Origin of the sequence: Nostoc sp. MG11 (genome assembly GCF_014904695.1) — a bacterium.
GTDB lineage: Bacteria > Cyanobacteriota > Cyanobacteriia > Cyanobacteriales > Nostocaceae > Komarekiella.
In genome coordinates this window covers 1-230,686 of record NZ_JACXXN010000004.1, presented here as the reverse complement: position 1 = coordinate 230,686, position 230,686 = coordinate 1, and the positions used below count along the sequence as shown (strand labels likewise).

The 230,686-nt window shown below is 41.1% G+C and carries 184 protein-coding genes, 3 tRNA genes, 1 other RNA gene and 4 pseudogenes (1 of these 192 cut by a window edge); 91 read left to right on the top strand and 101 right to left on the bottom strand.

Going from position 1 to position 230,686, the window contains the following annotated elements:
* The 4 genes from HCR01_RS08330 to HCR01_RS08315 all read left to right on the top strand — a co-directional run.
* Positions 1–536, top strand: partial view of a hypothetical protein gene (locus HCR01_RS08330; RefSeq protein ID WP_193195764.1) — the 3' portion only. 55 nt of this gene lie to the left of the window's left edge; 536 of the gene's 591 nt are visible here — the last part of the coding sequence; its start codon lies off the left edge, out of view; its stop codon occupies positions 534–536.
* A gap of 258 nt (positions 537–794) precedes the next feature.
* Entirely contained in the window at positions 795–2,585 is a 1,791-nt protein-coding gene (locus HCR01_RS08325; RefSeq protein ID WP_193195763.1) for an OmpA family protein, read from the top strand.
* A 14-nt stretch (positions 2,586–2,599) separates the two neighbouring features.
* On the top strand, positions 2,600–3,100 hold the full coding sequence (locus HCR01_RS08320; protein ID WP_193195762.1) for a Rab family GTPase: 501 nt from the start codon (positions 2,600–2,602) through the stop codon (positions 3,098–3,100).
* 102 nt (positions 3,101–3,202) lie between these two features.
* Positions 3,203–4,312: a sensor histidine kinase gene (locus HCR01_RS08315; protein WP_193195761.1), complete on the top strand. Its 1,110-nt coding sequence runs from the start codon at positions 3,203–3,205 to the stop codon at positions 4,310–4,312.
* 85 nt (positions 4,313–4,397) lie between these two features.
* Here HCR01_RS08315 and HCR01_RS08310 read toward each other — a convergent pair whose 3' ends face one another.
* Together HCR01_RS08310 and HCR01_RS08305 are read right to left on the bottom strand one after the other, a co-directional pair.
* Positions 4,398–4,610: a high light inducible protein gene (locus tag HCR01_RS08310; RefSeq protein ID WP_193195760.1), complete on the bottom strand. Its 213-nt coding sequence runs from the start codon at positions 4,608–4,610 to the stop codon at positions 4,398–4,400.
* Positions 4,611–4,655: 45 nt separating this feature from the next.
* Positions 4,656–4,859: a chlorophyll a/b-binding protein gene (locus HCR01_RS08305; protein WP_162397968.1), complete on the bottom strand. Its 204-nt coding sequence runs from the start codon at positions 4,857–4,859 to the stop codon at positions 4,656–4,658.
* A gap of 514 nt (positions 4,860–5,373) precedes the next feature.
* Between HCR01_RS08305 and HCR01_RS08300 the strand changes: the two genes are divergently transcribed.
* Positions 5,374–8,496 (top strand): MFS transporter, encoded by a 3,123-nt coding sequence (locus HCR01_RS08300; protein ID WP_193195759.1) that lies wholly within the window; start codon positions 5,374–5,376, stop codon positions 8,494–8,496.
* A gap of 1,059 nt (positions 8,497–9,555) precedes the next feature.
* Positions 9,556–10,410, top strand: coding sequence for a DUF928 domain-containing protein (locus tag HCR01_RS08295; RefSeq protein ID WP_226889203.1), 855 nt, complete (start codon positions 9,556–9,558; stop codon positions 10,408–10,410).
* 127 nt (positions 10,411–10,537) lie between these two features.
* On the opposite strand, the gene HCR01_RS08290 is transcribed toward HCR01_RS08295, so the two are convergent.
* Positions 10,538–13,318 (bottom strand): CHAT domain-containing protein, encoded by a 2,781-nt coding sequence (locus tag HCR01_RS08290; RefSeq protein WP_193195758.1) that lies wholly within the window; start codon positions 13,316–13,318, stop codon positions 10,538–10,540.
* Between the two features lie 609 nt (positions 13,319–13,927).
* On the opposite strand from HCR01_RS08290, the gene HCR01_RS08285 reads away from it, so the two are divergent.
* The 3 genes from HCR01_RS08285 to HCR01_RS08275 all read left to right on the top strand — a co-directional run bounded on the left by HCR01_RS08285 (position 13,928) and on the right by HCR01_RS08275 (position 19,239).
* Positions 13,928–14,887, top strand: a complete 960-nt coding sequence (locus HCR01_RS08285; RefSeq protein WP_193195757.1) for a ribonuclease Z — start codon at positions 13,928–13,930, stop codon at positions 14,885–14,887.
* Between the two features lie 711 nt (positions 14,888–15,598).
* Positions 15,599–17,815, top strand: coding sequence for a GumC family protein (locus HCR01_RS08280; protein ID WP_193195756.1), 2,217 nt, complete (start codon positions 15,599–15,601; stop codon positions 17,813–17,815).
* 278 nt (positions 17,816–18,093) lie between these two features.
* On the top strand, positions 18,094–19,239 hold the full coding sequence (locus tag HCR01_RS08275) for a SpoIID/LytB domain-containing protein (protein ID WP_193195755.1): 1,146 nt from the start codon (positions 18,094–18,096) through the stop codon (positions 19,237–19,239).
* 63 nt (positions 19,240–19,302) lie between these two features.
* Here HCR01_RS08275 and HCR01_RS08270 read toward each other — a convergent pair whose 3' ends face one another.
* Positions 19,303–20,604: a hypothetical protein gene (locus HCR01_RS08270; protein ID WP_193195754.1), complete on the bottom strand. Its 1,302-nt coding sequence runs from the start codon at positions 20,602–20,604 to the stop codon at positions 19,303–19,305.
* A 180-nt stretch (positions 20,605–20,784) separates the two neighbouring features.
* Here HCR01_RS08270 and HCR01_RS08265 point away from each other — a divergent pair, with 180 nt between their 5' ends.
* Positions 20,785–21,264: a hypothetical protein gene (locus tag HCR01_RS08265; RefSeq protein ID WP_193195753.1), complete on the top strand. Its 480-nt coding sequence runs from the start codon at positions 20,785–20,787 to the stop codon at positions 21,262–21,264.
* Positions 21,265–21,327: 63 nt separating this feature from the next.
* Here HCR01_RS08265 and HCR01_RS08260 read toward each other — a convergent pair whose 3' ends face one another.
* Together HCR01_RS08260 and HCR01_RS08255 are read right to left on the bottom strand one after the other, a co-directional pair.
* Entirely contained in the window at positions 21,328–23,547 is a 2,220-nt protein-coding gene (locus tag HCR01_RS08260; protein ID WP_193195752.1) for a GumC family protein, read from the bottom strand.
* A gap of 449 nt (positions 23,548–23,996) precedes the next feature.
* Positions 23,997–24,068 (bottom strand) — tRNA-Gln (locus tag HCR01_RS08255).
* Positions 24,069–24,230: 162 nt separating this feature from the next.
* Here HCR01_RS08255 and HCR01_RS08250 point away from each other — a divergent pair.
* Complete coding sequence (locus HCR01_RS08250; RefSeq protein ID WP_193195751.1) at positions 24,231–25,367, top strand: nucleotidyltransferase family protein; 1,137 nt, start codon at positions 24,231–24,233, stop codon at positions 25,365–25,367.
* 68 nt (positions 25,368–25,435) lie between these two features.
* Here HCR01_RS08250 and HCR01_RS08245 read toward each other — a convergent pair whose 3' ends face one another.
* The 15 genes from HCR01_RS08245 to HCR01_RS08175 form a co-directional block, all read right to left on the bottom strand.
* A complete protein-coding gene (locus tag HCR01_RS08245) occupies positions 25,436–26,395 on the bottom strand; it encodes a glycosyltransferase family 2 protein (protein ID WP_193195750.1) in 960 nt (319 codons plus the stop codon).
* Positions 26,396–26,424: 29 nt separating this feature from the next.
* The gene (locus HCR01_RS08240; protein WP_193195749.1) at positions 26,425–27,654 is read right to left on the bottom strand and encodes a glycosyltransferase family 4 protein; all 1,230 of its coding nucleotides are present in this window, start codon (positions 27,652–27,654) and stop codon (positions 26,425–26,427) included.
* Between the two features lie 81 nt (positions 27,655–27,735).
* On the bottom strand, positions 27,736–28,983 hold the full coding sequence (locus HCR01_RS08235; protein WP_193195748.1) for an O-antigen ligase family protein: 1,248 nt from the start codon (positions 28,981–28,983) through the stop codon (positions 27,736–27,738).
* Positions 28,980–30,245: a glycosyltransferase family 4 protein gene (locus tag HCR01_RS08230; RefSeq protein WP_193195905.1), complete on the bottom strand. Its 1,266-nt coding sequence runs from the start codon at positions 30,243–30,245 to the stop codon at positions 28,980–28,982. Before HCR01_RS08230 ends, HCR01_RS08235 begins: the two co-directional genes overlap by 4 nt.
* A gap of 74 nt (positions 30,246–30,319) precedes the next feature.
* Complete coding sequence (locus tag HCR01_RS08225; protein ID WP_193195747.1) at positions 30,320–31,486, bottom strand: glycosyltransferase family 4 protein; 1,167 nt, start codon at positions 31,484–31,486, stop codon at positions 30,320–30,322.
* A gap of 224 nt (positions 31,487–31,710) precedes the next feature.
* Positions 31,711–32,856: a glycosyltransferase gene (locus HCR01_RS08220; protein ID WP_193195746.1), complete on the bottom strand. Its 1,146-nt coding sequence runs from the start codon at positions 32,854–32,856 to the stop codon at positions 31,711–31,713.
* Between the two features lie 104 nt (positions 32,857–32,960).
* The gene (locus HCR01_RS08215; protein WP_193195745.1) at positions 32,961–33,821 is read right to left on the bottom strand and encodes a glycosyltransferase family 2 protein; all 861 of its coding nucleotides are present in this window, start codon (positions 33,819–33,821) and stop codon (positions 32,961–32,963) included.
* A gap of 137 nt (positions 33,822–33,958) precedes the next feature.
* Complete coding sequence (locus HCR01_RS08210) at positions 33,959–34,987, bottom strand: glycosyltransferase family 2 protein (RefSeq protein WP_226889201.1); 1,029 nt, start codon at positions 34,985–34,987, stop codon at positions 33,959–33,961.
* Positions 34,988–35,021: 34 nt separating this feature from the next.
* Positions 35,022–36,296, bottom strand: a complete 1,275-nt coding sequence (locus HCR01_RS08205; protein ID WP_193195744.1) for a glycosyltransferase — start codon at positions 36,294–36,296, stop codon at positions 35,022–35,024.
* Between the two features lie 307 nt (positions 36,297–36,603).
* A complete protein-coding gene (locus HCR01_RS08200; protein WP_193195743.1) occupies positions 36,604–37,875 on the bottom strand; it encodes a glycosyltransferase in 1,272 nt (423 codons plus the stop codon).
* Between the two features lie 83 nt (positions 37,876–37,958).
* Positions 37,959–39,458: a lipopolysaccharide biosynthesis protein gene (locus tag HCR01_RS08195; RefSeq protein ID WP_193195742.1), complete on the bottom strand. Its 1,500-nt coding sequence runs from the start codon at positions 39,456–39,458 to the stop codon at positions 37,959–37,961.
* Positions 39,459–40,276: 818 nt separating this feature from the next.
* Positions 40,277–41,074 carry a WecB/TagA/CpsF family glycosyltransferase gene (locus HCR01_RS08190; protein WP_193195741.1) on the bottom strand — a complete coding sequence of 266 codons (798 nt, stop codon included), beginning with the start codon at positions 41,072–41,074 and terminating at the stop codon, positions 40,277–40,279.
* A gap of 518 nt (positions 41,075–41,592) precedes the next feature.
* Positions 41,593–41,820 (bottom strand): hypothetical protein, encoded by a 228-nt coding sequence (locus tag HCR01_RS08185; protein ID WP_193195740.1) that lies wholly within the window; start codon positions 41,818–41,820, stop codon positions 41,593–41,595.
* A 271-nt stretch (positions 41,821–42,091) separates the two neighbouring features.
* Positions 42,092–42,175: transfer RNA gene (locus tag HCR01_RS08180), tRNA-Leu, on the bottom strand.
* Positions 42,176–42,462: 287 nt separating this feature from the next.
* Positions 42,463–43,587: an alpha-hydroxy acid oxidase gene (locus HCR01_RS08175; protein ID WP_193195739.1), complete on the bottom strand. Its 1,125-nt coding sequence runs from the start codon at positions 43,585–43,587 to the stop codon at positions 42,463–42,465.
* Here HCR01_RS08175 and HCR01_RS39890 point away from each other — a divergent pair.
* Positions 43,586–43,720, top strand: coding sequence for a hypothetical protein (locus HCR01_RS39890; RefSeq protein ID WP_264299887.1), 135 nt, complete (start codon positions 43,586–43,588; stop codon positions 43,718–43,720). The two genes, HCR01_RS08175 and HCR01_RS39890, sit on opposite strands and share 2 nt — an antisense overlap.
* Positions 43,721–44,331: 611 nt before the next feature.
* Positions 44,332–46,251, top strand: coding sequence for a choice-of-anchor Q domain-containing protein (locus tag HCR01_RS08170; protein ID WP_193195738.1), 1,920 nt, complete (start codon positions 44,332–44,334; stop codon positions 46,249–46,251).
* A 135-nt stretch (positions 46,252–46,386) separates the two neighbouring features.
* On the opposite strand, the gene HCR01_RS08165 is transcribed toward HCR01_RS08170, so the two are convergent.
* Positions 46,387–46,650, bottom strand: a complete 264-nt coding sequence (locus tag HCR01_RS08165; protein ID WP_193195903.1) for a hypothetical protein — start codon at positions 46,648–46,650, stop codon at positions 46,387–46,389.
* A gap of 228 nt (positions 46,651–46,878) precedes the next feature.
* Entirely contained in the window at positions 46,879–48,501 is a 1,623-nt protein-coding gene (locus HCR01_RS08160) for a mechanosensitive ion channel family protein (RefSeq protein ID WP_226889222.1), read from the bottom strand.
* 575 nt (positions 48,502–49,076) lie between these two features.
* Between HCR01_RS08160 and ahcY the strand changes: the two genes are divergently transcribed.
* Together ahcY and HCR01_RS08150 are read left to right on the top strand one after the other, a co-directional pair.
* Positions 49,077–50,354: an adenosylhomocysteinase gene (ahcY, locus tag HCR01_RS08155; protein ID WP_193195737.1), complete on the top strand. Its 1,278-nt coding sequence runs from the start codon at positions 49,077–49,079 to the stop codon at positions 50,352–50,354.
* 242 nt (positions 50,355–50,596) lie between these two features.
* Positions 50,597–51,358 (top strand): metallophosphoesterase family protein, encoded by a 762-nt coding sequence (locus HCR01_RS08150; RefSeq protein WP_193195736.1) that lies wholly within the window; start codon positions 50,597–50,599, stop codon positions 51,356–51,358.
* A gap of 106 nt (positions 51,359–51,464) precedes the next feature.
* Here the strand turns inward: HCR01_RS08150 and HCR01_RS08145 are convergent, their stop codons facing one another.
* A complete protein-coding gene (locus tag HCR01_RS08145; protein ID WP_193195735.1) occupies positions 51,465–52,322 on the bottom strand; it encodes a M48 family metallopeptidase in 858 nt (285 codons plus the stop codon).
* A gap of 457 nt (positions 52,323–52,779) precedes the next feature.
* Between HCR01_RS08145 and HCR01_RS08140 the strand changes: the two genes are divergently transcribed.
* The gene (locus HCR01_RS08140) at positions 52,780–53,310 is read left to right on the top strand and encodes a DUF4330 domain-containing protein (protein ID WP_191757830.1); all 531 of its coding nucleotides are present in this window, start codon (positions 52,780–52,782) and stop codon (positions 53,308–53,310) included.
* A gap of 123 nt (positions 53,311–53,433) precedes the next feature.
* Here the strand turns inward: HCR01_RS08140 and HCR01_RS08135 are convergent, their stop codons facing one another.
* Complete coding sequence (locus tag HCR01_RS08135) at positions 53,434–54,330, bottom strand: alpha/beta fold hydrolase (protein WP_193195734.1); 897 nt, start codon at positions 54,328–54,330, stop codon at positions 53,434–53,436.
* A 457-nt stretch (positions 54,331–54,787) separates the two neighbouring features.
* On the opposite strand from HCR01_RS08135, the gene HCR01_RS08130 reads away from it, so the two are divergent.
* Together HCR01_RS08130 and HCR01_RS08125 are read left to right on the top strand one after the other, a co-directional pair.
* Positions 54,788–55,372, top strand: a complete 585-nt coding sequence (locus tag HCR01_RS08130; RefSeq protein WP_193195733.1) for a hypothetical protein — start codon at positions 54,788–54,790, stop codon at positions 55,370–55,372.
* Positions 55,373–55,620: 248 nt separating this feature from the next.
* Entirely contained in the window at positions 55,621–56,394 is a 774-nt protein-coding gene (locus HCR01_RS08125) for an armadillo-type fold-containing protein (protein ID WP_193195732.1), read from the top strand.
* Between the two features lie 74 nt (positions 56,395–56,468).
* Here HCR01_RS08125 and ftsE read toward each other — a convergent pair whose 3' ends face one another.
* The 3 genes from ftsE to HCR01_RS39885 form a co-directional block, all read right to left on the bottom strand.
* Positions 56,469–57,215, bottom strand: coding sequence for a cell division ATP-binding protein FtsE (gene ftsE / locus HCR01_RS08120; protein WP_193195731.1), 747 nt, complete (start codon positions 57,213–57,215; stop codon positions 56,469–56,471).
* 255 nt (positions 57,216–57,470) lie between these two features.
* The gene (locus HCR01_RS08115) at positions 57,471–58,226 is read right to left on the bottom strand and encodes a WecB/TagA/CpsF family glycosyltransferase (RefSeq protein WP_193195730.1); all 756 of its coding nucleotides are present in this window, start codon (positions 58,224–58,226) and stop codon (positions 57,471–57,473) included.
* A gap of 235 nt (positions 58,227–58,461) precedes the next feature.
* Positions 58,462–58,587 carry a hypothetical protein gene (locus tag HCR01_RS39885; RefSeq protein ID WP_264299886.1) on the bottom strand — a complete coding sequence of 42 codons (126 nt, stop codon included), beginning with the start codon at positions 58,585–58,587 and terminating at the stop codon, positions 58,462–58,464.
* 414 nt (positions 58,588–59,001) lie between these two features.
* Here HCR01_RS39885 and HCR01_RS08105 point away from each other — a divergent pair, with 414 nt between their 5' ends.
* From HCR01_RS08105 to HCR01_RS08095, 3 genes are all read left to right on the top strand, one after another.
* Positions 59,002–59,721: a response regulator transcription factor gene (locus HCR01_RS08105; RefSeq protein WP_193195728.1), complete on the top strand. Its 720-nt coding sequence runs from the start codon at positions 59,002–59,004 to the stop codon at positions 59,719–59,721.
* Between the two features lie 182 nt (positions 59,722–59,903).
* Positions 59,904–61,577, top strand: coding sequence for a SpoIIE family protein phosphatase (locus HCR01_RS08100; protein ID WP_193195727.1), 1,674 nt, complete (start codon positions 59,904–59,906; stop codon positions 61,575–61,577).
* 3 nt (positions 61,578–61,580) lie between these two features.
* A complete protein-coding gene (locus tag HCR01_RS08095; protein ID WP_193195726.1) occupies positions 61,581–62,006 on the top strand; it encodes an ATP-binding protein in 426 nt (141 codons plus the stop codon).
* A gap of 150 nt (positions 62,007–62,156) precedes the next feature.
* On the opposite strand, the gene HCR01_RS08090 is transcribed toward HCR01_RS08095, so the two are convergent.
* A complete protein-coding gene (locus tag HCR01_RS08090) occupies positions 62,157–62,588 on the bottom strand; it encodes a nuclear transport factor 2 family protein (RefSeq protein WP_193195725.1) in 432 nt (143 codons plus the stop codon).
* 238 nt (positions 62,589–62,826) lie between these two features.
* Here HCR01_RS08090 and queG point away from each other — a divergent pair, with 238 nt between their 5' ends.
* A complete protein-coding gene (queG, locus tag HCR01_RS08085; protein WP_193195724.1) occupies positions 62,827–63,801 on the top strand; it encodes a tRNA epoxyqueuosine(34) reductase QueG in 975 nt (324 codons plus the stop codon).
* Positions 63,776–64,411 carry an HAD-IA family hydrolase gene (locus tag HCR01_RS08080; protein ID WP_193195723.1) on the top strand — a complete coding sequence of 212 codons (636 nt, stop codon included), beginning with the start codon at positions 63,776–63,778 and terminating at the stop codon, positions 64,409–64,411. The genes queG and HCR01_RS08080 overlap by 26 nt, the downstream gene beginning before the upstream one ends.
* 225 nt (positions 64,412–64,636) lie before the next feature.
* Here the strand turns inward: HCR01_RS08080 and HCR01_RS08075 are convergent, their stop codons facing one another.
* Positions 64,637–65,011: a hypothetical protein gene (locus HCR01_RS08075; protein WP_193195722.1), complete on the bottom strand. Its 375-nt coding sequence runs from the start codon at positions 65,009–65,011 to the stop codon at positions 64,637–64,639.
* Between the two features lie 231 nt (positions 65,012–65,242).
* Between HCR01_RS08075 and HCR01_RS08070 the strand changes: the two genes are divergently transcribed.
* Positions 65,243–65,773, top strand: a complete 531-nt coding sequence (locus HCR01_RS08070) for an orange carotenoid protein N-terminal domain-containing protein (RefSeq protein ID WP_193195721.1) — start codon at positions 65,243–65,245, stop codon at positions 65,771–65,773.
* 94 nt (positions 65,774–65,867) lie between these two features.
* On the opposite strand, the gene HCR01_RS08065 is transcribed toward HCR01_RS08070, so the two are convergent.
* The 7 genes from HCR01_RS08065 to HCR01_RS08035 all read right to left on the bottom strand — a co-directional run bounded on the left by HCR01_RS08065 (position 65,868) and on the right by HCR01_RS08035 (position 68,903).
* Positions 65,868–66,635, bottom strand: a complete 768-nt coding sequence (locus tag HCR01_RS08065; protein ID WP_226889200.1) for an ABC transporter ATP-binding protein — start codon at positions 66,633–66,635, stop codon at positions 65,868–65,870.
* Positions 66,636–66,655: 20 nt separating this feature from the next.
* Positions 66,656–66,916 carry a hypothetical protein gene (locus HCR01_RS08060; protein ID WP_226889199.1) on the bottom strand — a complete coding sequence of 87 codons (261 nt, stop codon included), beginning with the start codon at positions 66,914–66,916 and terminating at the stop codon, positions 66,656–66,658.
* A 57-nt stretch (positions 66,917–66,973) separates the two neighbouring features.
* Positions 66,974–67,114, bottom strand: coding sequence for a type II toxin-antitoxin system RelE/ParE family toxin (locus HCR01_RS38555; RefSeq protein ID WP_320073095.1), 141 nt, complete (start codon positions 67,112–67,114; stop codon positions 66,974–66,976).
* A gap of 117 nt (positions 67,115–67,231) precedes the next feature.
* Positions 67,232–67,432 (bottom strand): hypothetical protein, encoded by a 201-nt coding sequence (locus HCR01_RS08050; protein ID WP_226889198.1) that lies wholly within the window; start codon positions 67,430–67,432, stop codon positions 67,232–67,234.
* 176 nt (positions 67,433–67,608) lie between these two features.
* Positions 67,609–67,776 carry a hypothetical protein gene (locus HCR01_RS08045; RefSeq protein ID WP_193195719.1) on the bottom strand — a complete coding sequence of 56 codons (168 nt, stop codon included), beginning with the start codon at positions 67,774–67,776 and terminating at the stop codon, positions 67,609–67,611.
* A 332-nt stretch (positions 67,777–68,108) separates the two neighbouring features.
* Complete coding sequence (locus HCR01_RS38550) at positions 68,109–68,579, bottom strand: hypothetical protein (RefSeq protein WP_226889197.1); 471 nt, start codon at positions 68,577–68,579, stop codon at positions 68,109–68,111.
* A 69-nt stretch (positions 68,580–68,648) separates the two neighbouring features.
* Positions 68,649–68,903: a hypothetical protein gene (locus HCR01_RS08035; RefSeq protein ID WP_193195718.1), complete on the bottom strand. Its 255-nt coding sequence runs from the start codon at positions 68,901–68,903 to the stop codon at positions 68,649–68,651.
* A 9-nt stretch (positions 68,904–68,912) separates the two neighbouring features.
* On the opposite strand from HCR01_RS08035, the gene HCR01_RS08030 reads away from it, so the two are divergent.
* Both HCR01_RS08030 and HCR01_RS08025 read left to right on the top strand, forming a co-directional pair.
* Positions 68,913–69,767: a DUF4351 domain-containing protein gene (locus tag HCR01_RS08030; RefSeq protein WP_193195717.1), complete on the top strand. Its 855-nt coding sequence runs from the start codon at positions 68,913–68,915 to the stop codon at positions 69,765–69,767.
* A 10-nt stretch (positions 69,768–69,777) separates the two neighbouring features.
* Positions 69,778–70,644, top strand: a complete 867-nt coding sequence (locus HCR01_RS08025; protein ID WP_193195716.1) for a DUF4351 domain-containing protein — start codon at positions 69,778–69,780, stop codon at positions 70,642–70,644.
* Positions 70,645–70,662: 18 nt separating this feature from the next.
* On the opposite strand, the gene HCR01_RS08020 is transcribed toward HCR01_RS08025, so the two are convergent.
* From HCR01_RS08020 to HCR01_RS07995, 6 genes are all read right to left on the bottom strand, one after another.
* A complete protein-coding gene (locus tag HCR01_RS08020; RefSeq protein ID WP_193195715.1) occupies positions 70,663–71,880 on the bottom strand; it encodes an ABC transporter permease in 1,218 nt (405 codons plus the stop codon).
* A complete protein-coding gene (locus HCR01_RS08015; protein ID WP_193195714.1) occupies positions 71,881–73,347 on the bottom strand; it encodes an efflux RND transporter periplasmic adaptor subunit in 1,467 nt (488 codons plus the stop codon).
* A 598-nt stretch (positions 73,348–73,945) separates the two neighbouring features.
* Positions 73,946–74,356, bottom strand: a complete 411-nt coding sequence (locus HCR01_RS08010) for a hypothetical protein (protein WP_193195713.1) — start codon at positions 74,354–74,356, stop codon at positions 73,946–73,948.
* A gap of 196 nt (positions 74,357–74,552) precedes the next feature.
* On the bottom strand, positions 74,553–75,083 hold the full coding sequence (locus HCR01_RS08005; RefSeq protein ID WP_193195712.1) for a L,D-transpeptidase: 531 nt from the start codon (positions 75,081–75,083) through the stop codon (positions 74,553–74,555).
* 505 nt (positions 75,084–75,588) lie between these two features.
* Entirely contained in the window at positions 75,589–76,101 is a 513-nt protein-coding gene (locus HCR01_RS08000; RefSeq protein ID WP_193195711.1) for a L,D-transpeptidase, read from the bottom strand.
* A 107-nt stretch (positions 76,102–76,208) separates the two neighbouring features.
* Positions 76,209–76,841 (bottom strand): bifunctional 4-hydroxy-2-oxoglutarate aldolase/2-dehydro-3-deoxy-phosphogluconate aldolase, encoded by a 633-nt coding sequence (locus HCR01_RS07995; protein WP_193195710.1) that lies wholly within the window; start codon positions 76,839–76,841, stop codon positions 76,209–76,211.
* A gap of 219 nt (positions 76,842–77,060) precedes the next feature.
* Between HCR01_RS07995 and HCR01_RS07990 the strand changes: the two genes are divergently transcribed.
* Complete coding sequence (locus HCR01_RS07990) at positions 77,061–78,209, top strand: Clp protease N-terminal domain-containing protein (protein ID WP_193195709.1); 1,149 nt, start codon at positions 77,061–77,063, stop codon at positions 78,207–78,209.
* Between the two features lie 13 nt (positions 78,210–78,222).
* On the opposite strand, the gene HCR01_RS07985 is transcribed toward HCR01_RS07990, so the two are convergent.
* Positions 78,223–78,474, bottom strand: coding sequence for a hypothetical protein (locus tag HCR01_RS07985; protein ID WP_193195708.1), 252 nt, complete (start codon positions 78,472–78,474; stop codon positions 78,223–78,225).
* A 118-nt stretch (positions 78,475–78,592) separates the two neighbouring features.
* On the opposite strand from HCR01_RS07985, the gene HCR01_RS07980 reads away from it, so the two are divergent.
* The 5 genes from HCR01_RS07980 to HCR01_RS07960 all read left to right on the top strand — a co-directional run bounded on the left by HCR01_RS07980 (position 78,593) and on the right by HCR01_RS07960 (position 84,898).
* Complete coding sequence (locus tag HCR01_RS07980) at positions 78,593–79,057, top strand: GNAT family N-acetyltransferase (protein ID WP_193195707.1); 465 nt, start codon at positions 78,593–78,595, stop codon at positions 79,055–79,057.
* A 605-nt stretch (positions 79,058–79,662) separates the two neighbouring features.
* On the top strand, positions 79,663–81,573 hold the full coding sequence (locus HCR01_RS07975; protein WP_193195706.1) for a transketolase: 1,911 nt from the start codon (positions 79,663–79,665) through the stop codon (positions 81,571–81,573).
* A 244-nt stretch (positions 81,574–81,817) separates the two neighbouring features.
* The gene (locus HCR01_RS07970) at positions 81,818–82,660 is read left to right on the top strand and encodes a DUF2382 domain-containing protein (protein WP_193195705.1); all 843 of its coding nucleotides are present in this window, start codon (positions 81,818–81,820) and stop codon (positions 82,658–82,660) included.
* A gap of 288 nt (positions 82,661–82,948) precedes the next feature.
* Positions 82,949–83,848 carry a DUF2382 domain-containing protein gene (locus tag HCR01_RS07965; RefSeq protein WP_193195704.1) on the top strand — a complete coding sequence of 300 codons (900 nt, stop codon included), beginning with the start codon at positions 82,949–82,951 and terminating at the stop codon, positions 83,846–83,848.
* Positions 83,849–84,007: 159 nt separating this feature from the next.
* Positions 84,008–84,898, top strand: coding sequence for a DUF2382 domain-containing protein (locus HCR01_RS07960; protein WP_193195703.1), 891 nt, complete (start codon positions 84,008–84,010; stop codon positions 84,896–84,898).
* Between the two features lie 67 nt (positions 84,899–84,965).
* Here HCR01_RS07960 and HCR01_RS07955 read toward each other — a convergent pair whose 3' ends face one another.
* Positions 84,966–86,225: an MFS transporter gene (locus HCR01_RS07955; protein ID WP_226889196.1), complete on the bottom strand. Its 1,260-nt coding sequence runs from the start codon at positions 86,223–86,225 to the stop codon at positions 84,966–84,968.
* Positions 86,226–86,257: 32 nt separating this feature from the next.
* Between HCR01_RS07955 and HCR01_RS07950 the strand changes: the two genes are divergently transcribed.
* Positions 86,258–87,172 (top strand): ion channel, encoded by a 915-nt coding sequence (locus HCR01_RS07950; protein ID WP_193195702.1) that lies wholly within the window; start codon positions 86,258–86,260, stop codon positions 87,170–87,172.
* 10 nt (positions 87,173–87,182) lie between these two features.
* On the opposite strand, the gene HCR01_RS07945 is transcribed toward HCR01_RS07950, so the two are convergent.
* Positions 87,183–87,395, bottom strand: coding sequence for a hypothetical protein (locus HCR01_RS07945; RefSeq protein ID WP_193195701.1), 213 nt, complete (start codon positions 87,393–87,395; stop codon positions 87,183–87,185).
* Positions 87,396–87,741: 346 nt separating this feature from the next.
* Here HCR01_RS07945 and HCR01_RS07940 point away from each other — a divergent pair, with 346 nt between their 5' ends.
* The 3 genes from HCR01_RS07940 (at position 87,742) to HCR01_RS07930 (ending at position 93,050) form a co-directional block, all read left to right on the top strand.
* Positions 87,742–89,439 carry an alpha/beta hydrolase gene (locus tag HCR01_RS07940; RefSeq protein WP_193195700.1) on the top strand — a complete coding sequence of 566 codons (1,698 nt, stop codon included), beginning with the start codon at positions 87,742–87,744 and terminating at the stop codon, positions 89,437–89,439.
* Between the two features lie 965 nt (positions 89,440–90,404).
* Positions 90,405–91,271 (top strand): SDR family NAD(P)-dependent oxidoreductase, encoded by an 867-nt coding sequence (locus HCR01_RS07935; protein ID WP_193195699.1) that lies wholly within the window; start codon positions 90,405–90,407, stop codon positions 91,269–91,271.
* Positions 91,272–91,544: 273 nt separating this feature from the next.
* Positions 91,545–93,050, top strand: coding sequence for a glycosyl hydrolase family 57 (locus HCR01_RS07930; RefSeq protein WP_193195698.1), 1,506 nt, complete (start codon positions 91,545–91,547; stop codon positions 93,048–93,050).
* Positions 93,051–93,247: 197 nt separating this feature from the next.
* Here the strand turns inward: HCR01_RS07930 and HCR01_RS07925 are convergent, their stop codons facing one another.
* Together HCR01_RS07925 and HCR01_RS07920 are read right to left on the bottom strand one after the other, a co-directional pair.
* Positions 93,248–93,763 carry an ester cyclase gene (locus HCR01_RS07925; protein WP_193195697.1) on the bottom strand — a complete coding sequence of 172 codons (516 nt, stop codon included), beginning with the start codon at positions 93,761–93,763 and terminating at the stop codon, positions 93,248–93,250.
* 209 nt (positions 93,764–93,972) lie between these two features.
* Entirely contained in the window at positions 93,973–94,830 is an 858-nt protein-coding gene (locus tag HCR01_RS07920) for an SDR family oxidoreductase (RefSeq protein ID WP_193195696.1), read from the bottom strand.
* 715 nt (positions 94,831–95,545) lie between these two features.
* Here HCR01_RS07920 and psaC point away from each other — a divergent pair.
* The 3 genes from psaC to HCR01_RS07905 all read left to right on the top strand — a co-directional run bounded on the left by psaC (position 95,546) and on the right by HCR01_RS07905 (position 98,748).
* Positions 95,546–95,791: a photosystem I iron-sulfur center protein PsaC gene (gene psaC, locus HCR01_RS07915; RefSeq protein WP_012411495.1), complete on the top strand. Its 246-nt coding sequence runs from the start codon at positions 95,546–95,548 to the stop codon at positions 95,789–95,791.
* Positions 95,792–96,198: 407 nt separating this feature from the next.
* The gene (glmS, locus tag HCR01_RS07910) at positions 96,199–98,103 is read left to right on the top strand and encodes a glutamine--fructose-6-phosphate transaminase (isomerizing) (protein WP_193195695.1); all 1,905 of its coding nucleotides are present in this window, start codon (positions 96,199–96,201) and stop codon (positions 98,101–98,103) included.
* Between the two features lie 72 nt (positions 98,104–98,175).
* A complete protein-coding gene (locus HCR01_RS07905; RefSeq protein ID WP_193195694.1) occupies positions 98,176–98,748 on the top strand; it encodes a Uma2 family endonuclease in 573 nt (190 codons plus the stop codon).
* Positions 98,749–98,774: 26 nt separating this feature from the next.
* On the opposite strand, the gene HCR01_RS07900 is transcribed toward HCR01_RS07905, so the two are convergent.
* Positions 98,775–99,464: a response regulator transcription factor gene (locus tag HCR01_RS07900; protein ID WP_193195693.1), complete on the bottom strand. Its 690-nt coding sequence runs from the start codon at positions 99,462–99,464 to the stop codon at positions 98,775–98,777.
* Positions 99,465–100,026: 562 nt separating this feature from the next.
* Between HCR01_RS07900 and HCR01_RS07895 the strand changes: the two genes are divergently transcribed.
* Complete coding sequence (locus HCR01_RS07895) at positions 100,027–100,659, top strand: DNA-3-methyladenine glycosylase family protein (protein ID WP_226889195.1); 633 nt, start codon at positions 100,027–100,029, stop codon at positions 100,657–100,659.
* Between the two features lie 159 nt (positions 100,660–100,818).
* On the opposite strand, the gene HCR01_RS07890 is transcribed toward HCR01_RS07895, so the two are convergent.
* Positions 100,819–101,721: a class I SAM-dependent methyltransferase gene (locus HCR01_RS07890; protein WP_193195692.1), complete on the bottom strand. Its 903-nt coding sequence runs from the start codon at positions 101,719–101,721 to the stop codon at positions 100,819–100,821.
* 204 nt (positions 101,722–101,925) lie between these two features.
* Between HCR01_RS07890 and HCR01_RS07885 the strand changes: the two genes are divergently transcribed.
* Together HCR01_RS07885 and HCR01_RS07880 are read left to right on the top strand one after the other, a co-directional pair.
* Positions 101,926–103,437, top strand: coding sequence for an FAD-dependent oxidoreductase (locus HCR01_RS07885; RefSeq protein WP_193195691.1), 1,512 nt, complete (start codon positions 101,926–101,928; stop codon positions 103,435–103,437).
* Between the two features lie 541 nt (positions 103,438–103,978).
* The gene (locus HCR01_RS07880; protein ID WP_193195690.1) at positions 103,979–105,256 is read left to right on the top strand and encodes an ABC transporter ATP-binding protein; all 1,278 of its coding nucleotides are present in this window, start codon (positions 103,979–103,981) and stop codon (positions 105,254–105,256) included.
* 635 nt (positions 105,257–105,891) lie between these two features.
* Here the strand turns inward: HCR01_RS07880 and HCR01_RS07875 are convergent.
* The 4 genes and pseudogenes from HCR01_RS07875 to HCR01_RS40725 all read right to left on the bottom strand — a co-directional run bounded on the left by HCR01_RS07875 (position 105,892) and on the right by HCR01_RS40725 (position 109,425).
* Positions 105,892–106,524, bottom strand: a pseudogene (locus tag HCR01_RS07875) (MAE_28990/MAE_18760 family HEPN-like nuclease).
* A complete protein-coding gene (locus HCR01_RS38540; protein ID WP_226889194.1) occupies positions 106,525–107,148 on the bottom strand; it encodes a hypothetical protein in 624 nt (207 codons plus the stop codon).
* A 152-nt stretch (positions 107,149–107,300) separates the two neighbouring features.
* Positions 107,301–107,630: a DUF262 domain-containing protein gene (locus tag HCR01_RS38535; RefSeq protein WP_226889193.1), complete on the bottom strand. Its 330-nt coding sequence runs from the start codon at positions 107,628–107,630 to the stop codon at positions 107,301–107,303.
* Positions 107,631–107,766: 136 nt separating this feature from the next.
* The gene (locus HCR01_RS40725) at positions 107,767–109,425 is read right to left on the bottom strand and encodes a tRNA-guanine transglycosylase (protein ID WP_226889192.1); all 1,659 of its coding nucleotides are present in this window, start codon (positions 109,423–109,425) and stop codon (positions 107,767–107,769) included.
* Between the two features lie 177 nt (positions 109,426–109,602).
* Here HCR01_RS40725 and HCR01_RS07860 point away from each other — a divergent pair.
* Positions 109,603–109,738: pseudogene (locus tag HCR01_RS07860) on the top strand (sugar ABC transporter ATP-binding protein); the annotation flags it as partial.
* A gap of 81 nt (positions 109,739–109,819) precedes the next feature.
* Here the strand turns inward: HCR01_RS07860 and HCR01_RS07855 are convergent.
* Together HCR01_RS07855 and HCR01_RS07850 are read right to left on the bottom strand one after the other, a co-directional pair.
* Positions 109,820–110,485, bottom strand: a complete 666-nt coding sequence (locus tag HCR01_RS07855; protein ID WP_320073094.1) for an N-acetylmannosamine-6-phosphate 2-epimerase — start codon at positions 110,483–110,485, stop codon at positions 109,820–109,822.
* 106 nt (positions 110,486–110,591) lie between these two features.
* On the bottom strand, positions 110,592–112,670 hold the full coding sequence (locus HCR01_RS07850; protein ID WP_193195688.1) for a GAF domain-containing sensor histidine kinase: 2,079 nt from the start codon (positions 112,668–112,670) through the stop codon (positions 110,592–110,594).
* 93 nt (positions 112,671–112,763) lie between these two features.
* Between HCR01_RS07850 and cobN the strand changes: the two genes are divergently transcribed.
* Both cobN and HCR01_RS07840 read left to right on the top strand, forming a co-directional pair.
* Complete coding sequence (gene cobN, locus HCR01_RS07845; protein WP_193195687.1) at positions 112,764–116,696, top strand: cobaltochelatase subunit CobN; 3,933 nt, start codon at positions 112,764–112,766, stop codon at positions 116,694–116,696.
* An 18-nt stretch (positions 116,697–116,714) separates the two neighbouring features.
* Positions 116,715–117,866, top strand: a complete 1,152-nt coding sequence (locus HCR01_RS07840) for a peptidoglycan-binding protein (RefSeq protein ID WP_193195686.1) — start codon at positions 116,715–116,717, stop codon at positions 117,864–117,866.
* Positions 117,867–117,996: 130 nt separating this feature from the next.
* Here HCR01_RS07840 and HCR01_RS07835 read toward each other — a convergent pair whose 3' ends face one another.
* The 7 genes from HCR01_RS07835 to lipA form a co-directional block, all read right to left on the bottom strand.
* On the bottom strand, positions 117,997–118,452 hold the full coding sequence (locus HCR01_RS07835) for a Fur family transcriptional regulator (protein WP_162395449.1): 456 nt from the start codon (positions 118,450–118,452) through the stop codon (positions 117,997–117,999).
* 324 nt (positions 118,453–118,776) lie between these two features.
* Positions 118,777–120,027 carry an RNA polymerase sigma factor SigC gene (gene sigC / locus HCR01_RS07830; RefSeq protein WP_191756309.1) on the bottom strand — a complete coding sequence of 417 codons (1,251 nt, stop codon included), beginning with the start codon at positions 120,025–120,027 and terminating at the stop codon, positions 118,777–118,779.
* A 918-nt stretch (positions 120,028–120,945) separates the two neighbouring features.
* Entirely contained in the window at positions 120,946–121,650 is a 705-nt protein-coding gene (locus tag HCR01_RS38530; RefSeq protein ID WP_226889191.1) for an O-antigen ligase family protein, read from the bottom strand.
* A gap of 579 nt (positions 121,651–122,229) precedes the next feature.
* Entirely contained in the window at positions 122,230–123,564 is a 1,335-nt protein-coding gene (locus tag HCR01_RS07820) for a hypothetical protein (RefSeq protein ID WP_226889190.1), read from the bottom strand.
* Positions 123,565–123,941: 377 nt separating this feature from the next.
* Positions 123,942–125,159 carry a hypothetical protein gene (locus HCR01_RS07815; RefSeq protein WP_193195685.1) on the bottom strand — a complete coding sequence of 406 codons (1,218 nt, stop codon included), beginning with the start codon at positions 125,157–125,159 and terminating at the stop codon, positions 123,942–123,944.
* Positions 125,160–125,660: 501 nt separating this feature from the next.
* Positions 125,661–126,680: an NAD(P)H-dependent glycerol-3-phosphate dehydrogenase gene (locus HCR01_RS07810; RefSeq protein ID WP_193195684.1), complete on the bottom strand. Its 1,020-nt coding sequence runs from the start codon at positions 126,678–126,680 to the stop codon at positions 125,661–125,663.
* A 131-nt stretch (positions 126,681–126,811) separates the two neighbouring features.
* Positions 126,812–127,690, bottom strand: coding sequence for a lipoyl synthase (lipA, locus tag HCR01_RS07805; protein ID WP_193195683.1), 879 nt, complete (start codon positions 127,688–127,690; stop codon positions 126,812–126,814).
* 135 nt (positions 127,691–127,825) lie between these two features.
* Between lipA and HCR01_RS07800 the strand changes: the two genes are divergently transcribed.
* From HCR01_RS07800 to HCR01_RS07735, 14 genes are all read left to right on the top strand, one after another.
* A tRNA-Pro gene (locus HCR01_RS07800) sits at positions 127,826–127,899 on the top strand.
* A gap of 194 nt (positions 127,900–128,093) precedes the next feature.
* The gene (locus HCR01_RS07795) at positions 128,094–129,098 is read left to right on the top strand and encodes a DUF6745 domain-containing protein (protein ID WP_193195682.1); all 1,005 of its coding nucleotides are present in this window, start codon (positions 128,094–128,096) and stop codon (positions 129,096–129,098) included.
* A gap of 465 nt (positions 129,099–129,563) precedes the next feature.
* Positions 129,564–129,866, top strand: a complete 303-nt coding sequence (locus tag HCR01_RS07790) for a lasso peptide biosynthesis PqqD family chaperone (RefSeq protein WP_193195681.1) — start codon at positions 129,564–129,566, stop codon at positions 129,864–129,866.
* Entirely contained in the window at positions 129,850–130,287 is a 438-nt protein-coding gene (locus tag HCR01_RS07785; protein ID WP_193195680.1) for a lasso peptide biosynthesis B2 protein, read from the top strand. Before HCR01_RS07790 ends, HCR01_RS07785 begins: the two co-directional genes overlap by 17 nt.
* Entirely contained in the window at positions 130,284–132,263 is a 1,980-nt protein-coding gene (locus tag HCR01_RS07780) for a lasso peptide isopeptide bond-forming cyclase (protein WP_193195679.1), read from the top strand. The genes HCR01_RS07785 and HCR01_RS07780 overlap by 4 nt, the downstream gene beginning before the upstream one ends.
* 206 nt (positions 132,264–132,469) lie before the next feature.
* The gene (locus HCR01_RS07775) at positions 132,470–132,616 is read left to right on the top strand and encodes a hypothetical protein (protein ID WP_193195678.1); all 147 of its coding nucleotides are present in this window, start codon (positions 132,470–132,472) and stop codon (positions 132,614–132,616) included.
* Between the two features lie 221 nt (positions 132,617–132,837).
* Entirely contained in the window at positions 132,838–133,764 is a 927-nt protein-coding gene (locus HCR01_RS07770; RefSeq protein ID WP_193195677.1) for a hypothetical protein, read from the top strand.
* A gap of 57 nt (positions 133,765–133,821) precedes the next feature.
* Positions 133,822–135,639: an ABC transporter ATP-binding protein gene (locus HCR01_RS07765; RefSeq protein ID WP_193195676.1), complete on the top strand. Its 1,818-nt coding sequence runs from the start codon at positions 133,822–133,824 to the stop codon at positions 135,637–135,639.
* A 397-nt stretch (positions 135,640–136,036) separates the two neighbouring features.
* Positions 136,037–136,909, top strand: coding sequence for an S-methyl-5'-thioadenosine phosphorylase (locus HCR01_RS07755; RefSeq protein ID WP_193195675.1), 873 nt, complete (start codon positions 136,037–136,039; stop codon positions 136,907–136,909).
* Between the two features lie 3 nt (positions 136,910–136,912).
* Entirely contained in the window at positions 136,913–137,035 is a 123-nt protein-coding gene (locus HCR01_RS39875) for a hypothetical protein (protein ID WP_264299885.1), read from the top strand.
* 264 nt (positions 137,036–137,299) lie between these two features.
* A complete protein-coding gene (gene lpdA, locus HCR01_RS07750; protein WP_193195674.1) occupies positions 137,300–138,730 on the top strand; it encodes a dihydrolipoyl dehydrogenase in 1,431 nt (476 codons plus the stop codon).
* Between the two features lie 90 nt (positions 138,731–138,820).
* Complete coding sequence (gene trpC / locus HCR01_RS07745; RefSeq protein ID WP_193195673.1) at positions 138,821–139,732, top strand: indole-3-glycerol phosphate synthase TrpC; 912 nt, start codon at positions 138,821–138,823, stop codon at positions 139,730–139,732.
* A gap of 91 nt (positions 139,733–139,823) precedes the next feature.
* The gene (locus HCR01_RS07740; protein WP_193195672.1) at positions 139,824–140,075 is read left to right on the top strand and encodes a DUF5340 domain-containing protein; all 252 of its coding nucleotides are present in this window, start codon (positions 139,824–139,826) and stop codon (positions 140,073–140,075) included.
* A gap of 726 nt (positions 140,076–140,801) precedes the next feature.
* Complete coding sequence (locus HCR01_RS07735) at positions 140,802–141,956, top strand: pyridoxal-phosphate-dependent aminotransferase family protein (protein WP_193195671.1); 1,155 nt, start codon at positions 140,802–140,804, stop codon at positions 141,954–141,956.
* Between the two features lie 266 nt (positions 141,957–142,222).
* Here HCR01_RS07735 and HCR01_RS07730 read toward each other — a convergent pair whose 3' ends face one another.
* The 6 genes from HCR01_RS07730 to HCR01_RS07705 form a co-directional block, all read right to left on the bottom strand.
* Entirely contained in the window at positions 142,223–142,450 is a 228-nt protein-coding gene (locus HCR01_RS07730; RefSeq protein ID WP_162395466.1) for a DUF2949 domain-containing protein, read from the bottom strand.
* A 483-nt stretch (positions 142,451–142,933) separates the two neighbouring features.
* The gene (locus HCR01_RS07725) at positions 142,934–143,461 is read right to left on the bottom strand and encodes a DUF192 domain-containing protein (RefSeq protein ID WP_193195670.1); all 528 of its coding nucleotides are present in this window, start codon (positions 143,459–143,461) and stop codon (positions 142,934–142,936) included.
* Positions 143,462–143,567: 106 nt separating this feature from the next.
* Entirely contained in the window at positions 143,568–144,254 is a 687-nt protein-coding gene (gene nblR / locus HCR01_RS07720; protein ID WP_193195669.1) for a response regulator transcription factor NblR, read from the bottom strand.
* Positions 144,255–144,577: 323 nt separating this feature from the next.
* The gene (locus HCR01_RS07715; protein WP_193195668.1) at positions 144,578–145,495 is read right to left on the bottom strand and encodes an NAD(+) kinase; all 918 of its coding nucleotides are present in this window, start codon (positions 145,493–145,495) and stop codon (positions 144,578–144,580) included.
* 88 nt (positions 145,496–145,583) lie between these two features.
* Positions 145,584–146,567, bottom strand: coding sequence for an SDR family oxidoreductase (locus tag HCR01_RS07710; protein ID WP_193195667.1), 984 nt, complete (start codon positions 146,565–146,567; stop codon positions 145,584–145,586).
* Between the two features lie 190 nt (positions 146,568–146,757).
* The gene (locus tag HCR01_RS07705) at positions 146,758–146,862 is read right to left on the bottom strand and encodes a PetM family cytochrome b6-f complex subunit 7 (RefSeq protein WP_162395471.1); all 105 of its coding nucleotides are present in this window, start codon (positions 146,860–146,862) and stop codon (positions 146,758–146,760) included.
* Between the two features lie 168 nt (positions 146,863–147,030).
* Between HCR01_RS07705 and pdxA the strand changes: the two genes are divergently transcribed.
* Positions 147,031–148,104, top strand: coding sequence for a 4-hydroxythreonine-4-phosphate dehydrogenase PdxA (gene pdxA, locus HCR01_RS07700; protein WP_413773927.1), 1,074 nt, complete (start codon positions 147,031–147,033; stop codon positions 148,102–148,104).
* Between the two features lie 104 nt (positions 148,105–148,208).
* Positions 148,209–148,865: a DUF938 domain-containing protein gene (locus HCR01_RS07695; protein WP_193195897.1), complete on the top strand. Its 657-nt coding sequence runs from the start codon at positions 148,209–148,211 to the stop codon at positions 148,863–148,865.
* Between the two features lie 779 nt (positions 148,866–149,644).
* On the opposite strand, the gene HCR01_RS07690 is transcribed toward HCR01_RS07695, so the two are convergent.
* Positions 149,645–150,367 carry a response regulator transcription factor gene (locus HCR01_RS07690; protein WP_193195896.1) on the bottom strand — a complete coding sequence of 241 codons (723 nt, stop codon included), beginning with the start codon at positions 150,365–150,367 and terminating at the stop codon, positions 149,645–149,647.
* Between the two features lie 390 nt (positions 150,368–150,757).
* Here HCR01_RS07690 and HCR01_RS07685 point away from each other — a divergent pair, with 390 nt between their 5' ends.
* Both HCR01_RS07685 and HCR01_RS07680 read left to right on the top strand, forming a co-directional pair.
* Positions 150,758–153,121 carry an NACHT domain-containing protein gene (locus HCR01_RS07685; RefSeq protein ID WP_193195665.1) on the top strand — a complete coding sequence of 788 codons (2,364 nt, stop codon included), beginning with the start codon at positions 150,758–150,760 and terminating at the stop codon, positions 153,119–153,121.
* 361 nt (positions 153,122–153,482) lie between these two features.
* A pseudogene (locus HCR01_RS07680) lies at positions 153,483–153,926 on the top strand (rhodanese-like domain-containing protein); the annotation flags it as partial.
* 474 nt (positions 153,927–154,400) lie between these two features.
* Here HCR01_RS07680 and HCR01_RS07675 read toward each other — a convergent pair.
* The 6 genes from HCR01_RS07675 to trpB all read right to left on the bottom strand — a co-directional run bounded on the left by HCR01_RS07675 (position 154,401) and on the right by trpB (position 159,696).
* Positions 154,401–155,030 carry a ribonuclease D gene (locus HCR01_RS07675; protein ID WP_193195663.1) on the bottom strand — a complete coding sequence of 210 codons (630 nt, stop codon included), beginning with the start codon at positions 155,028–155,030 and terminating at the stop codon, positions 154,401–154,403.
* 257 nt (positions 155,031–155,287) lie between these two features.
* A complete protein-coding gene (locus tag HCR01_RS07670; RefSeq protein ID WP_193195662.1) occupies positions 155,288–155,848 on the bottom strand; it encodes a CAP domain-containing protein in 561 nt (186 codons plus the stop codon).
* A 310-nt stretch (positions 155,849–156,158) separates the two neighbouring features.
* Positions 156,159–156,689: a CAP domain-containing protein gene (locus HCR01_RS07665; RefSeq protein WP_193195661.1), complete on the bottom strand. Its 531-nt coding sequence runs from the start codon at positions 156,687–156,689 to the stop codon at positions 156,159–156,161.
* Positions 156,690–156,974: 285 nt separating this feature from the next.
* Positions 156,975–157,154: a hypothetical protein gene (locus HCR01_RS38525; protein ID WP_226889188.1), complete on the bottom strand. Its 180-nt coding sequence runs from the start codon at positions 157,152–157,154 to the stop codon at positions 156,975–156,977.
* A gap of 114 nt (positions 157,155–157,268) precedes the next feature.
* On the bottom strand, positions 157,269–158,423 hold the full coding sequence (locus HCR01_RS07655) for a class I SAM-dependent methyltransferase (RefSeq protein WP_193195659.1): 1,155 nt from the start codon (positions 158,421–158,423) through the stop codon (positions 157,269–157,271).
* Between the two features lie 31 nt (positions 158,424–158,454).
* Positions 158,455–159,696 (bottom strand): tryptophan synthase subunit beta, encoded by a 1,242-nt coding sequence (gene trpB / locus HCR01_RS07650; protein ID WP_193195658.1) that lies wholly within the window; start codon positions 159,694–159,696, stop codon positions 158,455–158,457.
* Positions 159,697–159,957: 261 nt separating this feature from the next.
* On the opposite strand from trpB, the gene HCR01_RS07645 reads away from it, so the two are divergent.
* Both HCR01_RS07645 and HCR01_RS07640 read left to right on the top strand, forming a co-directional pair.
* A complete protein-coding gene (locus tag HCR01_RS07645) occupies positions 159,958–160,305 on the top strand; it encodes a translation initiation factor (protein WP_193195657.1) in 348 nt (115 codons plus the stop codon).
* A gap of 139 nt (positions 160,306–160,444) precedes the next feature.
* Positions 160,445–160,603 (top strand): YqaE/Pmp3 family membrane protein, encoded by a 159-nt coding sequence (locus HCR01_RS07640; protein ID WP_193195656.1) that lies wholly within the window; start codon positions 160,445–160,447, stop codon positions 160,601–160,603.
* Positions 160,604–160,917: 314 nt separating this feature from the next.
* On the opposite strand, the gene HCR01_RS07635 is transcribed toward HCR01_RS07640, so the two are convergent.
* Both HCR01_RS07635 and HCR01_RS07630 read right to left on the bottom strand, forming a co-directional pair.
* Positions 160,918–161,241, bottom strand: coding sequence for a hypothetical protein (locus HCR01_RS07635; protein ID WP_193195655.1), 324 nt, complete (start codon positions 161,239–161,241; stop codon positions 160,918–160,920).
* A 55-nt stretch (positions 161,242–161,296) separates the two neighbouring features.
* Positions 161,297–161,746: a pyridoxamine 5'-phosphate oxidase family protein gene (locus HCR01_RS07630; protein WP_193195654.1), complete on the bottom strand. Its 450-nt coding sequence runs from the start codon at positions 161,744–161,746 to the stop codon at positions 161,297–161,299.
* 466 nt (positions 161,747–162,212) lie between these two features.
* Between HCR01_RS07630 and HCR01_RS07625 the strand changes: the two genes are divergently transcribed.
* Positions 162,213–162,392: a high light inducible protein gene (locus HCR01_RS07625; protein ID WP_193195653.1), complete on the top strand. Its 180-nt coding sequence runs from the start codon at positions 162,213–162,215 to the stop codon at positions 162,390–162,392.
* A 58-nt stretch (positions 162,393–162,450) separates the two neighbouring features.
* Positions 162,451–163,170, top strand: a complete 720-nt coding sequence (locus HCR01_RS07620) for a RibD family protein (RefSeq protein WP_193195652.1) — start codon at positions 162,451–162,453, stop codon at positions 163,168–163,170.
* 66 nt (positions 163,171–163,236) lie between these two features.
* On the opposite strand, the gene HCR01_RS07615 is transcribed toward HCR01_RS07620, so the two are convergent.
* A complete protein-coding gene (locus tag HCR01_RS07615) occupies positions 163,237–163,944 on the bottom strand; it encodes a Uma2 family endonuclease (protein ID WP_193195651.1) in 708 nt (235 codons plus the stop codon).
* Positions 163,945–164,110: 166 nt separating this feature from the next.
* Entirely contained in the window at positions 164,111–167,734 is a 3,624-nt protein-coding gene (gene nifJ / locus HCR01_RS07610) for a pyruvate:ferredoxin (flavodoxin) oxidoreductase (protein ID WP_193195650.1), read from the bottom strand.
* 467 nt (positions 167,735–168,201) lie between these two features.
* Between nifJ and HCR01_RS07605 the strand changes: the two genes are divergently transcribed.
* On the top strand, positions 168,202–168,369 hold the full coding sequence (locus tag HCR01_RS07605) for a hypothetical protein (RefSeq protein WP_193195649.1): 168 nt from the start codon (positions 168,202–168,204) through the stop codon (positions 168,367–168,369).
* 13 nt (positions 168,370–168,382) lie between these two features.
* On the opposite strand, the gene HCR01_RS07600 is transcribed toward HCR01_RS07605, so the two are convergent.
* Both HCR01_RS07600 and HCR01_RS07595 read right to left on the bottom strand, forming a co-directional pair.
* Positions 168,383–169,309, bottom strand: a complete 927-nt coding sequence (locus tag HCR01_RS07600) for an AraC family transcriptional regulator (protein WP_193195648.1) — start codon at positions 169,307–169,309, stop codon at positions 168,383–168,385.
* A 9-nt stretch (positions 169,310–169,318) separates the two neighbouring features.
* Positions 169,319–169,492: a hypothetical protein gene (locus HCR01_RS07595; protein ID WP_193195647.1), complete on the bottom strand. Its 174-nt coding sequence runs from the start codon at positions 169,490–169,492 to the stop codon at positions 169,319–169,321.
* Between the two features lie 56 nt (positions 169,493–169,548).
* Between HCR01_RS07595 and HCR01_RS07590 the strand changes: the two genes are divergently transcribed.
* Positions 169,549–170,625, top strand: a complete 1,077-nt coding sequence (locus HCR01_RS07590; RefSeq protein ID WP_193195646.1) for an alpha/beta hydrolase — start codon at positions 169,549–169,551, stop codon at positions 170,623–170,625.
* A 458-nt stretch (positions 170,626–171,083) separates the two neighbouring features.
* Here HCR01_RS07590 and HCR01_RS07585 read toward each other — a convergent pair whose 3' ends face one another.
* Positions 171,084–172,166: a hypothetical protein gene (locus HCR01_RS07585; protein WP_193195645.1), complete on the bottom strand. Its 1,083-nt coding sequence runs from the start codon at positions 172,164–172,166 to the stop codon at positions 171,084–171,086.
* Positions 172,167–172,343: 177 nt separating this feature from the next.
* Here HCR01_RS07585 and HCR01_RS07580 point away from each other — a divergent pair, with 177 nt between their 5' ends.
* Positions 172,344–173,084, top strand: a complete 741-nt coding sequence (locus tag HCR01_RS07580; RefSeq protein ID WP_193195644.1) for a cytochrome c biogenesis protein CcdA — start codon at positions 172,344–172,346, stop codon at positions 173,082–173,084.
* Between the two features lie 53 nt (positions 173,085–173,137).
* Positions 173,138–174,550 (top strand): cytochrome c biogenesis protein, encoded by a 1,413-nt coding sequence (locus HCR01_RS07575; protein WP_193195643.1) that lies wholly within the window; start codon positions 173,138–173,140, stop codon positions 174,548–174,550.
* Between the two features lie 153 nt (positions 174,551–174,703).
* Here HCR01_RS07575 and HCR01_RS07570 read toward each other — a convergent pair whose 3' ends face one another.
* On the bottom strand, positions 174,704–178,921 hold the full coding sequence (locus HCR01_RS07570; protein ID WP_193195642.1) for a chemotaxis protein CheB: 4,218 nt from the start codon (positions 178,919–178,921) through the stop codon (positions 174,704–174,706).
* Positions 178,922–179,697: 776 nt separating this feature from the next.
* The gene (locus tag HCR01_RS07565) at positions 179,698–180,075 is read right to left on the bottom strand and encodes a hypothetical protein (RefSeq protein ID WP_193195641.1); all 378 of its coding nucleotides are present in this window, start codon (positions 180,073–180,075) and stop codon (positions 179,698–179,700) included.
* A gap of 282 nt (positions 180,076–180,357) precedes the next feature.
* On the opposite strand from HCR01_RS07565, the gene HCR01_RS07560 reads away from it, so the two are divergent.
* Positions 180,358–180,600 carry a hypothetical protein gene (locus HCR01_RS07560; protein ID WP_193195640.1) on the top strand — a complete coding sequence of 81 codons (243 nt, stop codon included), beginning with the start codon at positions 180,358–180,360 and terminating at the stop codon, positions 180,598–180,600.
* A 538-nt stretch (positions 180,601–181,138) separates the two neighbouring features.
* Here HCR01_RS07560 and HCR01_RS07555 read toward each other — a convergent pair.
* Complete coding sequence (locus tag HCR01_RS07555; RefSeq protein WP_193195895.1) at positions 181,139–181,615, bottom strand: DUF2243 domain-containing protein; 477 nt, start codon at positions 181,613–181,615, stop codon at positions 181,139–181,141.
* Positions 181,616–181,776: 161 nt separating this feature from the next.
* On the opposite strand from HCR01_RS07555, the gene HCR01_RS07550 reads away from it, so the two are divergent.
* The 3 genes and pseudogenes from HCR01_RS07550 to HCR01_RS07540 all read left to right on the top strand — a co-directional run bounded on the left by HCR01_RS07550 (position 181,777) and on the right by HCR01_RS07540 (position 186,094).
* Positions 181,777–182,247, top strand: a complete 471-nt coding sequence (locus HCR01_RS07550; protein ID WP_193195639.1) for an NADAR family protein — start codon at positions 181,777–181,779, stop codon at positions 182,245–182,247.
* Positions 182,248–182,607: 360 nt separating this feature from the next.
* Positions 182,608–184,677 (top strand): annotated as a pseudogene (locus tag HCR01_RS07545) (GAF domain-containing protein).
* 646 nt (positions 184,678–185,323) lie between these two features.
* Positions 185,324–186,094, top strand: coding sequence for a hypothetical protein (locus HCR01_RS07540; RefSeq protein ID WP_193195638.1), 771 nt, complete (start codon positions 185,324–185,326; stop codon positions 186,092–186,094).
* Between the two features lie 223 nt (positions 186,095–186,317).
* On the opposite strand, the gene HCR01_RS07535 is transcribed toward HCR01_RS07540, so the two are convergent.
* Positions 186,318–190,328, bottom strand: coding sequence for a PAS domain S-box protein (locus tag HCR01_RS07535; protein WP_193195637.1), 4,011 nt, complete (start codon positions 190,326–190,328; stop codon positions 186,318–186,320).
* A gap of 765 nt (positions 190,329–191,093) precedes the next feature.
* Between HCR01_RS07535 and HCR01_RS07530 the strand changes: the two genes are divergently transcribed.
* The 9 genes from HCR01_RS07530 to trpD all read left to right on the top strand — a co-directional run bounded on the left by HCR01_RS07530 (position 191,094) and on the right by trpD (position 207,488).
* On the top strand, positions 191,094–193,646 hold the full coding sequence (locus HCR01_RS07530; protein ID WP_193195636.1) for a proteasome protein: 2,553 nt from the start codon (positions 191,094–191,096) through the stop codon (positions 193,644–193,646).
* A 189-nt stretch (positions 193,647–193,835) separates the two neighbouring features.
* Positions 193,836–196,826: a virulence factor SrfB gene (locus tag HCR01_RS07525; protein ID WP_193195635.1), complete on the top strand. Its 2,991-nt coding sequence runs from the start codon at positions 193,836–193,838 to the stop codon at positions 196,824–196,826.
* A gap of 77 nt (positions 196,827–196,903) precedes the next feature.
* Positions 196,904–198,016: a hypothetical protein gene (locus tag HCR01_RS07520; RefSeq protein ID WP_193195634.1), complete on the top strand. Its 1,113-nt coding sequence runs from the start codon at positions 196,904–196,906 to the stop codon at positions 198,014–198,016.
* Between the two features lie 115 nt (positions 198,017–198,131).
* The gene (locus HCR01_RS07515) at positions 198,132–203,537 is read left to right on the top strand and encodes an ATP-binding sensor histidine kinase (RefSeq protein ID WP_193195633.1); all 5,406 of its coding nucleotides are present in this window, start codon (positions 198,132–198,134) and stop codon (positions 203,535–203,537) included.
* Positions 203,538–203,602: 65 nt separating this feature from the next.
* A complete protein-coding gene (locus HCR01_RS07510) occupies positions 203,603–204,514 on the top strand; it encodes a restriction endonuclease (protein WP_193195632.1) in 912 nt (303 codons plus the stop codon).
* Positions 204,515–204,735: 221 nt separating this feature from the next.
* Positions 204,736–205,029, top strand: a complete 294-nt coding sequence (locus HCR01_RS07505) for a hypothetical protein (protein WP_193195631.1) — start codon at positions 204,736–204,738, stop codon at positions 205,027–205,029.
* Positions 205,030–205,434, top strand: coding sequence for a type II toxin-antitoxin system VapC family toxin (locus HCR01_RS07500; RefSeq protein ID WP_193195630.1), 405 nt, complete (start codon positions 205,030–205,032; stop codon positions 205,432–205,434).
* A gap of 16 nt (positions 205,435–205,450) precedes the next feature.
* Positions 205,451–206,332 carry a DNA adenine methylase gene (locus HCR01_RS07495; RefSeq protein ID WP_193195629.1) on the top strand — a complete coding sequence of 294 codons (882 nt, stop codon included), beginning with the start codon at positions 205,451–205,453 and terminating at the stop codon, positions 206,330–206,332.
* An 88-nt stretch (positions 206,333–206,420) separates the two neighbouring features.
* Positions 206,421–207,488: an anthranilate phosphoribosyltransferase gene (gene trpD, locus HCR01_RS07490; protein ID WP_193195628.1), complete on the top strand. Its 1,068-nt coding sequence runs from the start codon at positions 206,421–206,423 to the stop codon at positions 207,486–207,488.
* Here the strand turns inward: trpD and HCR01_RS07485 are convergent.
* The gene (locus HCR01_RS07485; RefSeq protein ID WP_193195627.1) at positions 207,418–208,461 is read right to left on the bottom strand and encodes a TIGR02281 family clan AA aspartic protease; all 1,044 of its coding nucleotides are present in this window, start codon (positions 208,459–208,461) and stop codon (positions 207,418–207,420) included. The two genes, trpD and HCR01_RS07485, sit on opposite strands and share 71 nt — an antisense overlap.
* A 233-nt stretch (positions 208,462–208,694) precedes the next feature.
* Here HCR01_RS07485 and carA point away from each other — a divergent pair, with 233 nt between their 5' ends.
* The 5 genes from carA (at position 208,695) to HCR01_RS07460 (ending at position 212,878) form a co-directional block, all read left to right on the top strand.
* Positions 208,695–209,867, top strand: a complete 1,173-nt coding sequence (carA, locus tag HCR01_RS07480; RefSeq protein ID WP_193195626.1) for a glutamine-hydrolyzing carbamoyl-phosphate synthase small subunit — start codon at positions 208,695–208,697, stop codon at positions 209,865–209,867.
* Positions 209,868–210,009: 142 nt separating this feature from the next.
* Positions 210,010–210,381: an STAS domain-containing protein gene (locus tag HCR01_RS07475; protein WP_193195894.1), complete on the top strand. Its 372-nt coding sequence runs from the start codon at positions 210,010–210,012 to the stop codon at positions 210,379–210,381.
* Positions 210,382–210,949: 568 nt separating this feature from the next.
* Positions 210,950–211,429 carry a Mini-ribonuclease 3 gene (locus HCR01_RS07470; protein WP_320073091.1) on the top strand — a complete coding sequence of 160 codons (480 nt, stop codon included), beginning with the start codon at positions 210,950–210,952 and terminating at the stop codon, positions 211,427–211,429.
* Between the two features lie 88 nt (positions 211,430–211,517).
* Positions 211,518–212,495 (top strand): 23S rRNA (guanosine(2251)-2'-O)-methyltransferase RlmB, encoded by a 978-nt coding sequence (gene rlmB, locus HCR01_RS07465; RefSeq protein ID WP_193195624.1) that lies wholly within the window; start codon positions 211,518–211,520, stop codon positions 212,493–212,495.
* Between the two features lie 80 nt (positions 212,496–212,575).
* Positions 212,576–212,878, top strand: a complete 303-nt coding sequence (locus tag HCR01_RS07460; RefSeq protein WP_162395508.1) for a DUF1816 domain-containing protein — start codon at positions 212,576–212,578, stop codon at positions 212,876–212,878.
* Positions 212,879–212,984: 106 nt separating this feature from the next.
* Here HCR01_RS07460 and HCR01_RS07455 read toward each other — a convergent pair whose 3' ends face one another.
* The 5 genes from HCR01_RS07455 to HCR01_RS07435 form a co-directional block, all read right to left on the bottom strand.
* On the bottom strand, positions 212,985–213,842 hold the full coding sequence (locus HCR01_RS07455) for an alpha/beta fold hydrolase (RefSeq protein ID WP_193195623.1): 858 nt from the start codon (positions 213,840–213,842) through the stop codon (positions 212,985–212,987).
* A 75-nt stretch (positions 213,843–213,917) separates the two neighbouring features.
* Complete coding sequence (locus tag HCR01_RS07450) at positions 213,918–214,541, bottom strand: CAP domain-containing protein (RefSeq protein ID WP_226889215.1); 624 nt, start codon at positions 214,539–214,541, stop codon at positions 213,918–213,920.
* 256 nt (positions 214,542–214,797) lie between these two features.
* Positions 214,798–215,502, bottom strand: a complete 705-nt coding sequence (locus HCR01_RS07445) for a CAP domain-containing protein (RefSeq protein WP_193195621.1) — start codon at positions 215,500–215,502, stop codon at positions 214,798–214,800.
* 1,031 nt (positions 215,503–216,533) lie between these two features.
* Positions 216,534–217,298: a DsbA family protein gene (locus tag HCR01_RS07440; protein WP_193195620.1), complete on the bottom strand. Its 765-nt coding sequence runs from the start codon at positions 217,296–217,298 to the stop codon at positions 216,534–216,536.
* Between the two features lie 221 nt (positions 217,299–217,519).
* Positions 217,520–220,150 (bottom strand): DNA polymerase III subunit alpha, encoded by a 2,631-nt coding sequence (locus HCR01_RS07435; protein ID WP_193195893.1) that lies wholly within the window; start codon positions 220,148–220,150, stop codon positions 217,520–217,522.
* Between the two features lie 166 nt (positions 220,151–220,316).
* Here HCR01_RS07435 and HCR01_RS07430 point away from each other — a divergent pair, with 166 nt between their 5' ends.
* Positions 220,317–221,621, top strand: coding sequence for a dicarboxylate/amino acid:cation symporter (locus HCR01_RS07430; RefSeq protein ID WP_193195619.1), 1,305 nt, complete (start codon positions 220,317–220,319; stop codon positions 221,619–221,621).
* Positions 221,622–222,446: 825 nt separating this feature from the next.
* Here HCR01_RS07430 and HCR01_RS07425 read toward each other — a convergent pair.
* A complete protein-coding gene (locus HCR01_RS07425; protein ID WP_193195618.1) occupies positions 222,447–224,159 on the bottom strand; it encodes a diflavin flavoprotein in 1,713 nt (570 codons plus the stop codon).
* Between the two features lie 197 nt (positions 224,160–224,356).
* The gene (locus HCR01_RS07420) at positions 224,357–226,075 is read right to left on the bottom strand and encodes a diflavin flavoprotein (protein ID WP_193195892.1); all 1,719 of its coding nucleotides are present in this window, start codon (positions 226,073–226,075) and stop codon (positions 224,357–224,359) included.
* A 1,284-nt stretch (positions 226,076–227,359) separates the two neighbouring features.
* On the opposite strand from HCR01_RS07420, the gene HCR01_RS07415 reads away from it, so the two are divergent.
* Positions 227,360–227,782: a helix-turn-helix domain-containing protein gene (locus HCR01_RS07415; RefSeq protein WP_193195617.1), complete on the top strand. Its 423-nt coding sequence runs from the start codon at positions 227,360–227,362 to the stop codon at positions 227,780–227,782.
* A gap of 195 nt (positions 227,783–227,977) precedes the next feature.
* Here HCR01_RS07415 and ssrA read toward each other — a convergent pair.
* The 6 genes from ssrA to HCR01_RS07385 all read right to left on the bottom strand — a co-directional run.
* Positions 227,978–228,367: a transfer-messenger RNA gene (ssrA, locus tag HCR01_RS07410) on the bottom strand.
* A gap of 87 nt (positions 228,368–228,454) precedes the next feature.
* The gene (locus HCR01_RS07405; RefSeq protein ID WP_193195616.1) at positions 228,455–229,219 is read right to left on the bottom strand and encodes a class I SAM-dependent methyltransferase; all 765 of its coding nucleotides are present in this window, start codon (positions 229,217–229,219) and stop codon (positions 228,455–228,457) included.
* Between the two features lie 80 nt (positions 229,220–229,299).
* Positions 229,300–229,407, bottom strand: coding sequence for a WG repeat-containing protein (locus HCR01_RS40720; RefSeq protein ID WP_413773931.1), 108 nt, complete (start codon positions 229,405–229,407; stop codon positions 229,300–229,302).
* Positions 229,408–229,420: 13 nt separating this feature from the next.
* Positions 229,421–229,795: a WG repeat-containing protein gene (locus HCR01_RS07395; RefSeq protein WP_193195615.1), complete on the bottom strand. Its 375-nt coding sequence runs from the start codon at positions 229,793–229,795 to the stop codon at positions 229,421–229,423.
* A 57-nt stretch (positions 229,796–229,852) separates the two neighbouring features.
* Complete coding sequence (locus HCR01_RS40395; RefSeq protein WP_193195614.1) at positions 229,853–230,173, bottom strand: WG repeat-containing protein; 321 nt, start codon at positions 230,171–230,173, stop codon at positions 229,853–229,855.
* Between the two features lie 243 nt (positions 230,174–230,416).
* Positions 230,417–230,686, bottom strand: a 270-nt coding sequence (locus HCR01_RS07385) for a transposase (RefSeq protein WP_193195613.1), incomplete at its 5' end; no start/stop codon positions are given.

The following is a 230,686-nucleotide window of genomic DNA, read 5'->3' as shown; positions in this document are numbered from 1 at the left end:
TAAATAAATCTAATAATAATTCCAATGTGAATGCAATTAACAGTTTAGATAAAGTTAGAGATATTTTAGTTGGCAACCAAATGCGGGAGGTTGAAAAGAAATTTACCCGTCTAGAAGAACGTCTGGTTAAAGAATCTGCTAACGTGCGTGATGAGACAAAAAAACGTTTAGACGCTTTGGAAGCTTATATCAAAAAAGAGGTAGAGTCTTTAACAGAGCAGCTAAGAATTGAGCAATTAGAACGTGATGCAATTGTGAAAACACTAGCTGAAGAACAGAAAAATATCACCTCGTCTTTAGAGAAAAAAGTTACCCAATTTAATGAGCAAACTACCAATAGCCAACGAGAGCTTCGAGAGCAGATTCTCAACCAATCCAAAAATCTACAAGATGAGATCCGACAAAAATATGAAGAAATCTTAGTTTTATTGGAACGAGAAGCTAAAGAACTACGCAGAGATCAAACTGACCGTTCTCATCTTGCAGCTTTGTTCTCAGAGCTAGCCATCCGCTTGAATTATGATACCAAGTCCTAAGTCTTAGAGGATATGTAAAAGGAACTGGGGATTAGGATTGGTTGAAGTAATTTTTATAACTTTAATCATACTTAAAAGAAGATTAGCGATCGCCAAAATTGTGTAGCTTGAGAATATTATGAGCTAAGCCCTTGTATGGCGAGGGCTTCGAGTTGAATCTACAATTCTACTGTTTTTCACAGTAACCCCAATTAATGCAAGAGATTAGGAAAGCTGAAAATTGCTGTAATATCAATTGTGAATTGGGGAATTTTGGTAATGAATGACAATTACAAGAATAAAATAGATGACAAATCTCGCGAAGTTTTAAGGGAAAAAAGCCAGTCCTCAGACGTATCTCTCAATCAAAATGAACTGAGTGAACTTCGGAGTTTGCTCTTTGATATTGAGCCGAACAAACTCAACAAACTCTATGAACGATTAGACAATCCCCAGATTCAACCCGAAGATATCAGTCAACTGCTTCCAGAAGCCATTATTCTGCGCTCAAAGCAAGATAAACTACTGGGCGAAGCAATAGTATCGACTGTAGAAGAAGCTATCCATAGTTCTATTAAACAAGACCACAATATACTTTCCGAGGCGTTTTTTCCCATCATCGGGCCAGCCGCTCGCAAGGCTATTTCTGCATCTCTAGACGAGATGATTCAATCTCTAAATCAAACCTTGGAACATAGCCTATCACTACAGAGCTTTAAATGGAGACTAGAAGCACGCCGCACAGGAAAATCATTTGCAGAAATTGTACTGCTTCGCACTTTAGTTTACCGAGTCGAACAAGTATTTTTGATTCATAAAAAAACCGGATTATTGCTACAACATCTCGTAGCGACAAATGTAGGTACTCAAGATCCGGTTTTGGTTTCAGCCATGTTAACGGCTATCCAAGATTTTGTCCAAGACTCTTTCAGAATGCAAAAAGGCGATGTCCTCCAAAGTTTACAGTTTGGAGAACTCACGATTTGGATTGAAGAAGGGCCGCAAGCTTTACTTGCAAGTATTATCCGGGGAAAACCACCTCAAGAATTAAGGTTAGTTTTTCAAGATGCAATAGAAAAAATACATCTGAAGTTGAGTCAAGAAATTAATGATTTTGCAGGTGAAACACAGCCATTTGAGGCGAGCAAGACTTATTTAGAAGCCTGTTTGGCATTTAAGTATAAAAATCCGCATAAAAAGAATTATACTTACGCATGGGCTTTCTTGGGTGCAACAGCGATCGCTTCTGGCATTTGGGGCTTTTTTACCATTAGAGAACAATTTCGCTGGAACGCTTATATTGAAAAACTCAACTCTCAGCCAGGAATTGTCGTGATTAGCACTAAGCAGATAACTGGAAAATATTTTATTTTTGGAATGCGTGATCCTTTAGCAGTAGATCCCAATACACTGATACAGCAAACAAATCTCGATCCACAAACAATTATCAGTCAATGGAAACCTTACCTATCTTTGGAGCCACAATTTACCATTAAAAGAGTTGAGAAATTACTCCAACCTCCAAAAACTGTATCAATACAAGTTGACAACAACGGTATTCTTCAAGTCACTGGTTTTGCACCTCGCCGATGGATTCTAGAAGCACGAAAATCATGGCATTTTATTCCTGGTATTACTCAATTTCAGGAAACAAGTTTTGTAGAACTCGAACTTAAGCAACTAGAGTTATTTAAAAATCAAATTGAACAAAAAAAACTCTTTTTTTTAGAAGGAAGTATAGAGTTGATACCAGGTGAAAGTGATAAACTAAAGAGTTTGGTATTAATACTACAAAAGCTGTTAAATATAGTCAATTATTTAGGGAAGGATGTCGATATTCAAATAATAGGACACACCAATACAACTGGTACAGAGCAAAAAAATATGCTACTCAGTCAAGCTCGTGCCAACAAAATTCTGTCTCATTTTAACTCCCAAAGAATCAATACAAGCAAATTTAGAGCTATGGGTATTAGTTCAAGACTGTCTTTACAGTCATTGACAGCAGAGGCTCAAAAAGCAGATCGCAGAGTATCTTTTAAAGTAATTATTACTAATAAACTTAACTGAAGCAGTATCAATTTATGCTCCAGAAAAAAATATGTATGGTAGGTGCGTTTGCCACAGGTAAAACAAGTTTAGTAGCACGGTTTGTTAATAGTATTTTCTCAGAAAATTATCACACTACCTTGGGAGTTAAAATTGATAAGAAGATAGTAAAAATTAAAGAAAAAACATTAAATATTATACTTTGGGATCTCTATGGAGAAGACGAATTTCAAAATGTGCGGATGTCTTACTTGCGAGGTTCATCTGGTTATTTATTAGTAGTTGATGGAACCAGATATAGTACTCTAGAAAAAGCTTTAAATCTGCAAACAAGAGTAGAAGACACGATTGGACAAGTTCCGTTTATTTTAGTCCTGAATAAATGGGATATGACAAATGAATGGGACATTGATACTGTTGAAATCGAGGCAATTCAACAGAAAGGTTGGACAGTGATTAAAACTAGTGCTAAAAATGGTCTAGGCGTAGAAGAACTTTTCCAAACTCTTGCTCATAAAATCTTGGATAAATGCTAATTAGATGGCGTTACTACTATAACTGCTTATCTAAAGATTTTAGTCTATTGGTATAACAACCTCTAAGAGCCAAGATTAATTTGTTACGGCACTTTCAAATCTATGAATGACCCGATCACAGCAGATATTTTTGCAGCCTTGAATATTTTGGTATTAGAACGGCTGAATGTAAATTTATTTAAAATTAATGGGACTGTACCAAATTGGTTAACTCATTGTTATAAACAAAAGTTTACAACAGGAATGGAGATATTCATACTACAAGAAGGATTCCATTTTCTGGAAAACTTTTTGATTGATGCTGAAGAGTTTTGGCAGAGCGATCGCACAACTAAACTGAGTTCAGGTTTATGGATTGATACAGATTTAACGGGAAAAGAATGTCACTTTGAAGCTTCTGCGATTTGCGTCAATAATAAAAAAATACTCTTAATTGAATTGCTCAATGAGACATACCAAGAAAAACTATATATCATCCAAAAAGCTAGAGAAAATCAATTAAATTACCAACAATGGTTAAAAGATAATCAGAAGAAAGAAGTATTAATTCATTGTATTATCCATGATATGGCAGGGCAGCTAAGTAGTATAAATTGCTGTTTATCTCTGTTAGAGTTTGAAAATTTGACAGACCAAGGAAAAGAACGTTTAGAAATTGGCATGAAGCAATCTATGAAGCAACAAATGCTGATTAGAGACATATTAAATGCATTCTCGGCAGATATTCAATCTCTAGAATCTTTTACATGCAATATTGCTCAAGCACCAGACATATTAATTTCTGTACAAGAAGTTATCGAGCTTTTAAATCCCATTTGTCTAGTTAATAATATACAATTCCAAATTGTTGCCGATCTTGGCATGAAAGTAGATTGGAAAGTAATAGGTGATCAATCACGCTTGAATAGAGTAATTTCTAATCTTTTAGAAAATGCTTTGCGCTACAGTCCACCAGAGTCTACTATAACAATTGGCTTGCAACAAGATGAAGAATATATTCTCGTGACTATAGATGATGAAGGTGCCGGTGTACAGCCAGAGATGGTAGAAACTTTATTTGAAAAGTTTTCTCAAGGAAAAACTAAACCAGGTAAATCTGGACTTGGACTTTATTTTTGCCGTATTACAGTTGAACGTTGGGGAGGAGTAATTGGTTATTTACCCCTTCCCAAAAGTGGCTCACGATTTTGGTTAAGCTTACCAAAACCATGATAAAAGAGAAATTAAGAGTCGGAAGTTTTGAGTTTTTAATTAACGGTTACTTTTGAACTCATAACTTCTAACTCCTTACTCAAGGTTAGTATCTAATGATGTGCAATACATCACGCAGAACACTATAGCCAGCTAAATCCCAAAGTAGATAGGCAAGAAAGCCAATTGCTGCTAGGCGACCATTCCATAGTTCGGCTTGAGGATTCAAACCAAATAGAAAGGCATTGCGATCTACACCGTTATAAGCTTTAGCAACAGGTGGTAAATCAGTAGTAGGACGAGTTTCTCTAGTTTCCATTGTATTTTTCCTTGAAAATCCAGTAGTTTTTCAGATGCTTTATCTTTAGTAGCCAATCAGGTGTAAAACGTCGCGCAGAACGCTATAACCAGCTAAATCCCAAAGTAAATATGCAAGAAAACCAATCATCGCAAAACGGCCATTCCATAGTTCAGCTTGAGGAGTCCAACCAAATAGAAAAGCATTGCGATCGCTGCCATTATATTCTGTTGCAATTGTTGGCAAATCAGTGGAAGATCGAGTTTCCATTTTTTTGTCCTAAACAATGTGTTTGTTAACTTTAATGTAGCTATTTATAACTGAGATGTTTTATGCCTGTGGGCACAATATACAAGCACTTCTTGTGGACGATAATCATAAACGTATTGGTATAGACAAATCCACCTTAAGAGAGTGACACAAAAACTAATTGTAAATAAATGTAAATCCTAATGAGTTGAACTATAGATTTAAACAAAATAAATTGCTGTGACTAAGCAATTAAAAATTAAAAAGTAAGATTCTAGGATTAATAGGGTTTTTACTCGATAATGCTTCAAATTTTTTAAGGGAAATTTTTATCGGTAGATTAAAAAAGTTCTATCTTCCGCTGGATACAGCTTTCAAACTTTGGAGAGATGCATTTACCACCTAAATTCCTGGATTCTGAGAGCTACAAGAGTTAGGTATTACCATAGGTACACACATAGAGACAAAATAGATACAGATTTGCTTCTCACATAGTTCTTAATCCCCCATATTTAAACATAGAGGAAGGAAATACATGTTTCAAAGTGCGGAAATCATGTTGGGACTCTGCAAGCCAATATTTTGGGTGGCGCAGATCCCAGCAGATAGCTCAAGCTTCACGCCAGCACAGGCATCAGTTCTCACTTCGGGGCCGCGCTTTTTTGTGGCTTTAATCTCCGGTGTGATTTTAGCCTTCGCTTTCCAATTGGTTTTAACAAACCTCTCTGTTGCGGCTGGTATTTCCTACCTGGGTCGTCCATCTAATTCGGATTCAGATAGTGAAGAAGTTGGAAGTTTGGGGGGCACGATTCGCAAAATTGGCACAGCGGTGGGGATTTGGACATTAGTCACTGTGACAATCGCCTCATTAATCGCTTCTTTCCTTGCAGTAAAACTCAGCCTTCTAGTTTTAGATCCAGGACTGGGAGCGATTCTAGGGTTAGTGATTTGGGCTGCATACTTTTTACTACTGATGTTGGCAAGCTCAACTGCTGTGGGTTCTGTAGTCGGCTCAGTGGTCAGTACAGCAACTTCCGGTTTTCAGGCGATTATGGGGACAGCTACCGCTGCACTAGGCGCAAAAGCTGTCAATAATCAAGTAGTGGCAACAGCTGAAGCCGCCGCCGCTGCTGTGCGTCGGGAACTAGGGAGTGCAATCGACCCCACAAGTATCCGAGATAACATTGAAGATTACTTAGACAGGCTGCGTCCTCCAGAGTTAGATTTGTCCAAAATTCGGGGTGACTTTGAAAATTTACTCAACGATCCGCAATTAAAAGCGATCGCCGGAACTCCAGACCTCAGCAATATTGACCGCCAAAAGTTTGCCGAGTTAGTCAGTAGTCGCACCGACCTTTCCAAACGAGACGTTAACCGCATAACCGATACGTTATATAAAGTTTGGCAGCAGGTAGTAAGTCAGCATCAACCCACCCAAGACCGGATGGGTGAGTTGATAGACTATCTCAAATCACTTCCACCAGGACAAAGCAAGACAGATGAACTCAACGCCAAGTTGGAACGGTTAATTGCCGAAACACGTGGCTCTAAAGAAGCTGACCAAAAGGCAACCGTAGGGCCTCTTCAACAAACACTCCAGCAAGGTTTGACCGCCTTAACTGGTATTGTTATGGGACGCACTGATTTGTCAGATTTGGATGTGGAAAAAATCTTGCGATCACTCACCACAGCCAAAGACAAAGTTACCCAACAAGCAGATAAGCTAGGATTACCCACACCATCACAACCCTATAGCCCAATTCGGGCCGATGTAGAAAACTATCTGCATAACACCTATGCTTGGCAATTGAGCCAGGAAAAAATTGCTCAAGAATTTCGTGATGTTATTTACGACCCAGCAGCCGATCCTGGTACAGTGCGAAGAGAATTAGAGCGACTTTCTCGCAACGATTTCGCTAATATCCTGCAACAGCGAGGACTGCTTACACAAGCCCAAATTCAGCGCATTGCAAATCAACTCGAAGCTGTCCGCCAAGAAATGCTAGTGACAGTTACCGCTGTTGAAGAAAGAGAGATAGTACAAGACTTGCAACGCAAAGTCGAAAGTTATCTGCTTGTTACCCCGAAAGCAGATTTGACGACCCCTGAAAGCATACAGCGGGATTTTGCGCCATTATTAGCAGACTCAGATGCAGATTATGAAACCTTGGTGCTGCGACTAGCGCAAATAGAGCGTCAAGAAATGCGGGAAATATTGCTGCAACGTAATGATATTGATGTCTATGAAGTAGAAAGGATTGTCGATGAGTTAGAAAGACAGCGCGATCGCGTCTTGGTAGAATCCAAAGGACTAGCAGATCAGGCAAAATATCAAGCAGAAACCATGTGGCTGAATGTGGAATCATATTTGCGTAACACTGGTAAAGGAGAATTAAACCCTGATGCTATTCGCGCCGACCTGAAAACGCTGTTAGAAGATCCTCAAGCGGGAATCAGTGCAATTCGGGCGCGGTTGTCTCGCTTTGACCGCGATACTTTGGTGCAGTTATTGAATCAACGGCAAGATTTGAGCGAAGACCAAATTAATCAAATCATCAATGATGTCGAGCATTCGTGGCATAGTGTTCGTCATGCACCTCAAGCTGTAATGGATAAAGCTAAGGAGCAATATGACTCTGTCACCACCACGCTTGCAGATTACCTGCGGAATACTGGCAAAACAGAACTGAACCCCGAAGGTATTCAGCGGGACTTTAGTAGATTGTTTGAAAACCCCAAAGAGGGAGCCGTAGCACTACGCCGTCGATTGTCACAGGTAGATAGAGATACCTTGGTGAAGTTGCTAAGTCAGCGTCAAGACTTGAGTGAGCAACAAGTTAATGAAGTTATTGATTCCTTGCAAACGTCGATTAGCAACTTTGTGCGTGCGCCTCGTCGCCTAGCGACCCGCACACAGCAAAGAGTGCAAAATTTCCAAACATATCTGCAAGAATATCTGCGGCAAACTGGTAAAGAAGAACTCAACCCAGAAGGCATCAAACGCGACTTGCAATTACTGTTGCATGATCCGCGAGTTGGGGTGGAAAGTTTTAGCGATCGCCTTTCCCATTTTGACCGTGAGACAATTATCGCCCTGCTGAAAATTCGGGAAGATATGTCTGATGAAGAAGCGGCACGGATTGCCGATAACATTGTCTCGGTGCGCGATCAATTTGTTGAACAAGTGCGGAGTATCCAACGAGGCATTCAAGATGCAATTGACGGAGTTTTTGCCCGCATTCGTAACTATCTCAACTCCCTGGATCGTCCAGAACTCAACTATGACGGTATCAAGCGCGATGTTCGCACAGTTTTTGAAGATCCCCAAGCCGGATTTGATGCTCTGCGCGATCGCCTGTCTTCTTTCGACCGTGATACTCTAGTGGCGCTCATGAGTTCCCGTGAAGATATCTCTGAGGAAGATGCCAACCGGATCATCGACCAAATTGAACGAGCACGCAACACAGTTTTACAACGTGCAGAACGCCTACAACACGAAGCCCAACGCCGCCTAGAAGAGGTGAAGCATCAAGCGCAGCGGCAAGCTGAGGAAACCCGCAAAGCAGCAGCTACAGCGGCTTGGTGGCTATTTGCTACAGCAATTGTCTCAGCGACTTTCTCTGCATTAGGAGGAGCGATCGCTGTAGTTTGGGTGTAGGTTGACAAGTTGTCTCCGCTAACTTTTTTTAGCCTCCCTGTGTGGGAGGCTTTTTTATTGACGGGCGTAAAACCTCACGCGCATCTCAATGTTACGAAATAATGTTCGGGACGATTATATTCTCTTTTCTACCCAGTTATGCACGGAAGGGCAGGTGTTATACCAATTTAAAAAAATAATGCGACAGGTAGACCATTGTAGAGACGTTGCAATGCAACGTCTCTTTAGTTTCTAAAACAGTGCATTCTACTATTTTTTACCGAGGGTAGATAAATCAAAGCAAAAAGTCATGTTATGCCGCAAAGTTAATTTACAATTGTCTTCTTAACTATTACTGAGTTTGCCAATTTCTTAATTTTTATTTCTAATAAAACTTATGAATCCATTTTTTAATACAAATCAGAGGGATTATCAAAATAAAGGTGACACAAATCACTGACAAATAGAGAATATAGATAACGGAAATTTTATGCAGAGGTGACAAAACTTTTTGATCCCTAATATTAACAGCTTATAGACTCAGTGACATCCAAAAAATAACACCCTTATTGATTAATGTATTTGCTCACTTTTTTCATAGCGATTTTTAACGACAAGCCCTAATGATCTTAGACTCGCGCTAAGCGAAGCTATGCCGTTGGCGCAGCCTCTCGTAGAGAAGGCTTTATGCTGTGCTATTGCCATCTGGACAAAAGTATTTACAGCTTTTACAACATCTATGCCACCTTTAACTCTCTATTAAATTGGGTATTTTATGTTTGAAATAAAAGAGATTTTGAGTGTTGAATAACATGTTAATAAATAGCTTTTTGACTGCTGCTAAGCTGTTGATTGGCAAGTAATTAAGATATATTTAAATTTTATTTAACAAAGTTTTAGACTATCTCTTATCCCATTAATAAATATTATAAGTACATTAAATAAAGTGTGGTTTGATAATAGTATATGACAAAATGTCTAATTAATGTTTTCAAGCTTGCAAATAAATCTCGATTAATAGCAAACTTAATTTATAAAATTTTACAATCATTTTTTCAGTGTAATGATAAAGGAGGGAAAATGAATATAGAAGCATTTCAGTTTCACAAAAATATCTCCGAAAAAGTCCGAAAAGTAGCAACTTCAGTTTGTAGTTCAATTTATATCTACAAAAGTGAAATGCACCCAATTATGACTTACAAAAAGTGGACTTTGCACAAACTTTTGAATCTCAAGGTTTTAACAAGTTGTATTTTAAGTACGACCCTAGGCACAACTCAGATCGTACTAGCTGGATATCAACCACCGTCAGATCAAAAACCTCCAAGTGGATATTCGGACTCATCAGGTGTGAGAGGACGGTGCAAAGCAACCAGTGGGCGATCGCTCACATTACTGGCCCCCACAACCCATGTTGGACGAACCACTTCGCTTCATCCAACTTTTGCTTGGTTTATACCTGATAACCAAGCTGTGCCGATACAATTTAGTCTCTACGAATTTGACACCAATCTCAAACCAAAAAAGCTAAATATTTATACGTACCAATTCCAGAGTTCACAAGGAATGATGAAGCGCTCCTTACCACAAGAGTTGCCTGGTTTAAGTGTAGGTAAAAGATATCTTTGGCAATTGCAAACTTTATGTAATAATAACCGTCCTTCCCGTAATCCAGTTGCTAGGGCAGAAATAGAGGTTGTACGTGTTCCCCAGACTCTTTCAAATGCCCTTTCTGTAACCCACGAACCTTCCCTTAGAGCCAATCTCTATGCTGAAGCTGGTATATGGTACGATGCCATCAACGAAGTACTACCCACACCTGGCGGACAAACGAGAAGGACTGTTGCCAGTTTGTTAACAAATCTTGCCAAGATAGAGAAAACACGACGTAGGCATTTAAACAGCATCGCCATGAGCAACGCTATCAGCAATTGATGGCAGCAGCTTTTGCAGCAACCCTTGTAAACTTTTTCCCTGACATCGGCTAGAAGAACAGTAATCTCGTAATTGTTTCCTGACTATTGGCTAAAAGAGCAGCAACTATTTGAAATCAGCGAATTGCCTACAGCCAATTACCTATGAGAATAAAGGCAGCCCAGTAGGCAGGATGGGCAGAAGTTTTACCATTAGAAATCAGTGCTTGCTGAGCTTTACGTAGAGCCTGCGCTTTACTCACTCCAGGATGACGCCAAGCCTCGTAAAATTTAGTCACTAATTCAACAGTGGAAGCATCGTTAATTGACCAAAGCGAAGCTAGGGCTGTTCTCACACCAGCCTGTACAGCAACTCCAGCCAGCCCAAGAGCAGCACGATCATTACCAATAGCAGTATCACAAGCAGTAAGCGTGAGTAAATCTATTGTTTTAGAACCGTGGGCTAAGCTACGAATGATCCTATATAGCTCAGAGATAGTGAGCTTATCGTTATCACCTGTAACGAGAAAAGTATCTTCGGGAAAGTTACCAAACTCACCATGAGTAGCAATGTGAATAATGTGATAAAAAGTTTTGTGGAGTTCGGCTTGTAAGCGATCGCTTGTAAAATTCTCATCCAATAAATGCTTGCTACCCGGAATTTGCTCCTTGACTTGACGAATTTCTGAGGCTACGTTGCTCAAAGCCTCATATCTACGACCACTAACTATTGCATCTTTGGTTAAACCAACAGCTAACGCCCGCAGGTTTTTGGTATGCACTGTTTGAGGATTTGTTAGAGTCAGGCTGAGAGTGGTAGCAACAGCATACTTCTCAACCAAGAATTTTTCACCATCATGTAGCGCCGCCATTGGTACACTGCGAAGAACTCCATCTTGAATGAAAACTAGAGTTTTGATCTGTAATGACTCTAAATCCTTCGCAAAAGGACGAACTATCCAGTCGTACAACTTCTGTGCCCGCTTGGGATTGTAAGTTATATCACCATAATTCTCAAGTCCAATCCGAAATTTATTGACTTCTTCTCTAAGAGTTTCGCTGTCAACGTTTATCCATTTAAACTTTTTATAACCGTTAGGAAAACTAACTATAATTGCAGTGTGTTTTTCTAGAATAATGGAATGAAAAATAGCCGTATTTTCCCTAAGTCTTATTACATCAGCCTGTTGATCAATAACCACTGTTGTACAATCACTCACACAATAATTTTGTGTTTCTACTAGTTGTAAATTATCAACAGTAGCGATTACAGAGTTAAGATTATCAATACTACTAATTTCTTTTGTATTGGCAATTTTGTCATCTTCTAAACTGAGCTTTATATCAATAAACTGACGGTATAGCGGTTCAAAAATATCTCGAAATTCTACTTGTAAATATGGATGAACATTCCAAATATTACTGCGAGTATTTTTTAAACTTTCAAAGGTTTGTGTATAAGCTTTAAAGGCATCAAATACCTTATTTTGTACTTTCAAAATACGCCCAGTTTGCCAATCCCATAAAAATAGCCTATTTTGAGCTTCTAATGTATTTAAACCTTGTTTAGCAGTCCTTTGAGCTTGTATAGTTAATTTGAGAGCTTGCTGATAATCTTGCCGACACTCATAGAAATGGCCAAGATTTCCTATAGCAAACGATAAGACGGAAAAGTTTTTCAAACGTTGAGCGGTTGAAACTGCTTGCACAAGTAAATCTAAAACTTTCGAGTTTCTTTGAGACTGCGGACATGCGACTAAATACGAAATTGCATCAACAGGCGGAAATTGGACAAGATTAGCTAAGTCTATGGCTGCATAGACTTTATCTTGTGAATCTGGTAGTTGTTCCAGCAGCACTAAAGCTTGTTGTACTGCTTTTGAAGCTAAATTTGATGTCTGACGCTGATAGAGCAAAATTGAATTGAGAAGTAAGCGCATTTCACCTAGTTGATCGCCGCGATCGCGGGCAATCTTCAGACCCTTTTGCAGATATTCCCAAGCTTGTTTTCTAAACTGCTCAGAAATGTTCTTATCGTCTGCTTGAATAGTAGAGTCAGGGTGGTGATAATTCACTTGAGCTAAGTTAATGTAAACATTTTCTAAACTCTTCAGGGCAGAATAATAATAATATGCATTATTAATTTTCTGGGCAATTTTTAAGCTATTTTCTAAATCTCTAATTGCTCGTTTGTAATTACCTTCAAGTCGATAAGCCTCTCCACGACTCCCCAAAGCCGCCGCTTGCAAGGGAATATCTTTATTAGTATGGGTAATCTCTAAAGCACTATTAGCAAGAGCGATCGCCTTGGCAGTTTGCCTTAAGCTATTGTATGCCTGAGCCTCTTGTGTAAGGCTTAGTCCCACCTGTGGCATATCTTTGATTTGACGATAGTAAGCGATCGCCTGCTCCCAATAAGCGATCGCCAACTCACTTTCACCAATATGCTGATACGCCTTCGCTAGGTTATTGATAATCCCTACAGGCAAAGGACTCTGACTTTTTTGATAGAAAGCCAGAGCTATTTGCCATTGTTTAATCGCATCTTGAAACTCTCCCGCTGCATAGCTTTTAATACCTTGATCAACATATTGACTGGCATCAGTAAACGGAACTTCTATTTGGGTTAGATCCTGTAGTAGATCCAAGGATAGTAGCTGGTTATAGACCCCCGTAGATAAGTAAAATCCCGATTTTTGGCGATGGATGGCATCGGTTAGGCTCCCAAAGTGCTGATGGTTGGTTTCTGACCATCGGATTTCTCGAAAACTACTGCTCAGATTCCTTACTTGTGCAGTTATTACTTCCTCAAATTTTGCTTGCCAAGTTGTTAAAGAAACATGACTCAAGCATAGGCAAAAGGTAAGACTGCACAGAAATAGCCATTTTAATAAGCCACCAACACCTCTTTTGTGGCGTCTGCTGTGCATAAAAAAGTTTTAGTGGGGATTTTGGTGAAACTAAATTCTGAAAAAAATAATTAAGATCCAGTATTTCCACTTAAGTAAAAATACTATGTTTTCTCTGGTAAAAGAGTGAAACCTCTGTAAAGAGTTAACATTAAATTGCAAAGTTTTTATAAACTGAAATTTTAGAGAAATTCAATACTAATAAAATGTCATAAAAAATCTACTTTACTAGTAAAAATATTTTTATTAAGTAAACGGAGGCAAAAAAAGTGATCATGTAAAAATAAGTAAATTTTTGTCTCTTATCTGCCAGATTATATGCATAGAGAGCTTTTTTAAGAGTACTCCTAACTTGTGAATAAGAGTTTAACCTATTTAAATAATGAATAAGATTGAAATGGAATAGAGGCTATAGTTCAGGAAGGAAATTATACTACAGACTAAATTATTTAACGTCATTTTATATAATTAGATATTTTTGCACCCACCTACTTAATTCAAACTGGATTATTTGACTGCGAACAGTTGGGCCCTTAAAGGTGATCTATTCGCAGAATAATTTTGCCTATCAACCGTGTCACTATAGAGAGTAGAGCGTCAACTTGAGCAATAGGAAGACTAAAGAACGCTGTGCAGATAACATTTCTAGGGACGAGTTCCGGTGTACCTACGCGATCGCGCAATGTTTCCAGCGTTGCCCTCAGATTACCCCAACGGGCAGAGTTGTGGTTATTTGACTGTGGCGAAGGTACTCAGCATCAGATTTTGCGGAGTGAACTGAAAATCAGTCAGCTCTCCCGAATTTTTGTTACCCACATGCACGGCGACCACATCTTTGGCTTAATGGGACTTCTTGCCACTTGCGGCTTAGCTGGCAATGTGGAACGAATAGATATATACGGCCCATCTGGATTAAATGAATATATCCAAGCGGCCTCACGTTACTCCCACACACATTTTTCCTACCCCATCAAAGTTCACGCCATCCGTCCAGGAGTAATTTATGAAGACGATGAGTTTACCATTAGCTGCGGTCTTCTAAACCACCGGATTACAGCTTTCGGCTACCGCGTAGCCGAAAAAGACCGAGCAGGACGCTTTGATGTAGAAAAAGCCAAAGCTTTGCAAATTCCTCCTGGTCGCATTTATGGTCAACTCAAACGCGGTGAAACGGTGACACTTAACGATGGACGAGTAATTGATGGCACTCAATTGTGTGGCCCCACAGAAATTGGACGCAAGATTGCCTATTGTACAGACACAATTTATTGTGAGGGAGCAGTGGAATTAGCAAAGGATGCAGATGTATTAATTCATGAAGCGACATTTGCCCATCAAGATGCAGATATGGCTTTTCAGCGGTTGCATTCCACAAGCACAATGGCAGCGCAAACAGCTTTAGCTGCTAGAGCGCATCGGCTAATTATGAGTCATTTTAGTCCCCGCTATGCTCCCGGAAATACCTTGGAATTAAAAGATTTACTTCGGGAAGCTCGTGCTATTTTTCCTAATACTGATATGGCTTATGATTTTCTAATTCATGAAGTACCCAGGCGGCGGGAAGTAGAGTTCACCAAGGTAAGCGTTTAAATTTGAGATTTTTGATTAAACTGCTCTCACCTAATCTAAAATCTAAAATTAACCGTACTTTCTTTCAAGGTTAGTAATAAAATTGATAGCATCCAGCAAATATACAGCAGTTTAGTGTAATCAAGTTATTAACTGTAAACCATCAGTTAACTTGATGTATCAAAATTCAAATTGTCTGGGCTAAATATTTTTTTAAATGTGTTCTCTATATCTCAATATAATTCAGTATAAAGCTTGAGGTTCTTTAAACTTCCTGAAAAAGGAGGAACTATGTGTCTATTGGAAAAGCAAGTTGGGAGGATTTCCAAAGCCATAAATATTACTAACTGCACTGTATGATTTATATCCCAAATTACAGAAACGGAAACTTGAAATGTTGCAATGTTGTGGATGATAACAGGTTTTATAAAAATCAATGTGAGAAATGATTAATTTTTAATCAAGATTTTTTTGTTATATAAATATTCTTGGAAAATTTATGATTCACATACTGATTGGGAATCTACATGCATGAATTGATCAGCATAAAAGGATTAATTGGCTTAATATTATGCCAAGAAGTTCTGTCATTGCTGAAAGCATAATGGTTTAGTCTTTATCTAGGAATCATTAATCATGCTATTGCATTCATAGGTATAAAAAAGTTAGTCTCAAAAAATTTTTCTCACAATCTTCCAAAATATAGCATTTCAATATTAGAGGAGTTTAATAGTGGTTAACACCGATCTGAATCAAGGGCAACTGGTTACTAGCTCTGCACAAAGCACGGTTGACATCAGACAACTATCTACTATTCTGCTTCGGCGACGCTTTTTGATCTTGGGTGTTTCTGGTGTAGTTATGTCGGTTGCAGCTTTGTTGACTGTAACTACCAAACCGACATATCAGAGCTACATGCAGATATTGGTGAATTCCAACTTATATGATGGCGTACGGTCAAGTAATGTCCAAGAAGGTGCAGCCAGCAAGGTTACTGACCTTAATCTTCCAGTTGTAGATTACACAGCTCAGCTGAAAATAATGCTGAGTTCAAATCTGATACAGAAAGCTGTAAATTTGCTTCGTGCTGATTATCCAGATATTACTTTAGAAGATATCAAGGGACAAAAAGAAAAGAGGAAAAAAGCACCTTTGGAAGTGACCCAAATAGAAGGGGGAACAGGAAATAATAAAATTCTTAGTCAAGTATTTGAGGTTTCCTTTCGGGACGAGAATCCAGTTAAAACCCAAAAAGTCCTTCAAGCCTTACAGAAAGTTTATCAAGACTATGATATAGAGCAACAAAAGCAGCGTTTAAATAAAGGGTTAGCCTTTGTCAATACTCGCCTACCTGAGATTAAAAAAGAGGTGAGCCAAGCGGAGAAAAACTTAGAACAGTTTCGCAGGAAAAATAATTTACTCGATCCAGAAGTCCAAAGTAAAATCCTTCTAGAATCTCTCGCCGACGTTCAAAAACAGCTACAAACTACTCGCGCACAGCTTCAAGACGTACAAGCTCGCCAGGATAATCTAGAGCAAAAAATGGCGTCTTCATCTCAGAATCCAATAATTACTTCTAGTTTAAGTCAGTCAAGCCGCTACCAAACTTTGTTGAATGAAATTCAACAGACTGAACTGGCTCTAGCTAAAGAGAGACTGCGTTATACAGATGATTATCCAACAGTAGAAAAACTCAAGCAGCAACGCCAAAGTCAACTGGCATTATTACGGCAAGAGGTGGGGCGATCGCTAGGAGACAAAGCTGGTGCTACTAGTAGTAAGAGAGAACCTCTTTTGACACAGGGTCAGATGGTAGGAGTTGACCCCCAACTCGTGGACGAGTTAATTCTGGTGCAAACGGCTGCTTTAGGATTAGTTGCCAATGAGAAGAGTCTAACGGATTCAGAACAGCGACTCCGCTCTGAACTCAACAAATACCCAAGCCTGATCGCAGAATACAATCGTCTGCTGCCAAAGGTAGAGACTAATCGCAAAACTCTTGAGCAACTACTCCAAGCACAACAGTTCTTGGGACTGAAAATTGCTCAGGGAGGATTCGATTGGCAAGTGCTGGAAGCACCTGGTTTGGGAACCTATGTGAGGAGAAACAGATTATTACTGTTACTTGGGGGAGTGATAATTGGGCCGCTCTTAGGTATTGCAGCAGCCCTAATTTGGGAAAAACTTAATGATGCCATCTATTCTGCACAAGATTTACAGAAGGTGACAAACCTCCGAGTATTGGGTTCAGTACCAAAACTACCACAGGGTGGTGTGAAAAAAAGGTTCCCAATGGCTTTGATTGGGCAGCGCTCAGATCTCTCTTTGGTAGAAACCAGCCCTAGGTTGCCTATCCACGAAACTTTGGATATGATCTATCAAAATATTCAGATATTAAAGTATCCTTTCCCCTTTAAGTCCTTGATGTTGACTTCTGCACTTCCAGGAGCCGGAAAGACAACCTTGACTCTGGGGCTTGGCGCTAGTGCTGCCCACATGCATCAACGGGTACTAGTGATTGATGCAAACCTGCGATATCCTAGCCTCCACAAAAAGCTGGAACTCTCTAATGACTGGGGACTATCTCTGTTATTAGTTGATGAAACAATTAACGATATTCAAGATTATATCCAGCCCATTCACCCCTCCATTGATATCTTGACTGCTGGGCCCATACCAGAAGACACAGCGAAACTACTCAGTTCTCAGCGGATGAAAGAACTGCTTGAGTCGCTTGAGCAAACCTATGACCTAATACTGATAGATGCCCCGCCGATTTTAAGCACGGTGGATGCTGGTATTGTGGCATCCTTTTGTAACGGGATTGTGATGGTAGAGCGCATGGGTAAAGTGACCAGAACTGAACTGACTCAAGCTATAGAAGTTTTGAGGAGATTGAATTTAATTGGAATCATCGCTAATGATGTGAGCCATTTTCGGAAGGTCTAGGCATTATTGTATCTGTTGACTTGAGTGGGGACTTCCGCAACTGACACTAGGGCTACGTGACATTATCCGAATCAGCGCTTTAGCGCTTATAGTAAGCGTTTTCAGTATAAAGCACGAATTACATGAACGCGATTAGCTAATTTCCACCCCATTGCCAAACCAAAATGCATAATTAGTAAAAGGTGGCAACCTCCTGTGTTGGAGAACTGTCTCATCTTAAGTTGTAGACGTTATAGTCCACAGCACCAATCAGATACTAATGTGATTAGATGATCAGCATGAAATTCCAACTTTACTTAGGCTCTTTATTTTCCCAGATTAAAGGACGTCATTGGTGGATAAGTATTCTCTTGTGGATGGCTTTGGTTGCACCAGCTCAAGCATCTGTAATTCTGCGCGTAGCCATTGAGAGGGGAGTCAATCAGGTCAAAGTCGGCAGTTCCACGACCGGGATCATCAAAGATAGTACCGGTCGTACTCTTGGACAGTTGCCGGCAATGAGTGCGTATTATGCTCAAGCCGTTCCTGGCGGAGTTGCTTTGGATAAATGGCAGTCGGGTTTATTTTGGATTGAGCCAACAGGTAAAGGATTTGTTTACATTGGCGATCGCTGGTATCGAGGCAGAACTCTTGTTATCCCTACAGAGAAAGGCTTAACCGCTGTTAACTGGGTTGATGACCAAGAATATCTCTACAGCGTTATCGGTGGTGAAATGGATGCTAGATGGCCCTCAGAAGCTCTAAAAGCTCAAGCGATCGCGGCCCGTACCTATGCCCTTTACGAGCGAGAAAAACAGCGCAATAATCCGATTTACGACTTAGGCAATACCCCAGATCGCTGGCAGATTTACAAGGGCGTGATCAGTGAATCTCCGGCTACTTATGCAGCCGTTGATGCCACAGCAGGCCAAGTACTAACTTACAAAAACAAGATTATTCTTTCGGTCTTTCACGCCTGTTCTGGCGGACACACCGAAAACGTAGAAGATGTTTGGAAAAATCCCTTACCTTACCTACGTGCTGTTCAGGACTACGATCAAAATATCAGCGAGTGCAATTGGGTAAAAACCTTCTCGCCTGCTGAAATAAGCGCAAAATTTCCTGAAGTGGGCAATATCAAGGAGATGATTCCAGAAACATACTCGCCTTTCCGTAGTGTTAAAGTTTTGAAAATTGTCGGCGATAAAGGTGCAAAGGTACTACAAGGTGAAGAAGTGCGTACAGCCCTTAGACTTAAAAGTACTCGCTTTAACGTCACCAAGGGAGCAGATGGTGGTTTTGTACTCCAAGGGCTTGGCTTCGGTCATGCTTTAGGCATGAGTCAGTGGGGCGCATACAATCTGGCTCGCAGAGGAGCCAATCACCTGCAAATTTTGGGACATTATTACCAAGGTGTTGCTCTAACACCAATTCAGGCAAAATAGTTAAGGATTGGAGACTTGGGAGCATGGGGGAAAATAACTAATGTCCCATGCCCCATGCCCTATTTATTCTCCACTCCCACGTTCTAGACGCCGTTGCCATTCAGCGTCAATTTGTGCAGAACGCTCAACTTCTTGGTCGAGTAAGTCAGTTTCGCTAGAGTACACCAAATCTTCATTGCCAATAACTTTTTCTGCGGCAAACTGATGGGTGTAAGCAATCTTCTGCTGCAAAGAAGCATCCGCACTTGCTAATAGCCTAGCGCGGGAAAGGCGATCGCGGTTACGGTTAGCAATTTTGCTATTGCGCCACTTAATCCAAAAGTAACGCAATAAAGGTATGGCTAAAAAACCGAATCCGTAAGCCAATAACAACCAATAAATTCCTTGCACAAAAGCCACTAGTCCACCTAATTGGGCAGCTATTGTACCATCTCTTAACAAACTTCCCAGTACCAAGGCACCAACAAAATTTAGTACACCCAAGCCAGCACTCAGCATAATTTGTCCTGAGCTTGCTGCACTAAAACGCCACAGCGATTCCTCTAAGTAGACTGGCACTGACTGACGACGTTTTGTGCTTGCTTGTACCTGCAACTCTGGAAAGTAATAAATAATCTGCCCCTCGGAACTTACCTGCGGTTGCCCATTAAATCGCGTGAGAACTGGCAGCATATAGTCTTCGTATTCTTTTGTATATCCTTTGCCAATGTCATCTAGATACGGGGCAATTTGTTCTGCGACTACTGCGCCACGCTTATTACGAATCACAGTAGCAATTTCTTGCCAGCGCCGTTCTTCTAAGTTGGCGTTAGGATTACCATCGCCAAACAAAAACGAAAAGACTGCTTCAAAGAAATTCAGATTGCTTTGTTGATGTCTTTCGCCCCGCCGTTCCTGGTAGTGGTAGGTGTCATAATTGGGGTTAAAATACCAAAATAAATTTGGGAAATAGAAAAAGCCACCACCACTAGAATGGCTACCCCCGTTGTCACTGTCGCGATCTGAGTTGGCAGCAGTAATGATGATGATGATACTAACAGTAATCAGGGCGATAGAAACAGTTAAGAAAACTCCAAAAGAAATACGAATTAGGTAAAATAGAATACCCCAAATCTTTTTCCACCATTCCTGCAATCGCAACTGTAAGTATTTATTGCGTAAAATCGAACGGAAATTTTGCGGAAACAAGTAAACAATATCACCCGAATCTGCTACCTGCAAATGTCCGCCAGTATCAGATGCTAAGGCCAATAACCCAAGATTCGCCTCAGCAATGTTTAATCCTGCCTGGGTTGCCACATCACCAACGGTGACACGATAGCCCAGTTGTTCCACTGCTCGCATGATGGTGGGATTGAGAGTCATTGCTCTCCCCTCCTGTTGAATTTTAATCTGCCTTTATTCAAGTATAAAGTTTTATTTTGAGTGACCTCTCGTGCTAATACTGGCTTGCTTCTCAATGTGCAACATATTATCTGAAACACGACAGTTCATGTTAAAATTAGTTCCCTAGGCTTGGTTAACCAGCAAATTTTCTGCCTAAATATGGTTCAGTATACTCTCGCTCAAAGTCCAGAAATTATCCTCACTGTTTCTGGCAAAGATTCAGCTAAAGCTCGTGAGAAAGCAATGGATCAGCTGATGGAACTGATGGATGCCGATAAGCTGCCAACGGAACTGGAAGAAGGATTTGGCCCTCAACAATTAATTGAGGTGAAGGAACCAACTACTGATTCTGCTAGTGGCGAAGACGCCATTACACAAGCTGTCCAAGTCTTGAGCAATTTGGCTACGCTCAAGCTGAAAGTTCAAGAGTCACGAGATGAAGCATTGGAAATTCGCAAGGCGGTTGATGTTCTGTTCTCCGATAAGTCGGTAACTGAAGAGGAAATTGCTCGCCTCAAGGAAGGTTTTAAAGTTCTGAAAAATTTTGCCCAAGGTAATCTGCGTTACCAAGAGGCGCGAGCTAAAGCAGAACAGGCTCGGCAAGTTTTGGATCAAGCTCTCAAATCGCCTGAAAAGTAACTTTTGATTAGTGTTGGGTAATTAGTAATTGTAATTTTTTTTACCAATTACCCATCACCAAGCTTAGCGTCGTCTACTTCTTCTTAAAGAGGAAGAAATTGACAAGGAACTAGCAACCTCACTACCTGCATCTTCACGAACCCGTTCCAAGCTTCTGTTCTGCTGAGAATACTGCTGGTAATAGTTATAAGAAGCTGGCATAGCGTCTTTAGACTTATTCGCTATTATCCCTAAAATAGGAGTGCCAGATATCTGCACCTCATCCAATGCTTGATGTAGCTCAGTTCGTTTCAGCTTACCTAAGCCAGCAACTAGCACCATCCCATTAGTGTTAGCAGCCAGTAAGTAGGCATCGGCAAACCCTAGCAGAGGCGGTGTGTCATAAATTACTAAATCAAAACTACTGTGCAGATTATCCATCAAATCTTGCATCTTTTGAGATGCAAGCAACCTAACTGAGTCAGGTGGAATGGGGCCAGCACTCATAACATACAGATTTTCTTCTTGAGGTGATCGCTCAATCACATTATTCCAATCTAAATCTTGTGAAATTACATCGGTTAATCCCTGAATGTTCATGAGTCCTACTAGATTATGTAGGCTGGGAGCACGCAGATTCGCATCCACCAGTAATACTCGTTGTCCCATGGCTGCTGCTGCCTGTGCTAGTTGTACTGCAACCGTGGACTTACCGTCTCCTTGGCCCACTGAACTGATCACTAGAGAGCGAATCGGAACATCCGAACCTAAAAGAAGAATATTGGTGTAGAGAGAGCGAAAAACTTCAAAAAAGGAGGCACGACTTGCTTGTTGCACTCCAGCTGGACTTTCTTGGGTCGCCCCTCCAAGTTCTTTTCTTAAAGGAACTATCCCTAGTAGTGGTAGTCTAGTAGCATCCTTGAGTTCTTTAGAAGTGTAAAAGATATTGCTGAGCTTATCTACAGCTAAAGCTACTCCTACGCCCAATAGCAAACCTAAAATACCACCTAATGCTAAGTTTTTCTTAGCACCGCTTGAAACAGGATCAGGTTCATTCACCTTAGCTAATTTAGGATCAAGTAACTGCCAAGGTTGCTGCTTTTGCGCTTTTTCGATCTGCAACGCTTGTTGTTTGGCTGTAAATTGATTCAGGGCATTGGTGACAATTAGTAATTCCCGCTCAATGTTACTATAGTCTCGGCTAACATTAGCCAAACTTCTCACTTCACTATTGAGTCCCCTTATTTTCTCATCCAGAGAACTATCGCGGGCTGCCAACTCTCTTAAGCGGCTTTGCAACTCTTTTTGCACCCGACTTTCTTCTTGAGCAAGCAATGGAAGCAAATAGGCTTTCGTTTGCTTTAAAGTTACCATTCTGGGGTTATCATCCGTCAATACGGCTGACTGTTGTTGAATAGTAATGTCTGCGCCCTGAATTTGATCCAGTATTTTTTGGTAGCGAGCATTTTCACTCAGTACAGAATTACCAGCCCTCTCGCCTGGCTGTTGCGCTAATTCCCTTTGCAAATCTTCATACCTGGCCGCCAGTTGTTCTAGCTGTACTCTTGTTTCTATTCGCTGTTGTTGCAAAGTAGCAACCTGACCAGTCAACTCTTGACCTTTCTGCAACGGATCAATCAAGTTATTGCCCAGTCGCAGGTCTCGCATTTTATTTTGCCAGAATTTAACTGTCTGCTCCAGCGGTTGTCTTTGTTTATTAACAAAGACAATTGCTTGATCTACATCTGCCTGACGCTCCGCTAAACTATAGTTTAGATAGGCATCAGCAAGTAATTTAGAAAAATCGCTGACTTGCTTTTGGTCTGGATGAGTATACGCAACTTCTAAAATATTTGGCTGTTTAGATTCAATAGTTAAGTCATTAAGAATTTCAGAGTATGTTAGATCTGGATATTGAGGCTGAAGCTTTTCGATGATCGGGTCTAGAACTCGATGACTTTGTAAAACTTTGATTGTTGTTGCAACTTGTTTTTCGGACTCAGCCGATGCTACGAGATCGCCCTGAGAATTTGAATTTATTGTTTGAGGAACATCGGCTATAGCCTTGCTCTCACCGGTCACAGGATTGGTTAAAATCTCGAACGAGCCTTGATATACTGGAGGATCTGTTTCTGCCTTTAATACTGCCGCTGTTGCTACTACAGCCGTGATACCAGCGATCAACAATATCCGCCGGCGCAGAACTGTTGCAATTTGACCCAGATTTAACTCATCTTCATCAACATTTAGTTGAGTAGCGTTAGCTTGTGACAATGGGTGAGGATATTTGTCTGACTTTAGCATGGCATCTGTGAATTAAGTTATTTTTATTGCTTAGATAGGTGAATGCTTCGATTCCATCTTGGCATACGTAAGTTGGATTGCTTATGAAGTTACCTTGTCTTTTGCCGCACGCTAGTAAATTACTCATCACATAGCTCAAGCAATCTCAAGGAGAGTTTAGTGGTTTCAAAAATCTACTTAATACACCTATCAACTGACAGCGATATTCAAAATCCGGGCAAATCGGGAGTCACGCACTATCATTACAGTAACATTACGCAAGACAAATTTGTTGACCCTTTTATATCTTGAATCAAGCCTATAGAGATTCTTTATACAGCAGCAATGCAATGAGAGTTATGATTAATAACCATAATACAAAACAGAAAAAAAGCCTTTAGACCCAGAATAAATTGTAGAGAGATCTGGATGTTAAAAGCTTGGTCTATTAAGTATGATTCTAGATTGTACTGGGGCGCTAGGATTCGAACCTAGGAATGGCGGGACCAAAACCCGCTGCCTTACCACTTGGCTACGCCCCAAAGATTCCACTGTTGCTAATATAGCAGTTAGCCCTAGGGTAATGTCAAGTATTTTGATAGCTGATTTTAGATCATAGGTTTTTACAATTGAATTGCTACAGCTACAAACCCTGAAAATAACAAGGTTAGCCATTAAACTATTGCTGTTCTTATATAGCTGTGATGAAAATCTTATCTACACCCGATACTGAAAACAAAAACATTAAAATTTACCCGGAAGTTGAGCTGCTTCTTTGTTGTGCCCGTACTCAACTAGATCCCGCAACTATTGAGCGAATCAAAATCTTAGTTCAACAAGACCTTAACTGGACTTATATCATCCCAACAGCACTACTACACAAAGTTATGCCACTGTTGTATCAAAATCTCAATAACATCTGCCCAGAACTAGTTCCCAAACCTATTTTAGCTCAACTACTAATTTATTTCCAAGCCAATGTTAGACACAATCTCTCTTTAACTGGCGAGTTAATTAAACTTTTGAATCTGTTTGAATCACAGGGAATTTCTGTGATTCCCATCAAAGGAGCTATCCTAGCTATCTCAGCCTATGGCAATATTGCACTCCGTCAATTCAACGACATAGATATACTAGTTCGTCAGCAGGAAGCCTTAATAGCTAGGGATCTTCTTGTTTCTAAAGGATATGAGAGTTCATATAAATTTACTCGAGAGCAGGAAGTCGCACGGCTAAAATCTCCATTTTGTAAGGATAATAATTATCATCATAAGGATACAGGAATTAATATAGATTTTCACTGGCAACTTTTGCAAAGATATCTATCCTTTCCACTAAAACATGAATGTCTTTGGGAACGTCATAAAAGCGTATCTTTGGCAGGCAAAACAATACTCAATCTCTCACCTGAAGATAATCTCTTGTTTCTCTGCGTACATGGTTCTAGAGATCGCTGGAAACAACTGCAATTGATCAGCGATGTAGCTACACTAATCTGCGTTTCACCAGATATAGATTGGGGATTAGTTATCGAACAAGCCAATATATTAGGTTGTAGAAGAAGATTATTGTTAGGCAGTCTCTTATCCAAGGATTTATTAGGAATAAAGCTTCCAGAAGACATTTTGCGAAGAATACAGGCTGAACCAGAGATAAAATTACTGACAAGGGAAATAACTGAAAGACTTTTCCTTCAAACTGAGGAGATACCTAAACTTTTTGATAAATCTTTTTTTGATATCAGAATTAGAGAACGTCTACAAGATAGAGTCCAGTATAGTATTTACCAATCAATTTTAGTTCTTGCTAGAAGCAACAGGCTATTCCCAGCCTGGATATAGAAGGATATTTAAACAGTGAACGAGTGAACGAGATTTTGCTATGACTTGACAAGATACAATAATTAAAACTATTCAAGGCGTTTTTCAAAAATTGAATTAGACTCATTAACTAAACCATTCAATTTTTTACTTTCTATAACACCAGAATATTTAGAATAAATTAATTGCCAATTTTTGATAGCTTGCTTCGGCACAGCTTCTTTATTAAATAGCCTCATTCCACCTACGCCTACATCCCGCACAAAGTCCGAATTATAAAATCCAACTTGATAGCCTGATAGCCATGCTCTGATACAAATATCTGCATCATCGCATTGAAATGGTGCAAACTCTTGACTAATACCTCCTAAATCAAGAGCTTCTTTCTTTCTTAAGAACATAGGAGCACGATTAACATACTCTGCGAACATAAAAGGCAGATTTTTTTCACTAATCAAGAATTCAGGTTTTCTGATAATTCTGTACTTATTAACTCCTGGAGTTCCAGCAATATTTCCTTCTTCTTTATAAGCTGAATCTTTACCTGGATTTATTCTGTCAGGCATTAAGAGATCTAAAGCTAATCTTCCTCCCAAAACTAAAAGTTTAGGAAAAGTTTCAAATAAACTTATGGCATCTTCTACCCAAATGGGAGATGCAGGTGGAATATCATCATCTTGCAAGAGGATAATATACTCACCTCTAGCTAAATCAATAGCTCTGGAATAAGTCCTAACTTCATATAAATCATTGCTTCTTATCAAGAAGTCATTTGGTCGGGTTAAATGCTCTATCCAGTCTTGGTATGAACCATCTGAAGATCCATCATCGATTACAATAATTTCATCTATGGGAGCAAGTCTTAATGCGTTTATTAAATTGCTTATATTCTGCCGTTTATTAAAAAATTGCACAACAGCAGAAATCTTAGGTTTTTCATTATAAGTAAATTCAACTTCTGTCTTTATGTTTGAAACTTTTTTTATCAGTGAAGATTTAGTAAAATTTATAAAGTTATATTTTAATAGTATTAAAGCTTTTTTTAACATGATTCACCTCACTATTAAAATACTGATAGTCAATATACACTATATTTAAAAGTTGATATTGTCAAGGATTTTTGCTGATTTTTATCGACAAGTTGCTGATAAATTTTAATTAATTGCTGATAATTCTCCTCGGAAGAATATTTAGTCTTATATGAACAAAGAGCGCCCTTGCTTAGAGTAAGTATAACTTCATGATGAAGAGTTACCCATTTTATTTGTTCTGCTAAATCATGTGAATTACCAGCCTCAAAGTACAAGCCATTTACTCCGTACTCTACAATTTCTGTCAAACCACCTAATTTTGGAACCAATACAGGTAATCCACAAGCAAATGCTTCTGCGATCGCTAAGGGAAAACCTTCATACCAAATAGAGGGAAATACTAAAAGATTTGCATGTTGCATTAGTGATAGAACTACTGATTTATCTTGAAAACCCAAAAATTCAATCACATGCTCGTAATCTGAATTATGGACTTTTGCCTGCAATTCCTGGCGTAATGGACCATCACCAACAATCTTCAACGGTACACGCAAATTTTGCTCTATGTATGCATCAATTAAAATGGAAATTCCTTTTTCTTCTGATAACCTTCCAACAAATAACAGATAATCATCTCGTTGATTACTTTGATCGGGAAAATCAGGAGAAAAAACAAAATTAGGTTTAACAAAAATTTTTTCTCGTGGCAATCCAGACTGAACCATTTTTTCTTTTTGAAATTCGGTAAAAACGATATAAGCATCTACCCGTTCCTGCCAAGTATTTCGTAGTCGATGCCAGGTAAGCATTGCTGTTACAACCGAGCTTTGTAGGCGTGAGTTTCGGTAGCAGCCATGCACAATACTAGGCCAAGGTATTAGCTCGCCCATGCAATCCTCACAAACTTTACCATCTCGAAAAGGCATTGCCTTGGGACAGGCAAGTCGGTAGTTGTGAAGAGTTTGGACAACAGGTAGCCCATACTTCTGACAAGCATCGTATATGGAAGGAGAGAGCAAAGGAAAAAAGTTATGTACATGAACGATGTCGGGACGAAACTGGGCAATTTCTTTGCTAACTTGTTCTTTCGCTGAATATGAGTAAATTGCACTTACCGCAGTTACAACTTTATCCCAACCGTTTGTAATGTCTTGATTACTAACTTCCAGTAAAGACACCTCATGATCATTTGCTTCCAGCAATAACTTCTCAGCCTTCACTACTCCGTCTTCACCGCCTGCAAGTTGGTATCGGTTATGTAACAGCAAAACTTTCATAAGGTTAACTCTCCCAATAGTTGAAGAAGGTAAGGTATATATGGGAAATCTGAGGCAATCTTACTCAGGCTTACTGTCTCTTTAAGATTTAACAGCTACTTGTTCTAAACTGTCTGATACTAACGACAATTTGCTAGTAGATTTAATCATCTTTTTACGACAGCTACCACTTCCAAGGGAAGCGCCTACCAATATCCCTAAAGGAGCCATTGAGAAAATATAAACTATCACATTGTCGCTAATCATACTTAAAGATACAGCTACCAAAGCAAGGAAGGCCGCCAGGTGAACGTGGGCATTGGCTCTATCATATTGATCTGCCCATTGCCAGTTTTGCCAGGTTTTGATTATTAACTGCGAATATCCTAGAAGCCAGAATGTTAAACCTATCAAACCGTAATCATGAAAAATTCGCAAGTAATCGTTATGTGGGTGAATAAAAGCAGGACCAACACGTTCTCCTAAAACGATTCCTACGGAACTTGGCCCCTTGCCAATCCAAGGTGATTCCATAGCTGAAGCGTACGCAACTGGCCATGCTACATTTCGTCCAGATGTATTAATTTGAACTCCTCCAACAGTAGCATTATCTCCTACGGCAGTAAAACGAGAGCGGATGGGTTCAACATAGGTGAATGCCAAGTATGCAACAGTAGCTATTAGGGCGACAGTTAAACCCATACGCACCCAACCTTTGAGACTTTTCAAAGATATTTGAGATAAAGGAAATAGAATTAACGCTATGAGTAGTGCTGTTCGCGAGAAACTTAAAGCAATAGCCATAATTGTAAAACTTGCCCACAATAATCCTCCGGGCAAGCGATAGCGCCAGGCTGCAAGACACCAAGCTATTCCTATAATGGCAAACAAAGCAAATGATCGCGGCCCCATAATCAAGCTTGCGCCGGGACCATTTATGAGAAGACTCAGCCCATACAACCCTACTGATATTTTGATTGCTGTTGGAAAACTCTGACTTATGTACTTGGGTAGGTCAAAAGTTCGGTTACTCTGTATTGTACTGAGCACCACAAATCCAACGAATGCTATGTATAGCGACAAGTTTTGGATAGTAGTGACGAGAATCAATGTGGAGTAGTGCCACAGCCAATCTATTAAAGCAAATATGACAAATAAAACTAACCAAGATGCTACTAGTACTACCTTGGGCATCTTAGAACGAATGAATACCAAAACCCAAGTCGTTGGAGCTAAAATAAGCGTTAGTATACCTAAAGCAGTAATTCCGCCTAAGCGGAATACACGTAGCAAATCAGTCAGTCCACAAACAAATAGTGTTATAGATAAAATATTTTGATAAAAACTCATAATTTTTTAACCAATTTCACGCCTAATTGCTCTTGGGTTAAGATTTCTTCGTAGAGTTGAGCCAACTGTCGTCCTCTAGTTTCCCAACTAAAAGCTTCTTTCACCCTATGATGTCCAGCTTGTCCCATACGCAATCTTAACTCTGGATCACTGCTTAAATGGGTCATAGCTTTAGCAATATCGTGCACTGCCTGTTCAGGTGTATGTGCTGGGATTTTAAAGCCAGTTTCCTCTGTAACTTGAACAGATGGGCCTCCTAAATCCAAGCAAATCACCGGACGCTTTGCTGCCATCGCTTCCAAACAAACAAATCCCCCAGATTCATGCAAACTGGGATGAACTAGAATATGGCAATCCCCTAACTTATTCCAGGTCTGTTCACGAGAAAGATTGCCCCAAAACTTAACTCTTTTAGTAATATCTAAATCTTCAGTCAATATTTCTAACTGTTTACGCTCACTTCCTTCTCCTATAATCCAATATTCAGCATCAGCTAAGTTTGCTTGGGCGAATGCAGCTAGCCCCAAATTAAATCCTTTCCAGTGCAAAAGTCTACCTATGCTAATAAACCTGATTGGATAATTATCAAGAATTGCATAATCTGCAAGGTTGCTTACTTCATCCTTAGATAAACCTAACTGGGAATAAACTTGAACATTTTTTGCACCTATTTGGTGCAATCGCTTAGCTGTATCTTCAGTTGTAGCCCTGGCTAAGGTACTTTGTTGAGCAGTGAGACGGACTAACGGATCAAACTCACCTATCCAGCGAGCCAAATTTCGCAAAACTTCATAAGCCTTGCAACGAAAACTAAAGTTTTTCCAAAAGCTTTTAGGAACTGATTCTCCACCGCCAACAGGGCCCCAAACAAAAGGAATTGGAAGTAGTGAGACAAAGCTAGGGCTAGAATATCTCACATAGGTCACATGATGTACAATATCAAAATCAATATGCTTGTGGAGTGAGCGACCGATAAAATACGCCCAAATTTGCCAAAGGTAATAATGAAAATAGACCCCTCGCTGTTTTCCTTTTCGCTGAGGACTCCAATCTAAGACCCAACCTAGGGGATCTAGATAAATAAAGTGCAGGTTAGACACTGGGTTGCGTGCTAGTTCACTTTCAATGCCTTGGCGGTGACAGTTTGATGTCAGCACCCAGACTTGGCAATACTTGCTCACTTCTCTAACAACATTCCAGCCTACTCCCGGCTCTGAACCTTGCCCTGGTTCACAAGCATAGGCAGAGAACAAAACTTTAATGGGTTTCATACTTGATAAGTCCACAAAACTAGAAGTAGCCAATAAAAAGTGCCTTATTCATTAAATTGATTAAATTAATGCTTCAATGCGAAAGATTGAACGTCGGCTAGAAACTCTGCTGCTGCTTCCGGAGTATGATATGCTATTGACTCTTGTGACTTATAACCCATAGAGGTAATCAGATTTGGATTATCTATAAAACAACGCATAAGTTTAGCTATCTCTGTAGGATCATATGGATCAAAAATATAGCCATTGTCCCCAGGGGAAATCATTTCTGATACTCCTGCATACTTAGAACACATTATAGGTTTACCAAACAGCATCGCTTCTAGCACCACCATACCCCAAATGTCTTCTAAAGTAGGAAATATGAAAATATCTGTATTCTGAAAATATTCTCCTAAACTACCATAGTTAACCCATCCTTCAAACTTAATTCTGTTTTCCAAACCACGCTCCCTAATCCAGCTTTCAAGCTCTTGGCGTTGTGCACCATCACCAATCACAATCAAAGTATAATCACGACAACCTTGATTTTCTAGTAGTAAACAAGCTTCTAATAGAAAGGTTAGACCCTTACGATGAATTGTCTGACCAATAAACAAAAAAACAGGATGTTGATTATTAGACAAGTCTAAATCGTTAACTGCACTAGATTGTAAAAGTGCCTGTTTGTCTGGAATTTGGTAGGGTCTAGCGAAAACTTTAGCCTGGTCAACCTTTAAAGCGTTCGTAAGATATGCTTTTCCCCCTTGAGAGTTGGTGACAAATGCATCAGCGTACTCAGCCATTAAACGTCTACTGAAGACACGAATTGGCGAATCACTCATGTCTATGTTAGGTGAGCTTCCACTGTATATGATAATGACTCGCCACTTTGTTAATGGCTTCAACATGAGAACTAAAAGAGTCCATATAGAAAGACCAGTTACAAAGATGACTTGCGGTTTAAACTTCAGAAGATGAGGAATAATTTCTAAAGGTAGTAGTTGGATTATACGTTTGTATCCTGCATTTGTTTTACCAACAGAAATTTCTTTATATTTACCTACTACATTGACTTTAAAAGCATCCTCACACCCAGACACGAATCCAGGCCATTCTGAAGTAAATATCTCTATTTTGGGAACTATTTTATCAAGATTGCGGAGTACGGGCTGTATGTAAAAACCTAGTTTCATGCTAGGACTAACCCATGCTATTGTAAGATTGTTGAATTTATTTTTTACGTAATCCATATTAGCTTAATCCACATAATACAAGGAAATATTTAATTATGGTAATCTTAAATTTAAGTGAATAAAATTAGACACAACTTATTAAGAGTATTACTAAAAAATATAGATTGTTAATTAAGCAAATTATCTCTATATTTAATGATGAATTTTGAATTTTGAACAATAGAATTAATATTTAGAGAGCAGAAAAAGGTAAAAATTAATATTTTTAGGATTGTCTAAAATCAATCAGAAAACTTCACTAGCTGTTGATATTGATCCCAAGCGGTAGATGCAATATTGTTCCAATCAAGATGCTCTAATGCATAATGCCGACCTCTCAGTCCCATTTCTTTCCAATCTGAACGACATTCGAGTAACTTTATTAACCCTGATTTAATTTCTGATACCTCTGGTGCAACTACAACACCGCAGCCACTTGCTTGAACATGGGGCGCTATGCCAGCCACTTCTGAAACTAGCAGCACCCGCCCAGCTAGCATTGCTTCGAGAGCAGCAAGACTGAAGCCCTCAAAGCGAGACGGAACGCAAAAAACATCGTAGTTCTTGATAATTAAAGGTGTAGGTGTTGAGTAATCAGCAGGGAGAAATAAGGTTCTATTTGACAGTGAAAGCCTTGCTACTTTATCCTCTAAATTTTTCTTATCTCCTTTGTCAGCACCCTGAATTACAAGTTTTGCATCAGTAGTTTCAACAATTTGAGCAAACGCATCAACTAGCAAATCTAGACCTTTGTTATGGGTATCTATACGACCTATAAAAAAGAACTTGGGAGTGCTTTCTGCGTTCCAGGTCAAGGAGGCTTCTGGATACACCTCATTAGGTAAGAAACCATTAGGTGCTGCTATGACGGGAGTATTGACTTTCAAATCACGGAGAAATTCAGCATGCCGAATATCTAAAATTTGTACCGCTTTCGCTTGCCTCAACACTCGTCGTTCTAAAAAATACCAGTAGACCCATTTGACATAAGAATTTTTACTAAAAATCGCAGGATTATAGGGATCGTGTGGGAATACTATGTAGGGTACGCTATATTTTTTCAAAACACGGGATATAGCGTAAATCCTAGGCTGAAATATACCGCTTAGAATAATAAGGCTATGGCTATCTAAATTATGACTAATGAATTGTTTTAAACCACTGGCAATTTTAAAAGTTTGATTTTGATTCGGATTCGTAAAACATTTAATTTTGTATCCCTCCGGCATCTTGAATGAGTCATCACTCTTTCCTTCACAAAGGATTATGACCTCTACACCACATTTAACAAGTCCAGAGGCAAGACCATGAATAGCTTTTTTAGTTCCCTCACTCTTAATTAGTGTGATGTCTGGTGGAAAACCCTTTGTATATATATATAGTTTCATCGTCTAACTCAGCAACGTTAATTGTTTTTAATTTTAGCAAGAACTTAATTTTCAAAAGCTTTTCATACGATTCAATCAAAGGTGGTATTAGTTTAAGGTCAAGCTTAAGCCCAACCCAACCACCCTTGCACTCTACCTTGAAAAGTTGCCCAGTAAGACTCTACTCTGTCTAAGCGACCTTGAAGTAGTGATAACGCAACTCCTACCAATGGACGACCCCAGTTGTAAATAACGAACCACAACGGAATTTTATGCTTACGTAGTACCCGACCTCTGCCCATTGCATAGGAATAAGTTTTGAAGTAGCTTTTATCTTGGCTAATATTAGATTGAATTAGTTGTGTTTGTGTTAATTTTATCGGGTGAGTTACAGTTACGGCCGGGTCGTAATACAAACCTTTATTAATAGCTCGCAACAAATAATCAGTTTCCTCTCCCGAACCCCAAGGTGTGTTTGCTCCAACTCCTAAACTTTCATCAAATACACCTACTTCTATCACAACTGATTTGCGGAGAAATATAGTGTAAGAAATACCTCTTCGCCACACATTAAAACGGTTGATTTGTCCTGCTGGACTCTCTCCATGTCTACCGGAGTCTTTACCTTGTTGGTCAACAGAACGTCCTGTAAGACCATTCCATTCAGGATGGTTTGTAAAGAAGTGGGCTACATGCTCCAGGATATCCTGTGGATAAGCGCAATCATCGTCTGGGAAGGCCACTATGTCACCGTTAATATGCTGCAATCCTACATTACGAGCGAGGGATAGTCCTTTTGCAGAACGCAAGTGCAAAATGGAAAAGCTATTTTGATAAATTTGAATGAATTCTAGAAGGCGATCATCAGGGTTTTGATCTATGACAATCAACTCGAAGTTACGATAAGTTTGGGTGTTAAGAGTTTGCAAAAAATACTGAACTTCGACGGTGCGATTTAAAGTAGCAAGAACAAGAGAAAATTTCATTATGTTTTGTACCAAAAAACATCTTCGGTCATCTTTAAGGTAATGAAACTTGCTTAGTAAAACTCTTTTGAATTGAGATACCAGTAATACCTAAATTTTTATAAATCTTACTTATCTTAAAGAATAAACAACAATCTTTATGATTGAATTTCATCCTTGTTTGTTCGTTTTGTTAAAGTACTTTTCAATTTAGCCAGATTTTCTTGTGCCCTGCGTCCAAACATTGTTCGTCCAAATATCGTTAGTATTAATCCCGACAGTATGTAAGTTCCCGACATTGGCAGAAATTGTAACAGACTAAGTGTATAACGTAAAGCTAAAAATCTTTGTCCTGCATCAACTGCCTTCCCTACTCTATTGACTTGTATGATTGACATTTTTAAGCCTATGGATTCACGATAGGCTTTGTATCCAAGACGTTGCTTTATGATTGTCCCCCATTTATTCTCAAAAATTTGAAAACCTGTTAAATTTGCTGACAAGTTACTTATAATTTGGTTTCCATGAAAATATCTGATAATTAATGGTTCAGTCACAGCAAGAAAATGGTTATTAGCTTTAGCTAGACTTAGCCACAAATCGTAATCTTGAAAACTAGGTAAGCTTTCATCAAAACCGCCGACATCTACTAAAGAAGAACGCTTGGATAGAAATAAGGATGTAGTAGAAGGTAACCATCCTCTTAATAAATTATTAAAAACATCCCCTTCGTGAGCAATCAAATTTGGTAGCTTTTTGCGTTGAACTGATTCATAATATTCATAGCCTAAACAATAAACGACCGTGGCATGAGGATCATCACTAGATTGGAGACGGGCTAACTGTAATTCTAATTTTTTCGGCAACCATTCATCATCACTATCTAAAAAAGCTACAAACTCTGCGCGTGCTAATTGTATGCCTTGGTTACGTGCGTGGCTTCCACCGCAATTTTTGCTCAAAGCGATATATCTAATTCTGGGATCTGCAAATTCATTGACAACTTCGGCTGTATTATCTGTAGAACCGTCATCGACAATAATTAGTTCAAAATTTGAGAATGTTTGTGCAAGTACGCTAGAAATTGCTCTAGGTAATAAGTTAGCTCGATTAAAGGTTGGTATAACAACACTAACAATGGGTTGATTTTGGAGTTGTATTTGCATGTTGTCTGAAAATTTCATCATTTGTACCTCCAAAAATAATTTATGTATGCTCTATTTAGATGTAGACTGAGGCTGTTAAAGCAGTTTTTTGTTCTGTATTTGTATGAGATATATTTTTATAAATTTCAACTAGTCTGTTATTCAGCTTATTAATATCGTAATGTTCTTCTACAAATGTCCGACCTGCTAAACCCATACTTGCCCAACTCTCTGGATGCTCGACTAAATAGCGGAGCTTGTCAGCTAAAGCATCCACATCCTTTTCAGGAACTAGAAAGCCTGATTTACCATCAAGCACACCATCAGGGATTCCATTATGCAATGTGGACAATACCGGTAATCCCATAGCCTGTGCCTCTTGTAAAACTAATCCCTGCCCTTCTTGATCCCCATTGAACGCAGTTACACTTGACAAAATAAAAATGTGGGAATCAGCATAAAGCTGGCATACTTCATCTTGTGTTTGCCATCCTAAAAATTTAACTTTATTTATGACTTTAAGTTCGATAACCAGTTTTTCCAGTGATTCCCGAAGAGGACCATCGCCAACAATTTGATATTCCAGATTAGAGTAATCTTTTAAAACACTTGCTATTGCCCTAATCGAATATTCAATACCTTTTTTTTCAACTAATCTTGCAACTGTAAGAATTTTTATAGCTTCATTAGGACAAAGTTGTCTTTTTTGAAAAGTATACTGTGAGAGGTCGAGACCAACAGGAAGCTTTACAAGCTTATCTACAGGGCAACCTAATTTTATAGCCTTGTTACCTGTGAAAGTTGTATTGGTAGTGTATAAATCCCCGATACTAAAAGTTAGCTTGTAAATTTCTTTATTGTACATTAGAGATTTTTCATTTACATCGTAACCATGAAATGTTGTGACTATATTTCCTTGAATAACACCAATTTCTCGTAATATTGAACCTTTAACACCATTAGGAGCAAAATGACAATGAATAATGTCATATACTGGTTTTTTCTCTAAGAATTTAGCAACAGCATAAAACAATGTTAATGATGCAGATATTTCTCCATATTTAAAAATATTAAGTGAACGCAGCATGACAATGGGATTACGCCAAAAATTCATAAACAGCAAGTTAAATGCTTTAAAACCTCGCCAAAGGCGATTGTTAGGTTTCCCCACATAGTACGTACGTTCCAAAAGACTATAATTTAATACATTGGAATGCATTTTTATAGTATCACCTGGTTGGTTTGCATAAATGTCTACTTCATGCCCACGATCAATTAAACCTGTTATCTGATTCAAAATAAAAGTTTCAGATAAAGTTGGAAATTGATTAACAAAAAAGGCAACTTTCATAACGCATATTCCACAATATAATGATAATGATAAGATAATCTAAAATATAGCTAGGAAAAATTAATCTACACAATATAAGATTTCAATATCATTTTTAAACTTACCTCAAAATTCTGAATATATAAAATCTTGATCGATCCGAGATGCATTAAGCTCAAAACAGCAGCATAAATCATTACCATAATTCATAAAAAATCAAAAAATTTTACAATAATACTTTTTCTTAAAAGACATTTGTGCCCATGTAAATGTTTAGGAAAGTTTTCATCATTTTTTATGAACTAAAACTCAATTTTGCATACATTATTTAGATGAAAGCTGAGGCTGTTAAAGCAGTTTTTTGTTCTGTGTTTGTATGAGATATATTTTTATAAATTTCAACTAGTTTGTCATTTAATTTATTAATGTCATAGTTTTCTTCTACAAATACTCGACCTGCTAAACCCATACTTGCCCAACTCTCTGGATGCTCGACTAAATAGTGTAGCTTCTCAGTTAAAGCATTCACATCCCTTTCAGGAACTAGAAAACCTGATTTACCATTTTCAATTAACTCAGGAATTCCACTATGATATGTGCTAACTACGGGTAAACCCATTGCTATTGCTTCTATTAAGACTATAGGAATGCCTTCTTGATCACCTTCCTGACTTGTTACGCTTGGGGCAAGTAAAACATGAGAGTTATCAAGTATTTTTACAACCTCTTGTTGTTGCTTCCAGCCCAGTAGCTTGATACTATCAATTAAATCCAGATCTTGAATTAATTGTTGTAAGTTTTCTCGTAAAAATCCGTCACCAACAATGTTATATTCAAGCTTCATTCCAGACTTTATAAGATTAGCAACTGCGCGGATACCATACTCTACTCCTTTTTTTTCAACTAGGCGGGCTATTGTTATTATTCGGACTATGCCATCTTGTGGCTGTTGACGTAAAGTGAATAAGAATTTACTACAGTCTATTCCCATTCTATGTATGACTAAATGATTATCATCACAACCTAGCTCAGCTAACTGAAACTTCATGTGTTTACTAATTGGACAGCAAAGGTCTCCTGTAGCAAATAAGTTTGCATAAACATTAGTTCCATATTTTTTAACATATTGTGACACATCATAACCATGAAATGCGGTAATTAGCTTTCCTTTAATAACATTAAATTCCTTAAGAAGGATTGCCTTGAGTCCATTAGTTCCAAAATGACAATGAATAATGTCATATACTCTTGGTTTATTTAGTAACTGAGCAACTGTATAGAACAATGTTAATGATGCTGCTAGTTTTTTGTACTTTAAAATATTTATTGAATGCAACAAAAGAATTGGATCTCGCCGAAAGTTTGGCAATAATTTAAATATTTTAATTACCCGCAAAATACGATTATCAGGTTTTCCAATATAGTGAGTATTAGCCAGAAGATTATATTTATCCACCTCGGGGTGTATTTTGGACATATCGCCTGGACGATCAGCATAAATATAAACTTCATGCCCACGATCAATTAATCCTGTTATTTGGTTTAAGATAAAAGTTTCAGACAAAGTTGGGAATTGATTAACAAAGAAGGCGATTTTCATGATGTATATCCTAATATATAGAATTAAAAAATAGTTTAATGTTTAGTAAAGTGAATCTCTCTAATAAACAGAAAGTTTAAATATCATTTTTTAAACTCACGCAAAAAGCTCAAATAAAAGTTTTTCATCTTAAATACATAAAACATTAATCCGAGATATACTAAGCTCATTACAGCAGCGTAAATAATCACTGTTGCCCAAATGGGTAGACTTGAGCTAATGCAAATCTTGATGCCAAGTATTGCTGCACCTGCTACTACCGATGATATAAATGTTTGCTTGACTGCTTCAAACACATCAAGCACTGTAATTGATGTGCCTCTAGTTGCATAGTAGATACAGGGAAATGCTTGTAAAAGCATAGCTATGGCGTAGGATAAAGCGACTCCAGATGCTTGATATGGTAAACCAATAAAAAATGATGTTACAAGCCAGGAAGAAGAGAATAAACCCCATTTGAACATGCGATCGCTTCTGCCTCTAGATATATACAGCCAACCAGTAGTGTTACAAAGTGGTTGAACTAATGCGGATATGGCTAATAATCGAAAGATGTTGCTGGCTCCCAGCCATTGAGAACCGAGAAGAAATCCAATAATATCTTCTGACGCTACGATCATAAAGATGATCGTTGGCGTGGTTAGAAAAGCAATTACTGAAATAGCTTTGAGGTAATAGTGACGAAATTGTTCTGGATCCTGTTGCAATCGACTTAAACTAGGGATAGCAACCGCGGTAATTGGTGCATTAATCTGGTTAATTGGCAGAACTAGCAATTGATAAGCTTTAGCGTATAAACCTAACTGTTGAGCGCCCCAATATTTTCCGATGAGAACATTGTCAAGATTTCGGGCAAAGTAATTAATAGTAGTGAAGCCGGTAAGATGTCCTCCAAAAGCCAACATTGAACCTATTCCTGATCGCCAAACAGGCAGTCCGGGACGCCAAGCACAGGCAATCCAGAGTCCTGTAACGCCCGCAAATCCTGAAACAAGTGGCAAAATCACTAGTGCCCAGTAGCCCAATCCATACCAAGCAGCAACTAGCGCAGCTAGAATGCCAATCACCATAGCGCGAACATCATTGAATACTAGCGCCTTGTATTGCATCTGGCGATTGAGCAAGGCGCTGTGCTGAACACTAAATCCACCAAAGATAATACCCACGGACAGCGCCAGGGTAATCCAAATCAAACGGGGTTCATTATAAAACCAAGCAATTCCAGGCGCGATTGCAGCAGTAATTAGCGCAGCTGTCAGGCTAAGTGCCACGTTCACCCAAAATAAGGTGCTAACTTGCTCATGATTAATCTCCTCCTTTTGGACAGTTGCCATTGACAACCCCAAATCTTTGAACAGACCGACAAATCCAATAACCGCAGTCACCATACCTATCAAGCCATAATCTTGTGGCGTAAGCAATCGAGCCAATACCACATTAGATACCAAGTTCAAGCTAAACTTCAAAACTTGGGCAACCATTGTGATCGCGCCGCCACGAACAGAACGGCCTTTAAGATCAGCTTTTAGATGATCTGTGCGGAAATACTTGTCGTTTTTGTCATTGGAAAAGAGATTTTTCATGAATATGGCTAAATTAGAGATGATTTCAGTCGCTATCAACTCAATAACGACGAGATGGAAAACCAACATGAGACAGTAGTCCCAGAGAACGCGGCAATTAAGATTAAAACAAGTGCAACTACTAAACAGAACCAACAAATAATGTGAATCTACTTAGTTAATATTGCTGAATGTAACTAATCTTGTTGAAATTTTACATGGTGGCTTTCAAATCATCTTGCCATAACTTTTTGGCAAATTGGCAGCAATTCAAAAAACTTTTATCAGAAAATATACCCACGTTCATAATCAATTTTGGAACAAAACTACCCATATATTTATATTTTCAGGCTTTAAGTGAGATGGAGGTGGAAAAAGCTGAGAAAAAATTTGTTAAGATTACGTAAAGTTTCGGTTATTTCTAAACAGGTTGCCACCTGCCTAGAAATACATTCTCACTGCTCATTCAGTACCTCTATAGAGAGCGAGTTCTACACTTCTCTTCAACTTGAAAGCATATAAACTGTTATAAAAAATTATTAATAACATCTTCTAGTGATGCTTTGAGAGAATTTAATAATAAAGATTTTGATACTATCAAACAAAGCAATATAACCTTTCAACAGGAAAGACTTGTTTTCAAGTTTATATTTGCGAAAGTAATATGTGCAAAGATAGTGATAATAGCGGGGGAAGTTTTATTCTCCCCCAGAAGGAAGAATGTCCAGATAGAGTCATTTTTTGTGTAATAGCTTTGCATGAAAAAATTTGTGTTATTTTACACCAACCCTGGAATACGTAAAAGCACTACACATTAAAATTACCAAAATAGAAATATCTCAATCTCCACTACTGTTTTGAAAGACTCCTGCAATACGACTAGATGACAACAGTTGCTTAGTAGCTAGCCACATGAAGGGTGGAATTGTTGTTGCATAGCGACCCCAAAGTCGACGTGGTTCTTGAATCCATCGATACAGCCATTCAAGCCCTAAGTCTCGAATCATGCGGGGTGCCCGTTTGTGAATTCCTGCGTACACTGGAAAAACTCCCCCTAATCCAAGCATTACAGCCTGAATCTTACCTTTATGCTGAGCCATCCAATTTTCTTGTTTTGGACATCCTAGGGATACTAGTACAACACTAGCACCACTATAATTAATTTTTTTAATCAGAGCTTCGTCTTCAATTTCTGTCATAGGACGAAAAGGTAGAGGTTCCATTGCTGCAATTTTCAGCTGAGGAAATTCCTTCTCTAATCTTTTTCGCATTTTAGAAAGAATTTCCGTTTGAGAACCTACAAAGAAAACACTAAGATTTTGAGTTTGAGCTAGCTGGCACAATGCCAGAAAAATATCCATCCCTGCGACACGATCTTGGTAACGCGCTCCCATTTTTCGCATCATCCACACGAGAGGCATACCATCAGGAGTAACTAGGTCTGCATTTCGTAGTACACTGGCAAATTCTGGATTATAGTGAGCCTCCATGAGCATGTGTACATTGGCTACACACACAGTCTTACTCTCACGGGTACTCGCCCACTTCAATATTGTTTGTATCTGGTCGTCAAAACGTAAAGCAGTAATAGGGAAATCAAGCACCTTTTTTGTAGGTAGAAACACTCTTCCCACCATAAATAACTCCTTGTGTTCAAGAAAAGAATCTATAGATTACCCATACCATTCCGAATATAGAAAAAGGTCAGCTTAGATGGTTTCTGACTTTTGTCGGCTTGTTTCATAGTCGGAAGTTAACACATGGAGATGCAGTTACTTTGGCAGTAGATTTTTTGCTTCTCCGGTAATAGTATAATTATTTGTCACTGTATCGTACTTTACTGGTTTAACCAAGGGATTTCAGACACGGATTGACAAAATTCATACTTACTTCATAATTATTTTTCAGTTAGTTCATGCAAGCATTACAATTACCATAAACTACTATAGATGTATATTTTCGTAGATTCATATTTACACGTAAAAATAATCACTTTGCTTGGTAAAATTTCAGAAAAACAATCTGCTAATCTGCTGATTTTGATACGTAAGTATGTGCTTAAGCAGTTCAATTTAAATTACTTTAAAAAAAAATAGATAGTGTACTTTTTATATATTGTTAAATTTATAACAGATATAAACACATATTATAAAATTCATAAATATTTTTTTCTTATGATAAATAAGCCAAAAAATCGGGGGAAGATAAACTTATCTTTCCCCCGATTTGTATTGTTTATATTGTTTTCTGGTTTATTACCTTCCTTGAGTTTTTGCCGTAGCATTTGCCTTTGCTTTTTGAGTTGCCGTTTTCTTGCAGAACCGCCTCTACCTTTATCGTTTCTACCTTCTTTTCGAGGAGATTCCCATCTTTTTAGTCGCATAATGTTTGCATTCTCTTAGATAGTTGCTGTTTGTAGTTAATAGTTGCTCTCAAATAACATGTGTACATCTTCGGTAACATTAAATTACTAATATTACAGGAATATATTGTCTATACATACTCAAAGTATAGCACGATCACAACAAATAATTCTTGATAGCAAAAACTATCTATGATACATAAGATAAGATATCTAGTATTCTTTAGTTACACAGTCTCTAATACGAGAGTGCATCTTGACTACAAACCCTTGTTACCAAGGTTTTTAACAGTGGGCAGGAGGAGAATCGAACTCCTATGACCGCAAAGTCGCCACATTTTGAGTGTGGTGCGTCTACCAGTTTCGCCACCCGCCCTTAATACTTAACTTTATTATTATAGCCTATTTGGTGATTTTACAAAAAAAATTGCTTCTTATTCTATAAATTTTGCTGGATAACAGTTTTTCAATTAATCTTAAAACTATAGTAGTCTGCTTAATCACCCTTTTGACAAGAATTTTCAAACTTTGAGTTGGGCGATACCTGCGCCAAACACTCCCGTGACGCTGGTTCTGACGCTTGAGTACTTGCTAAAGCTGCGAAGACAGCAGTCGTCTGGGTTGGGCGCTACTTCCTCTTTATAAGTATTTACTTCTGCCTTCTTAGCTTAGAGATTGACTAAATTTTACGAAGCTAGAGTCTATATCTTGTAGTTTGGCACAACCACTCAGTGCCATTGCCACATTTAACTCATCTTGTAGCAGCGAGATCACGTGAGATACACCTACTTGTCCTGCTACCGCCAATCCCCACAAAATCGGTCGCCCGATTAATACTGCTTTTGCTCCCAGTGCTATAGCTTTGATAATGTCTGTACCCCGGCGGATACCTCCATCCAATAGAACTTCTGCTTTACCATCCGCTGCTGCTACTATTTCAGCTAGTACATCTAAAGAGGCGATCGCACCATCAAGTTGTCTGCCACCATGATTAGAAACAATAATTGCTCTAGCTCCAGACTCCACAGCACGCACAGCATCATCATCCCGTAAAATTCCTTTGAGTACCAAAGGTAATGGAGATATGGACTGCAACCATTCTAAGTCGCGCCAAGTTACCGCTGGGTTGAGCTGTTGGGCAAAGTAGGTAAATAACCCAGATTCCCCTGTTTCATGAGAAATATCTAGCCCTGAAATAGTTGCGAGATTAGCTAAATGCAAGTCTGGTGGTAAGGCAAACTCGTTACGCTGATCTCGCTCTCGTTGTCCAAGCACAGGAGCATCTACCGTCAGACAAAGTGCTTTATAACCTGCGGCGTAAGCCCTTTCTACTAAAGCACGAGTCAAGCCTCTATCTTTGTGAATGTAAAGCTGAAACCACTGCAAGGCATTTTGTTTGTAACCTACAGTGGCTACTTCTTCCATACTCTTTGTCGCCATTGTACTTAACACCATACCCACACCTGCTGATGCCGCAGCTATTGCTGTTGCAACTTCCCCATCTGCATGAGCCAGACATTGAAAAGCCATCGGTGCAATTAATAGAGGTAGTTGCACAGGTTGTCCTAAAATAGAGGTGCTCAGATTGCGATCGCTGACATCAACTAACATCCGAGGTCGCAGCTTGACTCGCTCAAACGCAGCCCGATTATCGCGCAACGTGATTTCGTCCCAAGCGCCGCTACTGTAGTAATCAAGTGTCATCTGAGATAGATGCTCTTTTGCTAGTTTTTCATACTCGAAGAGGTTAATGGGTTTAAAGCGAGAGTCATTTGGTACAACTGTCATGGTGGCGGTTGTGGTTAAGCAATGGAGTGTTTTTTTATCTGACCAGAGTTATGATAAATTGCTTTGGAGCGGTGCGATCGCACTAAAATCTGATAAAGATCTGGGTGTTGCTAAACTGGGATATGAAATTTAAAAATCAAGTATTCTAAACTCTTACTCTCTGCGTGAGGTAAATTCATATTCTCAATCAGCAACGCCAAAAAATCTTACTCCTAACTCTTAACCTTCTGCCATGACTCTGGATAGGTGCAACTACAAACCTATTAATTCCCTAGATTCAAAATCAGTAAGTTGTTGGGCGATCGCTATTTACCAAAAATTTACAGTAGCTTTATCCAATTAGCTAAAATATCAAGTAAAAATAAACTCTTACAAAATTTTTTACATCAAGCTAGTATGTGTATAGAATAGTTTGTGAATGCTTATATTAAGCATAAGTAAATCTTTTGAGTTATCTGTAAAATTAGTCAGTACTTTACCTTGGACTTTGAGAATTCAAAGTTTGAATTGGGTGGTAGCAAAACTCCATCCCCTATCGGTTGCTTACCTGAACAATTGCTGTAACTAATTTTTCATACACCTTAATGAAGCACTGTTTCCAGTAGCTCAATTATTCATGATGTTTGACAAAACTCACTCCTGAGTACTAAGCGCTCGCTAGAAAAATGCTTCAGACTCGAACCGCCACAAGCGCAAGTTTTTGGCGAAATACCTCTGCGAAAAAATAGGAGTCACATCATCAAAATGTCAACATTTAGCGTTACTAACACTAATGACAGTGGCAGTGGTTCTCTGCGGCAGGCAATCCTGGATGCCAATTCCTTGGTAGGAAAAAACATCATCAACTTTAACGGCGTGTTCGCCGACAACATCACTGATGTCATCACCCTTGCTGGTAGTAGTTTGAGTATCACAGACGACCTCATTATTGACGGCACAAGAGCAAATTGGCTGACTGTCAGTGGTAACAATGCTAGCCGTGTATTTGAAATTAGCAGTGGTATCACTGTGGATATTGAAGGGCTGACTATTGCCAATGGTTATAATTCTTTTGTGGATACAGGGGGCGGTGGTATTCTCAACGCTGGCACTCTCACGCTTAATAACAGCAATATTAGTAGCAATTCAGTAGATTACCAAGGCGGTGGTATCTATAATTCTGGCAACCTCACGGTGAAGAATAGCACCATCAGCAACAATAATTCCGGAGGATTCGCAGGCGGCGGGGGTATCTTCAACACTGGCACTCTCACACTTAACAACAGTACTATTAGTGGCAACGGAGGAGGCTATGATCGCTATGGCGACGGTAGTGGCGGCATCTACAACTCTGGCGACGCAACAGTAAACAACAGTAGTATCAGCAATAACACTGCCAGGTTCGGCGGTGGCATCTACAACTCTGGCAGTTTGAAACTGAACAAGAGTACCATCAGTGGTAATGGGTCAGAGGTCGCAAGTGGCCTGTTCAATACTGGCATCGCAACAGTTACCAGCACCGTCAGCGACAATTATGCAGATGGCAGCAGCGGTGGTATCTTTAACGATGGCACTTTGACTCTGATCAGCAGCACTGTCAACAACAACTCAGCAATTTTTGGCGGCGGCATCTCGAACAATGGTACTTTGACAGTGAGCAACAGTACCATCAGCAGTAATGCTGGTGGTGGTATCTACAATGATCGTACTGCGATCGTGAGCAATACCACCATTAGCAGCAACTCCAACCGTGGTATCTACAATAACGGTACTTTGACAGTGCTCAACAGTACCATCGCGCTCAACAACGTTTCCAATTCCGATTACCCCGATGGGGAAAACGCTGGTGGTGGTATATACAACTCTAGCTCTGACTCTGCCACAGTAAAAAACAGCATTGTTGCTGGTAACGTTAAAATTATTTATGGCAATGAGCAAAGTACCTCTGATTCTGATGTAGTAGGTAACTTCATCAGCAACGGCTTTAATCTCATCGGTAGTCTCAATGGCAGCACCGGCTTTAATACTAGCGAACAGCTAAACGTTGCCATCACAGAGGTTTTAGACACCACGTTGCGAGACAATGGTGGCCCAGTCAAAACCCACGCTCTCATCACAGGTAGCTCCGCCATCAATGGGGGCAAAAACGCAGATGTGTCTAATGATACTACGAATTTAGATAGTGACGGCAATACCACTGAACAAATACCCTTTGACCAGCGCGGTTCTGGCTTTGCTCGTATTTCTGGCGATAGAGTAGACATCGGTGCGTTTGAGGCGGTAGTAAATGTAATTAATGGCATGCCTAGGCGCAATATTCTCAAGGGTACTGCTGCCAATGATATTATTACTGGCTACCAAGGAAGAGATATCCTTACGGGTGGGAAAGGTGCAGACTCGTTTGTTTATACAAGTATCCGAGATTTAGGAGATACGATCGCTGACTTTGAAGCTGGCACAGATAAGATTGTTCTGAGGCAACTTTTTCGGAGTTTCGGTCTAGGCAACCTGAACTCTGCAAGTGCAATTTCCGGGGGCTACTTGCGTTTTGAAACTCAAGGAAACGATACTATCGTCTTGTTTGATCCAGATGGTTCAGATGGTCGGAGTCGTGCTGTCAATTTGATGACCGTCAGTAAGGTATCTGCTACTGCTATGAATAGCGCCAATAATTTTGCAGTTTAATGCCTGTTTAGACATTGCGTCAGTCGTAGCAGTATAAAAGGAAGTCAGGAGTCAGAATATACTTTCTTTTTCCTGACTCCTAATTCTCCCTTCAACAAAAAATAATATTTTTGAACCTAAATTTTGCACTGTACCTTAAGCTACTTCCCGCAATTGCGACGGCATACTCACCTCTGGAAACGAAAGCGAGAGTTGTTCGGCTTGAGGAACCGCAGCTTGCTCTAACACCGTTACTTCTATATTTACACTCACCAAATAACTGCCTGTATCAGCATCAACCGCTTCGGCTATTAATTTGGCAATCTCTGGGCGTTTGGCAGTTAGCGGATCACGTAAAATACAACGATCCCATTCGTGCTTAGCAGTCGGATTGAGGTTGAGAATGTAATGCTTGATCATAGGACTAACCCGTGAATCCATCTTCCAGAAGGTTGTCACAAAGCCGTTTTGCATTTTACCAGGCTTTGTGAACGCTATATCTATTATAGTACATTTGTATTAGCATGTGGAAAGAGCTATATCTGAGCTAGAAAATAGAAGGATATAGAGCTGAATCTCCTAGGGTGAGTTACGGCTGAGAGTAACTCACCCTAGATTTATGAATTACAGATTAATAAATCCGCATTCTTAATCAGCTTTGCCATTCGCCTGAGAGTTGAGCAAATGAGGATCATTCACCCAAATCGCTTGTTGAGGTACAGGGATGGAAATACCTGCTTGGTCAAAGGCGACTTTTAAGCGACGGCGATACTCCCGTGCTACATCCCATTGTTTGAGTGGCTGTGTTTTAATCCATACACGTATCATCAAACCGCGATCGCCAAAAAGATCTATTCCCAAAACTTGCGGCGTTTCAATAATTTGACGTTGCCATTGCGGATCTCGATCCATCTCCAAGGCTATATGTTCAATCAACTTCAAAGCCTCGTCAACATCAGCCTCATAGGCAACTGGGACAGTTAAATCGGCTCTTGACCAACGGCTAGAAAGATTCGCAACAATTTTAATTTCACTATTGGGAATTGTGATCAACCGCCCTTCTGAATCTCGCAGCTGGGTCATCCGCAAATTCAGATTTTCTACTAAGCCTCCCACATCTCCCACAGCAATAACATCTCCTAAAGCGTACTGGTCTTCCAGGATAATCAAGAAGCCGTTAATTGCATCTTTAATCAAGTTTTGTGAAGCCAGAGACACCGCAACACCGACTAAACTAGCACCAGCTAGCAAGGGAACGATATCTATACCCAACGCAACTAGAGCCAGCAAAAAGCCAACTCCTACGCAGATAGCGGTAGCAATACTTTTAGTCACACCAGAAAATGTAGAAACTCGTAGTTGTAGACGTTCAGAACTTTCTGGAGTCAGAAAAGCACCACTACTGATTAGAGTTGAGGCGAAGCGGTCAATGAGAGCATAACTTAAACGAATAGCTACATAGGTCACTAGCGCCACAACAGCTAATCTTAAAGGAAATTGGGCGGCGTTGAGAATTCCTACTTGAAAGGCTCGTGTGTAGGGAAATAGACCCAAGATAATGAAACTTCCACCACCCCAAATTCCTGCTTGAGTTAGCTGGAACAATCGTTTTTTGGCTTCTTGGAGATGCTGCTGTTGCTGATGGTTCAGTTGTGTTGTAATTGGTTTAGCTGTTGGTGAAGTTGAAGGGCTAGGCTGTAATAAATCTTTTCTTAAAGAACGACGCTGCCAGCCATACACCCCTAAACTCATGACAATCATCGCCAATCCAGTAGCCGCAGCAATTTTACCTTGGTCAATGAGAAACTGAGTTTGTCGCTCTTGTTTTGCCCGTTGCAAGTCTTCTCGCAAAGCTTCGGCGATTTGGTTTGCTGATGTTGATATATCTAACTGTCGCAGTCCAGCATCGTCGGAAGTGACGGTCATCAGATATTGGTCGTTGACAAAAATTACTGGCAATTTGTTTGCTTCTCGAACCTCTACCTTGACTGTTTTTGCAGGTGACTGAAAGTAATTTTGGCTAATTGTCTCCAACTTCTTTTGGATATCTTCCAAACGCTCAGGAAAATTGGTTCTTGAAGCCGCTATTTGAAACAACTGGCGGCCATCCAAATAAACCCAGCCAGAAACAGTTCTGTTATTTGAGTCATTACTTACACTGCTGGGGGTTTGCAGCTGCGGCAAAAAGGGAATCTGGGCTGTAGCTTTAGGCACAAACCCAACTGCTATAGCCGTTGAACTAGCGATCGCTACTATCAGTCCTCTACTCAAATGACCTTTGGGTTGCACACCTTTTTTAGAGCCTTGTACAGACTGGGTGATGGTGCGGATTTTACCAAGGAATTGTCCTGAAAATGCCTGTCCTTTCTCCAGAGGAGTAAGGGCAACCTGATCTTTGACAAAGTTAGGCAATGGAACCTGCTTTGTGGTTGTCAAAAATTGAAAGCGCACTTAAACACCTCCTTAAGTGAAATCTACTGTTAAGTTCTATAACCATCCTCTTCAATCATTTTGAGTACATGTACCTATCTAAAGTTAAGTATTTCTTTTCATGTGATCAAATTTTGGTATTTTTTGATTGTTTTCTACCTTTAGACAGATGTTACTGTACTTAGATGCTTTGAGTAATGGCTAGAGCAATCCTTGATAATACTCTCACCAAAGATAAAACAAAAAGAAAAAACCTAGGGATGAAGTTGACATTAAGCTGATCAAACGTCAAGCTAGTGCTGAGGACTATTGACTAGCAGCTTGGTAATAACAAGCAAAATAGCTGGTGGTAGCACAATCAGTAAGGTACGTAAGATACTTACGTAACTTTTTTTACTTTTTTGAGGTAATTTTTGATGACCGCAACTTCTCCCCGATTAAAGCACGAGGTTAAAGACCTCGCCCTAGCTCCCTTGGGAAGACAGCGCATTGAATGGGCTGGACGCGAGATGCCAGTCTTACGACAAATTCGCGATCGCTTTGCCCAAGAAAAACCTTTTGCTGGGCTTCGGCTTGTGGCTTGCGCCCATGTGACAACAGAAACAGCACATCTAGCAATCGCTCTCAAAGCTGGTGGTGCAGACGCACTTTTAATTGCCAGCAATCCCCTGTCAACTCAAGATGACGTAGCCGCGAGCCTCGTCCTTGATCATGAAATTCCCGTCTTTGCCCAAAAAGGTGAAGATAACGAAACTTATAACCGTCACGTCCAAATTGCTCTAGATCACCGCCCCAACATCATTATTGATGATGGTAGTGATGTGGTTGCCACATTGATCCAAGAGCGCCAACACCAAATTGCCGATTTGATTGGCACTACCGAAGAAACCACAACAGGAATTGTGCGGCTACGTGCCATGTTCCGAGATGGCGTTCTCACCTTCCCCGCAGTGAATGTCAACGATGCCGATACCAAGCACTTCTTTGATAATCGCTATGGTACTGGGCAATCAACCCTAGATGGCATTATCCGCGCTACAAATATTCTGCTGGCTGGTAAAAACATTGTCGTTGCTGGTTATGGCTGGTGCGGTAAAGGTACTGCACTCCGGGCCAGGGGTCTTGGCGCTAACGTAATTGTCACCGAAATCGACCCCATCAAAGCAATTGAAGCAGTGATGGATGGTTTCCGCGTTCTGCCAATGGCCGAAGCTGCTCGCTTAGGTGATTTATTTATCACAGTCACCGGCAACAAGCACGTGATTCGCGCTGAGCATTTCGAGGTAATGAAAGACGGTGCGATCGTTTGCAACTCCGGTCACTTTGACATTGAACTTGACCTGAAATATTTAGCTTCTCAAGCTAAGGAAGTCAAGCAAGTACGTCCCTTTACTGAAGAATATAAACTGCCTAATGGCAAATCAGTCATCGTTCTGGGCGAAGGACGTTTAATTAACCTTGCTGCTGCGGAAGGACATCCCAGTGCAGTAATGGATATGAGCTTTGCCAATCAGGCTTTGGCTTGCGAATTCCTGGTGAAGAACAAGGGTAAGCTGGAACCCGGTTTGCACTCAATTCCCACTGAGGTAGATCAAGAAATTGCTCGGCTGAAGTTGCAAGCAATCGGAATTAGCATCGATACCCTAACATCAGATCAAATTGAATACACCAATTCTTGGACTACTGGAACTTGAGCTAATCCTGGCGCTCATAGCTCCAACGGTAAGGCTTAAGTCATAACTCCATGTTTTGAAAGTTTTTCTGTGGGATGGGCATGTCGCTTGTCCCACTTTCTATGTATTAATTCAAAACTTTCTCCATTCCTGGGATAATAATTGAAATAAAATTTGTCAAGTATTTTTAGTCTTATTTGCGGAAACCAAACAGCTTAAACTGTAGCAAAAGTGTTAGCCAAAATGATTCAAACTGAGAGACGATGAGCGAAATTAGCCCCCGTCGAATTGTCATTGGGGACGTACATGGTCACTATGAGGGTCTAATGACATTGCTGGAGGCGATCGCCCCCAGTTCAAATGATCAGATCTATTTTCTGGGAGACTTAATTGATCGTGGCCCTCAAAGTTCACAAGTAGTAAATTTTGTCAAGCAAAATAACTACCCATGTTTGCTGGGAAATCATGAGCAGATGTTATTAAGTATTCTGACTAACAAAAGCGTCTCCTCTCCAACAATGCAAGCATGGCTGTATAGTGGAGGGCAAGCGACCGTAGCCAGTTACGACAAAGCAACAATCCCTGACGAACATTTGGATTGGTTTAAGGCTTTGCCTACATATCTTGACTTGGGTGATTTTTGGTTAACTCATGCTGGTGTTGACCCTTCCAAGTCGGTAGCGGAACAAACCGCTGATCAACTTTGCTGGATACGAGACGATTTTCACAGTATTCAACAGCCTTACTTCCCGGATAAGCAGATTATCATTGGTCACACTATTACCTTTACTTTACCAGGTGTTACTCCTGGTAAAGTAGCACAAGGACAAGGGTGGCTAGACATAGATACTGGCGCTTATCATCCTAAGAGTGGTTGGCTAACCGGATTGGATGTTACAAATCATCTGGTTTACCAAGTTAACGTTTATAAACACCATCTCCGCACCCTGCCTTTAAAAGAAGCAGTAATTACGGTTGATCCAGCCAAAATCAAAGCTGAACGCCGCCACAAGCAGGGTGCATAATGCTGGATAGGAAGATTGAAAGTAACTGTTGAACGCCAGTTGCTTCAAGCTGGGTAACCCGTCCAACGCACTGGCTCCTGTTGAATTTTGAATCTGCACAGTGCTACTAAGATCGCGCTAATGAGCGAATATTTGCTTTATAAGCAGCATTATTCAAGCCATAATTTCCATTGCTGCGTTGAGAGTTAATGGCACGTTTAAGGGAATCGATGCGATCGCTGGTTGCGGGGTGCGTACTTAAAAATGTTGGAACCGAACCCTTTGTCAGCAGTTTTTGCATAAAGGAAACCATCGCAGATTGGGCATAACCACTGCGTGTCAAAGTTCTTAATCCTCTTTTATCGGCATCGAACTCATCTTGACGACTGCGTGGACGATTTAATGCTAGGTCTACACCAATACCCACAGCGGCGTTGCGATTTAATCCCGCAGCTGTTGCGACACCACTAGCGATCGCTTTTTGTCGCATCTGATTAACCAGGTGTTTGCCACCAATATGACCAATTTCATGGGCGATGACACTTGCCAGTTCTGCTTCGTTATCTGCGGCTTTCAGTAAACCAGTGTGAACATATACATAACCACCCAACGTGGCAAAGGCGTTGATAGCGTCATCGTCAACTACCTGGAAAGTATAGGAAAGATTGGGGCGATCGCTATTAGCTGCCAAACGCCTACCAATTTGTTCTACATAGCGATTAATTTCAGGATTGCGGTAAAGTCTGAGACTGCCTACTATTTCCTGATTAATCTGCTTACCAAGATCAGCTTCCTGGCGTGCGGATATATTAGAAAGCTGAAGTACCTGAACTCCCTGGAATAGAAGCGGAAATAAGTCTATAGCTCTACCAGGTAAGGGTGTACTCAAGCATAGACTGAGAGCGACTACCACTGAAATTAAGGGATATAACCAGCGACGTCGCCACAAACGGTAATTTGCAAAAAAGCCTTTCCAGTTGATCATAATCTGGTCTGAAGATAATCTTGGGAAAATATAAAACGATGAGACAAATTATGAGACGGATTTAGAGTATTCTAAGTTGCATTTTAAACACAACACCAAAGATGCGTAGTGGTGAGGCGATCGCAGCCTTGGACGCCACTTGCAAGTAAAGCGAGAACGCCTTGTCATTAAATATTAGAGTTCCAAGGAGTAGTAATCGTGAAAACCCCTTATTTCTTTTGTTTTAGAGATGAGAAGCCTTTGTTTTGCAAAGACTGAGGTTTAGGTACACTTTAGAATGGTCTATTTTACAACCTTTAAAGGACAGCTTCCTTCACTCCGAACTTTCAACAGACGTGATAAACTGTCGCATAACCGCAACGCCCAGTCGTGAGTATTACCAAGTAGGGAATATTGCCGTTACCCTTAAAAATCTTGCTGCTACAATCAATTACTTTGCTTATAGGAAAAACTTGTTATGGCTATATTAGATTCCAAAGGACGCTTATTCGGTAAAATCAACCTCCTTGATTTAGGTGCTGCGCTGGTAATTCTGCTAGTTATATTTGGCATCTTTTTCTTTCCGGGTACTTCCGGTTCTGTTGCCCAAGTCGGTACAAAGACAGTACCTATCGAAGTAGACTTAGTAGTTCGGGGTTTGAACGTGCGCGACCCTGAACAATTATTCAACAACGGATTAAAAAAAGGTGGAAAAACTAATGTGATTATCCGCAATCAACCATATGGTCAGATTGAGATTAAATCAATTCAACAGCTACCTAGAACAGTAAATGTTTTTCAACCTGATGGTTCCGTTAAAGAATTACCAGATCCAAAAAGCAACAATTTTAGTACAGATTTACTTTTGACTTTGGATGGCAAAGCCCAAGTTACTGAAAGCGGCCCAGTTCTAGGTAACAGTAAAGTTAAAATCGGTATGCCATTTGAGTTGGAAGGCTTCAACTACAGCTTTAATGCCACTGTCATTGATGTTAGATTAGACAAATAGCATTCTCACTTTTGTTGATAATATTTTACTCATTGTCTCCCGCTTCAGGAGGCAATTTTTTAGTGTGATCGCTTATTTTCGGCAGGAGTCAGTTGCAACTAGAAACTGACTCCTGAAAAATTACTAATTAAGCAAAGGTAAAAATTGGCGAATTAATCCAATTGTCACTGCTGGTAATTCTAACTGTGGCGTTAACCCTACATTTTCTAATTGTTGAAAAAATCGAATTACTTGAGGATTCATTTCAGCAAGGCGGCGACCAATTGAAGGGCCTGTAAATTCCGACTTCCGTCCCCAAATAATGGCGGTGGGAGTTGTCAACTGTTGAATGTAAAGAGATAAATCAAAACACAAATCGCCGCGTACGAAAGATAGCGCCGCATACTCAGCATTAGGCTGCTGGGCAGATTGTAAATAAGCCTCTACAATTTCTTCGTATATTCGATTAGGCTGGGCGAATTGTCTTTGCTCTAAAAAGCTACGAATACCTCCGCTAGTGGCAATTCCAGTGCTGTACAGCAAGCGGTCTACAACGGGAACGCTGACTACCTGGGCAAAAAAGCTACGGGTGTAATCTTCGCCAAAGTCAGACAGTCCAGCGGGAGTAGTGAGAATTAAGGACTTGAATAAATCAGGACAAGCGATCGCGACTCGAATTGTAAACGCTGCGGTCAGAGAAGAAGCGATCGTTGTGACTGGCCCTGTACAAGTCTGCTCGAAAAACTCTCGAATCGTCGTTAAATAATCCTCAATCTTGTAATTTCGTGGTGGATGCTCGGATCTACCCCAACCAATCAAATCTGGTGCAATAATTCGATATTCAGCAGCAAAAGCGGGATAAACTTTCGACCACTCATAAGCAGAAGACCCACCACCAAAACCGTGGAGGAACACCAAAGTTTCTCGGTCATCTTGTGCAGTTACATTGTCCTGCCAAGGTGAATTAGCGGCAGTATAATACACCATTCTACCTAGTGAGGTATTTATGGAGCGTTGCTCAAATCCTAGTGGCTGAAACATAAGTAATTTTAGTTACTGCGGTAATTATTTGCAATAGGTGATACAAGTATTACCTCAAAATACTTGTTTGTTGAGTTTAAACTCCCCATTCATTAGTTATTATGGGCTAAATTATCGATTTATAACTTCTTACCACCGTCAGATTAAGTAGATGTAAAATTGCTGAATTACTTGTAAAGATTTAGCGGTTTTTTTTCATAACAAACAATAAATTTACGTTGTGAATACTATGTTACAAGATTCTATGCTGGTAGCCGCTATTACTAAAGAGTGAATAGCCCATGAGTTTTTTGTGGTACTCTATCTATCAGAAACCTCACAGTTAGTTTTGAACGTCAGTAATAATCAAAATGCCAATCTTGATCAGTTATTAATTCTAGTTATCCATGTAAAAAGAATAGCTTTTGATGTAATTAATAATTTGATGATTCTCTAGATAGTGGTAAGGCGGGGTGTCATGGTAAAACAAGCTACTCTTCAATTTAATAAAGTGCCAACAGTTGGAGATGCTAAATTTGCGCTTGACAAGTGTAATATGCAAGACAAAGTTACAACTTCAGCTTGGCGAGGCCCAGTAAAGCAAGCTGTTGAGACCACTAATGCAGCTGAACCTACTTGTATTTATTTAAACTTGGAAGATTTGAAATGTTTTGAAGCAGTGGAGCGCCAGTATGAACATTGGGGAGTTATTTTTCACAATTCTTTAGCAATACAGCCATCAAATTCAGCATTTCCGGCCTATTCGGGATTGACAGTCTTAATGGGAGCGCCCAAAAGCGGATTTTTAGAAGCTAGTTTCTTACGTCCAGTTAACTGGGTTAGTGCCTTTGTCACTAGTTCGCAACGGCTAGTGTTTTCTGCTTATGATCGCGATCAACAACTGCTTGCCCAAGCTGTCTTAGCAGAAGCTAATTTGGCTAATAACAACTCGGCGATACCCCCCAATACTTTACTATCTGTAACAGCGAACAACATTTACAGTGTTACCTTTTGTGCTTTTGATGGTCAATTTACCCTTGATGATTTTCATTTTTGTTTTTAACTAACAACTCCGTGACAAAACTGCTCTCACTCGCCTTAGTCCAGGTATTCTTGTAGAGTATTATTGATTGTCAATGACATACCTGTGTATTAGGAAAATATTAAAGTATGAAGTATTAGATTTCAGCCTAGACTTTGGGAACACTTACCCTACAAGAACTACACTGAACACCCTTCATCTTTTAGCCTTTCCTAATTTCTGGTAAAGCTTATACATCAAATAATCTTGTAATCAAGTAGGTAAACACTGTGACACAGGCTTCGTCTTCTTGGCGGCAATTGATCAACCAGATCCCCAACTGGTCGCTTCCAGAGTTTAAGACGGGAAGAGGAGCCACAAAGCAGCGAACTTTCAAGCGTTTCTCTCAACCTGGAGGCGTTTTTGGGTTTCTGTTAATCTTCATTGCTATGCTGTTGTGGAACTGGAAGTTGCTGTTGGCGCTTTTAATCGGTGTTGGGGTAATGATATTCATTTACTCAATGCAGGGCTGGAACTGGCAATTACGCTGGCTAGAAATCCGTAGGTTTTTAAACGGTTCAAATCGTCGATTAGCCTTAGCTGTCGGTAGTGGTGGACTGGCTACTGTCAGTACTTACATGGCAGCCGCAATCTGGGTTGACTCCCACAGTCCTTGGATTGCTGCTGTTGCTATTGTGCAAGGTGTGGGGACGCTGTTAACTTTATTTTTGTTAGTGTGGCAAATCGTCAGTCTTTATGGAAATCAAGAAGAAAACCACCTTGATCAGTTGTTGATCAACTTAACGGAAACAGACCCCCTGAAGCGTCTGATTGCCCTGCGTCAACTAACAAAATTTATCGCCCGTAAGCAAGTTGATGCTTCGTCACAGCAAAGTGTTGTCGAATGTTTGCAACTCCTACTCAGACAAGAGAAGGAAACAGTAATTCGAGAGGCAGCTTTTGAGAGTTTGCAAGCCCTGGATAGCTTGCAAGGAATAGCATCTAGTACAGCCGTTCCGCTACGCAAAGTCCAAAGTTCAAAGCCCACAGTTTTTAACCCTTGACACTTGAACGCCACTTGCTTTAAGCCGGGAAACCCGTCCAACGCAGTGGCTCCCCTTGACCCCTTGACTCTTAACTATTTTCGTGACAGTCGTCCATTGCGAACCTGCACTACTGGATGATTGCAACGCCGTACTAATTGTTCATCGTGGGTGGTGACAATTACTGTGGCTCCAAAAGAATTTAGCTTTTGGAGAATCTGCATTACTTGCCAGGAATTATCTGGATCAAGATTTCCGGTTGGCTCATCCGCCAACAGCAACGGTGGTGTTCCGACGATCGCCCGCGCAATACTCACTCGCTGTTGCTCTCCTCCAGACAGTTGATCTGGGAAGCAATCAGCTTTAGTCAGTAAACCTACTAGTTTCAAAGTTGGTTCTAAACGCCGTTGAATTTCCTTGCGAGTATACCCTTGAGCTTGCAGCACAAAAGTCACATTTTCCGCTACTGTGCGTTGAAGAATCAGTTTGTAGTCTTGAAACACAATACCAATACGTCGTCGCAATGATGACAAGCGATCGCCTCGTAAACCCACTACATTACATTCATCAACAATTACTTGTCCCTGCGTTGGTAACTCTTGGCCATACAGCAGTTTCAAAAGCGTTGATTTACCAGAACCACTCGGCCCTGTAATAAATAAAAATTCTCCCTTTTTGACTTCCAGATTTACATCTAACAAGGCGTGACAGCCGTTGGTATAGGTCTTTGTTACAGAGAGCAATTGCACCTTTGCAGTATTGCTACTAGTGTATTGTTGAGTTTCACTGCCCTCTTGATAAACAGATTTGTCAGTCCTTCCTGGAGTTGTTAATGCTGGCATTTTTAAATATTCCTCATACCCACAATCAAACAGCTTGAGGGCTTAGATTTGCAATTCTCCCCAAAATAAGGATTCCCACGTTTCCCCTGGGAAGCTCAAATCCAACAACGAAAATTTAAATTTTTGTAAAGACCTCAGTACTACTATCCCAATTAGCGCAATTTGGAATTCAATTTCTTCAGTATTGCCAGTAACTTGATGCTGGAGTCTTTTTTGGCAAAAGGATCTGTTGAAGTGCCTCTGTCAGCATTATCACTAACCAATTGCCCCCCTTGCAGTCAAGCGATAAATAAAGGCTCTCACAGCAAACATTGGCAAAGCTAGCATCCGCCGCCAGCGCCAAGGTTCTTGATAAAGCCGATACAGCCATTCCAAATTGTTGTTTCCTAGCCAAGCGGGAGCACGAGTTTTGGTTCCCGACCAAATATCGAAACTGCCACCAACACCAATCCATATTGCTTGGGGGCACAAATGCCGATTTTTGGCAATCCACAACTCTTGGCGTGGCACTCCCAAGCCAACAAAAATTACTTGTGGCTGCAATTGAGTGAGAGTTTGTCGCAATTGCGCTTCCTCTTCTGAGGAATGGTAGCCTGAGTGAGTACCTGCTATGTTCAAATCTGGAATTTGCTGCTGCCAAAACTCTGCTGCGCTTGCAGCCACTCCAGGCGCTCCTCCATAAAAAAAGACTTTTGTCTCTGTTGTCTGTTGTCCAAGTTCTTGTAACAGTTTTTCTGCTAATTCAATCCCTGGAAAACGTTGCACTTTTTGCCATAATAACCACCGTAAATACAAAACAACCCCTGCTCCATCTGGAATCACTAGCTCGGCATTTTGAATGACCTGAGCTAGGGATTTATTCCGCTCTGCTTGCATGGTCATTTCTGCATTGAGTGTTACAACATGAGTTCCTCTGCCTGCGTGCAGGCATTCTAGCAACCAGCCTGGATAGTTAGTCATCACATGAACTGGTATCCCCAACACCGAAAACGCTTTAGGCGGTTTAGACATAGCCTACTTTTTGATTAGCATCACACCAGATTCTCTCGAACGTTAGTTTATCAAATTTTTTTATATATTGTAAATTGTAATTTTAGTAACAGATAATTGAGCCTTATTTTAGTGTATGATATATAATTTATCTCCAATTAAGTGATTTAACTGGCAGGGATAAAACCGGGATAAAACCAGATAAAGTTTTTTTGATAAAGAAGGATTGTCTAATTTTCTAGAAATAACACTTACTTTAGGTGGTGATTTTTGGGAAATGTCTGAGAATGCGATTTTCCTCTGGAGACTCTCTGCGATCGCATTTGTTAAATGGATAGGCAACATTCTCATAACCATAACTTTGCCTTATCCAAGCCAGCATACTCTCATTAGCAAAGGAGGTGAATCAACAGCAAGCCTCCATCAGAGAAGCACCTATGCGACCAATCCCTCAGAGGGTGTATGTAAAGGTTGCAGCATGATTCATTAGCTCCGCAAATAATTAAGTATGGCTTGTCTTGTTATTTGAGGAAGTAACATCTGCGACAGTAGAAGCCATTGTACTAATTGGTCTTGGGTGCTTGTACCTTGGGTGAACCAACCCTGATTTTATGATTGAAGTGTAATGTTCATGTAGGGGAATGAATGGCTGTGGCACTGGCAATACCCCCACGTGTTAGCTTTTTTTAAACAGCACTTCTATATATTTGTACAAATGTCTTTAATCTACGTCTTTTAAGACTTTCTAGTAAACTCGATTTTACAGTTAAGGTAGGGTAACGGGCTGAAGTTGGCTATGAGTAAAATTCGCATCGCTCTGATTGAAGATCATGACCTAACTCGTGTGGGTATTCGGACAGCACTACTGCAAAAGGACGAGATTGAAGTTGTAGGGGAAGCCGCCAATGCTACTGAAGGGTTAAAAATGCTAAAAAAACTACAACCGGATATTGCGATTGTAGATATTGGTTTACCAGATAAAGATGGCATTGAGCTGACACGGGAAGTGAAATCTACTACTAATGGCGAAGAGTTAGCAACGAAGATATTAATCTTAACATTGCGGGATAACAAAGAAGCGGTGTTGGCAGCTTTTGCTGCGGGAGCAGATTCCTATTGTATGAAAGATATCAAGTTTGATAATTTGCTGGATGCAGTGCGAGTAACTTACAATGGCAACGCTTGGATCGATCCAGCGATCGCTCGAATTGTGTTACAACAAGCCCAACAAAATCCCCAAAAGTCAGAATCAGCTTCCTTGGATAGCAAGACAATTACTTCTAACCCTGATTATATGGATAATTTAGAAGGAATTGAGCCATACACCCTGACAGAAAGGGAGTTGGAAGTGCTACAGTTGATTGTTGAAGGTTGTAGTAATGCAACTATTGCGGAAAGACTTTACATCACTGTTGGGACTGTTAAAACTCACGTCCGCAATATTTTAAATAAACTATGTGCCGATGACCGTACCCAAGCAGCAGTACGTGCTTTGCGTTCTGGTTTGGTGGGATAGGGTTACTTTTGGTATATAGCAATGCTTGAGCAAACAGAAGAGAAACTAACAGCTTTGAGCAAGTTATATGTTCAAAGTGGATAGATTCTCTTGACGATTACTTTTTGATTGTTTATTGCTTAACAGGTGAGATAAACATTACACTATCTCGCCATTCAGGTATTTAAAAAACAAAGTCATATATGACTGAAACAGAGGTAGAAAAACTTAAGCTCATGGTGGTAGACGATGAGCCGGATAACTTAGATTTACTCTACCGTACTTTTAGGCGAGATTTTCAAGTACATAAAGCAAATCATGCTCGTGATGCCCTGGAAATCTTGGACAAAATTGGCGAGATGGCTGTGATTATCTCTGACCAAAGAATGCCAGAAATGAACGGCACCGAATTTTTCAGTCGTACAGTTGAGCGTTTTCCCGATACAATTCGCATTTTATTAACTGGTTTTACTGATGTCGAAGATTTGGTAGACGCGATTAACTCTGGTCAAGTTTTTAAGTACATTACCAAACCCTGGAATCCAGAACGGCTTAGAGCATTAGTTGAGCAAGCTACTGATACATATCGCGTAGTTAAGAAGCGCACGCAGGAATTGCGTCGGGCCTTGCGGCGAGAATCTTTGTTTAATGAAGTGACAACGGCAATTCGGGAGTCTTTGGACTACAACAGTATGCTGCAAAAGACCGTGGCAACCATTGGACAAACATTTGAAGCTACTAGTTGTTTGCTCAGACCAGTAGAGAGCGATCGCCTGACACAAGATCGGTTCTTCTATCATGATCCCAAATCTTATGTATCTGATAGCTTCTTCGACACCAGTCTTTTGATTGAAAAAGTTCTGGAAACCCGTCATTATCAACTTACACAAAATATATATAACGGCAACCCCTGTTACCACCTAGTTGTTCCACTTAGCTACCAACAACATCTGCTAGCTGTGCTTGCTCTCCACCAATGGGGATGCGATCGCCCTTGGGAAGACGAAGACATCCAACTAATTGTCGGTGTTGCAGAACAAGCAGCTTTAGCCCTGTCCCAGGCAAAACTCTACCAGCGCCTTCAGGAAAAGCAAGAGCAGATCCGCGTTGAGTTGGAAGTTGCTCGCCAAATCCAAATCAACTTGCTACGTCAAAGTTTACCTGATATTAAAGATGTGAAGGTGCAAGCCTGCTGTTACCCTGCTCGCGAAGTGGGAGGGGATTTTTTTGAAGTATTTGTCCATCCCAAAGGTGACTTATGGTTAGCTGTGGGTGACGTTTCTGGTAAAGGTGTCCCAGCGGCTTTATTCATGGCTAGTGTTATTTCAGTGTTGCGTCGGGAATTATCTCAAGAAGCACCAGCCGCTCCCAATGTAGTAATGCAAAATCTTAACTACACCCTAGGCGATGACTTGATTAGCAACAATTATTTCATCACCCTTGTATTAGCCTGTTATACCCCTACCACTAGAGAACTCGTCTACACTAATGCCGGCCACATCTATCCGATGTTGTGGTCACGCCAAGCCACTGTAGCGGACGAACCTAATTACCTCAAAGTCCGCAGCGTTCCTTTGGGGATTTTGCCTAAGTGGCAAGCACAGTCTGGCCGCTTGATTCTGACTCCTGGAGATACGTTACTGTTAACCACAGACGGCATTACTGAAGCTATGGTATCAAGTAATTTATGTTTAACAGCAAAAACCGTGGGTGGCGTTGAGCCACTTAACCGTTCTATGCTGAATCAAGACGGTCTTTGGCAACTCTTACAAGGAGCAGCCAAACCCCTTTCTCTTAACCATTTATTAGCTCGCATCCAGGCAGACAACCACGTTCAAGAAGATGATCAAACTATACTCTCATTGGAGGTTTTGTAAGTAATGAAAAGTGAGCTTCATGTACCAAGTGACTTGAATTTTCTCAACATCGTCGAAAACTGGTTGCTAGGATGTTTGAAAGTCCAGCTAGGGGAGTCTGTGGATTGGTCACGGCAATCAAGTCGTTTGCGACTGGCTTTGGTAGAAGCTTATTCAAATGCAGTACGTCATGCCCATAAAGACAAGCCAAATTTGCCAGTTTTACTGCGTTTAGAATTGAAAAACCGGGATCTTGCCATAGAAATTTGGGACTACGGCGACGGCTTTGATATGTCCACCTACTTCCCGCCAAACCCTACAGAAAAACAAGAGGGTGGTTATGGTTGGCTGATTATGAATCGTCTCATGGATAAGGTAGAGTACCAGTTGAAGGTTAATGGTGCTAACTGTCTCAAGTTAGAAGCCACTCTACCAGAACTAGTCAAATAAACTTGACTAAATGAAGCCTGTATTAAAATTATCTTTTTTTATCAGGAATTAAGTATATTTTCTCTTTCAGGACTTACGCGCATAGGCATCTAGCTGAACAGGCAATTTTTTAAAGAAACTAGGTTTGTTTACGTAAGTCCTAAATTCTTGCTACTTTTCAGGGCGCATGGAAAGTAACTCTTGGGGAGAGGCTAAGAGTTTGATTCTGGTATAAAGAATTTGCCGTTGTTGGTTAAGAATAAATAGCCATAGTACATTCACGCCGCACCAGGAAGTTTGTGCTTTGCCTGTAACCTGAACTTGGATTTGCTCATTTTCCAAATTATCAGCGATTCCTTGGTGAGGTAGAGCTTTAACGTTTTGGGCTTCTTGTTTGAGGTAGGTAGCGATCGCATCTGGCCCCACAATATCAGATTCAAATGGTGGATGCATCACACCATCCTCGGCAAACAAGGTTGCAGTTGCCTCAAATTCTCCTGCATTCAAAGTTTCAAAATAACGCAGTATGTTTGATTCTGTAATTCCCTCAATCTGGAATTCTTCTTTCGGCTGTGTTGAGGGGATAGATTTAGCAGATGTCATAGAATTACCTGGATTATGCTAACTAAATATTAATTTCATTCCAAAATCAGCCAAAAAGAAAGCTGCTATTGAGAGAGATTACTATACATATATAAATCTTCCTCATGATGGAAGTGTGGGAGCAAAAGCGCTACAAAGATAGGCTGAATCGATGGTAGGTAACAAATTTTAAACAAAAGTATTGACTGTATAATGTATAATCTACTTGCTTCTGATTTGGCAAAATTCAAATAAAAAAATGAGTGATTGTTCCGTAACAAGCAGCACTGTAGTGAAAGAAAAAGCCAAAGATTTGGGATTCCACAAAGTTGGCATTGCTGCTGTAGATAGGGCAGATGCCACAGAAGCACAGAGGTTGCAAGCATGGATAGAACTGGGTTATCACGCCGATATGGAATGGATGACTAACCCGAAGCGTCAGGATATCCGCTCAGTGATGCCAGAAGCGCGATCGCTTGTGTGTGTTGCTTTGAATTACTACACACCTCATCAACGTCCTGAAGGCGAGAAGTACGCCAAAATTTCCCGTTACGGCTGGGGAAGAGACTATCATAAGGTGATGCACAAAAAACTCAAGCAGCTAGTCACCTGGCTAAAATCACTTGGTGAAGGTGTTCGAGCTAGCTATTATGCTGATACTGGCCCAGTGCAGGATAAAGTATGGGCACAACAAGCCGGAATTGGTTGGATTGCCAAAAATGGTAATGTGATTACGCGAGAGTATGGCTCTTGGCTATTTTTGGGTGAAGTGTTGACAAATCTGGAACTAGAGAGCGATCGCTCATCAAGTGAACACTGCGGTAGCTGTACTCGTTGCCTTCAGGCTTGTCCCACAGGTGCAATTACTCAGCCTTTTGTAGTTGATGCCAATCGTTGCATTGCTTATCATACGATTGAAAATCGAGCTGATAAATTGCCAGAGACACTTACACCTCATTTGCAAGGCTGGGTTGCTGGTTGCGATATTTGCCAAGATGTTTGTCCTTGGAATCAGCGTTTTGCCCATACAACTGATGTCGCAGAGTTTCAGCCTTATCCTGGGAATCTTGCTCCCCAATTGTTAGAATTAGCCCAAATCTCAGATCAGGAGTGGGATAAGCGATTTCCGGCATCTGCTTTGCGGCGGATTAAGCCACAAATGTTAAGACGGAACGCCCAAGCTAATCTTGATGCATCCAGGCGAAAGAATGACCCAGAAAGTAATTATTTTTGATTTTGATGGCACGATTGCTGATACAGTAGATGCTCTTGTAAGTATTGCTAATCGTTTAGCCGTAGACTTTGGTTATAAACAAATCACTCCAGAGCAATTAGGTTTCCTCAAAAATCTGACATCAAGGGAAATTATTAAATACTCAGGAGTTTCTTTGTTGAAAATACCTTTTTTGGTTAAAAAGGTTAAAGCAGAATTAAAAAACAAAATCCCAGAATTAAAACCCATTCCTGGAATTCAAGAAGCTTTAATAGAACTCCAAACTGAAGGATATAAGCTGGGAATTATCACTTCTAATTCTCAAGATAATGTTATTCAATTTCTCACTATTAATAATTTAGATCACCTATTTGACTTTATCTACTCTGGGATCACAATTTTTGGCAAAACAACGATAATTAATAACGTATTAAGGCAAAAGCAACTCAAGCCTCAAGAAGTTATTTATGTTGGAGATGAAACCAGAGATATAGAAGCGTCAAAAAAAGCAAATATCCAGGTAATTGCAGTTACTTGGGGATTTAATTCACTTGAAGTATTAGCCAAACAAAAACCAAATTTCTTAATCCGCCAACCTAGCGAGCTGTTAGAAGTAATCAAAAGTTGTTAAATACTCACAAAAAATCTACAGCAGGGGATAGGTTTGAAAGTATTTTATCATCAGGATTTTATGATCAGATGATGTCTTAAACTACCTGGTAACAGCTAGATCACAAACATTTTGAAAATATTTTTATCTTGTAATAGTGAGACCACGAAGAGAAAACCCACTCCAATATTTGGAGCAGGTTAAATAATTTTGAAATAACTTATTTTGTGTCAAATATAGCCAAACTTAATTTTTTCGCTCACCTTTTTCCAAGGCTTTTTTTACTAAATCATCGCTAACGTTGGTTACACCTTCAGTCTGTGAACCCCTAACTTCCTTAGCTAAATCTGCATAATCTTCAGGCTTACCAGTTGGCTGTGCTTGAGTTTTTACTTCTTGTGTTTTAGAGATAGTTTGTTTTGGTGCAGTTGCTACTTCGGCTGCTGCTGAACCTTCACTTGTGCGGTCAATTTCACTAACACTAAATTGTTGTGCCGCTGCATAATCAGCATCAAAATCAACAGTAGGTGCTTTTTCTTCACCACTAGCGATACTATCAGCAGCTAATTGTGCGTCATGGGTAGGGGCTTCATTTACATTTGGCTTCACTTCATCAGGCATAACCAACACCTTGGGTAATTTTTAAGTAATGTTTTAATTGTTGGAGTAATTGTACCAAAGCTATCTGTTAATTACTTGCTCCCTTGGGAGATATTTTTACCTCTATTAAAAGGTAGATAAAAGCTGAATATCTGATTAATAAAACTCTTTCTCTTGGAAGTAGAAGGTAATGATCAAACTCTGGTAAGCCTTAGTTTGGCCCATTAAAATAAATGACCTTGGAGACAAATTATGGCTGCAAGTTACGACAAAAGCATTTCTCAAGCCCGGAGCAACGAAACTCAAAAAGCGGTGGATGATTTTAATGCTTTAGATACTGATGCCAAACTAGGGTGGCTGTATTTGGTTTATAAAAAAATGGGTAACTCGATTACTCCTGCTGCTCCCGCTGCTGCTGAACCAGAATTAGCACCAATTCTGCTAGGAGACTATTTGAAATTGTCAGATGAGCGGCAACTAGACATTATGCGGGACATAGTCAACCGCAAAGACACAGAGTATTCCCATGCTTATGGTGCGATTAAAGAAAACAACCAGCTGTTAGTTTGGTATGCTTGGGCAGTGGCTATGGGGGATACAGTAGTTGGAATGCCAAACAACTACGAGCCAACTAAAGCAATTAACGATTTGCTTTCCCAAATTGAAGCACTAGATTTTGAAGAACAAATGTCGGTGTTGCGGACAATTGCTGGAGAAATGGGCTACACCGATGTTAAACCGATTGAGACGCAGTCACAAACTGGTAAAACGTCAAGTTTGTAATTTGTAATTAGTTCAAATCTGCATTTATAATACGAATTTGCCAAAATTTGACTAGACATGAAACGCTTTGTAGAGGCACAACATTGTTGTGCTTCTACTCATGCACAGCAAGGTGACTTAAATCGGCTGGTGTCAAATCCGAGTGTACTACTTCACCATCACGAAACCAAACAATACGTTGGGTTTGTCGAGCAACATCTGGTTCGTGAGTTACCATGACAACTGTGATACCACTGGTGTTTAGTTCGCTAAAAATATCCAATACTTCTTGGGTTGTACGCGAATCAAGTGCGCCAGTGGGTTCATCAGCTAGTAGTACAACAGGACGGTTGACAATGGCACGTGCGATCGCTACTCTTTGCTGTTGTCCACCCGAAAGTTGAGTTGGTTTGTTGTTGAGGCGATTTGCTAAACCTACTCGTGTCAGTGCTTCTGTTGCGCGATCGCGTCTTTCACCAGGATTCACACTAGCATACACCATCGGCAGCATAACATTTTCTAAGGCTGATAGTTGGGGCAATAAATGGAATTGTTGGAATACAAACCCCAGTTTTTTGTTACGGATGTGTGCCAATGATTTATCGGCCATTTGTGCCACATCAATGTTGTCTAAATAATAATGTCCAGTGGTGGGGCGATCCAGACAGCCTATGATATTCATGGCTGTAGATTTACCAGAACCAGAAGGGCCCATAATCGCGCAATATTCCCCCTGTTCTATAATTAAATTGACATCATTTAGCGCTCGAACTTCGGTTTCGCCACTGCCATAAATCTTGAAAATATTCTCTAGGCGAATGATTACTGATTTAGGGGCTGGATTAGAAAAATCGGGGTCGGTAATTGATAGAGTTTTTGTCATAAAAATTTGGTTATTAGTTATTAATTCTTTCTTCCTTGTCTTTCTTGTCTTCCTTGTCCTTTATTTATCCACCACCAACCCAAGGCGATAAACAACAATGTAGTAACAATACTCAAAAGCAAAGAGGCGTAAAAGGGATGGGGTGGGTTTTTGGGAGATATTGCAGTTAGGGGTTGGTTGATTTTGTCGATGTGTTGAACGATTACGCTAGATGCGATCGCACCACCGCCGAAGCCTATACCTAGTATTTGGATCGTGTGTTCTAGGGAGCGATCGCACATTTATACTATGCCGTGAATTGAGTCTAATAACCGTACAAATAATTATGCTCATTCTCCCTAATAAATTTCACTTCGATGACCAACTTTAGTAATGATAATTAACTGACTCTCTATTTCAAATTCATAGATGACTCGATAATCTCCTACTCTTAACTTATAAAATCCCGACCATTCTCCCGTTAGAGGTAGAGGAGTTATCTGCTCAAAATTGATACTTAATCATTCAATCTTATTAAGAATCCGTAGGCGCACCACTTGAGCCAGATTATCTAAATCAGTTATAGATTCTGGTTCAAAACTCACAGAATAACTCATTTAATGCTCTATCCCATACCTTTTATATACCTCCGATGCTGGAATAGTAGGTCTTCCTTTTAGCCGTTTTTGCCGTATTTCTAATAAACTTTGCTTGAACGACTCATTAACTTTGTTTCCCTCATCAGGATCACCGAAGTATTCATCTAGAATTTCATCTACTGTGTTACGGATCAAGTTTTGTAAATGTTCTGTCGTCATGTCTTTTATTTGCATAGTTTCTCCGAGCAAGGAAATATACACATAATTATACCAATTAGGAAAAAATTAGTAATCTACTTTAGAGGAGGTTTGATAATTAGCCAATCTAATAGGTAAATTTCTAAGATTGTACTCATACCTACATTATGGTAATTTTGGAAAACGGTGAAATCATTTTAAAAAATATGACTTTGACGCAGTTGCACTTGTTGCAAGAGTTGACAACTGGGTGCATAGCCTACGCCGTTGGGGAATAAGTCAAATAAGTATGATTCCTTGACAGGTAAAGCATGGAGAGGAAACAGGTGCAAAAAGCGATGGGAATTAGGATTAATCTGTCGCATTCTTGGTAAAATGGGGCTAATATTTCCTCAAGATGCAGAATTCCTGCTAACTTTTTCAGCCGTTCTTCTAGCTGATTTTGCCATTTAATTTTAGATTGGTCTTGCTGGTTATAGTAGTCACTTAGATATTTATTTCTCCAATCGATTAAGGCATTAAAGTCTTCTGGTTGTGATTGCCAAAATGTTAATTCTTGCCCGTTAGGTTGGATAATAAAAGTGAGAATTCTATCTCTAGTGATGTACCATTCTATAATTGCAGTGCCTTTCTCTAAAGTTTTTTGTAATTGCTCAAATTTAAAGCTAGAACCAACAGGTAGATAGCTGTCTTGTAATTATTGGCGGTGCTGTCGCAATTGTTGAAGATGTTGGGCTAAGTCTGTTGGATTTTCGGCTTTGCCATTTTGGGGTTGATATTGACTACTAGCTATTTCATTTTCAAGTTGTTCTAGTTGAGTGACAACTTCTGGAGGGAAAATAGTTCTGCTGTCACGGTTGAGAATAAGTTCTACTAAATTGCGGTTTTTGCTGCGTTCAATATATTCTGTGGCTTTGTAAGCCTCTATATCTTGTGGGGTGATGGGGGTAGTTTTTGGAGTGAGTTGTGTTGCTAGGTTTCTCAACCAGTTTGCAATATTTTCTTCTCCCTGCTCTGCAAAATGCTCTGCTACTACTGCCAAAACCTGCAAAAAACCAGCATCAAGCAATTCTGTATTAGCCGCTAATATTTCCGGTTCTTGACCATTAGGGCAATCTAGCAGGCTTTTGATCAGCTGGCAATAAACCTGTAGGCGCTGTTCGTTCATAATCCATAATCAGGTGCAAGTATCATGTAACACCTTTTTTATTATGGCTTGTTGGCGATTAGCGCAATGTTAGTGACCAATCTTGTAATGTTTGTCTTTAATGTCGTAATGTTGATGACCAACGTTGTAATGTTTGTCCTTAATGTCGTAATGTTGATGACCAATGTCGTAATATTTATCCTTAATGTTGTAATGTTGATGACCAACGTTGTAATGTTTGTTCTTAATATTGTAATGTTGGTCACGACAAAATAAAGTTGCTGCATCTACGCCCGTTGTCAGCAGCGCTTTCTTAGTAAAGTGGTATAATACACTACTAATCACACATCCCTCTTGGCTTACGACAATACCTGCAAATACCTTGCCGAAAACTACCCTGCTGAGTTTGCTAGCTGGCTACTCTCAAATGACATCTCAGATATCCAAGTACTGAAAACAGAACTCAACCTGGAACCAATTCGCGCTGATTCTGTGACGTTCCTGCAAATTGCTAACCAAATTCTGCATTTAGAGTTTCAAACTACACCCAAATCCACACCCCCACTTGATTTTCGGATGCTGGATTACTACACCAGATTAAAGCGAGAATACTGGTGTGATATCCAGCAGGTGTTAATTTTTCTTCAAGCTACCTCCTCAGAAATTGCTTTTCAAACTCAGTATCTAGACACCAACACCACACATAGATATCGAGTAATTCGTTTATGGGAAGAAGATCCCACACCACTGCTAGCTAACCCCGCACTTTTACCATTGGCGACATTAGCGAGAACCGACTCACCCGCAAACTTGTTAACTCAAGTCGCTACTGCTGTCGATATGATTGAAGAAACAGACGAGCGACAAAATATATCAGCTTGCGTACAAGTTTTGGCTGGTTTACGGTTTGATAAAAGTCTAATTAAACAACTGTTTAGAGAGGAAATTATGCAAGAATCTGTGATTTACCAAGATATTCTGCAAAAGGGAGAAGAACGAGGAAAGAAACAGGAGGCGTTACAACTGATTCTGCGTCAGTTAACACGTCGATTTAATGCAATTGAGCCAGAGATGCAACAGCAGATTTGCACATTATCCATTACTCAACTGGAGGAGTTAGCTGAGGCATTGCTAGATTTCTCCAGTCAAACTGATTTAGTGAATTACTTAGCAAATATCTCTTTACCTCAATCTAATCAGGAAGATTAAGCGATCGCCCTTGAGTTACGATAACACCTGCAAATACCTTGCCGAAAACTACCCTGCTGAGTTTGCTAGCTGGCTACTCTCAATTGACACTTCCGATATCCAAGTACTCAAAACAGAACTCAATCTGGAACCAATTCGCGCTGATTCTGTAATATTTCTGCAAATCGCCAACCAAATTCTGCATTTAGAGTTTCAGGCTACACCTAAATCCACACCCCCGCTTGACTTTCGGATGCTGGATTACTACACCAGATTAAAACGAGAATACTGGTGCGATATTGAGCAAGTGTTGATTTTCTTACAAGCCACTTCCTCAGAAATTGTTTTGAATACTCAGTATGTAGACAAGAAAACCAGACACGAGTATCGAGTGATTCGTTTATGGGAAGAAGATCCCACACCACTGTTAGCTAACCCTGCACTCTTACCACTAGCGACATTGGCTCAAACCAACTCACCCCAAGCTTTACTAGAGCAAGTCGCTGCTAATGTCGATATGATTGAGGAAACAGACGAGCGACAAAATATATCAGCTTGTGTACAAGTTTTGGCTGGTTTACGGTTTGATAAAAGTCTAATTAAACAACTGTTTAGAGAGGAAATTATGCAAGAATCTGTAATTTACCAAGATATTTTGCAAAAGGGACTGCAACAAGGAGAAGAACGAGGAAAGAAACAGGAGGCGTTACAACTGATTCTGCGTCAGTTAACACGTCGATTTAATGCAATTGAGCCAGAGATGCAACAGCAGATTCGCACATTATCCATTACTCAACTAGAAGAGTTAGCTGAGGCGCTGTTAGATTTCTCCAGTCAAACTGATTTAGTGAATTACTTAGCAAATATCTCTTTACCTCAACCTAATCAGGAAGATTAAGTTTTGCCATCCCCATCACTAAGCACTTCTCAAAGCGACGATGGGGTCGAGTTTAGCGGCGCGACGTGCGGGAACGACACCAAAGAATAAACCAATACCGCCTGAGACACCAACAGCCATTGCGATCGCCACAGGAGAAAGACTCGCTTCTAAAGGAGTCAAGGCTGCCACTAACATGATACCGCTGATCCCAACCGCAGTCCCAACTACGCCACCGATTGCTGAAACAATCACCGCCTCAATCATGAACTGTAGCAAAATATCTTGCTCAGTTGCCCCGATCGCTTTCCGCAATCCGATTTCTTGGGTGCGTTCGGTGACAGAGACAAGCATAATATTCATGATGCCAATGCCGCCGACAAACAGCGATATTCCGGCGATCGCAGCTAGCATAATTGTTAATGCACCTGTGATTTGACCGACAGTTTGCAAAGCATCCTTTTGAGTGTTGATGGTGAAATCATCTTCTCCGATAATTTTGTGTCGCAGACGTAGTAAATTGGTAATCTGAAACTCTGCTGCATCCACACTCTCTGCATTCTTGGCCGAAGCAGCAATGTAAGTTAACTCTAATCCATAGGGTGAAGTTCGCCCGACAATCCGGTTTGCTACGGTGACAACAGGCATTAATCCCGCATCGTCATAATCAACACCGAGGTTTGAGCCTTTGGCTGTTAGGACTCCAATGATTTGAAAGCTGGCGTTTTTAACTCGTAACTGCTGCCCGATGGGGTTACTATTACCAAAAAGTCTTTCTGCTAATTTCGCACCTAACACAATAACTTGATTGCTGCGCTTCATGTCTACGTCAGAAAAAAACCGCCCTCTAGCAACTTCAAAGTCTCGCACTGTCAAGAAGCTGGGAGTTGTACCAATGATATTGACATCAGTGTTTTTATTACGGTAAGTAATCACCTGTCTACTGTTCAATTCCGCAGTAACCGATGCTACCGTTGGTACTTGAGCCGCGATCGCTTCAGCATCTTCTAAAACTAGTGTTTTTGGCAAATCCAAAGAAATACGTTGAGTTTCGCGATTCCCTGGAATCACAAATAACACGTTTGGCCCTAGTGACTCCAACTGCTGAGAGACGTACTTTTGCCCTCCTTCGCCAATACCAATCATGGCAATCACTGAGGCATTACCGATGACAATACCCAGCATGGTGAGGGCGCTACGCAACTTATTTGAAAGCAGGGTTTTCCCTGCCATTTGGACGCTTTCTAGGAAGTTCATTTAATTATTATTCTGTTCTTTCGCCTTTTCGATTTTGTAGTCTTTGGGCGGGTTGATAAAGACGCGATCGCCTGCTTGCAACCCATCTAAAATCTGAGTTTGGTCTTGGATTTGTGCCCCAACTGTAACTTCGCGGAACTGGGGCTTATTGTTTTGATCTGGCATCAGTACACCAGTTTTACCGTTTTCAGTAACAATCGTCACAGTTGGCAATACTAAAGCATTGTTGACGCGATCGCCTAAAAAGGTCAAATCGACATTTAAGCCAGAACGCAGTTTATCTATGCCAGTATCAAGGGCAACCCGCACCTGAAATGATGTCACACCTTGTTCAACTACAGCTTCGGGAGCAATCAGGCGCACTTTACCTTTAAAGACTTGATCGGGATAGGCATCGGCGACAATTTCCACTTGCTGTCCCTGTTTAATTCTGCCTAGATCTGCTTCTGGGACTTGAGCTAACACTTCTAAACCACGTGCTACAGCGACAATTGAACTAGAGGTTGCCGACGCACTGGTAGAAGCAGATGTTGTGGGTGTCACAAATGAGCCAACATTAGCGTACTTTTGCGTCACAATCCCAGAAAAAGGAGCGCGAATAATTGTATCTTCCAACTGCACTTGCACACCTTTCAACTGAGCTTCAGCAGATGCAACAGCAGCTTGACGCTGGACAATTTCTTCAGGACGAGTGCCGTCTTCTAACAGTACTAAGGCTGCTCGTGCTTCGGTGACTGCTGCTTGGCGTTGGTCGATTTCTTCTTGACGAGTACCACTTTGCACTAGTGATAATCGTTTTCGTGCTTCTTCTAAGGCGGCTCTAGCACTTTTGTCTTCGCTAATAGCTTGATCTAATAATTGTTTTTTCTCGGCTCCTTGTTGATACAAGTATTCATAACGCTTTACTTGTTCACTGGTGTAATTGACTTTTGCTTGAGCCGAATCCACTTGAGCTTGAGCTTGAGAAATTTCCTGAGGTCGATTTCCCGCACGAGCTGCGGCTAGCTGAGCTTGGGCTTGGGCTAATCGCGCCTTAGCTTGAGCAATTTCTTGAGGACGACTACCAGCCACGGCTTCAGCTAATTGTGCTTGGCTTTGGGTTAAATTTGCACGATACTGGCGGATTTGGGCATCAATGTTTGCACTATCCATTCGAGCGAGAATTTGCCCTTGTTGAATGCGATCGCCCTGTTCCACATACAATTGCGCTAACACTCCGGGATTTTTCGGACTAATATTCACGCTCTGAACTGGCACTACCTTACCACTAGCAGTAATCCGCAGAGTGACGCTTTTCGCTTCTACAGGCAATGTTAGTTGAGCAATATCTTCCTTGCTTGCGCCTCGTATAAAGTTGTAGGCGGTAGTTGTGCCAACAACCAAAGAACCCGCCGCTATTAGCCCAATTAGCCAGCGTAGTGGATGCTTAACTTTGCCAATAACAGGAATTTCTATATGCGTAGTCATAAATATTAATTTGAATACTCCTTTGCTTGAGTAGCCTTCTTTGGGAGGGCAGGTACAAGAATTTAGAGTTAAAAAACTTTTGGACAGTAACTAGACAAGTAGATAAATTAATATTTGCTTAACTTAACTTCATCATAGCCGTTAAAAATTTTATATGCCTTCACCTGAATGGGTGACTTCACTACCTTTTTTAGGGTAGTCTTACTGAGCAGACAATTTTCTTAGCTCATTTGCGGAGTATCAAAAATAACTTTGATTATCCACAAGAAGCAATACTTCTCGGTTAAAGGGGAAGAGAGTGAATTTAAACCCTTTCCCTTCTCCCTTTAACCTTTGCCTAGGTTCAGGTGTGGATATAAAAAGAAGCTGCTAAGTTGATGCGATCGCAGAAGTTTGAATTATCATTTTTGATCCACCTGCTCGCACCAATGATTTATAAGTTTAATATCTAAAAAGTTCTAAATATTCTTCGAGTGTGTAATAGGGTTTTTGTGTTTCTAATTGCATAAAGATACCACTTATTACTCAACTGCTAAATGGCAATTAATCCACTCCTAAATGTAGTTTAAGAGCAGCATTTATTAATTTATGATCGCCCCTAGTTTAAATCCTCTAATTGCCACCGGAGTGCTTTTTTAGCTTGAATCATTGCGATCGCGTCTTTGACATTCTCATCTAGTACGCATTCTGGAAACGCTGCCACAACTTCTTCAATCTTTTCCATAGGATACCACCAACTTTGGCTTTCCCGATGAAAACGCCATCCTTGTATCGATCTGGCTTTGATCTGAAAAGTTCCTCTTGGGTCACAAGGACTAATCACCACTACTGCATTAAAATCTTGACGAATTTCAATACGCTTGTCTGGTTTTTGTGCATCTAGCTGACGAGCATATTCCAACACCTGTTGTACAAATATCTCTGGTACACGAATGGATTTAGTGGGTAAATGCCGCCATTTTGGGAGATATGGGATTAAATTACGAGCGTTACCACGTTTATTCACCATTTTTATCTCCATGCTTTTTATTTATCAGGTTATTGATGCCAATGTTACTGATTGCTAACAGAGAAGTATTGTTAACAGCCTCTATCTATGGAAAGATATATACTGAGAAAATTTTTATTAAATCCGCCACATTGACCACGGTATAGACGTTGCATTGCTGTGTAGAGACGTTGCATTGCAACGTCTCTACTAATTTCTACCTACGCACCACCACTAAAGTCCCCGTTTTTGTCCAGTTGTATAGCCTGCGAGCTTGCTTGACTGGTAAATTCACACAACCGTGGCTGACTGGAGTCCCAAAACGGTTATGCCAGTATGCACCGTGAATGGCGTAACCTCTATAAAAATACATTGCGTAAGGGACATCAGGAATGTTGTACCCCCTGCCTCGCATCCGATGAGTGCGATACTTGGAATTGATCCGAAATCTACCTATGGGTGTGGGAGTTGATCGCTTACCTCCCGAAATTCGGTATGAATAAACAAGTTTTTTACCTTCCCATGCACGTAACCGTTGCTCAGATAAGTCGATTTCAATCCAGCGAGGTTGGGATACTTGCCTAATGTCAGATATTATGATGCTATTTTCATTTAGTGACCCGGTGGCTATAGCAGAGTTATGATCACCTGTTAACGGTGGCGACCAAGATAACAACGTCGCCACCATTAACACCACGCTTGTACAAATTCTTGAGCCACTTCCACCACTGCGAATCCAGCTTTGCATTATGCATCACCTTTTAAACTACGCAAAAATCATGAAGTAATTTTCTGGAACGCTACAAATTTCCAGAGCGACTTCTAGCTTCCTGTGGAGGATTTACGCAACTCATCCGCAGAGGAAATGATCAGACAAGAGAAATGGCTTTTCGGCATTTTTCTCTTGTCTTCCATCTTCTTAATTGATTTGGTTACATCCGCCAATCAAGGCATATAATTCTGTTTCCTTGAGCTCGATTTTGGCGTTATTGGTATTTTTGATTTAGCTATAACTATCAGCAAATGCAAACTTTCCCTAACTTAATATTTGCATTTGTAATTTCACACAGGAATTGTCAGGATTTACGCTTATTTATGTGGGGCAAATCAGATGAATGCTCCCTTCTATATTCTATTTCAAGTTTAATATCCTGATTCAGGAGATTCCATTAAAAAATCTCGTTTTCATCGCTCAATTGTCTTGATTTGTAGTTATTTCTGATTTTGCAAAATTGTCTTTTAGCTATACTTAACTATTTATGAATAACCACTGGTGTTCCTAGCGATGCCCACTTGAATAACCATTGAGCATGTTTAGGCGCGAGATTTACGCAGCCGTGACTGACTGGAGTACCAAATCTTTTATGCCAGTAGGCTCCGTGAATACCGTAATTGCCTTCATAAAACATTGCATGAGGAACGTTGGGAACGTCGTAGCCCCTACCCCGCATCCGCGTAGACTTCAACTTAGATTGAATCTTAAAAGTACCAATGCGTGTGGGAGTGGATTTTTTGCCAGAAGAAATCTTGGCCCCATAAACAACTTTGTTACCTTCCCAAGCTATTAACCGTTGTTTTGAAAGATTAATTTGAATCCAACGCCGCTCAGATTGTTGTAGTGTCTGGATTTGTTGAGCAATTATCTGATTTTTGGAATTCGCCCAAACTTCGCTTGCATCAACACTAACAACACTCAAAGAAAGTGCTGTACCGGCGAGGAGTATTTTTAAGCGACGCGCCCAGTCAGAATAAATTAGGGTTTTCATAGTAAATACACTCAAATAATGGAGTCTTGGGAAAGTTGTCAGGTTTCACCTTTATTTCCATGTCTATTGCTGCAATAGACGTGAGTTTTCGATGATTTAATCCTAATCTAATTTAACTGTTGTATCAGGTTTTTTGCCTGACTAGCGATCGCTTCCCAATTTCCATCTGTGACAAGCTTTTTGGGAAATAATTCACCACTTAAACCCACGGCGATCGCCCCGGCTTGTAAAAATTCTTTGGCATTTTCCAAGGTGACGCCGCCAGTAGGAATTAAGGGAATCTCACCCAGGGGGCCTTGTAAACTTTTGATATATTGAGCACCTCCCATCGCTTGCACGGGAAACACTTTCACACAACTAGCACCCCTATTCCAAGCGGTAACAATTTCTGTGGGTGTCAGTGCTCCTGGGATAATGGGTACATCTTTTTCGATGGCTACTTGAATCATTGCTGGATCAACATGGGGTGTGAAGAGGAATTGCGCCCCAGATGCGATCGCTTCTTGTAGCTGCTGCACATTAAACAGCGTACCAGTGCCAATTATACAGGCTGGTAATTCCGAACGTAGTTGACTGATTAATTCTGCCGCGCGATCGCTATTCCAGGTAATCTCAATTAGTTGCATTCCCCCAGATGCTACAGCCATTGCCATTTGCTGTCCCAACTTAATTTTGGGGGCGCGGATAACTGCGATCGCTCGGTGTTGTTGCAACTGTGATAACCAAAGTTGATGAGACATTTTGATTTGGACTGGAGATGAGTATTTGGTATTACATATCAGAGATTGGGTTATTGTCCAGTCCCCAAGTTCCCATCAATGTGGCGCTTTTTGTTAAAAACGCTATAAGTACACCTGAGTTTTTTGTAAAGTAAACTTGACACTAAGACAAGTCAAGTTTACGATAAAATTTAGGCAAGGCAAAAACTATGCGAATACACTAGTTTTTTTAGCCAAGCAATGCAAAATCGTTTACGTCTTCTTAGAACTCAACGCAATTGGTCACAGGCGGAATTAGCGAAACTTTTAAGCGTGAGTCGTCAAACCATCAACGCTATTGAAGTTGGCAAATACGACCCAAGTTTGTCCTTAGCTTTCAAAATTGCCAAGGTATTCCGCTATCCCATTCAATTCATCTTCTTACCAGAGGAAAATTCTATGTTTGAAAGATTCACCGCCAAAGCATATCGAGCGATCGTGCTTGCACAAGGCGAAGGTGAGCGCTTAGGACATCAGTTTGTTGGTACTGAACAGATTTTGATTGGATTGATTGCAGAAGGGAATGGTCTTGCGGCCAAGATTCTCAAGTCTACTGGTATTACCCTTGAGGCTGCTCAAACTGAGGTGGAAAAAATTATTGGTCGTGGGACTGGAATTCAAGGCGTAGAGTATCCCTTTACTCCCAAAGGTAAGCAAGTTTTGGATTTCGCTGTTGAACAATCTCAGAAATTAGGTCACACATTCATTGGTACAGAGCATCTTCTACTAGGTGTGCTGAGTGTCTCAGATGGGGTAGCAGTGATGGTACTCAAAAAGCTAGGCGTCAACCTTCAAAATCTTTGGCAAGAAGTGCTGACAGAGATCACATCATTAGGCATACCAGCGGCAACTATCAGCCCTAACAGAAATTTTATCCGTGAAGATGACTTGAGTGAGTCCCCGCCTGATTTTACCTCTGGTGAAATTAGCGCTCGATTTTGTGCATTTTTGTTTTCTTGGGTAGAACCGCGCCAGCTAGGGCATATTATTGGCTCTAGAAGTGGATTTCAGCTACCTAATGGAGATATTGTTGCACCACGGATCTCATTCTTTTCACGAGAACGCTTGAAGCGAGTACCGCGAACTTATCCCGAATTAGTGCCTGATCTGGTAGTGGAGATTAAATCTGCTTTTGACCGATTGATATCTGTGCAGCAAATAATTCAAAGATTTTTAGACTTGGGAGTGAAGGTAGCACTATTAATTGATCCAGATTCTCAGACTGTATCAGTTTATCGACCCAGCAGCGGAGTGACGGTATTAGGAAATGGGGAAAAACTCACTGTCTCAGAGTTATTTCCTGAGTGGGAACTTGTAGTTTCTGAACTTTGGCCGCCTGTGTTTGATTGAGAACGCTCAATACTTAAATAGTCAAAAAGAACACAATGAGGATGATGCTGAGGACAAAAGCGAACAACAGCGCATATTCAAATCTGCGACTAAAAAACCCTACAACGGCGACCAAGCTTAGCAACAGAATTGTAATGCCAATATACTGTTCACGTTGCCAGCCTTTAGCAATTAGTGAATCTTTGGGAGTTATACCGGGGGAGGGAATTTCTTGAACTGTGCCTGGTGTTCGTGGTACTGCAAATTCTTCAGTTGGTGAAGCCATAAAAACCTCGTATTAAGTGCGAAAACTAAAACCTATCTGCGGCTTACTATGAGAAACTTAAAGCTGGCGATCGCTGCGAATATTTCCATTACAATTATTTTCATCAATACCCTTACTCATGCATTTACGAATATACAAAATAGACGACACTGAAGAAATTATCAAATTGTTTTATGACACAGTTCATGAGGTGAATATTCATGATTATACAAAAGCTCAAGTAGATGCTTGGGCATCGACAAATACAGATATCGAAGTTTGGATTAGACGTTTAGGAGATAAGTTTACTTATGTGGCAGAGGAAGGTAATCAAATTATTGGTTTTGGGCAATTAGAAGCAAATGGTCATATTGACTGCTTTTATTGCCATAAAGATTTTCAAAGGCAAGGAGTTGGCACACAAATCTTAGAACAGATTGAATTAAAAGCAAAGGCTTTAGAGATTAAAAAGTTATTCACAGAAGCCAGTGTTACAGCTAAACCTTTTTTTGAAAGTAAGAACTTTATTGTTGTTAGAAAGCAAGAGGTAGAACGTAGGGGTCAAAAATTCATTAACTTTGTGATGGAAAAACTTATTTATTAATTTCTCAATTTGCATCTAATTAATCTTATAGGCATTTTTTGTATTATATAAACCAAGACTAAGTATAAAACTCAAGGGTGAGATGAATTATAGCTAGTATTAATCAATACATCCATCTAAAATAATAAAATCGGTTGTAATTTTTGTCTGCCTTGAGAGATAAACAACGATTATTCCATTAGAAAGAAGTTATTATTCTTTCCACTCTCTAAAGTTAACCAAAGAAGAGAGAAAAATGAGAAAAAATACTCTGACCAAGATTACTCACATTCTTATCTCTTTCTAGTTTAAAAAATTACTACTTAGCTAGTAGTCTGCCAATCCCAAATTACTAGGTGAGGGTTGGAGAAAGGTTAAAGGAAAAAGGACAAGGGATAAAACACCTTTTGCCTTTACTCCTTCCCCTTTACCTCGCCAAGGGAACTTAGCGAACTACCAGTCAGTATTGGTGTTCTAGTTTAGACCTGGACGCCTAGTTATCAGCGGCATAGTCCAAAGGTTTGGATGAAAATTTTGCTGCTTCATAACTTTTTCGATTTTTAACCCTGTCCTCTTCACCATTACTTATTGATAAATTCCCTGTATTTTCATTCAGGAAAACAACTATGACCACACAGGAGCAACTGCACCAATGGCATGAGCTGGCACAACAGTTGCGTGTAGATAGTATTCGCGCCACAACTATTGCCGGTTCGGGTCATCCTACTTCGTCGATGTCTGCTGCCGATTTAATAGCGGTTTTAATATCTAAATATCTCCGCTATGACTTTGATAATCCACATTACCCCAATAACGATCGCTTCATCCTCTCAAAAGGACACGCTGCACCGCTACTCTATGCCATGTATAAAGCTGCGGGAGTAATCAGCGATGAAGAGTTGCTGTCGCTGCGAAAATTGGGGAGTCGCTTGGAAGGTCATCCTACACCAGTTTTACCCTGGGTTGATGTGGCGACTGGCTCTTTGGGGCAAGGATTACCGATTGGTGTAGGAGTGGCTCTAGCAGGTAAATATTTAGATCAATTGCCATACCATGTCTGGGTGCTACTTGGTGATAGTGAAACAGCTGAAGGGTCAGTATGGGAGGCTTTTGATCATGCTGGACACTACACTCTAGACAATCTAATTGCCATTATCGATGTCAATCGACTAGGGCAACGTGGTCAAACTGAACTGGGTTGGAACACACAAGCTTACGCTACTCGTGCCAGAGCCTTTGGCTGGCAAGCGATTGAGATTGATGGTAACAACTTGATGGAGATTGATCAAGCATTTAGCGCTGCTTTGAGCATTAACGATCGCCCCACGGTAATTATTGCACGGACGAAAAAAGGCAAAGGTGTGGTTGCTTTAGAAGATTTAAGTGGTTGGCATGGCAAAGCACTGAAACCAGAACAGGAAAAAAAGGCGATCGCCGAGCTAGGTGGTGAACGCCATATTACAATTCAGGTAGATAAGCCTGAACAAGTTCAACCCGCTACAATTGCTAATCCTCAACCTTTGCAACTTCCTACTTATGAGAAAGGCGCAAAGATCCCAACACGTCGCGCTTATGGTGATGTTCTCAAAGCTCTGGGAACAGCTCAACCTGATGTGATTGCCCTTGATGCCGAGGTGAGTAATTCCACTTACGCTGAAGATTTTGCCGAAGCCTTTCCTGAGCGCTACTTTGAGATGTACATTGCTGAACAGCAACTAGTAGCAGCTGCGGTGGGTTTGCAAGTGCGACAATACAAACCCTTTGCTTCTACCTTCGCCGCCTTCTTAAGTAGAGCCTACGACTTTGTACGGATGGCTGCAATCTCACGCGCCAACATTAAATTAGTGGGTTCTCATGCTGGGGTGTCGATTGGTGAAGATGGCCCTTCCCAAATGGCATTGGAGGATTTAGCTGCCTTCCAAGCGGTGTGGAGTAGTACTGTATTATATCCGAGTGATGCCAATCAGACTGCTAAACTAGTAGCTCAAATGAGCGATCGCGATGGAGTTGTTTACCTCCGCACCACACGGGAAAGTACACCAGTTATCTATGGTGCTGCTGAAGAGTTTCCTATTGGTGGCAGCAAAGTAGTCTATAGTTCTCCAAAAGATCAAGCCACTGTGATTGCTGCTGGTATTACTTTACATGAAGCGCTCAAGGCTTGCGATCGCTTAAAAAATGAAGACATCACGGTGCGCGTTATTGATGCTTATTCTGTCAAACCCATTGATGTGCAGACACTTCATCAAGCTGCACACGATACAAATGGTAATTTAGTAGTCGTTGAAGATCACTGGAGTGAAGGCGGATTAGGTGCTGCTGTACTTGATGCTTTTGCTGGTACTGGTAATACTCCCACTTACAACGGCCCCCAACTACGACTAATTAAGCTAGCAGTGCGTGATATGCCAGGTTCCGGCACACCAGAACAACTGCTTCATGCCGCCAAAATTGACGCCGATGCTATTGTTGACGCGGTGAAATCGCAAGTTAGAAAGCCAATAGGGGCATCAGCTAAGTTGTATGCCGAGCGATGATGGATAAACTTAAGACTTCTTTGGATTTCACTTATAAAGTACTAGTAGTTCACCAACCCAAAAAAGACAGTGTAGGTTGTGAAAAGTTTATTCTTTTCCCCCTTACCCAGCCAATTTTCCTTGGCAGACTACTAGCCACCAAGCATAAAATATCTCACTTGAATTAAGTCGCCAGTATGAGGAAAACTAGCATCAGATTTTTTACGCTTGGAGATAGATATTTTAAATAATCTGGGAACAGCATATGCCTCTTCACAAACTTGAACATTTTGACCCAAACTATCGAGAAACTTTTGGCGGTGATGATGTTAAAGCGTTAGATGTTTATACTCATGGCGGAGAAAGAATAGGCTCAGTTGCCGATGTTTTAGTTGATCAAGACGGTCGTTTTCGGTATTTAGTTCTTGATACCAGCTTAGACTTCGTTAGTAAGAAAATACTACTACCTATTGGACTTTCTCGCATCAATTATCCTGAAAGACGTGTTTCTGTGAATGGACTAAGTAAACAGCAAATAGAAAATTTACCTGAGTACAGAGAAGATGTGATCGTTGATGAAGAATATGAAGAAAAAGTACGTAGTATATTTCGCTCCTCAACTAGCAATGTGATTTATGATCGCGAGACATATAATTACCAGCAAGAACCAGCTTTATACGATTGGAATGAGCAATATAATCAAACTTTCAGACTTTATGAAGAACGATTAATTGCCAATAAGCACCGTGTAAAAACCGGAGAAGTAGCAGTTAGTAAGCACATCGAAACGGAAACTGCACGCGTTGCAGTACCTGTCCAAAAAGAACGTGTTTTGATTGAACGAGTTTTACCAACACCAGGGGGGACGGTAGTAGATCCCAGTGAACTTAAGTTCCAAGAAGGAGAAGTCGCACGCATAGAAGTATACGAAGAAATGCCTAGCATTCACAAAGAAGCATTTGTGCGCGAAGAGATTCGAGTCAAAAAAGTTGTAGAGCGAGATACTGTAGAAGCACAAGATACAATTCGTCGAGAAGAGTTAGATGTGAATACAGCGGGTGAGTTACGTGGGAATGAAAATGCTGGGACTACACATCAAGCAATGTAAGTAGCTAGTTCATAGATTTGTTAGGCACATTCCTTATAAAAAATTATGCAGGCAGAGTAAATTTTTATCTCTACCTGCACTTTTAATTTTGCCAGCAATAATGCACTAAATATTAATTACGTTTTCAAAGTTTCATACTGAAATATTTAATTTATTTATCTGCACAAAAAATACCTATAACTTTTGATGCTACGTTCTTGAGACAATTCATTCGCTGGAAGGAGGTAGAAAAGTAAAGAAATGCCTAATTTAGAACTATACGATACAGAAAACTTGAGGGCTAATATAATGGTTCTTTACAAATTAGAAGATTTTGAGCCTAATTATCGAGATACTTTTGAAGGTCGGGAAATCAAGGGTCTTGGTGTTTACACAGAAGGAACTGATGAAAAAATTGGCTCTGTAAGTGATGTTCTGGTAGATGAAGAAGGTCATTTTCGCTATCTAGTAGTTGACTTAGGTTTCTGGATTTTTGGCAAGAAAGTATTGCTCCCAATTGGTCGTACTCGTATTGACTACAATGTTGATCGTGCCTACGCCGTTGGTATGACTAGAGAGCAAGCAGAAGCTTTACCTGAGTTTGATGAACGCCAAACTCTTGATTATGACTATGAAGAACGGGTACGTGGTGTATATCGCGGTTCGGGAGACTATACTCGACCTGTAGAAGCATCAACTCCTTTGGAAGCATCAGCACCTTTAGGTACAAACTATCAGTCGGCGACGACCCCCACACCAACTTACAACCGCGATAACTACACTTACGAACATGAACCTTCTTTATACGGGTTGAATGAGGGAGATCATCAAACCCTAAAATTGTATGAAGAAAGGTTAGTTGCAAATAAGAGACGCCAAAAAACTGGAGAAGTAGCGATTGGTAAGCACGTTGAAACTGAGACTGCACGAGTTGCAGTACCGGTGGAAAGAGAGAGAGTTGTAATTGAACGTGTAACTCCAACAGACGCCGGAACTGCTGTTTCCTCTCGCGAAGCTAACTTCCGTGAAGGCGAAGTTGCTCGTATGGAAATTCACGAAGAAACTCCTGAGATTCGCAAAGAAGCATTTGTGCGTGAAGAAGTTAGAGTTAGAAAAGTCGTAGATCAAGACACAGTTGAAACTCAAGAAACTGTGCGTCGTGAAGAGTTAGATGTGGATGCTTCTGGTCTTCCAATTGAAGAACGTTAAACGACATAGACATTAGTTATTAGCTAATGACTGATGTAATATAGTGCAGGTGGGGCTGTCTGATTAGCTTTACCTGTACTTCTAATAACTGAAATATGGTAAAAAAATTTGATGTAGCTGAGTAAAAATCAGTTCATATTTGTATATAAATAAATAGCGATGGTACAAAACGTTGAACAGGCAAAATTAAAATCTCGCGTTAACAACTTACTAGCCGACCTAAAAAAAAAGGTAAAGAATTTTACTGTATTCGATAGGCAAGGTCAGCGAGTAGGGGAGGTTCAAGATTTAGTTGTGGATGCTGATCATCAACTAAATTTGATTATATCTAAGCAGGTGAATCAACAAAATTTAGAACACGATTATCTGTTTGGAGACCAGTATTCTTTATTTCGATTGCAGAGTCAGAAAATAAAAAAAATTGATAAGCCGACTAAATCTGTTTTCATAGATCTAGATCAATTAGAAATAGAGCGCATGCCTGAATATTTAGGAACAGAAACACCAGGCGACCAAAAACTATCAGAAAACTCAACTGAGTCAATAGTACATAGTCAAACTACGACTAACAAGGTTGAGTCAGTGGACTTAGAAGAGGTCGGAGAAGAAAAGATTATTCGTCTACTAGAGGAACGATTATTCGTTGAAACTGGTAAGCGGAAAGTTGGAGAGGTTATTGTTCGCAAACAAATCGAAACCCGGATGATCCAAGTTCCAATTCGGCGAGAGAAGCTGATTGTGGAACAAGTCAGCCCAGAGCACAAGCAACTCGCAGAAATTGATTTAGGAGAACAGGAGATTGTTAGCGTTGAATTGACTGAAGCGGAAAGACTTGAAATTGCAAATTTTGATAGTGGTTTAACAGTGAGTGGCGAATTTAGTTCGCCTAAAATTGCTAGTTTATTGTTAAATGCGATCGCCCTAGAGCGAAATCATGGATGCAAGCAGGTACGAGTGACCATTGTTGTTGAAGATGAGTCACGCCAGAAAAAATATCAAGAGTGGTTTGACCGCTGTTCTAAAGGTCAACAACCAAAGCCTGAAAAATAAGCTTCTAGCAAATTAATTAGCACTAGGGTGGGCAATGCTCACCCTATATTTTTGCGATGAATTTCATTCATTTAACTTGATTCGCGTATCGTTTGCGAGTAGCTATTGCCAAAAATAATACTACAAAAGTTAATATTCCAGCTAAATATAACGGATAGCTATAGGTCTTGGGATTCGATTGATGAATCAGCATTCCGGCAATCACAGGCCCAACGCCATTGGCAATGCTTAAATAAGATGCGTTTAACCCCATTGCAGTTCCTTGATCTTGCAGTTTAGCGTTGAGAGAAATTAGTGTGTTGATCATGGGTTGAACTAAAGAATTGAACAGTGAAAAAACTATAGTAACTCCCACAAAATAAACAATGTTTGGCCAAACTGGCATGAGAACAAATGATAGACTGCGGATAAATAAGCCTAAAAATAATATACTAACTAGGTTAAATCTCCGATTGAGAAGTGAGACACCCCAAGTCTGCATGATTACACCTAGGACGCCAAATGTAAGAAACATCAGTGTTAAAGACTGGCTATTTTGACCCAATACGTTAAGAAAGTAAGGTTGAAAAGCATAAGTAAAGATAGTAAAAGTTGTGCCAATAAAAAAGTTGATTATTAGCAGAATACCAACTTTAGGTATAGCCAAACCTTTGATTAAATTTCCTAAACCTAAATCAAAAATGTTGTGCGCTTTTTCAGCCTTATTTTGTAGAGTTTCCGGTAAATAAAAGGCTGTAATTAAAAGCGCTACAAATGCGATCGCACCTGAAACCAAAAATGCAGCACCTAAAGAAATTTGCTGTGCTAATAAACTTGTAACTGGCCCTAATACAAAGCCTAACCCTAATGCTGCCCCATAAATCCCAAAACCGCGAGCGCGATTTTCTGGAGTGGTAATGTCTGAAATAACCGCTTGAGCAACAGAAGTGTTGCCTCCAGTGATGCCATCTAAGAGTCGAGCTAGAAAAAGAACAACTGCTGTTGTTGCTGTTCCAGCTATTAAGTTAGCGATCACAGTCCCAGCTAAACTGATGATCAATAAAGGCTTGCGTCCAAAGCGATCTGACAGTTTACCGATGACGGGAGTTGCGAAAAACTGAGCTATAGAGTAAATCGAAAATAGCAAACTGGTCTGGAAATCGCTAAGCCCGAATTGTTTGCCATAAAGATAGATAATGGGAATTAAAACTGTAAAACTAAGGGAATTAATAAAGGCAATTAAAGCAGTAATCCAGAAATTTCGATTCATCAGCGATATATAACCACCAGGTTGTAACTTTGCGATCGCTCGCACTGCAACTAAAGACAGCGACTTTTCAATAGTCATACTACCACTCGCCGTTCTTTTGGCTACTCCCAATGAAATTTCGACTGAAGAGACTTTCACGGAAGCAACGACAGCGTTTGATCCCACGAATTCATATCAAAATCCAAGATGGACAGTTTGAAATTATGGGTATGGGTGTATGGTATTCCTACTGGCGTGACCCATACCATCTGCTGCTAACAATTCCTTGGACTGCCTTCCTGGCTCTAATAGCTGCTTTGTATGTGGGAATTAATGCCCTGTTTGCCTTAGCTTATTTAGCAGGAGGCGATTGTATTGAGAACGCTCGACCAGGCAATTTTTTAGATGCTTTTTTCTTCAGCGTGCAAACACTGGCATCTATCGGTTACGGTGCGATGTATCCTAAAACAACTTATGCCAATACCATTGTGACGATTGAAGCAATGGCAGGTTTGGTGGGAATTGCTGTGATGACGGGACTAGCTTTTGCCCGATTTTCCCGACCAACTGCACGGGTTCTCTTTAGCCGTGTAGCGGTGATTACACCTCACGAGGGAGTGCCCACTTTGATGTTTCGCGCCGCTAATGAGCGCCGCAATCAGATTCTAGAGGCGCAGATGCGCGTGTACCTGATGCGTGACGAAGTAACGGTAGAAGGACACTTAATGCGTCGCTTCCACGATCTCAAACTCTTGAGAAGTCAAACCCCTAGCTTCATGTTAAGTTGGTCAGCGATGCATCCAATTGATGAGTATAGTCCTCTGTATGGGATGAGCGCTGAGTCGCTAATTCAGACGAAAACTACTCTTGTGATCTCGCTAAGTGGCATTGATGAAACAGTTGCACAAGTTGTTCACGCCCGGCATAACTATAGTGCTAATGAGATTTTGTGGAACTATCAGTTTGTCGATATTATTCACTACACAAGCGAAGGGCATCGCTACATCGATTACAACCACTTCCACGATATTTTGCCCTTAGATTAATGGATTATGGTTAGAACTGCTCTTGAGTATCAGAGTTCTCATTAAGCGGTATTGGTAATGGTTTAACGACAACTCGACCATTCTCAACCACAGTGCAATTTTTAACCGCACTCTTGCTGTGGTTGACTGGGACATCTTGGGACTGGTTTTGATGGAAGTTATTTTGCTCCTGTTGTTGGTTGAGGACAACGACACAACAGGCACAAGATGGGAGGGACGACATAGAAGGTATTTTGATCTCTACTTTAATTATCGCGCTGCTGATATAGTTTGGCTGAAAAATTTGCGCTGTCCAGATCCCCGACTTCTTTGAGAAGTCGGGGATCTAACTTTTCAGGATGTTACTAGGCTTTGCCATACCATCTATACTGATCCACATTATTAACTTAAATTTATTTCAACGCAGGTCATAGCATAGGTGCAAAGCTATAAACGCAAATACTTGCTTTGTTATGCTTGTAGCCAATTTGATATATGTAAATTAAGTAAACAGGAAAGCGGTATAGCTCCCGCTCTGCTTTTCTCCCCGCCTAAACTGATTTGGTAGGGTTAAACAGCGGGTTGTTCTAATGAAAAAATTTCTAAAATACCTGAGTTTAGGGCTGTTATCTACTGTTTGTACTGCAACTCCTGGACTGGGAGCCGATCGCATCAGCTTTTATTACCCTCCCTTTGGGGAATTTTCTTTGCCAGTTAACTCGCTAGAAACTTTTGCTAAAGAAGGCAAAATCGATGAAGACCTTTCATTTTATGCCAGTCGTGCAACTCCCGAACAACTAGCTCAACTGCGGGATCTACTCCAGCAGCGTTTCAATGTTACTCCTACTTTAGTGTCTCAAGTTACCTACTCACCTGTAGGTGAGCAGTTAATGAAGCGTTTAGGAGAATTATTACTCACTGAGTCTCGCAAAAATGGCTTCTATGCCATACGTGCTGCTTTAATTTTGGCTGCTGCTGATAAAGATGGCTTAACAGTTCTGAATTTGCTGCGTAGGTTTCCTAGCAATACTATGCGGGTAAATTTTACAGAGGGGTTAAGAATAGTTGATGACTTGTCGCAATTGCTTGAAAGAAGAGATCAAGTTGTGGCTTTTCTGCAAAAACAAACGATGGCTCAAGCACCTAATTCAACTGTTGACTTTTCGCAACAGCTTGATTTGCGATCGCCTGGAAAATTCCGCTGGGCTATCACAAGTCTGGAGCTAAATGACATTTCTCGCAATCGCCGGATGCCGGTGGATTTGTATTTACCTGTAGCAACCCCACAAAGCACACCAGATATATCCTCATCAGCCTTTCCCCTAATGGTAATTTCTCACGGCGTCGCCTCAGACCGCTCTACCTTTGTCTATCTGGCGAAACATCTAGCATCCTATGGTTTTGCTGTGGCGGTGTTGGAACATCCTGGTAGTAATGCTGAACGCTTTGAGCAATATTTTTCGGGTTTGGCAGGCCCACCAGAAGCCCAGGAATTTATTGATCGACCTTTGGACATCAAGTTTCTACTTAATGAACTCCAGCGCCTAGAAAAGGTTGATCCTAACCTCCAAGGGAAACTCAATTTACAGCAAGTCGGGGCGATCGGTCACTCGTTTGGTGGTTATACTGTTTTGAGTTTGGCGGGAGCAAAGATTAACTTTGACCAACTCCGCCAAGACTGTAATTCCAATAACTCATCTTTAAATGTGTCGCTCGTGTTGCAGTGTCAAGCAATTGAGTTACCCCCATTAAATTATCAACTCAAAGACGATCGCATTAAGGTCGTCATTGCCATCAATCCTATTAACAGTTCTGTTTTAGGTGAAAGCGGCGTCAGCCAAATTAAAGTTCCTGTAATGCTGGTGACAGCTAGTCAAGATATTTTTGCCCCACCCGTACCTGAACAGATTCGCCCCTTCACCTGGCTTTCTAACCCCAATAAGTACCTAGTCTTGATTGAAAACGCCACTCACTTTACTGCTATTGACGAACCTACTTCTGAGAATAATGTGTTACCCGTGCCACCTGCCTTGCTAGGCCCTAACCGTACTGCTGCTTATTCTTATGTCAATGCCTTAAGTGTGGCTTTCTTAGAAACCCATCTTCTTAACCGCCCAGAATACCGCTCTTATTTGCAGCCATCCTACGCCAGATTCATCAGTAAAGAGCCTCTGAATCTCAGCATTTTCCAGTCGTTGCCGATAGATCAGTTAAATCAAATCTGGAATGGGTCAACTCCCCAGTCAGCTAAGCCATCAAATCCTCAACCTGTCTCTGCACCGCCTTAACGTAAGCTTGATAAACCTCTCCCTGCCTTAAACTTTAGTTCAAGTCTGTCTCTCCGAGTCGGCTACGGTGTACACACAAGTCTTTGAGAGCTGCCCCACAGGCTTTTGATCCCCCCAACCCCCCTTCAAAAGGGGGGCAAAAACCTCTCAAAGTCCCCCTTTTGAAGGGGGATTTAGGAGGATATACAACGATTTTGGTTTTGTACAGAGATGTGTGTACACCGTAGCTCCGAGTCGGAGAGGGACAGTTTAGTCTCGTTCCTAATCTCCGACTAGTTTTGACTATATATCTATATATGTGCAATTGGAATACTGAGATCTTCGTAGTACAGACTAGGCAATGATCCCCATCTTCTGTTACCTAAAAAGCTTATTAAAAATTTGAAATAAGCGTATAAAAAAGATGCTTTGTTTGTATCTAAAGCTACGGTTTTTTGAGAAAAATTTTGTAAAAAAATCAAGTTTTTTGCCGTTCTAGAGGATGTTTGGTGTGTTTGTCAAGGAATTAGGATATTTTTCCAGCAGTATTCATAAAAACTTATATAACAAAATATTTTCTATATATATACTGGATATTAACAAGTATTAAGAAATGCTTATTTAAAAAATATTGCAATACCTTGATTTAATTGCTAACGTGTGTATGGCAACGATGCTGATGAGCGCTCTAAGCTAAAAGAGGTAAAACCTATGAGCTATATCCATTCAGCCAACTGTGTTAGGAATTGATTGTCGGGTTAAAAGCGAGAAGTTCCTGCCTCGTATAGATAAATGGTGAGGTATTAATGGTGAGGTATTGCAGATTAACCCAGAAATATCTCGTTGCTAAAGGCTAAGGGCCGTTCTGTTTTCAATTACAACTAATTATTTGTCTTACCATGTGCCGGGATGCGAGTAATTCTAACTGTGTCTGTCGGCAATGCAGAAGAAATGCGGTAAGACTTAGATTCTGGAGGTTAGAACCCATGAATATTCAAGGTAAGGTTGCTTTAATTACTGGGGCTTCCCGTGGTATTGGGAGAGCGATCGCCCTGCAACTAGCCCAACAAGGCATACAACGGCTGATATTAGTAGCACGCGATCGCCAAAAGTTAGTGGAAGTAGCCAACGAAATCGAGGCGATGGGTATAGAGACTGCGATCGTGGCATTAGATTTGACTCAGCCAGTAGATGTGAATATTGCCATTGCTCAACTTTGGCGCAGTTATGGGCCAATACATCTACTGGTTAATTGTGCGGGAGTTGCATACCAAAACTCGTTTTTGCAATCTAAACTGCCCCAAGTTCAAGAAGAACTCTCTGTGAATTTATTGGGAATGTACACCCTGACGAGCCTAATAGCTCGACGCATGGCCAGCCAAAAGCAAGGGACAATTGTCAATGTATCGAGCCTAATGGGGAAAGTTGCTGCACCGACGATGGCAACTTACTCAGCTACCAAGTTTGCCATCTTAGGGTTTACCCAAGCCTTACGCCGAGAATTAGCTGAACACAATATCCGAGTGATTGCATTACTGCCTTCTCTCACAGACACAGACATGGTGCGCGACTTAAAATTATTTCGCTGGGTGATCCCCATGACTCCCCAGCAAGTGGCTCAAGTACTCGTCACTGGACTACAAAGAGATGCGCCAGAAATTTTAGTGGGATGGCAATGTCATTTAGCTGTGTGGTGTCAACGCCTTGCTCCTTGGTTGCTAGATCTGATTTTACGAATAGCAACCCCGCCAAGAAAACAACAGTCTGGCGAAAAACTCAAGAAGCTAATACCAAAACTGAATTTTTCGACGAGAATGCATCGTTTCAGTGATTTGTTCTGGTCAAGAACATGATTACTTTCGTGTCTGCACGTCAGTTGTTATAGTTCAATTACTAAATTAAGACGATTGAGGTTGTCTTGGAACTGCTGCAAGCAGTGGCGCTAGCTTTGCAGCAGTTGTAAGGCGATTCTTTCTTGAAAATAGTACGCAAACTTATAATACAAAGTTGCAGTCAGAAAGCTTCTGTCTGTCTCTTAACTCCCTAATAAAGATATCTCAACTAAAGCGGCCAGGCTGTTGCATTGGTTAGATAATTAAATAGCCTTTATTTCGGAGCAATCAGAAATGCTTTCCTTCCCTACAACTCTTGCTACTTTGCCCGAAATCATTGATGGCTTGCCGAATATATCTGGTTGGGAAACAGAGGTTCTCTCTGTAGTAAACCATGATAAGTCTGTATTTTTACCAACAACAAATATCCGATTAGAAGATGTAAATGCTGTGTTTGCGATCGCCTTACACATGCACCAGCCAACTATTCCCGCTGGACATGATGGCGCATTCATCAGCAATCTGCAATATATGTTTGAACATCCCAATGAAGGGGATAACCACAATGCAGGCCCTTTTGCCTACTGTTACAGCCGCATGGGAGAGTTAATTCCCGAACTCATCAATCAAGGTTGCAATCCGCGCGTGATGTTGGATTACTCTGGTAATCTTCTGTGGGGACTCAGACAGATGGGACGTAGCGACGTACTCGATAACCTCAAACGAATTACTTGCGATCGCACCTATCAACCTTATGTAGAGTGGCTGGGTACAATGTGGAGCCATGCCGTTATTCCTTCCACACCCATACCAGATATTAAATTGCATATCATCGCATGGCAACAATATTTTGCTGCAATTTTTGGCTGGGAAGCACTAGCGCGAGTCAAAGGATTTTCACCCCCAGAAATGCACCTACCAAATCACCCCGATACCCTCTTTGAATTTGTCAAAGCTTTAAAAGAATGTGGATATCGTTGGCTACTTGTGCAAGAACATTCTGTAGAAACAATTAACGGTCAATCTCTCATCCACAAACATTTACCACACCGTTTGATTGCTCGCAATTCTCAAGGCGAAACAATTAGCATCACAGCCTTAATAAAAACCCAAGGTTCAGATACTAAATTAGTCGCACAAATGCAGCCTTACTATGAAGCTAAAACTTTATCTAAACAAAAACTGGGAAATACATTTGTACCGCCAATAGTTAGCCAAATTGGTGATGGCGAAAATGGTGGCGTCATGATGAATGAATTTCCTAGCGCTTTTAACCAAGCTTGGCGGGACATGGTGCAGCACGGGGGAGGAAAATCAGGTGTTGTTGGGGTATGTGGTACAGAATATTTGGAATTAATCGAAGCCGCTGGTTGTAAACCTGAAGATTATCCAACTTGCCAGCCAGTGGGGCAACATCATATTTGGGAACGAGTTTCACCAGATAATTGCCAACCCGAAGCTGTAGTAAATGCTATTAAAGAATTAAAGCAAATCAACCCTAATTTTCACATGGATGGAGCCTCGTGGACGAATCATATCAGTTGGGTAGAAGGATATGAAAATGTTTTGACTCCCATGTACAAATTAAGCAGTTTGTTCCATCAAAAGGTTGATCCATTACTGCAAATTAACTCAGCAGAATCTTTTACTAGACAATCTCACTACCGCAGTCTTTTGCTACATAATCTTTTGCTACAAACCAGTTGTTTTCGTTATTGGGGACAAGGCGCTTGGACTGATTACGCACGCGATATCTACCAACGTGGCGAAAATTTACTGTTATCAACATTTAAAGAATAGCCGCAAAAAAACTTAAGGAAGATGGATTAAAATCAATACCTAAGAGTAATGCCTAGAGATTGATTTATGACATTGGGCGTAAGTGAGAAAAGTAAGATTTGAATCTCCTGACTGATTTGAAAAGCCCTTTTGACAAGATTTCAGTCAGGAGCGATCGCGTACTTAGATTGCGAGATATTGGCTACCTGAAATGGACATCATACCCCTAAGTTATTAATTCCTGTTTGCTTCTTAAATAGCTTGGATAAAAGACTTTTAATAATATGTGTAAAAAGCGTAGGCCCTGGTAAAAAGACAATACCCAACTGTTGCATTAATCCAAGTGCATCGCCTTGCCCCCAATGCTCTACAATTTTGCCGTTTTCAACGCGATCAATATGCATGATTGATAACTTAATTTGCTTACCTGTTGAAGGAAGACCTTGGAATTCACCAAGATGCGTAGCTGTAAATGTTCCACAAGTAACGACTGTATCTCCTTCAACAAGCACTTGGTCAAATGTATGTTGACCGTTCGTAAAGGCTAAGTAGAAAGCCATACCGAACTGTTTAAAACCTTCACTGTCAAGAGGGGTAGGTATGCCAGCCATGTGAGCGACAAAATTGGGGGCGAGAAGTGCCAAGGCTTGGCTAATATTCCGGCTGTCGAAAGCTCCATAGAATTGAAGAACGATATCTTTATTTTGTTCAGTTGAACTTATTTTTCTACACATACAGCCCCACAAATAGCTTATCTAATAATTTATCGTCCCATTGTTGAGTAAACTGCGCCAATTCAAGAAGATTGTACGCGCTTAAAAAATTTTGAACCACAACCGCGCAAGAAAGGTAAACAGCATTGACTCACAAAAAGCCCGCCTGTGATTAGTTTCACTCTATGTCACATGCGGGCTTTCTTGCTTTTTTCTTTTCTATAATGAATTTATAAGCCCATTGAATATAACATTAGACGGTCATAAACTTTGTCGGGCAAAAAACGCTTGAGGACTGCTGCAATTTTGGCATCTTGTCCAACAAGATAGCGGGTCTTTGGTTGCTTTGCAGTGAGTGCATGAACAACAGCTTGAGCTACAATATCCGCAGAAATTCCTTTAGACGCGATAATTCCCACTTTCTTACGTACAGCATTCATTGCATGTCCGTAGAGATAGTTTGCCGAGTCGGATAAATTCTGTTGTGCTATGTCAGCTTGAGTGAAAGACTTGTCCCAAATAGGGGTAGCGATCGCACCTGGTTCAATAATTGAAACCGAGATTCCCCAGGGTCGTAATTCCATACGCAACACATCTGTGAGTGCTTCTAGCGCAAATTTTGAAGCATTGTAAGCTCCAAGCAGCGGGGCGGCACTTCTACCACTAATCGAACCCATATTGATAATTCGACCGCGACCTTGGCGTAATAGTCCCAGAAATGCTTGTGTTACTGCTAGTTGTCCGGTGACGTTAACCTCCATCTGCTGTTGAAATTCGGCAATTGGTACTAATTCTAATGGGCCTGGAACAGCAATTCCAGCGTTATTTACTAAACCTAAAATCCCACTACTACCGACTGCATTTGTTAATGTTTCAACTGCAAATCTAATTGAGTCAGCGTCAGTAACATCTAAAAAAATAGGAATGAGTTTTTGTGATGCTTTTTGTTTGAGCTTTTGAGCATCAATATCTTTACGCACACCAGCAAATACAGAGAAACCCAACTTATCTAAAAGTAAAGCACACGCCTCACCAATTCCTGTTGACGCGCCTGTAATCACAACTGTACGTTGAATTTCTACAACCATTTATTCTCTCCGCGTCAGCATGTTTACCTACCAATGCTGCTAATACTAACTTCTTGAACATTGTGATTCCTATTGTTAAGTAATTTATTTGTTGTTGCTGCTACAGTAGTAACAAATTATTTAAATATTTTTAAATTCGCTGTTGTTTAGGTTTACGACATATGTAAGTAAAAATTAAGCGGATTGCTCTTTTTTGTGTTCCTATACACATAGAAAAATAACTACGATCGCAGTTGATAAATTAATCATTAGATATTACAAGGTTGAAAAAAGTGTTCGTGACACTGGGAAGTTGCGATCGCCAAGTCAGGTTTTCATCAATAGCTTGTCTCAGCACACTTTCGGTTTAATTTAGAATATTTGAATTGATAATTAACATTTCGCCATAAAACTGCTGAATTTAACAGTGGATAATCGCCAATCAATAAGTACTATAGATAACCTGCCAATTTAGTCTTTAAGATTGACTGTTGCTTCATGCAACTTTACAGTTTGACCTCGTTCTAATGAGCCAGTTGGGTAAATACCAACCTGTGATGTTGCTGATTCGTAAGGAAATAGGGATGATTTCGCACAAACCAATTGTCCTACAGGCCTATTACATTGTTTAAAGTTATGTAGCCTTTTGATTACGGCCTATCAAGCACTGCGGTAAACTATGCCTTGATTATGATTCTTTCGCAGAGAAGAACACTCGAAAGGAGCGGTTTTTTCAATGTCTCATACCGTAAAAATCTACGATACCTGCATTGGTTGCACTCAATGCGTCCGCGCTTGTCCTACCGACGTGCTGGAGATGGTTCCCTGGGATGGCTGCAAAGCTGCTCAAATTGCCTCTTCACCTCGTACAGAAGACTGCGTAGGATGTAAGCGCTGTGAAACAGCTTGTCCCACTGACTTTTTGAGCATCCGGGTTTACCTAGGAGCCGAAACTACTCGCAGTATGGGTCTAGCTTACTAAAAAGCTCAATGCTGAGTACTGAGTACTGAGTGCTAAGTACTAAGTGCTGAAACAAGAAGTAAGAGCAAATAATTTCTTAATTCTTCACTCAGGACTCAAAACTCAGCACTCAAGACTTTTTTGAAGTGTCTCAATAGCAAGCATCTTTAGCATTGTAGAGTGGGCGCTGCCCGCCTTGCAAAATCTGAATTTTAGATTGGGGATGTAATCTCTGGATATCCAACTCCTAGAAACTGCTCTGATACCGTAGGCTTAAGAGCAGAAAATTAGCTGTAAAAGCCCAAAATCTATAACAATACCTAGTGGCAGAGGGAGCATACGGCTCCCTTTTTCCTTTGCCAAAACGCTACGTTTGTGGTAAGAACTATACTGGATTTAATAATCCTGAAAACAAAGTGGTGTGAGCAATGTGCGGAATCGTTGGATATATAGGCACTCAAGCAGCGACAGAAATTTTGTTAGCTGGGCTAGAAAAACTTGAGTATAGAGGTTACGATTCCGCTGGAATCGCCACTATTTGGGAAGGTGAAGTGAATTGTGTGCGGGCAAAGGGGAAACTGCATAACCTGCGTTCTAAACTGGAACAAATAGAAACCCCCGCTCAAATTGGTATTGGTCATACACGCTGGGCAACTCATGGTAAACCAGAAGAGTACAACGCCCATCCCCATTTGGATACAGCAAAGCGAGTAGCAGTGATCCAAAATGGTATTATTGAAAATTACCGCGAGTTACGCGAAGAACTTAAACAAAAAGGTCACGAGTTCCGTTCCGAAACCGATACAGAAGTTATTCCCCACCTAATAGCTGAATTATTAAAAAATCCTCCTTCTTCCCCTCTTCCGTTCTCTCCCTCTCCCTTCCTAGAAGCAGTTCGCCAAGCTGTTAAGCGTTTGAAGGGGGCGTTTGCACTAGCAATTATTTCTGCTGACTATCCAGATGAGCTAATTGCTGTCCGCCAAAATGCGCCCTTGGTGATTGGTTTTGGTCAAGGCGAGTTCTTTTGTGCTTCTGACACACCTGCGATCGTTGCTCATACTAGTGCAGTGTTACCACTGGAAAATGGTGAAATCGCCCGTCTGACACCATTGGGTGTTGAGATTTACAACTTTGCTGGTGACAGGTTGAAAAAACAACCCCGAATGCTCAACTTGAATCCCACGATGGTAGAAAAACAGGGATTCAAACACTTCATGCTCAAGGAAATTCACGAGCAACCAGGGGTAGTAAGAGCCAGTTTAGAAGCTTACTTTAATCCTGATGTCAATCCAGCCATTGCATCTACTCAGTCGCCAATTAATCTTGGTTTGCCTGAGAAATTCTATACTGATTTAGAACAAATTCATATTGTCGCCTGCGGTACAAGTTGGCACGCAGCATTAGTAGGAAAATATTTAATCGAACAGTTAGCAGGAATTTCTACTCAAGTACATTATGCTTCTGAGTATCGCTATGCACCATCACCACTAACGCCTAATACGTTAATTATTGGTGTTACTCAATCAGGTGAAACTGCTGATACCTTGGCAGCTTTAGCGATGGAAAAAGAACGTCGCCAAGACAAAGAACCTAAATATCAAGCCCGACTGCTAGGTATTACCAATCGCCCAGAAAGCAGTCTCGGTCATATGGTGTCACATATCATCAATACCTTGGCGGGAATTGAAATTGGGGTAGCGGCGACAAAAACTTTTACCGCTCAACTAATGGCGTTTTACGCTTTGGCATTGGATTTAGCTTATCATCGTCAAACAATTTCTCCAGACACTTTAGAGAAGATTATCGACGGTTTGAGGCAGATTCCTAAAGATATTGAAGCAACTTTAGAAACTCAAGAAAGTTTAACCGAACAGCTAGCCCACGAATTTGCTGAAACCCAGGATTTTATCTTTGTGGGAAGGGGAATTAACTTTCCTATTGCTTTAGAAGGAGCGTTGAAATTAAAAGAAATCAGCTATATTCACGCCGAAGGGTATCCTGCTGGAGAAATGAAGCACGGGCCCATAGCCCTTTTAGATGCGAAAGTACCTGTAGTGGCGATCGCAATTCCTGGTAGTGTTTACGAAAAAGTTATTTCTAACGCCCAAGAAGCAAAAGCCAGAGATTCTCGTTTAATTGGTGTCACTCCGGTTAACGATGGCGAAGCAGCAGAGATCTTTAACGACTTACTCCCCGTTTCAAATGTGGAAGAGTTACTTTCTCCCATTCTCACGGTAGTTCCCTTACAATTATTGGCCTATCATATTGCCGCCCGTCGCGGTTTGGATGTCGATCAGCCAAGGAATTTAGCCAAGTCCGTAACGGTAGAATAGTCTATTGATAGAGGTAGTAGCGTTATAAGCTCTGAGAACTACCTCAAAAAACCCTTTATTAGAGGTTACATCATGACACAGATAACTACAGAGCGTCTGTACTCTTTTGAAGAATATCTTGCTTATGACGATGGTACTGATAACCGTTATGAACTGGTGGATGGGAAACTTGAACGTATGAATCCACCTACTTTCAGACATTTACTACTTGCTAAATTTCTTGAACAGACATTTGACACAGAAATCAATCGCTTGAGTTTACCTTGGCTATGCTTTAGAGAGGCGGGGGTGAGAACGGGATGGCGGAAGTCAAGATTGCCTGATGTTTATGTTGTAACGGCTGAACAGGTGATGGAATTTCTTGATGAGTCTGCTGTTTGTCAGTCTGCGCCGATATTAGTAGTGGAAGTTGTCAGTCTTGATTCAGTGAAACGCGATTATCGTCACAAACGTTCTGAATATGCAGCGCTGGAGATTCCTGAATATTGGATTGTAGACCCAATCAAGTCAAAAATTACGATTTTATTGTTGGAAGAAGGATTGTACGAGGAAAAAGAGTTTAGCGGAAGTCAGCAAATTGTATCTGCAACTTTCCCAGAAATTGCGCTTACAGTTGAACAAGTTTTAGCTGCCGGTAATAAGTGAGTGCTATCCATAAATTGTGCAGCTTGTCAATCAATTAAACCTGCTTCTCTGGCTCGAATTTGAGTTATGATTCGCAGATTTTTTCCTTGATTTTTTAATTCTTCACCATCAATTCCTAAAGCATTTTGCAGCTTATCCCAATAGTGACGTACCATGCGTTCAGATACACTAATACGTTGAGCGATCGCCTTATCTTGTAATCCTTCTTGAAACGCTAGAGTCAGCAGCATTCGCCACTCTGGTTTGACTTCTAATTCCGAATAAATATCCTTAATATCTTTCGTATGAGTTAATCCCTGTAATGCCCATTTAACTCTAGCGAGCATTTTCTGACTAGAAAGACTTTTATCAGCAACAGTAAAGCCTCCTTTGTGGGCGTCAATCTCAGGCTTCATCCTCACCAATGTCCGAATATGGGCGCTTTGAACAACGATATTCAGGTTGGAATAATTCTCCATCAAATTTGTAAGAAGTTGCATACCTATATTAGTTGATACTATCTTTCCAGGCTTGTCTGGAATATAAATATCGATTACAACAAGATCGGGCTGCAAAACCGACACTTGATTTATAGTGCTTTCGGCGGTTTGAGCAGTGAGAATTTTAGCATCTGGGTACTGAGAGCGTAGCACCTCGATTGTTCCATTTAGACATATCTCGTGACAATCAATTAAAAAAAATTTAAGTGATGCCTTTTCTGGTAAATTTTGGCTCATGCTTACTGACTCGCATTTGAATGCTTTTCCGATCAGGCTTGATATCTGATATTCACCGCCTATGAATACTTCATCTTGTTAATGTGATTTTCCTGATGCCGTCAGTATTTAATCGTAGGTGGTGACTCCGAATCTTAGAAAGTATCAGCATCATCGTTTATAATTCCAGGTTTGTGATATACTGCGGGTGCAATAATCGCAACTTGCTGCTGTGGGCTTTTTAGAACAGCTTGGCTTTTCCTAACAGAGCATTTCACTGTTTAATGCGTAGTTTACCGCCGTAGGCATCGCCTATTTCATCCAAAATTTGTTGAAAAAATTGGCGTTTAGATATCGATTCTTTTTCTATAGAGATAAAATGTACATAAGCTAAATAAATATTGAATGTACGCAGATATAAATCTGCTTAAGATTTACTTGGAACTTTTAACCACATCATGGCGATGATGAGACAGATTATTAGATATGATTGTAAAACCCGTTTCCGTTAATAAAAGCAGCCCAAATAATCATAAAACTTAGAGATACTGAAATTGTTTAGCTTAATTACTTCTCTATAAAAATGTTAGAAACATTGAATAATCAAAACTTTGCTTATGGTTTGAAAGTTATTGCTTCACGCGATTCAGACTTAGCAGATATTCTTCAATCTTTGGGTTCTCCACCTCTTTGGGTACGCAAACCAGGCTTTGCAACACTGATTCAAATCATCTTAGAACAACAAGTATCTCTAGCATCAGCTAAAGCAGTTTTTGAGCGGTTGCAACAAAGTATATTATCAATTACTCCAGAGCGATTTTTGACTTTAAATGATGACCAAATCAAAAAAATTGGTTTCAGCAGGCAAAAAGCTCTTTATGGGCGCTTGTTAGCAGAGTCTATAATTACTGGACAGCTTGATTTACTTACTCTTAGCGGAATGGATGATGAGGATGTACGTTCTGTTCTCAAAAAGAGTAAAGGTATTGGAGACTGGACAGTTGATATATATTTATTGATGGCATTGCGGCGACCAGATAGTTTACCAAAGGGAGACTTAGGGTTAGCATTGGCAATACAGAAAGTGAAACGATTGCAACAAAGACCCACACCACAGGAAATAGAGAGTATTGCCGAAAAGTGGCGACCGTGGAGAGCATTAGCCACTCGTTTATTATGGCACTATTATTTGAATGAACGATCGCTAAAGCAATGAGATTATGTACCACTGGCAGCAGTGCGATCGCAGATAATTTTAATATAGTATATACCTATTTAAAAAATAATGCGGCAGATAAACCATTGTAGAGACGTTGCAATGCAACGTCTCTTTATTTTAATCGCAGATTAAAAGTCGCCAGAGCGAATTATTTAATTAATCAAGTTGAGTACTGTAAGCACTAAAACCATAAGCCAAAGTTCCTTTCAAAGCATCTGATGGCTTGAGACTTCTATTAATAGCTTTAGCAAAAGGCATTGGAATTCCTTTGATGGTTTCCGGTAAAATTGCATATTCTTCTGTGGGTTCGACAGTGTATTGCGGACACTTCGTTTTTATGCCAGCATCAGCCAACATTTCCTCAATTTCAATGGCTGAATATTGCTTAAGGTAAACTGGGTTTCTTGAAAATAGGTTCAGCCTTCTAATAAAGTTGTGAATAATATGAGAAGGACAGAACTTGTTGTGAAAAGAATGATTGAAAACAAAAATTCCACCAGGCTTGAGTACGCGAGATATTTCAGACAACAGATTTCTTAATTGTGCATCTGGTATATGCATAAAGACGCAGTTAGAAATTACCAAATCTATAGAATTATCTTCTAGAGGTAATATTTCCGCGGAAGTGCAAATTAAGTTAAATTCAGAACCAGGGAAAAAATCATATTCTTGTTTAACCTTAATTAAACGACGTAACAAAGGTTCAGAAATATCAATCCCATAATATTTTTGGCATCTCAAATTTTTATCTTTAGAGAGATGTAAAGGAGCGCGACCGTAACCACAACCTAGTTCTAGAATAGAATCTACAGATTTATTTAGAGGGAATTTATTCCAAGTACCTCCAGGTCTGCCAGTTAATAGAGTGTAATCTTCTTTAATAGGTGAAGTTTCTGCAAGTTGCTCAATTTTTTGGGAACCATAGTATGTCTTACCAATTTTGTCCCATGTTTGTTTGTGTTTAGTCTTATTTAACTGTTCGTAGTCACTGGGAAAATAAATGCCATCTTGTAATTCAAAGTCATTCAGACTGAATTTAGCATTTGCTAATTGAGTCATTACGATTATGCCTCATGAAGAGTTAAGTCTGTTCTCTGTTATACTCTCAACTCAGCATTATCAGCAAGTATCATTTACTTAGTCGCCTAGAATGAGTCGATAAAAGAAAGAATTATTTTTTCTAAAGTCTAATAACCTCCTGAAGCTTATCTGAACGCAAGTTCGGATACATTAGTTGATGGGCTACAACAATTGGAGGCTAGGATGATAGAAGAGTCACAAAAAAAACGAGTGGTAGTTGTAGGTGCAGGTTGGGCTGGTTTAGGAGCAACCTACCATTTGTCAAGACAAGGTTATGATGTGACACTTCTAGAAGCTGGCCCCTATCCTGGTGGACTGGTAGCAGGTTGGAAAACAGGAGCAGGAAAATCTGTAGAAGCGGGTATTCATGGTTTCTGGTATCCTTACAGAAATATTTTTTCTTTAATCAATGAATTAGGAATTAACCCCTTTACTACTTGGACTCGTTCCTCGCAATATTCGCCAGCTGGTTTGGAAGTTGAATCACCGATTTTTCAAGACTTACCTAGACTTCCCTCCCCAGTAGGAACTTTTCTCTACACTCAGTTTAAACGGCTACCACTAATTGACCGTCTCAGTGCCCTGCCTTTACTTTATGCTGTTGTAGATTTTGACAATACTGATGCGGCTTGGCGACGTTATGATTTTGTAACTGCCCGTGAGTTGTTTAAAGATTTTGGCGTTTCTGCGCGACTTTACCGAGAAGCCTTTGAACCAATGTTGTTAGTGGGCTTGTTTGCCCCTGGCGAACAATGTTCAGCCGCCGCAACTTTAGGGATGCTTTACTTTTTTATTTTGGCGCATCAACCCGATTTTGATGTGGTTTGGTGTCGAGGAACTGTAGGGGAAAAGATATTTCGTCCTTGGGTGGAACGTATTGGAAAAGCTGGTGTGCAAGTTCTTCCTCAGCGTCGAGTTACAGACTTAATTATTGATAGTAATCAGCGGGCAACAGGTGTAGTTTGCGGTGATGAAGTATTTGATGCCGATGCTGTAATTTTTGCAGTAGGTATTACTGGCATGAAGAAAATTGTCTCAACTAGCCCTAACTTACAAAGCCGTGAAGAATTCCGCAATTTGAGCAATTTAGGGGCAATTGATGTTTTAGCAACTCGGCTGTGGTTTGACCGCAAAATTCATATATCTCGTCCTTCTAATGCTTGCTTTGGATTCGATACAACCACAGGATGGACGTTTTTTGACTTGAATGCTCTACATGATGAATATAAAAATGAGCCAGGAACAGTTATTGAAGCTGACTTCTATCATGCAAATCAGTTTCTAAGTTTGAGTGATGAGGAAATTGTGACAATAGTTCAGCGTTATTTAGCAACTTGTGTGCCAGCATTTCGGGAGGCAAAGGTAATTGATAGCAGTGTAATTCGGCTACCAAATGCGGTGACTCACTTTGCACCTGGTAGCTACCGCTATATGTTGCCAGCTAAGACAAGTTTTGAAAATGTGTTTATGAGTGGGGATTGGATTGCGAATCGTCATGGTTCCTGGTCACAGGAAAAGGCTTATGTTACTGGTTTGGAGGCGGCAAATTTAGTAGTGTCCTATTTGGGTCAAGGCACAACAGCGGAAATTCTACCAGTTGAGGAGGATGAGATGCATATACAAGTGGCAAGAACACTCAACCAAACAGTACGTAACTTGGGTAAATCTATCTTGCCTGACTTTTGGTTGCCGTAATCAGTAGACTTCTTGCAGAAATCGTAACGTAAGACTAAAAGGAACCATAGATGAACACAGAGAAAAGTCAGAGCGGCGAAGCCAACGCTTTGAACTCCAGTATAAACACTGGTATTTATCTGTGGTTCGATATATATCTTAATTAAACTTCTCAGACTACACCAGCGTTTTGCTGCTTCACGACTGCTATAGAGGCTTCTATGATAGCTAAAGCGTCAGTTGAGGGCGACTTCGCGCTATAAAAAGAATAATCAAGACTAAAAAGAATGTGTACTATATATAGGCGCCAAACCGTCCTTTGTCTGCGAAGTTCTGATGCCTTCTCTACGAGAGGCTGCGCCAACGGATAGCGCAGCGTTAGCGACGTAGGAGCGTCGGAAGCCTCTCTACGAGACGCTCCCTCCGCGAACCGCTCAGACTTCTCTGTGTGTCCACCACTGCGCGGAGTCTAGGGTTAAAAGTCCGGAGTCCAAAGTAATTTTGACTCTTAACTATTGATTCTTGACTATTCGCTCTTGACTATTGACAAAAAGTAACACTCGTGACGCAAGTTGTTTTAGAAAACGTTTATAAAAGTTTTTCCTCGCGTAAAGGGGAAAATGTTGTCTCACAAAACCAACTCCCACTCCAATCTGGAGAGGAAACTGATGCAGCGCGAGAACGTGCAGAAAGCGTCAATGTCTTGCGGCGGATTAACCTGACGATCGCAGATGGGGAGTTTATGGTGCTGGTGGGGCCTTCTGGTTGTGGTAAAAGCACCCTTTTACGGTTAATCGCCGGTTTGGAGGCTATGACCGGCGGCAATATCTGGGTGGGCGATCGCTTAATCAATGACTTACCACCCAAGGAACGAGACATCGCAATGGTGTTTCAAAATTATGCTCTCTACCCGCACATGACGGTGTACGACAATATTGCCTTTGGACTGCGTCGCCGGGGAGGAGGGGAGGAAGGAATTGCCCAATGGTCAGAAAATTTATTTGTGGGTGTAACCAGAAAGTTGCCTAAAGGACTCCGCTACATTTCTGACAAAGAACGAGTGGTGAATGAGCAAGTGCGTAATGTTGCTCAACTGTTGCAAATTGAAACTTTGTTGAATCGCTTACCTAAACAGTTGTCTGGAGGGCAAAGACAACGAGTTGCATTGGGACGGGCGATCGCGCGTAATCCCCAAGTGTTTTTAATGGATGAACCGCTTTCAAACTTAGATGCCAAACTGCGTGCGGAAACCCGCGCTCAAATTGTCAAATTACAACGCCATTTGGGAACAACGACGATTTACGTCACTCACGACCAAACAGAAGCGATGACAATGGGCGATCGCATCGCCATTATGTCTGAGGGGAAGATTCAACAAGTTGCTGCACCACTGGAACTTTACAACTACCCTGCTAACCGTTTTGTGGCAGAGTTCATTGGCTCACCGCCGATGAATTTCATTCCTGTGGAATTTCATGCTCCCCTGCTAATTACTCATTCTCAGTTTCGTTTGACACTTCCAGAAGTCTGGGGAAAAGCTCTGCAAAAATACGATGGGCAAACCCTAATTTTAGGTATTCGCCCAGAACACTTAAGTTTGAGTGCGCCTGCTACCAAGAATCTACCAGCGCAAGTAGACGTGGTGGAGAACCTTGGCAACGATAGTTTTCTTACTGTTAGACTTGCCGAACCAGGTTCTAATGCCAATACAGGCAATTACTTACAAGTGCGAGTACCACCAGACCGATTAGTACGTATGGGTGAGCAATTGTGGTTATCGCTGAGTCCCGATAAAATTCACTTTTTTGAGCCGGAAACTGAGCTAGCGATATTTCCTTAAAATCTGTCTGCAACTGTGCCTTTTAGAAAAGAGCCAGTGGTTGGTAACTAAAAGCTTTCATAGTGAACGCCTTGAGAAGTGATTAGAATAACGATTACTGACTGTGTTAACGATAGGCTTCTGGTTCAACCTAACCTTCTTCTGTCACTCTCCGAAAACTTTTGCTATTTCTGAATTCTAGAGCTTTTGTATATGAAGCGATCGCAAGATTTTTCCTAATAACAAATACAATAACCAAGTTTTTGTAATACGATAGCTTGTATTGATTGACTGATAAAGCTTCTAGAGATTGCCCTACCGGAAAGTGACAGAAGAAGGCTAAGCTAAAACGAATGTTACCAAGTATTGAAAGACTACCTTGTTCTGACGATACGCCTGTGGACAAAGAAGATCAAAATTTGATTCCCAATTTCCTACTGATTTTACTTAATTCCATTTGGACAAAACGTAATAATTGATTTTTTGGCATCGATTTAACGCTAAAGGAACTTCTGTTACAGTATCAGCAAAAATTTGGGGAATTACCAAAGGATTGATGTATTTTAGCAGACGATTTTGAAAGTGATCGCATCTCAAACAAGTCCTCATGCTTCTTATAATTATTTTAGTTTTCCTGAATTTTATTTTAGTATCGCCTACGGAATTTTTAGATATAGTTTTTTATCTAAGCATTCAACAATAGATATGGCTAATTCATGCATGACCTCTAAAGCCGCCTTTTCATATTTTTGATATTCTGTAATATCTTGAATAGTCATTTCTTTACCATGAGCGATATAATTTCTTCTCACAACTAATGTTTTTAGCTCAATTTTATATTGATCAACTAATATACAATCAAGACATACTTGACGTGAATTATCCATCAATACGTTCGGGTATAAATTTGAATCAGTTTCAAGTTTTACTTGAAAATCTATATTTTCTTCTAGTAGATTTTTCAAGTTTATCTGAACGAAGTTCCAAATATTTTCTGAAGACAAGTCTCCTCTTAATTCCTTAAATTGTTTTTGCAGTGAAAGTCTCGCTATTTCATCTTTACACTCTTTTCTCTTGACACCTGCTTTTTAGAGTTCATCAAGATATAAATCCCACGCAAACTTACAGAAACCTTCATAATGTGCATATAATAAAGCCCACATTGCACGTAAAAGTACTTTGTGTGCTACAGTCCCCTTAGTTGTTGTAATTAACTGTACTTTCAATGAGGTAAGCTCCGCCTCTCGCCAGTTTAAATCTTTGTCCAGTTCTACATACCAATTACTCATTTAGACTAATTCCAATAAAGCATTTTTAATAGTCTCAATCCTGCCTTGTAACTTGTCTCGTTTATTAGCCCCAGAGCCAGTATATTGTCTGAATCGCTCTGTTTGAACTGTATTAATTATTTTCTGTTTCACTAAATCATTTTGTACATTACGAATTTGCTCCAACACCTGAAAAATGCCGACTGTGATTGCTTCATAATAAGCAGGGGCAAGACCTCCAATGGGATTGTTACCTCTATATTTAACAAATGCTCCATTTCCCATTATTTCATTGATAAATGAAAATAAACTTCTAAAGTTTTCCATTTCAGTTTCATATTCAAAATCTATTTTTTTAAGGATTATATTCTCCATGTAGTCATCTAGCCAATCACGAACACTCCCTTTAAATAAATCTTGAGCATTTTTAGCAGCAAAAAACCTTAACACTAGTTCTTCATCTCCCTTTTTTTCTTTATCAGCTTGTGCAAGAGTTTCTATACAATTCTTGAAAGTAGCATGATCAGTCATCTCTAGTAAAAAGGTGTAGAACTCAACACCATCTTCTCCTAGAATTATTGCAGAACAATTACGTATTTCTTGAGAAGCAAGGATCTCACCACCTGTGTTGAGACGCTTAAACATTTCATATCGTAAAGATGACTTACTTTGCCTCTTGATGATAACGGTTCTGACTGATGAGCGTTTAATCCTAAGTTGGAGCCTTAAGGGTAAGTCCTTAAATGTCTTCCCATCCAAATTTTTAATTAAGTCGCAACCTTGAAGAACTAAATGATCTAGTTTTTTTCCTCTGGAGGAATCGGTGGAAGCAATGAAGGATCAATAAATTGAATTACTGAGCTTACACGTTGCAAACCATCAATTAATTCAAAAACTCCATTTTCGTTTTCGATCACAAAGATTTGAGGAATTGGTAGTTCTAGAATAATAGATTCTATCAAACGTGATTTTTGTTCATCTGTCCACCTGAAAAGACGTTGATATTCAGGTTGAATAATAAGCTCTTTGTTTGAGTGTAAATTCACAATTTCACCAAAGCTGAAATCAAGAGACTCAGTACGAACCTCACCAATTTTCTGATCTATAATCTCTTCAAGTGAACTCATCTATCTTTCTCCTTGTAGAGTCAGTTCAGTATTATTTAGGACTAAACTCACTTTTTCTACCAATTCTGCTACATTTTCCTTACGGAAAAACTCGGTCATTCTACGGCTTTTAGGTTTAACAGGAAGCACTTGTAAATTAGATACCTCCTTTGCTGCTTGCTCTAAGATGGTTCGATATGCCTTGCTGGTGGCCATAACCAATACAAGCATCATAGTGCTTACTGTGATGCTTCAAGTAAGCTACTAGGCGCTCTGTGACTAGAAAAATTTGTGCTTCATCCAGTGGGTCTAAACGAAAATCGTAGCTCATAACAGCTTCATAAGCCTCATATTTTTCTGGAACTGGGCCATATAATCCCGATAGTGTAACCTTATCTACTGATGTTGTTACATCGCCCAAAACTTTCTCTATTCGTTCCGTAATGAAGCGATGGGAGCGAGATTTAGAGTAGGGCTTTTCTCCAGAACAAGGAATTATCAGCATAATATGCTTACTAGAGGGCGGTACATAGCCATTGTTTAAAACATTAAAATCATCAGGTTTATATTTCAGAGAAATAACCTGCTCATTCTTTTTGAACTCTTGTTTTTTAGAAACTGATATTAGTGTACGTGACAGCCTAATTTTTAACTCAATATCCTCAGAAGCGATCGCATCTATTGCAGGTTGAAGATGCTTCAGCTTTTTTATGTGTTCAATAAGATATTCCTGTAAATAATCTGCTTCTATAGCCTCTCTAGTTTGATCAACAATACGAAAATCCATTTCTAGGTTATGTAAAGCAATGTCGGCATAATATTTGCTTTTATAATGACCATTATGAACTGGTTTACCACTAACTTCGGATATCAATGCATCTTGGATATGTTCTAAATTTGCTTGTTGACAAACACGGCAATTACAAGTCAATTCTTTCATTTCCAATACTGGCTGTGGTCTCATTGTTTCAGGATTAATGTAACTCAAGCTCCTCGTTTCCTGAACATAACTGCTAGAGTCGAAGCTATCCACTCCTAAATAAGCTAATATCGGAATTAAACTACCAGTTATACCAAATACATGAATAGGTGTTATGTTTTTTCTTTGAGCAGGAATGCTATCTTGCAAGCCCTTAATCAAATCAACAATTATCGTAGTTTTATTAGCACCTCGTAGTGGCACTAATGAGCCAACTGCTAATCCAAAATTATAATATTTTAATTCCTCTTTTTGAGACTCATCGAATACCTGTCTGACATAATTGCTCATGCTATCTCTATCTTGACCATGAGCAGCAACATAAAGAAAAGGTTTCCATTGAGATGGTTTTTGTAGTAATCGAGCAGCAGCAATAGCATTGTCTAAGCTTTTCTGCATACGTTCTTTTGCTTCAGACGCTGCTAGTTTTGGAGGTAAAGGATAGTCTAATGTAGCGATGATATCTCCACCAAAGTTCTGTTGTAACTTCAATATAGACTGAAAACCTTGTCCATCTTCCATAGATAGACCATATGCAGATAAATCTACACTATTGTTCCAAAGGAGTTTGAAACCACCAGAATCAAGAAATATTGGAGCAGTATATTCCACAGGAGGACAGACATCCTCACGATAACGCCATTTAATACCCAGCTTTCGCCAAGTTGCCAAGGCGTTTTGCTTCTTCGGGATGAAATCTAAGAAGTGAAGTACCTGAGACATTACTGGCAAATTGCGACGCAAAAGACCATTAGACTTATCTGCTTGTAAAATGTACTTCCACAAACCTCCACCATTTGCTGTTGTCCCAGTGATTAAAGATACTACTGGAAACAAAAGAGGAGTACGAAAATTTTGTCCGTTGTAACTGAGTCTGCCTACACGACCATTTTATGAGACTTTTTCAACTGCATATTCTAAATATGTCATGAAGTTGCTTCTTCTTCGAGCAAGCAAAAATATAGAACAGATTATGATTCTGTCCTATGGTAAGTGAGCAAAAACATTTATTTGACCATAGTTAATATTGTGGAATTACAACGCCAGTTGGGAACAACTACGATTTACGTCACCCACGACCAAACAGAAGTGATGACGGCAATCCGCGATTATGTTTGAGGGGAAGATTCAGAAAGTTGCTGCCCCATTATAACTTTACAACCACCCTTGGTCAGAAGCCTCCGCTCAAAGTTCTCGGAAGTCTTCATTGTGACTTATCTCCGGTAACGTACTAGCTCCTAAACAAAGATTTATAAGCTTTAACTTGCAAATCAATTCCTGTAATGGCTGTGCCAACTACAACAGCATAAGCCCCTAAATCTAATGCTTTACGAGCCATTTCAGGTGAAGAAATACCACCTTCACAAATCGCGGGAATATGTAACTGTTGCACTATCTGCGTGAGAAGTTCCCAGCCAGGAGGAGGGTAATTACTTTCGAGAGTGTAGCCGTAAAGAGTTGTGCCCACAATATCAGCACCAGCATCGACGGCTGCTTTTGCCGCCTCAATTGTATCCACATCTGCCATCACTGGTTTACCCAATTCCTGATGAATTCGGGCAATAATATCTGCAATTTTTTCACCACCAGGACGCTTTCTGCATGTTGCATCTATGGCAATAATATCCGCTCCTGCTTTTGCAACAGCAGCCGCATGGTAAAACTGTGGCGTAATGTATACATCGGATTCAGCTATTACTTGCTTCCATAGACCAATAATTGGCACTTTCACCCTTTCACGCACGGCACTAATGTGATTCGGCGTGTCAATCCGCACACCCACTGCACCATTATTGACGGCAGCTTTTGCCATTGCTGCGATTATTATCGGCTCATGCAATGGTGAATCAACTGGTGCTTGACAGGATATAATCAGTCCCCTGCTTAAGCTTTGAATTGGGCATTGGGCATTGGGGAGGCAGTGCGGTCTTGGGGTTTCCCCAAGTGGAGCAACTGCCGTCATTGGGCAAAAACTTTTGGACTCTTGACTCTTGACTCTTGACTCAACACTCAGCACTCTTATGTGTTGGTATCCATATAGTAAAAATTGAACCAATACCTACAGTGGATTCTACTTCAATTCGACCTCGATGGAGTTCCACGAGTTGTTTAGTTAAAGCCAAACCAAGTCCAGTCCCTTCGTAGCAGCGGCGATAGGGTGTATCAAGTTGCTGGAATTTTTCAAACATGAGTGGTAACTGTTCTTCAGGAATGCCAATCCCAGTATCTTCAACTTGAAAGATAGCGGTGTTGTCTTCGACCCAAAGGCGCAAAGTAACGCTACCACCTTCGGGAGTAAACTTAATGGCATTGGTTAATAGATTCCAGAGAACTTGCTCTACTCGCCCTGCATCCGCAGTAAAGCGATCGCGCCGTGGGTCAATTTGCAAATCGAGTTTAAGACTGACTTGCTCGCTAGTCGCTTTTTCTAGCAGTGATTCCACTACATTTTCTGCAATTTTTGTCAAGGAAAATTCTGAAATATTTAAAACTGCTTTACCAGCCTCGATTTGCGATAAATCCAGGATGTCATTAATCATGTCTAATAAATGTTCGCCACTGTCGTGGATTGTTTGCAGATAACCCCTTTGTCGTTGACTCAACTCACCCAAAGGCCAACGTAACAAAGTAGAAGACATACCAATGACGTAAGTTAAAGGAGTGAGCAATTCATGGCTGATGGTGGCGAGAAATTCACTTTTGAGGCGACTAGCGGCTTCGGCGGCGAGTAAGGCGTCACGTAGTGCCATTGTGCGCTCAATCACTCGTTGTTCGAGAGTTTGTTTTTCTTGGGTGAGTGTTCGCGCAGCGTCTCGTAGAGATCGCATTAACTCAGTTTGGTGAATGGCGATCGCTAATTGTTCCGCGATCGAGGTCAGCAAGCTCTTTTCGCTCTCAGTCCACTGATGTGGTGAATTGCACTGATGAGCAATCAGCAAACCCCACAATTTTTCTTCCAATATAATTGGTGCTGCTAACTTGGCCCGGACTTGGCTTTCCCTTAAAAAATTTAACAAACACTCCTCCAGAGCGTAAGTTTTTTCCACATCATCCACAGCTAAGGTAAAGCCCCGATTATACTTCTCCCAACATTGGGAGGTTCGCATAAAGCAATTTTGTTCTTTGTAATTCAATACTGATGGGATAGCATCTCTAGCACGAGCTTCGTAAACAATACAACCTCCGTAATCTTGGTAGTCTTCAACTGGGGGTTGGGGATTGATTGACACAGAAGGTGAGTTTTGACCATTGAGTGTTGAAGCGCTAGGTACGTGAGTAGAGAAGTCAGAATACGCGTTAGCAGCACTTTGAACTAACGACTGCTTTCCGTTGAGATTGTGGCGTCTCGTTGTCACAACTGCTGTTCCATTGAGAGATATGACCTCGGACTGGCGTTGTTGAGCCTTGACTTTAGAACCCTCAAATCTATAGATTACTAATCTGTCTAATTCTAAAAACTCACGCACCTGTGTAATTGCCGTTGCCATAATTACCGACAAATCCAAACTTTTGCGGATTTGAGTTGTCACCTGATTTAACAACCGCTCTTGGGAAATCTGTTTTTTCAGGGCATCTTCCACAGGCTGACAGATATAAACTTCAGGTTTAGTTGTGCTTGAAGATTCTGTCGCTTCCTGGTTTTGCTGCGGTAGGAGATACTCTAATAACAACAGCGTAAATTTACTTTGGAGTGTGGCATCATTAAAACCCAGAATTTGACGATAGCGTTCAAGGTTTTGGTGAGTGTAGGAATCACGCCCAAACAAGTCTCTCAATTTCGAGATAAAGGAGGCGATCGCCTCTGAATTAAATGTCAACCTAACATTTAGACCTGAGTAAACTTCTTGCTCCCTCTGCTCTATCTTTCCCACCAAAAGCGCACTAAACCGCTCAGAAACAACCAGTGTAAACTTTTGCCCTTGCCACTCTACAGGTAGACGAATCCGCGCCAGCACAGCTTCCGTGAGTATCAAAACTTCAGTTTCTACTGCTTGAGCCATCTGCTGGAACAATTCCCCAAGCTGATTAAATACAACTAAAGGCAAGTTTCGAGAAAAGCTCAAATCAGGAGAACTAAGCATTTTCAATTTTCTGGTTAGAGAGGGCTGGAGGTTGTGCGGAAAGGTTGTTTTGATTATGTACCAACCAACAGTTTAAAACGGTAATACAGGATTATGCATCGTATAAGTGCCACATCAGGCGGATGGGATCAGTCAGAAGGTTTAATTTTTCTAGAACAAACTCCAGCGGACTTCGTATTGATTACGGCTGCTGATACCGATATTCAAACTCTGGCGGCTGCGGTTCCCAAATTACCAGCAACATTTCCGGCATTACGAGTTGCCAACCTATTGCAGTTGCAGCAACAAATAAGTATAGATGCTTACGGAGAGCAAGTTTTGGAACTTGCTCAAGTAATTATTTTGCGCCTATTAGGAGGACGTTCTTACTGGGCTTATGGTTTAGAAGTAGTTCAAGAAATTGTGCAACGTAATGGCACAACCCTCATTGTAATGCCAGGAGACGACGCTCTTGATCCCGACTTAATCTCTCAATCTACCCTGCCTTTAAATATTGTTAACCAGGTATGGCAGTACTTTAGCCAAGGGGGCATAGAAAATTTCGTTAACGCGCTCCAATTTATTGCCGATACTTGCTTATTAACTTCATTTAATCCCCTACCCCCTCAACCGATTCCTCGTGTGGGATTGTATGAATGGGGGCTGGGGACTGGAGACTGGGGAGCAGGGGAGCAGGGGAGCAGGGGGGCAGAGGGGCAGAGGGGCAGGGGAGAGTTAGAACTGGATTCATCCACCTTAGAACCTCAAAGCTTCCAATGCCTCCTACCCAAAGTCGGCATCCTGTTCTACCGCGCCCATTATCTAGCGGGAAATACTAAGGTAATTGATGCTTTATGTGCAGCTTTGTCTGAGAGAGATTTACAACCATTGCCAGTGTTTGTTTCTTCATTGCGTGACACCGATGTCCAAGCAGAGTTGACCGAATTTTTCCAGCCCAAAGACTCTGAGCAAATTGCACTGCTGCTAAATACCACCAGTTTTTCTCTAGCACGGTTGGAAACAGACACGCCCCAAATTGACCTGTGGGAAAAATTAGATGTGCCAGTGTTGCAGGTTATCCTTAGCGGCGGATCAATTGAGCAGTGGGAATTGCAGTTTCAAGGGCTGTCTCCCCGCGATATAGCGATGAATGTGGCGCTACCAGAAGTAGATGGACGAATTATTAGCCGTGCTGTGTCTTTTAAAGCAGTGCACACTCGTAATCCCAACCTAGAGACAGATGTGGTAATTTATGAACCAGTGAGCGATCGCATCGATTTTGTTGCTAATCTAGCAGCCAATTGGGTGCGTTTACGTTCCAAACCACCTCAAGAGCGGAGAATTGCCCTAATTTTGGCAAATTACCCCAACCGTAATGGACGCCTAGCTAATGGTGTGGGTCTGGACACTCCAGCTAGTTGTGTGGAAATCCTTCAGGCTTTGCACTCGGCTGGGTATGAGGTGGAAAATCTACCTACTCAAGGAGATGAGTTGATTCAACGTCTGACAGCTGGCGTAACAAATGATCCGGAAGGTCGAGAATGGCGTCCGGTACAGCAAAGTGTTGCTTTGGCAGATTATCAAGAGTATTTTGCTTCTTTGCCGCCAGCAGTGCAGCGGGGTATTGGTGAGCGTTGGGGAGATTCTGAGCAGGGAAGCAATGAACAATTCTTCCCCTCTACCTCTTTTCCCGTTCCCGGAATTCAACTCGGTAACGTCTTCGTGGGAATTCAGCCAGCAAGGGGCTATGATATTGACCCCAGTTTGAATTATCATGCGCCGGATTTGCAACCAACCCATGCTTATTTAGCTTTTTATTATTGGGTCAGGGAATGTTTTGGGGCTGATGCTGTGGTTCATGTGGGAAAACATGGAAATCTAGAATGGCTGCCCGGTAAAAGTGTAGCTTTATCTAGTAATTGTTATCCAGAAGTGGCTTTTGGAGCACTTCCCCACCTGTATCCGTTTATTGTGAATGACCCAGGTGAGGGTTCACAAGCAAAACGTCGCGCTCAGGCAGTGATTATAGATCACCTGACACCACCTATGACTCGTGCAGAACTCTATGGTTCCTTGCAACAGTTAGAAAATTTAATTGATGAGTATTATGAGGCAGAAAGTTTAGATCCTTCACGTTTGCCAGCTATTTGCGATCGCATCCGCAAGCTGGTAATCACAGAAAATCTTTACCGGGATTTGGGAATTCAAAATGAAGACGAAATTGGAAATTTAGAATCTTTAATTTTGAAGTCTATAGATGGTTATCTTTGTGAATTGAAAGAAGCCCAAATCCGTGATGGCTTGCATATTTTTGGGCAATGTCCTCAAGGACGCCAACTACGTGATTTAATAGTTGCGATCGCCCGAACACCTAATCGCTATTCTTCAGGTCTAACCCGCGCCATAGCTGAAGATTGGGGTCTAGATTTCGACCCTCTCACAGCCGATTTGTCAATGTCTAGTGAGCAGTGGAAAGTAGTCAATGGCAAAGACTGTCGCACCATCGGCGATGTCGTTGAAGTGCTAGAAGAACACGCAGCCGAGTTAGTAGAACAACTTATCGCTCAGCACGGGCTAAACGCCCCGCTACCGCTAACAAAACTCACCACTGTTCTTGATTGGATACGCGATCGCCTCCTCCCTGCTGTCCAACAAACTCACCAAGAAATCACCAACTTATTACACGGACTCAATGGCAGATATATCCAGAGCGCTCCATCTGGCGCACCCACACGCGGACGCCCGGAAGTCTTGCCAACTGGGAGAAACTTTTATTCTGTAGATATTCGTGCCATTCCTACAGAAACAGCTTGGGATGTAGGTAGAAAAGCAGCTGAAACCCTCATTGAATGTTACACTCAAGAACACGGTGAGTATCCGACAACACTAGGATTATCATTGTGGGGAACTGCCACCATGCGGACTGGGGGTGATGACATTGCTGAGGCGTTGGCTTTACTCGGTGTGCAACCTGTGTGGGATGGAGCAGGGCGGCGGGTAGTAGATTTTGAGATTTTGCCACTTGCGATTGTTGGGCGTCCCCGTGTAGATGTAACCTTGCGAATTTCTGGGTTCTTCCGGGATGCTTTTCCCAATTTAATTGATTTATTTGCTCAAGCAGTCGCAGCAGTAGCAAATTTGGATGAGCCACCAGAACAAAACCCTCTAGCAGTTGCAGTTCGCCAAGAAACTGAGTTGTGGACTACACAAGGTTTAACTTTAGAAGCAGCACAAGAGCGATCGCGCTATCGAATCTTTGGATCTGCTCCCGGTGCTTACGGTGCTGGACTGCAAGGTTTGATTGAATCGCAAAACTGGACAGATGACCAGGATTTGGCTCGTGCCTACATCAACTGGAGTTGTTACGCTTATTCTTCGGGAAGCGGAGCAGAGGGGCAGGGGAGCAGGGGGGCAGAGGGGGAAAATAAAAGAATTTCTTCCCAATCCCCAGCCCCCAATTCCCAATCCCCAGTCGCCGCACCCGAAGCATTTGAGCAGCGCTTGGCACAAATGCAAATTGTGCTGCACAATCAAGACAATCGCGAACACGACTTGCTCGATTCTGACGATTATTACCAGTTTCAGGGTGGGTTAACAGCGGCGGTGCGTTCTCTACAAGGAAAAAATCCCCAAACCTATTTTGGTGATAATTCCATTCCTGCCCAACCACGCGTTCGCCAACTGAGAGAAGAAATTGCACGGGTGTATCGTTCTCGCGTAGTTAATCCCAAGTGGATTGCAGGGGTGATGCGCCACGGTTACAAAGGTGCATTTGAAATGGCGGCAACGGTGGATTATCTATTTGCCTACGATGCTACAGCTAAATGTGTGGAAGATCACATGTATCAAGGGATAGTACAAGCGTATTTGCTTGATCCATCTGTCTCAGAATTCATTCAACAAAATAACCCCTGGGCGTTGCGTGATATGGCTGAAAGATTATTAGAAGCACACAAGCGCGGTTTATGGCAGGATGTAAATATACGGACATTAGAAATTTTGCGGAACCTAGTACATCAAGCTGAAGCAACTATCGAAGAAAAATAAACGGTGTAGGAAATAAATATGGAAAACCTTGCGTATTTGCACTTAGCTTTCGCCTACGAAGACAGCGAACCCAATGAATTAGTCTCTCTCAGTTCTTTGTTAAACAGAGCAGCAGCGCCAGACTGGAAACGGCTTTCTAGTAAGGCGTGGAAGTATATGCTTCCCCTTGCTATAGCTTTGTCCATTCTCAGTGCTGTTAGCAGCGTCATGGCACTGGAAAGAGGCGATCAAGGCCCTTCTGTCAGGAATTTACAACAACAGTTGAAAAGAGCAGGCTTTTATCCAGCACCAGTCACCCAAGTGTATGACTTCTCCACAGAAGATGCTGTGCGACGCTTTCAAAAAGCCGCTGGCTTACCAGTGGATGGCATGGTTGGAGCAACAACCCTACAAAAATTAGAACGCTGGCGGACAACGCCTGCGAGTACACAAGCCAAAAAACCTAGTACTACGAGAACACAAGCCAAAAAACCCAGTACTACGAGGACACAAGCCAAAACAACTAGTACTGCTAAATCAGCGACTAACCAGCGCCGTAACTCCAACTACCTTGTTAAGGGTGATGAAGGTGAAAACGTCAGAGTTTTACAAGAACGGTTACGAGTCGCAGGCTTTTATTACGGGAATGCCACGGGGATATTTGGGCCAATTACCGAAGAAGCTGTTAAGCGGTTTCAAAATTCTTATAAATTAGACGCTGACGGGATTGTCGGCCCGGCAACACTAAGTAAATTACCGCCAACAAGTATTGGTGATGGAGAAGATTCTCCTAAACGGGTAGTTGATCGAAATAAACTCCGCATTGGCGATCGCGGTGAGCCAGTTAGAGTTCTTCAACAACATTTAATCCAAGCAGGATATTTAGAAGGAGAGCCAAATGGTTACTATGGCCCCTATACCGCAGATGCCGTACGTCGATTCCAGGCATCAAATTACTTATCGGCAAGTGGTGTTGCCGGCCCAACGACCAGAGGTAAGTTATATAACCTAGTTAATACTGCTCCCAAAAGCGAGTTTAACGTCCTGGAAATCCAAACGCGGCTACGAGAGCGAGGTTTTTATAAAGGCGAGCTGAACGGCGTGATGGCATCTGACACCAAAAAAGCGATTAAACAAGCCCAGGAATTCTACGGTATCAGTCTCAATGATCTCAAGAGCGGACGCTTTTAGCATCCGCTTAGGAGTTGCTAGCATGAGTTCCCCAATGGTTGTTTGCCTCCGATAACAGCGAATACAAATAGCTCAAAATTCCACTTATTTGGTTAATTGAGTAGTTTCGCATTGTTATCTCACTCAGGAACTAAAGCGGCATCAGTGCTCGTTGGCACTTGGGACAAACCGCATGAATTGTCATTTGACAATCAAGCAGATGAAAACCTTCTTTTTGTGCAGTTTTAGCTCCAATTTTTAAAATAGAGTCGTTTTTGAACTCAATAGTTGAGTTACACCTAACACAGATCAGGTGATGGTGATGATGCGGGTAGGGCTGGTTGAGTTCATAATGCTTATGTCCCTCTCCCAGTTCTAGTTCCCGCAGAATTCCCATCCTTGCCATCAACTTTAAAGTCCGATAGATAGTTGACAGACTTATTCCTTCACCGTCAGTTTCTAGACGATGATAAAGATCTTCCGCACTGAGATGTTCACCTTGTGGAAGTTCCTGGAAAATGTGTAAAATTGTTTCGCGCTGGGGAGTTAAACGCCAGCCTCGCTCGTTTAGTTCTGCCTTAAGTGAAGTAGTTGTGTAGACAGTCATACTAATTTTTCTCAACAAAGCTTGTTAGTTGAGAATATAACAAATATTTTGGGCAATTTGCAACAATCATTGCTTATTGATAAAATTCCTAAATACTGAAGTGCAATTAATCAAATCTTAATGAGAAATTAGGTAATACGTGATCCCCACCCTAAACATATCCTGAGAATAAGTCTGCAGACAATTCGGTTAAATTAAATGCAAATAATTTGCTATAGCCTCATAAGAGGCTATAGCTTTGGGGATCAAATCAGTTAATTGTCCTTAGTCATTTGTCATTTGCAGTTTTCTAATGACAAATGACAAATGACAAATGACCATTGACTAGCTTAGAGACTCCAAGTAGTCACGGATGAGGTTACGTCGCTTGGGTTGGCGCAGCTTTTGCAAGGCTTTAGACTCAATTTGCCGTACTCGTTCCCGCGATAAATCGAGAGCGCGTCCAATTTCGGCTAATGAGTAAGGATGACCATCTGCTAAACCAAACCGCATCAGAATTACGTCGCGCTCCCGGCTAGTTAAGTCTGACAAAAGATGATGCAAATCTCTTTGTAAAGATTCTCGCATTAACATCTCTTCTGGAGTTACACTATCGGTTTCGAGTAATTCACCTAACTCAGTGTCCTTATCCTTTCCGACCTTGGTTTCTAGAGAAACAGAGCGAGGAACCCGTAACAAAACTTCACGTACTTGGGTAGGTGTCATTTCTAGCTCAATTGCTAAATCTTCTAAGGTGGGAGTACGACCTTTTTCTTGAGCAATTTTGCGTTGAGCTTTTTTGATTTTGTTCAGCTTTTCTGTAATATGAACAGGTAGGCGGATCGTGCGACTAGAAGTAGCGATCGCTCGTGTAATACCCTGACGAATCCACCAGTAGGCATAGGTACTAAAACGATAACCCTTGGTTGGGTCAAATTTCTCCACAGCTCGCTCTAAACCTAGTGTGCCTTCTTGAACTAAATCCAACAATTCCAAGCCGCGATTTTGATACTTCTTAGCGACAGACACAACTAGGCGAAGATTAGCCTTAATCATGTGTTCTTTTGCCTGGAGTCCTTGGGACTGAATTTGCTCCAGTTCTTCTACCGTCAACTTGGCAATTTCAGCCCAGCGACGTTTACCATCTGCTAAAGTCGGTCTGAGATCCGATACCATCACTCCAGCAGTAGCAGCCCACCTTTCTAGCGAGGGGCGATGTCCCAGTTCAGAAGCCAGACGCTCCTGAACTTCAACTAATCGGAGATAGGGTGAAATCACTTCATCCCCTTGCTTTGCGGCATTAGCAAGTACTATCCGCATCCGCAAGTAGCGCTGGACTTTTTGGGCTTCTGAAACCTCTTCATCCCGCCCTAACAACCGAACCCGACCAATTTCCTGAAGATATAGACGTACCAGGTCAGTACTGCGACGGTTAGTGTTAGCAGCAAAGTTAACAGGGTCAACAGAAGCCATCTCCAACTCGTGCAGATCATCTACCGGTAGCTCACTGTCATCAATCGTGAGATCCGGGTCTAAGACCTGTCGGGACTTTTGGGTATTGTAGGCGGCATCTGCGTAAAAAGATGTTGCTGGCATAGGGATCGTCTCAATGGCTCCAGGTAACAATAGATTACGGTCAGCTAAGATTTACGTTCAGCTATTTAACTGTTGCTATTGTTCCCGTGATTCAAGATGAACTAACACGGTTAAGGATTCCATTACAGTTTTTTTTGAAAATACTTGCAATGGTTTTATTAGATACAGTATTACTGAACTTAATCTGCTACTAAGTTTTTGATTGAACCAATAGCTATTCAAATCTACAGCTAGGTTTTAAATTCCAAACTACCTAGTTAATAGTTCAACTTTGACGGTTTTTGGATGTTATTTTTGTAACTATGTATAAACATATTTAAGTAAAAATCATGCTTATAATTGGCATAGTCATATTTACATGGCTATAAAAGTAATTTCCTGACGATTTACAATTTTTCCCTAGAGAATATTCGGAAATAAGTATAGCTAATAGATTATTGGGAACAGATTAGTAATAACGCCAAAAATGTTACTGTCAGCTAATTGTTGATTAACTATTCTCACTAGTACTGCTACTCTACGGGAAATCAAAAGTCAAAAACCGTTTTTTCTGCTGAGCTTTTTAGGGAAATCCAATGAGACAGCCCTGTCACCCACAAGGAAATAGGGTTTTACGCGCGAACAATAAAAGTTAATACCCCAAAGGTGTGAGCATTTCTATCACCATCAGCGTCTTCAGATTGCAAAAAAGCGATCGCCTTTTTTTAATTACCTGCGAGAAAGTCCATCATCGCTCTAGGATAAGACCTTTTTTCGTTCTAAAAGGCTGTCGAACCGTAATTATTGCCTGCAAATTTTGTAATTGCTTGTTGGGAATGCGCCTAAAACTCCGCTGACATTTGTTGTGTCCATTGTGGCTCTGGTTTTGGCTGAGTGCTACCCAATAATAGACACAGCGAACAGATGATGGTAGCGCTTTTAAGGTGTAATTTTCGGGACACGGGACATTCCACATATACTAAGCGACCACCAAGCTAGATGCGTAAATTGGGCGCACTCAAACCAGGTGAAGGTAAAGACAAGGTAGGCAATAAAGACTGCTTCAATCCCACGGTAAGGTGAGTTAAATACATGCCACAGACATAATGCTAACAGAGTTAGGTAGGATGTCATCCCCAGTAACCCTACTGATAAAGTTGTATCTAAAATTAGATTGTGTGCCTTGGTTGTGGGTAGTTGTCTCGTTTGCATCTGCCCGTTTTTGTCTTGATAGTCGAAACTAAAGTCACCCAAGCGAGTAACTTTAGCTATTGTTCTACTGTGGCGCACATTAGGATAAGCTGCGCCGAAGCCATTTATACCCCATCCAAGTAAAGGACGCTGACTGATTCCATAGTTGGCCATTTCCCACAGATAAACCCGGTCGGATGTGATTTGTTTAATTAAAGGGAAATTATTGATTTGTCTGGTGCTGGTAGTGATGCCAATGACGAGCAGACACACGAGCGTTGCTGAGACTAAAAGCTTATAATGCTGGCGTCCTAATAAGTAGATACTCGCTGCTAATAAGGCTAATAATCCCGCCCTGGTTTGAATGAGCAGCAAAGCTGGGATAATCAAGATGCCAGCAGTTGCAGCTTTTGGTGTGTCTATCCATTGCCACTGCCAACCTACAAATGTCATAACTGCCACTGCTGCTAGGACAAATGACGCATGACCCCGATGGGAATATAAACCTATTGGTTGCTGATTTTGGAAAATTGTACTCCGTAAGATGTTGTCTTGTATTTAGCTGCCCTGTTGTGGCGGTATAATCGATGCGCCAGTTAATGGCTTGGGGAAAGATGCTGATTGCAAGGATGACTCCGCCAATCACTAAACCTTGTAGTTGAAAACGGGCTAGTTCTGGATGCAGCCTTAACAGCAAGCTATTGCTGAGAGTGAAGATAGCGATGAGCAGCCAGTAAAGCAAGCCGTCGCCCATCTGTTCTTGACCGAATAGGGAACGCCAGGGGAAAGGACTAGCGAGAGTTGTAATTAGCCCAATTCCCAAAAATATTTCCCACAGTAACCTGTTAATTTTCCAACTTTGAGGCAGCTTTAGGTTTTCCCTGTCTTCCCACAGAATTAAAAAGTTGAGTATGCAGATAAGCCCAATGGTGAATACTTCTGGTTGAGTTCAGATTTCTCCACGCATTGCACCAATTGGGTTGATGAGAATGATGCTGAGGGAAAACAATAAGGTGTAGAGATATTTCACTGCTATTTGTCTAATCTAACTTTTAGCGCTTTCACCATACCCCACGCGCTGAGTGCTAATAATCCAAATGCAGATGTGGATTCAGGAACAGACTGAGGAGAACTTTCTTGAGAAAATGGGCGCATTTTGAAACTACCCATACGGTCGTTAAATGCTAGTTGAATGGGGAAAGCTGTTTCTTCTGTTGACCCAAACAAGGAATCGATGCCAGTGATTTTAAAGTTGGAAATACCAGAACCAAATAATGATGTAAAATCTACACTGTCTCCCGCACCGAATTCGCCCAGTATTCTATCTCCTACTGAAACAGTAAATCGATTGTCTGGGCCAACGGGGAAATCTAGAATTTCAGTAAATAATGTGTCATCAAGCGCTTGGAATTCAAAACCATAAGGCGTGTGTGGATCATACCACCGGCAACCAGGTACGTCACGGAAGACTTGCCAATTTCCCTCTTTTGCATTGGGAAGAATTGGATTTTGTTGAGTTCCACCGGGGCGTTCTCTACCTACACCACCGCCTCCGCTACTACCTACAACATACGGAAAATCTGCCTCGTCGTTGAATACTGTAACATTAAGTTCATAGTTACCTCGGTCTTCCCCTCGATTACCACCATTAGCAGCACCTACTTTTAGATTAATGCTGCCATCACTGGATACAAAACCTGTCAGTGCAGAACCGAAACCATCTCCTACTGGACTACTATCATTGTCGCCCTTCGTCCGATAACCATACCCATCATATGCTTCTAACAATGTGTTTGGATTGCATCGATTTCCAGGTATGTCATTGTCAATATAGGCGTAAAACTTGGAACCTGGAGGAAGTTTTTCTATTTTATATGGATTATTTTTAACACCAGAAAATAGGCTACCTGGAAGCTTTTTGAAAGTATTAAATGGTATATATTCCCAACCCCATCTGACTCCATCATAAATATTAACTGTCTTTTGCTGATTTACAGTATTTATGATTTCATCAACTAAATAAACTTCTGCATAGAAATAGGTTTTTCTATTAGGAGGAGGATAATTGTAGGGAATATCTAGGAAATAGTTTGGTGTAGCAGCCCCATTTGTATCGTAGTAGGGATTTTCTATCTGCCAAATAGGCTTATCTATTTCATCTCTTTCAAACCCATCATAATTATCTATAACTCTTTGAATCCAGTGGACACTATTTCCTCTAGGATCATCTCCCTCCGGTTTGTAATTAATCCTGAAAGAAGCCCCAACTCCTCCAGTTCTATCCGGTTTTTCCCCACACAAGTCCCCAAATAAAGGAGTGCAGGGATAATACTCTTTTATATCAAAACTACCATCTAAACCACCCAATCGTACAAATTACCAGTCAGGTTCGCGCCATCCAAACCTGAGTAAGCTTACTAATTTGTCTGTGCCTCCCGGCTTTACCTCTAGAACTTTCCCAAAGTCTAAAAAAGACCGTGGATCATAAAATGGCCATGCTTGCAATTGTACTAAGCCTGCTGTTTGTGTTATTGGATCTTCAAAGATCTTTATTAGAGGTCTTCCATATGGATTGTTAACTTGGACAGCAAAACTTGACTGACTTTGTAGCGTGGCAAGCAGAGTCGTTGTCAATAGAATAAAAGGATTTAAGCGTGATAACATGGTTGTACAATTTGTAAATATTAACTACCTTGGAAGAGTATTTATATCTCCGCAAATAGCAATTTTGATGTCGTTTAAGTTCAAGGCTGGACTAAACGAAACTCTACTTGAGGTGTAGATACCATCCCTGTCCAAATATCTTCTATTAAGTTCGTATTCATAGTTTCTCGGTGATATATCTCTGCCACTGCATCTTTGTTATTATAGGTAAGCTGAATTTGATAGACACCCGCTTTAAGAGCTTCAAAACTCCAATAACCCCTATCTCCGGCATCAATATTAAGGGTAAACTGGTTCCGCTTGCACCAAAAAAATAAGGTGTATGGAAAGAAGGTCAAATTTTCTCCTGGCATAATTAGTGGAAAATCAGATACTAACGGTCTTTTGGTGATTCTGGAGAAATATCCCCGCAAACATACTTGATTATTAGCTTCCACAAGTTGAGGAATTATAGTAGCAAAAAAGCTAAAGCGGACTGCCGTGGATGTATTATTAATAATGCGAATTCCTAACTGCATACGAGTCTCAATACCGCGCTTTTTTTCTGGCAGTGTCAACACTCGTTCTGGCATCAAGGTTTCAAAGCAGATACCATCTACTTCTATTGCATTGTTATGAGATCCTACAGGTTCAACAAGACGAAAATTTACGAATTGAGTCGCTAATTGCACCGCACTTAATGTTTCTCTCGTTTGCAGATCTGAGCTAGATTCACTGTTACCGAGATTACCCCATATAAATCGAAGCTGATACTTTCCTAGTTGGAGACCATCAAAAAACCAGGATTTGTCAAGAAGGCTAAAAATGATTGGTGAATATCTAGGGCTGTTAATAACTTGAAGTTGCAGATGGTTATTTTGCCAAATCAGCCTTAGAGCTAAAGTCAAGGGTATATGTAGTCCCGAATTGATTAAACGAGGATCAAATACTCTAGTCTCACTTCGCTTTAGCAAGTTGGCTAAGTTTGATACGAACTGTCTCAACCAAATTCCAAAACCTGACTGGGGAGGTATGTTCCTTTGAAGTTCGTCAACAGGTTCATCTAAAGTTATTTGCCCTTGTAATACTTGACCATCTAATGTCAAAAGCTCTGGAATTAAGGTTTGATTGGGGTTGAGATGACAAGGATTTGGCGTATTATTGATTAGGTAAACCTTAATTTCCACAATTTCTACAGAGATACTGGAATCAGAGCGATTTTCCGGGATAGGTAACACTATAAGATCGGGTTCCCAGATTCTTAAATGGATACCATCTATTTCAAAGAAATTGCTTTCATTTGATTCAACAGATGTCATGTTGCTTACCTGCTAAATTTTTAGTTTTTCACGCGCCATCAGACTGATTGGCGTATGACTTAATAACATTATCCCGAAAAAGCTAAAACCACAGCTAAAACTATCGCTCTTAAGTGACGCATTTGATATTTCAAGTGTGTTGCGCGAGGATTTTGTAGAAACAATGTTTCAACCAGAGGCTGAAAATAAATTCTGTACTGCGGCGCTACATCTGAGCAATCAGAAAACATTAAGACAAATGTAAGCTCCTCTTGAGCAGGTGATAGCCTAAGATTTACTGAATTATTAAAACAGCATCTACTGAATTAAAAAACGAAACTTTATGAAGTTAATCTAAACTGAATGGTAATTAAAGAGTTTAATTAAAAAAAATTAAAGATAAAAAAATTAGTCCAACCGTCGCTTTGCTAAAATATATTTAATACGGCTGGGCTAATTTTTTCTTTGCAAGTGTTTTACCTCTTGTCAGATAGTAAGTTCGTTTGCGCTTACGAGTACTAGTTAATAGTTGTACTCTGGTTTGATATTTCGCAGCATCAGTTCATCAAGGGCTTGTCGGGGAGAGACTTCATTCTGAAGCAACCGATAAACTTGCTCGGTAATTGGCATAGCAATATTTTGCTGCTGGGCTATTTGCACCAAAACTCGGCAAGTGTTGACTCCTTCAGCGGTTCCTTGTAAATTGGCGAGAATTTCTGTAAGTGTCTGACCACCAGCTAGTTGGTAGCCAACTTGATAATTACGACTCAGGGGGCTGTTGCAGGTTGCTAGCAAATCTCCTAAACCTGACAAACCGTAAAATGTTTCCGTATTTGCACCCCAAAGATTACCAATACGAACCATTTCTGTTAGCCCACGGGTAACTAAAGCAGCTTTGGCATTTGTTCCTAGTTGTAAACCATCACACACACCTGATGCGATCGCAATTACATTTTTCAGTGTTCCCCCTAGTTCCACACCCAAGGGATCAGGATTGGTATATACCCGAAGCAGATTAGAAGAAAATGCCAGCTGCACTACTTGGGCTGCAGTGGGAACGTTACTGGCTACTACCGTTGCAGCTGGCAATCCCAGTTCTATTTCTTTAGATAAATTTGGCCCTGACAGAACAACCACTCCATGATCAGGGAAAGCTGTTTGCCAAATTTGCGAAGGTGTGCATCTGCTTTCTGGATCTAAGCCCTTGGTCGCTGTGACAAAAATCGTCTCAGGAGAAACAGGGAAAGACTGTACTTGGGAACTAACATCACTCACACCTTTCATCGAAATAGCAGACAGGACTATTTGGGCATTTTGTAGTACGGCTTCGAGTGTTTGTGATCCTTGACGTGACCATACGCGCACTCTATGGCCGTTGGCCGCTGCTAGATTTGCCAGAGCCATACCCCAAGCGCCCGCACCAAGAATTGCTATGGATTTAGGATTTTTAGATAAGTCTGTAGACGCTTCTGTGGTTTCCCGCGGGGTGTGCTGAGTTCCGGCACTCAGAACTTCGGAGATTTGGGATTTGGGATTAATCATTACTCAAGAGTCAAAAGTCTCCATATCGCCTTACACTCTTCGCTCACCAATCTGAAATCCGTTTTGAAAAGGTCTGAGCAAAGAGAACCTGCACACCCTACGGGAAGCAAGCTACAGACTTTCCGCAAAATCTAAAATTGACTGCGGGGGTAACGTTCCATTAATTCCCTCACTTGTTCTGCATGATATGAACTTCTTGTCAAGGGAGACGAAACAACTTGTAAAAATCCTAGTTCCTCGCCGAATGCTTTCCAGGCAGTAAATTGTTCTGGGTGGATAAATTCATCTACTTTCAAGTGTTTTTGGCTGGGCTGGAGGTATTGCCCGATTGTCAAAATATCACAATCCACTCCTCGCAAGTCTTGCATAACTTGGCGGATTTCTGCATCTGTTTCACCGAGTCCGACCATGATACCGGATTTAGTGTATGTCCAAGGAGCAATTTGACGCGATCTATTAAGCAATTCTAATGTGCGATCATAGTTCCCTTGGGGACGCACCCGGCGATAAAGGCGTGAAACCGTTTCCGTATTGTGATTTAGTACTTCTGGTGCAGCTTCTAGAATTATTTCTAGAGCATCCCAATTGCCGCACAAGTCAGGAATGAGTACTTCAATTGTAGTGTGCAGCGAGATAGTGCGAACCGCTTTGATACACTGCACAAACTGGGATGCACCACCATCCGGCAAATCATCTCGGTTCACAGAAGTGATAACAACATGATTGAGTTTCATCCGGCGAATGGCTTCTGCCAGTCGTTCAGGTTCGGTAGGATCTAGTGGTTTGGGTTTTTTCTCAAAGTCAATATCGCAGTAAGGACAGGCGCGTGTACAAGCTGGCCCCATAATTAGAAAAGTGGCAGTACCAGCATTGAAGCACTCACCAATATTCGGACAGGACGCTTCCTCGCAAACCGTATTGAGGGCTAAATCCCGCAAAATTTCTTTAACGTTAGCAACGCGCTCCCGCTGAGGCGCTTTCACCCGCAACCAGTCTGGTTTTACAGTCACAATCCACTTTCATTAATAAAGTTATCTACATCTAATCGTAGCAAGCAAAGCCCTTGGGAAAGTAATCTGTGTAGATGTAGTTTTGTCATTTACTACTGGTTGTGATATTTTAAGTGTACAGTGCCATCTTTATGGCGGGATGTAGCGCAGCTTGGTAGCGCACTTCGTTCGGGACGAAGGGGCCGCTGGTTCGAATCCAGTCATCCCGATTTTTATGTAATTAGCGATAAAAACAGACTTACTAATGTGCTGTTGACTATATTTTTATGGCGGAAATCTTGGTTTGCCGCTTCATATTCTTGATTGCTTTTTTGCTTTTGGTACTGGCATTAATTTATCAAATTAAACTAGATGATACACGTAACTGGTTTAATAAAAATAATCACATTTTTTGATTCGCAGTATGTCGCTTGACAGCTTGACTCCAGAGCAAAAAGCTTTGATACCTCTTACCCGTGAAAAATGGCAACATTTTGAGCTATCTACCAAAGCAATTGACCAACAAAAAGCAGCAGATGCAGTCAATGCAATATACATTACACTTGGACTTGCCAAGCCAGAAATAATATTTGTTAATAGTCCCAATGCGGCGTTGGAATACATTTGGAGTTTAGTGCGATCGCATTCCTACAATACACTAGGTAGCGCGATCAATAGTCAGCATTGGAGTAAACTCTACAGCAATTTGCACTCATTATTACTTGTGCAACTACCCGTGACGCTGCAAAATGACTTACATTCGGCTTTTGAAAATCATTTTGTCAAACAGTTTACAACTCCGCTAAAACAACAGTTAGAAAACCAGTGGCGAGATATTGCCTATCAACAGTTTGGTAACAAATACCGAGAAATTCTCAAAAATATATTTTCCAGTTGCCAAAAGCCAGAAAGTTTAGTTGCAGGAGGTAGTTTCTTTGAATTTTGCATAAATGCTTTCAACTATCGGCAATTTCAAGACAAGCTGCTGATTTTAGAAACATTCACCAAAAACTGTGGCTGGACATTTTTCTTCAATAATATTTGTATTGTTTGCGATCGCCCTCAAAAAGTCAGCTTCGATAGCAAGAATCGTCTCCATGCAGAAGACGAAGCAGCAATTGTGTTTGAAGATGGCTATAGTTTATACGCTAACTCCGGTCAAATTCAACGGCAACACCAGCCCAAATCAATAGATGATGCTGCTTGGGCACGCTTATTAGAAGAACTTAATGCAACTGAAATTGATTCCTGGGAAGAATACAAGCTTTTTTACACGCTTTTACGCATCGGGAAGCGAGTCAACGTCCAGCCTCATCATTTTCTCAGAGCAATTAATTCCGACACAGGGGAAGTGCGAGTCATTAAAATACCACTGTATATTACATCCGCACGCGAGGCAGTAAAGTGGATAAACCGAGGTCAAGGCTGAAGAGTTTTTGTGAGATTCTACAGGTTAAGCTTCAACGATTCTCGGTGCTTCTGTGAGTTTTGCGATCGCACAGTTCAAGTAGACTTGGAATCATCTGCATTCTGAGCCTTGTCTTATCTTCTTATCTATTAATACTTATTTAACAAGTTAATAGCTGCTTAATATATACCTACCTATGGAGAGAAGACATACAATTCCTTATAAACCAATACGGTCTATTTTTAATTGGGATAGTATCTAAACATCTTAAGTAATTAGAAGCAAATAAGAATATCTGAGTCTCAAAACGTAGTAATTTAGAGAGAAAAACTCATGTTTCATTTTGTTTCCTTTACAGATACTTTATAAAATTAGGGATAATTTAAAACAATGAGTAAAGATACTATGGTTGTGTAGCAGTAATTTTCATGAGATGTTATAAATTAATCTAAGCATAAACAAAAGTGCATAGAAAATTTACTGAAAATGCCTGTAAACTTATCCGCTGATTATCCCAAGGTAGTAGCAGCCAAGGATCAGATTTTTTCTGAACTGCAAGGAGAAGCAGTTATTCTTGATATCAACTCCGGGGTTTACTACGGTTTAAATCAAGTAGGAGCCAGCATTTGGAATCTTATTCAAGCTCCGAAAACTGTAAAAGAAATTCGGGATGCCTTGTTAGCAGAGTATGAAGTTGATTCCCAAGCATGTGAAACTGACATTTTGGTATTGCTTGAAGACTTAGCAACAAAAGGACTAATCGAGATAAGATATGAAGCAGGTGCTTAAATTGCTGCGCTTCAAAAACAAAGATCGCTATCTTTTGATAAATACCTTTATTTTGTTGGGATTAATCAAATTAGGGTTGTGGTTACTGCCATTTCAGATCTTACGGCAAATCCTGGGTAGCATTAGTCAGCCAAACACCAAACTAGACCAAACCTCCCTTAGCAAAATTACCTGGGCTGTTAATGTAAGTACTCGTTATATGCCTAATGGTGCTAAGTGTCTCGCCCGTGCTTTAGCTTGCCAGGTACTCATGACTCGACGAGGTTACTCACCAGAACTCCGTATAGGAGTTGCCAAAAGTGAGGAAGGGAAACTAGAAGCCCATGCGTGGGTTGAAAGTCAAGGACAGGTTGTAATTGGTTATCTCACAGATCTTCCACGCTTTACCCAACTGCCATCTTTGCCAGGAAACAGACTATGAGTGGTATCATCGGCATCTACAATCTAGATGGCAAGCTGGTTGACTATCAGCAGCTCAAGGATATGGTCAATATTCTTGCTCATAGAGGGCCAGATGGGTCAGATGCATGGTGCGCTGGATCTGTTGGGTTGGGTCATAGAATGTTATGGACTACTGCTGAATCGTTGTTGGAAAAGTTACCTCTAGTTAATCAGACTGAAGATTTAGTTATTACAGCAGATCTTCGTATAGATAACCGAGATGAACTGATTCATACGTTACAACTTAATAACTATCCGCCTGAAAAAATAACTGATAGCCAACTAGTATTGGCTGCTTACGAAAAATGGGGTGAACAATGCCCAGAAAATTTATTAGGTGATTTTGCCTTTGCTATTTGGGATAGGCAAAAGCAAATAATATTTTGTGCCAGAGATCATTTTGGTATTAAACCCTTCTACTACTATGCATCTGAACAAGCTTTTATTTTTGCCAGCGAAATCAAAGCTATCTTTTGTGTGCCAGATGTTCCTCGTCAGATCAATGAAGTGAGGATAGGTGACTATCTAGCATCAATGTTTCACGAGGCAAATATTACCTCTTACAAGGACGTCTTCAGGCTACCTCCTGCTCATAGCATGACAGTAAGCCTTGAAGGAATCAAATTACAGTCATACTGGTCTATTGACCCTAATCGGGAATTACGTCTAGGTTCGGATGAAGAGTACGCTGAAGCATTTCGTGAAATTTTTAGCAAAGCAGTGCAGTGTCGCCTGCGTAGTGCCTTTCCGATTGGCTCTCATTTGAGTGGTGGACTAGATTCCTCCTCAATTACTTGTATGGCACGGAAACTGCTTGCTGAAAACGGAGGGCGGCGTCTGCATACATTCTCAGCAGTTTTTGATGAGTTGATTGAATGTGATGAACGCCCATATATCAACGCAGTTGTAGCTCAGGGCGGACTTGAGCCGCACTACATTAAGGGAGATCAAATCAGTCCGTTGAAGAACATAGACCAAATGTTTTGGCATCAAGATGAAGCCTTTTACGCACCCAATTGGTCTATGGGTTGGGCGTTGTATGAAGCGATTAAAGAGCAAGGTGTTCGTGTCGTCTTCGATGGTTTTGATGGCGATAATGTCGTATCGGATGGTTATGGTTACTTAAGTGAACTAGCACGAGCAGGTCGCTGGCTAGCTTTGACCAGAGAAATCAAAGAACTAGCTAAAACTTTCGATGTGAATTTTTGGAGATGGCTATGGAGTTATGTAAAACAATATGGAATTAAGCCGACATTTTCCAAATACCCACCTTTGAGGTTTTTTCAACGGAGTTTGCAAGCACTAACTCGGTTAGGCTTTCGCCAAACTGATAAATCTGCAAACCAGCCTATTTGGAGCGCAACCTTGAATGCTGAGTTTGTCGAGCGTGTAGGTCTCCACGAGCGCTATCAGGCTTGGCAAAAAGTTCAAAGTAACTTTGGTCAAAACGAAAGAGAACGGCACTACCGCAATATCACCCAAGGTTTAGTGTCATTTGCTGCTGAGATGCAGGACAAGACTTGTGCTGCCTTTTCAATTGAGCAACGCTACCCTTTTTGGGACAAGCGTTTAGTAGAGTTCTGCCTCTCCTTGCCTGCTGAGCAAAAGCTGCAAATGGGCTGGAACCGGGTCGTCATGCGCCGTGCAATGGCTAATATTTTGCCGATGGAAGTGCAATGGCGTCGAGGCAAAGCAAATTTTTCTCCAAATCTCGTTCACGGTCTGTTGTCTTTTGAGCGAGAGCGTTTGGACAAGTTAATCCTGCATGATTTAGAAGTCCTTGCAGAATATATAGATGTTACTGATCTCAAGCAGACATATCAAAGATTTATCTGTTCACAATCTCCAACAACAGGAAAGGATGTCCACACAATTTGGATAGCTGTTTCTTTAGCTCTATGGTTGCAGTATCCTGCACAGGACAGATCTAATGAATTCGCCAGAAAAGGAGTTTAAATCAACCTTTTCATCTTCTAGAAAAGTTTCCACGATATGTCAAATCATTGTCCTGTTGGTTGTTCTCTTTTAGGCAACACCCAACAGCACAGCGAGTTTGATTGTTAGCCAGCTAGATGGCGTGATATCACACTTAGCTGCTCCTTGGTTCTGGATAGAGCCAACATTGAAAGTAAACAAAACACCAAAAAACAATGGAGAAAATTATGACTACTAACAAAAAGCCCTACACCCAGCCCAAACTGACTGTTTATGGCGAAGTTGAAGTTCTGACTCAAGGTCTTGGCTTAGGCTTATTTACAGATAAAGAATTTCCCATCTCGACTCCCAAAGACGATGTGACTTTCTCTTAGTAGGAGTTTGAAATAACAAATAGGTAGATATAGGATACTCAAGTTTTACCTAATTATCTACCAGTAAATCTGATACATAGGCTTCACAAGCTTAGAAAGTCCAGATGATTCACTTACCTCTGTTTAGGTTACAACTAAGCAGAGGTATTTACTCGATTTTAAATAAAGAATTGGTTTGTGTGGGCAAGTAACTTATAGCTACTAAATATGGAGTTTATGAGATGTATAGTTATACTGCTTATGGCTTGAATATCTCCTCTGCTTTACCTTTACCGGAGCTACAAAATTCAACACATATAGAAGCAGATGTAGTTATCCGCTATGGAGAAGTAAATTGGTTATTACCTACACCTGCCCCATCATGGAGTTACTTTCACTTTGATGGTGAATATACTTACTTGTACTGGAAAGTGGTAGGTAAATTTCTAGTACGTTCTGGAAAGGAAGTTATTATCGAGCCGCTTCCAGGTGTAGAAGACAGCATTATTCGTCTACCTCTGTTAGGAGCAGTCTTAGGAATGTTGCTTCACCAACGGCAGTTTTTGGTGCTGCATGGTAGCGCTATCGCAGTGGATGGTAATGCTGTCGTTTTTTTGGGGCGATCGGGGCAAGGTAAGTCTACTATGGCGGCAACTCTCTATGGACGGGGGCATAAACTGATGGCAGATGATGTAGCTGCTGTAGATGTTGACAGTGCGATCGCCCCCATATTAGTTCCAGGATTTCCGCGAATCAAGCTTTGGCCTGACGCAGCCACAGCCGCATTAGGAGATGATCCAGAAACATTGAAGAAGATTCACCCTAACGCTGAGAAACGCGATCGCCCTACTCTCGATAACTTTTTACGAACACCCTTAACCCTCAAGCGGATTTATGTACTTTCTGTAGGTTCAACTCTTCAGATTAGACTTCTCCAACCTACAGAAGCTATAACTCAACTAATAGCCAATTCCTATATTCCCATGTTAATTGGCAAGAAATTTATCCAGAGTTCTAAAGCATCTGTGCATTTGCATCAATGTACCAGTTTAGTTAACAATCTACCTATCTATAATCTGGAACGACCCCGTTCTCTAGACTTATTGCCTGATGTAGCACGTTTAGTAGAAGCAGATTTAGCAGGTGAGAGCCAAGCAGCCACAGCATAGATTATGTGATTAAGCTTAATTTAAATTTAAAATTCTATTACCATATAAATTTAAAATATGCGAGCAGGCAAAAAGATTAAACAAAAAATCCAGCAAACTTTACACCTTGTGCCTGCATTACGCCTAGTATGGCAAAGTAGTCCCGGTTGGACGATCGCTCGCATAGTACTATTAGTCATCCAAGGTATACTGCCCGTAATATCAATCTATCTCACCAAATTAATCATAGATGCAGTAGTTGCCAACCTCAACGTTACTGATAAAACAATCGCCTTTCGTAATGTCATCCTCTGGGTTATCTTAGCTGGTGCAGTCACTCTTGTCAGCAGTGTTTGCAGTTCATTAACAGAATTAGTAGTTACTGCCCATTCTCAGCAGGTAACTGACTATATGCAGGGAATTATTAATACTAAATCAATTGCTACTGACCTAGAGTACTATGAAAACGCCCAATACTTCGATGCCCTGCAACGAGCACAACGAGAAGCTCCTTACCGGCCTCCCGAAATCCTCAATCGTTTAGCACAAGTTGGTCAAAGTAGTATTTCCTTAGTGGCTATGGTGGGTTTACTGCTCTCACTCCACTGGGGAATTATCGGCATTCTTTTTGTAGCAGCTATTCCGGCTCTGCTAGTACGGGTAAAATATAGCCGTGTCATGTATCGTTGGCAGCGTAAACGTACACAGCCGGAACGGCAAGCAATGTACCTAGCTTGGATGTTAACATCAGACCAGTACGCTAAAGAAATTCGCTTGTTTGATTTAGGTGAATACTTTAGTCAATGGTATCTTCGTATCCGGCGGCAGATATATAAGGAAAAGATAGCTATTTTCACCAAACGCTCTCTAGCTAATTTTGTTGCAGAAGCTATAGCGGGTATTTTCATCTTTGGTGTCTATGCTTTCATCGTCTATCAAGCTATTCAAGGTATCTTACGTTTGGGTGATTTAGTACTTTATCACCAAGCATTGCAACGAGGACAAAATGATATTAAAAGTCTATTAGTTAGTTTGTCTAATCTATATGAAGATAATCTATTTCTCGCTAACCTCTACGAATTTCTTGACCTTAAACCCAAGTTAGTAGAATCTTTAAATCCCCAACCTCTCCCTCGACCGATACAAACTGGCATCGTTTTTAACCAAGTGAGTTTCCAATACGCCACCACTACCCGGCAAGCACTTCAAGATATCAATCTGACAATTCGACCAGGGGAAGTAGTGGCGCTTGTGGGAGAAAACGGTTCTGGGAAAACTACTTTAATTAAACTTTTATGCCGCTTGTACGACCCAACTACTGGCAGCATTACTATTGATGGCATTGACCTCAGCCAATATAGAATGGCAGACTTGCGGCGGGAAATCAGCGTGATTTTTCAAGACTATGCCAAGTACCACTTCACAGCTCAGGAAAATATTTGGTTGGGCAATATCGAGTTACCACCGGAGCGAGAAAGTATTATTGCTGCGGCACGTCGTTCTGGTGCTGATGATGTAATTGCCAAGTTACCCCAAGGTTATGATACCGTTTTAGGGAAGTTGTTTGATCAAGGAGAAGAACTGAGTATTGGCCAGTGGCAAAAAGTAGCTTTGGCGCGAGCATTTCTCCGCAACTCGCAAGTAATTGTCTTGGATGAACCTACCAGTGCAATGGATCCCAAGGCTGAATACGAAGTATTTGAACAGTTTCGCCAACTGATTAAAAATCAAGCTGCCATCCTGATTAGCCATCGCTTATCCACGGTCAAAATGGCCGATCGCATTTATGTTATGGCAGGTGGCACAATTGTCGAGAGTGGAACCCATGAGGAACTGATAGAGTTAGGCGGTACTTATGCTTACTTATTTGAAACCCAAGCCCAACAGTATCGGTAATAAATTCTTAATCTACTACCTTGAGCAATCCTTTTTGTAAAGCATCAAATACTCGGCTAATTTGCAGCCGTTCTTCTTCGTTTAAGCCTTCTTTGGACAGCTGTGTGGACATTAATAGCTGCTGATCCTGGCGTGTAATTCTGCGAATGGTAAATACGTGCTCCAATAGTATTTCTAACAGTATTTGGTTTGAGGGACCGATAGCTCCTATACTCCTCACCGAAAATATGTGTAATTTTTATAACCAATTATATTACTATAATAAATTTTTACAAAGTTTGACATAAATATCTCTACGTAAGAATGAAAAGTTGCTGGTTGCTATTTTACTGCCTCCCCTGCTACTCTTCTTTTCGGTAAAGTAACTTGACGGTGCAGCAAGGAACAGGTTCAGATTATGACTCAAGCTCGTATTGGGATTATTGGTGGCAGTGGTTTATACAAAATGGATGCGCTCAAAGATATAGAAGAAGTGCAAGTCCAAACACCATTTGGTTCACCATCTGATTCTTTGATTTTGGGAACACTAGAAGATACACGAGTAGCTTTTTTAGCGCGTCATGGTCGTAATCACACCCTGTTACCTTCTGAGTTACCGTTTCGCGCCAATATCTATGCAATGAAGAAATTGGGTGTAGAGTATTTAATTTCGGCTAGTGCTGTGGGTTCCTTGAAGGAAGAAGCGAAACCACTGGATATGGTAGTGCCAGATCAGTTTATTGATAGAACTAAAAATCGGGTTTCGACGTTTTTTGGTGAGGGAATTGTCGCTCACATTGCCTTTGGCGATCCGATTTGTAAAAATTTGGCTCTGGTGTTGGCAGATGCGATCGCTTCTCTGAATTTACCAGAAGTCACCTTGCATCGCGATGGCACTTACGTATGCATGGAAGGCCCAGCTTTTTCAACCAAGGCGGAATCAAATCTTTACCGTAGCTGGGGTGCAACTGTGATTGGTATGACAAATTTACCGGAGGCGAAGTTAGCAAGGGAAGCCGAAATTGCATACGCAACCTTAGCACTGGTGACAGATTACGATTGTTGGCATCCAGATCATGACAGTGTAACGGTGGAGTTAGTGATTGCTAATTTGCTGCGGAATGCAGTCAATGCTCAAAAGGTGATTCAAGAAACTGTACGGCGTTTGAGTGAAAATCCACCATCTAGTGATGCTCATTCGGCTTTGAAATATGCGATTTTGACTCAGTTGGATAAAGCACCAACGGCGACGAAGGAAAAGCTGGGGTTATTATTGCACAAGTATTTGTAGTTTATGACTAGGCGATTGCCTCGTTCCCAGATAGAACCTGTTGGTGAAAACTCAAAGCGATCGTCCAAAGGTCAAGCGGGGTGTGGAGATAAGTCCAAAGTGGGTCGCTGTCGGAATTTAGGTTAATATTTAGCCTAATTCAGGAGGCGGCAGCCTTGCCAATAGGTCTTCCCAGTTTGAAACTGAGAACAAAACAATCGTTAAAATGCCCAATTATTGTAGAGTATGAAAAAATAACTATATAAATTTGACTATAATACTAAAATTATCAGTCTCTTCGCCTGCTAGCGTGAATAATAATTTCAGTTAGCAACATCCGAACCTAAAAGGGGTTGCACTGATAGCTAGTCAAGTTGAGAATAAATAGGCGAAGCACACGGGGAAACTAACGTGAGTCAAGGATTTGATTACGATTTAGTGATTATCGGCGCTGGTGTAGGCGGACATGGCGCAGCCCTACACGCTGTAAGCTGCGGTCTGAAAACGGCGATTATCGAAGCGGCTGACATGGGAGGAACCTGTGTCAATCGCGGCTGTATTCCTTCTAAAGCACTGCTGGCAGCATCAGGACGTGTGCGGGAGTTACGCGATGCCCACCACCTCAAGTCACTGGGAATTCAGGTTGGTAGTGTTGAGTTTGATCGTCAAGCGATCGCCAATCATGCTGACAATCTAGTATCAAAAATTCAAGGCGACTTAACTAACAGTCTCAAGCGTCTGGGAGTTGATATTATTAGAGGCTGGGGAAAAATCGCTGGGGCGCAAAAAGTCACTGTTAGTGGTGATGGTGGTGAAAAAACTATCACAGCCAAAGACATTATCCTTTCCCCTGGTTCAATTCCTTTTGTTCCTCCGGGGATTGAAGTAGACGGCAAAACTGTCTTTACCAGTGACCAAGGAGTTAAGTTAGAGTCGTTACCAAACTGGGTGGCAATTATTGGCAGTGGTTACATCGGCTTGGAATTTTCCGATATTTATTCAGCTTTGGGTTGTGAAATCACCATGATTGAAGCCCTAGATCAGTTGATGCCGGGATTTGACCGCGACATTGCCAAACTTGCTGAACGGGTACTAATTACTCCCCGCGATATCGAAACCAAAGTGGGGATATACGCCAAAAAAGTCATTCCTGGTTCACCTGTGGTGATTGAGTTAGCAGATTTCAAAACCAAAGAAGATCTAGATGTCATCGAGGTAGATGCTTGCTTAGTAGCTACAGGACGCATCCCTGCGACCAAAAATCTCGGTTTGGAATCTGTGGGTGTGGAAGTTGATCGGCGAAATTTTATCCCAGTTGATGACCGGATGGCGGTGCTGTCAGCGGGGGAAATAGTACCGCATCTGTGGGCAATTGGCGATGCTAATGGCAAGATGATGCTAGCACACGCCGCTTCGGCTCAAGGCATCGTCGCGGTGGATAATATTGTTGGCAGAGAGCGGACAGTAGACTATCGCAGCATCCCCGCAGCCGCGTTTACTCATCCCGAAGTCAGCTATGTCGGCTTAACAGAAACAGCAGCCAAGGATTTAGGTCAAGCTGAAGGGTTTGAAATCGCCACAAGTAAGAGTTACTTCAAAGGTAATTCTAAAGCGTTGGCAGAAAACGAAGCCGACGGCATCGCCAAGGTAGTGTATCGCAAAGACACAGGTGAAGTCTTAGGCGTCCACATTTTTGGACTGCACGCCTCAGACTTAATTCACGAAGCGTCAGCAGCGATCGCTAACCGTCAATCTGTTCAAAGCCTCGCTCATCTGGTTCACGCTCACCCAACACTTTCAGAAGTGCTGGACGAAGCTTATAAAAGAGCGATCGCAATTTAGTCATTTGTCCCTTGTCATTTGTCCTTTGCTAATAAATAAGGACAAATGACTCTTGACCACTGACTAATGACTAATGACTAAGGACTAATTATGCAAATCCGTCGCCGTCAACCTAACCCAGCTATTGCTGTGTCGATATTACGTTATCAGGCTGCCGTGCCTGATTCCGCGCCAAACAATATTTTGGAAGAAATTGTCTGGCATAAAGAAGTAGAAGTTGAGCAAATGCGGGAAAAGGTTCCTTTGCGAGAATTACAGAAACAAGCACTATCCGCACCGCCAACACGTGATTTCATCGCGGCTTTGCGTCAAGGGAAGATAAAACCAGCGTTGATTGCAGAAGTCAAAAAAGCTTCACCCAGCAAAGGAATTCTACGGGAAGATTTTGACCCAGTAGCGATCGCCCTATCCTATCAACAAGATGGTGCTAGTTGTCTGTCGGTGTTAACGGATGCCAAGTTTTTTCAAGGTAGTTTTGATAACTTAGCTTTGGTTCGCGCGACTGTGGATTTGCCATTACTGTGCAAGGATTTTGTTATTTATCCTTACCAAATGTATTTGGCAAGGGTTAAGGGTGCAGATGCCATTTTATTGATTGCGGCTATTTTGAGTGATCAAGATTTGCAATACTTTGTCAAAATTGCTAAAAATCTGAAAATGGCTACCTTAATTGAAGTCCATAGTTTGGCCGAACTTGACCGCGTTTTAGCTTTAGATGACGTATCCTTAGTAGGAATTAATAATCGGAATCTAGAAGATTTTTCTGTTGACTTACAAACTACTTGCCAGCTAATGGACGCAAGAGGTAGCCAATTACAACAGCGGAATATTCTAGTTGTAAGCGAGTCAGGACTACACAATCCAGATGACTTGAGTTTGGTAAATGCAGCTGGTGTATCCGCTGTACTGATTGGAGAGTCTTTAGTAAAACAACCAGATCCCAAATTAGCGATCACTAGACTCTTTGCCAAATCTTCATCACCAGCTGAATCCAAGCAGTAATGAACTAGTTATTTTCTATGTAACAATTCATTAGCAAGAGATAAACTCTGATTAATACAATATTCCAATTTTGAAATTAAAATTCAACTTCATGGAGCAAATTCCTCTACCTTCACCTGTCCACTACGAACTTATACTTCAACTCTTAGAAAGACAAACTATGATGGCAGTTAGTGATAATCCAGATTTACGGCATCAGGTAAATCAACTAATTATTACTCTCCGGAAAGCTGCTGTCCAACAAAAGCGATTGGAAGAAATTTGCCAGTTTTCTTCTGTGACAGTTGATCACCGTTGGTCAATCAATCATCATAACAGTAACAAAGTTGTTGTCCCCGATTGATGACACGCTCTAATATTTTAACTTTGATAGCACTCTTTTCAGGTTTGCTTACCATTGTGAAAAGCATACCTTATAAACCTCAGTCTTAAACTTGACAATCAGCAACCAACCCTAGCAAGGTAGAGTTGCTTTGGTTGTCATATTTTACAAACGTGCTACTTGTAAAATAAGTAATATTTACACTATTTATTTAATTCAGCCCCTCTACTTAATATGCGTAAGTAGGTATGTATAATTAGATATAAATACTTGGCTCGTAGTGAGCGATTCATCGCTCAAAACAATGATAATCAGGACTAAAGTCTTTACTACAAACTTTAATTTATTTACGCTTAACTACTTAGCATGAAATAAAATTTAATAAATGATTGTACCTGTATGCCGATTTATGAGATTCTAGATGAGCGCTTCTATAGAACTTAGACAAACTGGAGAATAGATTTGGTGTCTACCTTCCTCTAGCTGACGACACCTCAGCCTAATATTTATGTGTCTGGTGAGATTGCCTGAAACAAAAGTTTCATTTAAGTTGGAGTCTCAAATAAAGTCCAAAGGTCAAGCTGACCGAAAATCAACTCCCACGATATTTTTGCTATGAATGTGGACAATACACCCGAGACTCGTGACCGACTGAGTGTAATTTTATAAATGAATGTCTAGAATTTGCCATCATAGTTAACCATTCCCTCACAATTTTGACTTTTATTTTGAGATTAGGACACACATATGGACGATAAGCTGATGCTGATGATTCCTGGCCCTACCCCAGTGCCAGAAGCCGCCTTGCTGGCATTAGCCAAGCACCCAATTGGACACCGCACCAGTGAATTTAGCAACATATTGGCAGAGGTGACAGAAAACCTTAAATGGCTGCATCAAACTCAAAGTGATGTGCTGACGCTGAATGTCAGTGGTACGGGTGCTGTGGAAGCCGGTATAATTAATTTCCTCTCTCCAGGCGATCGCATTTTAGTTGGCTCTAACGGTAAATTTGGCGAACGCTGGGTAGAAGTCGGTCAAGCTTATGGTTTGAATGTAGAAGAAATTACTACAGAATGGGGAAAACCTTTAGACCCAGAGGTATTTGCTCAAAAACTCCAAGCAGATACCGAAAAGCAAATCAAAGCTGTGATCATTACCCACAGCGAGACTTCAACGGGAGTACTCAATGACCTGGAAACCATTAACCGCCATGTCAAAGAACACGGTGAAGCTTTAATTATCGTTGATGCCGTAACTAGTTTGGGTGCGTTCAATCTACCCATAGATACCTGGGGTTTGGATGTAGTCGCTTCCGGTTCCCAAAAAGGTTATATGATTCCTCCGGGATTAGGCTTTGTCTCTGTCAGTCCCAAAGCTTGGGAAGCTTACAAAACCGCAAAATTGCCGAAATATTATTTGGATTTAGGTAAATATCGCAAAGCCACGGCTAAAAATACAACGCCATTTACTCCGCCTGTAAATATGATCTTCGCACTGCATACCACGTTGCGAAGCATGAAAGAGGAAGGCTTAGAATCGATATTTGCTCGGCATGAACGGCTCAAAAATGCTACCCGCGCCGCCATTAAAGGCTTGAATCTCCCCCTGTTTGCAGCAGATAGTAACGCTAGTCCGGCGATTACAGCTGTAGCACCACAAGGAATTGAAGCGGATAAGATTCGGTCATTAATGAAGAAGCGCTTTGATATTGCTCTAGCTGGCGGACAAGACCATCTGTCAAACAAAATTTTTCGCATTGGTCACTTGGGCTTTGTGAGCGATCGCGATATCCTTAGCTGCATAGCATCCTTGGAAGTCGCCCTTTTAGAACTTGGCTACGAAAACTTCACCCCTGGAGCTGGTGTAGCAGCAGCAGCTAGAGTATTTAGTCAGTCCTGAGTGCTGAGTACGAATTTTTAAACTTAGCACTTAATTAAAAGAGCGGGTTGAATTATCAACCCGCTCTTTTGATTTGTATGTAAATGAGTAGAAACCGTCAGAGCAAATTTCCCAATCTATCAACCTTTGTACAAGGTAGAGTGGATGTGACATATCTTAATTCTCCTGAATGAGCTACTCATAAGCTGCCCTTACTTTAATTTGCATTCATTCAATAACCAAGAGGCTAGCACGATTGCATTTCCTCCTAAGTTGAATTTCAATACTTACACCGTCTCCAGCCAATCATAAATTTGTTCTAACTGCTCTAAAGTAATTAATCCATACTGCCAAAGAATCATTGGCAAAGGGCCTGGGTCTTGCTCCCGATGGCGAAGCGCCACCGCCAGGGAAGCAGCAGAAATTGCTAAATCTTCTTGCAAAAAATGAATAAGTCTAGAATATGTTGATGGTGACATTTGTATTTCACCTCCTTGTGTCGAGTGTATTGTCATATATCAGTTCACCGTTTTTCAGTAGCCAGTAGCCAGTATTTTATCTGTCATTGTGCTGTTACTGGATATACACTCCAGTAGATCTTTTTTATCTATCTCAAAGGGGTATTTTCACAGAGGTTAGAAGAAGTAGAAATCTTGGTGGGCTTTATGCACTCGATTTTCAAGTAGCATCTTCATCCAGTCAACTGCCTTCATCTTTTTTACTTCAGTGCCTTATTTAATTACACATATAGTAATCAAGATTCCATAGCCTATAGTCCTCTATGGAAGTCTATTTACACGTACGCCCAGAGGAAGATTTTTGCAACCAAACATTAAAACTGCGATTTCATCTCAAAGATAGTAAGACTTCATATTATTACCACAGTTGTTAAATAGTAGCCTCATAACTGAACTTTTTACCACATTACGTAATTTTTTTTACAAAAAATTTATGTATTTGTGTTTTCAGGGATTTTAACAGAGAAACCACCCAAATTTTTATCTTTGCAAAGTCCCAGAATTTAGAAACTCAATTTTGACAATATCACCCACTTGCAAATTCAATTCGGCAGCTCGCCCAGAACGAAGTTCAATTACCGTGTCGATTGGTGTATTGGGGCCATAGGTGGGACAAGGCTCACTTTTGCAGGGAGGTGCAGCAGCCTGAATATACTTGACTACTCCTTTATTTAGAAAGACCATATCCAACGGTACAGGTACATTCTTCATCCAAAAACTGACTGGTTGTGCTGAAGGGAACTGAAATAGCATCCCCCGGTTATCTGGTAAAGCTGGCCGATACATCAGCCCCTTGGCTTGCTGCGCTGGCGTCTGCGCCACTTCTAACTGAATCGTTGTGCCATTGGGAACAATAGCTTTACCAGAAATCTGTAGTGTCTGACCTAAATTCTCTGGTGCTGGAGTCTGAGTAGAGGTGAAAGTAGGAGGTTTGGCTGTTGTCGGCACAGAACAACTCATCAGCAACACACCCAATAACATCGAGAGTAAGCTTAGCCAACGAATCATAATAATTTTTGATTTTGGAATTTAGATTTCGATTTTACAGCGATCGCAGCAGAAAACCTACGTCTTTTAGTCGTCTGGTATACAATCTTGCTTGTTGATTAGCTGACTAAGATTCTCTTAACACGTAGCCTACGCCTCGCACCGTTTGAATAAGCCGCTTTTGACTCTCATCTTCGATTTTCAGGCGCAAGTAGCGAATGTAAACTTCAATTACATTCGACTCACCCATAAAGTCGTAACCCCAAACATTTTCGAGAATTTGTTCGCGAGTTAACACCTCACGTGGATGTTCCATTAAGAATTTTAATAGTTCAAATTCCTTCATCGTCAAGTCAATTGTCCGGCCGCTGTGTATGGCGCGGCGAGTTGCTATGTCTAAAATCAAATCTCCAAAGCGTAACTGCTCTGTGGTATCAATATCAGGTTTGAGGTAGAGGCGAATCAATTTCAAAAAGTCCTCTGAGCGGTAAGGCTTGAGGATGTAATCATCAGCTCCCGCTTCTAAACAAGCTACACGATCATCGACTGCATCCCTGGCCATTAATACCAGTACAGGCGATCGCAGACCAGAACTTCTGATATTTTTGCACAATGTGAGTCCTGATTCTCCTGCCAGCATCCGGTCTAGAACAATTAAAGCAGGTTGGCGATCGCGGCAGTATTGCATACCGCTCGTTGAATCATGAGCCAAAATCGAATCATAACCGGCTTCTTGCAAATCGAAAGAAAGCTGATTTGCTAGGCTCTCATCGGTTTCAATCACCAAAACACAGGGACTTTGAGCAACTGTCATAACAATTTGGGATATTGGGTTTTGGATTGTATAGACGTTATAAAGTAAGGTCTGTACATCAGCTAGAAGTGCAATTACGAGCTTTTAGTGATGGAGTAATACTGATTTGACACGCTGCATAAGATCTTTTAGCACGTTCAGGCATCAGCCATCGAATTCTCAGATGCAATCTTAATAACTAATTCCAAATACCATTCCTATACCAGTAATTCTGGAAGGAAATCACCAAATTGGCGAGTAAGGAGTGGGGGAAGCTGAGAGACTAGAAAAATAGCCACTGACCAGTGACTTTTGACCCTTGACTTTTGACTCCTATCTTTTAACTAAGGCAATTCTACAGAAGTAGGTTTAGCGATATGTGGCAAACCCCAACCTAATTTTTCTCGCAAGATTCGGAAAAACTCCGGTGGTTGCAGACGAATAAATCGGGCCATATATTGCGATCGCTCTAAATATACCCGATCCTCTGGTAGGATATAGCACCCACCATTGCCATCTACCACCATCACCAGCCGAGGAATATTTACTGGGTAGATGTTGACTGGTTCCGTGTCTGGAAAAACCAAGGCCCTCGACGCTAGGGAATGCGGACATATAGGTACTAGCTGCAAGACTGGTACACCAGGAGACACTACCGGGCCACCTGCACTGAGTGAATAAGCTGTCGAACCAGTTGGTGTAGAAACAATTACACCATCCGCCGCAATATCTACTGGCGCGTGACGCCCTATGGCAATTTCAAAATGACACATAGAGGTCAAAGGTTCTCGATGCAGCACCATTTCGTTCAAGCAGAGGGCTTCCCATAACACGGAATCTCCTCGAAATACTTTGACGGTGAGCATCGCTCGTTCTTCAATTTCATACTTACCAGTTATCGCCTGTTCTATTGCTTGAGGCAATTGGTTCAGGTAGGCCTCAGTCAAAAATCCCATATGGCCAGTATTCACTGTTAATAAGGGAATACCACAGGGAGCTACCTGGCGAGACGCAGCTAAAACAGTGCCATCTCCCCCTAACACCACTGCAAACTTCATGTCTGAGTCAAAACCAGGGGGTGTTAGACCGTGAATTGGGGTGTGGCATACAGGACTCTCCGGGTTAGAGTAGCCAAGTATTCCACCGATACTCGTAGTGATACATACATTCCAACCGGCAGCGGTTAGCTTGTCTTTCAGTTCGATAGCGACACGACCCGCTATCGGTTTAACATCATTGTAGATAATGCCTGCTTTCGGCACATTCAAATATCCAATTTTAGGCGATGCTCTGTCTTATGTAATCCTTACACATTTTTGACACTGTAGTCATTAGTCAAAAACGTATTCACTATGACGACTGTTTAAAGGGAGTCTTTTTGGTTTTCTGCTTTTTGGTTTTATTTTTCTCGTAGTCTAATTCTTTAAGTTTTTTCATGATTCGGCTGAAGTACTCTTGTAAATAGCTTTCTAGGGTTGTGGTTTGTTGTTGCTCTAACCCAAATATTGTGTACACTTCATCCATTGAGGCATTTAATGGTTGACCACTAGCCAATACTTCTGTAAATGCCAATCTGTCTGACACGTTCCATCCCCACTGAAAGAACCGCATGAATCCCCGCACGGTACGTAGTAAGTTTATTGGCATCCGTGTTACCCTGGCTTCTTTTCCAGATAAGCGTTCGCACAGACTAATGATTTCCTCTGCGCTCCATGCACGAGTGCCGACTACGGGGAAAGCTTGGTTTTCTGTTGCTGGTAAACTCAATGCGCGGATAGCAAACTTAGCAACGTCCTGGGTATCCATGTAAGCAACGGGAGAAGAAGCACCAGTAACCCAAACCGGTTGTCCTTCCAAAATGGGAATTCCGTATTGACCGATTAATCCTTGCATAAAGCCAGCCAGCCGCAAAATGGTGTAATTTAAGCCAGACTCAGCCAAAAAGAGTTCTGTACACCGCTTAATTTCCATCAGTGGTACTTCTGGATACTTGTCAGCATTCAGAATTGAAAAGAAGATAAAACGTTCTACACCCGCAGCCTTTGCCGCTTGAATTAATGCTACTTTACCATCCCAGTCCACTTGTTTAATACTCAGTGAATCTGTGGGACGAGATGTTGCAGCATCAATAACTGCGGTTACACCTTCCAATGCTTGCGTCAGGGATTGAGGATAACACAAATCGCCCGCTACGAGTTCTGCGCCCCATTCTTTGAGAAATGCGGCTTTTCTGGCACTCCTGACAAGACAGCGAACCTTATACCCTTCATCGATCGCACGACGAGCCACTTGTCTTCCCAAGGTGCCAGTGGCACCGACGATTAATAATGTCATGAGGATTGTAATAAATCTTAATGTTTTATGAAAAGAATCTTATCAGAATAGTCTATGTAAACAAAAGTTTACATTATTTTTAAGAAAATTAATTTAATATACCGAAAAAAGCATTGTCCGGTTGCCGGACAAGCTATTTTTCTAGACAGAGAAAATCCTCTGCCCTCACAAAAGCAGATGATTGCAAGGATTATTCTTCTGATCCTTGAATTTTTAGTAATAACGCGCCTAGACCCCAGCCCACGAAGATTAAACCGAAGGACAACAGAGCTGCATTCAAAATTTCGCCGCCCATTGATGTGATTCTCCTTTGCAAATTGGTTTGTGTAAACATTAGGTCTACCAGAAGCTTTTCAATAGTTGCTGTAGGATTAGACCTGTGTAAATAATTTTAAACTAGTTTAGCAGGTAATCCTTACTCTGGAGAGAGGAAGAGAGGGAATAAACGGGTAAAGGAATGATCATGTCTAGTCTAATAAAGTTTCCTCAACAGAACCGCCCGCGTTTGGTGCTGACACTGGGCGATCCGGCGGGGATTGGCCCGGAAGTTATTTTGAAAGCTTTAGCAGAACCGAAAATCAGTAAAAAATGTGATGTAAAGGTTGTGGGTAGTCGGGATTTGCTGACACAGACTTATGACAACCTGAACTCAACTAAGAATTTAGCACCTTTGGCAAATCCAGCCCAGTTGTCAGTTATCGATGTGCAGTTAGACAGAGAGATTGAAAGTCAAATTATCTTGGGAACAGGTAATGCAGCAAGCGGTGCAGCTAGTTTTGCTTACATGGAATATGCGATCGCTCAAACACTTGCTGGTGAATTTGATGGGATTGTCACAGGCCCTATAGCTAAATCGGCTTGGAAAGCCGCGGGGTATAATTATCCAGGACAAACAGAACTTTTGGCACAAAAGTCGGGTGTTGACCGTTTTGGGATGTTATTTGTAGCGCGATCGCCCCATACTGGCTGGACACTGCGTACCTTACTAGCTACCACGCATATTCCCTTATGTCAAGTGGCAGGTGCACTGACACCACAACTACTGACAAAGAAATTGGATTTGCTGGTGGAGTGTTTAGAGAGAGATTTTGGCATAGAAAAGGCGAGAATTGCGATCGCAGGTTTAAATCCCCACAGTGGCGAGCAGGGACAATTGGGAAGTGAAGAACAAGATTGGTTAATTCCGTGGATTACGCAAGAGCGCCAAAACAGATCACAATTACAACTAGATGGGCCCATACCACCAGATACGATGTGGGTTAAACCTGGTCAAGCTTGGTACGGAAATTCTTTTATCCAAAATCCTGCTGATGCCTATCTGGCACTTTACCACGACCAAGGCTTAATTCCTGTGAAGTTGATGGCATTTGATCGGGCAGTTAATACTTCTATCGGTCTGCCTTTCGTTCGGACTTCACCAGACCACGGAACAGCCTTTGATATTGTAGGTAAGGGAATTGCTGATGCTATGAGTATGAAAGCAGCAATAGAGCTAGCAGCAGAATTGGTTAGTCAAAGGCTGGCGGTGAGAAATTAGAAATAAAAGCACTCAAAAACCGGATATTTGGCAAGCTTAGGAATGTCTAGATTATGCTGAGCGATCGCAAATAGGATAAAAATTAATATGTGCTTAAAAACGAAATGAAGACACCACAAGACGCACGACAATACGCACCAGCAACCCAGCGCAATCGCGAACCAATTCTAGAAGTACTTTTACAAGTATTGCCTGCGAGTGGCACTATCTTGGAAATAGCAAGTGGTACTGGCGAACACGCAGTATTTTTTGCTCCCAGGCTCAGCCCTCGAAAGTGGCTACCAACAGATGCAAATTCGCAATTACGAGCCAGTCTTATTGCATGGGCTGAAAAGTTTCCGTGTGATAATCTTTACCCACCGCTTGAGCTTGATGTTAGAGAACCAGTCTGGGTAGTGGAAAAGGAGGCACTAACTGAGTGGCTTCATACTTCACCAATTGTCGCCATAGTTAACATCAATATGATTCATATTTCACCTTGGTCAGCCTGTCTAGGGCTAATGGCAGGGGCTAGTCGTATCCTGTCACCAGGAGGCATCCTCTATTTATATGGGCCCTTCAAACAAGGTGGAGAACATACAGCACCGAGTAATGCAGCTTTTGACGAATCTTTACGCGCCCAAAACCCAGAGTGGGGCGTGCGTAACTTCGATGATGTTGTGGCAGCAGCCAGCGCACAAAATTTAGTATTAAAGCATACTTACCAAATGCCAGCAAATAATCTTTCGGTAGTATTTCAACGTTCTGCTAATTTAGGATAATTCCTGGAAATCGAGTTTAATAGACTCAAATCGCTGACATCCTGCTTAGTCTTGCAGGCGTACTACTAACTGAGAGCTTGTGAATCAAAAAAACTTAAGTAGTACTGGCAAGTTATAAATAACTAGATAGCCGCAATAACTTTTAGAACATCAAAAGTGTGCTTATGTTAAACGAAAAATCATTTTGGTTGAGAAAACATCCGTCAACTCAATCTCCGAGCTAAGCAAAAAAGTTTTCGCCAATTCTCTTAATAAATGTCCTGTTTTGCCTGTGTAAGTGCTGTAGATGGGATTGAGAAGCTTTGGACATTAAGGAGTATTGTGTGAGTGTTGAAACCGAAGGTCGCGGTAGTGGTAGATTTTGTCTTGCAAATTAAAGATAGCAATGGTGATATTACTTGCTGCTAAGCATTAGTTACCAATTTTTCTTTCACCATGATTCTGTTTTTTGGTAATGAGATGCTGCCATAATGTTGCTAAATATTAAAGAAACAGTGGCAGTATACATGAATACAAATCTTCCAGTTTTGTCTACCTCTACATCTAAAAACAATTTTAAATTACATAGGTACGGATGTTAGCTGATGAAATGCTGTATTGATTGTTAAATCAAGCTTACACGCTACATTAGTACATCCGCACCTGAGAACTTAATTCTAGTCAAACCTCAGTAAAAGTATTTAGATACGTCATCTGTAATGCCTAGTTATTAAGCTATAAAACTAATACTTACAGATCTGAGTTAATCTTTTTATGAAGCATTCCTTATATCTGGAAGGTCAAACTTTAGTGTTTTCAGGTGGTTCAAACTTGTAACCATAGCCGCGAACAGTTTTGATAAACTCTGGTACACTGGCATCGACTTCCATCTTCTTGCGAAGCTGACCAATATGCACATCAACCACTCGTCCATCTCCTACGTAGTCACAACCCCAAATTTTTTGAATTAGCTGTGGGCGACTCCAAGCTTGACCGGGATGGCTTGCTAAAAAATGTAAGATATTAAATTCTAAAGCGGTCAAGGCAAGAGGTTTATCGTTAAGTGTTACCTCCCGACCTTCTGGGTTAATTGCTAACTGCTTAAAGATGAGACGTTGTGTTGGAGAGGGATTGATATAGCGTATACGCCTCAAAAGGGCTTCAACCCTAACTTCTACCTCTGCAAGACTAAATGGTTTAGTCAGAAAATCATCTGCTCCTGCGGCCAGGATTTTAATTTTATCAGCCTCATCAGTGCGGCTAGTCAGTATCATCACTAAGACATTAGTGCGACTCTGCATTTCCTGGCAGAGGCTATAGCCATTGGCATCTGGCAAATTCCAATCCAGAATTACTAATGCTGGATTAAATTGCTCAAATAATGAGAGGGCAGTCTTACCGTCTGCTGCCGACTCTATTTGATATTTCCGACTAAGAAAACGATAGACGAGATTTCTGACGCCGAAGTCGTCATCGACGATCATAATCTTGGGATTGGGAGTAGTAGCGGGAGCCATAACCATAATGCAGCCTACTGTTGATTGGGCGATTCGCTGTTGTGGCAGCTTCGCTTTGCGTGTTGCTGTTGAGAGTGTATTTACGCTCATCTCAGCTGAGTATGAGCAGTGTAGTACTTGTGTACACCTAATTTTCCATGAAGTTTATGAAAACTTCAGCCATCATAATGCTTATACAATGTATGATTATTGTATAATTTTGGTATGTTTTTAGAATTAAGCAATATAAACTTAACTCTACACACTTAAATAAAGCGTAAATAAACTAAATACCTTGCTTTACTTTAACTAACGAGTGTGTGCTCTAAAAAGAGTCTATAAGTATTTACCCAGAGCGCATCAACGCGTAGTGAAACTATTAAGCATATATGATACTACAAGTTTCAGGCTGAGACTATGGCAAGCCAAGGACTGAGAGCATCACCAGAAGGTATCAGGGCAGCAAAAACAGCTTTAACAGACAAAACTTGGAGTCAGCACAAATTAGCAGCAGCTTTAGGCATTACACGCCAACCAGTTTCCAAATTTTTTGCAGGTGAATCAGTTTCTCGCACTTGTTTTGTGCAAATTTGTCAACAACTAGGGTTATCTTGGCAACAAGTTGCGGGCTTACCTGAAAATGTAATATCGCAGGCAATTGCTAAAGCACAGCCCAACAAAGTAGATATGGATGCATTGGTATGGGAAGTTCGCCAAAAACGTCAAGGCAAAATTCAAGACCAGTGCGGTACTTTGCAAATGATAGATATTGCCCAGACAGTTCAACTGATGGACATTTACACCAATATCAATGTTTTAGAAAAAATAAACAGTCAGCAATGGCGAGAGATTTCTGATTTGTTGAAAGATTTTAGTTCTGAATCAAACTTTAACCGACTGGGAGGATATGAACATCAGAAAAGATCCGCAGGGTTGGAAGCTGTATTATGCCACTCGAAACTAATAGTGTTAGGTAAACCAGGGTCGGGTAAAACTGCATTTTTACAATATCTCGCGATTGAGTGTAACAAAGGTGAGTTTCAGCCAAATCGCATAGCAATTTTTATCAGAGTGAAAGAATTTATTGAAGATACCAAAGGTGAGAGCGAATTCAATCTATTTAACTATATCAGCCAAGAATTTCTCAATTGTGATGTTGAACAAGAATCAACTACAAACCTTCTTACTCAAGGTAAGATGCTGATTTTGCTAGATGGATTAGATGAAGTACCATCAGAAAATGCAGATCAAGTTACAATAAAAATCCGCAAATTTGCTCAAGATTTTTATAAAAACAAATTTGTTTTTAGCTGTCGAATTGCTGCTCAAAAATACAGATTTCAGGGTTTTACCGAAGTTGAAGTAGCAGACTTTGATGACACTCAAGTGGAAGTTTATGCCAAAAATTGGTTTGTTGCAGTAGCTCTGAAATCTAGGGAAGATGGGGAAGCTTTAGGAAATTTATTTATTAATCAGCTGAATCTACCAGAAAATCAGCATCTTCGGGAATTGGCAGTCACACCATTACTGCTCCATTTAATTTGTCTAGTATTCCACGTGAAAGATCAATTCCCATCTAATCCAGCTAAGCTATATGAGCAAGCAATAAATATTTTGCTGTTTAGATGGGATGAAATAAGAGGAATTAAACGCGATCGCATAGCTCATAATTTAACTTTACCGAATAAAAAACATTTGCTTTTTCAGCTTGCAGCTATCAACTTTGAGCAAGAAACTTACTTTTTTGACAAAGAAAATTTTCAGCAATTAATTGCTGAATTACACACAGTAGGAGATATTAGTTTAGATTTAACTCAATTACAAATAGATAGTGAACCCCTGCTCAAAGCAATTGAGGCACAAAATGGTTTATTAGTAGAAAGGGCGCAAGGAATATACTCATTTTCTCATCTGACATTTCAAGAGTTTTTTACTGCTAAAAAAATTACAGAAAGTTCTAACTTACAAACTTGGCATAATTTAGTTAATCATATTACTGAAAAGCGCTGGCATGATATATTTTTGTTAACTGTTAGTATGTTAATTAATGCTGATAATATATTACAGTTAATGAAGCAAAAGATTGATTTGCTATTAGGTGATGATGATAAATTACAGTATTTTCTAACTTGGCTATATCAAAAATCCAGTTCTGTCTCGACTCATTACAAAGCAGTAGCCGTCCGTGCTTTTTACCTGGTCTGTGTTGAGCGAAGCTCTTATCATAGGCGTCGCGCTTTCGCTCACACTCCTGGTTATAACCTTGAGTACGCCCTTGTTGGTAATATAGCCTTTGACCGTGATCTTGCCCTCGATGAGTTTTTATCTAGTACTATTGCTTGCGTGAATGAGCTGGACTTTGCTTTTGAGCATACCCTCAACGATGCCCTTGCCTTAGATCATGCTCATGCTCTTACCATTGCTTTTAACGAAGCTGTTGACCTTGTTGTTGAGCCTGAATTGAAGCAAGTGCTACAAAAACTCAAAAAACAACTACCCCATGTAGATAGTGATCAAAATAAATTTGGGGATTGGTGGCAAGCTAAAGGTAAAAGTTGGGGTGAACAATTAAGAAAAATGCTGATCAAGTATCGCAATATTGGTCATAATTGGCAATTCAATGAACAGCAAAAAGAATTGCTTCAGCAATATTACGATGCTAATAAATTGTTGGTAGATTGCCTAAATAGTGCTTCTTTTGTAACTCCAGTAGTGCGACAAGAAATTGAGGAGACATTATTATTAGCGATCGCTGATATTGAGAACAGACTTCTTGCGTAAATGCCTATATTGTCATCTTGCTCTGAACCACAAAATCTGGTGACATTTTTACCTACGGAACTAAGGCTTAGCTTGATTAAGAGTGTGAGTACTCTCAACAGTGATAATTTTTCTGCTAATCCGGTCTTAACTGAATCATATTGATTTGTAAAGCTTAAATATATTCAAATAGATTGATACAAAATATTAGATTTTTTGCAAGGTATAGTTATTGTATTTAAAACTAATTAATTGGTAAGAATCTTTAAAAAAAGTCCGTCTATCTGAAGAGAGACTTTGAGAATATTCACACCAAAGAAAGAGCAATTAAGTTCGTCTTATTCGCTAAATTGCTTTTAATGTAATCAGCAAAGGATAATTTATGGATAACCTAGTAGGCGGGATCATTCCTCCACAACCACCAATAGAAGCACAATCTGATGTTCATGCGTTGAAGTCTCGTCTGGAATGGGGCGAACCAGCTTTTACAATACTGGATGTGCGCGATCGCATGACCTATAATCAGGGTCACATCATGGGAGCAATGCCGATGCCCACAGACCAATTGCAAGAACGCGCAGTAGCTTCTTTAGATAAAAGCCGTGATATTTACGTTTACGGTGCGAATGAAGAAGAAACTTCTCAAGCCGCACAGATACTTCGTTCTGCTCAATTTGTACATGTATCTGAACTCAAAGGCGGTCTTGCTGCGTGGAAAGCGATCGGTGGCCCAACGGAAGGTATTGTTGAATCCAGAACCCCCGCAGGCGCAGATGATTACAATGTAGTAGCTCGGATACAGAATCACTTAGAAAATCAGCCAAAGCAAGGCGCTAGTACCACAGAAAGCATTCAAAAGGGAGCCAGCAACCTCAAAGAAAATATTCAAGAGGGAGCTAGTAACTTGAAGGAAGGCATTCAAAAGGGAATCAATGACATCAAAGAAGACATTAATGAGTCTGAAAATCGCTCTTAGGTAAAAAATCACCCAGAAAGAGGCATAGCTTCTTGTGGCGAAGCCTTACGATTTTACCTACAGCACACAATCAATAATTTGTGTGCCTGGAATCAAATGGGGTGTGATCTAATTCCCCACTTGATTCCTCCTCTTTCGCCCCTAGCCCTTCCTTGTACGTATTCAATAGACTTTTTGCAAGAGTCAATTTTTTTAAAATTAAACCACAGATGAACACCGATGAACACCAATAATTTATCTGAGTTCATCGATGTTTATCTGTGGTTCTAAATAAAAAACTAGGATTTTCGCAAAATACCTAATCTTGACTGTTGACTGGTTAATTTAATGTTCAAATAAATCTTTAAACTGTAATAAATCTAAAGAAACTATCGTCGGTAAAAAATTAAAGCATTCTTGAGCAAGTTCCCAACGTTCTTCTCGGTGGAGCATTTCTATTAGCTTTTGCTGCACATTGAGTAAGTAGCGCACATCATTAGCAGCATAACTTAGTTGAGCTTCAGATAAATTAGCAGCATTACCCCAATCAGAACTTTGAGCGCTTTTATCTAGTTCCACTTGTTCTAATTCTTGCACTACATCTTTGAGTCCGTGGCGATTAGTGTAAGTACGGGCTAGTTTACTTGCAATCTTGGTACAAAAAACAGGCTGAACCTGAATCCCTAAATTGTATCGTAAGGTGGCAAGGTCAAAACGAGCAAAATGAAACACTTTTTGGATATTAGCCGCTTCCAAAAGCTTTTTTAAATTTGGGGCATCAGCTTGTCCTTTGGCTATGCGGATTGCAGTCACTTTCCCCTCTGGGTTGCATAGCTGGACAAGACAGAGACGATCGCGCAGTGGTAACAATCCCATTGTTTCTGTATCTACTGCGATCGCCACGGATTCTAAATATTGTCCAAGAGCTGCGTCACTAAGATCGCGATCGCTCACCTGAAAATCTTGTAATGTCATGAATTACTAAATAATAAATGCAGTGTCCACCAGACAAAAGTCTTGTCAGACACTACATTATTATTGTGCAAAAATATTAGAAATTAAATCTATCTAGTACCGCTATGCGAAATTCGTAATTTGGAATTCCCATACCGCAAGCGTTTCATTAATTGGGAATGAGTGGTTCTCTTACAAAGTTTGGGGGGACGGAAACCGACACGGCCGCAAAGTCTGGCGAATGGAATCTTTCCTCGGCGAGTTTTGCAACTTTGCGTTTATTTTCGCCGTATACTAGTGCGAATGAAAATTTGAGTAAGGTAGACTTCGCCTTGCTGATTCGCAGCAACACCAATCCCTGTGATATTGTAACTTCCTTTAAGATTTTTCAGATGTCCGGGACTTTTTACCCAACCAGTCACAGCTTCAGCAGCGGGATCGCTATATCCTTGGTTGAAAGCGACATTTTCAGCCGCACTATTGTAAATAAGAGGCATAGCTTTGACTCGCCGTTCAAATCCCTGATGGCTAAACGGAACCTTCCCATTAGCCATATTTTGACTATGAATTCTGGCCTGTTTCGTGATATTTGCATTTAGGGTCAACTTTGGTAGACCTTTAGCCGCTCGATATCGATTAATTTGCTCAAAAACTGATTTTTCTAGAGCAGTAGTTTTAAAAGTAGTAGTTGATAATGCAACTTGATTGGAAACAATTGACAAAGGCTGATTATTAGTCGATTGGTTACTAGAAGTATGACCTGGTATAGGGGTGGTCGTTAATCCACTAGCAAGGACAAGCGTACTTAAAGCGATGCCAAAAGCAGTTTGTCGAAACATGGAGAATTAGGTAATGTTGTAGAGATGTAAGACTTATACTCTATCTTATTGTTCTTAAGATATATGCTAGGATACTGTTAAGAATTCGGTAACTTAGAAACTCTTTGCACATCCTTCATAGAAAATATAAATAATCATTTGCAACGGTTAATTTTAGGATAGGTTATCTTCATGAGAGTGACTTTCAGTTTTGTTGAGAATCTAACATTTTCATGAATTACTAGAAAAATAATATAGTATCAATCAAACAAATGTTGTTGATACTACATTATTCATCATAAATTTGAGAAAAAATCTAAATTTTGCGAAACTAAACGCGAAGGAATATTTGTGTTAGGTAGATTCTGCCGTTGGGGCCTGTAGCAACACCAATCCCCGTTAGATTGTAATTTCCTTTGATGTTAGCGAGATGTCCTTGACTTTGGAGCCAGCCTTGAACAGCTTGCTTAGCGGGGTCATTATATCCCTGGTTGTAAGCGACATTTTCACCAGCAGATATATAGGGAATAGCGATCGCTTGAACTCGCTGTCTAAATCCGCTATGTCCAAATGAGACTCTACCGTTTGCCATATTCTGACTGTGAATCCTTGCTTGAGTGTCGCTGGCAGAATTACGTAACAGCACTGGCAGATTTTTGGAACCTCTGTAGTTATTAATTTGCTGGAAAACTGCTTTTTCTATAGCAGTGGTGTTGATGCTAGATTGAGCAATAATTTGAGGATGATGACTTGATACATTTGAAGACTTCAGCGCAGAAGTTTGATTTGGTACAGAAATCGCGATCGCCCCACTGCTGAGAACAAGAGTTCCTACAATGCCGTAGATTGTTGTTCGGATCATTTGCTGAAAGTAAACTTTGAGACTATCTAATCACACTCCTGTTCATAATCAAACACTTACAATTAGGTAGACGAATTAAATGCAGAACAAAATTTCTTTCCCTATTCAGCGATTTATTGCTCTGTGTAAGCTTTTAAAGAACTAAACTCTTTACTACTAGCTCTCGGTTAGTTAAGTTATTCTATTTAATACACCTCGTAAGAATAAGTTAAACAAATTCCAGCTAGGATGTATCTTAAGAGATAATTCTCTAGCTGGAATGTTCAATCTATGTTCATCTAATGCTTAAAGAGTGTCCAACGGCTCCTGTAACACGCGCAGTATCCTGGCAAGATATTCTGCCCGCCAATGTTCACGTTTTTTCGCTACCTCTTCGTCTGGTTCATAAGCGTCAATATCAGCAGCAGATAAAATGCCCTTAGTTGCCAACAAACATTCGATAGTATCCAGCCGATCATGCAGCACGGATACCTCACTTGTTAAAGCCATTACTATCGCCAAGAGCTGATCGATTTGTGGGTTATCTAAGTAAACTGGTCGTTTACCCTTGGCTATCTTCGACATTCCAACTACCTCTATTTACTTAGTTGCAGCAACCACAAACCAAGTGCCTCGGCTGCCTGAGTTGCCATTTTGAGAATTATTAGCTGCTTTTGCTTTCCATGCGCCATTAGGCACAAACTTCTCGAATACCTGATCTGCTGCAAAACCAGCTTCAGCAGCTAGCGCCACCAAGTCCAGATCGCGCACAGCGCTCCAAAATGGTTCGTTATTGTTAACGGTTTCCCCATCGTACATGAACTGGCTATAAGCATCCATGTGACGATACAAAGGTGCTTCAACATGAAGCATCATTCCGCCAGGAGCTAGAAGACGATAACACTCTTGCATAACCTTCCGGACAACTGGCGGGGGAATTTCATGCAACAAAATGTGGGAAACCACTAAGTCAAATGATTCATCTGGGAAGTTAGTATGTTCAGCATTTTGCTGTGAAAAGTGTACCTGCTTGCCTAAGACTTCTGCTCGTGCATGAGCGTAACGTAGCATTGGTGCGCCGATATCTATGGCATAGACTTCTGCATCTGGGTAAGCATCTACGTAGGGCAATGTGCTATTGCCGATAGAACATCCCATGTCGAGAATTTTTTGGGGTCGAAAGTCGGGATACTCTGGCTGAAGGTAGTTTTGGACTATAGATAGCCCCATGTCTTCGTTGAGCGGCCCCAACCAACCCAGTCCATAAACATAAACCCCGCGATCGTAGGTTGCACCAGCAGCTACATCATCAGCTGTAAATTCACTGTGATACCCTCCTGGCATACAGTGAATGTCTACAGCTTTTTGATAAATGGGTATTTGCAAATTTGCGTCGAGAGTTAAAGTACCCAGTTCACTACCCTTGCCTTTGGCACGTTCGATCAAGTCTGGTAGATGTCTGTCAACACTTGCGTTGACGGACTCCCATAACATTTCCTGGTTAATTCGCTTCAGAGCATTAAACCAGCGGTAGTGGGGTTCGTGCTGCATTACCTCCCGAATTTCATAACGGTTCTGGGGAGAACACTGGTGTTCTTGTTCAAACCTAGGTTTGGCTCGTTTTTCATAAACTACCTTATTGCCAGGAAGAAGATTTTTGAAAATATGCATTCTCAGACTTTGGACAAAGTTTTGGCGTGCCAACTCGTCATGAGTAGGTTGCGGTAGCATTGCATGTTGGAATTGTTGATCCATCTGGGTTTCATCTCAGACATTTTACGTATATTTATGCATGATTCAAAAACTTGGCTACCGTTTGTACATCCTTGTCACCGCGTCCTGAGCAATTAATCACAATCCGAGGACTGCCAGTAATTTGTGGACATAGGGTTTCTAGGTAGGCGATCGCATGGGCTGTTTCCAGCGCTGGTATAATTCCTTCCAGCCGAGACAATCGCTGGAACGCCGCCAAAGCATCTTCATCCGTCACACCATAATATTCAGCGCGACCAGTATCTTTCAAATAGCTATGTTCTGGTCCAACACCGGGATAATCTAACCCCGCACTAATTGAGTGTGCTTCAATTATTTGCCCATCTTCATCTTGCAGCAGATAGCTCATTGCTCCGTGCAATACACCCACTTTCCCTTTTGTCAAGGTAGCAGCGTGTTTTTCAGTATTAACACCTTCCCCCGCTGCTTCAACCCCAATTAACCGGATAGAAGGCTCATTCAAAAATTCATAGAATAGTCCCATCGCATTGGAACCACCACCCACACAAGCCATCAGGATATCAGGCAACACACCCCATTTTTCCATTGCTTGAGCGCGAGTTTCTTGCCCAATCACTGCATGGAAATCGCGTACCATCATCGGGTAAGGATGCGGCCCTGCTACTGAACCCAGGATGTAGTGAGTTGTTTCTACATTCGTTACCCAATCTCGAATCGCCTCAGAAGTTGCATCCTTGAGCGTACCTGTTCCCGCAGCCACCGGACATACTTCTGCACCCATCAGCCGCATTCTGAAAACATTTAGGGCTTGGCGTTCCATATCATGAACGCCCATGTAAATTACGCATTCCAGCCCAAAACGAGCACAAACAGTTGCCGTCGCTACTCCATGTTGTCCAGCACCCGTTTCCGCAATAATCCGCTGCTTGCCCATGCGCTTCGCCAACAATACCTGGCCGAGGGCATTATTGATTTTATGAGCGCCAGTGTGATTTAAGTCTTCGCGCTTCAAATAGATTTGTGCTCCTGTGCCATCAGGTCGAGCATAATGGCTGGTAAGACGTTCAGCGAAATACAACGGCGTCGCACGTCCCACATAGTCCCGCAATAGCTGTTGTAGTTCTGCCTGAAAACTAGGGTCATTGCGGTATTGCTGATAAGCTGTTTCTAGTTCAGCAAGAGCAGGCATTAAGGTTTCCGGGACGTACTTACCGCCAAAGCGTCCAAAACGGCCTTGTATATCGGGAACCTGAGCAGTTGATGGAGAACTGGGAGAGAGGGGAGTGGTAGTCACAGGCTGATTTTGATTACAGGAATGACTTAATTATTATAGGAAAGTCTGAACCATATAGGATACGATGTCTTACTGATGAAACGGTTTTGAGTCCTGAGAAATAATTCTTTAGAAGAATAACTGAATTGCTAGCGCTTTAGAACTAGGTAACTTTTTAGTTCACTGCGATGGATTTGTAATGTTAGTCTAGAAATTGATTTTCCAGCAGAATAGTTACATAGCAGTTTCCACTGCCTATGATTTTTTCTTAATTAAAGATTTATGTCTTCTTCCAATTCCAAATCTTCCGACAAAAACTTTGTCTACCGTGAATTTGGCAACGAGAACTCCGCCGCTACAGAAAGACCAATTCCAGAATTACCTCCGCAACAACAAAATCTCAAAGTGCAAGCCTCCCGCAAAGGACGCAAAGGCAAAACCGTCACCGTAATTAGCGGTTTTCAAGCAAAACCAGAAACCTTAGCAGATTTGGTCAAACAGTTGAAAACCCAGTGCGGCACAGGTGGTACAGTCAAAGATAACGAAATAGAAATTCAGGGCGAGCACAAGCAGAAAATTGTCGAGATTTTGACCAAACTAGGTTACAAGACCAAAATTAGCGGTGGTTAATTCAGTGTGGTTTACCGCATCTTAGCTGTGATATTCATGTAGAAGGGCAATGTTATCTTTGAGAAGTACAAATATGCTGGAACGGTGCTAAATCACTTCAGCATAATATCTGTTCTTTTTGAGATTAATGGAGGTTCAAATGGATTTAGTTCGTCTTCTGTGTGCCATTTTCCTACCACCTCTGGGAGTCTTTTTGCAAGTAGGTATAGGTAAAGATTTTTGGATTAATATACTTTTGACGCTTTTAGGCTATATTCCAGGGATTGTTCATGCAGTGTGGGTAATTGCTAGGAAATAATCCTTAACATGGGTAGCGATTGTTTTGAAGGTTAAGAGGAATGGGGAAATTTATTGAACTTCAAGACAATTGCTACAAAAGCTCGATAATGTTCTGTAACAGGAATATCATACGAAAAAAGTCTTAATAATGTCCGCTATGAGGTAAATACCCCGGAAAAATCCTCGATAATAGCCCAATTCAGGCATTACCCAGAAAAAATTCCATATAAGCTAAGTTGTCATGCCGCTCCGGTTACAGGTTAGGGCGGTAGTTTGAAAGCTATCCATTGGTATTGAATCGAAAACCGTGTTTCTTTGATGGTCGCAAATCCATTAGTTTATTGCCCAGCGTAGGATCGCACAAACCATAGTTTGATCAGTGTTGGATTGGTTCGCCCACTCCTGCAACAGGCTTTCCGGGACCGTTCTGACCATTTCCACCATGACTCCTGCTACATCATTTTCAGAAAATTGCTGAGGAATTTTTGCTTGGAGTTCTGGAGAACGCAGACAATTGAGAAATCCTCGAATTAATACCGGAGCGGTTCCCGCAATCGCCGTGAAAATTAACGCCTCATTCTCGGATAAAGACCTTGATCGAAACGACTCTAATTTTCCCCAACCAAGATACTCACACTGCAATAAGTTGCCCACCATGCTCATTGAACTCCTTAAACTGGGTCGGGACTGAGACTGCGGCGACGATCAATGCTTACTTGCTACTCACTCCAGTAGTTGTTCGTCCACTCATCTCGCTGGAATGAATGCGGAAGATGGCAATCACCTCCGTGCGCCCCCAACTATCGACCCAGGTACGATTAATTGCAGGCGAAAGCGTTGGATTCCGTTCTTTAATAAAGTGCATAGCTCGATCAATGTCTGGCTGCGTGGTGATGCGCTCAACTCGACCTGTTACTATCACACTCCGCCAGTGTGCTGGGTCATGCACTTCTTCAATCTGGAGGCAAACTTCTGGATTTTCGTCCATCGCTTGCGTCTTCATGCCTTCGGTGGTGAAAAGGTAAATGTCTGAGCCTTGGAGATAGTAGTGCATCGGCACAACGTAGGGATGCCCTTTGAAGACACAACCAAGGTGTCCGTGTCCCACTTCTTTCAAAAGCTCTTGTATTTCCTTCAAACTCATTTCATCGATATCTAACATCACCATTCTCCTTTCAAAAATGAATTTCTACCTCAAATCTGAACCGCGTTTTACCTGCTGAGCAAAAGGTTGTAGGGTCAGCACCGAACGACTGACGCTTCCTAAAGCCAAAGTAGTTTTGTAGATGTAGCTAAGGAAACATCGTTTGAAAAACTACGGTTGCAGTATATTTATACAGAACTTTGGACAGTTTTTACCTGAGCCATTAGACACAAAAGCGAACAATCTCGTGCTTATTTTTCAGCGTCCTATCACCCACTTTGACTAAATCCCAACACAAAGTCCAGTATTCATGCAACGCCCAAGCAGGTGAATGGGATTTTGACGCGATCGCAACAGCTTACTGATTTTGAGATACCCTGACAAACCATACGGGTGGATTTCACTACTATATTTTCTTAAATATCTGTTGCATTATGTTATCTACAGTCGCGACTTAAACAACGCAATATACGGGAGCTTTTATATGTCAGGTTTTAAAAATACTACATCTACTACTTCACAAGATCCTAATGCTTTGCGTCCTGGGTTTACTCCTCAAAGTGAAAATTGGAATGGCCGCCTAGCAATGATTGGTTTTTTATCTGTTGTTTTAATTGAAGCTTTAACTGGTCAAGGCTTTCTTCATTTTTGGGGCATTCTGTAAATTGTTGCTCGTGTGACTAAAGTAAATTAAAACTTTATAGACCTGTCAAAACTTAACTATGACAGCTATCCAAACAACCGTGGTTCTTGCCATGACGGCTGACGGAAAGATTAGTGCTGTAGATCCTAGAGCACCTCGCGATTCTGATCCAGCCGATCAAGCACACTTAGAATATCAAGTATCCCTTGCCGATTTAATCTTGGTGGGAGCAGGAACAATTCGAGCCGAGGGGACAACCTTTACAATTCGCAATCCTGAACTGTTAGCCGCGCGTCAGGTTCGTGGTCAGTCTCCTCAGCCTATTACTTGTGTTGTCTCGCGATCGCTTGATCTACCACCAGATATCCCTTTTTTTCGCCAGGATGTTGAGCGATGGATATTTACGACACGCACTGGTTTAGAGCGCAGTTCTGATGCAACGACCCTACAAAAGCAGGCTGACGTAATTGACTTGGGGGATACAGACCTGGACTGGGATAAAGCTTATACCTTGATAGCAAAGCGGGGTATCCGCAAGGTTGTGGCTTTGGGAGGTGGTTCTTTGATAGCTGCTCTGGTACAAGTAGAGCGAATTGACGATTGGTGGTTGACTATTTGGCCGATTATTTACGGGGGACAGCGTGCGCCTAGCCCGGTAGAGGGTGAGGGTTTTGCTCCTAGTGCTGCTCCTCAACTTGAACTTGTGGAAACTCGACAGATCGGAAGCGAGTTGTTTTTGCACTACCGCACGTTCAAAAATTTATCTGATTCAGCACAGAGAAAGGTTTATTCGGAGTAATACCGATGTTTTTATGCTTCTAAGGTAAAGCTTAGGACACTAAGCTTAATGGAGGCGATCGCCTGCTTATTTCTTCTTCAATTGCTCCGCAAACTCCTCATGTTCAGCTGAATTTAATCCCAACTGCAACACTTCCAACACCCGCGCCATCTGATTGTTAAGCAGTGCTTCTACAACTAACCACAACCCTGGAAACACCTGAGAGCGAATGATGCCATCTGCACCAGGAGATAGCAATCGATAGTCGCCATCGGTGAGGTAAAACCATTCAATTTGATTCTCGTAAGATTGCCAGATTACGTACTCCAGCACCCCGTTACGGCGATAAACCTGCTTTTTGCTACCCCGATCAATCGCGGCGCTACTGGCGGCAATTTCCACAATTAACTCAGGCGATCCTTCAATATAACCATCGCTGCTCAATTGAGTTTGTCCACCCATAGCAGATTCAATAAACAGCACCGCATCTGGCTGAGGTTCGTTATCTAAATCTAGTCTGACTGTCGGGGCATCACTCAAGTCAACACCGGGAGTCATTGCTTGATAGACTCCCAACCAAGTCATAACTCGACTGTGAGGTTTGCCATGCTGTTCATGTCTTAAGGGAGATGCCACGTAAACGATTCCTTCAATCAATTCCGCTTTTTTGATATGGGGAGCAGCCGCATAACGCCGCTCAAATTCAGGACGAGTCAGGCGATCGCCACTTTCAAGCGGAGGCAGATGTTTCAGGGGCGAATTGGATTGTGTTTGGGGTGAGTATTCTCTAACCATTTGCCAATCCTCACAGTTGCCGAATAATTTTCACTGTAGCAAACCCTTGTATGTGGGCAGAGGGGAGGCAGGGGAAGCAGGGGAAGCAGGGGGAGAAGGGGGAGAATAAATACTGACTCTTGACTCTTGACTTTTGACTTTTGACTTTTGACTCTTGACTCTTGACTCAGCACTGGGATGGTTTACGCTCTGCTAGATATTGATACATCTTCCAACGAGCGTTTACTTCGGTTTGCGCTAGTTCTAATAAGTGCTGTGCATGGTCGGGTTTGCTTTTGGTGAGCATCTTGAAGCGATTTTCTTGGTACATTGATTTATCTACTGACTGCGTGGGCGATCGCATATCTAATTGCAAGGGATTTTTACCCTGTTTTTGCAACTCAGGATTATGACGATACAGCAACCACCGACCTGATTCTACCAGTGATTTTTGGTGATCCATCGCTGTAGTCATGTTGATGCCGTGGGCAATGCAATGGCTGTAAGCAATTATTAAGGACGGCCCATCGTAAGCTTCTGCTTCTAAAAACGCCTTTAGAGTATGTTCATCCCTAGCACCAAGGGCTACACTCGCTACGTAGACATTACCGTAGGTCATAGCAATTAAGCCTAAGTCTTTCTTGGGTGCGGGCTTGCCACTCGCCGCATATTTAGCAACTGCTGCTCGTGGGGTAGCTTTGGAAGATTGACCGCCTGTGTTGGAATATACTTCTGTATCCATTACCAAGATATTTACGTTGCGACCACTGGCTAGCACATGATCGATACCGCCAAAGTCAATGTCATAAGCCCAACCGTCGCCGCCGACAATCCAGACGCTTTTCTTTACCAGGTAGTCAGCAATTGATTTGAGATTTTGGATTTGGGATTGCAGATTGGGGTTTAGAGTCACAATTTTGTTTAACTGCTGCTGCAACAGTGCCACTCTTTCCCGCTGTTCCCAGATGTCAGCTTCAGATTTTTGTTCAGCATTGAGGATGGAATGGATAAGCTTTTTATCTATTTCACCGCTCAATTGTTGCAGTAGTTCTGCTGCAAATTCAGCTTGTTTATCTAAGGAGAGGCGGAAGCCAAAACCGAATTCGGCGTTATCTTCAAATAAGTTATTTGACCAGGCTGGGCCGCGTCCTTCGGCGTTTGTCGTCCAAGGTGTAGTGGGGAGATTCCCACCGTATATTGAGGAACAACCTGTCGCATTGGCAATTACGGAGCGATCGCCAAACAATTGTGTCAATAATTTTAAATAAGGTGTCTCGCCACAACCCGCACAAGCACCAGAGAATTCAAACAAAGGCTCTTGGAGTTGTTGTTGGCGAATCTGATTCAGTTTCAACTGCCGTCGGTCAGGATTGGGCAAACTCAAGAAGAAATCCCAGTTTTTCCGCTCTTGCTCCCGCAAAGGTAACTGCTGTGCCATGTTAATCGCTCTACGCAATGGCTCAGCTTTATTTTTGGCAGGACAAATATTTACACAAATAGCGCAGCCTGTACAGTCTTCTGGGGCAACCTGAATAGTAAATTTTTGATTAGCAAAGTCCTTGTCTTTTGCACCAGTTGACTTGAAGGTTGGTGGTGCATTGACTAACTCACTCGGTTGATAAGCCTTGGCGCGGATGGCACTATGAGGGCAAACCATAACGCACTTACCACATTGAACGCAGACATCTGTATCCCACACAGGGATCTCTTCTGCCACATTGCGTTTTTCCCATTTGGCAGTACCACTGGGAAAGATACCGTCTACTGGTAAAGTGCTCACAGGCAAATCATCACCTTCCCAAGACATGATTTTACCTAAGACATCGCGGACAAACTCAGGGGCGTTGAGAGGAAAGGGATTGATAGTTGTGGATTGTTGATTATTGATGGTTTTGGGTATGTCTACTTTATGCAAGTTAATAAGGGTGTCATCAACAGCTTGCAGATTCATACGGACAACTTCCGCCCCTTTTTTACCGTAAGTCTTGTCAATTGCTTGTTTGATTTTAGCGATCGCTTCTTTCTCTGGTAAAACACCCGCTAAAGCAAAGAAGCATACTTGCATAATGGTGTTAATTCTTCCACCCATGCCACTTTCGCGGGCAACCTGGCTAGCATTGATAACATATAACTTCAGCTGCTTATCAATAATTTGCTGCTGCACTTTCAGCGGCAGATTTTCCCAGACGGTATCTGCATTATATGGACTATTCAACAGCAAAGTTGCCCCAGTAACGGCAGCTTTAAGAATATCTATGCGTTCCAGAAAACCCCAATGATGGCAACCTATAAAGTTGGCTTTGTCAATTAAATAAGTAGAGCGAATTGGCTCAGACCCAAAGCGTAGGTGAGAAACGGTCATTGAGCCAGATTTCTTCGAGTCGTAGACAAAGTAACCTTGGGCGTAGTTGTCGGTTTCTTCACCAATAATCTTAATCGAGTTTTTGTTAGCACCGACTGTACCATCGGAACCTAAGCCGTAAAACATTGCCCGAACAACGTTATCTGGTTCAGTAGAAAAGTTAGGGTCAAAGCTCAACGAAGTATGACTTACGTCATCATTAACACCGATAGTAAAGTGGTTTTTCGGCTGCACTTGGGCGAGATTGTCAAAGATGCCCTTTACCATTGCCGGCGTAAATTCTTTGGAAGAAAGCCCATAACGACCACCAATGATTTTAGGAGTGCTGAGTAAAGAGTTAAGAGTTAGGAATTCTCCCCCTGCCTCCCCTGCTCCCCCTGCCCTCCTCTTCCCCCACGCCTCATGAACGGCAGCCACTACATCTAAATACAACGGCTCCCCGGCGCTACCTGGTTCTTTAGTGCGGTCAAGAACAGCGATCGCTTTTACACTGGCTGGCAAAGCTGCAACAAACCTTTGGACATCAAAGGGGCGATAAAGTCGCACTTTCACTACACCAACTTTTTCACCACGGGCGTTGAGGTAATCAACGGTTTCGTGGACTGTTTCACCACCTGAACCCATGATGACAATGACGCGATCGGCATCGTCTGCCCCATAATATTCATAGATTTGGTAATACCTGCCTGTGCGATCGCCAAATTTATCCATGATCCGCTGAACAATTTCGGGACAGGCGTTGTAGTAAGGGTTAGCGCCTTCACGGGCTTGGAAGTAAACATCGGGATTTTGGGCTGTACCCCGCAAAGTTGGCCGGTCTGGGGTGAGACTACGGGTACGGTGAGCAAGTACTAGCTGGTCATGAATTAGCGATCGCAAGTCGCTATCTAAGAGCAATTTGACTTTCTGAACTTCATGTGAAGTGCGGAAGCCATCAAAGAAGTGCATAAACGGCACTCGCGTCTCTAGAGTAACTGCATGGGCAATCAGAGCGAAGTCTTGACTTTCCTGCACCGAGGCAGAACACAACAAAGCAAACCCAGTAGCACGGGCTGCCATCACATCGCTATGATCACCAAAAATTGATAAAGCGTGGGTAGCTAGGGAGCGGGCTGCAACATGAACTACAACACTGGTCAGTTCGCCAGCAATTTTGTAGAAGTTGGGTATCATCAACAATAATCCCTGAGATGCCGTGAAGGTGGTACTCAAGGAACCCGTTTGCAATGCCCCATGCACTGCACCAGCAGCTCCGCCCTCGCTCTGCATTTGCACAACGCTGGGAATAGTACCCCAGAGATTAGGACGACCTTCAGCCGACCAAGCATCCGCCCATTCACCCATCGCTGAAGAGGGGGTGATCGGATAAATGGCAATTACCTCATTTAATTTGTAGGCAACACGGGCAACAGCTTCATTCCCGTCAATAGTTGCAAAGGTTTTGTTCATGATTTTCTTCCTGTCTCACCTTGTAGCGTAGGCGTAGCCCAACCTAGGCATCGCTTGGTTTTCTCAACTGAATAAAGAGAACCTGTGAATAGCAGAATTAGAAATAGCCACCAGGAAGTCAGTGTATTACATCTTCGATATTAGAATTTTAAATTTAATATTTAAAATGATGATTTTAATTGACAACTGTCGGCTATTAATTTAACTCTCAACAAATACTGCATATATTATTATTTCACTACTTATATCTCATCTATTAATAGGTATTAATAATGTACTCAAGTTAATAAGCCATTATTAGACAATAGTTTTAGGAAATTTATTCCTTTTTATGGGGGAGAGGTTCGGGAACAATATGCTTGGGATAAAAAAATTTACGCGACCAATAGGACGTGCGAGCCAGAGTTGCCAAGTCATCAAAGGTAAAAGGTCACTCCACCTCTGAGACTGTTCTGGGGTACTCAGTTGTGGCAAAGTCCAATGCAATAGCCCTTTGGCAAAACCATACCAATGATCAATGGCAAATCGACGGCAGTAAAGCTGCCAGAATTCGGTTTTACCACGCCGTTTTTGCTTACGCTCAACGCGGCGGAACAAAAAGCGAGCAACTTTGTATTAGTCCTTTGCACCAATAAACCAGTTCAATTCTTATTGCCCTAAATTGCTGCGTAGCTTGGCGATGTCACGATGCGGGGGAATACCAAATAGTTTTTTATATTCCCGGCTGAAATAAGACGGATCATCGTAACCGACACGAAAGCTGGCGATCGCCACATCCATGTTTTCGGCGAGCATCAGACGACGCGCTTCCTGAAGCCGTATTTGTTTCTGGAACTGCAAAGGACTCATCGCCGTGACGGACTTAAAATGTTGGTGAAAGCCTGACACGCTCATACCGATCTCGCGGGCTGTATCTTCGATTTTCAGCGGCTGATCAATGTTCTCGCGGATTTGCTTGACCACCCTGGAGATGCGCTGCGCGTCGCCTTCGGTAGTGATAAGCTGACTGAGCCGTGCGCTCTGTTTTCCCTTTAAAAGCCGATAGATGATCTCGCGGATGATGAGCGGCGCGAGAAACTTCATTTCGTCCGGCGTGTCAAATAGTTTCACCAATTTGACGATCGCTTCCAGCAAATCGGCATCAACCGGGCTGACATCCATCGCCTTGATTCCGGTGCCGCTTTTTTTAGTTTCGATGCCAGATTCAATCATCACCGCAGCAACAAGTGCCGGATCGAGGTCTATCTGAAGATTCAAATAAGGTTTTTCCTCGGACGCTTCGACGACATTACTCATAATCGGCAAATCAAGCGTCGAGATTAAGTAATGACCGGAATCATAGTGAAATAATTCATCGTTCAAAAGCACATCCTTGCTGCCCTGCGCGATGACGCAGAAGGCGGGCTTTAATACGGATACCTGACTCTCGGTCGGTTTCGACGATTGATATATGAAAATGCCCGGAAACACTTCCAAAAGGCTATTTTTGGGAGCGAGACGAATCATTCTTTCGATCAGCTCTTCCCGGTTGATCTGCATCTTTCGCTTTTCAAATTCTGCTTCTCTTTGGTTCATAAATTTATATTAAACATTTTGTTTCTGTTCAGCACGTTGCACGGCGATTTTTTGGAGAATTGTCCGGTTTTTCTCAATGAACGTCCTAACGCTATCCGTTTTCACGCCTGCATAATTGGACTTATACAGCAAACGGTAGAAACGCTGCTGATAAAACCAGATTGATATTTGGAGAAATGTCAAATTAATAGAGCAACAATTTCATGTGTAAATCTCACAATGAAAAGGGAAGAAATTATATGAAATATCTATTAATTTTACCGATGATGGCTCTGATGATAAGCGCGCAAGCTTACACACAAACAGAACAAAAAGGACAATCAGGAAAAACAAAAGAAATGGAACAAATAACACCAAAGGGATATACAACTTTTAAGGTAAGCGACAACGTTACGATGTATAAGGTTACTTTTAAAAACCAATACAAAATGAATGTTGCGGGACATCTATTTATTCCCAAGAATTTAGATCAGAGTAAAAAACATTCGGCGATCATTGTTGGGCATCCTATGGGAGCTGTAAAAGAACAAAGTGCCAACGTGTATGCTGCAAATATGGCTGAACGAGGGTTTGTGACTTTATCTCTTGACTTGTCTTTCTGGGGAGAGAGTGAGGGCGAACCACGCAACGCTGTTGCGCCTGATATTTATTCTGAAGATTTTAGTGCAGCAGTTGACTTTCTTGGGACACGTCCATTTATTGACAAAAACCGAATCGGAATAATTGGAATTTGTGGTAGCGGAAGCTTTGTTATTAGTGCCGCTAAGATTGATCCGCGAATGAAAGCGATCGCAACTGTCAGCATGTACGATATGGGAGCAGCCAGCCGAAATGCACTTAACCATTCGCTGACCCTTGAGCAGAGAAAGAAAATCCAGGAGGAGGCTGCCAAGCAACGTTATGTAGAGTTTACCGATGGTGAAACCAAATACACGAGTGGGACTGTACATAAGTTAGATGAAAACACACACCCTATCCAGCGTGAGTTTTATGATTTCTACCGTACACCGAGAGGTGAATACACGCCTAAAGGAGGATCACCGGAACTCACAACACACCCGACGCTAAGCAGTAACGTTAAGTTTATGAATTTTTATCCGTTTAATGACATGGAAACGATTTCCCCTCGTCCTATGCTTTTCATCACGGGTGATCAGGCTCACTCAAGAGAGTTTAGTGAGGATGCCTACAAACGTGCAGCCGAACCCAAAGAATTGTATATCATTCCGAAAGCAGGACACGTTGATTTATATGACAGAGTTGAGTTAATTCCCTTTGATAAACTCACGTCATTTTTTACCGAACATTTAAAGTAACGTGAGTTTGGGATAAGAACCGAAGAATTATGGCTGGAGTTTAGACTAAAGCAAGCAAAAATAGCTCAACATTTGAACCAATTGATTCTATGTTGAACAATGAAATGAAACCAGAGTAATAAAAGGAATGAAAAGTCGTTAAGCAGTATTTTTAGATACTTGCTTAGGCTCTGGAGTTTAGTCTAAACTCCAGTAATTAATTTTTTTAAAGCCTGTTCAGTAAAGGAATTCGACTAACAAATCAATGTACTTTTTTGGGAAGAGGATTAAGATATATCCGACACAATTGTCTTAAAATTAAACTTTTTTGACATTTTTTATTGTCTTTTCATAACTCATTCTGTTGAACTCTCGGTCTATGTAAGATTTTTTTTCGTCACTCCTAACGCCTACAGTAGATATTGCCCTATCTCAATCACTGTAAAGTTTTTGGGTTTTGCACAGCGAACTAGTCGAAACTACTTGAACTGATTCTTAAAAAAGTATTCTCCTAACTTTAGTAGTATGGGAATGAGCGGTGTGATTACAGACAGCAAGTACTGACGAAAGGTTGTGACATCAAAAGGCCACACCGGAAATTCATTGGTCAATGTATAGAGAGAGCGTAATTCTTGAAGCTTGCCAGTTTGTTTCTTCAAACTTTCAACATCGTTACCCAAACTTTTGTGAATACGCACATAATCTGCTTGAAATTGCTTGGCAATTTCACTTATTAATCCTTCTTTGGCTTTTTTCATGCCTTTCCGAGCGGCAAGAAGAGGCCCAAAAAAGCATACTAACGATACAGGAAGATATAGCAGAATTAATAAATTAAAATACCAGTATTTCTGTGCTATCCCTTGAGTAATAAATTGATAATTACTAAGCGTAATCATCGTGCCAAATATAGCAGCTAGATAAGCAGTATTCAGAGAGTATTGGCTCAAAACACTTAATCCACCACAGCGATCGGGATGCAGTGGATTAATATTAAGTTGCTTATTGCCAAGGAGTTGATGCATCACCCAAACATTAGTTATGAGGGTCAACACTAACATAGTTGCTGCATAAAATATTACAACAGCATTAATCGCACCAGTCAAAGCTGGAAGTCCTCCATCCGATCCCGTCCAATTCTTAACATTGTGCTGTAAGGAGAAATACCAAATACCGAAAGCTACTCCTGCTGCCAACGCCAAGAATTTACGCCACGGCTTTTTATATGGAGACAATGCCGAGTTAATTTCTATGTCAGAAACATTAACAATATCTGACTCTTTGAGGTACTGAATTAGCTTATATATCGCCTTAACTGACCACAGATAGTAGCCAAAGACAACTGGATTGAGCAAACAGATCCACACCCAGGCAAACCAATCTTGTAGTAACCCTATGTTTCTACCGCCGTGCGATATTAACGTCTGACTTAGTGAAGCTACTGCTAAGTAAAAACTAGATGTAATTATGATCGAAAGCAGTCCTAAACTGACAGGTGTCAAATGGCATTTATCAACTAGCCAGCGGGCCAATGGATCAGCATGGTAAAAGTCTTGCTCTTGCATATATTAATCAAAGTTGCTAGTCAAAGGAAGACGGTAAAAAAGATAACACCAGTGTCATCGATCTGAATTAAGCACGCAAGATGTCTGTCTTGTTCCCTTTGCCTCATCGCTCAAACCCAAAGGTGCAAAATAAGCTAGAATGCAAGCAGATTAAGCATTTCCCGCTCAGAAACACCCATGCTGGAGACTCTGCAAACCCGACTTTACCAACTAGAACAATTTGCCAATGCCCTCGTTTCTAACCAACTGACGCATCTAAGTTTGTTTAGTATTGGCATCATCTTTGCAGCAGGTTTGCTTACTAGCCTTACACCTTGTATGCTTTCCATGCTGCCAATTACCATTGGCTACATCGGCGGTTACGAAGCAAAAAGCCGTCTGCAAGCAGCAGTCCAATCAACGTGGTTTGCGTTGGGATTAGCAACTACCCTGGCAGGGCTTGGTATATTAGCAGCATTTGTCGGAAAAGTTTACGGTCAAGTAGGAATTGGTTTGCCGATTATTGTTAGTATCATTGCCATTCTCATGGGGCTGAACTTGCTGGAAGCATTACCTCTGCAATTCCCTTCTTTGGGCGAAACGAATTGGATTTCACAAGATTTACCGCCGGGAGTCCGTTCTTATGCGCTTGGGTTGACTTTCGGTTTAGTTGCATCCCCTTGTAGCACCCCTGTTTTAGCCAGCTTACTGGGTTGGGTTGCGAATACACAAGATTTAATTTTAGGTGCGGCTTTGCTACTTTCCTACACAGCGGGTTATGTAGCACCATTGATTTTGGCAGGTACTTTTACTGCTTCAATTAAAAAGCTGTTGGAATTGCGTCGCTGGTCTGGTTGGATTAATCCAGTTAGCGGGGCGCTGTTAGTAGGATTTGGTGTGTTTTCTTTAATTTCTCGGATTCCCCTTGGCAGTTTTTAGTTTCATTTCCTCATAGGGCCCTAGTAGCGATTCATATACACAAATTAATAAAAATGACTATTGAAAATTCAGCGTCCAAAGAATTAAAGTGGTGGTCAATACCTGGGCGTTACTTACGGCAGGAGTTTTTGCCCATACTGACAAATTTACGATTAGCGATCGCCTTACTACTCTTAATCGCTCTCTTCAGTATCAGCGGTACTGTAATTGAACAAGGACAATCACCCGCATTCTACCAGTCTAACTACCCAGAACATCCAGCCTTGTTTGGTTTCTTGACTTGGAAGGTGATTCAGGTAGTTGGGTTAGACCATGTATACCGTACTTGGTGGTTTCTGGCATTACTTATTTTGTTTGGCACTAGCCTAACTGCTTGCACTTTTACCCGCCAATTACCAGCCTTAAAAGCCGCGCGTCGCTGGAAATATTATGAAGAACCACGGCAATTTCAAAAACTAGCTTTGAGTGCAGAACTAGATACTGGTTCTCTGAATTCTCTAAGTCCAATATTGCAGAACCGTCGCTATAAAATTTTTCAAGAAAAAGACAATATTCTTTATGCTCGCAAGGGAATAGTCGGACGCATCGGCCCAATCATCGTTCATGTGGGCATTGTGGCTATTCTGCTGGGGGGAATTTGGGGAGCAATGACTGGGTTTCTTGCCCAGGAAATGGTTGCCAGTGGTGATACATTTCAAGTGAAAAATATTATCGATGCTGGCCCTTTAGCAGCAGCCCAAGTGCCGAAAGATTGGTCTGTGCGAGTTAATCGTTTTTGGATTGACTATACTCCATCTGGTGGCATTGACCAATTTTATTCAGATATGTCTGTCTTGAATAATCAAGGACAGGAAGTTGATCATAAAAAAATTTTTGTTAACCAACCTCTGCATTATCATGGCGTAACTTTCTATCAAACAGATTGGGGAATCTCAGCTGTTCGCGTCCGCATCAATAACAGCCCGATTTTTCAGCTACCGACTGCACAATTGAATACTAACGGTAGAGGGCGGATCTGGGGAACTTGGATTCCGACTAAACCAGATTTGAGTGCAGGTGTCTCCTTATTAGTCAAAGACTTGCAAGGTATGGTATTGATTTACGATGCTTCTGGTAAATTGGTTGACACTGTACGCACTGGAATGTCCACCCAAGTTAATGGCGTGACGCTGAAAATTCTGGATGTAATTGGTAGCACTGGCTTACAAATTAAAGCTGATCCAGGCATACCCATTGTTTATACTGGGTTTGGCTTGCTAATGCTGGGTGTAGTCATGAGTTACTTTTCTCACTCGCAAATTTGGGCATTGCAAACAGGCGATCGCTTATACGTCGGTGGCAAAACCAACCGCGCCCAGGTTGCCTTTGAACGCGAGGTTTTAGACATTTTAGATCAGCTAAGTTCACAGCCAAAAAATGACGAGGGAGCTAATACTAAAGAATCCCTAGCATCTCCACAAGTTTAGTCCGATGCTCATATAGCGATAATTGTAGGTTGGGTTGAACGAAGTGAAACCCAAACAAGCCTTGATGATGTTGGGTTTCGTTCCTCAACCCAACCTACTCAGCACTACAAAATGACAACCATGATTTTTCGATTCGTGCAAGAAGTCTACTCATTAATCATTTCCGATTCGCCCAGCTAAAGAAGCGACTACCAATAGTAGTTGTTCTGGTTCGACGGGTTTAGCAAGATGCACTTGGAAACCGGCTACAATAGCCTCTTGATACTCTTGATCTCTGACATACGCCGTCAGCGCTGCGGCTGGAATTTGTCCCCCAGCCTCGGCACTCAAAGCCCTTACCTGACGAATCAGCATATAACCGTTCTCCTCTGGCATACCGATGTCAGACAGGAGTACATCATATCCGCCAGGGCTTGCCAATAGTGCTGATATAGCCTCTTTTGCTGATGCGACCGCCGTCACCTCGACTCCGTAGACCTCAAGCACTGTTGTAAATAACTCGCGTATATCTGCTTCGTCATCTACCACCAGTACTCGCACAGCCTCTAATGAAGGAATATTATTCAATAATACTTCCGGCACTTCTGTTGAGACGACTGGCTCCATAACACTGAGCACAGAACTTTCTTGTGGATTAGTTTGCAGTGGCAGCCTTATGGTAAATGTCGCCCCTTGTTCTTCACCCTGGCTCTGGGCAAGAACTGTGCCGCCGTGGAGTTCTACCAAATGACGCACAATAGAAAGCCCCAGTCCTAGTCCGGTATTTACTCGCGTTTTGCTGCTATCAGCCTGACTGAAGCGATCAAAAACATAAGGGAGAAAATCAGCGCTGATGCCCTTACCTGTATCGATCACTTGAATCTCAGCTTGTTCGTTATATTCTAGTGTGACTTCAATTCTCCCCCCCTCTGGGGTAAATTTAATTGCATTAGAAAGTAAATTCCAAACGACCTGCTGGATACGGGTCGGATCAGCTGATATCTCTCTAGTGGAATGATCTAGCCTGGATTCAAATTGAATATTCTTAGCTTCTGCTGATACACGGACGACCTCGATCGCCTCCTCAATCAAATGGGCTAGCTGAATCAATCGAAGCTCCAGAGACAGCCTGCCTGAAGTAATACGTGAGACATCTAAGAGATCCGCAATGAGTTTGGCTTGCACCCTGGCACTGTGCTCGATGGCTTCAAGCCCCTGTTTAATCGTATCTTCATTTAGCTGACGCTTACGTAGCAACTGTGCCCACCCCATCATAGCATTGAGTGGATTCCGCAGTTCGTGCGAGACAACGGATAAGAACTCATCTTTGGCGCGGTTGGCTGTCTCAGCCGCAGTGCGGGCTGATTGCTCTTGAGTCAAAAGCTGAGAGCGTTCTGCCTCCAACTGCTTACGCTGCGTGATGTCCTCAATCACTAGGAGAATCATCGGCTTCTCGTCTATTTCAGGCATTATCCGGGCATTTAGCCGCATGATTTTGTGCCCGATTTGCTCGAATTCAGACTCAACTTCAACATCTTGAAACTGGCTTTTGTGGGAGAGAACGTCTTCTAGCAGCGATCGCAACTGGGGAATATTCCACTGTCCATTTCCCAGTTCAAAGATGAGGCGCTGTTCTGTTTCTGTTGGTACAACATGGAATGTCTCGTAGAAAGACTCATTGGCGCTAATCACCTGTAAATCTTCATTTAGCACCACCAACGATTCCTGTACAGTTTCGACAATTGCTTGAGCGTAATTTCGAGATGCTGTTAGCTGCTGCGTGCTACGTTTCAGGGCGTTAATGTCAACCAACACCAATACAGCACCGTCAATCTTGTTGTCTATCGTCCGATAAGGACGGATTCGCATGTCAAACCAATGACTCTGGTGGTTTTGCACCTCCTGAGCTTTAAAGTTGAGGGTGCTAATCACCTCTAAGATTTGTGGCTCTAAGTCGGGGACATTCAGGTTATGGTTAATATCACTCAGCGGTCGCCCGACATCTGTTGGAATCAGGTTGAAGATTACCCCTGCTGCTGGAGTAAAGCGCCGAATCCGCAGATCGCCTCCTAGCATCAGGATGGGAATGTTAATACTACTGAGCAGATTTTGGAGATCATTGCCGACTTGAGTTGTTTCAGCATTTCGCCGCTGTAATTCGTCGTTGACCGTGTTCAGTTCTTCATTGGTTGCCTGAATCTCTTCTTTGGCGGTTTCTAATTCCTCATTGGTACTTTGCAACTCTTCGTTGCTTGAGAGAATTTCCTCGTTGGCAGCTCTAAGATCTTGATTGGTAGCTTGCTGCTCCTCAATAATCGATTGGAGATATTCTTTAGTGGTTGCCAGTTCTTGTTTGATCTGGTTAATCTCTTGCTCGTCTGGAGTTTGTTTGCGCCGTCTAGACTTGACAGGACGTTCATTTGCTGGCTGTGTTGAAATCACCGACTCTTGTATGTCATCAAACAGAACTAAAAAGTGGCGTTCTGCTGTTGGGGCCAGTTTGAATGGAATCACATCAATCCTCACCTGCCTGATTTGATCTTCTTCTCTCAGCTGTAAGCCTGACTTGCTCATCGGCGTTTCGCGCTTTTTCGCCTGGTAAATTGCGGTACGTAGCTCTAGCCGCAAATCTTGTTTTACCATCTTTAGCAAGTTAAAACTTGCTTTTCCGGGTGCGGGCTGCAAGTAAACGCTGGTCTGTCCTCGGAATTGTAGAATCTCTAAATCTTCGTTGATCACAACACCGACTGGAGCGTATTGCTTCAAAACGATTTGGTCAGCCTGTTTCTGTATTTCTTGGTCGTTTGAGTCATCGCCGCTCACCGTAGGCTGGGAGTTTGCGATTTCTATGGGATAGTTGCTGGCAACTATATCAAGACCCAACCGAGATGATGCCAACTTTCGGGAATAAATCTTGTACTTTCTATCCACCAGAGCAAACAAGTCTGTAAACTCACCTACTGTCTCAGATGTGCCTAACATCAGAAAGCCCGATGAATTAAGACCATAGTGGAAGAATGGTAGGAGCTTCTTTTGCACAAAAGATCCCAAGTAAATTAGCACATTTCGACAAGTAATTAGATCCAGCTTGGAAAATGCCGGGTCACTAATCAGGTTTTGCCTAGCGAAGATACACAGTTCACGCACCGATTTACTGATCTGATAACCGTTTTCTACCTGAACAAAAAAGCGCTTAAGACGTTCTGGAGAGACATCTGCTATTTGGTTTTGTTTGTAGACGCCATTCCTAGCTTTGTCGATCGCCACCTCATTGATGTCCGTAGCAAAAATCTGAATCGGCGGATTGATTCCCTGCTCCCCTAGATACTCCAGCAAGCATATAGCAATAGAGTAGGCTTCTTCACCCGTTGAACATCCCGCTACCCAAATGCGGATCGGTGACTCTGGAGTTCGATCCTTGGTAATAATCGGAAATACTTTGCTCTTTAAAGCTTCAAAGGATTCGGAATCGCGGAAAAAACATGTAACTGTAATCAGCAAATCCTGATACAATGCGCTCACTTCCGCCGGGTTCTCTTGAAGATAGCGGACGTAATCTTCTAGCCTTTCGAGCTTGTACAAAACCATTCGCCGCGAGATCCGCCGTTTCAGAGTAGTCTGCTTGTAGTGGGTAAAGTTAACCCCTGTAGCAACCCGCAGTAGACTGAAGATTGTGGCCAGAGCATTTTCGCCTTCTGGCAGTTCCTCATTTTGTTTTACTTGGGTTGGGCTTTTGACGTAGGGATGACGGCTGATCTTTGCCAATTCCTCGGCGATCGCTTGTGGAGGTAGGATAAAGTCTACATAACCCGAAGCTACAGCGGTGTTCGGCATACTACTGACTCTTGCTGTGTCTTCACACTGGGCAAAGGTGATACCGCCAGCAGCCTTGATTGTTTCCAGTCCCCGTGTGCCATCAGAATCGCCCCCCGATAATACCACTGCGATCGCTTTGCTTGCCCGCTCCTCTGCTAACGAAAGAAAGAAAGCATCGACTGTCATATTGATCCCACGGGTTTTCTCGCGCGGCATCAGTTTCAGCACCCCTTGAGAAATGGTCATCATTTTATTTGGCGGAATCACGTAGACATGATTTGGTTCCACGGACATGCCATCCTGCACTTCAGTTACAGGCATCTTGGTTGTCCGAGAAAGAATCTCCGTCAACAAACTTTTTTGATTGGGGCTTAAATGCTGAATCAACACAAATGCCATGCCAGTATCAACAGGCAAATGGCTCAATAACTCTCTGTACGCCTCCAATCCACCTGCTGAAGCTCCCATCCCAACAATCGGAAATAATTTTTTCTGATTATCCTGCTCCTCCTCATTGGATGCTTGAGATACACTGGAATTAGATTCAGATTTCTCGGAAGACCGCTTAGATGTCATGGGACGCAACAGCTAATACAACAGCTAATAATAGTTAGGAGTGTTCTGTTTTTGGTATTTAAAATTAAGAAAGATAAAGAGTATATCTAAAACTTCACAAGCGTGCTGTTTCGTAATCTTAATTTTGAGAATCCTTAATCTAGAATCACTTAAGCACGATGGCCTTAGTATCTAACTATAGTATTGTTTAAAGATTAAAAGATTTCTAAAATAATTTAACGTGCTGAGTTCGCGATCGCCCTACAGCCCTTCTCCTAAAGAGCTACCGTGTACACACAAGTCGAATTACCCTCCTTAATCTCCCCTTTCCAAGGGAGGAAACCGGAAAATCTAGTTCCCTCACCTTTACAAGCTACGGTGTACACACAAGTCTTTTAGAGTTGCCCCACAGGCTTTTGATCCCCCCAACCCCCCTTAAAAAGCTACGGTGTACACACAAGTCTTTTAGAGTTGCCCCACAGGCTTTTGATCCCCCCAACCCCCCTTCAAAAGGGGGGCAAAAACCTCTCAAAGTCCCCCTTTTTAAGGGGGATTTAGGAGGATCTACAACGATTTTGGTTTTGTACAGAGATGTGTGTACACCGTAGCCTTTACAAGGGGAGGGTTAGGGAGGGGTAATTCGAGAACTGGTAGTGATTCGATAACTTGTGTGTACACGGTAGCCTTGAAAAGTTTCCTATTACCTTTTACTCTTTACCCGCGAAAAGTCAGAGCAACAGAAACCGTCGCTCTGAACTTCAAAGACTCAAGACTCAGCACGCTTGTGAAGTAAAGAATTAAAACCAACCGCATTGTGTTGTGCTGTATGGCTTAATTATGTTAGGAACTATTTGTTTCTGCCCTGCAAATTCTCTGCCATAATAACCATCATCAAAACCACGACTAAATTCACCGCCAGCAGTACGCGGTTTATAAGCCTGTCCTTTTTTAACGCTATTTTTCCCTTGGCGGTAGCCATCAGCATAAGCTTGAGGATGATAGGCAGGATCTTCGTCAACAAGCCATTCAGTAATGGGATAGCAATAGTTTAATGGACGTGTGTAATATGGGCGATAGTGATAGTAACGCTTGTGAGCTTGAACAGGCTGATTGTTAAGTAGAAATCCAGTAGTGGTGGCTAAAGCTACTAGACCAACTGTAATAATTTTTTTCATAATTATAGTCTCCAGAGTTCATTAACTCCTGATACTTTTAAGATATCGTGGAGAATATTCAAGCGACATCGCCTAATCGGGTAAGTAACTAGGCTAATGTGTTTGTGATAACAATCAATTAAGAAAGTAGACAAGACAAAATTTTTTGCTGGCGAAGAGATAGTCTAACCTAGTTAAAGTAACTGACTGTACAGGGTTAATGATGTTGATGTAACCCTTATAAGTAAATATTGCCTCTGCAAAAGAAAAGTTACAGGAGATATCGAAGTTCCCAAACAGATTGTGTTAACTGCATCTGATATCGCCATGTACACAACTATCTGGAAAATCTATTTTCATGAAGATTTATCCAGTCAGGGAATTTTAGATATGCTGGCACAGTTAGGTTTAGTAACCCTTGCCGCCACAGGTACAGCTTATATGGTTGCTAAAACCACTACAACCATCGTGAGTGAAATTACAGACTGGATGGGGCGTAAAGGCTGCGATCGCCTACGGCACGCTACGCGAACGCAGGTTCTCTAAGTGGTTTATTTGGAGTCACTTGGATACTTTATTGCGATCGCCTTTATTCTCAAAGACAACCTCAACCAGCTTGATTCTAATTTAGGGCGGGAAATATGATGATGCAACGCAGTAAAAAGATTTATCCCCCTAAAGCATCGATTCAGTAATCGCAAAAACCCGATTTCTTTTCGGTGAAACGACCAATTATCGTTGACTGTAGAGACGTTGCATTGCAACGTCTCTACTGAATCGGTGTTCTAGTAATTGCTCAATTGAAACCGCAATATTAGGAAAAACCAAGGGGTTAATTTCACCGCAAGTCAGAGTTACATTTGACTGATAGCCTTCATTGCCATAAACTCCTACTTTAAGGAGAGAGGCATAGCAAGAAAAATTACAATTGACCTAATAATTAATTCATAATTAAAGAATAGGTCTCGCCCCCACGCTCATTTTTAATCAGCCTGGTCTTAAAGACCGTGGAGAGTTCACAAGCTCCCACTAAATAGCACAGCGCTAGGGAGTCCCTGAGCGTCTTTAAACTATGAATTATAAATTATTTTGACTCTTTTTTGATCATTATCCAGCCGATCGCAACAACTAACGCACCGAATAAAAGAAATCCTAAATCCCAAGCTAACTGATTCGGCCCTGGTTTCACATGGTGGATACCAAGAATTTGGTGGTCAATTACACCTTCAACCAAGTCAAACAACCCAGCACCAATTAGCAACGAGCCAACAAAGGTCTGTGATGACCAAGCAACATCGTCACGCCCTCCCGCCCGCCATAGCAAGACTATTCCTACTACGGTCATTACCCAGTCAAAGGCATGAAATAACCCATCCCACAACATATTTAAATCGATATTTGCGGTGGTTGTCAGAGGTCGAACGTTGCTCAGCATGTGATGCCACTGGAGTAGTTGATGCAGGAGAATACCATCAACAAACCCTCCCAAACCCACACCAAGAACAATTCCAGCAGTGATTAGCGGTGTGTTTCCGTTAATAGTTTCACTCTTGGCCTCCATCATTAACCTCATAGATAGGCTTCTGTATCACAATAAAACTCTTTTGGGAGCAATATCTTCTATCTTGAGGCAAGTACGAGCATTCAATCTCAAGTAGAGAATTTCCTGTCAGCATCTACGGGCATTATAGAAGTTGATATATATTAAAGAGCAATTTTCAAATGACCATTTACTTTTATAAGGTTTGGCAGCCTTATGGCTGTTTTTCTAACTTTTCTCCCCACGGAATCCACATCCAGGGAACTTACTGGTCAACAGTTGAGCATTATTATCAAGCACAAAAGTTTGTGGGCAGTATAGATGCGGTGATTATACCCCTCATACATGCCGCTGCGACCCCAGAAGAAGCTGCTGCTTTGGGTCGTTGTAGCACCCGCAAATGTCGTCAAGACTGGGATTTGGTCAAAACTCAAGTTATGCGAGAAGCTGTACTTAAAAAATTTCTCGCTCATGCTGAGATTAGAGAAGTTCTCTTGACTACAGAAGATGAAACTTTGGTGGAAAACTCCCCAACTGACTATTTCTGGGGCTGTGGTGCTAGTAAAACTGGTGATAACCATCTCGGTAAAATTCTCATGAGTGTGCGTGAAGAAATCCGCAAGTTAATATTTTTGTCTGTAATTTCCGAATAAGCTAGTTTGAATATTTACATTAAATTATCAACTAGTAGTAAGTGGGGAATGAAGATATTCCCCCAGACAACAAGCTTTAAAAAAATTAAAAATAATTGCTTATTTCACCACAATAAATCTTAATTCACATGAAGTAAGTGATAAAAATAGAAAAAAATATCTTCAATAAAAGGCGATAATAAAGACAATAATTTGAGTGATATTACTGAAATTTTTTCAAAATTGAGAATATAAGATTAATAAGTAAAAAAATAAAGATTTTCTTAACTTTAGACTCGAAAATTAATAGATTCTAAATAAGAAATTCTCATTAAAAACAATTATAAAAAAATTACACTTCAGTTTTTGTATACATAAACAATTACATTTACTGATAAACCAAAAGAGTTGCAGCAAAGCTCAGACCAAGAAAGTTTACTGCACCAGATGACAAAACAGATTAGGCGATCGCTAGAACTTCAAGATATATTAACAACTACCGTTGCTGAAGTTCGGACATTTTTGGGTACAGATCGAGTGAAGGTATATCGGTTTGCTGCCGATGGTAGTGGTGAAGTGATTGCCGAATCTATCCATGAGCAATGTCTACCATCTCTATTAGGTTTGAACTTCCCCGCTCATGATATTCCTCAAGAAGCAAGAGAGATGTTTGTGTCAGCGCGGCAACGTGCAATTGTGGATGTAGCTAACGGGAAGATAGGACTATCACCTCTACAGTCAAAAGAAACTGGCGAAAGCTTACAAACTGAGAATATCTTATATCGGCAGGTAGACCCGTGTCATATTCACTACTTGAAGACAATGGGCGTGCAGTCATCGGTAGTAGTGCCAATTTTACATTGTTATCCCAAAGGACAATCAACAAAGCCTGAATTGTGGGGATTGTTAGTATCCCACCACAGTCAACCACGAACTATTTTAAAGCGAGAACTCAATGTATTGCAGCAAGTTGCTGATCAAGTAGCGATCGCGATCGCTCAAAGTAACTTACTTACCGAGGCCCGTACCAAGCAAGAGCTAGAAGCTACTATCAACCGAGTGACTACACTGTTGCATAGATTGCCCACAATCCAGTTGCAAGAAGCATTAGAAGAAGTCATTACTGCCTTCAGCGGAGTAAGTGGCAGACTTTACATTGAACAGAGTGAAGAACTACACACTTCGGGTATCCAGCCGACACTACCATACGAATTAGAAAACAGTATTATCGAACAACATCCCGTATGGCAAAACTGCATAGCTGAGTTTAAACCAGGTAATGTTTGGGCAATTACCGACATTTATAAAGAACCACGTTTGCGAGTTTTGGCTTTAGCATTCCAACCAACTCGGATTCGGGGAATCATGGTGATTCCCCTACATTACCGCGAAAAGTTTATCGGTGTGTTGAGCATTTTTCGCTCTGAATTTGACACAGAAATTCTCTGGGCAGGACAATGTGACGAGAATCGGCGATAAATGCTACCTCAGCTTTCTTTTGAGGTTTGGCGAGAGCAAAAAAAGGGCCAAGCGTCCGAGTGGAAGCTGGAAGTCACTAGCACAAGCCCTGTACTTTCAATTCTCAATGGCAATTCAGCAGCAGCAAATGTACAAACAGGTACAAGCGCTCAATGCTAACTTAGAACGTCGGGTGCAAGAGCAAACTGCTGAACTCGAACAATCATTGAAATTTTACATCTTTACCAATTACACTATCCTCACCCTGAAGGTGAAATTCGCTCAGTAATCGATGCGATCGATTTTGACTTTTTGGTACAAGACTTACCAAAAATCATCAATTCAATGCAAGTAGGAGCCGATCACATTCGCTCAATAGTGCTGTAGTTACGAAATTTTTCTCGCCTAGATGAAGCTGAATACAAGCTCGTTAACTTACATGAAGGCATAGACAATACTTTACTAATTTTGCAGCATCGACTGAAATCAAATGCTGAGTTTCCTGGCATTGAAGTAATCAAAGACTATGGCGATTTGCCACTAGTAGAATACTATGCAGGACAGATGAATCAGGTATTTATGAACATTATCAGTAATGCCATTGATGCTCTGATACAGGATAAAGAAGAAGCGAGAGAATTGGAGAGTGGGAGAGTGAATAAAACTGGTGAACTCTCTCCTTCCCTAATCCCTACCATTCGGATTTATACCAAAATATCAGCAGACAACTCTCATATATTGGTTCGCATTGCTGACAATGGGCTTGGAATGACTGAAGAAGTGAAAAAGCTAATTTTTGATCCCTTTTTCACTACTAAGCCTGTGGGTAGGGGTACAGGATTGGGATTAGCAATTAGCTATCAGATTATTGTAGAAAAGCATGGTGGATTAATGGAGTGCATCACCGAACCTGGTAAAGGTACAGAGTTCTGGATTGAGATTCCCCTCAAACCTCCAAGCAGAGTCAATAGTCAACAGCAGCTAGGCGATTAATCATGTCTCTACCTTAAGGCTGAGGAAAAACTTAAGTTTCAAAACTTAAAATTTTACTGAGTACTTGCTCAACTTATCCAAAGGATTGTTAATAAAATTTTTAGTAGAGCCAAAAAAGGATTTATCAGTCATCTATAAACTGTAGTCTATTGACTTGGATGACAAACAAGGAGTTTTCTGACAATACAAAGCAACTAAATTTATCTGCTGGATTGATTTCATACTTCATTCTACAAAAGTAAAGTTTAGTTGCAGAAAAAAATCAATCCCATCCACAGATGCTAATTTAATAATTGAAGCAACTAAAGCTTCCCTGGCAGATACAACAGCTGCATGATGCAATGTAGTAAGAGGTAAAAAACGCTGTTTAATTTAAATCTGTCTCGTCAAAACCCAGCAACACCCAACACGAACACTGTTATTTCCTCAAATGTGGAAAATTAGGGGGCGCTGTCACTGGTTTTCATTGCTTGTTTACAACAGTGATGAAAGTTAGTACATCCCTGGCTAGAAGAAACAAGGGGAGGAAATAATTAAGCTAGTAGAGGTTGGGTGTTGTTGTGTTTAAAGATAAATCTCAGATTAGACCTTCTCTGGGTGTAAACTTATACAGAAGTTTAATAGCATTTATTTGAAATAGCGCCTTATGTCAATTATTGCGCTCAGAGCATGGTATCTTCAGGATTATGAGCCGATTCCAGAACTGGAAAAACGTCAGCCAGATATTCGCCTAAGTAAAAAAAGTCTGCTGAAAACAGGTTTGCGAGCAGACTTTTTGGAAGAAAGCGACGAAGTTAAAAAATCAACTTGGTTTAGGCATTATCTGGAAGGAGAAAATATTGAGTTTTATATTGAGGGTAGTGGTGGCTATTGTGTAGCTAACATTGACTTGATAAGTCATGAAATTTATTTCACCAAGCAAGCGCTATTAGCTCAGTTAGAACCAACTATTTTTTTGTGCTATCAAACTGAGTATGCCGCAGCTAGTGATCTTCTGAGGGAAGAACTGCAAAAAGCTTTGGTAACTTTAAACTTGCGATCGCGTCTCCCTTTAGAATTAGTAGAATCCTCCCGACCTAGTGATGCTCCTCTACGGCTTAACCGCACCATCATGCGAAAAATCCGTAAGAGCTTGTTATTTATTGCAGACACCACACCCATTACTAGCATCGATGGCAAAGAAACTCTGCAATTGATTCCTAGTCCTAATGTCTGTATTGAAATTGGTTATGCCATCCAAAGTAAGCGCTCTGAACAAATTTTATTAGCACAAATGCAACGCCCAAATTTAGATGGGCAATTTCCCTTTGACTTGCCCACGCAGCAAATTTTGCAATTCCAAGACAGTAAAGAACTAAATAAAATGCTGACAGGGGCGATCAAAAACCAGCTAGCACGGTTTAAATTGTTTTTTTGAAAAAGCTAAGTTCCAATAACCGCCTAAGAATTCATTCTTAGGCTAATAGCAAAAGTCTTTTAAAAAAGACTGAATAGGGCTTAAGTCCATAAATTTTCTTGTAGTGTGGGCTTCTCGCCCGCACCGGACGGGCGAGACGCCCATCCCACAAGAGGAAAGCTAATGCACTATTTTAGCTGTGCCACGCCAGTTAAGATAGTTGACTCATTGAGAATGGTGCAAGTTAAGATAGTTGCTGCTGTAGTGGAATTGTAATTACAAACTCTGCTCCCTCGCCTGGTGCTGAAATACACTGGAGTTGACCACGGTGGTTTTTGACAACAATTTGATAGCTAATTGATAATCCCATGCCAGTGCCTTTGCCCACAGGTTTTGTAGTGAAGAAAGGGTCAAATAGTCGGTTGCAAACTTCTTCAGTCATTCCTAGACCATTATCAGCAATGCGGATTATTACGTACTCTTCTTGGACAAGGGTGCTAATACGAATTTGTGGAGAATCCATTTGTCCTAACCTACGGGAAGTCACTTGAAGGGTGTCTAGATCCTTTATCCCTTGTTGAGAGTTGTTTTCTAATGACAAAGCGCAAAGTCTGAGCACCGATTTCCGGAGAGAAGTTGGAGCGGAGGCTTCCTCCGATCCAAACTTCGGGCGAACAGAACTTTGTAAGAGATGACTAATGACAAATGACTCTTCCAAAGCATCGATCGCATTTGTCAACAGATTCATAAATACTTGATTCATCTGTCCGGCGTGACACACTACCTGTGGTAAGTTACCATACTCCTGGATCACTTGGATTTCGGGAACTTCTGGTTTAGCTTTCAGGCGACTTTGCAACAGTAGCAGGGTGCTATCAATGCCTTCATGGATATCTACTCGCTTCATGCCGTCTTCATCTAGACGAGAAAAATTGCGTAAAGATATGACAATCTGCCGAATACGTTCGGCTCCCATATTCATAGAATCTAGAATTTTGGGCAAATCTTGGCTGAGAAAATCTAAATCAATCGCGTTGATTTCTTGTTTAATTTCTGGTATTGGTGGGCAGTAGCGTTGATAAAGTTCTACTAAGTGCAGCAAATCTCTGACATGCTCACTGGCGTGGCTGATATTACCGTAAATGAAATTGACTGGATTATTAATTTCATGGGCAATACCTGCCACTAACTGTCCCAAACTAGACATTTTTTCAGTTTGAATTAATTGAGCCTGGGTTTGTTGAAGGGCTAGCAAAGCCGCTTCTAACTGCTGTGCTTTATCTTGAGCAGTCTGGGCAGCGATGCGACTTTGTGTATAAAGTTTGGCTTGGTCAATTGCGATCGCCAGTTGATCTGTCACTGCTTGTAGTAATTCGACTTCACTATCCAGCCAATGTCGCAAGCCATTACAGTAACCACAACTAAATGCTCCAATTTCACCTGATTGAGTGTGTACAGGCAATGACATAAAGGCGGTGAAACCAAAATCATGCAAAAATTGTTGTGCGATGCGATCACCGGAGGTAGGCGTTTCGCCATCGCCTTTCTGATTAACATCATCGATGCGGATGATTTCTCTGTTTAAGGTTTTTGTGGCTATTAGTTCAACTCCTGGATGAGTTGCTTGGACTTTCACTAGACTGTGTAAGCTAGAATTTTTCGCTTCATATACACATTCCCAGTAGGGTAGCTCAGTGTTTTGTCGATACCAAAAGAAAGCGCAGCGATCAATTTGGAATAAGTTGCGGATTTCCTGCACTGCGGTTTCTAAAATGTAATTGAGTTCTAAAGAAGCTCGAATTTGACTAGCAAGACGGTTAAGCAGTGCTTCCCGCTGAGCGATCGCCCTAAATTTAGCTTCCGATTTCCGTAAAGCGGTTTCTGTGCGCTGGCGTTGTAGTTCTGCTGTGGCTCTAGCAGCAAAAATACTGACAATAGCTTTGCAGCGCTCGTCTTGCAATATCGGCTTCGTATCCAACACGCAAAGATGACCTATGGATACACCGAATGTATCCATAAGTGGCACTCCCAAGTAACTTTCAGCATTGAGCGCCAATAAGTCCTTGTCTTGGGGAAATAGTTGCTGCACACCAGAGGAGTAGAAACGCATCCCCTCTTGCAACACAACTTCGCAAGGCGTGTTAGCTAGCTCATACTCGAAAGTATCTAAAAGCTTGTCATCAGCCCAGAATGATAAAACTCTCGCCCTGCTGAGGTCTTCGTCGATTGTTTCTGCAATTACGACATAACGGACTCCCAGAGCATCTGCCAAATGACGCACTAAGGCAGAGAAAAATTCTTTGCCCGTTACCGCAGCTGTTCCGGCTACAAGAGCTTGCAAAGCTTCCTCTGCTTGTTTGCGATTGGTAATGTCTCGATAAACGCCGCGATAACCCAGGTAATTACCGGATGCATCAAAGAAAGGAACTCCATTGGTTTCCAGAACAACCAATTGTCCGTGCTTGTGAAGATTTTTGTTTTCGAGATTGATTAAAGGCTGTTTGGAGTTGGTTAGATCCTGAAAAAGTTTTTTGACTCGGCTCGCTTCTGCTGGTGGCATCAAGTCAAAAAAAGTTTTGCCTAATACTTCTTCTGGCTCGTACCCCAAAATATCACGGATTTTTTGGCTAACGTAAGTGTAAACCCCTTGGCGATCTAACTGCCATACCCCATCGTTGGTAGTTTCCACAAGATGGCGAAAACGCTCCTCACTTTCTATTAGTGCTTCTTCGGCTTGTTTGCGTTTGATGCCAATAGCAATATCTTGAGCAGCAAATTCTAGAGCGATGAAAGTAGATTCCGTTACGGCTTGCCGAGAAAACATAGCTATAACCCCTACAGTTTCACCTTCAACAATTAAGGGATAGCCTGCAAAGGCAACCATACCCTCACGCTGTGTCCACTCTCGATTACTGACTCGCGGATCTGTCAATACAGAGTTGGTTAAGTGAGGTTTGCCTTCTTGAGCAATCAAACCAATTTTGAATTGACCGACTGGCACACATCTATGGGGCCCGTCAATATGGGTGTACATTCCAGAACTGACTTGCAACTCTAGTACATTCTCTTGTTTGTTTAGTATCCAGAGACGAGCAAACGCGGCATCGATATGTTTAACTAAAGCTTCAGTGCAGCGGCGCATCATGCACTGTAAGGTGGAACTCTGAGCAAGGGCAGCGTCTACATCGGCACGAAAATCCGCTAATCGCGCTCGCTCTGCTAACGCCTCTTGCGTTTGTTTGCGATCAGTAGTGTCATGACAAATACCAACGAAGTACAAAGCATTGCCACTAGCATCTTTTATAGTGGATGAGTTGCTTGTATGCCATCGCCAATCGCCATCTTTATGTTTTACCCGATATTCAATTGGGTCTTGCTTTTCGCCTGTTGTCAAAACTCTTTGGAAATAATCTGCACAGATTGGCACATCATCGGGATGCACAAAGGGAATAAAGGATTTACCTTCAACCTCCGCAACCTCATGTCCTAAGATGTCAGTCCAGTTAGGAGAAATATAAGAAAAGACTCCCTCAAGTGTTAGTGCAAAAATAATGTTATTGGCGTTTTCTACAATGCTGCGAAACTTGACATCATTTTCTATCAATGCTAGTTGCATTCTGTCGCTGATGTGGCGGACAAGAACTATGATTTGCTGCTCTTGTAGAGGTAATAACCTAGCTTCAAAATTACTGTTCTCTGTTGATAATGGTAATGTATATTCAAAACTAACTAAGGATTTAGTCTCCAGTACTTGATTTATTGCTTGCCGAAAGCGTATTCCTACAGCAGAAGGTAGACATTCTAGTAGCGATTTACCATGAACAAATCCTGGTAACTTATCCAAACACTGCGTCTTTCCAGCCTTGTAATCTAGGATGGTTCCATCAGTATTGAGGCGTAAATATATATCGGGAATCACTTGCAAAATTGCTGCCAATTCTGATGTTTTTTGACGTAACTTTTCTTCAGTTTCTTGGCGTTTTGCGATTTCCAATTGTAGTTGTTCTAATGCTTTGATTAACTCTGTTGCTGATTCCTCAACTCCAATTTCTAAGTCTTGATTTGTTGCGTCTAATACTACTTCTGGTAATTTGCTGAAACTCAAAGATAAGTCTGTAGACGCCGTGCGTAGCTTGCTTCTCTGTACAGATACAGAAGCGGCTTGTCGTTCGACATTGCTGATGTCTATCATCTGTACCGTTTTTCCAGTTTCGTCGATTTGGTTAATGGAATCTTGCACCCTTTCAGGAAACACTTTTACCTGCCTATTATGCGGGGAATTATGTTTTATACTTGATAAATAGTAACAAGCAAAACAATATTGTTAACTAATAATAAGCGATGTTTTTTATTAAATAAATAGTGAAATCACTTAGTTGAGAATTTGGGACAATTAATCGAATGTATAATCTTTTATTGACCTGTTTACCTGCTGAAGCTTGATGAAGTTAAATCTCAATCAACAATAAAAGTTTGTGACTGTGAGATTCAATCTCCTACTTTAATAAGCTGTTCAGAAGTAGTCTACGATACAGATATGGCAAAATCCTGTTCAAATAAATATAGATTCAAGCCAAACTCAGCATCCTGAAAGTTAATTTATTTAAAATTTTTAATATTTTATTTTAAAATTTTTATGAAGCAGAAAATATTTAAATGCAAAGGAAGTAATATTAACGCAATCTCTTACCTAAGATATTTATATTTCATTATACTCCTCAAAGATTTAATTTAGCTTCACCAGAAAAGTAAAATTTTTTATAAAGCGGTTACATCTTAGTACAATATTTACGATCATCAAGTATTTTCTTCAATATAAATATTTGTTTACTTTATACTGTTGCCACCTAAACTATATTTTTCACACTGGTCTGAGCTAATAAAAATAGCTCGCACTAAAATAGCAAATGAACTCAGATAAATGCAAAATATGGCTTCAACACATTATATAAATGGCTGTTGATCATGTTTTTTGTGTTATAAAGCTCACAGAAATTTATGTTAGGCGAAAAACTACTCTATGGAACCAGAAAAACTGGATCGTTTTAAAGATTACGGCGAGTTTATCCTCCGTAAATTAGACTCGATACCCCAGCACCCTTCTAAACAAGAAGATTGGGTTCCAATTAGCCTTGATGAATGTCTTTTAGATCTCCGGGAAGCTGCTGAGAAAACTGTAGAACTTGCTACTTCGCCAGTTAAAATTGGTGTGATGGGGGAATTTAGTAGCGGCAAAACCCTACTTTTAGGTAGCCTGATCGGATATGCAGATGCCTTGCCAGTGAGTGAAAATCCTACTACAGGCAATGTTACTGCCATTCACATCATACCGCAAGATGGTTTTATCACAACACAAGCGAGTAATTTTACTGTAGAATATCTTTCTCATGAAGGAGTGAATGAGTGTCTGCACTTCATGCTAGCAGAGGCAAATAGAAGGTCAACAGCAGCAGGACTTCCGCTTGTATTACTCTCGAAACTCAACTCTTGGAAAGATATCTTGAGCTGGTGTGAAGAATCCTGGAATAGCAGTAACAACTTAGAGCTACGTTATTTGTTACGGGAATTAGTGTTGTTCATTCGTGCTTATCATTCTTATGGCGAAGTTATGTGTGGTGGACGCTACCAGATTGATGCTGCCACCGCCCGTGAAGGTTTACAGCTAGCTGAGCAGCCGATGGCAATCCAAACTTTGAGCTTTGAGGATTTACCTCCGACTCATGTCCGATTACCAAGCCCACCTCAGAGATTACCAACAAAGTTATTACAGAATAGTTTTCCACTAATCCGTCGTGTAGACATTGAGGTAAAAATATCGCGGGAAATTTGGGATTTTGCGGGTGCTGACAAATTTATTCTCTTAGACTTTCCTGGATTGGGGGCTGCTAATTCGGGTGCTAGAGACACTTTTTTGTCGCTGCGGGAACTGGCAGAAGTACAGACGATTTTGGTGCTACTGAATGGCAAATCTCCAGGAAGCGATCGCGCTAATAAAATTTTTACCATGATGCAGCAGCAGCGACCAGGACAAGACCTCAAAGATTTAATTCTGGTTGGTGTAGGTCGCTTTGATCAACTACCCTTAGACAGTGAGGGTGGTGAACGAGAACTAGATCAACTAATTGAAGATAGTCAAGCCGATAATTCTTTGCAGGAAGAGACTGTTTTCCAAAAACTGAAAGTTTTGCAAACTATTATCGATGGTGCAAGTGCATTTACAACCCAAAAAGACCGCGTTGTTCTCCTGTCGCCGCTGTTAGGACTGGCTGATTTGGCAAAACGTTCTAGTACAGTCAAAGCAGGCTCACCAGAGTTTTTGGCTAACTTGGACTATCCTGATTACTTAGATCGGTCTAAACGGCTACAACAAAAATGGGCAAGCTTAAGCGAACATCTTCTAGAATCTGATGCTCGTAGCCATCTTGGCAGACAACTAGGTTATTTTGCTCAAGATGGGGGTATTAGTAAACTACGAGAATTGATTCAAAACCACGTAGCAACTCACGGCTTTAAGCAACTGTATGAAGATACTCGTAGAGCTGCTGATGCTGTACGACAACAACAAGCTAATTTGAAAAACATCATAGAAGAAATTCATCAGCAAGGTATACCGACAGCAGACAGCCCAGCTTTTATCGAGTTGTGCGTTGTAGTCGAAAGCTTGGATAGAATCTACAGGAACTTTCAAAAAGATTTAGGCAAAGAACCACTTAAGGATCAACGTGGTGTTGTTGTCAGTGATGTTGTGAAAGATGAGTTAACCTTTAGAATACTTAATTGGAATCAGTGGACTTTACTCTTCAACAAAGCTAACAATGGCACGATCGCGCTGACAGAATCTAAAGGTGCGGCGGGAAAGTTATTTGATAGAGGAAACCGAGTTAATAATTCTATACCTATAAAGAGTGATGATTTTTATCCGGTATTTGAAAAAACCGTTAAGGAAGTCGAAGATTTTGCCCGCGATCGCATCCGTCAAGCAGTTTTAGATTTGTTGAACAAATTATCAAGTTATGTAGCTCAAGAACGCGACTACTTAAACGCTATTCTCTACCCAGAAATGGAACGAGATATTGAAGAAAAATTTGGTTTTGAGGCAGCAGATCTATTTTATAAATTGTTCTTGGGTTGCGATCCCAATCAATGGAAAGAAGCAATTATATCTGAAATCAGTAGCCAAGACAAAGCGATCGCATCCGAGATTATATTTCCCTTGGCACGTCAAAACGGCAAACACAATATTGGTCAAATCTTCGATTGGGCCCCAGAAAGAAGTCAAGGCTTATCCAGAGCTAGCAATCACCAACTTTTAGTACTGCGACTGCGAGATGAAATTACTGCTAGCGCTAGTCTCCACCTTGTGCAGTATGTTAGCGAAGTTAATCAGCAAGTTAATTTAGAACTAGAAGGTATTTTGGATAAAATTATTCCCAGTTTGCAAAATCTCTCAAAGGAAGAAGCGTTGTTGAGGTACTTGGCAGCGGGAAACTCTCCAGATGAAATATCAATTCCTACTTGGTTACAGATTCTCTCAGAAATTGCCACATTTTCTTACTCAGATATTTCTATGTAGGTGCAAATTTGATAGTTTGGACAAAAGCTGTTAATAAACATCTGATAAAAACAGAGGTTTTTGAGATTAAACCACAGATGCACACAGATAATTAATTCATTTGTGTTTATCTGTGGTTCAAATCATAAAGTAATAATTTTCCTTATCTTTTCATAGCACTTAATGAATTCTGCGCTTACGGATACTGCAATGAACCCTTTCCAACTCAACAACCATAGCGATCAACACCCAAGTGAGCAGCAACAAAAAAGATTTCCGGGATGGTTTGCTTTAGATTTTGGAACCTCAAATTCTACAGTTACACTTTTCGATCCGATTGAAGTGCCGATCGCAGAAATTTTACCCAAAGAACAAGAAATGCGGTTGCGCTCCTGCTTAGCTCAATGGCTGAGTTCTCCCGCCTCGCTAGCTTTACCAGATGTTAGCGATAGTGAATGGGAAAAGTTTATCGCTGATATTAGCAAAAACCTGGAGATAGAACCCAGTCGCTTAAGTGAAGTTTTTGAAAGTGATAACAAAGAGCGATTTTTGGAAACAATTCGCCAAATTGAACTTTGTTTGGGTAATAGCGAGCGGTTCCGCCGCGCTGTCAGCAAAAAACTTTACCAGATATATCATGAAGTGTTCCGCGTTCCGACACTGGAGTCCCAAAATTTGATTCCAGTGGTTTTGGATATTGATCGCCGCGACACAGAAATTCCTAGCGAGTTGGAAATTTTTAAGTTGGCGGATTTAAAACTGCGGATGGGTAGAGAAGCCAGAGACAATAGAAAAAAAGCGATCGCTCAAAGCACAAGCAGTACCATCAAGGAAATTATCAGCAGATTTCACCACTCACCCAAACGCTACTTTGGACAGGAGCGGTCTTTTCCAGTTATTTTAAATGGTGTAGAAGAAACAATTACTGTTAACCAGTTAATCCAAGGAGCTTGGGGACATCTCATTGAGTTAACTGAAGACTACCGCCAAAGAGCAAGACGCAGATTTTCTGAGGGAGATTTTTTAACAGCAGTTGTCACCTACCCAACCGTCGCTCCGCCAGTTGTTCGTAAAGAAATTAAGGAATTGATTGAACAGTTGGGGATTGACGATGTGCAAACTGCTTATGATGAAGCCGTTTCTGTAGCGATATTCTTTTTGTGGCGAGAATTTGGTGGTAATCTCAACATTGGTATTGAGTCATTCAAAACCCGTTGTCGCCAAGAAGGAAACAAATGGTCACAGAATGTTCTCGTCTTGGATATTGGCGGAGGAACCACAGACTTAGCTTTGATTGAACTCACATTGGAAGATAAAACGCCTACTTTTGCCGATTATGAAGACCGAGGTTTAGGGGGACGCTATTATAAACTCACGCCGAAACTGTTAGGTTCATCCGGTCATTTACAATTGGGTGGTGAGTTAATTACACTGCGAATTTTTAGATTATTAAAAGTTGCGATCGCTGACTTTTTGTTAACAGCAGTAACAACGGGTGATATTGAAAGTGAAAAGCTAGAAGATTTAATTAACTCAGAGTTAAACGAGCGCTTCTTAGAACAAGGTAAATTTAAAAGTGGTAGTCTTTTAAAATGTCTAGACAGGGAGAATCCAGAAGGCGACGTTGCTTACAAAGATGCTTTAGATACTACCGAGAAAGTATTGCCCACTCGTTGGCAACAAGCACCCCAACGCCTGCAAACCTTTTATACGCTCTGGGATCATGCGGAAGCAGCTAAACTTAAACTTGGGCAATCAACCTCAGATGGTTCTCTGTTAACGTTCACTCTTTGTGAGCAGCAAATTTATGAACTGCTGACCCAAAATGCTGTTAAATTGCAGGTTAAAGATCCGAATAACATCTGCGTTACTTTGGATAGTCAGCAATTTGAACGAGCCGCCTCTTCAGCAATTAAAGAAGCGATCGGTATTGCTAAAGGATTAATGGAAAGTCGCTTACGTTCTAAAGATACTGCCAAAGATTTTAGAAACTGCCAAAAAGTTGATTGGTTAATTTTATCTGGTAAAACTTGCAACCTCGATTTAGTACAGCGCCAAATCTACCAAGAATTTAGTAACTCTCCATATTTTGTCTGGAATCCAGAGCGGATTACCTTTGTGCTGGAATTTACTAAGCTAGCCACATCCGCTGGTGCTTGCTATGCAGAGAAGTTGCGAAGACTGAGGTTCGATCCCGAAGAATCTAAGGGATTACTGCGTAAGGGAGCCAACCAGCTAGAAATTGATGTCAAAAATCTCTTTTACTATTTGCCTTGCAACTTCAAACGCAAAACTCAAACCAACGATTTGCTGTCAATATTCAAGGCTGGACAAGAACTTTACCAACTTGCACCTTGGGAAACAGTAGCAAAAGTTCGGACTGCTTGGCAAGGGATACAATTAACCAACATCATTTACCGTCAGGACTATGAAGATGGAGATTTAAGACTTTGGGGAAGCTTTGACGGCAGAAACCTCATGGAGAAACTGGGAATCAATGAGTCTGAGTTTCTCAAAAAAATTAAAGTCCAATTTGAGATTGACCAAACACTTCAGTTTAGTGTGCTACTTTGTCAAGGAAATCCCCATTATTTGATTGACGTTCCTGGCATTGATGTGGGATCAGCAATCATGGCAGCTTCCGGGAAAGACGAAATATCAACGTTGTTTGCCGATGGTAAGTTGAAGTGGAATATTGCAGTTGAACGCCCTCACAAAGACTTGAGCGATGGTGATATCGCCGTCAATGTGATTGAGTCAGCAACCGTTGATCAACCACATGCCTATCATTTGGTATTTGAAGTAGGGAATGAGCATAGTAAATCGCTGCAAGAATTTCACTATCTGCGCGATGGCACACCACAACCAGGAAGCGGGTTAATAAGTAACTCCTTGCCCCATTTTCCGCAAACTGGCCAGCACACTTTTTATGTTTATCAAACAGATACCGAAACCAACACCAAAAAATGGATACGAATTGGCGCACTCAGCAAACCAGATATTACCACAGATTACCCTTGCCAATATCGTGTGACTCTTGATGACAAAGGCATTTTGCGGATGCACGCTGGTGAAGTGCCCTACTGGACATCGAAAAATCAAGAATGCCTCAAGCAACAGGGATGTGTTTTTTACGCCGAATTAGAGTTGCAACCCAACGAAGTCGATAAAGAACGTGATCCGTTTTGCGGTGTACATTAAGTTTGCCTCACGCAGAGACGCAGAGGCGCAGAGGTTTTCTTTGCGCCTTTGCGTGAGATAAAAAAAAAGCGATATTCATGCAGCATCTACGTCAGCTATTAAAAATAGAAAACTCAGAGTTAGCTCAGTTATTGCGGTTTAGTTTATACGGACTAGAAGCTACTCTAAATCAAGCTCGCATAGAATTTCCATTAGATCCTGGATCTGAAATATGCGATGAGGTGCTGCAAGAACTTCATAGCTTATTACAACCTGCTGTAGCTGCACCTTTACAAGACTCTGGCTGGGAAGATATGCCGCCCCCAAATGATTTAAAACTAAGTCATCTTCGAGAAGCTTTCGATTCTGACCCAGAACTTAGTTATTATCTGGGTAATTCTCCATTACAAAGCCAAACTGACTCAGATTTATGGAACGAAATTCAACGCAAGTTGCTGCGAATTCCAGAGGATTTGGCTACATCTTGGCGACAGCGTACTTTGGCTCTGGCTCAGGAGGCTGGTGCAATAGAGAATAATTCTGATCTCTATCAACTGCCCTTTTTCCGAGATGAAATTATTTACCCTGGACTTAGAGGTACTGTTAGAGCTAAGGGATTGTGTTTATCTCAAAAAGCACTGTCAAACTCGGAAATTATCCAAAATAATGAATCTGGAAATTTGTATTTACTAGCTGGGTTAATGCTAGTTTGTATAAAATTTATCGAACTAGACCCAGATTTACATCATGCCTTAAAGAGCGTTTTTGGTTTTGACGTCATCTCATTGCATTCCCAGCTAGAACAGCGAAATCAATACATTGACGCTTTAGGCGATCGCTTCGAGCGTACTCAAAAGGCTGAGGAAAATGCTGAGCCGCTGTTAACTTTGCGTACCTGGATTGACATGGATGAGGCAATACATTCTCTAGTATTTGTGCCACCTGCTGAGCGTTATTCCTGGTGGGGTAAGCTACAACAAGAATCTCGACGTATTTTAAAAAAAGTTGCTGATAAAACAAATGCAGCAGGTCATGATGTGCGGATTCGTCAATTATCGGGACTATATGCAGATATCTGTGCTTTATCTAAAGATGACCTGCAACTCAATTGTGGAGGAGTTCCAGGGGAAGTTTTAACTTGTCTTCGGGTGTATGCGCGAATTAATCAGGAAGAATCTCTTGGTCGTGTACTATTTCGCTCATCACGGTAATTGCTGTTGAGATAAATCACCAGCACAAAAGTATATGTTACTACATAATTAAATTTTACCTTTCCCAGTGGGAAATATATGAAGTGAGCGGTCAAGTACAGGGAAAGGAGAGATTATGCCGTTAAATCCGATAATTTCAGGTTATGACTTAACGGAAATCATATATGAAGGGATTAATACCATCGTTTACCGTGCTCAGGCACAAAAAACCCAGCAACCTGTCATGCTCAAAGTTCTTAAGGCAGAGTATCCCACTCTTGAACAGATTACTCGCTTCAAGCACGAATATAAAACTACAGAAAATCTCAACTATGAAGGTATTGTCAAAGTCTATAGCTTAGAAAGCCATCAAAACAGTTTGGTGCTAATAGCAGAAGACTTTGGCGGTGTGAATCTCAAGCAATATCTTTCCCAACAAAAGTTGTCTGAAGTTTCCTTTCTCCGAATTGCTACACAATTAGCAAAAGCGCTTTTATGGCTGCATCAAAAGCGAATTATTCACAAAGATATTAAACCCGCCAATATCATCATTAATCCACAAACGGGAATTGTCAAAATTACTGATTTCAGTATCGCCTCATATTTAGATAAAGAAACACCACAACTAACTAATCCAAACCAACTAGAAGGAACTCTTGCCTATATGTCTCCTGAACAAACCGGGAGAATGAATCGCACTGTAGATTACCGCAGTGATTTTTACTCGTTGGGTGTTACATTCTATGAGATGCTAACAGGTCAATTACCTTTTGTGACTGACGATCTATTGGAGATAGTTCACTGTCATATTGCCAAGCAAGCAACATCAATTGAACAGTTGAACCTAGAGGTTTCTAGAACTATTGCCGCCATTGTCATGAAATTGATGGCGAAAAATGCTGAAGACCGTTATCAAAGTGCCGCTGGACTATTAGCTGATTTAGAATTCTGTCTTGAGCAACTTACAGTTACAGGAGTAATTTCTAATTTTATCCCAGGACAACGCGATCGCACTTCCCAATTACTGATTCCACAACAGTTATATGGACGGGAACAAGAAGTTTCCACGTTATTAGCAGCATTTGAGCGCATTAGCCAAGGTAAAAGCGAAATCATGTTGGTTTCTGGCTACTCTGGCATTGGTAAGTCATCGCTGGTTAACGAAGTACATAAGCCAATCGTCAAACAAAGAGGTTATTTCATTCATGGCAAATTCGATCAATTTAAAAGCAATATTCCTTATGTTTCTGTAATTCAAGCCTTTCAATCTTTGATGCAGCAACTATTAACTGAAAATACCAAAAGGCTCGAAACTTGGAAAGGAAAATTGCTTCAAGCGTTGGGTAACAATGGTCAAATCATCATTGATGTAATTCCAGAAGTTGAATTAATCATCGGTAAACAGCCAGCAGTTTCGCAATTAGGTGCTACAGAGAGCCTTAACCGCTTCAATCGAGTTTTTCAGTCTTTCATTCAAGTCTTCACTCAAAAGTCACATCCCCTAGTACTATTTTTGGATGACTTGCAGTGGGCTGACTCTGCATCGCTGAAATTAATTCAGGTACTAATGACTAACCCAGATAGTCAATATTTGCTGTTAATTGGGGCATATCGAGATAACGAAGTCAGCCCCACACATCCATTAATGAAGACTCTGGAAGAAATCCAAAAAGCTAACACAATTATTAACAATATCCTATTAAGTTCACTAGAATTGCCTCATGTCTACCAGCTAGTTGCAGATACATTGGGTAATTTAGAACAAATTCCAGTAATAGCGGAACTTTTATTTAACAAAACTCAGGGTAATCCTTTCTTTTTAACTCAATTACTCAAGACACTTTATCAAGAAAATCTCCTAAAATTTGATTTTGTTCAAGGGATATGGCTGTGGGATATTCAGCAAATTCAAACAGTTAATATTGTAGATAAAGATGTCGTTGAGTTAGTTGCAAGCAATATTCAAAAGCTGCCAGAGGCTACTCAAACAGCGTTACAGTTAGCGGCATGTATTGGCGATCGCTTTAGCTTAGATGTATTGGCAAATGTGAGCGCCACGCCTCTGCAAAAGATGGCACAAGCGTTGCAACCAGCTTTGCAATTAGGTCTGATTTTACCCCTTAATAAGGAATACCGTATACCCCTACTATTTGCCACGGAAGAGTTAGCAGATTTAGGATTTGATAACTCGAATATTGCCTATAAATTTTTGCATGATCGCGTCCAACAAGCCGCCTACTCACTAATTCCTGATAATCAAAAACAAGTCACGCATTTAAAGATTGGTCAGCAGTTGTCGCAAAACACACCCGCTGATCAATTAGAGGAAAATATATTTGATATTATTAATCAATTAAATGTCGGTGCAGACCTGCTCACACAATCAGAACAGCAGCGACTAGCTGAACTGAATTTAGTCGCTGGACGCAAAGCCAAAGCAGCAACAGCGTATGTAGTTGCGATCGCTTACTTAACCAGGGGTTTAAAACTTCTAGCAACAGATAGCTGGCTGTGTCAATATGACTTGACTTTGACATTAGTAGTTGAAGCCGCAGAAGCAGCATATCTAGGCGGCGACTACGAGCAGATGGAGCAGTTAACAAGCCTTGTACTGCAAAATGCCCACACGCTACTTGACAAAGTGAAGGTCTATGAAGTCAAAATTCAGGCTTACGTAGCACAGAGCAGACAACTCGAAGGTATTAAAACTGCACTAGCCATTTTAGAGCTTTTGGGAGTGGTATTTCCTAGCCAGCCCAGTCAAGCGGACATCACCCAAAGTTTGCAAAAAACCCAATTAGCACTTAAAGGAAAGTCCTTTGAGGATTTAATTGACCTCCCAGAGATGACCGATCCCCAAATGCTAGCAGTAATGCGGATTATTGGGACAGTTACCGCCGCAGTATATCAAGCAGTACCGATGTTGTTACCGCTAATTGTATTTAAGCAGGTGAGGTTATCAGTAAAATACGGTAATGCCCCAGTGTCTACCTTGGCGTATGCCTGGTATGCAGTGATTCTCTGCGGAGTCATGGGAGATATTGATGCAGGCGATCGCGCTGGTCAACTAGCATTAGGTTTACTGTCACGTTTCAAGGGTAAGGAATTTAAAGCTAGTACCTTCAACATGGTTTACCCCTTCGTTAAGCCCTGGAAGCATCACATTCAGGAGTCCCTAATACCGCTACTAGATGCATATCATAGCGGTTTGGAAACAGGGGATCTAGAATACTCTGCTTACTGTGCTTGTAATTATTGCTCCTTTTCTTATTTCCTTGGCAAGGAACTGATAACCCTAAAATCAGAGATCGCAACCTATAGTCAAGCTTTAGATAAAATCAAGCAGGAAGTTGCCCATAACAATCTCAAAATATTTCAGCAATCTGTATTAAATTTAACTACTGATCAACCGTGTCCCTGGAAGTTGCGAGGTGTAGCATACAACGAAGAAATTATGCTGCCATCACATTTAAAGGCAAATGATCGCTATGCGATCGGCACGTTATATATTAACAAACTAATTCTTTGCTACCTATTTGCAGAGTATTATCAGGCGGTTGAAGTAGCTGACCATGCCAAAGATTACTTAGATGGGGTAACTGGGTCTTTTATGGTTCCGGTATTCCATTTCTATGATTCTCTCACTCTGCTTGCCATTTTGCCGCAGGCACAAGGGACAGAAACAGAAACCTTGTTATTACGGGTGATTGCAAATCAAGAAAAGCTGAAGCAGTGGGCAGAACATGCACCAATGAATCATTGGCACAAGTTTTGTTTAGTGAAAGCTGAGTATCACCGAGTACTTGGGGAGTGTATGGAGGCGATGGAATACTACGATCGCGCCATCTCTGGAGCCGCAGAAAACGGTTACATTCAAGAAGAAGCACTTTCTAATGAACGCGCCGCAGAATTTTATTTATCACTAGGCAAAAAAAAGATAGCTCAAGTTTACATGACTGAGGCTTATTACAGTTACAACCGTTGGGGTAGTTTAGCCAAAGTCAAAGATTTAGAAAAGCGATATCCTGAATTAATTCTTCGCAGCAACACTGCGATCGCTCCTACAAGCAGCATAGCTAAAACATTAAAATCAGATGTGTCCATGACCACACACTCAACTACAAGCAGTGGTGAAAATCTGGATATAGTTACAGTGATGAAAGCAAGTGAAGCGATTGCTAACGAAATCTCTTTAGAAAGTTTACCTCGCACACTCCTACACATCATCATAGAAAATGCTGGTGCTCAAAAAGGTTGCCTAATTTTAGAAAAAGATAATCAATTGTTTATCGAAGCAGTTGATAATAGTTTTAATGAATCACAAATTGTCTTGCAATCAACTCCTGTAGAAGAAAGTGAAGTTGTTCCCAGAAAGCTGATCAATTATGTAGCGAGAACTCTGCAACCTTTGGTAATCAGAGATGCGACAACTGATCCCATATCTAACAAAGACCCTTATATTCAACAATATAAATGCAAATCAGTATTGTGTGTTCCTATTTTTTATCAAAGTCAGTTCATCGGCATATTTTATCTAGAAAATAATCTTGTGACTGGGGCATTTACCCCTGAGCGGTTAGAACTTTTAAAGATATTATCCTCTCAAGCTGCGATCGCTATCAAGAATGCTCGTCTTTATGCCAAGGAACAAGAAAAATCTCAAGACTTAGAAATAGCTCTTTCACAACTCCAACAAACTCAAACTCAACTCGTTCACACAGAGAAAATTTCCTCCCTAGGACAGCTTGTTGCAGGAGTAGCCCATGAGGTTAATAATCCTGTCAGCTTCATTTTTACCAACCTATCCCATGCCAAGCAGTATGTTGAAGACTTAATTAATCTATTGCATCTTTATCGCAAGTATTTGCCTAATCCACCAGCAGAAATTGCAAACGAAATTGAGGCAATTGACCTAGACTTTTTGCTAGAAGACCTGCCTAAGATGATTTCCTCAATGAACCTAGGAACCAGACGCATTCGAGATATTATGCAATCTCTGCGTAACTTTTCACGCAACGATGGTTCAGACAAAAGAGCGGTTGATATTCATGAAGGAATTGAAACCACACTGATGATTTTGTCGCATCGCCTGAAAGCTAATCCAGCCCGTCCAGCGATTAAAATTATCAAGAATTACGGTAATTTACCTCAAGTTGCTTGTTATCCTGGGCAACTGAATCAGGTATTTATGAACTTGTTAGCTAATGCCATTGATGCCCTAGAAGAATCTAACCAAGAAAAGACTTTTGCTTATTTAGAACATAATCCCAATATCATTAAAATTTGCACTACAGCAGATAATAATCAAGTCACAATTTGCATTGCTGATAATGGACTTGGAATGTCAGAATCAGTGCAGCAAAAAGTTTTTCAAGCTTTCTTCAGCACAAAGCCAGAAGGTAAAGGTACAGGTTTAGGACTATCGATTAGTTATCAGATAATCACAGAAGCCCACAGTGGTAAATTCCAGTGTTTATCTTCCCCTGGCGGGGGTGCAGAGTTTGCAATTCAGATTCCAATACTTGAGACTGCAAACAACTAAAAAAAATTAAATATTAAAACTTATTGGCTATAATCTTAGTTTTGGAACCTTTGAAATAGATAAAAATGGCAATACCCGATTATCAAAAGATAATGCTTCCCTTACTTAAATATGCAAGTGATGGTCAAGAACACTCTATGAGAGAAGTCATTGGAGCTTTAGCAGATCAGTTTAATTTAAGTGAATATGAACGCAAAGAATTATTGCCTAGCGGTCAACAACCAGTATTTGATAATCGGGTAGGATGGGCAAGAACATACCTGAAAAAAGCAGGTTTATTAGCTACTCCAAAAAGAGGATATTTTGAGATTACAGAACAAGGTATAAACGTAGTTAGACAATCTCAAAAAGAGATAGATGTTCAATACCTGAGTCAGTTTCCTGATTTTATAAGCTTCAAGAGTGCAAAAAGGCAAGATGATAAGCTTAGTTCTGATTTTATTGAAATATTGGAAAGAACTCCCCAAGAATCTATAGAATTAGGGCATCAAAAAATCCGTAAGGAATTGGAATTAGATTTAATTACCCGTGTTAAAAACATTTCGCCAGATTTTTTTGAAAGACTAGTCATCGATTTACTTATCAAAATGGGTTATGGAGGTTCAAGGCGTGATGCTGGGAAAGCCATTGGTAAAAGTGGCGACGGTGGAATTGATGGGATAATTAAAGAAGATAAATTAGGATTAGATGTTGTTTATATCCAAGCAAAAAGATGGGATACTAATGTTATAGGTAGACCAGAAATCCAAAAATTTGTTGGTGCTTTATATGGGCAAAGAGCAAAAAAAGGAGTATTTATTACCACTTCTAATTTTACTCAAGATGCAAAAAGCTATGTATCGGGGATAGATATAAAGGTTGTACTAATAGATGGACAAGAATTAGCACAATTAATGATTGATAACAATGTAGGTGTATCAACAGTATCAGTTTATGAAATAAAGAAGATAGATTCAGACTATTTTACAGATAGTTAAGTATTCCTTTTATTAGGAATATCTAGATAATGCAAATAATCGATATGAAGCATGAAGCCACAAAAATTATTTGATTATAAATATACTCAAAAGACCTCTATAATATCCTAGTGTAGAATTAATTTCAAACAATAGTGAGTTAAAATTCAAAGGTCATGTGTTGTCAATAAACTAGCTGATATGACATCCATAATTACATATAAGATCTGAGGTTTAGTGCAGTGAGTCAGGTTTTAAGCTTGGAATTAAGTGATGAAGTCTACGCGGTATTGCAACAACAAGCTGAGGTTGCAGGCGTATCTCTTGCAGAATGGGTAGCTACTTCTATAGAACGGCAATATGGTTCTCTAAGATATGAAAAGTCGCAAACTGAAATAGAGAAACAAGCAGCTCGCCAACGCTTCCGAAGTCATGCTGGAGCAATTAACTTAGGTTACGCTACAGGAGCAGACAATGAAAGTATTGATGCTGATTTGGCGATAGCATATAACGATACGCTTGAGGAAACAAATTGAGTGCTTCTACTTGATACATCTGGGCTGCTTTGCTATATCCACAGTGGTGAACCAGAACATCAAAAAGCAATTGAGTTTCTCGATAGTGTTAGTGAGAGCTTAACTTACAGCTATGTTTTAGCAGAGTTTATTGCACTAGCCCAGGTTCGTCGCTTCCCACGTACAGCAGCACTAATATTTATGAATGATTTGTTAGAAAATCCAGATATCGAGACGGTATGGATTAATGAGTTATTACATCGAGAAGCAGTTAAACTTCTAGTAGCGCGGCAAGACAAAACCTACTCTCTATGCGATGCTGTCAGCTTTGTGTTGATACGTCAGCGTGGTGTCACTGACGTGCTAACCACCGATCACCATTTTGAGCAGGAAGGCTTTCGACGTTTATTATTACCCCAAGCGTGACTATTTCTACGAAATTATGATTAAAAGTCCGCTCCGATATCCTGGCGGTAAGTCAAAAGCAATAAATCAAATCGTTGAATACTTATCAGAGAGTTTTGCTGAGTTTAGAGAGCCTTTTGTGGGTGGTGGTTCTGTATTTATCTATTTAAAGCAAAAGTTTCCTGACCTAAAGTTTTGGATTAACGATTTAAATTGTGAGCTATTTCTGTTCTGGAAGTGTGCTCAATCTGATATAGCTAATTTAGTTAAAGAAGTTCGTCATATTAAAGATAAATATACAAATGGTAAATTGCTATTTTTAGAATTAACAAGTGTAGATGTAAACAATTTATCTGATTTAGAAAGAGCAGTGCGCTTTTTTGTTCTGAATCGAATTACTTTTTCTGGAACTGTAGAATCAGGTGGTTTTTCTCAGGAAGCTTTTCATAAACGATTTACTGATACTTCAATAGAACGTTTAGAAAAATTAGAAAATATTTTAACAGAAAATGTCCAAATTACTAATTTAGATTACAGTTATCTATTAAATGCAGAAGGTAAAAACGTATTTTTATTTTTAGATCCGCCGTATTATAGTGCTACTAAATCAAAGTTATATGGTAAAGATGGTGACTTGCACACATCTTTTGATCATCAGAGATTTGCTGAACTTTTAAGTCAATGTCATTATCCCTGGTTAATCACTTACGACAACTCACTGCAAATTCGAGAAAACTTTAAATCAGCTAATATTGCAGAGTGGGAATTGCAGTATGGCATGAATAACTATAAGCAGAATGGTGCTGCTAAGGGAAAAGAGTTATTCATTACTAACTATGAAGTTCAATATGATGTAAATAAAAAAGCAAAGAACAAGAATTCTGTTAATTCAGCTTTGCAGTTGAGCCTTGATATTTGAAGTAAGTGCTGCTACTTTCACATTTTTCGGTAGGATAGCTCCCATGCCCCTCAACTGAGCTATACCCTACAATACACAAACCTGAGCTATGACAACTTCCCCAATCCCTACGCTAGAACCCTCTGCTAGTTGGTATATCCTGCTGCAACAATTAATAGACGGACAATCATTGTCCCAAACTCAAGCTGCTGAATTGATGCAAGGGTGGTTAACTGAAGCTATTCCCCCAGAGTTATCGGGAGCAATTTTAACAGCGCTGAACTTTAAAGGCGTTTCTGCTGAAGAGTTAACCGGGATGGCAGAAGTATTACAGTCCCAATCTTCGCCACTCAGCACTCAGCACTCATCACTAAGTACTGTAATTGATACCTGTGGTACTGGCGGAGATGGGTCATCAACTTTTAATATTTCCACAGCGGTTGCCTTTGTTGCTGCTGCCTATGGCGTACCTGTCGCTAAGCACGGAAATCGCTCAGCGTCAAGTCTTACGGGAAGTGCCGATGTCTTGGAGTCCTTGGGTGTAAACTTGAGTGCTTCTGGCGAAAAGGTACAAGCGGCATTACAAGAAGTAGGGATCACTTTCTTATTTGCCCCTGGTTGGCATCCAGCACTCAAGGCTGTTGCTCAATTGCGGCGAACTCTGAAGGTGCGGACAGTGTTTAATTTACTTGGGCCATTAGTGAATCCCTTGCGTCCCACTGGACAAGTGGTAGGGCTATATACTCCCAAGCTTTTGGCAATTGTTGCCCAAGCGTTAGATAAGTTAGGCAAGCAAAAGGCAATCGTTCTGCATGGGCGAGAAAAACTTGATGAGGCTGGGTTAGGAGATTTAACTGATTTAGCGGTGTTATCGGACGGGGAGGTACAGTTAACTACAGTGAATCCTTTGGAGTTGGATTTAACACCTGCTCCCATAGGTATGCTCCGGGGTGGGGATGTCCAAGAAAATAGGTCGATTCTCAAAGCGGTACTGCAAGGTAAGGGAACTCAGGCACAACAGGATGCAGTGACTTTAAATGCATCATTAGCGCTGCAAGTAGCAGGTGCTATACCATTGTTAGACCACGCCCAAGGTATTAGTGTCGCTAAGGAGATCCTACAAACCGGCGCGGCTTGGTCGAAGTTGGAGCAGTTAGTTCAGTTTCTTCGGGATTAATATCTGAGTGTGATTGCGGGCGAAATTCCACGACATTACGTTTGATGGTGACATCGTAGTTGCCGAAAAAGTCATGCCCTAGAAGTCCTGTTTCTAGTTCTAAGCCTGCGATCGCAACTGGCACTCTATTCACCATTACCCCGCTAACTTCCATTGAATTAATATAACCAACAGGAAATTCTACAGCTTTGGAACTGGCAGTATTTGCCCTAGCTTTCCCCACTGGCACTACCCCCAAAGCATTCGCCATCTGTTGGGTAATTACAGTACCACTGGCTCCTGTATCTACAATCATCTCAAATTGCTTTTGACCATTGAAGGTAACTTCAATAATTGGCGTTCCACCAACTCGCCTTTTGATTGGGGCTGTAAATACATCTTCTTCCTGGGTGAGCAGTACTGATGAGGGCACTGGCTTTGGTGGCAATAATCTTGTTCTTACAGGAGCAGACAAGGAGGGAGTGAACTTTGGTGTAGTTGCTGTCTGCGGAACGGTAACTATTATCCTTTGGGGTTTGACAACTGGCGGCGGTGGGGGGCTAGGATTAGCTTTGCGCTGAGCATATTTGATTCGGCGCTCGTATTCTGTGATTTTTGTTTGGGCGAGTCCAAATTCTTGACTTCGTGGCTCCACGTTTTGCATGAGGGCGATCGCTTCTCGAAACTGACTCGCCACTAAACGCCAATCCTCAGAGGATTGAGCAGATTGGCTGATACTTAAAGCGCTGGCGGCCTTGTCTAGCCCCAGTTCAAAAAAACTTGGTTCAATTTCAGACGGTTCTGGTGATTGTGCTTTTGGTCTAGCTGGTCTTGTTGGTTCAGCAGGCTGTAGCGCCGCCAAATCCCCAATTTGCGCGGATTCATTGCCACCAGTTGCGGAATTCCGTTTGTCTTCACTACAGGCAACACTCAAAACCGCCAGGGCACTTGACAGGAAAATTAGGGCTGCACGGGATAAAAAAGACTGAAGCATAATTAATTTTAATCTTAACTGCCCAAGCTTCTTCAAATCTACTTCTACTTCTGATTCCCCTATTAAATAATTTTTGGATGTTTAATTTTTAATTTTTAATTAATTCTCCTGAAAACTCCTAATCGCCGAACTCATGGGATAATTAACAATCGCAGTATTAAGGACTGGGAACTAAACTCTTCCCAATACCCGTTCTCCAACCCTCACCCCTAAACATTTTGTCTTCATCGCTTATGCCTCTGACTGACGCAATACCTGCTCTACTTGTCCTGGCAGATGGAACCACTTATCGCGGTTGGTCTTTCGGTGCTACGGGAACCGCGATTGGGGAAGTGGTATTTAACACTGGCATGACTGGATATCAAGAAGTACTGACCGATCCTAGCTATCGTGGTCAGATTGTCCTTTTTACTTATCCTGAATTGGGGAACACTGGCGTTAATGCCGAAGATGAGGAATCAGATCGACCGCAAGTGCGGGGTGCGATCGCTCGAAATATTTGTCACCGCCCAAGTAACTGGCGATCGACACAATCCTTACCTGATTACCTCAAACAGAACCAAGTACCAGGCATCTATGGTATCGATACCCGCGCCCTCACCCGCAAAATTCGGATGTTCGGAGCGATGAATGGTGGTATTTCCACATCCATCCTTGATGAGGCGGAATTGCTAGAGCAGGTACAGGCTGCTCCCAGCATGGCAGGATTAAATCTGGTTCGCGAAGTCACTACCCCAACAGTTTATGAATGGTCAGATCCCACAATCCCAGCTTGGGAATTCAACTCGGAGGCTGCGGAAAATCTGGGTAAACCCTTCACTGTTGTTGCCCTTGATTTTGGGGTAAAACGCAATATCTTGCGGCGCTTGGCAAGTTATGGTTGTCAGGTGATTGTGGTTCCTGCTAATACTCCACCAGAGGAAATTCTCAACTATAATCCAGATGGCATCTTTCTTTCTAATGGGCCTGGTGATCCCGCTACGGTAACCGAAGGTATTGAAACCACCAAGGCGTTGCTATTGAGTCAAAAACCTATTTTTGGCATTTGTATGGGACACCAAATTTTAGGTCATGCCTTGGGAGCAGAAACCTTTAAACTTAAATTTGGTCACCGTGGTTTAAATCAGCCTGCAGGTTTACAACAAAGGGTAGAAATTACCAGTCAAAACCACAGTTTTGCTATTGACCCAGACTCTCTACCTGCGGCAGTTGCGGAAATTAGCCACCTGAACTTAAATGATCGCACCGTTGCCGGGGTACGTCACAAATCTCTACCTGTATTCTCCGTACAATATCATCCAGAAGCCAGTCCTGGCCCTCACGATGCTGATTACTTATTTGAGCAATTTGTCCAAGCAATGCGAGCAGCCCGCGAAGCTGCAACAGCCCAAGTGAGTTCAAAATAGAGAATGGAGCATGAGGAATAGGGAATAGGGAAAAACAACTAGCAGTAATCAAATGCCCAATGCCCCCTACTCCAGCAGATTGTAGACAACTTGCACAAAAAACATCTATACTTGAGCGTTCACTTTCACCCATGAGGAGGGAATTATTGCTGAGCCACTGAATCTAACCGTAAGCCTGAGGGGCACTCGTGAAGTCCGGGATAACTGTCAGCTATTCCGCCTCACAGGTTTGTTAGATGCCTTTTCTGAGCCAACATTTCGCAAGGTACTTGGCGGCAAGATTGACGAGGGCCCCAAGCACATTATTTTGGATCTCTCACAAATAGACTTTGTTGATAGCTCTGGCTTGGGTGCTCTAGTACAACTAGCTAAGCAAGCTCAAAATGCTAACGGCACCTTCCAAATTGTCACGAATGCCCGCGTAACTCAAACGGTCAAGCTTGTTCGCTTAGAGAAGTTTCTCTCCCTGCAACCAACAGTTGAAGCGGCTCTAGAAAACGTCAAGTCGTCTTGATTGCTTGATCCGAGAGTTAAATTCAGCTATCCGATGCTTAATCTGGATAGCTTAATTTTTAAAACTTCTGGCGAGAAAACCTCTCTCCTTGTGGGAGAGGCAAGCCAGTTGAGCTATTATTTATTTTTAAAGCTGACCGAATAAAAAAGGATATGGACAGCCAGTGCTTTGCGGTGTAGTTGGCTATGATATTGGATAGAAGTTAGAGAAAGCTTAGTGGTTTAGTTAGTAGATTGATTTACAAACCAGGTTTACTCAATACTTCGGGATCATCACTTACCAGCTAAAGATGGCAGTGTGGTCACTTAGAAAGATAGATCTAATGTTAGTGTCAAAATATTACCCAATCTTAGGCATATACCACAAGAACTAGGTTGAATGAAATTGATCGCTATCTACATCACGGTGATCTAGCAATGTCAACTCTTAATCACAAAGATAAAATTTAGTAAGTAATTTTGATAGTGTTGATTATGCTAGGTATACTAGCATGGCATACTTCATAAAGAATAAACACTATTTTGCGAAGAATGCCCCACAATGTCGCCCGTCAAGGAATGATTCACTTGTGAAGTCAAAGGAGGAATTATTAAATGGACAAGATGAAGCCCCTAATCAGAATTCATCTTGGACTCAAGCACTGTTGGTAAACACAGTGCTATTACCTCAGCAGATTTCCCTCTCACAACTGCAACAAATTTCTCCAGCTGCTCTTGCGTATTTGGGGGATGCAATTTATGAACTATATGTTAGGATGTTTTATCTGTTGCCACTGCAACGACCAGAGACTTACCATCGTCTGGTAGTGGCACAGGTAAGAGCAGAAACACAAGCGCTACATTTGCGATCGCTAACTCCTCATCTGAGAGAAACAGAATTAGAAATTGTCCGACGGGGCCGAAACGCCGCCACAGGGCGCCCTAAGAGAGTTGATCCCGGAATTTATCAACAAGCAACTAGTTTAGAAACATTAATTGGCTATCTATATCTCACCGATTACCAACGCTTAACCGAACTGTTACAAATACTCCATCTAGATCAACAGTGAGAACTCAAGGGAGCGATCGCCAAATTTAAGTAGAGTAAATTCAGTAAATTTAGGTAATCGAGATATTAAGCTACACCCAAAACTCATTATGGCGAGTGAACCAAGAAAAATGAAGACTTCAGGCGAATCTAATCGTGGGCAACCCCTAAAAATTCAAGGCAAGCGTGTTGTTGCCAATCCTATTCGCAATCCGAGAAATGGAGATAGTAACCCCATCTCTAGCAATTCGCGCTCACATCGCAACTTTTCGCATCCATCCCCATCCACGAAATCACCAGAAGAGAGCGATCTTATCTACGGTCGCCATCCAGTATTAAGTGCGTTGCAAAATCAGCGCGGTCTTAACCGCATCTGGATTACCACCCGTCTGCGTTACGATCCCAGCTTTCACCATTTGCTCCTCCAAGCCAAAGAAAATGGCACAGTCATTGATGAAGTAGAACCTAAGCGCTTAGACCAAATCACCGACGGGGCTAATCATCAAGGTGTAGTAGCGCAAACTGCTCCCTACGATTATGTCGAATTACCAGATCTGATTGAACAGGCAAAATCTTTAACCGATCCTGTAATTGTAGTGGCTGACGGGATTACTGACCCGCACAATTTGGGGGCAATTATTCGTACTGCCGAAGCAATAGGCGCTCAAGGACTGGTGATCCCCCAACGAAGGGCATCTGGGATCACATCCACAGTTGTAAAAGTAGCAGCAGGTGCTTTAGAAAACTTTTCTGTCGCTAGAGTTATCAACCTCAGCCGCGCTTTGGAAGAATTAAAAGAAGCTGGCTTTTGGATTTACGGCACAGCTGCAACTGGAAGCGAACCCCTGCATACAGTGAATTTCAGTGGTCCAATCGTTTTAGTAATTGGCTCTGAAGGCGAAGGTCTAAGTATGTTAACCCAACGCGGCTGCGATGTTTTAGTATCGATTCCCTTACAGGGCAAGACTCCCAGTCTTAATGCTTCAGTAGCAGCAGGTATGGCACTTTATGAGATTTATCGCCAAAGGTCGTCAAATACTCTGTACCTGAATAAATTACAAAAAATCTCTTTGAAAAAAGAAGCGTAAAAGAGTATAAAGAAATGTAAAAGAAAAAAAGTAGCATATCGTTCAACACCCTGTACGACGTTTATAAATAGGTGAAAACCATGAAAAAAATTTGGCATAACCTCAAGGAAAGCTTAATTAACGCATTCGACAAACTCGGCTTAGCTTGGTGGGTAGAGATAGTGACACACAACCCTCGTTGTACGTACTACTTCGGGCCATTTCTAAATTCTGCGGATGCAACATTTGCAAGCAAAGGCTATGTAGAAGATTTAGAAGTCGAAGGCGCCCAGGGAATTGTTGTGAATGTCAAGCGCTGTAAACCTGATAATTTAACGATTGCTGAAGACTTGGGGGAAAGATTTGACCGCAAAGTACAGCCTGCCTTTGGCGGTCAAATTTAAGTTAGGCGAAAGTCAATATAACTCGTAATTCGTAATTCGTAATTTATAATTTCGAGTTCTAATTACGACTTATCTGGTTAATAGTCAAAAATCCTTGCACTTTGGGCTACTGATTACTAATTACCTGTGGATGTTCTTCCAGCCAACGGTCAATATCTCTGAGTACCTGCTGGGGAACTTCCCACGGGAAAAGATGGGCAGTATTGGGGTAGAACTGCCACTGACAACTTTTGATGTGTTGAGCAGTTTCTAGGCTGGAATCAACTGTGATGTGGCGGTCTTGGACACCAGCAAGTACTAGACTAGGGCACTCAATTTGCTCTAGGTCTAAAACTCGATTATACCCAGATTGAATTGCACTGTAGAGGGCGCGAGTAGCAGCAGGTGAGGTTTGTAAATAAGCTGGTACTGCTTCCTGGGCAATGTAGTTATAAGCAGTGGGTGTATGTTGTTGGATTAAGTAGCGAAAAAGCGATCGCTTGCCAAAAGTTTCAATATTCCACTGCCAACTTGGTTTTATATAATTTAATAGCGCCGCAACACCAGTATACAAATTATCTTGCCAAGTAATGGGGGGATGACTGCCACGCGGTTTTGCTGCTGTTGCCACTAAAATCAGCCCACTAACGCGTTCTGGCAAATGTAATGCCAGTTCCATTCCTAAAATCCCCCCAAGTGACCATCCCAATACTAGACACTTTTCGATCTCAAAGCGGTCTAGCAGCGCCTCTAAGTCGGTTACATGGTCGTGCATATTAAAACTGCCGTTGAAGCGACTTTTGCCGTATCCACGTAAATCAGGGGCAAAAGTTCGACAGCGTTTTGATAAATGATCAGTAAAGACAGAAAGACTACGACCAGAACCAGGATGACCGTGTAAGCCCAGAATGGGGAATCCTTGACCTTGGACGTAGACATTGAGATGTGCAGCACCAGTAGTGGTATGACTATGGCGATCGCCCATTGCTCCCCGTTCTCCTGTATATTGTTCTTCAATTGTGTCACAGAGCTAGCGGCGAAGCATTCCAACAATACTTTCCTAATTCTCTGTATAACCTCCAGCATAAGTAATCACGCACATTTGCCTATATGTAGCATGAATGCCAAAAGCAACTCCCGTGACTTGAAAAGCTGGGTTAAAAATATTGTGGCGATGACCGCGTGATGCCACTCCATCATCAATAATTAACTGCATAATGATATCTTGGGCTGTATGAGAACCATAGCTGATGTTTTCAGCTGCCGTAATTTGCCAATTCCCATAGCGGCTGATGCGAGTAAAGGGATCACTGCGATCGCTACCATAGTGGCCTGTTGCACCACTTGCTCCTTGGTCTTTAACGTGATCCCTAGCGCCCAAAGACATACCTCGCGATATACTTAATGCTCCTACAGGATAGGCAGACTTGAGAAATGCGATCGCTTCATCAACTGCTTTTACCCCTTCCTGAGTTTGCAAATAAACACTATCGGAAATTTCGACTTGCTGACCTTGAAAGCGCTGTTTCCATTTTTCTAGAATCGGCAAGTATGTCGTAGGATTTGTCCGTACCTTGTTCATTTCCATTATCACTTCCTGTTCCAGCAGCGAGAGGATATGCTCACCTGCTAACTCAGGAACACCTTTTTGAGGAATTTCCCCTAAAACTTTCCCAAATTGCATCCGATTCATGAATAACCTTACAACTTAAAAGCGATGAGATATATTTAGCTTCACGAAATGAACAAAATATTTCGGAGAGAATAGAGATTGGGCAATACAGTCCGGTTAAAGGTGAAAGGGTAAAGGTTTTGAGTACATCTTGTACCCCTTAACCCAAGACCACAAAGAAAGTGATACTTATCCAAACTGTATTTAGAGAATGGAGACAAGGAGGATAAGGAAAATAACTACTGACTCTTGACTCTTGACAAATGACTTACTTATCTTTATAACCGCCAGCGTAGTTAATCACACATATTGTTTTATATGATTTGTGAGTTCCATAAGCAACGCCAGTCACTTTAAAAGCGTTATTAAAGATGTTTGTTCTATGACCGCGATCGCGCACACCATCATCAATAATTAATTGCATAACAATATCTTGGGCCGTGTTTGGACCATAGCTGATATTTTCGCCTGCGGTTTTTTGCCATGTACCATAGCGGTTTATCCGAGTGAAGGGGTTGCTACCATCGCTACCAGAGTGACCTGTAACACCTCTTGGCCCTTGGTCTTTGACGTGATCTCTAGCACCTAAAGACATCCCCTTGGATGCACTCAACGCACCCACAGGACGAGCTGACTTGAGAAATGTGATCGCCTCATCGACTGCTTTTACACCTTCTTGAGTTATCAAATAGGTATTATTAGAAATTTTGACTCTATTATCCTGGAAACGCTTTCTATAGTTTTCAATAATTGGAACATACGCCTTGGGATTTGTCCGCACCTTGTTCATTTCATTAATCACCTGTTGTTCCAAAGGTGAAAGGTAACTTGCCTTTGCCAACACAGTTGGACTAGCTTGTTGAACTACAGGCGGAGTAGATTTGGCTACAGATGGACTAGATTGAAGCAGTTTATCCGAGCAGCCGAATATCAGGGTTACTGGCAAAAGCACCCAAAATCTAATGTGACGCATTAATAAACTCACAATGTTTTCTAAGGTTTAATTTAGTGAATTAAATGCACAGTAAGGTTTAAGAAATAGGAATTTTAAACGCACAGAGAAATCTGAGCAGCGGCTTCTTCAGTTCCTAACTTACAGCGCCGATGTAAATTTCGGTAGGAACGCGCCCGGAATATAGTAGATGACTCTATGATCTTCTTTGTTCCTGGAGTGTTGCAAAAATATCACTTAATCTAAGTTGTAACATTCCTAACACTGAAACGTAAAGAGCTATTTTTAGCTCAGGTTAACTAAGTACAGCCTTGCGTAAAAATGCGGGGAAAGTCTGTAGACGCTTTTATAGAGTTTTTAGCCATTCAATAGCGTTACGAAGTTGTCAAATTATGTACTAATTACGTTGGCTCGATCTTAACAACTTTTACATCAGACAGAATTGGCTGACTCAATTTCCAAATTTATGAATAAATATAAAAATTAAATAAATAAGCTTAAAAAATTCCCAATTTTCAGAAAAACGATTTCAAAAACTTTAACTGATAAAAGCGTCAGTATTGATAGATTCAAGAAAAATATTAGAGATTTTGCCTGCTAATTAAGCTGATTTTTGGCAGGCGATCGCTGATTTAATTTGTCATCTATTTAAGAACATGAGGAGTAAGGAAAATTTCTCCTCTTTACTCCTCATCAGCTACTCCTTACACTTGCTTTAAGTAGAACAGTTTACTAGTGCAATAATCCTCTAACTAAAGACGCACATTATTGTTAAATAATTGAGTCTATCTCTAGACATAAGTACATAGAGATAAAAGCTTCACAGTATACATATTTTTGATTATTGCAAGTTGTTAGTCAAAATTAATTAGATATCTTATAGAAGCTCCGTTTATAAGAGATTGGGCAAGGAAAAAAGATAAAATTCATCTCCTTGCTCCTTTTAGCTTTCCTTTTGTCTAAATTCTGCAAGCGGTATATGTGGCAAGCTTGTTGCAGTCATAATTAAGTATTGCTTTTACCTGCATAAGCACATTTCAAAATACACTAATTTACTTAGCATTAGCCAATATACTTTCAATATCTGATAGCTGTACCACTCCTGAGTAACCAGGACTATTCATTATCAAGAAAGGTGTACCAGAAACCCCTAATTTCTCAGCTAGCTGGATATCTTTTTCAATCGCAGGAGTAGCAAGAGTGCGATCGCGTTCAAATTTCGTTAAATCTAGATTCAGATTTTTGGCAATATCTAAATACAACGCCTCAGCCAGTTGCTTTTGATTAGTAAACAAAGCATCATGATATTCCCAGAATTTACCTTGCTGATTTGCTGCCCAAGCTGCTGTTGCTGCTGGTAATGCATTACTATGAATTGCAGTCAAAGGTAAATTCTTGTAAACTAACTTGACATTATCCTGATGTGCCAACAACTGTTTCAGGGTTTTATTCGCTTCAGCACAGTAAGGACATTGAAAGTCTGAGAATTCTACTAACAGAGTTTTTGATTGAGCCGAGCCTGTTGAGGGAGACTCACCAATCACTATTTGGGGATTTGTTTTTAAATCCTGTAAAAATGCTTGCTGTGCTTGCTTTATTTTTTGTTGCTGTTGTTGTTGGTATGCTTGAACAGATTCAATAAGTACGTTTGGATGTTCGCGGATAATTTGTAACACCTGCTCCTCCAATTGCGGAGTGATGCGGCTGGTGGCTTGCGCAGGAAATGACCAGCTTAAAACCAAACATAATAGACCAATTCCTACCCAGGTACGTAGAGACTGAAGTAGTCGCTCAGACCAATAAAAAAGTTTACTCATACAGAACTCTTGAGAAATCAATATCTCCTAGCCATGATACTGGGAAAGGCGATGGGATGATAGGCGATCGCAACTAAGTAGCTAGGCATAAATTAAAGTTTGTAGTAAGGACTTTAGTCCTGATAATCCTCATTTTGAGCGATGAATCACTCACTACGAACTAAACTACGAACTAAGATTTTATTTTATGTTTAATTATAGCCGCTACTTAATGACTGCGCCTATTCTGGCAAACCCTGAACTCGCAACAAATCTAATTCCCGTTCAAATATTTCATCAATCGGCAACATTTGCCCATCAGTGGTCATAAATTTATGGTCTTTGGTTGCCCGAATTACTGAACCATCTTCTAGGCAATACTCAAAGATTTCTTGTTCTCCACGATTATGCCATTGTGCTACAGGTTGCGTGTAAACATTCCCATTACTATCAACACTGTACACTGTGCATTCAATGTCTTTTTCTACAATCTTTCCAATGGGAATAAACCCATATTCTACAGTCAATACTTCCGTGTCATAGCTTAAGCAATATTCAGCAAACTTCAACATTTGCTCGAATAATTCATCGGCAACTTTTTTCTGCACGCCATTTTTAGCAGCGCCATCCACGAACTTTTCTCGCTGCTTTTGCATTTCGGAAACTTTCTTCTTACCCATCGCCCGACGCAGCAAGTCAGCTTGTCCTAGGGAATATCCAGCCATATCCTGAGCAATTTTCATGATTTGCTCTTGATAGACCATAATCCCATAAGTTTCATCTAATATTGGTTCTAGAATAGTATGTTGATAATCAATCTTTTCTCGACCGTGTTTGCGGTTAATAAATTTCGGAATCAGTCCCGCATCTAATGGCCCTGGTCGATAAAGTGCCAAAATTGAAGAAATGTCTTCTATATTTGAAGGCTTCAAATCCCGCACTATTTGACGCATCCCTGAAGATTCTAATTGAAATATTCCTTCTAATTCACCTGCTTCTAATAGTGCATAAGCTTGCTGTACATCTTTTGGTAAGGTACTGTGTTCCCCTTTCGCTAATATCTTTTGTGCTTTTCTTTCCTGATGGGTGATTTCATCAGGGTCAACAGAATATCCTCTAGTTTCTTGAATTAAATCAATGGTCTTTTGAATCAGCGTCAAGTTACGCAAACCCAGAAAATCCATTTTTAGCAAACCCATTGATTCCAGATCTTCCATGAAATATTGGGTAATCACGGAACCGTCATTATTTCGCTGGAGTGGTACAATTTCATCAAGCGGGTCGGCAGAAATCACTACACCTGCTGCATGAACACCAAAAGTTTTGTTAGTTCCTTCAATTCGCATTGCCATATCAAGCCAATGGCGAACTTTTGGGTCATGATCATATTTTTCTTTAAACTCTGGTTCTGGGGTTTCGTTAGAAATCATCACCTTGAGTTTAGTTGGTTTTCCCCGCACCACAGGAATTAATTTCGCCATTTTGTCAGCTTCGCCGTAGGGAATATTCAATACTCTGGCGACATCTTTCAAGACAGCTTTAGAAGTTAGGCGGTTAAAGGTAATAATTTGAGCGACTCTATCTGCACCATATTTATCAGTGACGTAGTCAATAACTTTATCCCGCTGTTCAATACAAAAATCCGTGTCAATATCAGGCATGGATTTACGTTCTGGGTTCAAAAAGCGCTCGAACAGTAGCCCATGATGCACAGGGTCAATGTTAGTAATTCGCATCGAGTAGGCAACTAATGAACCAGCCGCCGAACCCCGACCGGGGCCCACAGGAATATTATTATCTCTGGCAAATTTGATGTAATCCCACACTACTAAAAAGTATTTGGAGAAACCCATCTGTTGAATCATTTTCAGTTCGTATTCCAATCTTTCTCTATAGATGGAATCGACTTCAGTGCGGGATTTACGATTTAATCTTTCTAAAAGTCCTTGCCAAGCAACTTCTTCTGCGTAAGTATCAGCAGTATGACCAGAGGGAATCGGGGGTGTAGGAATTTGAGGCTCACCCATAATATGGTAAGGCTCAACTTTATCGGCAACTTCTTCAGTAGTGGCTACCGCTTCGGCAATAACATCATCTGGTAAATGGTCACGAAATAGCTGTTGCATCTCTTCACCAGATTTGAGATACTCTGTACCGCTATAACGCATCCGTTTATCTTCAACAATTAGCTTGCCAGTTTGAATACATAGCAAAGCATCGTGTGCTTCAACGTCAAAACAAGATATAAAATGCGAGTCATTCGTAGCAACAATTTTAATATTTAGTTCTCGCGCAATTTTGACAATTTCAACGTTAACAATTCGGTCTTCTTGGGAGCCGTGGTCTTGAATTTCTAGATAATAATCATCACCAAATACATCTTTATACCATTGGGCAACTTTACGAGCTGCGTCTGGTCTACCACTAAGAATTGCTTGGGGAACTTCTCCACCCAAACAAGCGCTGGTGACAATCAAGCCTTCATGATATTCTTTTAGTAATTCTTTATTAACACAAGGACGAGAAAAAATTCCTTTACCCTGGACACCTTTGAGGTGAGAAATTGTAGTTAATTTGACTAAATTTTTGTATCCTTTAGTATTTTTAGCTAAAACGACTTGATGATATTTAGGACGGCGTTCTTGTTTTTCAATATCGCCGTTAATTATATACATTTCGTTGCCAAGAATTGGCTTAATATTCTGACTACGGCAGATTTTGATCAGTTCGATCGCTCCGTACATGACACCATGATCGGTAAGGGCGATCGCTTTCATCCCCAGTGCGATCGATCGCTCCACTAACTCTGGTAGCTGACTTGCCCCATCGAGCAAACTGTAGTCACTGTGAATATGCAAAGGGACAAAGGACATATACGTCTCCAACCACAAGCCAACAATTTCTCTAGGAGTATCCCGATACACACCCCTTCGAGCAGGATTTTGCAAAGCAACGGGATCTTAGATTAACTCGTTTGCGAAATTTTCACTTCCGAAAGTGAAGTTTTAATAGTTACATCTGTTCACCAGCATCTAGATAATGAGCCAAACAGAGAGCACTAATCCGCCTGAAACCAAAGCCCGCCCTTGGTGGCAGCGTATCCCTCTGACGCTACAAATTCTTATAGCCCTAGTGGCTGCTGTCAGCCTCGGAATTGCACTCGGTGCAGGGAATCCCAATCCAATCAATGCCACCTTAATTAACAACTTAGCAATTCCTGCTGAATTAGTGTTAAAGGCTCTCCGTGCCTTGGCTACACCGCTGATTCTGGTAGCAGTACTGCATACTTTAATGACTACGAATATCCCTGGTACAGCCGGACGGCGGCTGGTGGGATTACTTTTAACAAACACAACCGTAGCTATCTTCATAGGACTTTTAGTAGCGAACGTCCTGCGTCCTGGTACTTGGGGCGATGTAACTACCTCAAAAACTACGGAAATAGCTGGTCAAAGTCTTGACCCTTGGGGATTACTCAGAGATGCTGTACCGGAAGCTGTCCTTAAGCCTCTGGTTGATAATAATGTCATCCAACTGATTGTTATTGCTTTGAGCTTTGGTATTGTCCTGCGAGGATTAAAATCCGAACAAATTACTCAAGGAAAAAACGGATACCAGTCAATTGAAAATGTCATCGGGATTTTATTTGAGACGGTAATCGGCGTTCTTAACTGGGTAATTGCCTTAGTGCCTTTGGCAGTGTTTGGAATTGTCGCTAAAACAGTAGCTAAAGAAGGCTTTGCACCTTTTCAATCTTTGGCTGCGTTCATCGTGGCTGTGCTGTTAGCGCTGGTATTGCAAGCTTGCTACTACCTCACTAGAGTAAAATTTGGTTCTTGGGTACACCCGCTAAAATTCTTAGGTGGCGGTTCTGATGCCTTTTTAACGGCTTTCTCGACTTCTTCCTCTGCTGCTGCAATGCCGATAACCTTTGAGGCTCTGCAAACAAAAATCGGTTTAAGGGAATCTTCTGCCGCTTTGGGGGCGTTAGTAGGGGCAAATTTCAACAATGATGGTACTGCCCTCTATGAAGCGATGTCTGCGTTATATATTTCCCAACTAATTGGGCAACATCTGAGTTTGGGACAGCAGTTAATTGTCGTTCTTACATCAATTTTTGCATCGGTAGGTGCGGCGAATATTCCCAATGCTGGACTAGTAACAATGACACTGGTGTTTACTTCTGTGGGCTTACCGACGCAGTATATCGCTTTGCTGGTAACTGTAGACTGGTTTTTAGATCGCTGCCGCACTGCGATTAATGTAATGGGAGACATGACTGTTAGTGCTTTACTTGATGGCAAAAAGCCGCATTCTGTGGACGAGGCGGAATTTACCATTTAGTTCAGTGCAGCAGTTTTCAAGTATCTAATGCTGTTGAGGCCCTTTAGCGTCACATTCTTTAAACCAACAGCGTTCTAGAAGTTGAAGTCGCCACATAGATGCAAAGCGATGAGGATTCAATATCAATTTAGTATCATGACTAAATAAGGGCTGGTTAAGATACTGCCAAAGAGGAAATTTAATTTTTGTGTGTTTTGGAGCCATAAGAACAACAAATAGTATAAAAGCGTTGTGGTAGTAATTGGCATCTATGTATTAATAACTGCCATATACTGTTTTTCTAGTTAAAGATTACACCGCAGTTTTTTAATTGTCCTTGTGGCAATTGCGGAAAATTTTGAATTTATTCAAGTCGTGAAACCATGTAGCTAGTCGTTGGCTTCTGGCATTGAAGCCGCAAAAGCTTTTCCAGGCTTCTTTGTACAATGCACTAGTTGCAATTTTTTGCGTTGGCGATCGCTATACCTAAAAAGTGGATTTCTCGCCTCGACTAAACGAACAAGTTCGTTTAGATCGTTACTGATACAGACTTTTCAGCCTAGCTCTAAAAGCTTTTAATGATAAGTTCATGTTGTCAATCTTACATTGTGCTTTTGTCTAATTTCTTAATAAATGTTTGGTTTAAGATACACAGATTTGTGTCAAAAAAATAAATCCACCCATACATCAAAGTGAAGGGTGGAATATGCTAAATGAATTGTCGCATTGCTGTTTCAGGTAGGCTTATACTAACCTCAAGCGGCTACTATAGCGATTTTTAATTGTATACAAAACATCCTTGCTGGGGATTTAAAAGCCAGAATTCCCAGAGAACTCCATTTGAGTTTAGTAATGCGTACCTGTTTTACGATGGTTGATAGCAGTAACAGCATCAGGCTTGATTAATTTACCATCGTCCACGGTTGCATACACAACCCAGTGATCGCCACATTCTAGGCGCTGGCTGACTGAACATTCTAGATAAGCTAAAGCGTCGTTGAGGACTGTACAGCCGTTATCTGCAACTCCTGTTTTAAAATTCGCAAATCGGTCTTCTCCGGGTGCAAAAGATTTACGAAAATGCTTTGTGTAGTCTTGATGATTGCCTTCAGGTAGAATATTCAGGGCAAACTTACCGCCTGGATACATTAGGGATTCGATCGCTCGTTCTTTGGCAATAGCAATGGTAAGTCCAGGTGGGTTAAAGGTGGCTTGAGAAACCCAAGCGCCTAGCATCCCAGTAGATACTTCTCCTTGCTTAGCTGTGATCACGCAAACAGAACCAACAATCCGGCCGACAGCTTGTTCGACTGGGGTAGCGGCTTGTTGTGGCACACGTACTTTTTTAGCCTTTTTCAAAGCTTGGGCGAAGTCTGTACCTACTTCTTCACAGAACTTGAGAGTGACATCATCAGGTTTAAATTTAACTTTCAGGGTGTCAAAACCAAAGCGATATCCAGCATCGCGGAGTTTACCCTCAATTAAGTCAAAAGCTTCGCCACTCCAGCCGTAGGAACCAAACACCCCAGCGAGTTTACTGTTGTCACCGCTCGATAGCACAATACCTAAAGCGGTATGAATCGGAGTAGGTGCATGACCGCCGATGGTGGGAGAACCGATGATAAAGCCATCTGACTGTTCTAGGTTAGTGCGGATTTCATCAGGGGTGGCAAATTCGCAGTTGATCGATTTTACCGCGACTCCACCTTTGGTCAATCCCAAAGCCATAGCCTGTGCTAAAGTCGCAGTATTCCCGTAAGCTGAGGCGTAAAGTAGGGCGACGGATATTTCGCGATCGCTGTGAGAACGGCTCCATTCTCCATAAGCTTTAGTAAGTTCGATTAAACCGGTGCGTACTAAGGGCCCGTGACCCACACCATACATTCTTACCTGCAAATCAGATATTTTCTCTAAAGCTGCTTCCACATGAGGAGCTTGAGGAGCCATCAGGCAGTTAAAGTAGTAATGCTGGTCTTCCTTAAGTGCTTCCCAATTATCATCAAACGCTTCATCGCCACACAGATGAGTTGCAAATAGCTTATCTGTATAGAGAATTTGGGTTTGCTGGTCGTAGGAACAAAGTCCTTCTGGCCAACGTGGACTGGGAGTGGGGAAGAATTTTAAAACGTGACCCTTGCCTAAATCTAAAGTTTCTTTTCCCCGCATCACCAAGACTTTCAAATCGTGGTCTAAGAAAGCAGCACGCAAATTTCCAGCACCAGGAAGAGAACAAACAAAAGTTACTTGTGGTGCAAGTTCTAGAATTGCCTTGAGGGTTGCGACTCGGTTGGGATTAAAATGACCTAGGATTACATAATCCAAACGTCTCAAGTCTAAAGTTTGTCGCAATGCTTCCAAATAAACTTCGGTGAAGCTTTCTGGGGGTGGGTCAATCAGTGCGGTTTGATCGGCTTCAATTAAATAGCAATTGGAGGTAGTACCTCTTTCAAGTGCATACTCAATTTCAAACCGTAGACGTGACCAACTACGTGCTCTGAGAACTTTAGTATTGGTAGCAATTGGTAAAACTTGTACGTCGCGTGGTTTGGAGTCGGTCATAGCTGTTTGGTGAAGTTGGGGGAAAATTTGGAAAAACCAGGCAACTTTTGCCCAGTTTTTAAAGCGCTTAAAGAAGTAGTGGGAGGAGTGGAGGAGTGGGAGCAGGGGAGCAGGGGAGCAGGGGAGAAGTTGCAGTAAGTCTTTCCCCTCTGCTCCTCCGCACCTCTGCCTCTTAACTCTTGACCCCTCCTCCTGCCTTAGTAGTAGTTACCGACTTTGCGATGACGAACGGCTGTCAGTCCATCGGCTTTGGAGACACGACCTTCTTGGACGGTGCAGTATAAAATCCAATGGTCGCTGCATTCCATGCTGGTTTGCACTTCACATTCCATGTATGCCAAAGCATCAGTCAGAATTGGGGAACCGTTTTTAGCTGTTTGGGTTTTCACTCCAGCAAATCGGTCAGCACCGGGATGTAAGCGCTTGAGAAAGTGCTTCTTGAGTTCTTGATAATTTCCTTCTTCCAGAACGTTGAGAACGAAGCGATCGCCTACTTGCATTAATGAATCAATGGCCCGGTCTTTGGCAACGGCAATTGTGAATCCTAGGGGTTGTAAACTCGCTTGTGTTACCCAGGATGCCAGCATTGCACTTGACACGTTACCTTTTTTGGTCGTGACAATGTACAGTCCGCTGCTAATCCGACCCAACGCTTTTTCCATGTTGACGTCGAGGGACTTAATTTGTTTGATGTTGCGATCGCGCACCAGCAATTGTCCTAGGTCTGTACCCGCTTCTTCACACAACTGGAATGTTGATGCAGTGGGAGCCTCTTTGATCCGAATGGCTGGGAAGGCTTCCTTGATACCGGAGTCGATAAATTTTCTCCGCAGTGTATCAATGGGTTCATCATCTCCGCCATAAGATTCAAATAGCCCAACCACTTGCTTATTTTTAGCAACGGCTAGCAACGAACTGATACTAGCCTGAGCGGCGGCGGCGCTAGTTGGAGGCATACCGATAATGATGCCGGCGGCTCTACCAGCTAGTTCTTGGATTTCTTGGCTCTCAGCAGAACTCAGATCTAGTACTTCTACCCCAACGCCAGTTTTCTGTAGTCCGTCACCAATTGCGTGAGCTAGGCGATCGCTATATCCATAATCTGAGACATAAAACAAGCCAACTGTGGTTTCGGCTTTAGCTTGTTTTTGGCTCCAATTTTCGTAGCACCCGGTTAAAACATCTAAATGATGGTGTAGCAAGGGCCCGTGACCGTTAGCGATAATATTAATTTTCCCAAGTTCGCCCATTCTCTTCATGGCATTTAGCAGAGAACGAGCGTTAGGGCCCATCAAGCAGTCGTAATAAAATCTAAAGTCAGCTTCGATCGCTTCTAAGTCTTCGTCGAAGGTGCGATCGTCACAAAAGTGCATCCCAAAGGCATCACAGGTGTAGAGGGTTTGGGTTTTGCGGTCGTAGCTGAAGATTGTGTCCGGCCAGTGCAGGTTAGGCGCACTCACAAATTCGATTTCATGTCCTTTGCCGATATCTATGCGATCGCCACTTTTGACAATCCGCTTGGAAAAAGGATCATGTACTAAGCCTTCGAGAAACTGGAGCGCAACTTTTGAGGCTAAGACGGTGGCTCTTGGTGCTAACTGAAGGACATCTTCCACTAAGCCGCTATGGTCTGGCTCTGTGTGGCTGACAATTATGTAATCAATTGTTTTGGGGTTAACAAGACCTTTAAGAGTGTCTAAATATAACTGGCGAAACTTCTGGTGAGAAGTATCAACCAAAACTGTTTGCTCACCCCTAATTAGATATGAATTGTAGGTTGTACCATTTTGCAGTCCGAATTCGATATCGAAGCGATCGCGATCCCAATCAAGAGAGCGAATCGCTGTTGTGTTAGGGGCAATTTCTACAGTTTGTATAGTTAGCCGATGTTGAATATTCTGTGCGATCGCTACCATTATTCGTCTCCGAGCGCAAATCATCAGGTTTTTATTCTCTCCCCATTGTCCCAATAAAAAATGTTTTAAGTTGTAATAAAGATGATATTTTGAGAAATTTAACTTGTATCAATTGTTGCTATTTATTAGCAATCTTTTTTACTCAAAAAATATACTAAACATTAATTAAATCAATAGATACATTGACTATTTGGTAACGCTTAATATTCGGATTATTTTATAATCCAAAGTTATCATACATATCACCCTTTTTTGACCAAAAAATTATAATTAAAAGCATAAAATATGTAAATAATACCTAGTTAAACTTATCGGGTAAAACTTAATAATTAACTTGAAATACTCAATTTTCAGATATTTAATTAATATTACTTCTTGATAACCAAATCTCTATTAAAAGTTGCCATAACTTGCTGCCATATACCAGCTATACATGAGAGGTTATTATAATTACAATGCAAAATTGGTCAGTTGTTTTGCATTTAATTTGAGGAGGCGATACGCGCCCTACAGATCACACCACATAGCTTATCTGAAGGATTTACTCGCAGGGTTATTTAATTTTTTCGCGTACTTCCTGAGATAATAAGTAGCTAAGGTAAGATAAACTCTTTATAAATTTTTAACAAGCATCAAATATGCTGTCGTTAATATGTTTGTTAATAAGCATTAGATATGCCACTGTCTCGATAAAATATCTTGTTATGTAAAGTGTAAATTTTCTGTAAAGTCAAGAAAACAGCAATTTTCCTGAAATAATCGAAGCAAATTAGCTAAAACCAGTTTAAGAAAAAAGTCTGGACTCCCATATCTTTTTCTACTTATGCAAATGCAAATTTTTATAAAAATTATTTTTAAAGTTTCGATAAACTACCAGTAAAAATACGAGTAATTAACTAAATTTTAATGCTACACTCTATTAGTGTAGATTTTAAATATTAGTTAGGACAGCGTTAATAGATTCTTGTCGTCATAGCCACGAGCTTGAGCTTATAGCTGTTCGATGAAAAAGCCTATATAGGCTAAATCTGTGGTTTGACTGATTTTGTACGTCAATCATTACTTGCATTACTTGATGATAAGTTCCAGATTTTAATAAGTGTTCTTCAAGCCAATACTTCTTGCATAACATGCCTTTAGGCTAGACTCCGGCATCCTTAAACATTGTAGTTCAGTCATTTTAGTGTGTTATTTAATACTGCATGCAGTAAGTATACAGGCGTGAATAGACATAACAATACCAAAAACTGACTGTGTGAAAGACTAGCGCTTATGGGATGCCGATTGAGAATTTTTTTAACAGAAGAAGAAAAGCAGACTTTGGAAGAGTTAAGGAGAGCCAAGGAGGTTCCTCAACGTACCAAAGACCGCGCTCAAGTTTTACTGCTGAATGCTCGTGGCTTAAAAAACGAGCAGATTGCTCAAGGCTTAAACTGGGCGATTTCAACAGTACGTCAAACCCTGCATCGTTGGGACAAGATGGGGTTAGCAGGGTTGTGGGATGCTCCTGGTCGAGGAGGAAAACCCCGATATTCGGAATCAGACTTAGTTTATCTGGAAAATTGCTTAGCTCAAGAGCCACGCACTTATAACTCTAAACAACTAGCAAAAAAATTGGCATCTGAGCGCCAAGTAAACTTGAGTCCCGACCGACTGCGACGGGTACTAAAAAAAAGGGGAAAAAGTTTTGAAAATACAGCTACATAACCCCAGAAACAGAACGATTAGCTAATTGCGAAAGATTAATTGTTTTGACTTTTAATTTTTAGTAGTTAGGAGACAGCAGACAGGAGTCATTAATATTATTCTCTTTCCCAAATTCCCCTACTCCCTTATCTTCTATCCATAAAACAAAATCCACCTACACATCAAAAGTGTCAGGTGGACTTGTTAATTATGTGTTAGTGGATCCGAGCAGAGTCGAACTGCTGTCCAAATTGGGTATTGACCCCCCGCTCATTCACAGGTTTAGCCTTTCTGACCCTCAAGGCGGGAATCGTTCATTATCCCGAACGTAGGATGCTCTGATTTAATCTTAGCTAGCAAGCCAACCAGAGAACGCTTGCTAGAGCATCCGTTGGGGTTTGGTCTTCAGTCCTTAACGGAGTCGAACTAAAGACGCTCGAACCTATAAGAGGTGTTTAGGCAGCTACTAGAGCGTCCTTACGAGCAAATTTAACGATGTTATTCGCATTTACTTTTTTTTCGAGTCTTTGATTTCCGAGAGACGACTCACTCTCGACCTGAATCACAGAGCAGCGTTCGCCAACCTGTCGAAACCGTGACGGACCCATGTCTCATATTTATTATTATAGTATATTGTTTTTGAAATGTGTTGTAAGACAATGAATTTAAGACTTTGGATTTGGGTTTTTTGGTTCATTCAAGTACTGCTGAAAAACACAAGGTATCTGTGTGAGAACTTGGCTGTAGATCGTCAGTGTAGTTTGCACAGAGAGTGATGTCTTTGTAGGCGTTTTCCCTTAAACACATGAGAAATTCGTCGCGTCCAAACCAACGTAAGGAAAGATTTTGTAATTCTGTGGCAACAATTTTGCCGTCTTTCCATTTCTCGTAGCGAATCACAGTCGTGTTAAGTTGATTCAGCCAGTCTATCTGAGATGTACATTGCAAGAGGATTGTTGATCCATCAGGGCAATCAATTGGCGATCGCTGTTTAACAATGTTCTCTGTTTTAAAATCTTCGATGGGCAACTCCAAATCAATAAAGATGCGCCCTTGTGGTTCCAGGTGTCGAGCAAAAGCTTGCAGGGCACCCACAGCAGCAGTTCGCTTTTCTAGCAGCATGAATGAGCCGAAGGAAACAACAATGGCGCTAAACTTACCAGGAACGTCAAGATTTTCTATATCACCGTGATGGAGAACAGGGTTCAATCCCCTTTCTAAACAGTGCTTTCGACAAATAGCCAGCATATCTGGTGAAGTATCGATGCCCTCAACATTCATACCAGCTTCTAATAGTGGTATCAGTAATCGTCCTGTGCCAACCATTGCTTCAAGAATCCTACCACCGATTCGGGAAAGGTGGCTGATGTAGTAGGGAACATCTGGATACTTTCCACCAATGGGCTTGGTGATGTCATACACTTCGGTACACAATGGCCCATATATCGTTGATGTCATTTAATTCTGGAGTTGCAATTTTACAAGTTGACAAAAGGATAGATATTTTATAGTTTATTGCGAACTAATTCTAACTTTTTTCATCGCTTAAAAGGATGATGAATATAACCCCATTTATTACCAACTTTTACCGGAGCGATGTTTTCCGAAAAAGACGAAACATCTGCAAACTGTGTTTGAATAACCACTTTTCCAGATTTATCAATCAATATATCCGCAGGCACTTTCACCAGTACAAAACGGTACTAAACCTTGGGAAAATGAAGCAGGGATAATTAAATTAGGTGGAATTACAAATTTCCCTGTTTTGTCAATAAATCCAAAGCCACTACGAGAATCCGTTGGTTTATTTCTAACTAAAGCTAATCCTTCAGAAAATGGATAGGCTAAATGAAATTGTGGTTTAATGACAATCTTACTTTCTCTATCTAGAAAACCAAAATCAAAATTATTGGATTTATTGACCACTAATAAATTCTCTGAAAATCCAGATAATGGGCTTTCGGAACCGAAATTCTCGCTCAGACGATAAACAACTTTTCCCTTTTTATTAATAATTGTATCTCGTCCTATCAATGCTAATCCTTGAAAAAATTTGCTACTATTACATCCAAATTGATGAGTGAAAACAGCTTAACCTTTCTGATTAATATACATTCCTTGATTTCCTACCGCCACTAAACCTTCAGAAAAGTCATCTGCACACGCAAATTGAGGAGAAATTACCATTCGACCTCTTTTGTCAATATATCCCCATTTATTACCTACTTGTACAGGTGCTAATCCTTGGGAAAAATTACCCGAATAGCGAAAGCTGCGATGATGTTTATCCATAAAAGATAGACTAAAGTAGATAGCACCATCTACGGGATATCCATCAAATTCGGCAGGAATAACAAGTTTACCCGTTTTGTTGATATAACCCCATTTGTTACCAATTTTTACCCTGGCCATTTCCTCTGAAAAGGGAGAGGCATAATCGAATTGGGGTTGAATCGCAAAATTTATTTTTGGTGCTGTTTGTTTTAGTAAGTAAGTCGTGGAGAAAATTTATAAGTATGTAACAAACAATTAAGCAGAAGAATTAGAGTTAAATCTTACACGTTGTGTACTGTAGTTTCCCTTGGATGCTCTAACTTGAACTCCATCAATCACAGCATAGGCACTCGTTGAACTCGTCTTCAAAGGTTTTCGAGGCTAGTTCATCTTTTTTGAGGTCAAGCACTCTAATTCAATCGGGTTCATTTCCGAACAATATTTGGGTAGAAAGAAGATGTACAAACCCATTGCTTCCCACTTTGACCATAATAGAATTACTTCTTTGCAACGATGTATTGGACCGTTGTCCTGTACGATTACTCTGATACGTCCTGTTTTTTGGGCAACTGATGCTTCAAGCTCCATCATCTGAATATAAGATTTGCGTGAAACGCCGCCAATCACCAAACCGTACACAAAACTAATTAA

Bases quoted from the DNA above. Each gene is read 5' to 3' on its own strand.
- HCR01_RS08325 (WP_193195763.1), top strand. From the start codon at position 795: ATGAATGACAATTACAAGAATAAAATAGATGACAAATCTCGCGAAGTT.
- HCR01_RS08320 (WP_193195762.1), top strand. From the start codon at position 2,600: ATGCTCCAGAAAAAAATATGTATGGTAGGTGCGTTTGCCACAGGTAAA.
- HCR01_RS08315 (WP_193195761.1), top strand. From the start codon at position 3,203: ATGAATGACCCGATCACAGCAGATATTTTTGCAGCCTTGAATATTTTG.
- HCR01_RS08310 (WP_193195760.1), bottom strand. From the start codon at position 4,610: ATGGAAACTAGAGAAACTCGTCCTACTACTGATTTACCACCTGTTGCT.
- HCR01_RS08305 (WP_162397968.1), bottom strand. From the start codon at position 4,859: ATGGAAACTCGATCTTCCACTGATTTGCCAACAATTGCAACAGAATAT.
- HCR01_RS08300 (WP_193195759.1), top strand. From the start codon at position 5,374: ATGTTTCAAAGTGCGGAAATCATGTTGGGACTCTGCAAGCCAATATTT.
- HCR01_RS08295 (WP_226889203.1), top strand. From the start codon at position 9,556: ATGAATATAGAAGCATTTCAGTTTCACAAAAATATCTCCGAAAAAGTC.
- HCR01_RS08290 (WP_193195758.1), bottom strand. From the start codon at position 13,318: ATGCACAGCAGACGCCACAAAAGAGGTGTTGGTGGCTTATTAAAATGG.
- HCR01_RS08275 (WP_193195755.1), top strand. From the start codon at position 18,094: ATGAAATTCCAACTTTACTTAGGCTCTTTATTTTCCCAGATTAAAGGA.
- HCR01_RS08270 (WP_193195754.1), bottom strand. From the start codon at position 20,604: ATGACTCTCAATCCCACCATCATGCGAGCAGTGGAACAACTGGGCTAT.
- HCR01_RS08265 (WP_193195753.1), top strand. From the start codon at position 20,785: ATGGTTCAGTATACTCTCGCTCAAAGTCCAGAAATTATCCTCACTGTT.
- HCR01_RS08260 (WP_193195752.1), bottom strand. From the start codon at position 23,547: ATGCTAAAGTCAGACAAATATCCTCACCCATTGTCACAAGCTAACGCT.
- HCR01_RS08250 (WP_193195751.1), top strand. From the start codon at position 24,231: ATGAAAATCTTATCTACACCCGATACTGAAAACAAAAACATTAAAATT.
- HCR01_RS08245 (WP_193195750.1), bottom strand. From the start codon at position 26,395: ATGTTAAAAAAAGCTTTAATACTATTAAAATATAACTTTATAAATTTT.
- HCR01_RS08240 (WP_193195749.1), bottom strand. From the start codon at position 27,654: ATGAAAGTTTTGCTGTTACATAACCGATACCAACTTGCAGGCGGTGAA.
- HCR01_RS08235 (WP_193195748.1), bottom strand. From the start codon at position 28,983: ATGAGTTTTTATCAAAATATTTTATCTATAACACTATTTGTTTGTGGA.
- HCR01_RS08225 (WP_193195747.1), bottom strand. From the start codon at position 31,486: ATGGATTACGTAAAAAATAAATTCAACAATCTTACAATAGCATGGGTT.
- HCR01_RS08220 (WP_193195746.1), bottom strand. From the start codon at position 32,856: ATGAAACTATATATATATACAAAGGGTTTTCCACCAGACATCACACTA.
- HCR01_RS08215 (WP_193195745.1), bottom strand. From the start codon at position 33,821: ATGAAATTTTCTCTTGTTCTTGCTACTTTAAATCGCACCGTCGAAGTT.
- HCR01_RS08210 (WP_226889201.1), bottom strand. From the start codon at position 34,987: ATGATGAAATTTTCAGACAACATGCAAATACAACTCCAAAATCAACCC.
- HCR01_RS08205 (WP_193195744.1), bottom strand. From the start codon at position 36,296: ATGAAAGTTGCCTTTTTTGTTAATCAATTTCCAACTTTATCTGAAACT.
- HCR01_RS08200 (WP_193195743.1), bottom strand. From the start codon at position 37,875: ATGAAAATCGCCTTCTTTGTTAATCAATTCCCAACTTTGTCTGAAACT.
- HCR01_RS08195 (WP_193195742.1), bottom strand. From the start codon at position 39,458: ATGAAAAATCTCTTTTCCAATGACAAAAACGACAAGTATTTCCGCACA.
- HCR01_RS08190 (WP_193195741.1), bottom strand. From the start codon at position 41,074: ATGGTGGGAAGAGTGTTTCTACCTACAAAAAAGGTGCTTGATTTCCCT.
- HCR01_RS08185 (WP_193195740.1), bottom strand. From the start codon at position 41,820: ATGCGACTAAAAAGATGGGAATCTCCTCGAAAAGAAGGTAGAAACGAT.
- HCR01_RS39890 (WP_264299887.1), top strand. From the start codon at position 43,586: ATGGTGGCGGTTGTGGTTAAGCAATGGAGTGTTTTTTTATCTGACCAG.
- HCR01_RS08175 (WP_193195739.1), bottom strand. From the start codon at position 43,587: ATGACAGTTGTACCAAATGACTCTCGCTTTAAACCCATTAACCTCTTC.
- HCR01_RS08170 (WP_193195738.1), top strand. From the start codon at position 44,332: ATGTCAACATTTAGCGTTACTAACACTAATGACAGTGGCAGTGGTTCT.
- HCR01_RS08165 (WP_193195903.1), bottom strand. From the start codon at position 46,650: ATGATCAAGCATTACATTCTCAACCTCAATCCGACTGCTAAGCACGAA.
- ahcY (WP_193195737.1), top strand. From the start codon at position 49,077: ATGACCGCAACTTCTCCCCGATTAAAGCACGAGGTTAAAGACCTCGCC.
- HCR01_RS08150 (WP_193195736.1), top strand. From the start codon at position 50,597: ATGAGCGAAATTAGCCCCCGTCGAATTGTCATTGGGGACGTACATGGT.
- HCR01_RS08145 (WP_193195735.1), bottom strand. From the start codon at position 52,322: ATGATCAACTGGAAAGGCTTTTTTGCAAATTACCGTTTGTGGCGACGT.
- HCR01_RS08140 (WP_191757830.1), top strand. From the start codon at position 52,780: ATGGCTATATTAGATTCCAAAGGACGCTTATTCGGTAAAATCAACCTC.
- HCR01_RS08135 (WP_193195734.1), bottom strand. From the start codon at position 54,330: ATGTTTCAGCCACTAGGATTTGAGCAACGCTCCATAAATACCTCACTA.
- HCR01_RS08130 (WP_193195733.1), top strand. From the start codon at position 54,788: ATGGTAAAACAAGCTACTCTTCAATTTAATAAAGTGCCAACAGTTGGA.
- ftsE (WP_193195731.1), bottom strand. From the start codon at position 57,215: ATGCCAGCATTAACAACTCCAGGAAGGACTGACAAATCTGTTTATCAA.
- HCR01_RS08115 (WP_193195730.1), bottom strand. From the start codon at position 58,226: ATGTCTAAACCGCCTAAAGCGTTTTCGGTGTTGGGGATACCAGTTCAT.
- HCR01_RS39885 (WP_264299886.1), bottom strand. From the start codon at position 58,587: ATGCTGGCTTGGATAAGGCAAAGTTATGGTTATGAGAATGTTGCCTAT.
- HCR01_RS08105 (WP_193195728.1), top strand. From the start codon at position 59,002: ATGAGTAAAATTCGCATCGCTCTGATTGAAGATCATGACCTAACTCGT.
- HCR01_RS08100 (WP_193195727.1), top strand. From the start codon at position 59,904: ATGACTGAAACAGAGGTAGAAAAACTTAAGCTCATGGTGGTAGACGAT.
- HCR01_RS08095 (WP_193195726.1), top strand. From the start codon at position 61,581: ATGAAAAGTGAGCTTCATGTACCAAGTGACTTGAATTTTCTCAACATC.
- HCR01_RS08090 (WP_193195725.1), bottom strand. From the start codon at position 62,588: ATGACATCTGCTAAATCTATCCCCTCAACACAGCCGAAAGAAGAATTC.
- queG (WP_193195724.1), top strand. From the start codon at position 62,827: ATGAGTGATTGTTCCGTAACAAGCAGCACTGTAGTGAAAGAAAAAGCC.
- HCR01_RS08080 (WP_193195723.1), top strand. From the start codon at position 63,776: ATGACCCAGAAAGTAATTATTTTTGATTTTGATGGCACGATTGCTGAT.
- HCR01_RS08075 (WP_193195722.1), bottom strand. From the start codon at position 65,011: ATGCCTGATGAAGTGAAGCCAAATGTAAATGAAGCCCCTACCCATGAC.
- HCR01_RS08070 (WP_193195721.1), top strand. From the start codon at position 65,243: ATGGCTGCAAGTTACGACAAAAGCATTTCTCAAGCCCGGAGCAACGAA.
- HCR01_RS08065 (WP_226889200.1), bottom strand. From the start codon at position 66,635: ATGACAAAAACTCTATCAATTACCGACCCCGATTTTTCTAATCCAGCC.
- HCR01_RS08060 (WP_226889199.1), bottom strand. From the start codon at position 66,916: ATGTGCGATCGCTCCCTAGAACACACGATCCAAATACTAGGTATAGGC.
- HCR01_RS08050 (WP_226889198.1), bottom strand. From the start codon at position 67,432: ATGACGACAGAACATTTACAAAACTTGATCCGTAACACAGTAGATGAA.
- HCR01_RS08045 (WP_193195719.1), bottom strand. From the start codon at position 67,776: ATGCGACAGATTAATCCTAATTCCCATCGCTTTTTGCACCTGTTTCCT.
- HCR01_RS38550 (WP_226889197.1), bottom strand. From the start codon at position 68,579: ATGAACGAACAGCGCCTACAGGTTTATTGCCAGCTGATCAAAAGCCTG.
- HCR01_RS08020 (WP_193195715.1), bottom strand. From the start codon at position 71,880: ATGAACTTCCTAGAAAGCGTCCAAATGGCAGGGAAAACCCTGCTTTCA.
- HCR01_RS08015 (WP_193195714.1), bottom strand. From the start codon at position 73,347: ATGACTACGCATATAGAAATTCCTGTTATTGGCAAAGTTAAGCATCCA.
- HCR01_RS08010 (WP_193195713.1), bottom strand. From the start codon at position 74,356: ATGGTGAATAAACGTGGTAACGCTCGTAATTTAATCCCATATCTCCCA.
- HCR01_RS08005 (WP_193195712.1), bottom strand. From the start codon at position 75,083: ATGCAAAGCTGGATTCGCAGTGGTGGAAGTGGCTCAAGAATTTGTACA.
- HCR01_RS08000 (WP_193195711.1), bottom strand. From the start codon at position 76,101: ATGAAAACCCTAATTTATTCTGACTGGGCGCGTCGCTTAAAAATACTC.
- HCR01_RS07995 (WP_193195710.1), bottom strand. From the start codon at position 76,841: ATGTCTCATCAACTTTGGTTATCACAGTTGCAACAACACCGAGCGATC.
- HCR01_RS07990 (WP_193195709.1), top strand. From the start codon at position 77,061: ATGCAAAATCGTTTACGTCTTCTTAGAACTCAACGCAATTGGTCACAG.
- HCR01_RS07985 (WP_193195708.1), bottom strand. From the start codon at position 78,474: ATGGCTTCACCAACTGAAGAATTTGCAGTACCACGAACACCAGGCACA.
- HCR01_RS07980 (WP_193195707.1), top strand. From the start codon at position 78,593: ATGCATTTACGAATATACAAAATAGACGACACTGAAGAAATTATCAAA.
- HCR01_RS07975 (WP_193195706.1), top strand. From the start codon at position 79,663: ATGACCACACAGGAGCAACTGCACCAATGGCATGAGCTGGCACAACAG.
- HCR01_RS07970 (WP_193195705.1), top strand. From the start codon at position 81,818: ATGCCTCTTCACAAACTTGAACATTTTGACCCAAACTATCGAGAAACT.
- HCR01_RS07965 (WP_193195704.1), top strand. From the start codon at position 82,949: ATGGTTCTTTACAAATTAGAAGATTTTGAGCCTAATTATCGAGATACT.
- HCR01_RS07960 (WP_193195703.1), top strand. From the start codon at position 84,008: ATGGTACAAAACGTTGAACAGGCAAAATTAAAATCTCGCGTTAACAAC.
- HCR01_RS07955 (WP_226889196.1), bottom strand. From the start codon at position 86,225: ATGACTATTGAAAAGTCGCTGTCTTTAGTTGCAGTGCGAGCGATCGCA.
- HCR01_RS07950 (WP_193195702.1), top strand. From the start codon at position 86,258: ATGAAATTTCGACTGAAGAGACTTTCACGGAAGCAACGACAGCGTTTG.
- HCR01_RS07945 (WP_193195701.1), bottom strand. From the start codon at position 87,395: ATGTCGTCCCTCCCATCTTGTGCCTGTTGTGTCGTTGTCCTCAACCAA.
- HCR01_RS07940 (WP_193195700.1), top strand. From the start codon at position 87,742: ATGAAAAAATTTCTAAAATACCTGAGTTTAGGGCTGTTATCTACTGTT.
- HCR01_RS07935 (WP_193195699.1), top strand. From the start codon at position 90,405: ATGAATATTCAAGGTAAGGTTGCTTTAATTACTGGGGCTTCCCGTGGT.
- HCR01_RS07930 (WP_193195698.1), top strand. From the start codon at position 91,545: ATGCTTTCCTTCCCTACAACTCTTGCTACTTTGCCCGAAATCATTGAT.
- HCR01_RS07925 (WP_193195697.1), bottom strand. From the start codon at position 93,763: ATGTGTAGAAAAATAAGTTCAACTGAACAAAATAAAGATATCGTTCTT.
- HCR01_RS07920 (WP_193195696.1), bottom strand. From the start codon at position 94,830: ATGGTTGTAGAAATTCAACGTACAGTTGTGATTACAGGCGCGTCAACA.
- psaC (WP_012411495.1), top strand. From the start codon at position 95,546: ATGTCTCATACCGTAAAAATCTACGATACCTGCATTGGTTGCACTCAA.
- glmS (WP_193195695.1), top strand. From the start codon at position 96,199: ATGTGCGGAATCGTTGGATATATAGGCACTCAAGCAGCGACAGAAATT.
- HCR01_RS07905 (WP_193195694.1), top strand. From the start codon at position 98,176: ATGACACAGATAACTACAGAGCGTCTGTACTCTTTTGAAGAATATCTT.
- HCR01_RS07900 (WP_193195693.1), bottom strand. From the start codon at position 99,464: ATGAGCCAAAATTTACCAGAAAAGGCATCACTTAAATTTTTTTTAATT.
- HCR01_RS07895 (WP_226889195.1), top strand. From the start codon at position 100,027: ATGTTAGAAACATTGAATAATCAAAACTTTGCTTATGGTTTGAAAGTT.
- HCR01_RS07890 (WP_193195692.1), bottom strand. From the start codon at position 101,721: ATGACTCAATTAGCAAATGCTAAATTCAGTCTGAATGACTTTGAATTA.
- HCR01_RS07885 (WP_193195691.1), top strand. From the start codon at position 101,926: ATGATAGAAGAGTCACAAAAAAAACGAGTGGTAGTTGTAGGTGCAGGT.
- HCR01_RS38540 (WP_226889194.1), bottom strand. From the start codon at position 107,148: ATGTTTAAGCGTCTCAACACAGGTGGTGAGATCCTTGCTTCTCAAGAA.
- HCR01_RS38535 (WP_226889193.1), bottom strand. From the start codon at position 107,630: ATGAGTTCACTTGAAGAGATTATAGATCAGAAAATTGGTGAGGTTCGT.
- HCR01_RS07850 (WP_193195688.1), bottom strand. From the start codon at position 112,670: ATGCTTAGTTCTCCTGATTTGAGCTTTTCTCGAAACTTGCCTTTAGTT.
- cobN (WP_193195687.1), top strand. From the start codon at position 112,764: ATGCATCGTATAAGTGCCACATCAGGCGGATGGGATCAGTCAGAAGGT.
- HCR01_RS07840 (WP_193195686.1), top strand. From the start codon at position 116,715: ATGGAAAACCTTGCGTATTTGCACTTAGCTTTCGCCTACGAAGACAGC.
- HCR01_RS07835 (WP_162395449.1), bottom strand. From the start codon at position 118,452: ATGACTGTCTACACAACTACTTCACTTAAGGCAGAACTAAACGAGCGA.
- sigC (WP_191756309.1), bottom strand. From the start codon at position 120,027: ATGCCAGCAACATCTTTTTACGCAGATGCCGCCTACAATACCCAAAAG.
- HCR01_RS38530 (WP_226889191.1), bottom strand. From the start codon at position 121,650: ATGACATTTGTAGGTTGGCAGTGGCAATGGATAGACACACCAAAAGCT.
- HCR01_RS07815 (WP_193195685.1), bottom strand. From the start codon at position 125,159: ATGACATCTGTTGAATCAAATGAAAGCAATTTCTTTGAAATAGATGGT.
- HCR01_RS07810 (WP_193195684.1), bottom strand. From the start codon at position 126,680: ATGATTAATCCCAAATCCCAAATCTCCGAAGTTCTGAGTGCCGGAACT.
- HCR01_RS07795 (WP_193195682.1), top strand. From the start codon at position 128,094: ATGTCGCTTGACAGCTTGACTCCAGAGCAAAAAGCTTTGATACCTCTT.
- HCR01_RS07790 (WP_193195681.1), top strand. From the start codon at position 129,564: ATGCCTGTAAACTTATCCGCTGATTATCCCAAGGTAGTAGCAGCCAAG.
- HCR01_RS07785 (WP_193195680.1), top strand. From the start codon at position 129,850: ATGAAGCAGGTGCTTAAATTGCTGCGCTTCAAAAACAAAGATCGCTAT.
- HCR01_RS07780 (WP_193195679.1), top strand. From the start codon at position 130,284: ATGAGTGGTATCATCGGCATCTACAATCTAGATGGCAAGCTGGTTGAC.
- HCR01_RS07775 (WP_193195678.1), top strand. From the start codon at position 132,470: ATGACTACTAACAAAAAGCCCTACACCCAGCCCAAACTGACTGTTTAT.
- HCR01_RS07770 (WP_193195677.1), top strand. From the start codon at position 132,838: ATGTATAGTTATACTGCTTATGGCTTGAATATCTCCTCTGCTTTACCT.
- HCR01_RS07765 (WP_193195676.1), top strand. From the start codon at position 133,822: ATGCGAGCAGGCAAAAAGATTAAACAAAAAATCCAGCAAACTTTACAC.
- HCR01_RS07755 (WP_193195675.1), top strand. From the start codon at position 136,037: ATGACTCAAGCTCGTATTGGGATTATTGGTGGCAGTGGTTTATACAAA.
- HCR01_RS39875 (WP_264299885.1), top strand. From the start codon at position 136,913: ATGACTAGGCGATTGCCTCGTTCCCAGATAGAACCTGTTGGTGAAAAC.
- trpC (WP_193195673.1), top strand. From the start codon at position 138,821: ATGCAAATCCGTCGCCGTCAACCTAACCCAGCTATTGCTGTGTCGATA.
- HCR01_RS07740 (WP_193195672.1), top strand. From the start codon at position 139,824: ATGGAGCAAATTCCTCTACCTTCACCTGTCCACTACGAACTTATACTT.
- HCR01_RS07735 (WP_193195671.1), top strand. From the start codon at position 140,802: ATGGACGATAAGCTGATGCTGATGATTCCTGGCCCTACCCCAGTGCCA.
- HCR01_RS07730 (WP_162395466.1), bottom strand. From the start codon at position 142,450: ATGACAATACACTCGACACAAGGAGGTGAAATACAAATGTCACCATCA.
- HCR01_RS07725 (WP_193195670.1), bottom strand. From the start codon at position 143,461: ATGATTCGTTGGCTAAGCTTACTCTCGATGTTATTGGGTGTGTTGCTG.
- nblR (WP_193195669.1), bottom strand. From the start codon at position 144,254: ATGACAGTTGCTCAAAGTCCCTGTGTTTTGGTGATTGAAACCGATGAG.
- HCR01_RS07710 (WP_193195667.1), bottom strand. From the start codon at position 146,567: ATGACATTATTAATCGTCGGTGCCACTGGCACCTTGGGAAGACAAGTG.
- HCR01_RS07705 (WP_162395471.1), bottom strand. From the start codon at position 146,862: ATGGGCGGCGAAATTTTGAATGCAGCTCTGTTGTCCTTCGGTTTAATC.
- pdxA (WP_413773927.1), top strand. From the start codon at position 147,031: ATGTCTAGTCTAATAAAGTTTCCTCAACAGAACCGCCCGCGTTTGGTG.
- HCR01_RS07695 (WP_193195897.1), top strand. From the start codon at position 148,209: ATGAAGACACCACAAGACGCACGACAATACGCACCAGCAACCCAGCGC.
- HCR01_RS07690 (WP_193195896.1), bottom strand. From the start codon at position 150,367: ATGGTTATGGCTCCCGCTACTACTCCCAATCCCAAGATTATGATCGTC.
- HCR01_RS07685 (WP_193195665.1), top strand. From the start codon at position 150,758: ATGGCAAGCCAAGGACTGAGAGCATCACCAGAAGGTATCAGGGCAGCA.
- HCR01_RS07675 (WP_193195663.1), bottom strand. From the start codon at position 155,030: ATGACATTACAAGATTTTCAGGTGAGCGATCGCGATCTTAGTGACGCA.
- HCR01_RS07670 (WP_193195662.1), bottom strand. From the start codon at position 155,848: ATGTTTCGACAAACTGCTTTTGGCATCGCTTTAAGTACGCTTGTCCTT.
- HCR01_RS07665 (WP_193195661.1), bottom strand. From the start codon at position 156,689: ATGATCCGAACAACAATCTACGGCATTGTAGGAACTCTTGTTCTCAGC.
- HCR01_RS07655 (WP_193195659.1), bottom strand. From the start codon at position 158,423: ATGGATCAACAATTCCAACATGCAATGCTACCGCAACCTACTCATGAC.
- HCR01_RS07645 (WP_193195657.1), top strand. From the start codon at position 159,958: ATGTCTTCTTCCAATTCCAAATCTTCCGACAAAAACTTTGTCTACCGT.
- HCR01_RS07640 (WP_193195656.1), top strand. From the start codon at position 160,445: ATGGATTTAGTTCGTCTTCTGTGTGCCATTTTCCTACCACCTCTGGGA.
- HCR01_RS07635 (WP_193195655.1), bottom strand. From the start codon at position 161,241: ATGGTGGGCAACTTATTGCAGTGTGAGTATCTTGGTTGGGGAAAATTA.
- HCR01_RS07630 (WP_193195654.1), bottom strand. From the start codon at position 161,746: ATGTTAGATATCGATGAAATGAGTTTGAAGGAAATACAAGAGCTTTTG.
- HCR01_RS07625 (WP_193195653.1), top strand. From the start codon at position 162,213: ATGTCAGGTTTTAAAAATACTACATCTACTACTTCACAAGATCCTAAT.
- HCR01_RS07620 (WP_193195652.1), top strand. From the start codon at position 162,451: ATGACAGCTATCCAAACAACCGTGGTTCTTGCCATGACGGCTGACGGA.
- HCR01_RS07615 (WP_193195651.1), bottom strand. From the start codon at position 163,944: ATGGTTAGAGAATACTCACCCCAAACACAATCCAATTCGCCCCTGAAA.
- nifJ (WP_193195650.1), bottom strand. From the start codon at position 167,734: ATGAACAAAACCTTTGCAACTATTGACGGGAATGAAGCTGTTGCCCGT.
- HCR01_RS07600 (WP_193195648.1), bottom strand. From the start codon at position 169,309: ATGAACCAAAGAGAAGCAGAATTTGAAAAGCGAAAGATGCAGATCAAC.
- HCR01_RS07590 (WP_193195646.1), top strand. From the start codon at position 169,549: ATGAAATATCTATTAATTTTACCGATGATGGCTCTGATGATAAGCGCG.
- HCR01_RS07585 (WP_193195645.1), bottom strand. From the start codon at position 172,166: ATGCAAGAGCAAGACTTTTACCATGCTGATCCATTGGCCCGCTGGCTA.
- HCR01_RS07580 (WP_193195644.1), top strand. From the start codon at position 172,344: ATGCTGGAGACTCTGCAAACCCGACTTTACCAACTAGAACAATTTGCC.
- HCR01_RS07575 (WP_193195643.1), top strand. From the start codon at position 173,138: ATGACTATTGAAAATTCAGCGTCCAAAGAATTAAAGTGGTGGTCAATA.
- HCR01_RS07570 (WP_193195642.1), bottom strand. From the start codon at position 178,921: ATGACATCTAAGCGGTCTTCCGAGAAATCTGAATCTAATTCCAGTGTA.
- HCR01_RS07565 (WP_193195641.1), bottom strand. From the start codon at position 180,075: ATGAAAAAAATTATTACAGTTGGTCTAGTAGCTTTAGCCACCACTACT.
- HCR01_RS07555 (WP_193195895.1), bottom strand. From the start codon at position 181,615: ATGGAGGCCAAGAGTGAAACTATTAACGGAAACACACCGCTAATCACT.
- HCR01_RS07550 (WP_193195639.1), top strand. From the start codon at position 181,777: ATGACCATTTACTTTTATAAGGTTTGGCAGCCTTATGGCTGTTTTTCT.
- HCR01_RS07540 (WP_193195638.1), top strand. From the start codon at position 185,324: ATGTCAATTATTGCGCTCAGAGCATGGTATCTTCAGGATTATGAGCCG.
- HCR01_RS07530 (WP_193195636.1), top strand. From the start codon at position 191,094: ATGGAACCAGAAAAACTGGATCGTTTTAAAGATTACGGCGAGTTTATC.
- HCR01_RS07525 (WP_193195635.1), top strand. From the start codon at position 193,836: ATGAACCCTTTCCAACTCAACAACCATAGCGATCAACACCCAAGTGAG.
- HCR01_RS07520 (WP_193195634.1), top strand. From the start codon at position 196,904: ATGCAGCATCTACGTCAGCTATTAAAAATAGAAAACTCAGAGTTAGCT.
- HCR01_RS07515 (WP_193195633.1), top strand. From the start codon at position 198,132: ATGCCGTTAAATCCGATAATTTCAGGTTATGACTTAACGGAAATCATA.
- HCR01_RS07510 (WP_193195632.1), top strand. From the start codon at position 203,603: ATGGCAATACCCGATTATCAAAAGATAATGCTTCCCTTACTTAAATAT.
- HCR01_RS07495 (WP_193195629.1), top strand. From the start codon at position 205,451: ATGATTAAAAGTCCGCTCCGATATCCTGGCGGTAAGTCAAAAGCAATA.
- trpD (WP_193195628.1), top strand. From the start codon at position 206,421: ATGACAACTTCCCCAATCCCTACGCTAGAACCCTCTGCTAGTTGGTAT.
- HCR01_RS07485 (WP_193195627.1), bottom strand. From the start codon at position 208,461: ATGCTTCAGTCTTTTTTATCCCGTGCAGCCCTAATTTTCCTGTCAAGT.
- carA (WP_193195626.1), top strand. From the start codon at position 208,695: ATGCCTCTGACTGACGCAATACCTGCTCTACTTGTCCTGGCAGATGGA.
- rlmB (WP_193195624.1), top strand. From the start codon at position 211,518: ATGGCGAGTGAACCAAGAAAAATGAAGACTTCAGGCGAATCTAATCGT.
- HCR01_RS07460 (WP_162395508.1), top strand. From the start codon at position 212,576: ATGAAAAAAATTTGGCATAACCTCAAGGAAAGCTTAATTAACGCATTC.
- HCR01_RS07455 (WP_193195623.1), bottom strand. From the start codon at position 213,842: ATGGGCGATCGCCATAGTCATACCACTACTGGTGCTGCACATCTCAAT.
- HCR01_RS07450 (WP_226889215.1), bottom strand. From the start codon at position 214,541: ATGCAATTTGGGAAAGTTTTAGGGGAAATTCCTCAAAAAGGTGTTCCT.
- HCR01_RS07445 (WP_193195621.1), bottom strand. From the start codon at position 215,502: ATGCGTCACATTAGATTTTGGGTGCTTTTGCCAGTAACCCTGATATTC.
- HCR01_RS07440 (WP_193195620.1), bottom strand. From the start codon at position 217,298: ATGAGTAAACTTTTTTATTGGTCTGAGCGACTACTTCAGTCTCTACGT.
- HCR01_RS07435 (WP_193195893.1), bottom strand. From the start codon at position 220,150: ATGTCCTTTGTCCCTTTGCATATTCACAGTGACTACAGTTTGCTCGAT.
- HCR01_RS07430 (WP_193195619.1), top strand. From the start codon at position 220,317: ATGAGCCAAACAGAGAGCACTAATCCGCCTGAAACCAAAGCCCGCCCT.
- HCR01_RS07425 (WP_193195618.1), bottom strand. From the start codon at position 224,159: ATGACCGACTCCAAACCACGCGACGTACAAGTTTTACCAATTGCTACC.
- HCR01_RS07420 (WP_193195892.1), bottom strand. From the start codon at position 226,075: ATGGTAGCGATCGCACAGAATATTCAACATCGGCTAACTATACAAACT.
- HCR01_RS07405 (WP_193195616.1), bottom strand. From the start codon at position 229,219: ATGACATCAACGATATATGGGCCATTGTGTACCGAAGTGTATGACATC.
- HCR01_RS40395 (WP_193195614.1), bottom strand. From the start codon at position 230,173: ATGGCCAGGGTAAAAATTGGTAACAAATGGGGTTATATCAACAAAACG.